The 230,686-nt window shown below is 51.3% G+C and carries 217 protein-coding genes and 5 pseudogenes (2 of these 222 cut by a window edge); 116 read left to right on the top strand and 106 right to left on the bottom strand.

Annotation, left to right across the window (positions count from 1 at the left end; translation table 11 throughout):
- The 4 genes in view from OGY10_RS23805 to OGY10_RS12115 are tightly spaced (at most 10 nt apart) and all read left to right on the top strand, a layout consistent with a single transcriptional unit that may run on beyond the window.
- A protein-coding gene (locus OGY10_RS23805; protein ID WP_100272441.1) for an ABC transporter substrate-binding protein crosses the window boundary here: on the top strand, positions 1-772 show its 3' portion. The gene continues 161 nt to the left of window position 1, outside the view; only the last 772 of its 933 coding nucleotides appear in the window; the start codon falls outside the window, past its left edge; the stop codon is at positions 770-772.
- A gap of 10 nt (positions 773-782) precedes the next feature.
- Complete coding sequence (locus OGY10_RS12125; protein WP_003833076.1) at positions 783-1,292, top strand: GNAT family N-acetyltransferase; 510 nt, start codon at positions 783-785, stop codon at positions 1,290-1,292.
- 9 nt (positions 1,293-1,301) lie between these two features.
- Positions 1,302-2,228: an amino acid ABC transporter permease gene (locus OGY10_RS12120; RefSeq protein ID WP_008784820.1), complete on the top strand. Its 927-nt coding sequence runs from the start codon at positions 1,302-1,304 to the stop codon at positions 2,226-2,228.
- The gene (locus tag OGY10_RS12115; protein WP_008784819.1) at positions 2,212-2,985 is read left to right on the top strand and encodes an amino acid ABC transporter ATP-binding protein; all 774 of its coding nucleotides are present in this window, start codon (positions 2,212-2,214) and stop codon (positions 2,983-2,985) included. Before OGY10_RS12120 ends, OGY10_RS12115 begins: the two co-directional genes overlap by 17 nt.
- Before the next feature lie 35 nt (positions 2,986-3,020).
- Here OGY10_RS12115 and OGY10_RS12110 read toward each other — a convergent pair whose 3' ends face one another.
- Together OGY10_RS12110 and OGY10_RS12105 are read right to left on the bottom strand one after the other, a co-directional pair.
- Positions 3,021-4,010: a zinc-dependent alcohol dehydrogenase family protein gene (locus tag OGY10_RS12110; protein ID WP_267439401.1), complete on the bottom strand. Its 990-nt coding sequence runs from the start codon at positions 4,008-4,010 to the stop codon at positions 3,021-3,023.
- An 89-nt stretch (positions 4,011-4,099) separates the two neighbouring features.
- Positions 4,100-5,029: a LysR family transcriptional regulator gene (locus OGY10_RS12105; RefSeq protein ID WP_020996394.1), complete on the bottom strand. Its 930-nt coding sequence runs from the start codon at positions 5,027-5,029 to the stop codon at positions 4,100-4,102.
- 112 nt (positions 5,030-5,141) lie between these two features.
- Between OGY10_RS12105 and OGY10_RS12100 the strand changes: the two genes are divergently transcribed.
- The gene (locus tag OGY10_RS12100; RefSeq protein WP_286576795.1) at positions 5,142-5,759 is read left to right on the top strand and encodes a glutathione S-transferase family protein; all 618 of its coding nucleotides are present in this window, start codon (positions 5,142-5,144) and stop codon (positions 5,757-5,759) included.
- A 69-nt stretch (positions 5,760-5,828) separates the two neighbouring features.
- Here the strand turns inward: OGY10_RS12100 and OGY10_RS12095 are convergent, their stop codons facing one another.
- Both OGY10_RS12095 and OGY10_RS12090 read right to left on the bottom strand, forming a co-directional pair.
- Complete coding sequence (locus tag OGY10_RS12095; RefSeq protein ID WP_218659242.1) at positions 5,829-7,139, bottom strand: MFS transporter; 1,311 nt, start codon at positions 7,137-7,139, stop codon at positions 5,829-5,831.
- A gap of 74 nt (positions 7,140-7,213) precedes the next feature.
- Positions 7,214-8,410 (bottom strand): L-talarate/galactarate dehydratase, encoded by a 1,197-nt coding sequence (locus OGY10_RS12090; protein ID WP_032943493.1) that lies wholly within the window; start codon positions 8,408-8,410, stop codon positions 7,214-7,216.
- A gap of 319 nt (positions 8,411-8,729) precedes the next feature.
- On the opposite strand from OGY10_RS12090, the gene OGY10_RS12085 reads away from it, so the two are divergent.
- Positions 8,730-9,734, top strand: a complete 1,005-nt coding sequence (locus OGY10_RS12085) for a LacI family DNA-binding transcriptional regulator (protein ID WP_234102874.1) — start codon at positions 8,730-8,732, stop codon at positions 9,732-9,734.
- A 34-nt stretch (positions 9,735-9,768) separates the two neighbouring features.
- Positions 9,769-9,996 carry a tautomerase PptA gene (pptA, locus tag OGY10_RS12080; RefSeq protein WP_032943490.1) on the top strand — a complete coding sequence of 76 codons (228 nt, stop codon included), beginning with the start codon at positions 9,769-9,771 and terminating at the stop codon, positions 9,994-9,996.
- Between the two features lie 37 nt (positions 9,997-10,033).
- Here pptA and OGY10_RS12075 read toward each other — a convergent pair whose 3' ends face one another.
- The gene (locus OGY10_RS12075) at positions 10,034-12,010 is read right to left on the bottom strand and encodes an alkyl/aryl-sulfatase (RefSeq protein ID WP_286576793.1); all 1,977 of its coding nucleotides are present in this window, start codon (positions 12,008-12,010) and stop codon (positions 10,034-10,036) included.
- Between the two features lie 213 nt (positions 12,011-12,223).
- Positions 12,224-12,796, bottom strand: a complete 573-nt coding sequence (locus OGY10_RS12070; protein ID WP_048214173.1) for a flavin reductase family protein — start codon at positions 12,794-12,796, stop codon at positions 12,224-12,226.
- A gap of 157 nt (positions 12,797-12,953) precedes the next feature.
- On the opposite strand from OGY10_RS12070, the gene nhoA reads away from it, so the two are divergent.
- The gene (gene nhoA / locus OGY10_RS12065; RefSeq protein WP_048235350.1) at positions 12,954-13,799 is read left to right on the top strand and encodes an N-hydroxyarylamine O-acetyltransferase; all 846 of its coding nucleotides are present in this window, start codon (positions 12,954-12,956) and stop codon (positions 13,797-13,799) included.
- A gap of 58 nt (positions 13,800-13,857) precedes the next feature.
- Here the strand turns inward: nhoA and OGY10_RS12060 are convergent, their stop codons facing one another.
- The 7 genes from OGY10_RS12060 to OGY10_RS12030 form a co-directional block, all read right to left on the bottom strand.
- Positions 13,858-14,751, bottom strand: coding sequence for a PhzF family isomerase (locus OGY10_RS12060; protein ID WP_137377935.1), 894 nt, complete (start codon positions 14,749-14,751; stop codon positions 13,858-13,860).
- A 99-nt stretch (positions 14,752-14,850) separates the two neighbouring features.
- Entirely contained in the window at positions 14,851-15,531 is a 681-nt protein-coding gene (gene narI / locus OGY10_RS12055; RefSeq protein ID WP_003833047.1) for a respiratory nitrate reductase subunit gamma, read from the bottom strand.
- Positions 15,528-16,223 carry a nitrate reductase molybdenum cofactor assembly chaperone gene (narW, locus tag OGY10_RS12050; protein ID WP_286576792.1) on the bottom strand — a complete coding sequence of 232 codons (696 nt, stop codon included), beginning with the start codon at positions 16,221-16,223 and terminating at the stop codon, positions 15,528-15,530. The genes narI and narW overlap by 4 nt, the downstream gene beginning before the upstream one ends.
- Positions 16,223-17,767: a nitrate reductase subunit beta gene (gene narH / locus OGY10_RS12045; protein ID WP_008784807.1), complete on the bottom strand. Its 1,545-nt coding sequence runs from the start codon at positions 17,765-17,767 to the stop codon at positions 16,223-16,225. The genes narW and narH overlap by 1 nt, the downstream gene beginning before the upstream one ends.
- Positions 17,764-21,504 (bottom strand): nitrate reductase subunit alpha, encoded by a 3,741-nt coding sequence (locus OGY10_RS12040; protein WP_267445626.1) that lies wholly within the window; start codon positions 21,502-21,504, stop codon positions 17,764-17,766. The genes narH and OGY10_RS12040 overlap by 4 nt, the downstream gene beginning before the upstream one ends.
- Before the next feature lie 96 nt (positions 21,505-21,600).
- Positions 21,601-22,986, bottom strand: a complete 1,386-nt coding sequence (locus tag OGY10_RS12035) for a NarK family nitrate/nitrite MFS transporter (RefSeq protein WP_008784805.1) — start codon at positions 22,984-22,986, stop codon at positions 21,601-21,603.
- A gap of 212 nt (positions 22,987-23,198) precedes the next feature.
- Positions 23,199-23,777 carry a TetR family transcriptional regulator gene (locus tag OGY10_RS12030; RefSeq protein WP_057068227.1) on the bottom strand — a complete coding sequence of 193 codons (579 nt, stop codon included), beginning with the start codon at positions 23,775-23,777 and terminating at the stop codon, positions 23,199-23,201.
- A gap of 117 nt (positions 23,778-23,894) precedes the next feature.
- Here OGY10_RS12030 and OGY10_RS12025 point away from each other — a divergent pair, with 117 nt between their 5' ends.
- Positions 23,895-25,379 carry an MFS transporter gene (locus OGY10_RS12025; RefSeq protein WP_057068229.1) on the top strand — a complete coding sequence of 495 codons (1,485 nt, stop codon included), beginning with the start codon at positions 23,895-23,897 and terminating at the stop codon, positions 25,377-25,379.
- A 3-nt stretch (positions 25,380-25,382) separates the two neighbouring features.
- Here the strand turns inward: OGY10_RS12025 and OGY10_RS12020 are convergent, their stop codons facing one another.
- The 3 genes from OGY10_RS12020 to yddG all read right to left on the bottom strand — a co-directional run bounded on the left by OGY10_RS12020 (position 25,383) and on the right by yddG (position 28,337).
- The gene (locus OGY10_RS12020; protein WP_003833032.1) at positions 25,383-25,823 is read right to left on the bottom strand and encodes a GFA family protein; all 441 of its coding nucleotides are present in this window, start codon (positions 25,821-25,823) and stop codon (positions 25,383-25,385) included.
- Between the two features lie 83 nt (positions 25,824-25,906).
- The gene (gene ompD / locus OGY10_RS12015; protein WP_057068231.1) at positions 25,907-26,995 is read right to left on the bottom strand and encodes a porin OmpD; all 1,089 of its coding nucleotides are present in this window, start codon (positions 26,993-26,995) and stop codon (positions 25,907-25,909) included.
- Positions 26,996-27,455: 460 nt separating this feature from the next.
- The gene (gene yddG, locus OGY10_RS12010) at positions 27,456-28,337 is read right to left on the bottom strand and encodes an aromatic amino acid efflux DMT transporter YddG (RefSeq protein ID WP_057069223.1); all 882 of its coding nucleotides are present in this window, start codon (positions 28,335-28,337) and stop codon (positions 27,456-27,458) included.
- A 288-nt stretch (positions 28,338-28,625) separates the two neighbouring features.
- On the opposite strand from yddG, the gene fdnG reads away from it, so the two are divergent.
- From fdnG to OGY10_RS11990, 4 genes and pseudogenes are all read left to right on the top strand, one after another.
- Entirely contained in the window at positions 28,626-31,673 is a 3,048-nt protein-coding gene (gene fdnG / locus OGY10_RS12005) for a formate dehydrogenase-N subunit alpha (protein WP_286576789.1), read from the top strand.
- Between the two features lie 13 nt (positions 31,674-31,686).
- Positions 31,687-32,571, top strand: a complete 885-nt coding sequence (fdnH, locus tag OGY10_RS12000) for a formate dehydrogenase N subunit beta (protein ID WP_003833024.1) — start codon at positions 31,687-31,689, stop codon at positions 32,569-32,571.
- Complete coding sequence (gene fdnI, locus OGY10_RS11995) at positions 32,564-33,220, top strand: formate dehydrogenase-N subunit gamma (RefSeq protein WP_003020054.1); 657 nt, start codon at positions 32,564-32,566, stop codon at positions 33,218-33,220. Before fdnH ends, fdnI begins: the two co-directional genes overlap by 8 nt.
- Positions 33,221-33,349: 129 nt before the next feature.
- A pseudogene (locus OGY10_RS11990) lies at positions 33,350-33,950 on the top strand (inorganic diphosphatase); the annotation flags it as partial.
- Between the two features lie 41 nt (positions 33,951-33,991).
- Here OGY10_RS11990 and OGY10_RS11985 read toward each other — a convergent pair.
- The 5 genes from OGY10_RS11985 to sra all read right to left on the bottom strand — a co-directional run bounded on the left by OGY10_RS11985 (position 33,992) and on the right by sra (position 38,817).
- Entirely contained in the window at positions 33,992-34,276 is a 285-nt protein-coding gene (locus OGY10_RS11985; RefSeq protein ID WP_003833018.1) for a HigA family addiction module antitoxin, read from the bottom strand.
- The gene (locus OGY10_RS11980) at positions 34,276-34,554 is read right to left on the bottom strand and encodes a type II toxin-antitoxin system RelE/ParE family toxin (protein ID WP_060683726.1); all 279 of its coding nucleotides are present in this window, start codon (positions 34,552-34,554) and stop codon (positions 34,276-34,278) included. The genes OGY10_RS11985 and OGY10_RS11980 overlap by 1 nt, the downstream gene beginning before the upstream one ends.
- Positions 34,555-34,774: 220 nt before the next feature.
- Positions 34,775-36,490: an ABC-F family ATP-binding cassette domain-containing protein gene (locus tag OGY10_RS11975; protein ID WP_060682195.1), complete on the bottom strand. Its 1,716-nt coding sequence runs from the start codon at positions 36,488-36,490 to the stop codon at positions 34,775-34,777.
- A 309-nt stretch (positions 36,491-36,799) separates the two neighbouring features.
- Positions 36,800-38,497, bottom strand: coding sequence for a malate dehydrogenase (gene maeA / locus OGY10_RS11970; protein ID WP_003833011.1), 1,698 nt, complete (start codon positions 38,495-38,497; stop codon positions 36,800-36,802).
- A gap of 179 nt (positions 38,498-38,676) precedes the next feature.
- On the bottom strand, positions 38,677-38,817 hold the full coding sequence (gene sra, locus OGY10_RS11965) for a stationary-phase-induced ribosome-associated protein (RefSeq protein WP_003833009.1): 141 nt from the start codon (positions 38,815-38,817) through the stop codon (positions 38,677-38,679).
- A 227-nt stretch (positions 38,818-39,044) separates the two neighbouring features.
- On the opposite strand from sra, the gene OGY10_RS11960 reads away from it, so the two are divergent.
- Positions 39,045-39,476, top strand: a complete 432-nt coding sequence (locus tag OGY10_RS11960) for an OsmC family protein (protein ID WP_286576788.1) — start codon at positions 39,045-39,047, stop codon at positions 39,474-39,476.
- An 84-nt stretch (positions 39,477-39,560) separates the two neighbouring features.
- Here OGY10_RS11960 and OGY10_RS11955 read toward each other — a convergent pair whose 3' ends face one another.
- From OGY10_RS11955 to OGY10_RS11930, 6 genes are read right to left on the bottom strand one after another with little or no spacing between them, the layout of a single operon-like run.
- Positions 39,561-40,331, bottom strand: a complete 771-nt coding sequence (locus tag OGY10_RS11955) for a 3-hydroxybutyrate dehydrogenase (RefSeq protein WP_204191679.1) — start codon at positions 40,329-40,331, stop codon at positions 39,561-39,563.
- An 11-nt stretch (positions 40,332-40,342) separates the two neighbouring features.
- Positions 40,343-41,737, bottom strand: coding sequence for a GntP family permease (locus OGY10_RS11950; protein WP_216350547.1), 1,395 nt, complete (start codon positions 41,735-41,737; stop codon positions 40,343-40,345).
- Positions 41,738-41,774: 37 nt separating this feature from the next.
- A complete protein-coding gene (locus tag OGY10_RS11945; protein ID WP_286576786.1) occupies positions 41,775-42,698 on the bottom strand; it encodes a 3-hydroxyacyl-CoA dehydrogenase family protein in 924 nt (307 codons plus the stop codon).
- Positions 42,688-43,893: an acetyl-CoA C-acetyltransferase gene (locus tag OGY10_RS11940; RefSeq protein ID WP_286576785.1), complete on the bottom strand. Its 1,206-nt coding sequence runs from the start codon at positions 43,891-43,893 to the stop codon at positions 42,688-42,690. Before OGY10_RS11940 ends, OGY10_RS11945 begins: the two co-directional genes overlap by 11 nt.
- A 10-nt stretch (positions 43,894-43,903) precedes the next feature.
- Complete coding sequence (locus tag OGY10_RS11935) at positions 43,904-44,560, bottom strand: CoA transferase subunit B (RefSeq protein WP_286576784.1); 657 nt, start codon at positions 44,558-44,560, stop codon at positions 43,904-43,906.
- A gap of 2 nt (positions 44,561-44,562) precedes the next feature.
- Positions 44,563-45,270, bottom strand: coding sequence for a CoA transferase subunit A (locus OGY10_RS11930; RefSeq protein ID WP_003020020.1), 708 nt, complete (start codon positions 45,268-45,270; stop codon positions 44,563-44,565).
- Positions 45,271-45,412: 142 nt separating this feature from the next.
- On the opposite strand from OGY10_RS11930, the gene OGY10_RS11925 reads away from it, so the two are divergent.
- Positions 45,413-46,303: a LysR family transcriptional regulator gene (locus tag OGY10_RS11925; RefSeq protein ID WP_003020016.1), complete on the top strand. Its 891-nt coding sequence runs from the start codon at positions 45,413-45,415 to the stop codon at positions 46,301-46,303.
- 19 nt (positions 46,304-46,322) lie between these two features.
- Here the strand turns inward: OGY10_RS11925 and OGY10_RS11920 are convergent, their stop codons facing one another.
- The 7 genes from OGY10_RS11920 to OGY10_RS11890 are packed head-to-tail and all read right to left on the bottom strand — an operon-like array spanning position 46,323 to position 53,240.
- A complete protein-coding gene (locus OGY10_RS11920) occupies positions 46,323-47,258 on the bottom strand; it encodes an ABC transporter ATP-binding protein (RefSeq protein WP_032943466.1) in 936 nt (311 codons plus the stop codon).
- Positions 47,251-48,237, bottom strand: coding sequence for an ABC transporter ATP-binding protein (locus OGY10_RS11915; RefSeq protein ID WP_286576783.1), 987 nt, complete (start codon positions 48,235-48,237; stop codon positions 47,251-47,253). The genes OGY10_RS11920 and OGY10_RS11915 overlap by 8 nt, the downstream gene beginning before the upstream one ends.
- A complete protein-coding gene (gene ddpC, locus OGY10_RS11910; RefSeq protein ID WP_003832993.1) occupies positions 48,234-49,130 on the bottom strand; it encodes a D,D-dipeptide ABC transporter permease in 897 nt (298 codons plus the stop codon). The genes OGY10_RS11915 and ddpC overlap by 4 nt, the downstream gene beginning before the upstream one ends.
- Positions 49,127-50,149, bottom strand: coding sequence for an ABC transporter permease (locus OGY10_RS11905; RefSeq protein WP_008784784.1), 1,023 nt, complete (start codon positions 50,147-50,149; stop codon positions 49,127-49,129). The genes ddpC and OGY10_RS11905 overlap by 4 nt, the downstream gene beginning before the upstream one ends.
- Positions 50,150-50,193: 44 nt before the next feature.
- Positions 50,194-51,756 carry an ABC transporter substrate-binding protein gene (locus OGY10_RS11900; protein WP_003832992.1) on the bottom strand — a complete coding sequence of 521 codons (1,563 nt, stop codon included), beginning with the start codon at positions 51,754-51,756 and terminating at the stop codon, positions 50,194-50,196.
- A gap of 15 nt (positions 51,757-51,771) precedes the next feature.
- Positions 51,772-52,359, bottom strand: a complete 588-nt coding sequence (gene ddpX, locus OGY10_RS11895; protein ID WP_003832991.1) for a D-alanyl-D-alanine dipeptidase — start codon at positions 52,357-52,359, stop codon at positions 51,772-51,774.
- A 14-nt stretch (positions 52,360-52,373) separates the two neighbouring features.
- Entirely contained in the window at positions 52,374-53,240 is an 867-nt protein-coding gene (locus OGY10_RS11890) for a MurR/RpiR family transcriptional regulator (RefSeq protein WP_003832990.1), read from the bottom strand.
- Between the two features lie 401 nt (positions 53,241-53,641).
- On the opposite strand from OGY10_RS11890, the gene hdeB reads away from it, so the two are divergent.
- The 5 genes from hdeB to OGY10_RS11865 all read left to right on the top strand — a co-directional run bounded on the left by hdeB (position 53,642) and on the right by OGY10_RS11865 (position 58,401).
- On the top strand, positions 53,642-53,971 hold the full coding sequence (hdeB, locus tag OGY10_RS11885; protein WP_003019999.1) for an acid-activated periplasmic chaperone HdeB: 330 nt from the start codon (positions 53,642-53,644) through the stop codon (positions 53,969-53,971).
- 155 nt (positions 53,972-54,126) lie between these two features.
- Positions 54,127-56,073, top strand: coding sequence for a methyl-accepting chemotaxis protein (locus OGY10_RS11880; RefSeq protein WP_008784782.1), 1,947 nt, complete (start codon positions 54,127-54,129; stop codon positions 56,071-56,073).
- A gap of 176 nt (positions 56,074-56,249) precedes the next feature.
- Positions 56,250-56,564: a helix-turn-helix domain-containing protein gene (locus OGY10_RS11875; RefSeq protein ID WP_195994653.1), complete on the top strand. Its 315-nt coding sequence runs from the start codon at positions 56,250-56,252 to the stop codon at positions 56,562-56,564.
- Positions 56,557-57,828 carry a type II toxin-antitoxin system HipA family toxin gene (locus OGY10_RS11870; RefSeq protein ID WP_267440101.1) on the top strand — a complete coding sequence of 424 codons (1,272 nt, stop codon included), beginning with the start codon at positions 56,557-56,559 and terminating at the stop codon, positions 57,826-57,828. The genes OGY10_RS11875 and OGY10_RS11870 overlap by 8 nt, the downstream gene beginning before the upstream one ends.
- Before the next feature lie 54 nt (positions 57,829-57,882).
- On the top strand, positions 57,883-58,401 hold the full coding sequence (locus OGY10_RS11865; protein ID WP_286576780.1) for a hypothetical protein: 519 nt from the start codon (positions 57,883-57,885) through the stop codon (positions 58,399-58,401).
- Here OGY10_RS11865 and OGY10_RS11860 read toward each other — a convergent pair.
- The 5 genes and pseudogenes from OGY10_RS11860 to OGY10_RS11835 form a co-directional block, all read right to left on the bottom strand.
- On the bottom strand, positions 58,398-59,765 hold the full coding sequence (locus tag OGY10_RS11860) for a glycoside hydrolase family 10-like protein (RefSeq protein WP_048235369.1): 1,368 nt from the start codon (positions 59,763-59,765) through the stop codon (positions 58,398-58,400). The genes OGY10_RS11865 and OGY10_RS11860 overlap by 4 nt on opposite strands.
- A gap of 12 nt (positions 59,766-59,777) precedes the next feature.
- Positions 59,778-60,065, bottom strand: a complete 288-nt coding sequence (locus OGY10_RS11855; RefSeq protein ID WP_048235370.1) for a VF530 family protein — start codon at positions 60,063-60,065, stop codon at positions 59,778-59,780.
- A 134-nt stretch (positions 60,066-60,199) separates the two neighbouring features.
- A complete protein-coding gene (locus tag OGY10_RS11850; RefSeq protein WP_286576779.1) occupies positions 60,200-61,528 on the bottom strand; it encodes an HlyD family type I secretion periplasmic adaptor subunit in 1,329 nt (442 codons plus the stop codon).
- Positions 61,528-63,267 (bottom strand): type I secretion system permease/ATPase, encoded by a 1,740-nt coding sequence (locus tag OGY10_RS11845; protein ID WP_128611581.1) that lies wholly within the window; start codon positions 63,265-63,267, stop codon positions 61,528-61,530. The genes OGY10_RS11850 and OGY10_RS11845 overlap by 1 nt, the downstream gene beginning before the upstream one ends.
- 10 nt (positions 63,268-63,277) lie before the next feature.
- Positions 63,278-68,610: pseudogene (locus OGY10_RS11835) on the bottom strand (peroxidase family protein).
- Between the two features lie 632 nt (positions 68,611-69,242).
- Here OGY10_RS11835 and OGY10_RS11830 point away from each other — a divergent pair.
- Both OGY10_RS11830 and OGY10_RS11825 read left to right on the top strand, forming a co-directional pair.
- Positions 69,243-70,430 (top strand): OmpP1/FadL family transporter, encoded by a 1,188-nt coding sequence (locus tag OGY10_RS11830; protein WP_048235374.1) that lies wholly within the window; start codon positions 69,243-69,245, stop codon positions 70,428-70,430.
- Positions 70,431-70,667: 237 nt separating this feature from the next.
- A complete protein-coding gene (locus OGY10_RS11825) occupies positions 70,668-71,297 on the top strand; it encodes a winged helix-turn-helix transcriptional regulator (protein ID WP_003832974.1) in 630 nt (209 codons plus the stop codon).
- 116 nt (positions 71,298-71,413) lie between these two features.
- Here the strand turns inward: OGY10_RS11825 and OGY10_RS11820 are convergent, their stop codons facing one another.
- Positions 71,414-71,800 (bottom strand): KPN_03583 family lipoprotein, encoded by a 387-nt coding sequence (locus tag OGY10_RS11820; RefSeq protein ID WP_286576774.1) that lies wholly within the window; start codon positions 71,798-71,800, stop codon positions 71,414-71,416.
- A gap of 254 nt (positions 71,801-72,054) precedes the next feature.
- On the opposite strand from OGY10_RS11820, the gene OGY10_RS11815 reads away from it, so the two are divergent.
- Both OGY10_RS11815 and OGY10_RS11810 read left to right on the top strand, forming a co-directional pair.
- Entirely contained in the window at positions 72,055-74,037 is a 1,983-nt protein-coding gene (locus OGY10_RS11815; protein ID WP_286576772.1) for an alkyl/aryl-sulfatase, read from the top strand.
- 59 nt (positions 74,038-74,096) lie between these two features.
- Positions 74,097-74,417: pseudogene (locus tag OGY10_RS11810) on the top strand (GNAT family N-acetyltransferase); the annotation flags it as partial.
- A 297-nt stretch (positions 74,418-74,714) separates the two neighbouring features.
- Here OGY10_RS11810 and OGY10_RS11805 read toward each other — a convergent pair.
- From OGY10_RS11805 to OGY10_RS11780, 6 genes are all read right to left on the bottom strand, one after another.
- Entirely contained in the window at positions 74,715-75,902 is a 1,188-nt protein-coding gene (locus OGY10_RS11805) for an OmpP1/FadL family transporter (RefSeq protein ID WP_079934034.1), read from the bottom strand.
- Between the two features lie 92 nt (positions 75,903-75,994).
- Positions 75,995-77,110: a DUF4056 domain-containing protein gene (locus OGY10_RS11800; protein WP_079934033.1), complete on the bottom strand. Its 1,116-nt coding sequence runs from the start codon at positions 77,108-77,110 to the stop codon at positions 75,995-75,997.
- On the bottom strand, positions 77,111-78,223 hold the full coding sequence (locus OGY10_RS11795; protein ID WP_240500723.1) for a BamA/TamA family outer membrane protein: 1,113 nt from the start codon (positions 78,221-78,223) through the stop codon (positions 77,111-77,113).
- Positions 78,224-78,240: 17 nt separating this feature from the next.
- Entirely contained in the window at positions 78,241-79,179 is a 939-nt protein-coding gene (locus OGY10_RS11790) for a hypothetical protein (RefSeq protein ID WP_008784763.1), read from the bottom strand.
- Positions 79,180-79,207: 28 nt separating this feature from the next.
- On the bottom strand, positions 79,208-80,323 hold the full coding sequence (locus OGY10_RS11785) for a BamA/TamA family outer membrane protein (protein WP_071446452.1): 1,116 nt from the start codon (positions 80,321-80,323) through the stop codon (positions 79,208-79,210).
- Positions 80,323-81,936, bottom strand: coding sequence for a mechanosensitive ion channel family protein (locus tag OGY10_RS11780; protein ID WP_079934032.1), 1,614 nt, complete (start codon positions 81,934-81,936; stop codon positions 80,323-80,325). Before OGY10_RS11780 ends, OGY10_RS11785 begins: the two co-directional genes overlap by 1 nt.
- Before the next feature lie 626 nt (positions 81,937-82,562).
- On the opposite strand from OGY10_RS11780, the gene OGY10_RS11775 reads away from it, so the two are divergent.
- From OGY10_RS11775 to OGY10_RS11725, 11 genes are all read left to right on the top strand, one after another.
- Entirely contained in the window at positions 82,563-84,155 is a 1,593-nt protein-coding gene (locus tag OGY10_RS11775; RefSeq protein ID WP_079934031.1) for an arylsulfatase, read from the top strand.
- Positions 84,156-84,236: 81 nt separating this feature from the next.
- On the top strand, positions 84,237-85,532 hold the full coding sequence (locus OGY10_RS11770; RefSeq protein ID WP_079934030.1) for an anaerobic sulfatase maturase: 1,296 nt from the start codon (positions 84,237-84,239) through the stop codon (positions 85,530-85,532).
- On the top strand, positions 85,529-86,533 hold the full coding sequence (locus OGY10_RS11765) for an AAA family ATPase (protein WP_079934029.1): 1,005 nt from the start codon (positions 85,529-85,531) through the stop codon (positions 86,531-86,533). Before OGY10_RS11770 ends, OGY10_RS11765 begins: the two co-directional genes overlap by 4 nt.
- Positions 86,533-87,438: a DUF58 domain-containing protein gene (locus OGY10_RS11760; RefSeq protein ID WP_079934028.1), complete on the top strand. Its 906-nt coding sequence runs from the start codon at positions 86,533-86,535 to the stop codon at positions 87,436-87,438. The genes OGY10_RS11765 and OGY10_RS11760 overlap by 1 nt, the downstream gene beginning before the upstream one ends.
- Positions 87,439-87,879: a DUF4381 domain-containing protein gene (locus tag OGY10_RS11755; protein ID WP_079934027.1), complete on the top strand. Its 441-nt coding sequence runs from the start codon at positions 87,439-87,441 to the stop codon at positions 87,877-87,879.
- Positions 87,872-88,849, top strand: a complete 978-nt coding sequence (locus tag OGY10_RS11750) for a VWA domain-containing protein (RefSeq protein WP_079934026.1) — start codon at positions 87,872-87,874, stop codon at positions 88,847-88,849. The genes OGY10_RS11755 and OGY10_RS11750 overlap by 8 nt, the downstream gene beginning before the upstream one ends.
- Entirely contained in the window at positions 88,846-90,360 is a 1,515-nt protein-coding gene (locus tag OGY10_RS11745) for a vWA domain-containing protein (RefSeq protein WP_286576771.1), read from the top strand. The genes OGY10_RS11750 and OGY10_RS11745 overlap by 4 nt, the downstream gene beginning before the upstream one ends.
- Positions 90,357-91,370, top strand: a complete 1,014-nt coding sequence (locus OGY10_RS11740) for a BatD family protein (RefSeq protein WP_079934024.1) — start codon at positions 90,357-90,359, stop codon at positions 91,368-91,370. The genes OGY10_RS11745 and OGY10_RS11740 overlap by 4 nt, the downstream gene beginning before the upstream one ends.
- A complete protein-coding gene (locus OGY10_RS11735) occupies positions 91,367-92,368 on the top strand; it encodes an HAD family hydrolase (RefSeq protein WP_079934023.1) in 1,002 nt (333 codons plus the stop codon). Before OGY10_RS11740 ends, OGY10_RS11735 begins: the two co-directional genes overlap by 4 nt.
- 23 nt (positions 92,369-92,391) lie before the next feature.
- Positions 92,392-92,769, top strand: a complete 378-nt coding sequence (locus tag OGY10_RS11730) for a hypothetical protein (protein WP_048235393.1) — start codon at positions 92,392-92,394, stop codon at positions 92,767-92,769.
- Between the two features lie 52 nt (positions 92,770-92,821).
- A complete protein-coding gene (locus tag OGY10_RS11725; protein WP_079934022.1) occupies positions 92,822-93,658 on the top strand; it encodes a DMT family transporter in 837 nt (278 codons plus the stop codon).
- Between the two features lie 9 nt (positions 93,659-93,667).
- On the opposite strand, the gene OGY10_RS11720 is transcribed toward OGY10_RS11725, so the two are convergent.
- A complete protein-coding gene (locus OGY10_RS11720; RefSeq protein WP_079934021.1) occupies positions 93,668-94,189 on the bottom strand; it encodes a GNAT family N-acetyltransferase in 522 nt (173 codons plus the stop codon).
- A 110-nt stretch (positions 94,190-94,299) separates the two neighbouring features.
- Between OGY10_RS11720 and tam the strand changes: the two genes are divergently transcribed.
- A complete protein-coding gene (gene tam, locus OGY10_RS11715) occupies positions 94,300-95,058 on the top strand; it encodes a trans-aconitate 2-methyltransferase (RefSeq protein ID WP_057067518.1) in 759 nt (252 codons plus the stop codon).
- Between the two features lie 131 nt (positions 95,059-95,189).
- Positions 95,190-95,567 carry a GFA family protein gene (locus tag OGY10_RS11710; protein WP_003832953.1) on the top strand — a complete coding sequence of 126 codons (378 nt, stop codon included), beginning with the start codon at positions 95,190-95,192 and terminating at the stop codon, positions 95,565-95,567.
- Here OGY10_RS11710 and OGY10_RS11705 read toward each other — a convergent pair.
- From OGY10_RS11705 to sad, 7 genes are all read right to left on the bottom strand, one after another.
- The gene (locus tag OGY10_RS11705; protein WP_048235395.1) at positions 95,564-96,478 is read right to left on the bottom strand and encodes a bestrophin family protein; all 915 of its coding nucleotides are present in this window, start codon (positions 96,476-96,478) and stop codon (positions 95,564-95,566) included. The genes OGY10_RS11710 and OGY10_RS11705 overlap by 4 nt on opposite strands.
- Positions 96,479-96,693: 215 nt before the next feature.
- Positions 96,694-98,145 (bottom strand): tagaturonate reductase, encoded by a 1,452-nt coding sequence (locus OGY10_RS11700; RefSeq protein ID WP_008784755.1) that lies wholly within the window; start codon positions 98,143-98,145, stop codon positions 96,694-96,696.
- Positions 98,146-98,251: 106 nt separating this feature from the next.
- Entirely contained in the window at positions 98,252-98,779 is a 528-nt protein-coding gene (locus OGY10_RS11695) for a GNAT family N-acetyltransferase (RefSeq protein ID WP_079934019.1), read from the bottom strand.
- A gap of 80 nt (positions 98,780-98,859) precedes the next feature.
- A complete protein-coding gene (locus tag OGY10_RS11690; RefSeq protein WP_008784753.1) occupies positions 98,860-99,219 on the bottom strand; it encodes a DUF4186 domain-containing protein in 360 nt (119 codons plus the stop codon).
- Positions 99,219-100,145 carry a glutaminase B gene (glsB, locus tag OGY10_RS11685; protein WP_003832944.1) on the bottom strand — a complete coding sequence of 309 codons (927 nt, stop codon included), beginning with the start codon at positions 100,143-100,145 and terminating at the stop codon, positions 99,219-99,221. The genes OGY10_RS11690 and glsB overlap by 1 nt, the downstream gene beginning before the upstream one ends.
- A gap of 62 nt (positions 100,146-100,207) precedes the next feature.
- Positions 100,208-101,785, bottom strand: a complete 1,578-nt coding sequence (locus OGY10_RS11680) for a methyl-accepting chemotaxis protein (protein WP_008784752.1) — start codon at positions 101,783-101,785, stop codon at positions 100,208-100,210.
- 103 nt (positions 101,786-101,888) lie between these two features.
- Positions 101,889-103,277 carry a succinate-semialdehyde dehydrogenase gene (sad, locus tag OGY10_RS11675; protein WP_286576765.1) on the bottom strand — a complete coding sequence of 463 codons (1,389 nt, stop codon included), beginning with the start codon at positions 103,275-103,277 and terminating at the stop codon, positions 101,889-101,891.
- Positions 103,278-103,379: 102 nt separating this feature from the next.
- On the opposite strand from sad, the gene ptrR reads away from it, so the two are divergent.
- Both ptrR and OGY10_RS11665 read left to right on the top strand, forming a co-directional pair.
- On the top strand, positions 103,380-104,255 hold the full coding sequence (ptrR, locus tag OGY10_RS11670; RefSeq protein WP_048214206.1) for a putrescine utilization regulator PtrR: 876 nt from the start codon (positions 103,380-103,382) through the stop codon (positions 104,253-104,255).
- Between the two features lie 222 nt (positions 104,256-104,477).
- Positions 104,478-105,674 carry a sugar transporter gene (locus tag OGY10_RS11665; RefSeq protein WP_032943422.1) on the top strand — a complete coding sequence of 399 codons (1,197 nt, stop codon included), beginning with the start codon at positions 104,478-104,480 and terminating at the stop codon, positions 105,672-105,674.
- Between the two features lie 43 nt (positions 105,675-105,717).
- Here the strand turns inward: OGY10_RS11665 and OGY10_RS11660 are convergent, their stop codons facing one another.
- A complete protein-coding gene (locus tag OGY10_RS11660) occupies positions 105,718-106,383 on the bottom strand; it encodes a MarC family NAAT transporter (RefSeq protein ID WP_003832936.1) in 666 nt (221 codons plus the stop codon).
- Positions 106,384-106,640: 257 nt separating this feature from the next.
- On the opposite strand from OGY10_RS11660, the gene marR reads away from it, so the two are divergent.
- From marR to marB, 3 genes are read left to right on the top strand one after another with little or no spacing between them, the layout of a single operon-like run.
- Complete coding sequence (marR, locus tag OGY10_RS11655; protein ID WP_003832935.1) at positions 106,641-107,075, top strand: multiple antibiotic resistance transcriptional regulator MarR; 435 nt, start codon at positions 106,641-106,643, stop codon at positions 107,073-107,075.
- Between the two features lie 18 nt (positions 107,076-107,093).
- A complete protein-coding gene (gene marA / locus OGY10_RS11650) occupies positions 107,094-107,477 on the top strand; it encodes an MDR efflux pump AcrAB transcriptional activator MarA (RefSeq protein WP_003032424.1) in 384 nt (127 codons plus the stop codon).
- 30 nt (positions 107,478-107,507) lie between these two features.
- Positions 107,508-107,726 (top strand): multiple antibiotic resistance protein MarB, encoded by a 219-nt coding sequence (gene marB / locus OGY10_RS11645; protein WP_008784747.1) that lies wholly within the window; start codon positions 107,508-107,510, stop codon positions 107,724-107,726.
- Positions 107,727-107,756: 30 nt separating this feature from the next.
- Here the strand turns inward: marB and eamA are convergent, their stop codons facing one another.
- Positions 107,757-108,656, bottom strand: a complete 900-nt coding sequence (gene eamA / locus OGY10_RS11640; protein WP_191226016.1) for an O-acetylserine/cysteine exporter — start codon at positions 108,654-108,656, stop codon at positions 107,757-107,759.
- Positions 108,657-108,854: 198 nt separating this feature from the next.
- Between eamA and ydeE the strand changes: the two genes are divergently transcribed.
- A complete protein-coding gene (gene ydeE, locus OGY10_RS11635) occupies positions 108,855-110,042 on the top strand; it encodes an efflux MFS transporter YdeE (RefSeq protein ID WP_060682224.1) in 1,188 nt (395 codons plus the stop codon).
- 40 nt (positions 110,043-110,082) lie between these two features.
- On the opposite strand, the gene urtE is transcribed toward ydeE, so the two are convergent.
- Genes urtE through urtA form a run of 5 tightly spaced genes read right to left on the bottom strand, consistent with a single transcriptional unit; the run spans position 110,083 to position 115,550 of the window.
- Positions 110,083-110,781: an urea ABC transporter ATP-binding subunit UrtE gene (urtE, locus tag OGY10_RS11630; protein WP_048214207.1), complete on the bottom strand. Its 699-nt coding sequence runs from the start codon at positions 110,779-110,781 to the stop codon at positions 110,083-110,085.
- Positions 110,782-110,790: 9 nt separating this feature from the next.
- Complete coding sequence (gene urtD / locus OGY10_RS11625) at positions 110,791-111,588, bottom strand: urea ABC transporter ATP-binding protein UrtD (protein ID WP_048235402.1); 798 nt, start codon at positions 111,586-111,588, stop codon at positions 110,791-110,793.
- Positions 111,588-112,661, bottom strand: coding sequence for an urea ABC transporter permease subunit UrtC (gene urtC / locus OGY10_RS11620; RefSeq protein WP_191226017.1), 1,074 nt, complete (start codon positions 112,659-112,661; stop codon positions 111,588-111,590). The genes urtD and urtC overlap by 1 nt, the downstream gene beginning before the upstream one ends.
- The gene (gene urtB / locus OGY10_RS11615) at positions 112,661-114,235 is read right to left on the bottom strand and encodes an urea ABC transporter permease subunit UrtB (protein ID WP_071692395.1); all 1,575 of its coding nucleotides are present in this window, start codon (positions 114,233-114,235) and stop codon (positions 112,661-112,663) included. The genes urtC and urtB overlap by 1 nt, the downstream gene beginning before the upstream one ends.
- Before the next feature lie 43 nt (positions 114,236-114,278).
- Positions 114,279-115,550, bottom strand: coding sequence for an urea ABC transporter substrate-binding protein (gene urtA, locus OGY10_RS11610; protein WP_003832925.1), 1,272 nt, complete (start codon positions 115,548-115,550; stop codon positions 114,279-114,281).
- Positions 115,551-116,036: 486 nt separating this feature from the next.
- Here urtA and mgtS point away from each other — a divergent pair, with 486 nt between their 5' ends.
- Positions 116,037-116,132: a protein MgtS gene (mgtS, locus tag OGY10_RS11605; RefSeq protein ID WP_003032406.1), complete on the top strand. Its 96-nt coding sequence runs from the start codon at positions 116,037-116,039 to the stop codon at positions 116,130-116,132.
- A gap of 284 nt (positions 116,133-116,416) precedes the next feature.
- Here mgtS and OGY10_RS11600 read toward each other — a convergent pair whose 3' ends face one another.
- The 3 genes from OGY10_RS11600 to dcp form a co-directional block, all read right to left on the bottom strand.
- Positions 116,417-117,343: a diguanylate cyclase gene (locus OGY10_RS11600; RefSeq protein WP_008784739.1), complete on the bottom strand. Its 927-nt coding sequence runs from the start codon at positions 117,341-117,343 to the stop codon at positions 116,417-116,419.
- A gap of 155 nt (positions 117,344-117,498) precedes the next feature.
- Positions 117,499-117,759: a hypothetical protein gene (locus OGY10_RS11595; RefSeq protein WP_020996405.1), complete on the bottom strand. Its 261-nt coding sequence runs from the start codon at positions 117,757-117,759 to the stop codon at positions 117,499-117,501.
- 218 nt (positions 117,760-117,977) lie between these two features.
- Positions 117,978-120,023 (bottom strand): peptidyl-dipeptidase Dcp, encoded by a 2,046-nt coding sequence (gene dcp / locus OGY10_RS11590; RefSeq protein WP_079934012.1) that lies wholly within the window; start codon positions 120,021-120,023, stop codon positions 117,978-117,980.
- Positions 120,024-120,160: 137 nt separating this feature from the next.
- Between dcp and ydfG the strand changes: the two genes are divergently transcribed.
- The 3 genes from ydfG to ydfZ all read left to right on the top strand — a co-directional run bounded on the left by ydfG (position 120,161) and on the right by ydfZ (position 122,075).
- Entirely contained in the window at positions 120,161-120,907 is a 747-nt protein-coding gene (gene ydfG, locus OGY10_RS11585; RefSeq protein WP_020996406.1) for a bifunctional NADP-dependent 3-hydroxy acid dehydrogenase/3-hydroxypropionate dehydrogenase YdfG, read from the top strand.
- Between the two features lie 86 nt (positions 120,908-120,993).
- Positions 120,994-121,680: a GntR family transcriptional regulator gene (locus tag OGY10_RS11580; protein WP_003032396.1), complete on the top strand. Its 687-nt coding sequence runs from the start codon at positions 120,994-120,996 to the stop codon at positions 121,678-121,680.
- Between the two features lie 191 nt (positions 121,681-121,871).
- A complete protein-coding gene (gene ydfZ / locus OGY10_RS11575; protein ID WP_003032393.1) occupies positions 121,872-122,075 on the top strand; it encodes a putative selenium delivery protein YdfZ in 204 nt (67 codons plus the stop codon).
- Positions 122,076-122,149: 74 nt separating this feature from the next.
- Here ydfZ and OGY10_RS11570 read toward each other — a convergent pair whose 3' ends face one another.
- The 4 genes from OGY10_RS11570 to OGY10_RS11555 all read right to left on the bottom strand — a co-directional run bounded on the left by OGY10_RS11570 (position 122,150) and on the right by OGY10_RS11555 (position 126,821).
- Positions 122,150-123,616 carry a mannitol dehydrogenase family protein gene (locus OGY10_RS11570; protein WP_008784735.1) on the bottom strand — a complete coding sequence of 489 codons (1,467 nt, stop codon included), beginning with the start codon at positions 123,614-123,616 and terminating at the stop codon, positions 122,150-122,152.
- A 161-nt stretch (positions 123,617-123,777) separates the two neighbouring features.
- A complete protein-coding gene (locus OGY10_RS11565) occupies positions 123,778-125,112 on the bottom strand; it encodes an MFS transporter (protein ID WP_286576764.1) in 1,335 nt (444 codons plus the stop codon).
- A gap of 60 nt (positions 125,113-125,172) precedes the next feature.
- Positions 125,173-126,387: a starvation-sensing protein RspA gene (rspA, locus tag OGY10_RS11560; RefSeq protein WP_003832907.1), complete on the bottom strand. Its 1,215-nt coding sequence runs from the start codon at positions 126,385-126,387 to the stop codon at positions 125,173-125,175.
- Between the two features lie 107 nt (positions 126,388-126,494).
- Positions 126,495-126,821 carry a YnfA family protein gene (locus OGY10_RS11555; protein ID WP_008784733.1) on the bottom strand — a complete coding sequence of 109 codons (327 nt, stop codon included), beginning with the start codon at positions 126,819-126,821 and terminating at the stop codon, positions 126,495-126,497.
- A gap of 153 nt (positions 126,822-126,974) precedes the next feature.
- On the opposite strand from OGY10_RS11555, the gene OGY10_RS11550 reads away from it, so the two are divergent.
- Complete coding sequence (locus OGY10_RS11550; RefSeq protein ID WP_008784732.1) at positions 126,975-127,316, top strand: DUF1283 family protein; 342 nt, start codon at positions 126,975-126,977, stop codon at positions 127,314-127,316.
- A 35-nt stretch (positions 127,317-127,351) separates the two neighbouring features.
- A complete protein-coding gene (speG, locus tag OGY10_RS11545; RefSeq protein ID WP_008784731.1) occupies positions 127,352-127,912 on the top strand; it encodes a spermidine N1-acetyltransferase in 561 nt (186 codons plus the stop codon).
- Between the two features lie 6 nt (positions 127,913-127,918).
- On the opposite strand, the gene OGY10_RS11540 is transcribed toward speG, so the two are convergent.
- On the bottom strand, positions 127,919-128,629 hold the full coding sequence (locus OGY10_RS11540; RefSeq protein ID WP_080685929.1) for a YnfC family lipoprotein: 711 nt from the start codon (positions 128,627-128,629) through the stop codon (positions 127,919-127,921).
- A 102-nt stretch (positions 128,630-128,731) separates the two neighbouring features.
- Between OGY10_RS11540 and OGY10_RS11535 the strand changes: the two genes are divergently transcribed.
- The 6 genes from OGY10_RS11535 (at position 128,732) to clcB (ending at position 135,177) form a co-directional block, all read left to right on the top strand.
- Positions 128,732-129,040 carry a DUF1161 domain-containing protein gene (locus tag OGY10_RS11535; protein WP_008784729.1) on the top strand — a complete coding sequence of 103 codons (309 nt, stop codon included), beginning with the start codon at positions 128,732-128,734 and terminating at the stop codon, positions 129,038-129,040.
- Positions 129,041-129,188: 148 nt separating this feature from the next.
- Positions 129,189-131,627, top strand: a complete 2,439-nt coding sequence (gene ynfE / locus OGY10_RS11530; protein WP_286576762.1) for a selenate/tellurate reductase subunit YnfE — start codon at positions 129,189-129,191, stop codon at positions 131,625-131,627.
- Between the two features lie 10 nt (positions 131,628-131,637).
- Positions 131,638-132,255 (top strand): dimethylsulfoxide reductase iron-sulfur subunit DmsB, encoded by a 618-nt coding sequence (dmsB, locus tag OGY10_RS11525; RefSeq protein WP_008784727.1) that lies wholly within the window; start codon positions 131,638-131,640, stop codon positions 132,253-132,255.
- Position 132,256: 1 nt separating this feature from the next.
- Positions 132,257-133,111 carry a dimethyl sulfoxide reductase anchor subunit family protein gene (locus OGY10_RS11520; RefSeq protein ID WP_008784726.1) on the top strand — a complete coding sequence of 285 codons (855 nt, stop codon included), beginning with the start codon at positions 132,257-132,259 and terminating at the stop codon, positions 133,109-133,111.
- 42 nt (positions 133,112-133,153) lie between these two features.
- Positions 133,154-133,768 (top strand): Tat proofreading chaperone DmsD, encoded by a 615-nt coding sequence (gene dmsD, locus OGY10_RS11515; protein ID WP_008784725.1) that lies wholly within the window; start codon positions 133,154-133,156, stop codon positions 133,766-133,768.
- A 119-nt stretch (positions 133,769-133,887) separates the two neighbouring features.
- On the top strand, positions 133,888-135,177 hold the full coding sequence (gene clcB, locus OGY10_RS11510; protein ID WP_048216317.1) for a voltage-gated ClC-type chloride channel ClcB: 1,290 nt from the start codon (positions 133,888-133,890) through the stop codon (positions 135,175-135,177).
- Here the strand turns inward: clcB and bioD are convergent.
- From bioD to ynfL, 3 genes are all read right to left on the bottom strand, one after another.
- Entirely contained in the window at positions 135,133-135,828 is a 696-nt protein-coding gene (gene bioD, locus OGY10_RS11505; RefSeq protein ID WP_020996409.1) for a dethiobiotin synthase, read from the bottom strand. The two genes, clcB and bioD, sit on opposite strands and share 45 nt — an antisense overlap.
- 125 nt (positions 135,829-135,953) lie before the next feature.
- On the bottom strand, positions 135,954-137,174 hold the full coding sequence (gene mlc, locus OGY10_RS11500; RefSeq protein WP_003832888.1) for a sugar metabolism global transcriptional regulator Mlc: 1,221 nt from the start codon (positions 137,172-137,174) through the stop codon (positions 135,954-135,956).
- Between the two features lie 118 nt (positions 137,175-137,292).
- A complete protein-coding gene (gene ynfL / locus OGY10_RS11495) occupies positions 137,293-138,201 on the bottom strand; it encodes a multidrug efflux transcriptional activator YnfL/SxtR(Kp) (RefSeq protein WP_003836337.1) in 909 nt (302 codons plus the stop codon).
- 107 nt (positions 138,202-138,308) lie between these two features.
- On the opposite strand from ynfL, the gene ynfM reads away from it, so the two are divergent.
- A complete protein-coding gene (ynfM, locus tag OGY10_RS11490; RefSeq protein ID WP_191226019.1) occupies positions 138,309-139,562 on the top strand; it encodes a multidrug efflux MFS transporter YnfM/SxtP(Kp) in 1,254 nt (417 codons plus the stop codon).
- A 33-nt stretch (positions 139,563-139,595) separates the two neighbouring features.
- Here the strand turns inward: ynfM and OGY10_RS11485 are convergent, their stop codons facing one another.
- The 3 genes from OGY10_RS11485 to OGY10_RS11475 all read right to left on the bottom strand — a co-directional run bounded on the left by OGY10_RS11485 (position 139,596) and on the right by OGY10_RS11475 (position 142,635).
- Positions 139,596-140,282, bottom strand: coding sequence for a CPBP family intramembrane glutamic endopeptidase (locus OGY10_RS11485; protein WP_008784721.1), 687 nt, complete (start codon positions 140,280-140,282; stop codon positions 139,596-139,598).
- Positions 140,283-140,425: 143 nt separating this feature from the next.
- The gene (locus tag OGY10_RS11480; protein WP_191226020.1) at positions 140,426-141,916 is read right to left on the bottom strand and encodes a sensor histidine kinase; all 1,491 of its coding nucleotides are present in this window, start codon (positions 141,914-141,916) and stop codon (positions 140,426-140,428) included.
- The gene (locus tag OGY10_RS11475) at positions 141,913-142,635 is read right to left on the bottom strand and encodes a winged helix-turn-helix domain-containing protein (RefSeq protein ID WP_191227211.1); all 723 of its coding nucleotides are present in this window, start codon (positions 142,633-142,635) and stop codon (positions 141,913-141,915) included. The genes OGY10_RS11480 and OGY10_RS11475 overlap by 4 nt, the downstream gene beginning before the upstream one ends.
- Before the next feature lie 188 nt (positions 142,636-142,823).
- Here OGY10_RS11475 and msrP point away from each other — a divergent pair, with 188 nt between their 5' ends.
- The 6 genes from msrP (at position 142,824) to OGY10_RS11450 (ending at position 147,615) form a co-directional block, all read left to right on the top strand.
- Positions 142,824-143,828, top strand: coding sequence for a protein-methionine-sulfoxide reductase catalytic subunit MsrP (msrP, locus tag OGY10_RS11470; protein WP_103285173.1), 1,005 nt, complete (start codon positions 142,824-142,826; stop codon positions 143,826-143,828).
- Positions 143,829-144,455, top strand: a complete 627-nt coding sequence (msrQ, locus tag OGY10_RS11465) for a protein-methionine-sulfoxide reductase heme-binding subunit MsrQ (protein ID WP_008784717.1) — start codon at positions 143,829-143,831, stop codon at positions 144,453-144,455.
- A 47-nt stretch (positions 144,456-144,502) separates the two neighbouring features.
- Complete coding sequence (locus OGY10_RS11460; protein ID WP_286576759.1) at positions 144,503-145,990, top strand: carboxypeptidase M32; 1,488 nt, start codon at positions 144,503-144,505, stop codon at positions 145,988-145,990.
- 137 nt (positions 145,991-146,127) lie between these two features.
- The gene (gene asr, locus OGY10_RS11455; protein ID WP_048214236.1) at positions 146,128-146,523 is read left to right on the top strand and encodes an acid resistance repetitive basic protein Asr; all 396 of its coding nucleotides are present in this window, start codon (positions 146,128-146,130) and stop codon (positions 146,521-146,523) included.
- Between the two features lie 86 nt (positions 146,524-146,609).
- Complete coding sequence (gene ydgU / locus OGY10_RS23800) at positions 146,610-146,693, top strand: small membrane protein YdgU (RefSeq protein ID WP_049259791.1); 84 nt, start codon at positions 146,610-146,612, stop codon at positions 146,691-146,693.
- 100 nt (positions 146,694-146,793) lie between these two features.
- Positions 146,794-147,615, top strand: coding sequence for a trypsin-like serine peptidase (locus OGY10_RS11450; protein WP_191226048.1), 822 nt, complete (start codon positions 146,794-146,796; stop codon positions 147,613-147,615).
- Positions 147,616-147,649: 34 nt separating this feature from the next.
- Here the strand turns inward: OGY10_RS11450 and mdtI are convergent, their stop codons facing one another.
- The 3 genes from mdtI to OGY10_RS23795 form a co-directional block, all read right to left on the bottom strand.
- A complete protein-coding gene (gene mdtI, locus OGY10_RS11445; RefSeq protein ID WP_008784713.1) occupies positions 147,650-147,979 on the bottom strand; it encodes a multidrug/spermidine efflux SMR transporter subunit MdtI in 330 nt (109 codons plus the stop codon).
- A complete protein-coding gene (mdtJ, locus tag OGY10_RS11440; protein ID WP_162623449.1) occupies positions 147,966-148,331 on the bottom strand; it encodes a multidrug/spermidine efflux SMR transporter subunit MdtJ in 366 nt (121 codons plus the stop codon). Before mdtJ ends, mdtI begins: the two co-directional genes overlap by 14 nt.
- Before the next feature lie 107 nt (positions 148,332-148,438).
- On the bottom strand, positions 148,439-148,609 hold the full coding sequence (locus tag OGY10_RS23795) for a protein YdgV (protein WP_087050578.1): 171 nt from the start codon (positions 148,607-148,609) through the stop codon (positions 148,439-148,441).
- 138 nt (positions 148,610-148,747) lie between these two features.
- Between OGY10_RS23795 and OGY10_RS11435 the strand changes: the two genes are divergently transcribed.
- Positions 148,748-149,782 carry an AI-2E family transporter gene (locus OGY10_RS11435; RefSeq protein ID WP_003832866.1) on the top strand — a complete coding sequence of 345 codons (1,035 nt, stop codon included), beginning with the start codon at positions 148,748-148,750 and terminating at the stop codon, positions 149,780-149,782.
- 31 nt (positions 149,783-149,813) lie between these two features.
- Here OGY10_RS11435 and OGY10_RS11430 read toward each other — a convergent pair whose 3' ends face one another.
- Positions 149,814-151,010: a multidrug effflux MFS transporter gene (locus OGY10_RS11430; RefSeq protein ID WP_186413418.1), complete on the bottom strand. Its 1,197-nt coding sequence runs from the start codon at positions 151,008-151,010 to the stop codon at positions 149,814-149,816.
- A gap of 262 nt (positions 151,011-151,272) precedes the next feature.
- On the opposite strand from OGY10_RS11430, the gene OGY10_RS11425 reads away from it, so the two are divergent.
- Positions 151,273-152,124 (top strand): aldo/keto reductase, encoded by an 852-nt coding sequence (locus OGY10_RS11425; RefSeq protein WP_057068941.1) that lies wholly within the window; start codon positions 151,273-151,275, stop codon positions 152,122-152,124.
- A 41-nt stretch (positions 152,125-152,165) separates the two neighbouring features.
- Here the strand turns inward: OGY10_RS11425 and pntB are convergent, their stop codons facing one another.
- Together pntB and pntA are read right to left on the bottom strand one after the other, a co-directional pair.
- Positions 152,166-153,554 carry a Re/Si-specific NAD(P)(+) transhydrogenase subunit beta gene (gene pntB, locus OGY10_RS11420; protein ID WP_003832859.1) on the bottom strand — a complete coding sequence of 463 codons (1,389 nt, stop codon included), beginning with the start codon at positions 153,552-153,554 and terminating at the stop codon, positions 152,166-152,168.
- Between the two features lie 10 nt (positions 153,555-153,564).
- Complete coding sequence (gene pntA, locus OGY10_RS11415; protein ID WP_020996412.1) at positions 153,565-155,094, bottom strand: Re/Si-specific NAD(P)(+) transhydrogenase subunit alpha; 1,530 nt, start codon at positions 155,092-155,094, stop codon at positions 153,565-153,567.
- Between the two features lie 525 nt (positions 155,095-155,619).
- Between pntA and ydgH the strand changes: the two genes are divergently transcribed.
- From ydgH to folM, 3 genes are all read left to right on the top strand, one after another.
- Entirely contained in the window at positions 155,620-156,564 is a 945-nt protein-coding gene (gene ydgH / locus OGY10_RS11410; protein ID WP_003832856.1) for a DUF1471 family protein YdgH, read from the top strand.
- A gap of 245 nt (positions 156,565-156,809) precedes the next feature.
- Positions 156,810-158,192, top strand: a complete 1,383-nt coding sequence (locus OGY10_RS11405) for an amino acid permease (protein ID WP_032943370.1) — start codon at positions 156,810-156,812, stop codon at positions 158,190-158,192.
- Positions 158,193-158,228: 36 nt separating this feature from the next.
- Positions 158,229-158,951 carry a dihydromonapterin reductase gene (gene folM / locus OGY10_RS11400; RefSeq protein ID WP_100272502.1) on the top strand — a complete coding sequence of 241 codons (723 nt, stop codon included), beginning with the start codon at positions 158,229-158,231 and terminating at the stop codon, positions 158,949-158,951.
- Here folM and OGY10_RS11395 read toward each other — a convergent pair.
- Positions 158,948-159,283: a GlpM family protein gene (locus OGY10_RS11395; RefSeq protein WP_008784705.1), complete on the bottom strand. Its 336-nt coding sequence runs from the start codon at positions 159,281-159,283 to the stop codon at positions 158,948-158,950. The genes folM and OGY10_RS11395 overlap by 4 nt on opposite strands.
- A 117-nt stretch (positions 159,284-159,400) precedes the next feature.
- Here OGY10_RS11395 and rstA point away from each other — a divergent pair, with 117 nt between their 5' ends.
- A complete protein-coding gene (rstA, locus tag OGY10_RS11390) occupies positions 159,401-160,144 on the top strand; it encodes a two-component system response regulator RstA (RefSeq protein ID WP_191226050.1) in 744 nt (247 codons plus the stop codon).
- Between the two features lie 66 nt (positions 160,145-160,210).
- Here the strand turns inward: rstA and OGY10_RS11385 are convergent, their stop codons facing one another.
- Together OGY10_RS11385 and OGY10_RS11380 are read right to left on the bottom strand one after the other, a co-directional pair.
- Entirely contained in the window at positions 160,211-161,239 is a 1,029-nt protein-coding gene (locus tag OGY10_RS11385; RefSeq protein ID WP_191226051.1) for a HoxN/HupN/NixA family nickel/cobalt transporter, read from the bottom strand.
- Positions 161,240-161,359: 120 nt separating this feature from the next.
- Complete coding sequence (locus tag OGY10_RS11380) at positions 161,360-162,202, bottom strand: aminoglycoside phosphotransferase family protein (RefSeq protein ID WP_125363470.1); 843 nt, start codon at positions 162,200-162,202, stop codon at positions 161,360-161,362.
- A 189-nt stretch (positions 162,203-162,391) separates the two neighbouring features.
- Here OGY10_RS11380 and OGY10_RS11375 point away from each other — a divergent pair, with 189 nt between their 5' ends.
- On the top strand, positions 162,392-163,183 hold the full coding sequence (locus OGY10_RS11375; protein WP_032943363.1) for an MBL fold metallo-hydrolase: 792 nt from the start codon (positions 162,392-162,394) through the stop codon (positions 163,181-163,183).
- 26 nt (positions 163,184-163,209) lie between these two features.
- On the opposite strand, the gene OGY10_RS11370 is transcribed toward OGY10_RS11375, so the two are convergent.
- The gene (locus OGY10_RS11370) at positions 163,210-163,554 is read right to left on the bottom strand and encodes a DUF1294 domain-containing protein (protein WP_032944411.1); all 345 of its coding nucleotides are present in this window, start codon (positions 163,552-163,554) and stop codon (positions 163,210-163,212) included.
- Between the two features lie 234 nt (positions 163,555-163,788).
- Here OGY10_RS11370 and OGY10_RS23720 point away from each other — a divergent pair, with 234 nt between their 5' ends.
- The 3 genes from OGY10_RS23720 (at position 163,789) to tus (ending at position 166,842) form a co-directional block, all read left to right on the top strand.
- The gene (locus OGY10_RS23720) at positions 163,789-164,307 is read left to right on the top strand and encodes a hypothetical protein (RefSeq protein ID WP_032943361.1); all 519 of its coding nucleotides are present in this window, start codon (positions 163,789-163,791) and stop codon (positions 164,305-164,307) included.
- Between the two features lie 230 nt (positions 164,308-164,537).
- Positions 164,538-165,839 (top strand): two-component system sensor histidine kinase RstB, encoded by a 1,302-nt coding sequence (rstB, locus tag OGY10_RS11360; protein WP_008784698.1) that lies wholly within the window; start codon positions 164,538-164,540, stop codon positions 165,837-165,839.
- 73 nt (positions 165,840-165,912) lie between these two features.
- Complete coding sequence (gene tus / locus OGY10_RS11355; protein ID WP_048235429.1) at positions 165,913-166,842, top strand: DNA replication terminus site-binding protein; 930 nt, start codon at positions 165,913-165,915, stop codon at positions 166,840-166,842.
- Here the strand turns inward: tus and fumC are convergent.
- Both fumC and fumB read right to left on the bottom strand, forming a co-directional pair.
- A complete protein-coding gene (gene fumC / locus OGY10_RS11350) occupies positions 166,839-168,242 on the bottom strand; it encodes a class II fumarate hydratase (RefSeq protein WP_003028966.1) in 1,404 nt (467 codons plus the stop codon). The two genes, tus and fumC, sit on opposite strands and share 4 nt — an antisense overlap.
- A 141-nt stretch (positions 168,243-168,383) precedes the next feature.
- Positions 168,384-170,030: a class I fumarate hydratase gene (gene fumB, locus OGY10_RS11345; RefSeq protein WP_003832822.1), complete on the bottom strand. Its 1,647-nt coding sequence runs from the start codon at positions 170,028-170,030 to the stop codon at positions 168,384-168,386.
- A 262-nt stretch (positions 170,031-170,292) separates the two neighbouring features.
- Here fumB and manA point away from each other — a divergent pair, with 262 nt between their 5' ends.
- Both manA and OGY10_RS11335 read left to right on the top strand, forming a co-directional pair.
- A complete protein-coding gene (manA, locus tag OGY10_RS11340; protein ID WP_191226053.1) occupies positions 170,293-171,468 on the top strand; it encodes a mannose-6-phosphate isomerase in 1,176 nt (391 codons plus the stop codon).
- Between the two features lie 106 nt (positions 171,469-171,574).
- Complete coding sequence (locus OGY10_RS11335; protein ID WP_137377875.1) at positions 171,575-173,083, top strand: YdgA family protein; 1,509 nt, start codon at positions 171,575-171,577, stop codon at positions 173,081-173,083.
- A 47-nt stretch (positions 173,084-173,130) separates the two neighbouring features.
- Here the strand turns inward: OGY10_RS11335 and OGY10_RS11330 are convergent, their stop codons facing one another.
- Positions 173,131-174,159, bottom strand: coding sequence for a Mal regulon transcriptional regulator MalI (locus OGY10_RS11330; protein WP_125363523.1), 1,029 nt, complete (start codon positions 174,157-174,159; stop codon positions 173,131-173,133).
- 169 nt (positions 174,160-174,328) lie between these two features.
- On the opposite strand from OGY10_RS11330, the gene malX reads away from it, so the two are divergent.
- The 3 genes from malX to OGY10_RS11315 all read left to right on the top strand — a co-directional run bounded on the left by malX (position 174,329) and on the right by OGY10_RS11315 (position 178,651).
- The gene (gene malX / locus OGY10_RS11325) at positions 174,329-175,921 is read left to right on the top strand and encodes a maltose/glucose-specific PTS transporter subunit IIBC (protein WP_286576757.1); all 1,593 of its coding nucleotides are present in this window, start codon (positions 174,329-174,331) and stop codon (positions 175,919-175,921) included.
- A 10-nt stretch (positions 175,922-175,931) separates the two neighbouring features.
- Positions 175,932-177,104 (top strand): MalY/PatB family protein, encoded by a 1,173-nt coding sequence (locus OGY10_RS11320; RefSeq protein ID WP_191226054.1) that lies wholly within the window; start codon positions 175,932-175,934, stop codon positions 177,102-177,104.
- Between the two features lie 197 nt (positions 177,105-177,301).
- On the top strand, positions 177,302-178,651 hold the full coding sequence (locus OGY10_RS11315; protein ID WP_071446494.1) for a sensor domain-containing diguanylate cyclase: 1,350 nt from the start codon (positions 177,302-177,304) through the stop codon (positions 178,649-178,651).
- A 44-nt stretch (positions 178,652-178,695) separates the two neighbouring features.
- Here OGY10_RS11315 and OGY10_RS11310 read toward each other — a convergent pair whose 3' ends face one another.
- Entirely contained in the window at positions 178,696-179,112 is a 417-nt protein-coding gene (locus tag OGY10_RS11310; RefSeq protein WP_249418626.1) for a DNA breaking-rejoining protein, read from the bottom strand.
- A gap of 442 nt (positions 179,113-179,554) precedes the next feature.
- Here OGY10_RS11310 and add point away from each other — a divergent pair, with 442 nt between their 5' ends.
- A complete protein-coding gene (gene add, locus OGY10_RS11305) occupies positions 179,555-180,556 on the top strand; it encodes an adenosine deaminase (RefSeq protein WP_003029130.1) in 1,002 nt (333 codons plus the stop codon).
- Positions 180,557-180,660: 104 nt separating this feature from the next.
- On the opposite strand, the gene OGY10_RS11300 is transcribed toward add, so the two are convergent.
- Positions 180,661-181,701, bottom strand: a complete 1,041-nt coding sequence (locus tag OGY10_RS11300; RefSeq protein ID WP_071446495.1) for an oxidoreductase — start codon at positions 181,699-181,701, stop codon at positions 180,661-180,663.
- Positions 181,702-181,942: 241 nt separating this feature from the next.
- On the opposite strand from OGY10_RS11300, the gene blr reads away from it, so the two are divergent.
- From blr to gstA, 12 genes are all read left to right on the top strand, one after another.
- A complete protein-coding gene (gene blr / locus OGY10_RS11295) occupies positions 181,943-182,068 on the top strand; it encodes a division septum protein Blr (RefSeq protein WP_003029134.1) in 126 nt (41 codons plus the stop codon).
- A 291-nt stretch (positions 182,069-182,359) separates the two neighbouring features.
- Positions 182,360-182,575 (top strand): transcription modulator YdgT, encoded by a 216-nt coding sequence (gene ydgT / locus OGY10_RS11290; protein ID WP_008784684.1) that lies wholly within the window; start codon positions 182,360-182,362, stop codon positions 182,573-182,575.
- A 91-nt stretch (positions 182,576-182,666) separates the two neighbouring features.
- Positions 182,667-183,107 carry a DUF2569 domain-containing protein gene (locus OGY10_RS11285; protein WP_020996422.1) on the top strand — a complete coding sequence of 147 codons (441 nt, stop codon included), beginning with the start codon at positions 182,667-182,669 and terminating at the stop codon, positions 183,105-183,107.
- Positions 183,108-183,182: 75 nt separating this feature from the next.
- Complete coding sequence (gene rsxA, locus OGY10_RS11280; RefSeq protein WP_003029144.1) at positions 183,183-183,764, top strand: electron transport complex subunit RsxA; 582 nt, start codon at positions 183,183-183,185, stop codon at positions 183,762-183,764.
- Positions 183,764-184,342, top strand: coding sequence for an electron transport complex subunit RsxB (rsxB, locus tag OGY10_RS11275; RefSeq protein ID WP_032943340.1), 579 nt, complete (start codon positions 183,764-183,766; stop codon positions 184,340-184,342). Before rsxA ends, rsxB begins: the two co-directional genes overlap by 1 nt.
- Complete coding sequence (rsxC, locus tag OGY10_RS11270) at positions 184,335-186,452, top strand: electron transport complex subunit RsxC (protein WP_174770301.1); 2,118 nt, start codon at positions 184,335-184,337, stop codon at positions 186,450-186,452. The genes rsxB and rsxC overlap by 8 nt, the downstream gene beginning before the upstream one ends.
- Entirely contained in the window at positions 186,453-187,505 is a 1,053-nt protein-coding gene (gene rsxD / locus OGY10_RS11265; RefSeq protein ID WP_008784680.1) for an electron transport complex subunit RsxD, read from the top strand.
- A 9-nt stretch (positions 187,506-187,514) separates the two neighbouring features.
- Entirely contained in the window at positions 187,515-188,135 is a 621-nt protein-coding gene (gene rsxG, locus OGY10_RS11260; RefSeq protein ID WP_032943336.1) for an electron transport complex subunit RsxG, read from the top strand.
- A gap of 2 nt (positions 188,136-188,137) precedes the next feature.
- Positions 188,138-188,830 carry an electron transport complex subunit E gene (locus OGY10_RS11255; protein WP_008784678.1) on the top strand — a complete coding sequence of 231 codons (693 nt, stop codon included), beginning with the start codon at positions 188,138-188,140 and terminating at the stop codon, positions 188,828-188,830.
- The gene (gene nth / locus OGY10_RS11250) at positions 188,830-189,465 is read left to right on the top strand and encodes an endonuclease III (RefSeq protein WP_003029161.1); all 636 of its coding nucleotides are present in this window, start codon (positions 188,830-188,832) and stop codon (positions 189,463-189,465) included. Before OGY10_RS11255 ends, nth begins: the two co-directional genes overlap by 1 nt.
- Positions 189,466-190,078: 613 nt before the next feature.
- A complete protein-coding gene (gene dtpA, locus OGY10_RS11245) occupies positions 190,079-191,584 on the top strand; it encodes a dipeptide/tripeptide permease DtpA (RefSeq protein WP_020996425.1) in 1,506 nt (501 codons plus the stop codon).
- A gap of 104 nt (positions 191,585-191,688) precedes the next feature.
- The gene (gene gstA / locus OGY10_RS11240) at positions 191,689-192,294 is read left to right on the top strand and encodes a glutathione transferase GstA (RefSeq protein ID WP_003832787.1); all 606 of its coding nucleotides are present in this window, start codon (positions 191,689-191,691) and stop codon (positions 192,292-192,294) included.
- Between the two features lie 83 nt (positions 192,295-192,377).
- Here gstA and pdxY read toward each other — a convergent pair whose 3' ends face one another.
- The 5 genes from pdxY to anmK form a co-directional block, all read right to left on the bottom strand.
- A complete protein-coding gene (pdxY, locus tag OGY10_RS11235) occupies positions 192,378-193,238 on the bottom strand; it encodes a pyridoxal kinase PdxY (protein ID WP_008784675.1) in 861 nt (286 codons plus the stop codon).
- 64 nt (positions 193,239-193,302) lie between these two features.
- Positions 193,303-194,577, bottom strand: a complete 1,275-nt coding sequence (gene tyrS, locus OGY10_RS11230; RefSeq protein ID WP_020996426.1) for a tyrosine--tRNA ligase — start codon at positions 194,575-194,577, stop codon at positions 193,303-193,305.
- Between the two features lie 126 nt (positions 194,578-194,703).
- Positions 194,704-195,360: a pyridoxamine 5'-phosphate oxidase gene (gene pdxH, locus OGY10_RS11225; RefSeq protein ID WP_003029169.1), complete on the bottom strand. Its 657-nt coding sequence runs from the start codon at positions 195,358-195,360 to the stop codon at positions 194,704-194,706.
- 59 nt (positions 195,361-195,419) lie between these two features.
- The gene (gene mliC, locus OGY10_RS11220) at positions 195,420-195,749 is read right to left on the bottom strand and encodes a C-type lysozyme inhibitor (RefSeq protein ID WP_122984223.1); all 330 of its coding nucleotides are present in this window, start codon (positions 195,747-195,749) and stop codon (positions 195,420-195,422) included.
- Between the two features lie 87 nt (positions 195,750-195,836).
- Positions 195,837-196,958: an anhydro-N-acetylmuramic acid kinase gene (gene anmK / locus OGY10_RS11215; protein ID WP_008784673.1), complete on the bottom strand. Its 1,122-nt coding sequence runs from the start codon at positions 196,956-196,958 to the stop codon at positions 195,837-195,839.
- Between the two features lie 274 nt (positions 196,959-197,232).
- Between anmK and slyB the strand changes: the two genes are divergently transcribed.
- On the top strand, positions 197,233-197,700 hold the full coding sequence (gene slyB / locus OGY10_RS11210) for an outer membrane lipoprotein SlyB (protein ID WP_003029175.1): 468 nt from the start codon (positions 197,233-197,235) through the stop codon (positions 197,698-197,700).
- 46 nt (positions 197,701-197,746) lie between these two features.
- Here slyB and slyA read toward each other — a convergent pair whose 3' ends face one another.
- Positions 197,747-198,187 carry a transcriptional regulator SlyA gene (gene slyA / locus OGY10_RS11205; protein ID WP_008784672.1) on the bottom strand — a complete coding sequence of 147 codons (441 nt, stop codon included), beginning with the start codon at positions 198,185-198,187 and terminating at the stop codon, positions 197,747-197,749.
- Positions 198,188-198,379: 192 nt separating this feature from the next.
- Between slyA and OGY10_RS11200 the strand changes: the two genes are divergently transcribed.
- The 3 genes and pseudogenes from OGY10_RS11200 (at position 198,380) to OGY10_RS11190 (ending at position 201,519) form a co-directional block, all read left to right on the top strand.
- Positions 198,380-198,616, top strand: coding sequence for a DUF1656 domain-containing protein (locus tag OGY10_RS11200; RefSeq protein WP_003029180.1), 237 nt, complete (start codon positions 198,380-198,382; stop codon positions 198,614-198,616).
- Between the two features lie 2 nt (positions 198,617-198,618).
- Positions 198,619-199,482, top strand: coding sequence for an efflux RND transporter periplasmic adaptor subunit (locus OGY10_RS11195; protein WP_204191734.1), 864 nt, complete (start codon positions 198,619-198,621; stop codon positions 199,480-199,482).
- Positions 199,479-201,519 (top strand): annotated as a pseudogene (locus OGY10_RS11190) (FUSC family protein). Before OGY10_RS11195 ends, OGY10_RS11190 begins: the two are co-directional and overlap by 4 nt.
- Here the strand turns inward: OGY10_RS11190 and sodC are convergent.
- From sodC to OGY10_RS11175, 3 genes are all read right to left on the bottom strand, one after another.
- A complete protein-coding gene (gene sodC, locus OGY10_RS11185; protein WP_191226057.1) occupies positions 201,495-202,019 on the bottom strand; it encodes a superoxide dismutase [Cu-Zn] SodC in 525 nt (174 codons plus the stop codon). The pseudogene OGY10_RS11190 and the gene sodC overlap by 25 nt on opposite strands.
- Positions 202,020-202,100: 81 nt before the next feature.
- Positions 202,101-202,997: an aldo/keto reductase gene (locus tag OGY10_RS11180; protein WP_286576755.1), complete on the bottom strand. Its 897-nt coding sequence runs from the start codon at positions 202,995-202,997 to the stop codon at positions 202,101-202,103.
- A gap of 49 nt (positions 202,998-203,046) precedes the next feature.
- Positions 203,047-203,286: a DUF1289 domain-containing protein gene (locus OGY10_RS11175; protein ID WP_003832768.1), complete on the bottom strand. Its 240-nt coding sequence runs from the start codon at positions 203,284-203,286 to the stop codon at positions 203,047-203,049.
- 101 nt (positions 203,287-203,387) lie between these two features.
- Between OGY10_RS11175 and OGY10_RS11170 the strand changes: the two genes are divergently transcribed.
- The 4 genes from OGY10_RS11170 (at position 203,388) to rnt (ending at position 206,387) form a co-directional block, all read left to right on the top strand.
- On the top strand, positions 203,388-203,987 hold the full coding sequence (locus OGY10_RS11170; protein WP_003832766.1) for a TetR/AcrR family transcriptional regulator: 600 nt from the start codon (positions 203,388-203,390) through the stop codon (positions 203,985-203,987).
- 54 nt (positions 203,988-204,041) lie between these two features.
- Complete coding sequence (locus OGY10_RS11165; RefSeq protein ID WP_032943320.1) at positions 204,042-205,139, top strand: alkene reductase; 1,098 nt, start codon at positions 204,042-204,044, stop codon at positions 205,137-205,139.
- A gap of 97 nt (positions 205,140-205,236) precedes the next feature.
- Positions 205,237-205,644 carry a lactoylglutathione lyase gene (gene gloA / locus OGY10_RS11160; RefSeq protein ID WP_003832762.1) on the top strand — a complete coding sequence of 136 codons (408 nt, stop codon included), beginning with the start codon at positions 205,237-205,239 and terminating at the stop codon, positions 205,642-205,644.
- Positions 205,645-205,739: 95 nt separating this feature from the next.
- On the top strand, positions 205,740-206,387 hold the full coding sequence (gene rnt, locus OGY10_RS11155) for a ribonuclease T (RefSeq protein WP_003029200.1): 648 nt from the start codon (positions 205,740-205,742) through the stop codon (positions 206,385-206,387).
- A gap of 53 nt (positions 206,388-206,440) precedes the next feature.
- Here rnt and grxD read toward each other — a convergent pair whose 3' ends face one another.
- Positions 206,441-206,788 carry a monothiol glutaredoxin 4 gene (gene grxD / locus OGY10_RS11150; RefSeq protein ID WP_003832760.1) on the bottom strand — a complete coding sequence of 116 codons (348 nt, stop codon included), beginning with the start codon at positions 206,786-206,788 and terminating at the stop codon, positions 206,441-206,443.
- A 334-nt stretch (positions 206,789-207,122) separates the two neighbouring features.
- On the opposite strand from grxD, the gene OGY10_RS11145 reads away from it, so the two are divergent.
- Together OGY10_RS11145 and sodB are read left to right on the top strand one after the other, a co-directional pair.
- Entirely contained in the window at positions 207,123-207,953 is an 831-nt protein-coding gene (locus OGY10_RS11145; RefSeq protein WP_008784666.1) for a C40 family peptidase, read from the top strand.
- A 127-nt stretch (positions 207,954-208,080) separates the two neighbouring features.
- Complete coding sequence (gene sodB / locus OGY10_RS11140; protein WP_003029205.1) at positions 208,081-208,662, top strand: superoxide dismutase [Fe]; 582 nt, start codon at positions 208,081-208,083, stop codon at positions 208,660-208,662.
- A 39-nt stretch (positions 208,663-208,701) separates the two neighbouring features.
- Here the strand turns inward: sodB and OGY10_RS11135 are convergent, their stop codons facing one another.
- On the bottom strand, positions 208,702-209,871 hold the full coding sequence (locus OGY10_RS11135) for an MFS transporter (RefSeq protein ID WP_008784665.1): 1,170 nt from the start codon (positions 209,869-209,871) through the stop codon (positions 208,702-208,704).
- Positions 209,872-210,047: 176 nt separating this feature from the next.
- Positions 210,048-210,137, bottom strand: a complete 90-nt coding sequence (cydH, locus tag OGY10_RS11130) for a cytochrome bd-I accessory subunit CydH (RefSeq protein WP_003029209.1) — start codon at positions 210,135-210,137, stop codon at positions 210,048-210,050.
- Positions 210,138-210,434: 297 nt separating this feature from the next.
- Between cydH and purR the strand changes: the two genes are divergently transcribed.
- On the top strand, positions 210,435-211,460 hold the full coding sequence (purR, locus tag OGY10_RS11125) for an HTH-type transcriptional repressor PurR (protein ID WP_003832757.1): 1,026 nt from the start codon (positions 210,435-210,437) through the stop codon (positions 211,458-211,460).
- Here purR and punR read toward each other — a convergent pair.
- Complete coding sequence (punR, locus tag OGY10_RS11120) at positions 211,457-212,389, bottom strand: DNA-binding transcriptional activator PunR (RefSeq protein ID WP_003029215.1); 933 nt, start codon at positions 212,387-212,389, stop codon at positions 211,457-211,459. The two genes, purR and punR, sit on opposite strands and share 4 nt — an antisense overlap.
- 112 nt (positions 212,390-212,501) lie before the next feature.
- On the opposite strand from punR, the gene punC reads away from it, so the two are divergent.
- Positions 212,502-213,707, top strand: a complete 1,206-nt coding sequence (gene punC, locus OGY10_RS11115) for a purine nucleoside transporter PunC (protein WP_032943314.1) — start codon at positions 212,502-212,504, stop codon at positions 213,705-213,707.
- Between the two features lie 290 nt (positions 213,708-213,997).
- Positions 213,998-215,146, top strand: a complete 1,149-nt coding sequence (cfa, locus tag OGY10_RS11110; protein WP_286576754.1) for a cyclopropane fatty acyl phospholipid synthase — start codon at positions 213,998-214,000, stop codon at positions 215,144-215,146.
- 41 nt (positions 215,147-215,187) lie between these two features.
- Here the strand turns inward: cfa and OGY10_RS11105 are convergent, their stop codons facing one another.
- On the bottom strand, positions 215,188-215,835 hold the full coding sequence (locus OGY10_RS11105) for a riboflavin synthase subunit alpha (protein ID WP_191226059.1): 648 nt from the start codon (positions 215,833-215,835) through the stop codon (positions 215,188-215,190).
- A 217-nt stretch (positions 215,836-216,052) separates the two neighbouring features.
- Between OGY10_RS11105 and mdtK the strand changes: the two genes are divergently transcribed.
- On the top strand, positions 216,053-217,426 hold the full coding sequence (mdtK, locus tag OGY10_RS11100; RefSeq protein ID WP_008784661.1) for a multidrug efflux MATE transporter MdtK: 1,374 nt from the start codon (positions 216,053-216,055) through the stop codon (positions 217,424-217,426).
- A gap of 37 nt (positions 217,427-217,463) precedes the next feature.
- Here mdtK and OGY10_RS11095 read toward each other — a convergent pair whose 3' ends face one another.
- Positions 217,464-218,162, bottom strand: a complete 699-nt coding sequence (locus tag OGY10_RS11095; RefSeq protein ID WP_057067234.1) for an RluA family pseudouridine synthase — start codon at positions 218,160-218,162, stop codon at positions 217,464-217,466.
- 129 nt (positions 218,163-218,291) lie between these two features.
- Between OGY10_RS11095 and OGY10_RS11090 the strand changes: the two genes are divergently transcribed.
- From OGY10_RS11090 to OGY10_RS11060, 7 genes are all read left to right on the top strand, one after another.
- Positions 218,292-219,083, top strand: coding sequence for a PhzF family phenazine biosynthesis protein (locus tag OGY10_RS11090; protein ID WP_191226060.1), 792 nt, complete (start codon positions 218,292-218,294; stop codon positions 219,081-219,083).
- Between the two features lie 36 nt (positions 219,084-219,119).
- Positions 219,120-219,428, top strand: a complete 309-nt coding sequence (locus tag OGY10_RS11085; RefSeq protein ID WP_057067232.1) for a monooxygenase — start codon at positions 219,120-219,122, stop codon at positions 219,426-219,428.
- A 247-nt stretch (positions 219,429-219,675) separates the two neighbouring features.
- Positions 219,676-220,071: a RidA family protein gene (locus OGY10_RS11080; RefSeq protein ID WP_191226061.1), complete on the top strand. Its 396-nt coding sequence runs from the start codon at positions 219,676-219,678 to the stop codon at positions 220,069-220,071.
- A 27-nt stretch (positions 220,072-220,098) separates the two neighbouring features.
- Entirely contained in the window at positions 220,099-221,067 is a 969-nt protein-coding gene (locus OGY10_RS11075) for a threo-3-hydroxy-L-aspartate ammonia-lyase (RefSeq protein ID WP_191214725.1), read from the top strand.
- A gap of 115 nt (positions 221,068-221,182) precedes the next feature.
- Positions 221,183-221,824: a helix-turn-helix transcriptional regulator gene (locus OGY10_RS11070; RefSeq protein WP_286576749.1), complete on the top strand. Its 642-nt coding sequence runs from the start codon at positions 221,183-221,185 to the stop codon at positions 221,822-221,824.
- Between the two features lie 411 nt (positions 221,825-222,235).
- Positions 222,236-222,730 carry a putative pterin-binding protein gene (locus tag OGY10_RS11065; protein WP_003832739.1) on the top strand — a complete coding sequence of 165 codons (495 nt, stop codon included), beginning with the start codon at positions 222,236-222,238 and terminating at the stop codon, positions 222,728-222,730.
- A 17-nt stretch (positions 222,731-222,747) separates the two neighbouring features.
- Entirely contained in the window at positions 222,748-224,676 is a 1,929-nt protein-coding gene (locus OGY10_RS11060; protein ID WP_128611929.1) for a putative bifunctional diguanylate cyclase/phosphodiesterase, read from the top strand.
- Between the two features lie 12 nt (positions 224,677-224,688).
- Here the strand turns inward: OGY10_RS11060 and OGY10_RS11055 are convergent, their stop codons facing one another.
- Positions 224,689-225,648 carry a YbgA family protein gene (locus OGY10_RS11055; RefSeq protein WP_191226063.1) on the bottom strand — a complete coding sequence of 320 codons (960 nt, stop codon included), beginning with the start codon at positions 225,646-225,648 and terminating at the stop codon, positions 224,689-224,691.
- A gap of 322 nt (positions 225,649-225,970) precedes the next feature.
- Here OGY10_RS11055 and OGY10_RS11050 point away from each other — a divergent pair, with 322 nt between their 5' ends.
- The 5 genes and pseudogenes from OGY10_RS11050 to trpS form a co-directional block, all read left to right on the top strand.
- Positions 225,971-226,336, top strand: coding sequence for a VOC family protein (locus OGY10_RS11050; RefSeq protein ID WP_103285139.1), 366 nt, complete (start codon positions 225,971-225,973; stop codon positions 226,334-226,336).
- A gap of 299 nt (positions 226,337-226,635) precedes the next feature.
- Positions 226,636-227,745, top strand: a complete 1,110-nt coding sequence (locus OGY10_RS11045; protein WP_003832733.1) for an AI-2E family transporter — start codon at positions 226,636-226,638, stop codon at positions 227,743-227,745.
- A gap of 191 nt (positions 227,746-227,936) precedes the next feature.
- Positions 227,937-228,614, top strand: a pseudogene (locus OGY10_RS23790) (HAMP domain-containing protein); the annotation flags it as partial.
- Positions 228,594-229,649 (top strand): sensor domain-containing diguanylate cyclase, encoded by a 1,056-nt coding sequence (locus OGY10_RS23785; RefSeq protein ID WP_410733841.1) that lies wholly within the window; start codon positions 228,594-228,596, stop codon positions 229,647-229,649. The pseudogene OGY10_RS23790 and the gene OGY10_RS23785, both read left to right, overlap by 21 nt.
- Positions 229,650-229,864: 215 nt before the next feature.
- Positions 229,865-230,686, top strand: the 5' portion of a protein-coding gene (gene trpS, locus OGY10_RS11035; protein ID WP_191226065.1) for a tryptophan--tRNA ligase. 183 nt of this gene lie beyond the right edge of the window; only the first 822 of its 1,005 coding nucleotides appear in the window; the start codon lies at positions 229,865-229,867; its stop codon lies beyond the right edge, outside the window.

The raw sequence follows: 230,686 nt of genomic DNA, 5'->3' as shown, positions 1-230,686 counted from the left end.
CCTGCACCTGGCCGTACCGGGCAAATTCACCGTGGCGATTGCCGGGCTCAGCCAGCCACCGCTGACCGTTTTTGCCGATGACAATAAGACGTTGATCGGCAGCGAGGCGGACATCGCGCGTCTGGTGGCTGACAGTCTGGGACTGGAACTTAACGTTGTACCTACGTCATGGGAAGACTGGCCGCTGGGTGTCACTTCCGGCAAATACGATGCCGCGATCAGCAATATTACCGTCACCAAAGCACGCAAAGAAAAATTCGATTTCGCGACGTATCGGAAGGACTCTCTTGGCTTTTATGTCAAAACCGGTAGCAAGCTGAAGAAAATCGAGCAGGCGGAAGATATCGCAGGACTACGCATTATCGTCGGTTCGGGGACAAACCAGGAAGCCATTCTGTTGGCCTGGAACGATGAGAACGTGAAGAAAGGGTTACAGCCGTTTACGCCGGTGTATACCAAAGATGATGCCGCGCAAACCCTGGCCCTACAGTCGGGCCGCGCTGATGCCTACTTCGGTCCTAATGTAATCGGCGCGTGGAAAGCTGCACTCAACGGTAAAACGCAATTAGTGGGTAGCGTTGATGGCGGTTGGCCAAATGCGGCACATATCGCTGTGACGCTGAAAAAAGACAGCGGTCTGGTTCTGCCGGTACAAACCGCCCTCAACGGCGTGATTGGCAACGGCGACTATGACAAGGTGCTGAATCGCTGGGGAGAAGGGGTGGAACGCATTCCACAATCTGAAATCAACCCGGCCGGTTTAGGCGACTAAGGAGGTCATCGTGAGCGATCAATTTCGCGTGCTCTCACCGGAAGCCAGCGAGCTGCAGCCCATTTTGAACGGTCTGTTCGGTGAATATGCCGCCCGCTATGGCGATTACTTTTCTCGCGACGCTGAAGTGGAACTGACCGAATGGTATCTGGCGCCGCAGGGACTTTTTGTGGTACTGGAGCGCCGCGGCGAAATTATCGCCACCGGGGCTTACAAACCTTACGACAAGGACACCGCCGAGATTAAGCGTATCTGGACAAAAAGCAGCCTGCGTCAGCAGGGGCTGGCGGCGCGGGTGGTGCAGGAACTGGAACGTAGAGCGCTGCTCGCAGGCTACAGCCGGATTTATCTGACCACGGGATTTCGCCAGCCGGAGGCCGTCAGACTTTATTTAAGCCAGGGCTACGATCCGCAATTTGATACGACGCGCGATCCCGAAGAGTACAGCCTGCCGCCGTTTGATGGACGACTGCGCTTTACCAAACTGCTGACTATTGCCGGTCAGGCCAGAATCGCCTGAGGAGAGAAAATGAAAACGACAGATAGCATTAGAGTCGTACCGGCACGTTATCCCATGCGTACCGTAGGCGCGGTCATTGCCTTATTTGCCCTTGCGGTAATTCTCCAGTCCGTGGCGTTTAATCCGCGCTGGGAATGGAGCGTGTTTGCCCGCTGGTTCTTTGATCCGGTTATCTTGTCCGGCCTCGGGCAAACGCTGTTACTGACGCTGATCGGGACGCTGTTGAGTATTGTCATCGGCGGTCTGCTGGCGTTGGCGCGGCTTTCATCTTCCTGGCTGTTGAACGGTCTGGCATGGGGGTACATCTGGCTGTTTCGTTCGTTACCGCTGATTGTGGTGCTGATCGTTTTGTACAACTTCTCCTATCTGTACGACACGTTGACGATTGGTATTCCGTTCACTCCCATTCAGTGGGGAAGTTTTGAGACCATCAATGTACTCGGTCAGTTTTCCACTGCGGTGGTTGGCCTGACGCTGGTGCAAAGCGCCTATACCGCTGAAATTATTCGGGGTGGATTTTTAGGGGTCGATCACGGTCAGTACGAGGCAGCGGCAGCACTGGGCTTACCAGCAGGGCGACGTACGCTGCGGATTATTCTACCGCAGGCGCTGCGCACCATTTTGCCTGCTGGATTCAATGAAATCATCAGCCTGGCGAAAGGGACGGCGATGGTATATGTGCTGGCAATGCCGGAGCTGTTCTACACCATCCAGATGATATATAACCGCACGCAGGAAGTGATCCCGCTGCTGATGGTGGGTGCGGTATGGTATCTGGTGATCACCAGCGTCCTGTCGTTAATTCAGCACCTGGTTGAACGTGCGTTGGCACGCAGCGAACGACGTTCAGCGATCAACACAGCCCGGGTGAGTCGTGCAGAAAAACGCAGTCGTCAACGTCCACAGCAGGAGGCCGTCCATGTCCCGCTCGCCTGAAGGCCATATTTCTATTACCGGCGTTAGCAAATACTTTGGTCGCCACAAAGCGCTGGATAATGTGTCGCTGGAGATCCCTCCCGGTACGGTAACGGTTATTCTTGGCCCGTCCGGTTCTGGGAAATCCACACTCTTGCGGACCATCAACCATCTGGAACGCGTCGATGAGGGGTTTATTCAAATCGATGGCGATTACATTGGCTATCGTCGGCAGGGAGATAAGCTATATGAGCTGAAAGAGGCGGAAATTTTGCGCCAGCGTGTTAACGTCGGCTATGTGTTCCAAAACTTTAATCTGTTCCCGCACTTAACGGTTCTGGAGAATCTGATTGAAGCGCCCATTGCGCACGGACTGGCAACGCGTAAAACCGCCACCGAGCGGGCATTAACTCTGCTTGATGCGGTAGGGTTACGGAATAAAGCCGATGCCTGGTCGCGTCACTTATCCGGAGGTCAGCAGCAGCGTATCGCTATTGCCCGTGCGCTGGCGTTAAATCCGCGCGTCATGCTGTTTGATGAGCCTACATCTGCACTGGATCCTGAACTGGTCGGTGAAGTACTGGATGTCATTAAAGCGCTGGCGAAGTCGGGAACCACGCTGGTTGTGGTAACACATGAGATTGGCTTCGCCCGGGAAGTGGCGGATCAGGTGGTGTTTATGGTCGATGGCAAAATCATCGAGCAGGGCAGCAGCGAGCAGGTGCTGAATCATCCACGCCACACGCGCACTCAGCAGTTTTTGTCGAAAGTGCTTTGAGACACATTGCGGCACAAGGCTGTGCCGCACAGAGGTTACAGAGTGACGACGATTTTGCCTACCTGGCCGTTGGCTTCCATGTATTGATGTGCTTCGACGATATCATCAAAGGCAAAGGTTTTATCAATCAGCGGTTTGAGCTGGCCAGACTGCAATCCTTCAAAGATAAACCGTTTCGCCCGCGCAAGTTTTTCTGCGTCCGTGGTGATTTCGAAAATTTCATAGCCGCGGAAGGTCAGATGGCGACCGAGTATCTCAATGACCGGGATAGAAAGGTCACGTGAATCAAGCGAACCATACTGGAAAAAGAGCCCACCGGCTGGCATCACTTGGGCAATTCTTGCCACCGCTGGGCCACCGACCGGATCGAACACCACGCGGGTTCCTTTACCCTCAGTAATCCGCTGAATCTCGGCCACCAGATCCTGCTCCTGGCTTGCAATAACCTCTGCCGCGCCCAGTTGCAGCAGCTGATCACGTTTCTCACTGGTCCGTGTCATCGCAATCGGTTTTGCTCCCCGCATGTTAGCAATCTGAATTGCCGCCAGTCCGACGCTGCTGGAAGCAGCATTGATCAGCACGTTATCACCGGGCTTAATATCCGCATATTCAACCAGCGCACCGAAAGCGGTCACATACATCATCCAGCTGGCAGCAGCCTCGGTAAAGCTCAGGTTTTGTGGATGCTTTACGACCGCGTGAGCGGGGGCATTAACGACTTCACCATACATTCCATATTGATGAAAGCTGAATGCCGGGATGACGCTAACGTAATCGCCAGGTGCAAACTCACGTACGTTGTCTCCCACTGATTCAATGACTCCGGCAGCTTCATAACCCAGTCGCGCCGGGAAATTAGGTTGGTAAATATACTGTCCGGTGCGGTACATAACTTCCGCACGGTTGATACCAATAGCCCGCACGCGGATCTGAACCTCATTTGCATCAGGCGCGCGAACCTGCATCTCCTGAATCTTCAGGACTTCAGCGCCACCAATTTGATTAAAAACTACAACCTTAGACATAGCAGACCTCAGTAAATTGTTCTGTATTGGGTCTGCACAATTTAACGACTCAGATGAGAGTGAAAAACCGTTGTTGCGGAACTTCACTATTACTTATTTTGTAATAATCCCTGAAGCCGCGGTTTTTGTTGACTAAAAAGTTCGCATAACCAGTCAATGAATACCCGAACCCGAGGGGCGAGATGACGTCTGTCCGGGTAAAGCACCGAAACTGGTTTTGATTCTCCGGTATAATCGGCCAGCACCTCAACAAGCTGGCCTGACTGAAGATAGGGCGCAAGGACAGCATGAACGCCACGTATAATGCCGAGTCCAGATAAGCAGCCGGTCAACAGAATATCGGAGTTATCAACGCTTATCCGCCCTGCGGGGGTGAACGATTCGGTTTTACCTCTATTGACGAAGGTCCATTCCAGCGCTTCGCGATGACGCTCGCTAAAAAAGTTAAGCGCCTGGTGTCGGGATAAATCCTCTGGTACCTGCGGCACCCCCTGTTTTTGCAGATAATCCGGTGAAGCACAGGTCACCATTTTGACCTCACCAAGCCGCCTGGAGATCAAGGTCGAATCTTGTAGCTCGCCAATACGGATCATGCAGTCGATGCCTTCGGCAAGCATATCGATTCTACGGTCGGTGGAGGTGAGTACCATCTCGATGTCAGGATATCGCGACTGGAAATCTTTCAGCGCAGGAACTAACACGGAGTGCGCCAGCGACAGAGGTGCATTAACCCTGAGTTTTCCGCGCGGCGGGCGGGCAGGTGAAAAAGAAGCCATGATGTCATCAACGTCACTGAGCAGGATTTTTGTGCGTTGGTAAAAGGCATCACCTTCTTCTGTCAGACTCACTTTACGAGTCGTGCGGTTAAGCAACTTTGCCCCCAGATCGTCTTCAAGATGTTGGATAGCTTTGGTGACCGCAGGGCGGTGCAGGTGTAACACATCTGCGGCTCTGGCAAATCCACCTTGCTCAACAACCTGTACAAAAATGTTCATGTATTCAAACATACTGGAACGCATTGCTTATTCTCTCCCGGTATTCGACCATTGTTATTATGAAAGTAATAATCATGTCTGCATAGGTTGCCGAATGCTGCTCTACACTTAGGGTTTTAACGTTGGGGGTTGCAGCATGATTAAGGTCTATGGGGTACCGGGCTGGGGATCGGCCATCAGTGAAGTGATGTTCACCCTGGCGGAGATCCCTTACAGCTTTATTGATGTGGACGGTTTTGACAGCGATGGTCCTTCGCGGGAGTTGCTTAAAACAATGAATCCACTATGCCAGGTGCCCACGCTGGTACTGGAAAATGGCAGCGTGTTGACGGAAACGGCGGCGATCGCGCTGATGATCCTCGATCGTCGCCCCGAACTTTCACCACCCGTTGGACACGCCGAACGCCAGCAGTTTCAGCGTCTGCTGATATGGTTGGTGGCAAATGTCTATCCCACGTTTACCTATGCCGATTATCCTGACCGATGGGTACCGGACGCCCCGGCGCAGTTGAAAAAGAACTGCATTGAGTACCGTAAATCCCTCTATATGTGGCTGAACAACCAGCTAAGCGCCGAGCCGTACGCATTTGGGGATCAGCTAACACTGCTGGACATTTACATTGCCGTTATGCGCACCTGGGGACCAGGGCATGACTGGTTTCAGGACAACACGCCGAATATTAGCGCCATCGCCGATGCGGTTTGTCAGCATCCGAGGCTGCGTACCGTACTGAAAAGCAATAAGATTATTTGAGTAAAAAACGCTGTTCCGCAGGAGTGCAAATCCCGGAACAGCGGGCGAACTATCGCCATAAGTTTTAAATTACGCGACAGAAGGGGTCAGCGTAATACGATCCAATGGACCCACGATAAACAGATAAGAAATCAGACCAATCAGCCCCATCGAACCGACGTACAGAATGGCGTAATCAAAAGACTGGGTATTCGCCAGAATGATGCCGATCACCAGTGGCGTGATGATACTGGCCATATTGCCGCACATATTGAAAACGCCACCTGCAATACCGAGCACTTCTTTTGGCGAGGTATCGCTAAGTACGCACCATCCCAGATTGCCAAAACCTTTGGCGAAAAACGCCAGACTCATCGCCGTGATCACCACAAATTCTGACGAGGTGTAGTTGGCGATAACGATGACGCAGGAAAGCAGCATTCCGCAGATAACCGGCAGCTTACGGGCAATCGTCAGGCTGTAGCCGCGCTTTAAAAGCCAGTCGGAGAAAACACCGCCTAATAATCCACCGATAAAACCGGCAATGGCAGGGATACTGGCGACAAACCCCACTTTGAGGATCGACATGCCTTTCGCCTGATACAGATAAGTAGGGAACCAGGTCAGGAAGAACCAGGTAATGGATGTCACGCAGAACTGTCCGATATATACGCCAATCATCATGCGGTTGACGCAGACGCTTTTAATTTGCGCAAAGGTAATCTTCTGTGGTTCTTTTTTATTACCCAGCGACGGTTCACCACCGCCTTCCCGAATATAGTCAATTTCCTGCTGGTTCACCTTTGGATGATGCATAGGGTCTCTTACTTTGACCAACCAGAAGATGCCAAGAATAACGCCTATTGCCCCAATGTAATAAAACACAAAGTGCCAACTGAGATTATGCAAAATAATCGTCATTAGCGGCGTAATAATCCCTAACGAGATATATTGCGCGGCCTGATAGACAGAGGTAACAAAGCCCCGTTCGTTATTAGGAAACCACTGCACGCTTAATCGGCTGTTGGCCGGAAAGGCCGGAGCTTCAATCGCACCCATCAGTAATCGTAAGATAATCAATACGACAAGCGGGCTGGCGTACAGATAAATGGTGCCCTGAAACATAGTGACCAGCGACCAGCCAATCAGTGCGCAGCCGTATACCAGACGCGAGCCATAGCGATCCAGCAGCCAGCCGCCGGGGAGTTGCATAATGACATAAGAAATACCGAAGGCAGAAAAGGCCAGCCCCATTGCTTCAGGATCAAAACCTAATTCTTTGCTCATAATCGGCGCCACGACGGATAACGTCGCGCGATCAGCGTAATTAAATACGGTCGCAAGAAACAGAAATATCAGAATGCCGTAACGCACTTTTGTACGCTTTATTATTGTGTTCATCACCCACTCCTTTCATAAGGTTGAGAGCGTTTTTGTAGGGGAGGATGGCGGGTATTGCTTACCCGCCAAATTAATTAAGGACGTTTGCCAAACTCGCAGGTTAATTGCGTCCAGCGGCGCGCCTGCTCGCTGATGCTGAAGCCCAGACCGTGACGATCGGAAACCCACATCCGGCCATCGCGCAGCTCAAGTTGTTCGTTAAATAACGGGTTCAGCCATTCAAAATGCTCCAGCCATGGCTCAAGCGGATAAGCGGCGGACAGATGCAGGTGAACTTCCATAGCGAAGTGTGGAGCCAACTTGCGACCATGTTTAGCCGCCAGGTCCATAATTTTCAGGAACGGTGAAATCCCTCCCACACGCGGTGCATCGGGCTGCACAAAATCGCTGGCATTGCCGAGGATCAGCTGTTCATGCTCGCGGAAGCTGGTCAGCATTTCACCGGTGGCAATCGGGGTATCAAGCGCGGCGGCCAGTTGGGCGTGGCCCTCAACATCGTAGGCGTCCAGCGGCTCTTCAATCCAGATTAGATTAAACTGCTCCATTTTACGTCCCATACGGATGGCGGTTTCCCGATCCCACTGCTGATTGGCATCGACCATTAGCGGGAAGTCATCCCCCAGCGCTTCACGCACCGCGGTTAAGCGGCGAATATCCTCGGCGCAGTTTGGCTGACCAACCTTGAGTTTGATACCACCAATGCCGTTTTCACGGGAAATAACCACGTTTTTTAGCACCTGATCCAGCGGCGTATGCAGGAATCCGCCGGAGGTGTTGTAGCACTGCACGGAGTCCCGATGCGCGCCAAGCAGTTTTGCCAGCGGCAATCCTGCACGCTTGGCTTTCATATCCCATAATGCGATATCGATAGGGGAGATGGCTTGTACCGCCATGCCGCTGCGCCCCACGGAAGCGCCAGCCCACAGCAGCTTGGTGTAGATCTTGTCAATATCGTTTGGATCTTCGCCTAACAGGTTATCGGCAATTTCTTTGGCATGCGCATAGATTCCCTGGCCGCCAGCCCGCTTGGAGTAACTAAATCCCACGCCTTCAAACCCGTCGCGGCTGCGGATCTCGGCGATGATTATGGCGACTTCAGTTAGCGGTTTCTGGCGACCGGTGAGCACTTTGGCATCGCTCACGGGTGTTGCCAGAGGAAGGAAAGCCAGAGACAGTTTTACCCATTCAATACGGTCACCGGTTTCTGCTGCGGTTTTAGCGTTAGCCGATTTGGCATAGGTCACGGCATCGGAATTGGCACTTAAAGACATATTGTTCTCTCCTGGTGATAACAAATGATTGCGCTATCATTTTTAATGTTAGCGCAATCACTGTGCCAGCGAATTGACTGCGATTTGAACAATTGCTCACAAATTCAGAGAGATAAGGGTGGTAAATTATAAACGACGTCACATTCCAGTACTTTATGGAGAAATGCACAAATCATTGTGATTGCGCTATCATTTTGAGTGGCGATAATTAACTAAGCTGCTGTTTTCCCTGCGTTATCACTGAGCAACGCTGGCAATAGCCAAAATCATGATGAATAATGCCAGGATAAATCAGCGATTTTTGACAAGGGCATCGACAGTGAAAAATCCCAAACCACCGCGCGCTCCCACGCTGGAAGATGTTGCCCGTACCGCGGGATTGTCACCCATGACGGTGAGCAGGGCGTTGAATACCCCGCAGCTGGTGCGCCCGAAAACGGTTGAAAAAGTGATGCAGGCGGTGCGCGCCACCGGCTATATTCCCAACGCACTGGCTGGGGGACTGGCGTCGCGTCGCAGCAAGCTTATCGCCGTGGTTATTCCGCAAATTAACAACAATATGTTTGTCGATACCATCCAGTCATTAAGTGATGAACTGGCAGAACGCGGATACCACATTTTGCTTTGCGTGTCGGGTTATACACCGCAAACTGAGGCAGAGCTGGTGGCGACGCTGCTTTCTCGTCGCCCGGATGGTGTAGTACTCACCGGTATTCATCATACCGCTGAGCTGAAAAAAGTGATTCTTAATGCGGCCATCCCGGTCGTGGAAATCTGGGATTTAACCCCAACACCCATCGATATGCTGGTCGGTTTTTCGCATGAAAAGGTCGGGCAAGCGGTGGCAGACTATCTGCTGAATAAAGGCTATCGACGTCCGGGGTTGTTATGGACTGCCGATCGCCGGGCGGGACAGCGTAAACAAGGACTGTGCGATGCGCTGAGACGTCATGGTGTTGCGGCTGACGCACAGGTGGATGTTCCGCTTCCGGCCTCTCTGGCATTGGGACGCTCTGGATTAACGCAGCTATTGGCGGATCGCGAGTTTGATGTCATTGTCTGTAGCTCTGATACGCTAGCCCAGGGGGCGATCATGGAAGCCGAAAGCCGTGGTCTACGCGTGCCGCAGGAGTTAGCGATTATCGGTTTTGGCGATCTCGATTTTGCCGCCAGTAACCGACCTGCGATCACCACCGTCAGCGTCGACCGACGGGCCATTGGACAACGTGCCGCTTCACTGCTTGCCGATCGTATCGAACAAATTCCGCGTGAAGACGATATTATTGATGTCGGTTTTCATCTGGTTGAACGAGAGTCCGCATAAGTTACCTGCAACCCAAAACAATAAGGAATCTGCTATGCCGCACGTTGATATTAAATGTTTTCCTCGCTCTCTTACCGACGAACAGAAAACCGCCCTGGCGGCGGATATTACCGAGGTTATTATTCGTCATTTGCAAAGCAAAGACAGTTCAGTCAGCGTGGCGCTCAATGAAGTTGAGCCAGAGGCGTGGCAGGCCGTGTGGGATAAGGAAATTGTGCCGCAGATGGCGAGATTAATTAAAAAACCTGGCTACAGTATGTAAGAAAAAACGGGCGGATTTCCGCCCGTTATCGTTGTGCTTATGGCGTAACGATGTTGAACCAGAATTCGAATTTATCCATATAGCCGAGCATGGCATCAAGCTTGGCGCCGTCACCGGTTATCTTCACGTCACCGCTGTCTTGTGCTTGTTTCAGCGTCACTTCCTTGAGGATGATTTTGTTCAGCGTATCGCGATTAAGCGTGATCGTAGCATCGGCATCTTTCGCTTCGGCATTGGCGGTATGGTTCAGGACGCCATTCTCCAGCTCAAGCTTATATTTACCGCCATCACTGCCAAGATCGATGTTAAACACCGACTTCGCATCACCCGCTTTTTGTCCGTTAATATGCACTGCCAGATAATCGAAGAACATTTCCGGCGTCATAGCACGAACGGTATCCGGGCTGGCGGTATTCGGGGTTGGGCCTTTGACCACGCCGTTACGCAGCTCTTGCGCGCCGGTCAGGTAGAAGTTACGCCACGGGCCGGATTCAGCCTGATAACCCAGTTGCTCAAGCGCATCTGCTTCCAGATTACGTGCGGCCTGGTTATTTGGATCGGCAAACACGACTTTGCTTACCACCTGTGCCACCCAGCGGTAGTTGCCCTGGTCATAGTCGGCTTTTGCTTTCTGCAAAATGTCGTCCGCACCACCCATGTAGTCGACAAATTTCTTCGCAGACTCTTCCGGCGGCAGCTCATCCAGCGTTGCCGGGTTGCCGTCAAACCAGCCGAGATAGAGCACATAGGTCGCTTTTACGTCATGGCTCACGGAGCCATAGTAACCGCGGTTAGCCCAGGTATGTGCCAGTGAGTCCGGCAGCTTAAAGTTGGCAGCGATTTCATCGCGGGTCAGACCTTCGTTAGCCATGCGTAGCGTCTGGTCGTTGATGTAACGATACAGATCGCGCTGACTTTTCAGCAGGCTGACCACCTTGTCATTACCCCAGGTTGGCCAGTGGTGCTGCGCCATCAGCACTTCGGCTTTATCACCCCAGCGCACAATCGCTTCGTTGATGTATTTGGACCACGGCAGCGGCTCACGAATTTTGGCTCCGCGCAGGGAGTAGGTGTTGTGCAGGGTGTGGGTAACATCTTCTGCGGATTCAATCAGTTTCTTCTCTTCGATGTACCACAGCATTTCCGACGGTGCTTCGGAACCCGGGGCCAGCATGAAGTCATAGGTCAGGCCATCGATGACCTCTTTTTGTCCATCTTTCTCAATGATATTTGTTGGCGCAATCAGGGTAACGGTTCCCGCGGAGGTCGTGGTTCCCAGTCCCGCGCCGACCTGGCCTTTGGCATCAGGTTTGAGTAGGTTGCCGTACATGTAGCTCGCGCGGCGGCTCATGACGTTACCGGCCATGATATTCTCAGCGACCGCGGCTTCCATAAAGCCGGCTGGCGCATAAACTTTCACTTTGCCCGCTTTAACGTCGGCTTCATCGACAACGCCGCGTACGCCGCCGTAATGGTCAACGTGGCTGTGGGTATAAATCACTGCAACAACCGGTTTTTGACCGCGGTTTTTAAAGTAAAGATCCATTCCGACTTTGGCCGTTTCTGCCGAGACCAGCGGGTCAACAACGGTGATGCCTTCTTTACCTTCAATAATGGTCATGTTTGACAGATCGAGGTTACGAATCTGGTAAACGCCATCCGTTACTTCAAACAGCCCGCTGATGTTGATCAACTGAGATTGACGCCACAGGCTCGGGTTAACCGTATCCGGGGCTTTATCGCCTTCTTTGATGAACGCGTACTGCTGCGGATTCCAGATAACATTTCCCTGCTCGCCCTTGATCACGTCCTGCGGGAGTGGGGCGATAAAGCCTTTGTGGGCGTCGGTAAAGTCGGTGTTATCGGAGAAGGGCAGTTGATTGTAAAGCGCGTTGTTGGCTTGTTGCGTGGCGGCTGTAGCGTCTTTGGGGGCTTCAGCGGCCATAAGGGGAACAGAAAACGATGTGAGTAACCCAGCAAGTATAAAACTTTGTGCGATTCTATTAAGTTGCATCGTAAAACCTCTCTGACACTTCAAAAGTACAGTTGGGGATGCTGCTTTGACGGATAGCGTTTTGATTAGGTATTTGAGTTAGTGCAAGATTAACTATAATTCACATGAATGATTAGGCAAGGAAGGCAGAGTAATTTATCTAACTGGTTTTCCAGAAGTTTTAAGAAAAAAGTTGCGGATGACAGAGCAGAGCCGCCATCCGTTAGCATACTATCATTCACCAGCAGTAATAATTTTCCCGCTGGAGACAAATGTTCCGGCTCCAAGGTGATGCAGAGTATTGAGCTTGCCATCATCAAACTGCCAGCGTCCTTCCACGAAGGCTCGCTCATCAGCGGCAGCGGAGACCACTTCCCCAAACAGAGTGTCATATTTTTCCTGTGCCGCCGTGGCTGGCAACAGGCGACACTCCATCCAGGCCAGACATTTCGCTTCTATCAGCGGTAAACCTAGCACGGGTCCTTGCACCACGGGAATGCCGTAACAGTTGAATTTATCTTCCACGCGACCGGAAACGCTGCCTACGGCCCAGGTCCAGTTGACGGCGGCGATACCCGGAATAACGATGCCGAATTTACCGCTACGTTCAATGAGATCCCGCGACCAGGCGGTCTTATCAACAACAATTGCTACCCGCGGCGGCTCGAATTCAACGGGCATTGACCATGCCGCAGCCATCACATTTCGCCGCTCGGTATGCTCATCCCGGCTGGTTATCAATATCGTTGGGCCATGATTGAGTAGCCGGCTGGCATGTTTTAATTCGATCGGACGAAAATGGCTCATGGATGCTCCTTGGCTGAGAGATAACACACCACAATAAACATAGATATTAACGGTATTAGCGATTTTGTCGCCTCACAGGAATTAACAACGCACAAAATCGACAGCGTAAAACGAAAAATACGTTATAAGTACTGCATTAATCGAACAGGAACTCCGTATGACGCCTTTTTTAACCGCTTATTTTGCCCGTATTGGCTGGTCAGGTTCGGCCAACGTCAACCTTGAAACCTTGCAAGCGCTACATCTACTGCACAACAGCGCAATTCCCTTTGAAAACCTGGATGTATTACTGCCAAGAGAGATGCAGCTTGACGATTTGTCGCTGGAAGAGAAGCTGGTAACGGCGCGTCGTGGCGGTTATTGCTTTGAACAGAATGGCGTGTTTGAACGCGCGCTACGCGAAATCGGTTTTAACGTACGTAGCCTTCTCGGTCGCGTGGTACTGGCAAATCCGTCAAGCCTGCCGCCGCGCACGCATCGTCTGTTGCTGGTTGAATTGCAGGGAGAGCAGTGGATCGCCGACGTTGGTTTCGGCGGACAAACGCTGACGGCGCCGATTCGTCTGCAGGCTAACACTGAGCAGAAGACGCCACACGGCGAATATCGGCTGATTCAGGAAGGTGAAGATTGGATCCTCCAGTTCCGTCATCACGAACACTGGCAGTCAATGTATCGTTTCGATCTGGTCGTGCAGCATCAGAGCGATTATCTGATGGGCAACTTCTGGTCCGCACACTGGCCGCAATCACATTTTCGCCATCATCTGCTGATGTGCCGTCATCTGCCCGACGGCGGGAAATTAACGTTAACCAATTTTCACTTTACCCATTATCAGGATGGACATGCGGTAGAGCAGATTAATTTGCCTGATGTCGCCAGTTTGTATGCGTTGTTGCAAGAACGATTTGGACTGGGTGTGGATGACGTGAAGCATGGGTTTACCGAAGATGAGCTGGCGACGGTCATGGCGGCGTTTGATACGCATCCGGAGGCGGGGAAATAGGGGCATCGGAAGTCATGCCGGATACGGCGTCATCGCCTTATCCGGCCTTCGGGAACAATTAAAAATCTATCGCCCATTCTGCGTGAAACAGGATCACCGCCGAACCGGTAATGGTGACTTTTTCCGGCTGGTTTTCACGGATAGTCACCGTCACATCAACAATCCCGTCGCGCCCGAGCGCACGGCCCTGATGCCCCTGAACACGTAACGTTTTCCCATCATGCGCCATCAGCCCATGGTGGACCAGCCACGCGCCCATTGGACCGTTGGCATTGCCGGTAACCGGGTCTTCCACAATACCAATAGCAGGTGAAAACATGCGGCCATCAGTGGCGTTTTCGCCCTCGCGGATTTGAAAAGGGAAAAAGCCGTTACAGCCAATTTGCTGGCTGATGGCGGTCAAAGCCGGTAAATCAGGGGAAAGGGCGTCAAGGTCCACCTCGGGTTTCAGTGGAATCATCACTTTCGAATGTCCGGTCGTGGCAACCTGAATGGGTAAGCCTGCCAGCATATCGTCTTCGCTCAGGTGCAGCGCATCGAGAATCGCAGTACGAACAGCGCCCTCCAGCGGAGGTTCAAAACCCGGTTCACCTTGCTCAAGGCTAATGCGATAGTCGTTCCCGGTAGCGTCAATATCCACCCGATGACGTCCGGCCAGCGAGGTTTGCCAGACCGTGCAGTTGCCCAGACCCAGCACCTTAGCCCGCACATAATGCGCGGCGACGGTAGCATGCCCACAGATAGGAACTTCGACCGTCGGGGTGAAATAGCGGATGCGAACATCGCTGTCGTCACTGGTCAGCAGAAATGCGGTTTCTGAATGACGCAGCTCGCGAGCGATGAGCTGCATCTGCGCGTCACTCAGTCCATCAGCATGTAAAACCACACCTGCTGAGTTGCCGCGAAAAGGGACCGAGGTAAAGGCATCGACGTGGTAAACCTGTGGTTTCATTAGTGTTCTCCCTGAAATGGAGAAGCATCATAACGTACAAAAAGCGGGATAGCGATGCAGGCCCGGTAAGCGCAAGCGCTACCGGGCATCAGAGTTCAATTATCGGCGGGAACGCACTATCTGATAGCGGCGAGTGAAGTACTCAAACGGCGCACTCCATACGTGGACCAGACGGGTGAACGGGAATAGCAGGAAGATAGTCATCCCCAGAACCAGGTGCACACGGAAAATCAACGCCACACCATCCAGATGTGCAGATGCGCCGCCCTGGAAAGTCACCACTGACTGCGCCCAACCAACCAGTTTCAGCATTTCACTGCCGTCAGGATGCTGTGCGGAGAACGGGATGGTGGTTAAGCCGAGGATACACTGAATCAGCAGAACGCAAAGGATCAGAATATCAGCGGTGGAAGACGTTGCACGAATGCGCGGGTTGGTCAGACGCCGCACCAGCAAACCTGCGCCACCAACCAGCGTCAGTACGCCACAAAGCCCACCGGCAATCATCGCCATCTGTTGTTTCACCGCAATCGGCAGGAACCAGGCATACATCCAGTGCGGCGTTAGCATGCCGAACAGGTGACCGAAAAAGATCCCCAGAATGCCGATGTGGAACAGGTTTGACCACAGCACCATGCCGCGTTTGTCCAGCATCTGGCTGGAAGAGGCGCGCCAGGTGTATTGCCCGTAGTCATAGCGTAGCCAACTGCCGAGGATAAACACCGTACCGCACAGGTACGGGTAGATATCGTAAAAAAAGACGTTCAGGTACTGTATCATTTCGGGCCTCCCGCGCTGACGTCGACATACTGCGGCGCCACGTCCTGGCTAAAGCGTCGTTGATAGTTTTGTAACGGTGAACTGTCGCAGGCGGTGGCGTTATCCTCGATAAACTTCACCTGTTCCTCTTCCCACACCGCATCCAGCGCCTGACGAGTATCATCGCGGGTTTCAGCACCAACCTGCTTAGTGACACTGTCACTTGAAAGAGGGCTTCCGGCAAGCAGCAGCAGGGCGTCAAACAGTTGATACCACGGCGTATCGCGCCGTTTTAAGCGCCCGCCCAACAGAGCCAGAATCGGTGCAACGTTCTGCAGTCCTTCTTTGGCCTGGCCCTCCGGCAACACGCTCAAATACTCCAGATACAACGGCAGGTGATCCGGTAGTTCGCGGCAGTCGAGCTGTAGCCCGACCTTTTCATACTGCGCCAGCAGATCAACCATCGCCTGACCCCGGTCACGGGACTCGGCGTGCACGTGCTCAAACAACAGCAGAGAGGTGGCCCGGCCCCGGTCAAAGATTTCGCACCATTCCGCTTGTTTATCCAGCAGTGGCGCATTGAGCAATCCCTGGCTAAATTCGGTAAGCATGGGGGCATCGCTGGCCACAAGCGCCAGCGCGTCGTCTTTATACTCCCACAGCAGCTCGTCGGGATATTCCATCAGCAGGCCGATAACCTTCAGGATTTGCATTATTCACCCTCCGCTTTATCGCGCACTTCGGTGATGTCGATGGCATCAATACGGCTACTGTTAAACAGGTTGAATTTGGTATCTGAGCCATGGCAGCCGTCACCGAAAGTAAATCCGCAGCCGTTTTTCTCCGGGAAGGCATCGCGCGCCATTTCACGGTGGCTGGTCGGGATCACAAAGCGGTCCTCATAGTTGGCGATGGCCAGATAGCGATACATCTCTTCAACCTGCTCAACGGTCAAACCCACTTCCTCAATCGCGCGGGTGTCCGTCACGCCTTCCACTGTCTGCGCACGCATATAGTGGCGCATGGCCATCATACGTTTCAGCGCGCGCAGCACCGGACCGGTATCACCCGCACTGAGCATGTTGGCGAGGTACTGAACCGGAATTCGCAGCGACTCAACCGCCGGCAAAATGTTGCCATTGTGCGGCAGTCCGCCCGCATCGGCGACCGACTGAATCGGTGACAATGGTGGTACATACCAGACCATCGGCAGGGTGCGATATTCCGGGTGCAGCGGCAGCGCCAGCTTCCAGTCCATCGCCATTTTGTAGACTGGCGAACGTTGGGCCGCTTCGATGACGTTGTGTGGAATACCTTGTTTTAACGCCTCTTCAATGACCGCCGGATCGTGCGGATTGAGGAATACATCGCACTGACGCTCATAGAGATCGGTCTCATGCTCGGTGCTGGCCGCTTCTTCGATGCGGTCGGCGTCGTACAGCAATACGCCGAGATAACGGATACGTCCAACGCAGGTTTCCGAACATACCGTCGGCTGGCCGGACTCAATACGTGGGTAGCAGAAAATGCACTTCTCTGACTTACCGCTCTTCCAGTTAAAGTAGATTTTTTTGTACGGACAGCCGCTGATGCACAAGCGCCAGCCGCGACATTTGTCCTGGTCGATCAGCACAATGCCGTCTTCTTCACGCTTATAGATGGCACCGCTCGGGCAGGTGGCGACACAGCTTGGGTTCAGGCAGTGTTCACAAAGTCGCGGCAAATACATCATGAAAGTGTTTTCGAACTGACCGTACATCTCCTTCTGCATTTTCTCAAAGTTACGGTCACGGGCGCGTTTTGAGAATTCACCGCCGAGCAGTTCTTCCCAGTTGGGGCCCCAGATAATCTTGTCCATCCGTTTGCCGTCAATCAACGAACGTGGACGCGCAGTGGGCTGGTTTTTGCTTTCCGGTGCGCTATGCAGATGCTGATAATCGTAGGTAAACGGCTCATAGTAATCATCGATTTGCGGGATCACCGGGTTGGCGAAAATTTTGGTGATCACGCCCATCTTACCGCCCAGACGCGGTCTTATCTTGCCGTTAACATCGCGAACCCAGCCGCCTTGCCACTCTTCCTGATCTTCCCAGTTTTTTGGATAGCCAATCCCCGGTTTAGTCTCGACGTTGTTAAACCACGCATATTCCATCCCTTCACGCCCGGTCCAGACGTTTTTACAGGTGACGGAGCAGGTGTGGCAGCCGATGCACTTATCCAGATTAAGAACCATGCCTACCTGTGAGCGTATTTTCATTTTTTCGCCTCCTGTACCTGATCGCGACCTTCATCATCCAGCCAGTTAATATTTTTCATTTTTCTAATCATGATGAACTCATCGCGGTTAGAGCCGACCGTACCGTAATAGTTGAAGCTGTATGCCAGCTGCGCATAGCCACCTATCATGTGCGTGGGTTTCGGGCAGACGCGGGTCACCGAGTTATGGATCCCGCCGCGCATCCCGGTCACTTCTGAGCCAGGGATATTCATGATTCGCTCCTGAGCGTGATACATCATGGTCATTCCCGGTGGCACGCGTTGACTCACCACTGCACGCGCGGTGAGCGCACCGTTGGCGTTGAAGGCTTCAATCCAGTCGTTATCCTCAATGCCCAGCTCTTTGGCATCGGTCTCGCTGATCCAGACAATAGGTCCGCCGCGCGACAGCGTCAGCATCAGCAGGTTTTCGCTATAGGTGGAGTGGATCCCCCATTTCTGGTGCGGCGTCAGGAAGTTGAGCGCTTTTTCCGGGAAGCCGTTAGGCGGAACCTCGCGCATTTCACTGACGCTGCGGGTATCGATAGGTGGACGATACGCCACCAGACTTTCACCGAACGCTCGCATCCACGCGTGATCCTGATACAGCTGCTGGCGACCGGACAGAGTACGCCATGGGATCAGCTCGTGGACGTTGGTATAGCCTGCGTTATAGGAAACATGTTCACTTTCCAACCCGGACCAGGTGGGGCTGGAGATGATTTTGCGCGGCTGCGCCTGGATATCGCGAAAACGGATCTTTTCGTCTTCTTTGTTCAACGCCAGGTGCGTATGGTCGCGTCCGGTCATCGCCCCCAGCGCTTCCCAGGCTTTCACCGCCACCTGACCGTTTGTTTCCGGTGCCAGGGCGAGGATCACCTCAGAGGCATCCAGCGCGGTGTCAATCAGCGGGCGTCCTTTTGCCGGGCCTTCGCGCTTGGTGTAGTTCAGCTTGCCGAGGAAATCGACTTCCGCCTGGGTATTCCACGCAATGCCTTTCCCGCCGTTACCGAGTTTGTCCATGAGCGGGCCAAGTGAAGTAAAGCGTTCGTAGGTGGCGGGGTAGTCACGCTCCACAACGGCGATATTCGGTGCCGTTTTGCCCGGGAGGAGATCGCATTCGCCTTTGCGCCAGTCCTGAATGTCAAACGGCTGCGCCAGCTCTGCCGGAGAGTCGTGTTGCAGCGGTTGCAATACCACATCCGTTTCTTGTCCAAGGTGTCCGACGCAAACCTCAGAAAATACTTTGGCGATGCCTTTATAAATTTCCCAGTCGCTCTTCGATTCCCATGCCGGGTCGACCGCCGCAGACAACGGGTGAATAAACGGATGCATATCCGAGGTATTCATATCGTCTTTTTCATACCAGGTAGCGGTTGGCAGTACGATATCGGAGAACAAACAGGTACTGGACATTCGGAAATCGAGCGTGACCAGCAGATCGAGCTTGCCCTCTATCGCCGCCGACTGCCATTCAACCTCTTCAGGTTTAATACCCTCGCTTGAACCGAGCGCTTCCCCCTGGATCCCGCTTTCGGTACCCAGCAAATATTTGAGCATGTATTCATGCCCTTTACCGGAGGAGCCGAGCAGGTTAGAGCGCCAGACGAAGAGGTTGCGCGGATGGTTTTTGCCGTTATCTGGCTGTTCGCAGGCAAAACGAATATCACCTGACTTCAGCGCCTGTGCGGTGTATTGCGCAGGAGATAGCCCTGCTTGTTCGGCTTTTGCTTTAACAGTCAAAGGGTTGAGGTTAAGCTGCGGCGCAGACGGCAGCCAGCCCATCCTTTCAGCCCGCACGTTAAAGTCAATCAAATGTCCGCTAAACTTCGACGCATCGGCCAGTGGAGAGAGGAGTTCCTGCGCGGTAAGTTTTTCATAACGCCACTGGCTGGAATGGTTGTAGAAAAACGAAGTGCTGTTCATCTGACGCGGTGGTCGGTTCCAGTCCAGCGCAAAGGCCAGCGGCAACCAACCGGTTTGCGGACGCAGTTTCTCCTGACCCACATAGTGCGCCCAGCCGCCGCCGCTCTGTCCCACGCAGCCACAGAACACCAGGATGTTAATCATGCCCCGGTAGTTCATATCCATGTGATACCAGTGGTTCACGCCAGCCCCGAGAATGATCATCGAACGGCCATGCGTTTTGTGCGCCGTATCGGCAAACTCACGGGCGATTTGTTCGATATGACGGCGTGGCACGCCGGTAATTTGCTCGCCCCAGGCCGGGGTGTAGGCTTTCACTTCGCTGTAATCTTGTGCGCTATGAACGTCATCCAGACCACGATCGAGGCCATAATTCGCCAGCACCAGATCATAAACGCTCACTACCGGACAGTTGCTGCCATCGGCGAGGGTGAGACGTTTTACCGGAAGTTGCCGTACCAGCACCGGTTCTTGTTTTACACTGCGAAAATGAGGGTTTTCATTGCCGCCAAAGTAGGGGAATGCCACGCCGGTCACTTCATCATGTTGACCCAGCAACGAGAGGGAAAGTTCTGTTTCTGCCCCAGCGGCCAACGACTCGAGGTTCCATTTGCCTGTTTCACCCCAGCGAAAGCCGATGGAGCCGTTCGGCACGACCAGCTCACCTTCACTGTTAAAGGCCACGGTTTTCCACTCTGGATTGTTGCTTTCGCCGAGACCATCGACAAGGTCTGAAGCACGCATCATGCGTCCAGGCACGTAGCTGCCATCTTCGCGGGCATCCAGTAAAACCAGCATCGGCATGTCGGTATAGCGACGACAGTAATTGAGGAAATAATCGCTGGGATTGTCGAGGTGGAACTCTTTCAGGATGACGTGGCCCATCGCCATTGCCAGCGCGCTGTCTGTCCCTTGTTTGGGTGCCAGCCACTGATCGCACAGTTTAGCGACTTCCGAGTAATCCGGCGTAATGGCAATCGTCTTGGTGCCTTTGTAGCGTACTTCTGTGAAAAAGTGCGCATCCGGTGTACGGGTCTGCGGCACGTTAGAGCCCCAGGCGATGATATAGCTGGAGTTATACCAGTCGGCGGATTCAGGAACGTCGGTCTGCTCGCCCCAGGTCATCGGTGACGCGGGCGGTAAGTCGCAGTACCAGTCATAGAAACTCAGACAGGTTCCGCCGATTAGCGAGAGATAGCGTGTGCCGGCGGCATAGGAAACCATCGACATCGCCGGGATCGGGGAGAAGCCGACCACGCGATCCGGGCCGTAGGTTTTCACCGTCCAGACGTTGGCGGCAGCAATCAGCTGATTAAGCTCTTTCCAGTTCGAACGGATAAATCCACCGCGCCCGCGTACCTGCTTGTAGCTCTGGCATTTTTGCGGGTCGTTCATAATGGATTCCCAGGCCAGCACCGGATCGGGCTGGCGGGAGAGGGCGTCGCGCCACAATTCGATTAAGCGTTTACGCACCAGCGGATATTTCAGGCGGTTAGCGCTATAGAGATACCACGAGTAGCTGGCGCCGCGTGGACAGCCACGGGGCTCATGATTTGGCAGGTCAGGACGAGTACGCGGGTAGTCGGTTTGCTGCGTTTCCCAGGTCACAAGCCCGTTTTTAACGTAGATCTTCCAGCTGCATGAGCCGGTACAGTTAACGCCGTGGGTAGAACGCACAATTTTGTCGAACTGCCAGCGCTGACGATAGCTGTCTTCCCAGTCCCGGTTGGTGTGCATCACTTGCCCGTGCCCCTCGGCAAACGTATCGCCCTTTTGTTTAAAGTAGCGAAAGCGGTCTAACAGTTTACTCATGACATAACTCCTGCTTCGATAATATTGCCGACGGTGAATCGAACTCCAGGCCTGATCCGACCTACCTAAATGTCCGATCCTGCGGTATCCATTTTGTTATTTTTTTTGTGATTTACGGCCATAGACCAACCAGGTCACCAGCACGCAGACGATGTAAAACACGAGGAATATTTTCATGGCACCCACCGGAGAGCCGGTCAACGCCAGCGATGAGCCAAACGCTTTAGGAATGAAGAAGCCCCCCACTGCGCCAATAGCGGAAATAAATCCCAGGGCGGCTGCGGTATCGGTTACCGCTTCCCGCTGAGCCTGTTCTTCGGTACCACCATGCAGCTTCACCCGATAAATTGTGATTTTGCGAAAGATCACCGCAATCATCTGGAAGGTTGAACCGCTGCCCAGACCCGCGGTCAGGAACAAGCCCATAAACACCAGGTAAAACGCGATAAAGCTACCTTCGCCCGAGCCGGGCAAAGTGAGAAACAGCAGGGCGCTGAACAGTGCCATAAAGATGAAGTTAATTAGGGTGACACGCACACCACCAAACTTGTCAGAGATAACACCACCCGCCGATCGTGCAAGCGCGCCGATGAAGGGGCCGAAGAACGCCAGTTGCAGGATATTCACATCGGGGAACTGGGTTTTCGCCAGCATGGCAAAGCCTGCCGAAAAACCGATAAATGAACCGAAGGTGGCGAGATACAGCAGACTTAATAACCACAGATGAAAACGCTTGAGTACCGGTAACTGGGAGGCAATTGAGGCCTTCGAGCTGGCAATGTCGTTCATTCCCATGCCCGCTGCCACGGTGGCTATCAGCAGTAACGGCACCCATATCCATGCTGCATTGGCCAGCGACAATAACGAGCCGTCAGCTTGCGGTACGCCCTGTACGCCCAAAAAGGTAAATATGGGCAGAAAGATCACCAGTGGCGCGATCAACTGCATCACGCTGACGCCGAGGTTGCCGAGACCACCGTTAACGCCTAATGCGCTACCTTGCTTCGCTTTGGGGAAGAAAAAGCTGATATTGCCCATGCTGGAGGCAAAGTTAGCGCCAGCAAAACCACACATCAGCGCAATGATTATAAATACTCCAAACGGAGTAGCGGTATTTTGCACGGCAAATCCGAGCCAGACGCAGGGAATAACCAGAATAATCGTGCTAAAAATGGTCCAGCGACGACCACCAAATATAGGTACCATAAAGGAGTAGGGTACGCGTAATATTGCACCAGAAAGAGATGGCAATGCCGTTAATAAAAACAGTTGGTCGGTGGTGAAATTAAAACCAATTTTATTCAGATTGACGGCTACGGCACTGAACAGCATCCAAACGCAAAACGCAAGAAGCAGGCAACTCACTGATATCCAGAGGTTTCTGCGCGCAATGTGCTTGCCTTTATTTTCCCAAAAGCCGGGGTTCTCTGGTTTCCAGTCAGTTAAAAGATAACGATTATTTTTCTCATTTGATGATGACATATTATTCTCCATGCACATGCCGTTCATGAAAAAGAAATAAACGCATGCAGCGCCGCGCGGCTTCTTTTTAGAAACTATTGAAAAGTTTTAGGAATATTGACTGAAAGAATAGATAAAAAAGCGCAATAACGCGGCGTGATGGGAGAATTACACGTTGCTTAAGTGTTACTAATTGTAAACATAAAAGATGTATTGTTAATCCATCTATTACATCAAATAAATAACTCCTGCGTTATCATACGATCAAGATGACGATCGAATGCAGGATCGGCCATTTCCTCAATACCTAATATGTACATACCATCCAGGCCGCAGACTAATGCGATTAAGCGCCATGCGACGTCGGCGGCATCAGGCGCGGATGAGAACTCACCGGCTTTCTGTCCTTGTGTAATGATGTTGGCGGTTTCTTCGTGCCACATTCGCATGGTCAACAGGTAGGCGCTTTTAATTTCCGGATCTTTACCCGCAACAACCTGTGCTTCACGCCATAGCTTAATATAGGGTTCCAGACCACCATCTTCACTGCCTAGCATCGCATGCAGTCGCTCACGGAAACTGGCGTCTTCGCTGACCAGTTCGGCATCAAGTAGGGTGCGGATAAGGCGCACAAATGCCTGGGATTTGAGCTCGCCGGCAGAGGCGAAATGGTGATGTACCTGGCCCGTCGCGACGTGAGCTTCTGCAGCAATGCGTCGAACCGTCATGGCGGAAAATCCTTCTTCAAGTGCGACACGCATTGCTGCTTGCAGAATCACTTCCCGACGTTCATCCCGATTTAGATAGCTCATCATTCCTCCTGTACCCGTATAGATCGCAGTCTAACAAAAAGTTGGACATATGTTCAATTTTCCGTAGGATCGCTAAAGCTGGACGTGTGTCCAGTTTTGGTTTCGTTAGGGAGTTTTATGTTTCGTCAGTGGTTAACGTTAGTCATTATTGTGCTGGTCTACATCCCTGTTGCGATTGATGCAACGGTGCTGCACGTTGCCGCGCCCACGCTGAGTATGACGCTGGGTGCCAGTGGTAACGAGCTGCTGTGGATCATTGATATTTATTCCCTGGTAATGGCCGGAATGGTATTGCCAATGGGTGCGCTGGGGGATCGCATCGGCTTTAAACGTCTGCTGCTGTTAGGCGGTGGATTATTTGGTCTCGCATCGCTGGCGGCCGCTTTTGCTCATAGCGCAAGCTGGCTGATTGCCACCCGGGCGGTATTGGCGATTGGCGCGGCGATGATTGTTCCGGCAACGCTGGCGGGTATTCGCGCCACGTTCTCTGAGCAACGGCATCGAAATATGGCGCTCGGCGTCTGGGCGGCGGTCGGTTCCGGCGGTGCGGCGTTTGGCCCACTGGTTGGCGGGATGCTGCTGGAGCACTTCTACTGGGGGTCCGTATTCTTAATTAATGTGCCGATTGTCCTGGTGGTAATGGCTTTAACCGCACGCTTAGTGCCGCGCCAGGCCGGACGTCGCGATCAATCGTTAAATTTTGGTCATGCGATAATGCTGATTGTTGCCATTCTGCTGTTGGTTTACAGCGCTAAAACTGCGCTGAAAGGGCATACGGCGACCGTTGCCATCGCCCTGACGCTGTTAACCGGCGCTTTACTGTTGTGGCAGTTTGTCCGTATCCAGCTTGCGGCAGCTCGCCCGATGATTGATATGCGTCTGTTCACGCATCGCATTATCTTGAGCGGTGTAGTGATGGCGATGACCGCGATGATAACGCTGGTGGGTTTTGAGTTGCTGATGGCTCAGGAACTACAGTTTGTTCACGGTTTAACACCATATCAGGCTGGATTGTTCATGCTGCCTGTGATGCTGGCAAGTGGTTTCAGCGGACCGATCGCCGGTATGTTGGTTTCACGCCTGGGATTACGTTGTGTGGCAACGGCGGGCATGGCGCTGAGCGCCGTCAGTTTTTACGGCCTGGCGATGACGGATTTCAGTAGCCAACAGATACAAGCCTGGATTTTGATGGCTTTGCTCGGCTTCAGCGCCGCCAGTGCGCTCCTGGCTTCAACGGCGGCTATCATGGCAGCAGCGCCGGCGGAAAAAGCCGCGGCCGCTGGCGCCATCGAGACAATGGCTTATGAACTGGGGGCAGGACTTGGGATCGCTATCTTTGGCTTACTGCTGAGCCGTAGCTTTTCTGCATCGATTCTGCCGCCAGCCGGACTTAATCCGCAGGAAGTAGAACGAGCCACATCGTCAATGGGGGAGGCGGTACAACTGGCGCACTCGCTCCCGTCGTCACTGAGTGAGGCATTGCTGACGGCTGCCAGAGAAGCGTTCACCTGGTCACATAGCGTGGCCTTAAGCAGCGCCGGCAGCATGCTTATCATATTAGCGATAGGAATGTGGTTCAGTCTGGCAAAGGTACAACGTTAATAACTAGTGAGCTAAATGACAGGGGTAATCCATCTCTTCGACTTCTTTCCCACTCAGTCGAGCGTATTGCCCCGTCAGTCTCCAGAACGCAGGTTGCGTTTCCGTATAGATCTCTGCCGCTAATATCAGGCGGCGGCGATCTACCTCATTAAGTTCCAGAAGTGTCCATGGAATAAAGTAGCGATCGCTGTCCGTCAACGTAAACCACAGTGGGCATCCGCAGCCGGAACAGAAGAACCGTTCACCACGATTTGAAGAAGGAAAGTGCGAAGGTTCTGCCGATTCTGGCGACATCAGCGGGTGAGCGCTGGCTTCCAGATACATGGCGATGCCGCCTGACCATTTCTGACACAGCGTACAGTGGCAGGCATAGACATCCAGCATTTCGACGTCAACGGTAAAATGACTCTGTCCGCAAAGACAACGACCAGTGAATGTCTGCACGGCATACTCCTTATGACCGAGTCTACATTAAGAGAAAAAGCCAGCCCTTGGAGGACTGGCTTTGTATTCAGACTACAACAAAATTAGAACTGGTAGTTCAGACCAACAGCCACGATGTTGTCAGTGCTGATGTTCGCGCCAGCTTTGCTAGTGAATTCATTGTCATCCAGCAGGTTGATTTTGTAATCAACGAAGGTAGACATGTTTTTGTTGAAGTAGTAAGTAGCACCCAGGTCTACGTATTCAACCAGATCCTGGTCGCCGTAACCGTTGATGTCTTTACCTTTGGATTTCAGGTAAGCGATGGACGGACGCAGACCGAAGTCGAACTGATACTGAGCAACAGCTTCAAAGTTCTGAGTTTTGTTAGCGATGTTATTAGCATCACCAAACACGGTCATGTTGCGGGTTTCGGAGTAAGTGGTCGCCAGGTAGATGTTGTTCGCATCATATTTCAGACCAGCAGCCCATACTTCAGCGTTTTTACCGCGAGCGTTCAGATCACCTACACGGTTTACCTGAGAATCAGTACGGTCAGATTTCGCATAGGTAGCACCTACGCCAAAGCCTTCGTATTCATAAGTGGTAGACAGACCGAAGCCGTCACCATTAGCTTCATTTGGCTTACGGCTGTCTTCGTTTTTGCCCTGGTACTGAGCAGCAAAGTTCAGACCTTCAACCAGACCGAAGAAGTCGGTGTTACGGTAGGTTGCAACGCCAGTAGTACGGCCAGTCATGAATACGTCAGTCTGGGTCCAGGTATCGCCACCGAATTCTGGCAGAACGTCGGTCCAAGCGCCGATGTCGTATGCTACGCCGTAGTTACGACCGTAGTCGAAAGAACCGTATTCAGCGAATTTCAGACCAGCGAATGCCAGACGAGTTTTATCTTTGTCGGAACCACCGGTGGATTCAGTACGGTTACCTTTGAATTCATATTCCCACTGACCGAAACCAACCAGTTGGTCATTGATCTGAGTTTCGCCTTTGAAGCCCAGACGCGCGTAGGTTTTGTCGCCATCGCTGCCGTTGTCGTCAGAGAAGTAATGCTGAGCGTGAACTTTACCGTAGATATCCAGTTTGTTTGCGTCTTTGTTATATACCTCAGCTGCGTTTACCGCACCTGCCGCCAACAGGCTAGTCACTGCCACTGCAACTAATTTAAGTTTCATTCTAAATAATCCTTATAATTTTTTCTTGGTGTGTTTCCTAAACCATTGCTAAACGAAGGGGTTCGTCAATGGCAAACTATTTTTAAATGACGCAGTGGTATAAGTTCAATAATAAGTTTCATAATATTGCGAAATATTTGAATTTGTGTGATCCAGATCTACATAATATAGCTGATTGTATTAATCTTTATATGTGACAAATCTGAATGGGTATATTTACGTAGGGGACTATTGTGCCGTCTATGGTTTAAATGGCGTTAGTCACGCAGGTATAATATATACATACTGAGGAATATAGATAAGCATGCAATATTTTCGGGAGTTAATTAATTACCAATTACTTAACATTAAATTAAACAAAAATAAACATAAGCCACAAGTGGAATGAACATTTATTATTCATTAATTTGATTACAGTGTAGCCGGGTTTTAGATTTGCGCGATAAAACCCGGATTTTTTTCAGGCGCGGCGTGTTGCCAACCAGCAAAGTAGCGAACCCGCACAAACCATCAATGCACCCTGCCAGAAAGATAGCGACAACGGGGCGCTGAGTAACACAGCAGCCAGAGCGGAGGATAGCACTGGGGTAAAATAGGAACCTACGGCCATGATGGTCACGTTGCCATGCAAAATGCCAATATTCCACGCCGCATAGGCAAATCCTAACGTTAATGCCGCCGAGAACATTTTAATACTCACCGAAGTGCTGAAAATCATTTCTGGTTGCGGAGTCATAAAATAGTAAACCCACAAACTTGCAGCCGTTAGTAAAACGAATACGGTAATACCGTTAAAGCCTTTTGCGTATTTATTGGTCACCGTGCAATACGTTGCCCAGATAAATGCGCCAAGAAAGGCGAGGAAATAGCTCAGCGGGCTGCTGGCAACGTTGTTTATAATTTCACCAGGATTAAGGCCATTTTCGCCACCCAATACCCAACAAACCCCGGTCAGTGCGATAATTAATCCAGGGATCACCAGCCAGGTTGTTTTTTGACCATTAAATAAAATAGCAAACAATATCGTCAGACTCGGCCAGAGATAATTGACCATACCGACTTCAATAGCCTGGTGACGAGTAGCCGCATAACCGAGAGCCAGCGCTAAACATATTTCATAGGTAACAAAAAGCACGCTACCCGCGATTAAATAACGCACAGGAATTTTTCTGATATTCGGAAAGCCAACGGTAAAAATCAGCAACAGGCCACTTAACGAAAAAATCATTGCTGCGCCACCTGCAGGACCCAGTCCTTCACTTACCCCACGCATTAGCCCGACCATCGTGCTCCAGAGCACGATGGCAATGAGCCCAATTAACGTCGCTTTATGTTTTGTCATTCTGATTGTCTGTCCATAGTGCTGGTAAAAATTTAAGCTGAAATTTATAGCACTTTTACACCGTAGCGCGCTAACTAATTACCTTTTATCTACCCCCTTATAGGTACAAAGGTTAAACAAAGTGCACTATTTAGTAGCGGAACCGTTTCGTTATTGATTTGACGCAAAAAAAATATGGATATAGCTGATAGTTTCGTCGCGAAGTTGTACATGTCATCTTTCAATTATGCCGCGCTGGCGCGATTTGAGAGATGTCCTGTACGAATCCCTGCAAAAAAGAGGAAAGCAATGGACGTCAGCCGCAGACAATTTTTTAAAATCTGCGCGGGCGGTATGGCGGGAACAACAGTAGCTGCTCTGGGTTTTGCACCCAAAATGGCACTGGCTCAGGCGCGAAACTATAAGCTTTTACGCGCCAAAGAGATCCGAAACACCTGCACATACTGTTCCGTAGGTTGCGGGCTATTAATGTATAGCCTGGGAGATGGAGCAAAAAACGCCAAAGAGTCGATTTACCATATTGAAGGGGATCCGGATCATCCGGTGAGCCGTGGGGCATTATGTCCTAAGGGCGCAGGATTACTGGATTACGTGCACAGTGAAAACCGTCTGCGTTACCCGGAATACCGTGCACCAGGTTCCGACAAATGGCAGCGTATCAGCTGGGATGAAGCATTCACCCGTATCGCGAAGCTGATGAAAACTGACCGTGACGCCAACTTTATTGAGAAGAATGAGCAGGGCGTAACGGTAAACCGCTGGCTTTCAACCGGGATGCTGTGTGCATCTGCGGCAAGTAATGAAACCGGCATGCTGACGCAAAAATTTGTGCGCTCACTCGGCATGCTGGCAGTAGACAACCAGGCGCGCGTCTGACACGGACCAACGGTAGCAAGTCTTGCTCCAACATTTGGTCGCGGTGCGATGACCAACCACTGGGTTGATATTAAAAACGCTAACGTCGTGATGGTGATGGGCGGTAACGCCGCTGAAGCACATCCGGTGGGATTCCGCTGGGCGATGGAAGCTAAAAACAACAATGATGCCACGCTGATTGTTGTTGACCCTCGTTTTACACGTACAGCTTCGGTGGCGGATATCTATGCGCCAATTCGTTCCGGCACGGACATTACGTTCCTGTCCGGCGTCTTGCTGTACCTGATTGAAAACAACAAAATTAACGCTGAATACGTTAAGCATTACACCAACGCCAGCCTGCTGGTGCGGGATGACTATGCTTTTGAAGACGGTCTGTTCAGCGGGTATGACGCGAAAAAACGCCAATACGATAAATCGTCCTGGAACTACCAGTTCGATGAAAACGGCTACGCGAAACGCGATGAAACGTTAAGCCATCCTCGCTGTGTCTGGAACCTGCTAAAACAGCACGTTTCCCGCTACACGCCGGATGTGGTGGAAAACATTTGTGGTACGCCGAAAGAAGACTTCCTGAAAGTCTGCGAAGTGCTGGCTTCCACCAGTGCAGCCGATCGCACCACCACGTTCCTGTACGCGCTGGGTTGGACTCAGCATACCGTCGGGGCACAGAACATCCGCACCATGGCGATGATCCAGTTGCTGCTCGGCAACATGGGGATGGCAGGTGGCGGTGTCAACGCCTTGCGCGGCCACTCCAACATTCAAGGGTTAACCGACTTAGGTCTGCTCTCTACCAGCCTGCCGGGCTACCTGACGCTGCCGTCAGAGAAACAGACAGACCTGCAAACCTATCTGGCCGCAAACACGCCAAAAGCGACATTGGCCGATCAGGTTAACTACTGGGGCAACTATCCGAAGTTCTTCGTCAGCCTGATGAAATCTTTCTACGGCAATGCAGCGCAGAAAGAAAATGACTGGGGCTTTGAGTGGCTGCCGAAGTGGGATCAGTCCTACGACGTCATTAAATACTTCAACATGATGGATAGCGGGAAAGTCACCGGCTACATCTGTCAGGGCTTTAACCCTGTTGCGTCCTTCCCGGACAAAAACAAAGTGGTGCAGAGCCTCAGCAAACTGAAGTATCTGGTGGTTATCGATCCGTTGGTGACCGAAACCTCAACGTTCTGGCAGAACCACGGTGAATCAAACGACGTTGATCCGGCGTCGATTCAGACCGAAGTCTTCCGTTTGCCTTCTACCTGCTTTGCAGAAGAAGACGGTTCCATCGCCAACTCCGGCCGCTGGCTGCAGTGGCACTGGAAAGGTCAGGATGCCCCTGGCGAAGCCCGCAACGACGGAGAAATCCTGGCCGGTATTTACCACCGTCTGCGCGACATGTATCGCACTGAAGGCGGTAAAGCTGTAGAACCCGTTCTGAAAATGAGCTGGAACTATAAGCAGCCGGACGAACCGCACTCCGAAGAAGTGGCGAAAGAGAACAACGGCTATGCGCTGGAAGATCTCTATGATGCCAACGGCGTGCTGGTTGCGAAGAAAGGTCAGTTGCTCAACAGCTTTGCGCTGCTGCGCGATGATGGTTCTACGTCATCATCCTGCTGGATTTATACCGGTAGCTGGACCGAGCAGGGCAACCAGATGGCCAATCGCGATAACGCCGACCCGTCAGGTCTCGGGAATACGCTGGGCTGGGCCTGGGCATGGCCGCTGAACCGTCGCGTGCTGTATAACCGCGCTTCGGCGGATCCGCAGGGTAAACCGTGGGATCCAAAACGCATGCTTATCCAGTGGAACGGTACGAAGTGGACGGGGAACGATATCCCGGACTTCAATACCGCGGCACCGGGCAGTGGCACCAATCCGTTTATCATGCAACCGGAAGGGCTGGGGCGTCTGTTTGCTATCGATAAGATGGCGGAAGGTCCGTTCCCGGAACACTACGAGCCGATGGAAACGCCGCTGGGCACTAACCCGCTGCACCCGAATGTGATCTCCAACCCGGCAGCGCGTCTGTACGAAGCGGATAAACTCCGTATGGGCACGAAACAGGACTTCCCGTACGTCGGGACGACCTATCGTCTGACCGAACATTTCCATACCTGGACCAAGCACGCATTGTTGAATGCGATTGCCCAGCCGGAGCAGTTTGTGGAAATCAGCGAAACGCTGGCGGCAGCGCAGGGGATCAACAACGGCGATCACGTGAAAGTCAGCAGCAAACGTGGATTTATTCGCGCAGTTGCCGTGGTCACTCGTCGTCTGCGTACCCTGAACGTCAACGGTCAGCAGGTAGAAACGGTTGGGATCCCAATCCACTGGGGCTTTGAAGGAGTCGCGCGTAAAGGCTTTATCGCCAACACCCTGACGCCGAATGTCGGTGATGCAAACTCGCAAACGCCGGAATACAAAGCGTTTTTAGTTAACATCGAGAAGGCGTAAGGGAGGCGAACATATGTCTATGGAAACGCAGGACATCATCAAACGGTCCGCAACAAACTCCATCACGCCGCCGCCTCAGGCCCGTGATTACAAAGCAGAAGTCGCGAAGCTGATCGACGTTTCCACCTGCATAGGCTGTAAGGCCTGTCAGGTGGCATGCTCAGAGTGGAACGATATCCGCGATGAAGTTGGCCACTGCGTCGGGGTTTATGACAACCCCGCCGATCTCAGCGCCAAGTCCTGGACGGTGATGCGATTTACCGAAACCGAACAGAACGGCAAGCTGGAGTGGTTGATTCGTAAAGACGGCTGTATGCACTGTGAAGATCCGGGCTGCCTGAAGGCGTGCCCGTCTGCCGGGGCCATCATCCAGTACGCCAACGGGATTGTCGATTTCCAGTCAGAGCACTGCATTGGCTGCGGCTACTGTATTGCCGGGTGTCCATTTAATATTCCGCGCCTCAATAAAGAGGATAACCGGGTGTATAAATGTACGCTGTGTGTGGACCGCGTCAGCGTCGGGCAGGAACCTGCCTGCGTGAAAACGTGTCCGACCGGGGCAATACATTTCGGCACCAAGCAGGAAATGCTGGAAATGGGCGAACAGCGTGTGGCAAAACTGAAAGCTCGCGGTTTTGAACATGCCGGTCTCTACAACCCGGAAGGTGTGGGCGGCACGCACGTCATGTACGTTCTGCATCATGCCAACCAGCCTGAACTGTATCACGGTCTGCCAAAAGACCCGCAGATAGATACCTCTATCAATCTGTGGAAAGGGGCGCTGAAGCCGCTGGCCGCTGCCGGATTTATCGCCACCTTCGCCGGACTGATTTACCACTACATTGGTATTGGTCCGAATAAGGAAGTGGACGACGACGAGGAGGATCATCATGAGTAAGTCGAAAATGATTGTGCGCACGAAGTTTATCGACCGCGCCTGTCACTGGACGGTGGTGATCTGCTTCTTCCTGGTAGCGCTGTCGGGGATTTCATTTTTCTTCCCGACTCTGCAATGGCTGACGCAAACCTTCGGTACGCCGCAGATGGGACGCATTTTACACCCGTTCTTCGGCATACTGATCTTCGTGGCGCTGATGTTCATGTTTGTACGCTTTGTGCACCACAACATCCCGGATAAGAAAGATATTCCGTGGCTGAAAAACATTGTGGAAGTACTGAAAGGCAATGAACACAAAGTGGCGGATGTGGGCAAATACAACGCCGGGCAGAAAATGATGTTCTGGTCGATTATGAGCATGATTTTCGTGCTGCTGATTACCGGTATCATTATCTGGCGTCCGTACTTTGCGCAGTTCTTCCCGATGCAGGTCGTGCGCTATAGCCTGCTGATCCATGCGGCTGCGGGGATTATCCTGATGCACGCCATCCTCATCCATATGTATATGGCATTCTGGGTGAAAGGATCGATTAAAGGCATGGTTGAAGGGAAAGTGAGCCGTCGCTGGGCGAAGAAACATCACCCACGTTGGTATCGCGAAGTTGAAAGACAAGAAGCGAAAAAAGAGAGCGAGGAGGGGGTTAACTAATCCCTGATGTTCCCTCTACGCAATGGCGCTACATCGGTAGCGCCATTTTTTTGCCAAAAAAACGTCATGTTTCTGTCATCTGCTGAACGTAAGGTGTTGTCTTTCCGATAATAGAAGAGTTAAAAGACAATGCATCTGGTGAAAAAATTACTCGCAGTCAGCGTGTTTCTTTGTGCTTCAGCTCAGGCGCAAAACATCCTCGAATTTCCTCAGCCGGAGAACAACCCGGAAGAGTTTTATGCCGTAACCGAAATTCCGGCAGGTGGAATGATTAAATATGAAACCGACGCCAAAACCGGTTTTATCGTTGCCGATCGCTTCCAGTCAATGCCGGTTGCCTATCCCGCCAACTACGGTTCACTCACCCAGTCTTTAGCCGGTGACGGTGACCCGCTGGACGTCATTTTTTATACCCGTGCGCCGCTTGCTCCGGGAACGTTGATTAAGCTGCGCGCTATTGGCGTCCTGAAGATGATCGACGGCGGTGAAAAGGACGACAAAATTGTCGCCGTTCCGGCCAGTAAAATTGACCCCACTTATGACGACATCAAAGAGTTGAGCGATCTGCCCAAGATTGAAGTTCAACGTCTGGAATCTTTCTTCCGCGTGTACAAAGATCTGCCGGAAGGGCGCAAGAAGGTCGAATTAAACGGTTTCAATGACGCCGCTACGGCAAAGCAAGAGATCAAACAGGCCTGGGATGCCTGGAAAGAGAGAAAACCGCAGCAATAAATGGTATGCCGGATGACAAAAGTATATCCGGCATTTATATCACTGTACCGCCAGCTTACGCAGACGTGAAATATCCACGCTTTTTTGGGCCTCTGCCAGACTCCAGGTATTTTGCAGGTTTAACCACATTTCGGGTGAACTGCCAATCACTACGGAGAGTTTAATCGCCATCTCAGGCGTCAGAGCCGCTTTCCCGGTTAATAGTCGACTTGCCGTTGACGGTGCAATCTCCATAGCTCTGGCAAACTCGCGCAGGCTGACATTGAGTTCTTCCAGCGCTTCCTGAATGATATCCCCAGGACGGGGATGATTTGCCATCTTCATCAATGATAGTCCTCGTAATCCAGTATGTACGCGTCGCCATTGACGAATTCAAACGTAATACGCCAGTTACCTGAAACAGAAATTGCCCATATGCCGTCGCGTTCACCCACCAGAGGATGTAGCTTATAACCGGGCATATTGATATCTGTAACCTTGCTTGCCGCATCAATAACGGCAAGTCTGTGTCGTAATCGTCGGACATGTTTCGCAATAACGCCTGATGTTCGTCCATGAAGAAACAAATCGCGCAATCCCTTGTGCCTGAAGTTCATGATCATCCGTATCATCCTTGTTCCTTCAAGAGGAACACTACCATCAATGTTCCGTTAAACGCAACACCAAGATTGCGATATTTAAAATTGTGCGGCGAATGTGCAAAAAGAAAAAGGGAGAAGGGGAATAACTGGAAAGCGTCACGCAAGAATTGCCGGATGCCTGGCCTACACGCGCATTTTGCTGATGTAGGCCGGATAAGCTTGCGCCATCCGGCAATAAAGATTACTCCAGTTGTGCGTTCAGACGTTCAATCTCTTTACGCCATTGCGCCTGTAACAACGGTTTTTGATGTTTCGGCTTGCGGGCGAGATCGTCGGCCAGACGCTGCTCAAGATCGAGAAGTTGTTCCAGCAATCTATCGCTGTCACCGCTTATTTCAGTTTTCGCTTCAGCCACCGTTTTGGGAACGGTTATCTCCGCGGACGTTTCCCGAATACGCGCATTGACCGCATCCAGATCGTGCCATTCACTGAGTTCGCCATTGTCGATTAACCAGAACCGGTTGCAGCTTTGGCTGATAAGCTGCCGGTCGTGACTGACCAGCAACACGCCGCCGTTATAGCTTTGTAGCGTTTCTGCCAGCGCCTCTTTGCCTTCCATATCCAGATGGTTGGTCGGTTCATCGAGCATCAGCAGACTGTAGCGCGCAAGCGTCAACCCAACAAACAGTAACCGGGAGCGCTCACCGCCGCTTAACGTGCTGACTCGCTGCGCATGGCGAACCCACGGAAATCCCGCGCTAATCAACGCCATCTTGCGAATCTCTGGCTGCGGGGCAAACGCTTCCAGCGCGTCAAACAATGAATCGTTATCGGCAAGCTGATGCAGCGTCTGGTCGTAATAACCCAGGGTAACGCGCGGGTGTAACACCAGTGAAGGTGATGCCAGCTGTGACTGAAACTGTTGCCAGATAAGCCTTAACAGCGATGATTTCCCGCAACCGTTACGCCCGACAATCGCCACGCGATCGCCGCTTTTTAACCGGATACCGGCAATGGAAAACAGTGTATCTGCACCGGGAGCAGGGGCTACAGACAGATTGGTCATCTCCAGCAAACGATCTGCACGCAGGGCATCACCCTGCAATGTTAGTGTCCACTGACTTCCTGACGTTACTTCTGTTTGCACCTCTTTCAGGCGCTGTACCTGTTTTTCCATCTGCTTTGCCTTGCGGGAGAGATCTTCGTTGTCGTAGACCCGCCCCCAGGTTGCCAGCCGTTTGGCGCTGGCAGTCACCCGGTCTATCTCTTTTTGCTCAGCCTTGTGGCGCAGAGCATCGCTGACATCTCTTTCTGCCAGAGCCTGACGCGCCGCGCTACAGGGTAGATCAAACGCATGGAGAGTGCGATCGCGCAAGATCCAGGTTCCATGAGTCACCGCGTCCAGCAGTTGCGGGTCGTGGGAGACCACCACAAAACTGCCAGACCAGTTCTGTAAGAACTGCTCAAGCCACAGTAATGTAGGCAAATCCAGGTGGTTACCCGGTTCATCCAGCAGCAGCAAGTCAGGATTACGCATCAGTGCCCGCGCTAATAGCAAGCGCGTGTGCTGGCCACCGCTCAATGTTTGCGCAGTCAGAGATAAATTCTCTGGTGTAAAACCCATTTCGGCAAGCAGTGCTTCAACCCGCCACTGCTGAGCTGCGCGTTCATGCTCGGGAAGTTGAGCGAGAACGGCTTCCTGCAGCGTAAGCGGCAGTATATCGTCAGGTAGATGTTGTTCTACACGCGCGAGATGGCAGTGATTCGCCTGCGCGATTGCCCCACTGGTGGGCGAGATCGTGCCATCGAGCAGTTTTAACAGTGTGCTTTTACCGCAGCCGTTGTAACCGATAAGCCCGATGCGGTCGCCTTTTTTCAGGGTAAAGGAAAGATCGTCGAATAGCGTGCCGAATGCCGTATCAACGTGTAAGGATTGTGCGGTTAGTAATGTGCTCATTGTTGCTTACTCAAGAGTTACAGGCGTGAAAACGCCTCGTCAAACATCGCTGACGATAACCCGGTAAGCCCGAGAGAAGGGGATTTAGAAGTTAGCTTCGCTCAAGCAGAAGTTATCGCAGCACGATACCGATAACGCTTGAGCACTGGCGATCGCCAAAAGCATGTGAAACGATAAAACGTTCACAGTACAGCATAAGTATCCTCCTTTTGTTTTTCAGAATGTTAATCGGTGGTGAAAGTGTAATCGTAAGTTACGCAAAAGCGCAAGTGTTGAACGCCCGGCAGCAGTGTGCCGCCGGGCAAACCGTCAAATAGAGGTACGACGGTAGTCGCGATATTCTGCCTGCCAGAAATTATCGTCAATAGCCTGTTGCAGCGCTTCGGCGGAGGTTTTCACTGCCACACCTTGCTGCTGAGCCATTTTACCGACGGCAAAGGCAATGGCGCGAGAAACGGTCTGAATATCTTTCAGTTCCGGTAGCACCAGACCTTCACCGTTGAGCACCAGCGGTGAATACTGCGCCAGCGTTTCACTCGCCGACATCAGCATTTCATCAGTGATGCGCGATGCGCCAGACGCAATCACACCCAGGCCGATACCCGGGAAGATATAGGCGTTGTTACACTGGGCGATTGGGTAAATTTTATCTTTCCACAGTACCGGTGCGAATGGACTACCGGTCGCAACCAGCGCGTTACCTTCGGTCCAGGCGATAATATCCTGTGGTGTAGCTTCAACACGGGAAGTGGGGTTAGACAACGGCATGACGATCGGACGCGGACAATGCTTGTGCATTTCGCGGATGATCTCTTCGGTAAACAGGCCGGTTTGTCCGGAAACGCCGATCAGGATATCCGGCTTAACGTTGCGGACCACATCGAGCAACGACAGCACATCTTCTTGGGTATCCCAATGCTGGAGATTTTCGCGTTTTTGCACCAGTTTGGTCTGGAAGGAGAGCAGGTTCGGCATTTTGTCTGTTAACAGGCCGAAGCGGTCGACCATGAATACGCGTTGACGCGCCGCTTCTTCGCTTAAACCTTCACGCTGGATCTGCGCAATGATCTGCTCGGCGATCCCGCAACCGGCGGAACCTGCGCCGAGGAAGACGATGTTCTGTTCGCTCAACTGGCTACCGGCCGCGCGGCTAGCCGCAATCAGCGTACCGACAGTAACCGCCGCGGTGCCCTGAATATCGTCGTTAAACGAGCAAATTTCATCACGATAACGGGTCAGCAGTGGCATAGCGTTTTTCTGGGCGAAATCTTCAAACTGCAACAGCACGTCCGGCCAGCGATGCTTCACGGCCTGGATGAATTCATCAACGAATTCGTAGTATTCATCATCAGTGATACGCGGATTGCGCCAGCCCATATACAGCGGATCGTTCAGCAGTTGCTGATTGTTGGTCCCCACGTCCAGTACCACCGGAAGAGTATAGGCCGGGCTAATTCCGCCACATGCGGTATACAGCGACAGTTTACCGATTGGAATACCCATCCCGCCGATCCCCTGATCGCCAAGACCTAAAATACGTTCGCCATCGGTGACAACGATGACCTTGATATTGTGGTTAGGGACGTTTTGCAGGATATCGTCCATATTGTGGCGGTTCTGATAAGAGATAAACACGCCGCGTGCGCGACGATAAATCTCAGAGAAACGCTCACAGGCCGCGCCGACCGTTGGGGTATAGATAACTGGCATCATCTCATCCAGGTGATTATGCACCAGTCGGTAAAACAGGGTTTCGTTGGTGTCCTGGATGTTGCGCAGGTAAATATGTTTGTCGATTTCGGTTTTGAATCCCTGATATTGGATCCAGGCGCGTTCAGCCTGTTCCTCAATCGTCTCGACCACTTCCGGCAGTAACCCCAGCAGGTTGAAGTTACGGCGTTCTTCCACACTGAAGGCGCTCCCTTTATTCAGTAAAGGGAATTCCAGCAGTACCGGGCCAGCGTAGGGGATGTAAAGGGAACGCAATTTTTTGGTTTCGTTTTCCATGTCACTCACTCTTTTTTGAATAACCGTCCCTGGCGCTCTTTATGATCGTATGTAGCCTGTCCGCCAGGGAAACGGGCGAAGTATAAAGCATTGTGAATGGGTTAAGGGGTTTTATAAGCAAAAACACCACTGCGGTTGCAATGGTGTTTATCTCGTTACTCAGTCAGACGTGCGAAAGGCTACTTGCCGTCAGTGCGGCGCTTTCTTCCAGTAGGATTATTGACCACGTTGGTTTTGTCACCTTCGGTCACGATTTTACGTTGATTTGAGATTTTGTGGTCCAGTCCGAGAATATGACGGGCCTGACGGTTCGATTTCATTCTAACTCCTTAATCCTGTTACTGGTTTCAAGGGCGAGCCCGTATGAGAACGGACGAAATACAACCTGATCTAAAGCCGATGTTCAACATAACGGCTTTCTGGATGGTCGGTCATTTTATCTGAAAGGTCAATGCTTAAGCGGCAAATGAGAACTATCCCGTATGTAACATGCTTTTTCTCAGCCGTCCTATACTAGTAACTCCGACGACAATACAGGAGAGCGGTAATGACTATCCATAAGAAAGGTCAGGCACACTGGGAAGGCGACATTAAGCGCGGCAAAGGCACTGTGTCGACCGAAAGTGGCGTGTTGAATCAGCAACCGTATGGGTTTAATACACGATTTGAAGGTGTGAAAGGCACCAATCCTGAAGAGTTGATTGGCGCGGCCCATGCAGCCTGCTTCTCGATGGCACTTTCGCTGATGCTGGGCGAAGCAGGGTTTACACCAGATGCCATTGATACCACTGCCGATGTTTCTCTGGATAAAGTAGATGCCGGGTTTGCGATAACTAAAGTCGCGTTGCATAGCCAGGTGAGCGTGTCGGGTATAGACGCCGCCACGTTTGACGGCATCATCCAGAAAGCAAAAGCCGGATGCCCGGTATCGCAGGTACTGAACGCGGATATTACGCTGGAATATCAGCTGAAGTCTTAATCATGGCGCGCCGGATGCGACTGCGTCTTATCCGGCCTACGACTGTGCCGGATGTAAGTCAGTCTTATCCGGCACCTGATGATGTTATTGCGCTACCCAACCGCCATCCATATTCCACGCCACGCCGCGCACCTGCGCCGCACCGTCTGAACACAGAAATAGTGCCAGCTCACCTAACTGTTCCGGCGTGACGAATTCGCGCGACGGCTGCTTTTCCGCCAGCAGGGCGTCACGCGCAGCCTCAGGCTCTGCGCCTTCGGCAATACGCTTATCGATCTGCTGCTGGACCAACGGTGTGAGCACCCAACCGGGACACAGCGCATTGCAGGTGACACCCGTCTGCGCGGTTTCCAGTGCGATGGTCTTGGTGAATCCCACCACGCCGTGCTTCGCCGCTACGTAGGCAGATTTCTCTTTTGAAGCCACCAGGCCGTGAACAGAAGCGATATTAATGATGCGCCCCCAGTTTCGCGCGCGCATACCAGGAAGCGCCAGACGCGTGGTGTGAAAAACGGAAGAGAGATTAATAGCGATAATCGCGTTCCATTTATCAACCGGGAAGGTTTCCACCGGGGATACATGCTGGATCCCCGCATTGTTGACCAGAATATCAACACCGCCGAATTCGCTCTCGGCATAGCGCATCATGTCGACAATTTGCGCTTCATCGCTCAGATCCGCGCCATGATAGCCTGGTGTTTTGCCATATTGGGCAACAGCATCTTTGGCGGCATCCACATCACCAAACCCGTTGAGGATCAGGGTGGCGCCCGCTTGCGCCAGCACCTGTGCGATACCTAATCCGATACCGCTGGTCGAGCCGGTAACCAGGGCGGTTTTTCCCGTTAAGTTCATGATGATTCTCCTTAAACAATTCCGGTGGTGTAGAAGACGCCGATGACAAACAGTACGGCCAGACTTTTAATGACGGTAATAGCAAAAATTCCGCCATACGCCTGACGGTGGCTGAGACCGGTGATAGCTAATAAGGTAATGACTGCGCCGTTATGCGGCAGGGTGTCCATACCGCCGCTGGCCATAGACGCCACGCGGTGAAAGACTTCAAGTGGGATATTGGCAGCGTGAGCGGCCGCGATAAAGGTGTCAGACATGGCGGCAAGGGCAATACTCATCCCGCCAGACGCCGAACCGGTGATCCCGGCGAGCGTAGTGATACTGATAGCTTCATTGAGCAGCGGGTCAGGAATAGCCGCCAGTGCTTTTGACAGTACAAGGAAACCTGGCAGGGCGGCGATCACTGCGCCAAAACCGTACTCTGACGCGGTGTTCATCGCCGCGAGGATCGCGCCGCCAACCGCCGTTCTGCTGCCTTCCGCCAGGCGACCTTTAATGTTGCGATAGCCGAAGAGCACCACCAGCAGGATCCCAGAAATCAGCGCCGCTTCCACTGCCCAGATAGCAGTGATTTTACCGACTTCGGTGGTAATCGGTTTGGCGAGACCTGGAAGCTCCAGTTGATGCGTGGCGCCATACCATTGCGGGATCCAGCGGGTAAACAGCAGGTTAAATACCCCAACCAGGATCAGCGGAGAGATCGCGATGATCGGGTTCGGCAGATTAATGTTATCCGGAGTTTCCGGCTCGTTTAACAGTTCAGTGCCATAACCCTCATTCTTAGCCTGTGCTTTACGACGCTGACGTTCGAGATAAACCAGACCAACAATGATGATAAATACGGATCCTATCAAACCCAGCCACGGTGCGGCCCAGGCGTTGGTACCGAAGAAGCTGGTCGGAATAATGTTCTGGATTTGCGGCGTACCTGGCAGGGCATCCATGGTGAAGGAGAAGGCACCCAGCGCAACGGTTGCCGGGATCAGGCGTTTAGGAATATTGCTCTGACGGAACAGTTCAGCCGCGAACGGATACACCGCAAAGGCCACCACAAACAGCGATACGCCGCCGTAGGTCAACAGCGCACATACCAGCACAATAACCGGAATGGCATGGCGACGGCCGAGAATGTTGATAGCGGCGGCAACAATGGAACGTGAAAACCCAGATAACTCGATTAACTTGCCAAACACTGCCCCCAGCAAGAACACCGGGAAGTAAAGCTTCACAAAACCGACCATTTTTTCCATAAACAGGCCGGTGAAAGCAGGGCCGACGGCGCTGGGTTCAGTGAGTAATACAGCACCTAATGCCGCGATGGGGGCAAACAGGATAACGCTGTATCCGCGATAGGCTGCCAGCATCAGCAGGCCCAGCGCTGCCAGGGCGATTAATACACTCATCATGACTCCTTATTATTATATTGGGGTACAGAAAGAGACGTTATGGCTTCAGGGCAAATCGCAGCTGATGCTCCCTGCGTTGCTGGATGTATTCCTTGCGCGAATCATCCCAGTGATAAAAACCCTGACCACTGCGCACACCGGTATTACCGTTGGCAACCTTGTCAGCGACCAGCGACATCATGTCGCTGCCGGTTGCCAGTTCCGGAAGCAGATGCCGACAAATGTCCTGCACCGTAGAAAGTCCGGTCATATCAGCAGCCTCCAGCGGACCGACCATTGCATAGCGACGTCCGAGCGAGGCGCGCATCACCTGATCAACCACTTCTGCGCTGGCGATGCCGCTTTTAACGATATGTAGCGCTTCACGCAGCAGGGCAAACTGCAGTCGATTGCCAACAAACCCTGGTGCTGCGCGGTCGAGCACCACCGCCTCAAGTTGCATCGCGATCAGTTGTTGTTGCAATTCATGGAGATACTCCGGCTTCGTTGCGGTGCCAGGTACAATTTCGACCAGCGGAATAAAATGTGGCGGGTGCCAGAAATGGGCGATCAGCAACCGTTCAGGATGGGCGAGTTTTTCTGCCAGCGCATCCGGCGGCAGGCCGCTGGTATTACTGGCAATAACGGCCTCCGGCGCGATCAGCTCTTCCAGTTGCGCATACAGTGCGTGTTTGAGTTCGAGCCGCTCCGGGATCGCTTCAATCAGTAACCGGCATGCGGCAATATCCTGTAGTGAGGTTGTGCCGTGCAGGCGAGCCACGACCGACGTTTTTTCACCAATTGCAAATTGATCGGTGACAATCAGCTCATCCAGAATACCGCCGGCTACGGCGCTTATTTCTGCAATTCGGCTGCTATCGGTATCGTATAACCAGACATCGTAACCAAAACGGGCGAAGTGGGTAGCAATGCCGACACCCATTAACCCCGCGCCCAGAACGCAGATAAGCTTACTTTGCATGAGCTCCCCCCTGCGGACGTTCTACCGCCAGCGCCACCCCCTGACCACCACCTACGCACAGCGTGGCCAATCCTTTGGCTGCGTTGCTACGCGCCATTTCATGCAGCAGCGTTACCAGAATTCGGCAACCTGATGCGCCAATCGGGTGCCCCAGCGCAATCGCACCGCCGTTCACGTTTACCCGGTTGCTGTCCCAGTTCAGGGATTCGCCAACCGCCAGCGCTTGCGCAGCAAAGGCTTCGTTGGCTTCGATAAGATCCACGTCATTTAGCGTCCAGCCAGCACGCTTCAGGCACTGGAGTGACGCTTCTACCGGCCCAATGCCCATAATGGCGGGATCGACGCCAGAAACCGCGTAGCCCGCCACCCGGGCAAGCACTGGCAGATTGAGTTCCGCCGCTTTGGCGGCGCTCATCAACATCACCGCGGCGGCACCATCATTGATGGATGATGCATTTCCGGCGGTCACCGTGCCGTTACCCGGACGAAACGCCGGTTTAAGTTGCGCCAGCTTGTCGGCCTGAGTATCCGGGCGAGGTTGTTCGTCACGGTCCACCACACGTGGCGGCTTTTTGCCCTGTGGGACGCTGACCGGCGTGATTTCCGCGTTAAAACGACCCGCTTCAATGGCGGCGGCAGCTTTTTGCTGGGAGTGCAGGGCAAAAGCGTCCTGCTGCTCACGACTGATTACGAACTTATCCGCCAGATTTTCGGCAGTAATACCCATGTGATAGTCGTTGAACGCATCCCACAGGCCGTCATGCACCACGCTGTCTTTCATACTGGCATGACCCAACCGCAGACCGGCCCGCGCGCCGTCGAGATAATAGGGCGCATTGCTCATGCTCTCCTGGCCCCCGGCAATCACGATTTGCGCATCGCCACAGCGAATCGCCTGTACCGCCTGATGCACCGCCTTCAGACCCGAACCACACACCAAGTTGATGGTTAACGCGGGCGTGGTGACCGGCAGTCCTGCCCGTAACGCCGTTTGTCTGGCCGGATTCTGACCGCAGCCCGCAGTCAGAACCTGACCTAAAATCACCTCATCAATTTGCTCAGGCGCCACAGCCGTTTTTTCCAGCAGCGAACGGATCACCACTGAACCAAGCTCAACCGCGGAAAGTGGTGCCAGCGCGCCATGAAAACTGCCAATCGGGGTGCGCGTCGCCGCGACAATGACAACATCCTGCATGGTCAGCTCCTCAGCTAAAGTGCATTTCGGGGACAGTTTCGGGAACGATCAGCTTGCCGGCGGTTCTGGCGACAATCTCATCCACGCTAATGCCCGGTGCGCGTTCACGCAGAATGAACGCACCGTCGGCAATTTCCAGCAGAGCCAGGTCGGTAAGCACACGTTTGATGCAGGCCACGCCGGTCAGCGGCAGGGTGCAGGCGGGAAGCAGTTTGGACTCACCGCTTTTGGAAGCATGGGTCATTATCACAATGATATTGTCGGCTCCGGCAACCAGATCCATCGCGCCGCCCATGCCTTTCACCATTTTTCCGGGGATCATCCATGAGGCGATATTGCCGTTAACATCGACTTCAAACGCACCGAGCACCGTCAGATCAACGTGGCCGCCGCGGATCATGGCGAAGGATTGCGCCGAGTCGAAAATCGCCGCGCCTTTGCGCGCCGTCACTGTCTGTTTCCCGGCGTTGATCATGTCGGCATCAATTTCGTCTTCTGTGGGAAACGGCCCCATACCCAGCAAACCGTTTTCTGATTGCAGCATCACGTCCATGCCGTCAGGGATGTAATTTGCCACCAGCGTGGGAATGCCGATTCCAAGGTTGACGTAATATCCGTCTCGCAGCTCGCGGGCGACTCGCATCGCCATTTGCTCACGCGTTAACATGGTCAGGCTCCTTTCTGGCGCAGGGTGCGTTGTTCAATACGTTTTTCAAACTGCCCCTGAATAATGCGGTTAACGAAAATTCCGGGAGTGTGAATCGCAGCAGGGTCCAGTTCTCCAGGAGGGACAATTTCTTCGACTTCCACGACGGTAATGCGCCCGGCGGCGGCCATCAGCGGATTAAAATTCTGTGCGGTGTGGCGATAGATGACGTTGCCGTACCAGTCGGCTTTCCAGCCTTTAACCAACGCAAAATCACCGGTTATCGCCTGCTCAAGGATGTAAGGGCGTCCGGCAAACTCGCGAACCTCTTTCCCTTCCGCCACGGGGGTTCCATATCCGGTCGCGGTAAAAAATGCCGGGATCCCCGCGCCGCCCGCGCGCAACTGCTCTGCCAGCGTACCCTGTGGCGTCAGGATGGCTTCCAGTTCGCCGCTAAGCACCTGTTTCTCAAACAGGGCGTTTTCCCCCACATAGGACGCGACCACTTTGCGCACCTGACGCGTTTCCAGCAGCACGCCAAGGCCAAAGCCATCCACGCCACAGTTGTTTGATACAACGGTAAGTCCCTGAACCTCCCGACGGCGTACTTCGGTAATCAGGTTTTCAGGGATCCCACATAGACCAAAACCACCTGCCAGCAGCGTCATGTTGTCGGTCAGTCCTTCCAGCGCCTCTTGATAAGTGGCAACACGTTTATCCAGTCCAGCCATACACTTGCCTCCCCAGTTGTCCTTGCCGACATCATTGGGGGTGAAAAATGATTTGTTAATTTTAAATTTGTGACTCACTCATTGGGTTTTTTTATCAATTTAATGTTAATTAAAGGTATTCAACAAGTTAAAGGAATGCGAAATGGGAATGAGCATCAAACAGTTACGCGCATTTTTAGCGGTAGCTCACACTCTGAATTTTGCTCATGCCAGCGAAAGACTGAATATGTCGCAACCCGCGTTAAGCCTGGCGATTAAAGGACTGGAAGATTCGCTGGGCGGGGCGTTACTGTTAAGAACGACCCGCAAAGTGACCCTGACGCAGGAGGGAGAAACGCTGCTGAATATGGGGCGACAGCTGCTGGCGGACTGGGAGAATACGGAAGAAGCCATGCGCCAGCGCTTTACGCTGCAGCGCGGTAAAATATCGATCGCCGCCATGCCCTCATTTGCCGCTAACGTCCTGCCATCGGTACTGAAAACATTTCGTGATTCTTATTCCGGTATCAACGTAACGGTTCACGATGTAATTAATGAACACGTGATTGAAATGGTCAGTGAAGGGCGGGTCGAGATGGGCATAGCCTTCGAGCCGGACTATTCGGGACATCTGCATTTCACGCCGCTCGGCGTGGATCGTTTTATCGCGATTGTGCCGCCAACCTGTCGGCTGGCAGACAGGGATCGTATTGCGTGGCGCGAACTGCTGACGCTGGATTTTATCACCCTGCAACGCCCTTCCGCCGTGCGGCTGATGCTGGAAGAACAACTGGTGCAAAGCGGACATACGCTGGAAGTAGCGCTGGAGAGCCATCAGCTGGTAACCGTTGGCCGTCTGGTGGCTAACGGTCTGGGCGGTAGCGCCGTACCTGCACTATGCCGCACGCAAATGACAGAGTTAGGCGCAACCTGTATCGATCTGGATACGCCGGTGATCCAGCGTCGGATCGGGGTTTTGCGTTCGGCGCATCATAAATTATCTACCGCTTCCGAGGTGCTGGTGGATTCACTGAAAAAGGCGTATCGCACCTGACTTTTCTCAACGGCTCAGGTCATGTAACCGCCCGCCAGCAGCGAACGTCACATCCGGTATCACTCTTCAGCAATGCCTGTTTCTTCTCACAACCGTGGGTTGCCAATGGACATCTGTCACGGAAAAAGCAGCCCTGGGGCAACGTTCGGTTTCCCGGTAGCTCGGTTTTACGTAACACCAAATCTTCCGCCAGCGGTGCGCCCGTTTTAGGTACCGAGTCCAGTAATAATCGTGTGTACGGATGGGCGGGATGAGTGAGAACCTGTTGGGCATCGCCCAGCTCAACAATTTGCCCGAGGTACATCACCGCCACACGGTCGCTCATATGGCGGACCACCGACACGTTATGCGATATCAATACGTAGGTCAGGTTTCTGCGCGCCTGTAGTGACACCAGAAGGTTGAGAATCTGCGCCTGCACGGAGATATCCAGCGCTGAAGTGGGCTCATCGAGGACGATAACATCCGGCTCTGACGATAGCGCCCGGGCAATAGCAATACGTTGGCGCTGTCCACCGGAAAACGCGTGCGGCAAGCGGTCGAGATATTCAGGACGAATCCCCACCTGTCGTGCCAAATCCTCGGCAAGCATGCGTCGTTCACGCTCCGGGCTCCGTTTTTGGATCCACACCGGTTCGGTAATTATCCGCCACACCGGTAAGCGCGGATCCAGTGATGAAAGCGGGTCCTGAAAGACCATTTGCATACCGTTATGCTGCTTATCACCACGGCGAGAATAGCTTCCCTGACTGGGTTTCAACATGCCCATCAACAGTTGCGCCAGCGTACTTTTTCCACAGCCGGATTCGCCAACAATCCCCAGCGTTTCACCCTGGCGAATCTGTAAATCCAGACCGTTGAGCGCATGCACCCGTTCCGTAACCTTGCCAAGCCAGTTTTTACGCGCAGGAAAGTTGACATGAACATCCTGCAGCGCCAGTAAAAAATCAGACATGTGTTGTCTCCAGTTGCGGATACCAGCAGGCAGATTGTTGATCTGCACCTCCCTGACTACTTAACACCGGCGTTTCTTCACAACGAGGACCAGCTGCAAAGCAGCGCTCGCGAAACGCGCATCCGGCAGATAAGCAGGTTAGGTTCGGCACGGTGCCGGGAATGGCGGGCAGCAATGCGCGCGGTTCGCCGTGTTCCGGCGCACATTTCAGCAAGCCGATGGAATAGGGGTGCGTCGGGCGTTGAATAACGGTTTGCGTCGGGCCACTCTCAATCACGCTCCCGGCATACATGACGTACAACCGGTCGCATAACTGTGAAACCACCGCCATATCATGGCTGATAAATAACACGGCTGTTCCACTGGCGCGCGCTTTTAACTTCAGCAAACGCAGCACCTGCAGTTGCACCGTGACGTCCAGAGCAGTGGTCGGTTCATCGGCAATGATAAGCTCCGGCTCGCACGAAAAGGCCAGCGCAATCATCACGCGTTGGCGCATACCGCCGGAAAGCTCAAACGGAAATCGTTTCATGACCTCCGGCGCGTCCGGGATTTGCATCTCTTCGAGTAGAGCGACGGCTTTCTGGCGGGCATCCGTGCGGCTTAACGCCTGATGATGGCGGATCACCTCCACCATTTGCTGGCCGATACGGCGGGTCGGATTCAGTGCCGTCATGGGCTCCTGAAAGATCATCGCGACGCGTGCGCCGCGCCATTGGCGCATTTGTTTCTCACTGGCGTTGAGCACATCTTCACCCAGCAGCGAAACGCGTCCCTGGTGAATACGATAGCTTCCCTCCGGTAGCAGACGCATGGTGAGCATGGCGGTCACGGACTTACCGGAACCGGATTCACCCACCACACCAACGATTTCTCCGCGGTTGATGTGCAGTGATACATGGTTCAGCGCATGCACGTCAGCTTTATAGCCGGGGAAACTCAGATGCAAATCTTCGATTTCCAGTACGGGTTGTGTCATGACTGTTTTCCTCCGGCTTTCGGATCCAGCAGATCGCGAATACCATCGCCAAAGAGATTAAAGCCCACGGCGGTAATCAGAATGGCGGCGCCGGGAAAAGCACAATACCACCACTGATCAAGCACGTAATTGCGGCCAATTGCGACCATCGCCCCCCATTCAGCGCTGGGCTGCTGGGCGCCCAGACCGATAAACCCGAGCGTGGCGGCCATCAGGATCGCGCTGCCGATATCCAGTGATGCCTGCACAATGAGCGGCGGCAGAGAATTGCGTAAAATGTGCCAGCTAATCAGATGCCAGCGTGAAGCGCCGTAGGTCCGGGCAGCCTGTACATAAGTAAACTGGCGTACCACTAACGTCTGACCGCGGGCGAGGCGTACATAGAAAGGGATACGGACGATTGCAATCGCCAGCATGGCGTTAAACAGGCTGGGGCCCAGCGCGGCGGCCAACGCCATCGTCAGCACCAGCGAAGGAATGGACAGCATAATGTCCATCATCCGCATAATTATCGCGTCGGCACGCCCACCCATGACACCCGACAAGCAACCCAGCAGTGAGCCCAATCCCCCGGCGATGCCCACTACCACCAGACCCGCAACGACAGATTGCTGACTTCCTACCAGAACGCGGCTGAACAGATCGCGACCGACTTCATCGGTTCCAAACCAGTGAGCGGCTGACGGGGGCAGCAGGCGCGCACTCAAATTGATGGCATTCGGATCGTGGGGTGTTATCCACGGCGACAGCACCATCAGCAGCAGTATCAATACGATGATGACCCCGCCAACCAGAGTCAGCGGGCTACTTTTCATCATCCAGAACAGTTTGGCCCAGTCCGTGCGGCGGCGTGCAGTCTGAGGGGCGGTCGGTGTTTCTTGTGTGAGCATCATTCAGCACCTCCACGTCCAATTCGAGGGTCTACCCACAGATAGAGTAAATCCACCACCAGGTTGACCAGCACATAGGCGAACGAGACCACCACCGCAAATCCCATTACCGCCGGGAAGTCGAGAGCCTGAATTGAGGTCACCACCCAGGCGCCCATGCCAGGCCAGGCAAAGACCGTTTCGGTCAATACCGCACCGTAGAGCAGATCGCCCAGCGCCAGGCCGAGGACGGTGATTGATGGGATAAGAGCGTTAGGCAATGCATAGCACAGCACGATGTACCAGCCCGGGAGCCCGCTGGCGCGGGCGGTACGTATGTAATCTTCACTCAGTTGCTCCAGCATAGCGGAACGAATCTGACGGGCAACGATCCCAAGATGTACAAAAGCCAATGTCAGCGATGGCAAAATCAGGTGCTGAAGCGCATTGAAAAAGACTTCGCCGTTGCCTTCCAGCAGTGCATCAATCAGGTAGAAACCGGTAACGTGAGCAGGTGGATCCAGCCAGTCGTCTAAACGCCCACCGCCGGGTAAAATTTGCAGATGACCGTAAAACAGCACGATAACCCCCAGCCCCAGCCAGAATGCAGGCGTGGAGATACCGGTAATTGCCATTAGCCGAACAAGGTGATCAAGCCAGCGGTTACGCCAGACCGCAGACAAAATACCCAGCGGGATACCTATCACCAGCGCCAGCAACAAAGAGCAGAAAGCCAATTCAAGGGTCGCGGGGAAGAAAATGCGCAGCTCATCCAGTACCGGACGCCCGGTGCGAATGGATATGCCTAAATCGCCGTGAAAAATATCGCTGACATAGCGAAAAAACTGGACATACAGCGGTTGATTCAGCCCCAACTGTTGGCGAATATTTTCGACAATTTCATCACTGGCGCGATCGCCCGCCAGCAGCCGCGCGGGGTCGCCAGGTATCAGGTGTGAAATAATAAAGGTGATTACGCAAACACCGATAACCACCAGAATAAGTCCCCAGCATCGCTGGCGTAAAATACTCCAGAACGTCATTAGCTTCCCCTTGCGGAGCCAGAGCGGCTCCGCATAAACGTGGCTTATTTACTCATGGTGGAGATATTGAAGACCTGTTCCAGCATGGGGTTGAATACAAATCCTTTGACGTCTTTATTCATCGCCAGCTGATAGTTTTTCTGGAATAAATAGACGTAGGCCGCTTCATCAATCACGATGGTTTGCGCCTGCTGGTAGTCATTGGTTCTGGCCACCTGATCGGTCGTGGCCAGCGCGCTGCGCAGCAGTTTATCGACCTCACCGTTTTCATAGAACGAACGGTTACCCGGCAAGCCTTTCTTATCTGACTCAAACCAGTAGTTCATAAACATGTACGGGTCGGCAAAATCCGGACTCCAGTTGCCAATGGCAATGTCGTAATCGCCTTTGCCCACGCGGTCGCGCATGGTGGCGTTTGCCAGTTTTTCCAGTTTCACCTTAATGCCCAGTTTGCCAAGGCTTGCCTGGGTGGCGAGCGCGATAGGTTCCCAGTTAGGGTCATTATCGGAGTACAGGAAGCTCAGGCTTTCAGGTTTGGTGGCAACTTTGTCCCACGCTGCTTTGGCTTTGGCTTCATCAAAGCTGTACTGCATGGCCTTGTCGTCAAAACCCCACATGCCTTCAGGGATCGGGCCACGCATTTGCTTTCCGTTGCCGCTCAGGATCCCGTTGACCATGCCTTTATAATCGGTGGCCCACGAGATGGCGCGGCGTAAATCCACCTGATTGAGCGGGGCCTTACTGTTGTTGAGATACAGATAGGTCACGCGCAATGAGGGATAATCCGCCACGTTCACTTTGCCTTCCTGTTTTAAAGCGGCAAGCTGGTCAACAGGAAGCGCATCGGCAATGTCGATATCACCACGTGACAGTTGCAGGCGACGAGAGGCGCTTTCACCAATGATTTTGACTGAGACACGCTTAAATGTCGGTTTCGCCCCGGCATAATGCGGGTTCGGCACCAGTACCAGTTGTTGTCCCTTTTGCCAGCTCTTCAGCATAAAGGGACCAGAGCCTGCCGTGTTCTGCGCGAGGAATCCGCGGGCATCGTCTGCGGCATGCTCTTTTAAGATGGCCGGGTTAATGATTGAGGCACCGTCATTTGCCAGCGTATACAGAAACGGGGCAAACGGCTGGCTGAGGGTAAATTTCACCGTGTTGTTATCAATGACGTCGACCTTCAGATCTTTTGGGAAAGCTTCCGCAGGTCCCTGACCAATTTTGAGCAAACGTTCAAAGGATTGCTTTACCGCATCTGCCGTTACCGGCGTTCCGTCGGCGAATTTGGCATCGTTTTTCAGGGTAAACGTCCACTCTTTCTGATCGTCAGAGGCTTTCCAGCCGCTGGCTAAATCACCTTCAACTTCCGTGGAGCCTTTACCTCCGTCGGTTTTGTATTGAACCAACCGCTGGTAGGAAGGATAGGTGACTGTCCAGTCATTGTTATCGATGGTCACGGCGGGGTCGAGCGTCTGCGGATCGGCGGCTTTACCAATCACCAACATATCTTTGGGAACGGCAGCCTGTGCGGCGGGCAGGGCAAATGCTAACGCAACGGCTATCAGAGCGGGGCGGAAAAACGCGTTTAACGCAGGTGTAGTCTTCATAACCAGGCTCCAGAATTAAAGGGGATGTTGTGTTGTTATAGGCGTGACAGTGTAACAATCTATTTGATCGTCAAGCAGCGGATAGCGAGCGGCATCAGGTAATTCAAAATGCCACCATTCACTGTTAATACCGACAAAACCACCGCCAAACATAATGGCATTGAGCAGCAGGCGGTTACGCTGCGCTGCCGGAGGTACAGACGGGTGCCAGGCATGGGAACGGTCATGCATTTCATCAAAACCGGCCCCCATATCAAGGAGATGGCCGCGATCGTCCATCAACGTAACGTCAATGGCCGTTCCGCGACTGTGATTGGAACCAATTGCGACATCAACAACATACTGCGGGTCGGGACAGGCATTCCACAGTATCGCCTGCGCCTGCTGGGGGCGATACGCGTCGTACACCACAAGCTGCAGGCCGGCCAGTTGCGCAATGCTGATGCTTTTAGCCAGCGCGGTTACCGCCTCAGTGTGCAACAGACAACGCGCTTCCCGGTAGATAGGTGCGCCGGTAATGTTGTCGGCAGTAGCGTATTTAAGATCGATATGCAGCGACGGAAATATCACCGACAGATCGACCAGTTCTGGGAGTTCTGACATAGCACGTTTCCTGTTTATTGTTCGAATTGACCAAATTGTTGTTGTAACTGGCGATTGGTTTGCAGGCGTCCTGCGAGGGCGTCACCCAGTTGCGCCACCACCGCAGAAAGTAATAAGTTGAACAGACAGCTCACCGGTGCCAGTGAGTCCCAGAAATGCCCGGTGTCAGTTTTTACCTGAAGTAAATCAATGGAATAATCCCTGGCCCATGGGCACCACACATCGGTAATGAGCGCCAGCGGAATACAGCGCTCTGTGGCGACACGGCAATATTGTCGCGAAATAGCGGAGTAGGCGCGCATATCGGTAATAACCACGTAAGGCTGGCTGAATCCCGAGTTCAGCGACTCAACCCAACTGCCGGACAGGCCTTCGGAGTAGCTGACTTTAGGTCGCAGGTATTCCAGGTGACTAAAAAAGGCGTTGGCGATCCCGCGGGTGGACTGGATCCCGAGGATGTATACGGCTTCCGCATGCGCCAGCTGCTGTGCAATGCGTTGAAACGTCTCACCCTGGGCAAGTTGATAGACGTGGGTAATGGCGTCGATCTCCAGTAACAGCGACTGCTGTGCCCGATCCGGCAGGCTTTGTTGCTGGTGCCAGGAATCCAGTCGTTCATTCATTCCCCAGGGCTGATACGGAACAACGGGCAGTTCACGCAGACTGGCTTTTGCATCCTCCAGGTTACGAAAACCCAGTTTACGCAGATAACGTCCGACGGTAATGCCGCTGGTTCCGGTTGCTTTGGCGATGCCATCTGCGGTTTCAAATGGGATCTGCACAGCATGGGCTAACAGCCACCCGGCCACGCGCTTTTCGCTGGGCGTCAGCTGGCTAAAGGTTTGCTCTATGCGGGTAAATAACTCTGGTTTGGCTGTCATTACCTTCTCGCTGTTAGTTGCCTGTCAGATACTGTATTTCTGTTAGCGAATTAACAATGCAGGACGCGTGCCATGTGCGTAACAGCGGCACGCCGGCTGTTTTTGTTAAAAACCAACCGATATTCATTAACCAATGATCAACATTTGTGCAGCGTAGTTCAGTTTTGGTGCAACGGCAGAGGAAGAGGGGTATGAATCTGCTGATTTCGTCGGAACGATCACATTGTGGGCAACATTTATCCCTCAGACATAAGAATCAGTAATGGGAAATATAAATTTCAGCCATATCAATAACAGCAATCTTTATTCTTATGATGGTAGGGGTATTATTTTTCGCGAGCTACATTAACGGTGTTAAGCGCAAGTGTAGATATTATTTATATTATAAATGGAGTACTACAATGAATAAATTCTCCCTTTCTACAGCAGGTATTCTGGTCGCAGCGCTGTTAACCAGTGTCAGCGTCAATGCAGCAACAGATAACGCTAAAACTGAAGTGACTCCAAAAGGCATGAACTGCCAGGAGTTTATTGATTTGAACCCACAAACTATGGCTCCGGTGGCCTTCTGGGTGCTCAATGAAGACGAAGACTTCAAAGGTGGTGACTACGTCGACTATAACGAAACCGTTACGACTGCAGTTCCTCTGACCGTTGAACTTTGTAAGAAACATCCGCAGAGTGAATTAAGTAAAATAAAAGACGAAATCAAAAAAGAATTATCTAAATAAGATTAAACCGTTATTAAAACCCAGCCAAAGTGCTGGGTTTTGTTATTTGTGACGCTGTCACTAATTTGTTTTGTGATACTTAAGAAAACTTTATAAAGATATAAACGCCTGTGCCGATACTGGATAAAAGTTAGCCTTTTGCAGAAGGAGTTTGTATGGCCTGGTATCCTACTCGTATTTCAACGCGTTTAACCATCGGCGGCATTCTGCTGCTTGCAGTAACGACCCTTGTTATCGTGGTGATTATGCTCTGGCGCGGTCAGCCGCGCGTCGTTGAAATCAACACCGCTCTGATCGAAGAAACAGGGCAAGGTTTAACCCGTCAGTTGAGTACCGTATTGTCCCGAATTGAAGGTGAGACCGTCAGCCTGTCGCGACTGGCTGAAGTGTTGCCTAACGATGAATCTCTGTACCAAAGCGTTGTTCCGCATCTTATTGGTGAAGGTAAAGACTCGATTATTACCGGCGGCGGCATCTGGCCAGAACCAGACGCCTTCACCGCAGGTGTGGAGAAAAGAAGCTTTTTCTGGGCGCGTAATGCTGAAGGAAAGCTGGTGTATTCCAATGATTATAACGTCGAAGGATCAAGTGGATACCACAATGAAAGCTGGTATCAACTGGCCAAAGGCCATTCACAAAACAGCTGTTTATGGTCTGACGTTTACCAGGATGCCAGTTCAGGCGTCAACATGGTGACATGCAGCGTGCCTTATCAACAGGCGGGCAAGTTTGCCGGTGTCGCTACCACTGATATCCGTCTGGATAACGTCGCCACTTTCATGCAGCAGCAGGGAAACAGCACCGGTGGTTACGCATTTGTGGTAGACAAGCAGGGACAAATTCTCTATTTCCCGCAGGCCGACCTGGCAAAATATAAAACCATTAACGATTTGGCGCAAAGCGCGCAGTGGCTTATCCCGGTGCAAAACGGTCTGAAATCTTTGCGCCCGACAGATGGGGTGAAGACTATCACGCTGGCAAACGACAACGTCCTGAATACCGCGTCACAGGTAATGCTGTTCCCGATGCCAGATACCGGCTGGGTCGTAGGACTTGCAACCCCGGAATCTCGTATTGTCGGTCTTGCCAAAGTGATGATGCAGGACGTTCTGGAAGTATTGATCCCTATCATGACGCTGTTGCTGGTGGGATCATGGCTGGTGGTTCGTCGACTAATTTCACGTCTCGATGATACTCGTCAGGCACTTGATGACATCGCGCAGGGAGAAGGCGATCTTACCCGTCGTCTGGATGTTCGTGGCAAAGACGAGATTTCGGCTATCGCCGAGGCGTTTAACCTGTTCGTCGATAAAATCTCGGCCATCCTGATCACCGTCAGAAGCAGTAGCACAGTGGTAGCGAATAACGCCGTTAGCCTGGCTGACAGTAATATGGAGCTTTCATCTCGCGTAACGCAGCAGGCCGCTGCGCTGGAAGAGAGTTCGGCGGCTATGGAGCAGTTAAATGCGACCGTTCATCAAAACGCCAGTAATACACAACTGGCGGATGAGCTATCCGATAGCACCGCGCAAACGGCCAACCGCTGCGGCGATGTGATGCAGGGCGTGATCTCAACAATGGATAACGTCAGCGCCTCATCCGGCAGAATGGTGGAAATTGTCGCGGTCATCGACAGCATTGCGTTCCAGACCAATATTCTCGCCCTGAATGCCGCGGTTGAAGCAGCCAGAGCGGGCGATGCTGGCAGAGGGTTTGCCGTCGTGGCCTCCGAAGTGCGCACGCTGGCTCAGCGCAGTGCCACCGCCGCCCAGGAAATTAAAACGTTGATTGATGAATCCGTTTCTCATGTTGGTAGCGGAAGTCAGCAAATTCACAATGCCGGTGAGCGTCTGGGAGAACTGGTCAACAATGTGCGTCAGGTGCGCCAGTTGATGGGGGAAATACGCGTTGCGGGTGAAGAACAACGTAAGGGCGTTTCCGAAGTTACGCTGGCCGTTACCGAAATGGACAGCACCGTTCAGCAAAACGCCTCATTAATTGATGATGCCGCAGCACGGACGCAGGCGCTGAAAGAGGAGGCGGAACAACTGGCATTGCTGGTCTCATCCTTCAGATTACCTGAGCCTGGCGTTGCCGGATAACCACACCATATCCGGGTACAGACAATGTGCCCGGATAACTCCAGTATAATCTCCCTTAAGCAAGATTTTCCGGTTTAACTCCCTTTTATTGTGTCTTATAAGATTTTGAATCATTCCCAACTTAACTCTATAATATTGGGTGTAAAGTCGTTTTTATCCCAATAAGAGCCAATATTATGGATTTAACGCTAAATACTGCAGCTGATATCGTCAAACTGCTTTGCGACAGATTACGTAAAGAACGACTCGCGCAGCAAATGACGCAAGCTGATGTTGCCGCGCGTTCAGGTGTCGGTGTGAATACCGTTTCAAATCTGGAAACCGGTAAGAATGTAGGATTTGAGAATCTGGTCAAAGTCGCGATGGTGTTAGGCTATGGCGATGCGCTGGAGGGGTTATTCAAACCCAGGATTGATAGTCTCGATGATATTTTGCGTTACGAAAAGAGCGCAACGCGCCAGCGGATAAAAAGGAAAAATTCTGATGCCTGAGCAAGTTGATGTCTTCTATGAAGGCTGGGGTGAGAAATGGCTGTGGGGCAAACTGGTGTCTTCCACAGCCCTGACCGGACGTCCGTTGATCGCCTTTGAATACAGTGAAGAGGCCTTACGTAAGGGGCTGGAACTGTCCCGACTGATGTTACCGCTGAACGGTCCCCGTTTACGCAGGGATTTCCCGGCTCATCAGCTGGGATTACCTGGGCCAGTCTATGATTCGCTACCTGACGGCTGGGGTATGCTGTTGATGGACCGACTATTTAAACGCCGCGGGCTCAACGCAGCACGCATTGGTCCATTGGAGCGCTTAACCTGGGTCGGCAACAACGCGATGGGCGCCATGACATTCCAGCCCGTTCAGTCAGATGCCGAGACGCTGTCAAAAGAGGATGTTCCTCTCGCACAACTGGCCGCTGAGGTTCAGGAAGTCCTGAGCGGCGAAGGCGGGGAATTCTTGCAAAAACTACTCCAGATGGGCGGTTCGCCACAGGGAGCAAGGCCTAAGGCGTTACTTTATCGTGACACTGTCACGTCTAAATTCACCACGGCGCCGCTACCCGGGAGCGAAAGCTGGCTGATAAAATTTCCCGCCAGGCATGAGCATGCTGAGGTATGTGCCATCGAAGCGGTTTATGCTGAATGCTTGCGCCAATGTGGGATCACCACGCCCGATACTGCGTATTTCAATCTGCCCGGCGGACAGGCGGCATTTGCCACTCGCCGTTTCGACCGTGACCAGTCGATACGTATTCCTATGCAGAGCCTGGCGGCACTTACCGGGGCAAATTACCAGATACCCGGCGCTTTAGACTACCGGGATTTTCTGCGCGCCACGCAGATTTGTACCAATGATGTCAGAGAAAAGGCAAAAGCGTTCGAACGCGTGGTTTTCAACGTGGCATTTAACAACCGCGACGATCATCCGAAGAATTTTGCCTATTTAATGTCAGCTGATGGAGACTGGACTCTGGCTCCGGCTTACGATGTCACCTGGTGCGAAGGGCCTGGCGGGTATCACCAAATGGACGTGCAGGGAGAGGCGCTGGATATCGAAAGAAAGCACCTTCAGTCGCTTGGCGTTCAGGAAGCTGAGTTATCTGCTGACCATGTGAACGGCATAATCGAAAAAGTCTGTCACTTTGCCACGGCATTGAGCGCTATCGCCAGGGACAAATACCCCGATCAGATAACGCAATCCACGCTGAAGACGATTCAGAAACAAATTGATGATAATGTCCGTCGGTTAATGTCCCGGTAACGCAGATACAGCCGCTACACTTAGCGAAGAATTAAATCTGAGCGGGGCAATGTTATGGCTGAATTTGTCTTGGGTATGCTGGAACACACGCCAGTTTGGGTGTATCTGCTGTTTGCCTTTCTACTTTACAGAGGGATTAAAGCCAGAACACCCGCCACCGTCACGCTGGAAAAGCTGGCGCTGATCCCGGCTATTTTTCTGTTCTGGGATATCTACGATTTAATAACTTATCGAGACCCGACCCTCATTACCTATATCCAGTGGACGATAGGTATTATCAGCGGCGCGATAATTGGCTACATATTAATTAACCCAGACCGTTTGAGCCGCAGTAGCGCACCGCGGAGTATTCATCGTCAGGCAGATTATTCCGCATTGCCATTTATGCTGCTGGCATTTGGCGTTAAGTACGTTCTTGGCGTACTTAACGCCACTGCTCCCGACGTTTTACGTCAACCCGCAATGAGCGCTCTGGCTATCATTACAGGCGGCATGTTCGCCGGCGTTTTTGTGGGGAAATTTACCCGCTACGTGAGCGTCTGGCTCAGACTTCCCACTCAGGACAACTATTAACGTCCCCAACGATTACGAATATAGGTCACGGCTTCCTGCGTTTGCGGTTGATTAAGATAATCTTCGCGAAACAGGATCGTGCCGTTGATGTACGGTTCGGATTCGTTTAAATCGAGCTGCTTTTTCAGTTCCGGCACACCGCCTTTTACCGTCCAGTCTGGCTCTTTTCTCGATGGTTCACCAACTTTATACAGCGCTACACCAATGTAGAGGCGGGTGTTGGTTGATTTCACGACATCTGCCCACCATTTTGCCAGTACATCGTAACGCGCTGCGTCGCGGGCAAAAGGCCAGTAGAGTTGCGGTGCAATGTAATCCAGCAAACCTAGTTGCACCCAACGGCGGGTGTCTGCATACGACTCATCATACGCTGCCGCGCCGCGCGTGTCGGAGCCCGCTGGATCGTGCGAACGGTTGCGCCACACGCCCGCAGGACTGACGCCGAATTCAACCTCAGGCTTGAGTTTCTTGATGGTCCGCGAAACCTGGGCAATCAGCCGTTGCGTGTTATCGCGACGCCAGTCAGCCTTGGAGGCGAATCCCTGGCCGTATCTTCTGAAGGTCTGGCTGTCGTTGAGCGCAGAGCCGGGAGATTCGGTATAGAAGTAATCATCAAACTGCACGCCGTCAACCGGGTAATTCTCAACCACTTCCGCCACGATGCTGGTGATCCAGTCGCGCACGTCGGGAATACCGGGGTCTAACACAAAACGCTCGCCCGCAGTGCGGATCCAGTCCCGATGCAGGACGTATACGCTGGACGGTGTCTGTGACAGCGTGCTGTTTAACTCAGTGACCGTCGAAGGTTTGGTGTTTACGGACACGCGGTAGGGGTTAAGCCAGGCATGAACTTTCATTCCGCGTTTATGCGCTTCATCGAGCATAAACTGCAGCGGATCGTAACCCGGATCCTGGCCAATCGTACCGGTCAGGGTATCTGACCACGGTAGGATCTTTGACTTCCACAATGCGGTCCCATCGGGCTTAACCTGGAAAAAAACGGTGTTAATACCAAGCCGTTTCAGGTTGTCCAGCTTATCCGTCAGCGCTTTTTGCTGCAGGCTGATGCGTACGGCAGGCGAACTGATGTTCACGGATGAGATAGGCGGCCAGTCAAGACGAGAAACCGTGGCCAGCCAGATCCCGCGCACTGGCTCCTTGCTCTGCTGTGGTTTGCTCACCGGAGGTAGCGGAGTGGTTTTGGGGCCGGGCGGTTGTGAAGAACAGCTGCCAAGTAACAACATACTGCCCACAAGTACAGCAAACCATTTCATGTTGGTCAGCGGTAGTCTGGCACGAGAACGGGCGAGAATATTCGCCAGTTTTTTCTGATAATTTCCTGAAAAGAAACCGGATGCTGCCATCTGATTTTGCTCTTATTTCTTTTTATTGCGGCTGTTAGCCCAGGGATCGAAGGCCGGTTCGGGGGTGTTGTTTGAGGCCAGGTCATGCAGCGAATCAAGGTACAGCGCTTCAACTTCTGCCCGCGCCCACGGCGTACGGCGCAGAAACTTCAGACTGGATTTAACGCTCGGTTCATTTTTAAAGCAGTTGATATTAATGTGTTGCGCCAGTTCAGCCCAACCATAACGTTCAACCAGGGCATTGACCTGCATTTCAAGCGTTACGCCATGTAAAGGGTCTTTAGAAATATGAGCATTCATATGAAGTCCAGTTCAGTGGTTCCAGATTTTGTCAGTAGTGTGACGGAAAGAAGGTTACAAGAAAGCAAAGCTGCCAGCAACGGCAGAAAGCGGTATGGCGCGACAAGCCGTACGCCATACCGGCAATGGATGGCTCAATACTCTTTAAAAGCCAGTTCCAGACGGGCAATCAACGGTTTAAACAGGTAACTCATCAGGGTTCGTTCACCGGTCTTGATCGTCACGCTGGCAGGCATTCCCGCTTTAATTTTGTAATCGCCCAGCAAACGCGCGCCCTCTGCTGAAACCTGTACTTCCGCAAGGTAGTAAGGCTGCTGAGTGGTTTCATCAATTAAGCGGTCCGCCGAGATAGTCAGAACCCGGGCCGGAACCGACGGCAACAGGGCATGGTTAAGGGCAGGGAAAAGCACATCAACGGTTAAGCCGGGGACCAGTTTATCAATGGCATGCACGGGTATTTTGGCATCAATTTGCATGGGTTGTCCGGCGGCGACAATATCCATAAGATGTTCGCCGGGTTGAATGACGCCGCCCACGGTACTGACTTTAACATCCAGCACGATACCGTTAATCGGTGAGCGGATCTCGGTGTTATCCAGCTCGTGACGGGTGGACACCAGTTCATCCTCCAGCATTGCCACTTCTTTTTGGTTTTCCGTCAGTTCAGACTCAACTTCACGTAAATATTGATGACGCACCTGGTAGGCTTTAATTTTTAATTCGTTTTGCTGCGATTTCAGTTTGGCAATATTAAGAATATCTTCTGAAACGCTGCCAGATATTTCAGCCGCTTCGCGCTCCAGCACCAGTAATTGCGCTTTGGGGTAATAGTTCTTTTCGCTCAGCGCGCGAATAGCCCCCAACTCCCGGTTAATCAGGGAAAACTGGTGGTCGCGATAGCCTTTTATTTTATTGAGATTATCCGTTTGCCCAACCAGACCATCGAGCGTCTCCTCAATCATCGACAGTTCGTCCTGAATCGTTTTGCGACGCGTATCGAAAAGCTTGGCCTGCAGATTTCTGACTTCTGTCAGCCGTTTATTGCCAGAAAATTGCTGCGTCAGCGTCGTATTAAAGACGATCGCATCCAGACCATCGCGTTCTGCCAACAGGCGATCTTCGATACTTTTTGCAGAAATATACTGGGCATTTAACGCGCTGAAACGCATTTCAAGCTGCATTTTATCCAACCGGACGAGAACCTGATTTTTCTTCACGAAGTCGCCTTCTTTGATAAAGATATCCGTTACCCGACCGCCGCTCAGATGCTGAATGGTTTTGCGGTTACTCGATACGGTTACCGTACCATCAGCGACCACGCCCGCATCTAATGGAGCTTGCACTGCCCAGAATATAAAACTACCGACACCAAGCACAATGACGATCACGCCCCGGATAATCGGCGACCAGATATTGGTATCTACGCCAGCAGATGCCGTGTTGTGGGGATTCTTTTTCATCATCAGGCCTCACGTTGCTGTTCAGTCGTGGATGGAGAAGGCGTAGCCACCGGTTTCAGTACGTTGGCCTGACGCAAATGAGCAAAAACCTGATCGCGGGTACCAAACTCCTGTATGGCGCCATCGTTAAGCAGCAAAACCTTATTGACCACGCCGAGCAGCGTCGGGCGGTGTGAGATAATGACGGTAGTTTGTCCCTGTGTACGCAGGGTATTGATGGCTTTAACGAGTGCAAATTCGCCCGCGTCGTCAAGATTAGCATTCGGTTCATCAAGCACGATGAACGCAGGATTGTTATACACGGCGCGTGCCAGTCCGATGCGCTGCCGCTGCCCGCCGGAGAGCTGGTATCCACCTGCGCCCAACAGCGTGTCATAACCTTGTGGCAAGCGCAGGATCATCTCATGAACGCCTGCCAGTAATGCGGCGGCGACGATAAGCTCACTGTCATTCTGCGCGAAGCGGGCAATGTTTTGCGCGATGGTACCGTCAAACAGTTCCACATCCTGCGGCAGATAGCCAATAGACGGGCCCAGCAGCGCTTTATCCCACTGACAAATATCTGCGCCGTCTAATCTGACTTTCCCTGATATCGGTTTCCAGACGCCAACCAGAACCTTTGCCAGCGAGGTTTTCCCTGAGGCTGAGGGGCCGATAATCCCCAGAACTTCACCTTGCTCCAGCTGGAATGAGATATTACGCAGTAGCGGGGAAGGCTGGCCGGGGGCCGCGGCGAAGACGCTTTCGACGCTGATGTTGCCGTTCGGACGCGGCAGGGTCAGTACCTCTTTCGGTGCCGGATACTCCTTCAGCAAGGTTGAGAGCTGATGCCACGCGCTACGAAACTGCACGAACTGCTTCCAGCTGCCAATAACTTGTTCTACCGGGTTGAGGACGCGGCCAAGAATGATCGAGGCGGCGATCATCAAGCCCGGAGTAATATGGCCTCCGATCACCAGTAAAGCCCCGGCACCCAGCGCAATAGATTGCAGCAACACCCGCACAAAGCGGCTGAGGCTGCTTAACCCGGCCGTTTTGTCGGCAATCTGCGTTTGTAGCGCCAGCACTTTGTTATGTTGCTCCTGCCAGTTGGACTTCAGGGTCGAGAGCATACCCATCGCCTCAATGGCATCGGCGTTTTGCAGCTGTTTATTCAGTTTGCTGGCATTGTTAATGGTTAAGGCGTGCGCTTGCTGAATCGGGCGTTTGGTAGAGATTTCGGATACCAGCGTCAGAATGAATAATAACGTTATTCCGCCGAGAGAAAGGTATCCCAGCAGGGGATGGACCAAAAAGGCGATGAACAGATATATCGGCGTCCAGGGAATATCCAGTAAGGCGAACAGACTATTCCCGGAAAGAAACTGACGAACCTGATCCAGTTCGGCTAAAGATTGCGCCGGGTTGTTATCGCCGGTAACCATCTTTCTTTTAAAGGCTGCGTTAAAGACCAACTGGCTTAGCTTTATATCAAGCCGGTTGCCAAGTCTGACCATAACCTGCGCGCGGGCAGATTCAATCATGGCAATAACGATGTACAAGCCGACAATTAATAAGGTCAACATTAACAGCGTGGTGGTATTTTTACTGACCAGCACACGGTCGTAAACCTGTAGCATATAAATTGCCGGCGCCAGCATAAGCATATTAATCACACAACTAAAAAACAACAGCATCAGAAAAGTGGGCTTCGTTCCCTTTAATGCATCATTCAGTTCTGTTGGCGTATGCTGGCGCGACATAGTCTTCTCCTTATACGATCAATGAACTATTGCCGTTGTTACTGGCAAGGGTAGTGGGCATTTCCAGATAAAAGTCACCAATATTCACGGTGGTCGAATTGACGCCCACCAATGTGATGGTATCTGTACCGATAGTCACAATGGTGTTGCCATTGTTTCCGGTGATAGACACGCTGCTGGCAAAATTACCCGCGTTGATACCTAACAAGACGAGATCAAGGAAGTCCTGCCCGCCGTTGGGGTTACTGTCAAAACCGGTAATTCGGTCCTGCCCAAAGTTGGCGCCAAAGGCGAAGATATCGCTCCCGGCACCACCGTCCAGAATGTCGTTACCTTCCTGACCATTAAGAATATCGTCCCCGCTACCGCCGGAAAGGGTATCCGCGCCGCACCGCCAATCATGACGTCGTTACCAACTCCGCCTTGCAGGTTATCAGCGCCATCTCCGCCATCGAGGAAGTCATTCCCGATACCACCAAACAACTGGTCGTTACCGCCCATGCCGAACAGATAGTCGTTACCGGTCCCTCCCGTAATGGTGTTCGCAATGGCATTACCGGTACCGATAAAACTACCGCTGCCGGTAAATACCAGCTCTTCCACGTTATCGGTGAGGTCGTAGCTGCTGAGGTTGGTTCGGACAACGTCCGTGCCACCATTCACACCTTCAATAACTACATCACCGAAATCATCAACGATGTAGGTATCATCGCCCGTGCCGCCGGTCATACTGTCGGCACCAAGCCCGCCATCAAGCGTGTCATTACCGGCATCACCTTGCAGAATATCTTGCCCCGCCTGACCAGAGAGGTTGTCGTTTCCCGCACCGCCAATGAGCAGATCGTCACCTGCACCGCCGAGTAAGGTGTCATTACCGCCTTCACCGCGTAGGATATCGCTCCAGGCAGTACCGACGAGGGTGTTAGCCCCGTTGGTACCCACAATCAGATCGCCCACGGGCTGGGTGGTGGTCGACGTCAGGACAACAGGGGGGTTGCCTTCATCGTCGACGACGGTAACGACCACTTGCAACGTTCTGCCGACCATAGCCTGACCCGGCGTATAGGTGGCGGAAGTCGCACCGTTAATGTTGACGAATCCGGTTGGCGAACTCATTCTCCATTGATAAGTGAAATTACCGCCGCTCAGACCATCGGCGTCAGCAATGCCTGAAACCACCGCGGTCAGCGTCAGGCTTTCAGTTGGGGTGAGGTCGTTAATTACCGGCACACCGGTCGTGGCCTGATTTCGCGGTAGGATCGCCTGAGTTTGTGCCGACACCAGGGTTTCAGCATCACCCATGCGGTCGTTAAAACTGGCTACCACACGCAGCGGTGCGCCCTGAATAGCGCCCGGCACTCTGAACTCAACGCCGGTTGCCTGATCTCGCCATTGGCCGTTGACGAATGCCTGCCAGGTCATGGTAATGGCCACATCCGCCGCCAGGCCGTTACCATCCAGCAAGTTCGCCGCGTTGACGCGCAGCAGGTCGCCCACCGAAGGGTTAGGATTGCTGATGGTAAGATCGCCCGTCGCTTGCTGCGCCGTCACCCACAGCTGCTTCCCATCGCCAAACTCCAGTTTTTCGATGTTCAACAGACGATCGATGCCATCATTCAGGTTCAGCGCGGCATCCGGCGTGGCGTGATCGACGCGCAGGCTACCGTCTGCCATACGGGTAAAGACATAGTTGCTGCTGACATCACGGTACACCGCGACGTCAGTTTCCGTGCCGTTACCTTCATGCAGGATTTCTCGCACAATCGACAGCTGATTCGGTTTCAGCGTGCCGGCCAGCATGTACGATTTCAGTTCAGCCATACCTTCGGCGCTGGTGAGTCCTGCCATACCCGTAACGGCAATACGCACGTTGAGCCATGCATCACCATCAATGATATCGTTACCGGCTTTACCCATAATGCGGTCGCTACCGCCACCGCCGAGTAAAATATCGCTACCATCATCAGGATTCAGGAGCACCGCGTCCGGATTTGTAGAACGCTCTACGCCGAGAATAGCCTGTAAACCGGTGATCCGATCCGCACCTTCCTGGGTCAGGTTGTTAGAGAGGGGAACGCCCTGAACAGGCGCAGTACCTATCGGCTGTTCTGTCCCGGTCAGGATATCGTCGTATTTCCAGCCCGACAGCCCTTCAACAAGATCAAAACGGTCGCGTAGAATAAACTCCTGCTGGTTGACGAAAATAGGGATCCCAAGGTCAGAGTTAGCGCCATTTGGGTCGCCTTTATGGATAGCCCAGTCGAAACCGGCCATGCCATTATTGCGCTGGATCCCCGCGCCCTGAACCATGATGTCGTCACCGGCTTCGCCATCGTAGTCGGTGTCGTTACCCTGACCGTTAAGAACATCGTGACCGATAATGGTACTGTTGAAGAACAACTCAGAGTTGTCACCCGCCAGCGTGTCAAACCCGTCGCCACCTTCCAGCCAGTCATCGCCTTCGTTGCCCATCAGGAAATCACCACCCGAGCCGCCAAGCGCAAAGTCGTTATCCTGACCCGAGAAGACCTCCTGTGCATCTTCGCCGACCACCACGAAGTCGCTACCGCTGCCACCAAAGACCAGATCGTTTCCGTTACCGGAGAAGATAACGTCATGTCCGGCATCACCGTGCAGGAAGTCCGCATCACCTACAGGAGTACCGGTATCGGTAATAATGTCATCACCGTCACCACCATGGACCACGTCTGCTTCGTCGCCGCCGTCCAGTCGGTCATCTCCGCCATCACCCCACAGACTGTCGATCCCTTTACCGCCGATTAACGTATCATTGCCTGCCGTCCCTCCAAGCACCACATGCCCATCGCCGGTATATTTCAGATACCCGCCATCGGCAAAACTATCGCCGTCAACATCCGCACCTGGGTCACGACGCACCAACAACGGCGAGAGCAGATCCTTCAGTGGATTTCCCCATTTCGGGTCGATTTCCGTTTGCAGCACGCGGTTCACTTCAAAAATATGGTCCGGTGTCTGGAACAGATTTGCGGGCAGGTGGGAGGATCCCTCATCGCCAAGATCGCTGTTACGCATTACCAGCGCGGAAAACGAGTTGGCCTCCAGTTCATTGAGTAAGTTCAGCCCCTGAACGCGGCTCAGATAGTAGAAACGATCGCCGTCCTGAAGCATTTCCATTTGTGTTTCAAAGACGAAGTTGAAGGTTGAGCCGAGCATGCCGCCAAATTCATTTTTACGCTCTGCCAGCCCGCCAATCCAGAAATCGACCATATTCAGGCCGGTCTCTTTGGTTGCCCACGCTCCGGTACTGTTAAAGAAATCCATCGCATCCGCAGGCGGGGCATTGTTAGCATCACCAAACAACAGGAAGTTTACCGCTGCACGCTTACCTTCAAGGCTGGTGGCATTGAGGATCAGCTCATGCTGACCATAGGCGGCCATAAAGTTAATGATTGAAGCGGGATTTTTCAGGTAGGTAGTGAAGTCAGCCCAACTGGTATAAGGCTTCAGTTGACTATCACCGCTTAATGCAAAAAACTGCTCGCGGGCCTGGTTCAGCGTCGGCATTGCGGTGTCACGGCCACGGGCTATATTAAGCGCGCCTAAATCGAGGGGCAGGCCGATGAGATTATTACGCAGAGCATCGGTAATAAATTCATCAATTTCGTTACCCACCTGACGCGTCATACCACGCACAATTGCGCCAATAGCCTGATCGTCCGTGACGGTGGCCCCGTTGATTTGATTAAATGCTACCGGATTCAGGAATGCTGAAATCAGGTCAATATCGCCGCTTTGCATATCAATGTCGGTGCGCGCCACGGTTTCTGTCAGCATTGAATGCCCGAAACGGTAAACCACATGCGCAAACTCGGCAAAGATCATCGGGTTTATATCCGCCGTGTTGGAGAAAACAAACGGATCGACGGCGGGTTGTACGGTACGGGCAAACTCCTCGAATACGAGGTGCTGATATTGCATTTCCGTGGAGAAACGACCTGCCTGGAATAGGTACTCACCGTTCCATACCAGCGTACTGGTATCGGCAGGTAATTCCGTGATTTGATGATTGGGCATCAACCACTGATTAATGAGGTCGATATCACCGGTTTCCAGCAGTGTTGTTTTATATTGCTCAACCAGACGGTTATGCTCGCTGTGAAAAACGGCGTGCACCGCGGTTAAACCTATATTTTCGTTCCCACGCCCGTCACCGGTAATAAAGTGACGATCGAGCAGTTCGTTATCATAGGTTCCTGCCGGTTGCGCTCCTTCGCCCCCAATCGCAGTGTCATCATCTGCCAGCAGACCCGCTTTTGGCGCGGCAGTATGCGCAATATCATCAAGAAACGCATGTCCGGTGCGGAATGTTCCCTCAGGCAACAGACCGCCGTTGGCTTCAACCAGTCCCCCGGTGGTAACAATCTGTACCTTTCCATTTTCACTTAAAATCAAATTACCATAGCGATCCGTAGCCAGCAGGGGAACATTAAACACATCCTGATCGGTGAGTTTAATGCCAAGCAGAGTTTCAGCCTGGTTTTTAACGTCGGCCCAGGTCGCCAGTCCACCGTTCGCACCGCCTAATAAATTCCCGGTAGGCTCAGGTTTCCCATCAATAATGACGTATTCGCGGATGAAAATCTGATGTGAAGGATGGGAGGTGTAGGTTTGGTTTTGGTCGATGAAGGGGGTAGTCAGGTTTACTGTCTCTCGGTTTTCATCCACCGTTGCCCGGGTTAATAGCATAAAGTTTGTCGACGACCCTTCAACATATAAAGGGTCATCCGGCTGTAGCGGAATGAAAACGATACCGTTGCCTCCTTTGGGAATCAAATCCAGACCGTGGTCAAAAAACTGGCCAAAGAAGGTCATCCAACCGTTAAAAGCAGGGGAGAGACCGATATCGGGAGACTGGTTAGGAATGGATAACGTTTCTCCGTCTCCTGTAATAGTCCCCCCGCCGGGAGCATCTTTTAATGCGTTAAATACCTCCAGTGCGGCTGGGTTAGATGCCGTTTGATCGGAAATTAAGTTACTAATAATACGTGGGTCGGCATCAATAACGGTGCCACCAATTTGGATATAACTGGTCATTTGGTCCGCATCTTGCCAGTTTAACGCGGTTAATCTCGGCATTGTCTGGTCGGCAGAGCCATATAACTCCTGACCCGGTAGAAGATTATTCCATGAACCATCTACCGTGCGAAGTCCATAAGGTAATAGCGGGCTGGAAACTAATTCTCTAAGCAATTCAGCATTAACGCTACCATCTGGGTTAGTTGCCGCTTCGGATATTTTGATCTGCTTAAGAATAAAAGCAAGATCGTGCAGGGTGACAGTAAAGTCATATTGTGAGGCCATAAGTCATTACCCCTATCTTTACCTGTATTAGCTATCATCACTCTTTTCTTCCGCTTACAAAAAATGACAGAAGAATGAGTCGTATCAGATACCTGATTGTTATTACATGATTAAAAGTCCATATTTTAAAAATGATGTATCCATGACCAGATTAGCGTTATTCTCCTGAAGATTAGTTAGCACAATAAGATATTCACCTCACTTATATATTAGGTTTCAGAGGTTAATAATCATCGTGTCCCATTGAAATCAAAGACATATTTGAGACACGAAGTTTTGAGAAGACAAGGTCTCCTCAAGGCTGTAAAGGTTTTACTTTTTAAAACGCATATTACAGTTATGTGATGATCATAACTATGGTTTTTCCGTTGGCGACTTCACTCATACTTTTTTATGAAAAGATTAAATTTTCATTTCTTTACATTAGAATTTATGTCAAATCACTTATTAAGAAGAGTTCTCATTAAGTCGACTTTTAAGATGTCATTGTGTTGAATTATAAAATTTAATATTGGATGAAATTTAACACGACATCATTCCTGATGCCTGATTATGCTATTAGCATAAATCAATACCGTGTGATAGCTGACCCTACGTTTAGTAAAGAACGCCCCCTCCAAACAGGTAATATAATGAAAAAAAATATAATTTTTCTCTCCGGGATGATCTTTTCGTCGGTCGGTCACGCCAGTGCGCTCTATTTCTATGAAATCGGAACGGAGGATACCGCACTGGCTGGTGCAGGGCAGGCCGCTCGTGCTCAGGATGCCTCTACGCTGTTAACGAACCCTGCGGGGATGACTCGTTTACCTGACCATATGGTCACCGGAGGATTACAGGCGATGGGCGGAGATATTCCCTATACGCTGAATAATACGACAGATGGCAGACAAAGCCCCGGTAATGTAATGACGCTTTTCCCCAATGCCAGCATGTTTTATACGCAACGGCTGAGTGATACCGTTTCTGCCGGTTTGGGTTTGTACGGCAACTATGGGTTAGGTATCGACTTCGGCAACTGGGCAGGGGATCGGTTAATTAAACAAAGTACCATGGTTGCGATGACGCTGAGTCCCGCTGTTGCATGGAAACTAAGTGATAAGGTGTCGGTTGGCGCAGCTGCAGGGCTAAACTATGGTTTTCTGTCGCTAAGCAGAGATGTCGATGGCCACGATGAGAAACAAAGCGATCATGACTGGGCGATGAATTACCACCTTGGGTTATTAATGGACTTAACTGACAATACACGGGCGGGTGTAACCTGGACCAGCAAGACCGATTATCATTTCAATATTGACGGGACAGCGCGTTTTCCCAATATACCTAATATTGGATATGATCTGCCGATCTCCACACAAGTCCGTGCTCCGCAGCAGGTGATGCTTAGTCTGGTTCACGATATCAACAGGCAGTGGTCAGTAATGGGCGATCTAGGCTGGCAGGACTGGAGCCAGTTTGGCAGCCCGCAGATTACAATGAATGGTCAGCAAAGCGATCGTGATAATCGTCTGAAAGATACATGGCATACAGCGCTGGGCGTGCAATATCATCCCGATGAGCAGTGGCGCATTAATGCCGGTATTGCATATGACAGTTCACCCTACAAATCGCAAAGTGATGTAGCGCTTTCGATGCCAACCGGCGATGAATGGCGACTTGCCACCGGTGCACAGTACCAGATTACGCCAGCCAGCAATATTGGCGTTGCCGTTGAGTATTTGCACATGCAGTCGTCCAACGTCAAATCTGATATCTTTGCAGGCCAGTATAAGAACCCGTGGTTATGGTTTGCCAGTGTCAACTACAGCTATCAATTCTAGCGCCGTTATTCCCGATTAAATATCTCACGCATTGTTAATAGTCACCATAGCGGATTATCTATCCGACAGTGTCAGGTAACCGTCTGCTGGTGGTCTTATCACACACGCTCGTTTAAATAAAAATAAATTTGTACTTTTATTATTGAGCAATTTATGGTTTTAATATGAATCTGTACTACCTTCATGGAATATAGGTAAAAGCATATTGTTTTCAATCTAAATAATACAGGTTTGATTATGCAAATTTCACCTCCGGTACGCCCAGAACAAAGCATACAACGTTTAATGCAAGCACTTGAACCGATTGCAGAAAAGATGAAGGTTGTGCCGCGGCGGCGTATTATGTGGAAATACAAGAATAAGCCGCAACTCTACCTTTTTTTGCAGGGGGAGCTGTCCATTTTACGCTCTTCTGATGGTCTGTTAATCGTGACCGTCTATGAACCCCATCTGTTCGGTATTGCCGAAATGATCCAACCGGTACACGGCCATTTATTGCGCGCTGAAGCTGAGTCAACCTTATTACGCGTCGATGCCGATAAAGCACGAGAACTCTTTCATCAACAAGGCTTGTGGGAAGATGCGGCGGCAGTGCTTTCATATCATACGGGCTATCTCTTTTATCGTGATGATTTAGTCGTACAGCAGCGTACTTATTCAGTGATACGTAACCACCTCGAAGAGATGATTTTGTTGCCGGAAGAGACGCGCACGCGAGTCTCTATTTTGGATTATATTCAGGATCGGACCCACTTATCGCGCAGCAGTGTTTTAAATGTTGTATCTGCGTTAAAAAAAGGAGGGTATATTGATTTTGAACGCGGAGGGTATCTTACTTCCATCAATAAATTGCCTGAGCGATTTTAAATAAACCCACAAACAAGTTACAAATCGATTATCTAACTTTAATATTCTATTGTAGTGGCATGCTATATATCAATCGTAAAAAATCCTCCTCATCATTCTCTGAGGAGGATTTCTTGTTATTCAATAAGAGAGTTCACGGACTGATTAATGCTTAACAGTCCTGTTTGATTATGCCCCTTATAATAAAAATTGTTCATTTGCTGCATTTGTTCGAGCTTGGTTAAAGAAGCATAAATCTGGTATGCCTGGCTATGAACGTCAAACATCTCTCTTGGCTTAACCTCATGAAGATATTCATTTTTTAACGAAATCACGATGTTTTCAATTTGCTGTTTATTATCCTGATATAAGGACAGGGATGCCGAGTCACTACTAGGTTTTGACTCGGGTTGTGCCTGAACAACAGGGATCACCATTTTATTGATCTTAACAACTTTCTCTGGGGGAGAAGTATTACAGCCAGAAAGTATCCCAGTGATGAGAAGTAGATAGAGAGTGCGCATATATAGTGTTCTAAAGACAATGGATACCAGCCATTATCTTTTTATACAGTCAGGTGTCTACAGCTATTTTGTTTAAATAAAAACAAAAGGAAATTTAAAAATAAATGTCATTGTATTACATTGTTTCATAAGACCATGTTAGCCTACGAGCATTAGATCATAGAAACCTGATAAATACAGTATTAAGGAAGCTTCTCAACAATCAGAGCAGCAGGGTTTCTTTCTTCTTGATAATATATTATTAGCGAGGATTTATGAAACTTAATAAACTAGTAAGTTATCTGACTTTAGCTGGCGTGTGTTCAACATCATTAATATCACTACCTGTATTGGCACAGGAAGGGGCAAAAGATGCGACTGCTCAGACCAAAAGTGCGAATGACGTCTTATATGGTCAATTGCCATTCACTGATAAAACCGATTTTATGAACGCTCATAAAGGTTTTATTGCTCCGCTTCCCAGTGAATTGATTAAAGGGAAGCAGGGAAATGTTGTCTGGGACCCTCAGCAATATGCCTTTATCAAAGAGGGCGAAAAAGCCCCCGACACGGTTAATCCAAGCCTGTGGCGTCAGTCGCAGTTGATCAATATTGGCGGCTTGTTCCAGGTCACCGATGGCGTGTATCAAATCCGTAATCTTGATCTCTCGAATATGACAATTATGGAAGGGAAAGAGGGTATTACGGTCATTGATCCGTTGGTATCGGCAGAAACCGCGAAAGTGGGAATGGACCTTTATTATAAGAATCGCGGTAAAAGACCCGTTGTTGCCGTCATTTATACACACAGCCATGTTGATCACTACGGTGGCGTCCGCGGCGTGATTGATGAAGCGGATGTGAAATCCGGTAAAGTGAAGGTATATGCACCGGCTGGTTTTATGAAGGAAGCTGTATCTGAAAATATTATGGCAGGTAACGCCATGAGTCGCCGAGCCAGTTACATGTATGGCAATCTGTTGAAGCCGGATGCAAAAGGTCAGGTCGGTGCGGGTCTGGGGACGACAACCTCCGCCGGTACGGTGACGCTGATTGAACCCACTAACTATATTACCCACACCGGGCAGAAAGAAGTTATCGACGGTCTAACCTATGACTTCATGATGGCGCCGGGATCGGAAGCACCTTCTGAAATGCTGTGGTATGTAGAAGAGAAAGGAATGATCGAAGCTGCAGAGGATGTCACCCATACGCTGCATAACACTTATTCATTACGTGGCGCGAAGATCCGCGATCCGCTGGCATGGTCAAAATATATCAATGACGTTATTGGCCGCTGGGGTGGAAAGGCAAACATTATTATTGCTCAGCATCACTGGCCGACCTGGGGTAATGAAAATGTGGTGAAGTTAATGAAAAGTCAGCGTGATATGTACCGTTACATCAACGATCAGACGCTGCGCATGGCTAACCAGGGGCTGACCCGTGACGAAATCGCTGCTAACTTCAAACTGCCGTCTGGTCTGGAAAAATCATGGGCCAGCCGTGGATACTATGGTTCTGTCAGCCATGATGTGAAAGCAACGTATGTCTTTTACCTCGGCTGGTTCAACGGTAATCCGGCAACACTGAATGAATTACCGCCCGTTGATGCCGCGAAGAAATATGTCGATTATATGGGCGGCGCTGATGCAATCATGCAAAAAGCGAAAACGGATTACGCCCAGGGCAATTACCGTTGGGTGGCGCAAGTCACTAACAATATCGTTTTTGCTGATCCGAGCAATAAAGAAGCCCGTAATCTGGAAGCCGATGCCCTTGAACAAATGGGTTACCAGGCTGAGTCCGGTCCATGGCGTAATTTTTATCTGACGGGTGCACAAGAATTACGCAACGGTGTGGTAAAAGGTGCGACGCCAAATACCGCCAGCCCGGATACCGTTAAAGCCATGTCACCTGAGATGTTCTTTGATTATCTCGCGGTACATATTAACGGAGAAAAAGCGGCAAATGCGCAGGCAGTCTTCAACGTCGATTTAGGTGCTGACGGCGGTAAATACAAACTGGAACTGGAAAACGGTGTTCTTAACCATAGCGCTGATGCACAGGCCAGCAAAGCTGATGCCTCCATTACGCTTAACCGTGCAACGTTGAACAAAATTATTCTCAAGGAAGAATCGCTGAAACAGGCAGAAGAGAAGGGTGATGTACAAATTTACGGCAATCATGCCAAGCTTGATGAGTTCCTCGGGTATTTAGATAGCTTTGATTTCTGGTTTAACATGGTAACTCCTTAACTGTAGAGACAAACCATGCCATAACCCGCCAGCACTGGCGGGTTTTTTATTGTTGCTTAAAAGTCGCTGGTTTTTATTCACTGGCCACTGGTAGCGTCAACCACACAGAAGCAACAGGCAATCTTCGGCGTAACATGCCAGATCCAATCCCCGTAATTATCCTTGCCAAATTGGCCGTAGATCTTTCTGTTCGTGGAAAAGGGTTAGGGGCCGATCTGCTTCACGATGCGGTACTGCGGTGTTACAAAGTGGCAGAAAATATTGGCGTGCGTGCCGTTATGGTGCATGCGCTCACAGACGAAGCTAAACGTTTTTATCTTCACCACGGATTCAAAGCATCTCAACTGCAGGAACGAACTCTGTTTCTCAGGCTTTCATGATTGTAATGAGCAGAGGAGGTCAATGGCCAAACGTGGGCCACATGGGGACTTAACTGAGTACGTATCAATTTGCATTTAACATAATATACATTATGCGCACTAACGTAGATAAAGGCTGAATCTGATGTTTTATGGTCATCCTTGTGCTGCTCAATAATGACGCCTCAAAACCCTTTCAAGCGCAGTTGCCTCAACAGCGCTAACAGTTCTGGATGATGGCTCTCGACTACAGCTGGTTATGCAAATAGCTGTTTTATGTCTTCTACAATTCCACCGCGACTCTCACTTCACTGAACATTAGAACTGATAACTGTAGTTCACACTGGCAAACCACAGATACGGATTATCGTAACTCCCCTGATAAATTGATGGTGACTGTACGTGGGACGACTGCATATGCAGATACGACACGGCAGCACCGATATTGCTTTGTGGTGTAATTTGATATTGCGCTCCGGTAGCAAATCGCCATTCATCACCGGTCGGCAACGTCAGCGCCACATCGCTTTGCGAATTATAGACCGTACTATCAAAAGCTACGCCCGCATTCAAACGCCATTGTTCCGTAGGTCGAAATTGCACACCTAAAGCCGTATGCCACGAATCCTTAAGACGACTGGACTTATCAACTTCTTGCCCGACCACCGTTATTTGCGGCGCGCCGAACTGACTCCAGTCCTGCCAGCCAAGATCGCCCATCACTGACCACTGTTTATTAATGTCATGAACCAGACTTAACATAATCTGCTGTGGAGCACGTACCTGCGCAGAAATAGGCAAATCGTATTCCACGTTCGGTAAGTTCGGGAAACGCGCTTTGCCGTCAATATCAAAATCGTACTCAGTTTTGCTGGTCCAGGAGATACCGGCCCGGGTTTGATCGGTCAGTTCCATTAATAATCCCAGACGATAGCTCATCGCCCAGTCATGATCCTTTTCTTTTTCATCGTTGCCATCAACATTTCGAGTGAGTGACAGAAAACCGTAATTGACGTTAACAGAGCCCCCAACGGAAACCCTGTCACTAAGCTTATAAGCCAGCGATGGACTGAGCGTCATCGCAACCATGGTGCTTTTCTTAATCAGCCGGTCGCCGGACCAATTGCCAAAATCGATCCCCAGACCGTAATTCCCGTATAGCCCAATACCAGCATAAAGATCGTCATTCACCTTCTGGGCATAGAATGCGCTGGCATTTGGAAAGAAGCGCATGATGTCACCGGGGCTTTTACGCCCCGTCTCGTCTTCAAGGGTGTAGGACACATCACCATCCATTGCCTGTAATCCACCGGTGAACATATGATCCGGAAGTCGCGTCATTCCTGCGGGGTTAGTCACGATGGTGGAGGCATCCTGCGCACGTGCTGCCTGCCCCGCCCCTGCCAAAGCCGTATCTTCGGTGCCTATTTCATAAAAATAGAGTGCGCTAGCTTGTGCTAACGGCGAGCAAAAAAGACTAAGATAAATCAAGGTCAATTTTTTCATAGGCCACCTGCAGAATTTCTTCATTATTGAAGTAGTTAGCGTCTGTAAAAGCGTAGCTCGCAGCATTTAAATTGTCAGGCAAAAGCACCGGATTAAAAGCGCGACTTGTGCATACGTTCGAGCTGGATTTTGTCTGCTTCACTCGCTGTGTCAGCCAGGGACTGAAAACTATCTGGTGCGTAATAAGTTTTCGGTCGCGGAAGCGATTGCATGGAAGTGCCCGGGTAAATTTGTAACTCGCCCAGGCGCGCAAGCCGATATCCTTCGATCACGGCGGGAAAAGTCAGTTGCAGTGGCGTGGCGTTCTCGTACGAAACTGGGGTTGGTAACCGGTTATGCTCAAGATTATAGTTACGCTTTAACACCAGAAATTTATCTGGAACCCTACGTTTACTGTTCCACCAGTCACCGTCCAATTCGCGAAACTTACGCTCAGTTTCAGTCCGGGTTGCGACGCCAAGTTGCAGTAAAACCCGCTGCAGTTCGCGATCCACCGCCGCGTTGTAGGCCGCAATGGATTCCACCCTGCCCTGTAAAATCACGTTGATGGCGATACGAGCACCCAGTAGATTTGAATAGAGATCTTCCGGGGAAAATGCAGAAATCTGCTCAGAAAAACCGGGAACAGACTCGAATCCATACCACTGTGCAATTTCGTGCCATTGAGCCAGTTCAAAGGCCAGATTCCCCGCCAACCAGGCGGCCAATGTGTAACGCTGCGCCATTGCTGCAGGAGGTGTGAAACCGTGTAGCTGTATCCGTCTGACGCCCAATTCTTCGCTGTAAAAAAAACGCCACTGTTGACCAAGTTTTGGATAAATACGAGAAAAGAGGTAAAAGGTGTTATCCGCCGTATCGCGAACGTGCGCTATGTCGATAAAACCCCCACGGTGGGTATAAAGCAGTCCGTTTTTTTCCTCACTCAGTCCAACGATATTTTTCACGGCCCCCAACGCACTATCGTTATAGTGATGACGCCCCAGTGAATCTAACGTTAATACATTGCCAATCTGGTAGACAGGGATCGGCACACCTATCGCCCTGACATGAAGATCATAGCCAAACGCGCAGCATGGGCGTAGTGACTCCGGCGGTGCTAAATGGCCGACAACGGGATATGCCTTATGCGCTTGTTTAAGAGTGAGGCCAGGAACTTCCGCGCAGGCAAATCCGGCTACCAGCAGTAAAAACAGAAATCCTTTAGCCATTCAGAATGCCTCCGCAATTTGAAAATAGAATCCTGCACTCTCTCTCCCAAAACCTAAATCCAGGCGGATATTCATGGCGGGCTTCACTTCAAAGCGATAACCGACACCCGCATTAGGTAAGATCGGATGATGTCCCATATCGTCAATGTTTCTGCCTAAAGCTCCTGCGCCCAACCACAACACGTAACCATGTCGCCAGTTGAGTTTTTTTCGATATTCCACCTGCCCACTTACCACATCCTTATCCCGATAACGCCCCTGGTAATACCCCCGCAGACGGCGGTCGTCTCCGGCCATTGATAAACGATCCCACGGCACGTCTCCACGAGTGAAACGTCCCCATAAATCGAACGCCAGCACAGTCCTGTCATCAAGTAAAAGGTAACGATCGTACTGAATCTGTGCTGCCGTAAAATGAGTATCTGAACCAAAAGACGGATCAAACCAGGTGTACTCCAGCTTAAAATAGTGTCCATGCTGTGGCCGCGTGACAACGTCACGCGTGTCGTAACTCAGACTTACACTGGGTCCAGACGATAACGGCGATGTCTGCGCATTATTTAGGCTGAACACGTCCCCCTGATGCGGATCGTCAACGTCCGCCTGCATAGAAGAAAAATCCCAACCCGCGCCGAGATAAACGCGTTCAGCGATTTCTCGCATCAATACAGGATGCAAACTCACGGAGTTGTTGGTGTAATCCTGTTCATTACCCTGGGCTGCGTCGTAGCCAATGCCCCAAAAACCCGTTGGCACTTTGTTCACTGAGCCGTCCACAAACAATCGCCAACGGTCGTCGGTAAAAAAGGTATAACTGCTGATCCCCATTCCCAACGCCCCGCTGGCACTGACATAACCCGTCAAGGAAACAGAAGAGTTCTGAGTTGTTTTATCTGCCGCATCCACCCGGTAGATCCCCGCCACCGCCATGCCAAGACCCAGCTTCAGCTCTGGAGTGTAAAATGGCCCCGGCAACACGCTCCAGTTCACCCCTTTTGCCGGATCGTACTGGTTATCCGCACCCAGCTTCCCGAGGAAAGCGTCAATTGAGGGTTGATCCAATGTTAACGCCTCCGCAGACCAGGTCGTCAGAGCCAATAGCGATGTCAACATGACGCGATAACCGTTCATCAGAAGCGATATTCACCGGCAATAAAGAAGCTATTGCGTTCGTTAAATCCAAACTCCGTCAGGACGTTAAATTGTGGTGTCATTTCAAACTGAGTCCCCAGCAGCATGTTCCACGGAGAGGTCAGATTCTGTTTAACATCAAATCGCCCGTTGCCATCCTGGTTTACGGCCTGGATCAGTGGCTGAAGCTCAGCGGGCATATGCAGATCGGAGAGGCTACCCCTGAACTCCTGCTGCACGTTCTGGTACATACTCCCCACCCAGACGCTCAGATGCGATTCGCCCACCGGCCCCTGAAATTTAAAGCGATACCCAACACGGGGAGACACGGTAAGGGCTGAAATTTTGCCATCCAGAATGTCAAAATCAGTACGGGTATAGTTGGTATCCACCAGGGCAAACCAGTTTTCGTATCCTCCTGCCAAAGTAATACCGGTTCCCCATGTTGTGCCTTTAAAATCGAGAACAAAATCAATATCCTGTAGCTCACCGCTCTGATAAAGCTGATGCACAGATGATGCGATAATGCGGTCAACACCGGTGTAGCGCGAAGGGTCTGCATCTACTGAAACATTCGAGACCGACGATCCGCGTGTGTGCCCTACCAGCCCGTAAATGTTCAAAAACGGGAAGACCCACATGTCCAGACGTAGGTTTTCAGTTTTGCTCTGTTCACGCGTATGGCCGGCATCAATATTGAACATATCGACAGGAATCGGGTGATTGCCAAGCGCCAGTCCGGAAAAACTGATGCTATCGACATCAATATTTTGCCGCATGTTCATATAGCTCAGGTTGATGCCAAACGGTAGCGGAATGGCATATCCCCGCGCCCTGGCCTCCTCGCCCCAAATCGGAAACGTGCTGGCATCAGTTTCAGCTGCGCTGGCCACGCCGGAAACCCACAGCAACGGAACAACCGCGTGGAACCATTTCATTATTTGTCCTCATTCATTCCGCTCATCCCTACAGGCCAGAGCCAACATTAAAATAAACTGCTTGTTCGTTATCGCTAAAAGCGACATCTACACCGGTACGCAGTCCGTATTCGCGCGCAATCAAATATCGAATACCGCTGCCCCAGGCCACTTCTGCGCTACGGTAAAGCTCTGATGTACTGTCTGCCGCACTTCCAGCACCGACAAAACCCAAAACAATCCAACGCGACGACATTTGCCAGGCTAACTGCGTCTGAACGGTACTCACGTCATCCCCCTGGTAGCGATAGCGAGAGATACCACGAAGTTCGATATAAGGGCGCGCCATTGGTGGCAGATGTTTATCCTGCTGCGACAGGGTTTGATAGTCCCCTGCAAGAGAAAGCGTCCAGTCGGCGTTCAGTGGCAGGAAAAACTTGCCTTCGAGCGTCAGCAGGTCGTAGCGATAGTCGCCCCCAAGATAGTGACCGTAGAATTGATACTCGCCGCTAAGAGAAAGCCCGCGTCCGGGCCAAAAGAAGTTATCAGTTGTGTCGTATTCCGCTACCAGCCCCAATGCAGAGGTGATGCTGCTTTCACCCAATAGCTGCCGCCATACCTGGTTGACGAGCGGATTATTGCGGGCGGAGATATCCATCTTTGCCCAGAACTGTGATGCTCCCAGAAAAACGGGAGAATCCCCTGCGCGAAAGAGAAGTTTTTGCATACCGCCATAACCGCGAGTTTCGGTTTCCACGGCCCGGTTATTGCCAAAGCCCAATACGTCACCGGAATATATATCCAGATTGACATCGGCATAGCCTCCTGCAACCAGATAGCGAATGTGGTCATCCTGCCAGGTGTGGCGATGCCCCCCTCCTACAAACCAGGTACCGTTTTGCGTTCCGCCACCGCCAAACGCGCTCATGGCCGGGGGAATAAACTGCCCATCAACCTGTCGTCCCTTGCCATGCAGAAACAGACCGAACAGGCCGCCGCCATAACCAACGGCCGGTTCGGTAATAACCAGCGGAATAGGTAGAAAACCGTACGGGTTTTCTTGTAAATAACGGCTCATGTCCACCATGCCGTCTTCAGGATCAATAAGCCCTGTCGCCATAGCGCGCCAGCACAGCAGAGGAATTAGCAGAAAAAGCCAACGCATTATTTCCCGCCTTCTGGCGGTGTTGCGGGTGCGGTATACCAATTCTCTTTGGCCACCATCACGCTGTTTTCTGGCTGTAGCACAAAATTCGGAGACATAATCTGCACGTTAAATTCGTTGAAGACGTCCTGAATATTGCTATGCAGTTCATTACGGGCATCTGCCAGAGATACATCCGGCAGCAGGCGCACCTGCAATTCATAGGAAATATACCAGTCCATCAGACTCAGCTGACGCACCAACGGCGGCTGTGAAAGATCGATTCCTTTGGCCCGCTTGGCTGCCAACTCCAGCATTGCGTGGACCTGGCGCCAGGGCGTGTCGTAGCCAATGGTAACGCCGACCGTCAGGTTGACGCCGCCGTTGGTGCTTTGCGCGCTAAGGTTAGTAATTTTTCCACTAACCACTACCGCATTTGGCACTGTGACCACGTAATTTTCACGAGTAATAATTTTGGTCGCGAGCATACCAATTTCGCTTACCAACCCCTCGTTGTCCGCTACCCGAATCATGTCGCCTTTGCGCAGCGCGCGCGAATAGATCAAAACCAGTCCGCTCATTGCGTGGTTCATCACCCCGGCCGACCCCAGCGTGAGCATCAGGCCAAAGAAAACGCTGATACCTTTAAACGCCAGTGAATTGGCACCGGGCAAAAAGGGATAGGCTGCAGATAGCGCAAAGAGCCACACCACCACAGAGATCAACTTCCGGGTTGCGCCCACGGTTTCAGGGTGAATTCCAGGCAACTGCAAACGCCCTGCCTCCACCTGGTTGAGAACCACCTTAAGCAGCTTCAGTATGAACGCAGTGATGAGAAAAATGATCAGGACGATCATCAAGCCAGGTAACGCTGAGACAATCGACAATGCAATATCACGCACTACGCGTACAGACCAGTAACCAAGGGACTCTCCCCAGACGCGCGTCCAGGGAAACAGGCTAAAGACCCAACTCAGCCAAACGTAAAGTGCAACGATACCCAGCAGGATCATCAACAGTGCGTACAGGCGTGTCTCGATAGCGCCGATAAAACGCCGCCAACTCTGGGGGATCCAGCTTTTGTTCTCAAAAATGCGACGACGATAAACGCGTCTGACCCAACGCCAGGAACGGTATGCACCGAACCAAAACAGCACCAGTCCCACCAGACCAGCCACCGTTTTCACCGCCGACAGCGCCAGCCAGCCGCTGTTATACTGATCGCTCAATGCAGACCGCTGCGCCTCCATGCGTGCCAGTACGCGCTGAGCCGCCTGGTCGAGCGTAAGATCGTCTCCTTCGTCGAGATCGCCTTGTGTCAGCAACATCACCGGTTTACCGTTCATCACGATAAGCCTTCCCGGCTGGTTATAACGCGTGACCGACACAACCTGTAGCGGTTCGCGAACATCGGCTTCAGTGAAATTTCGTAGCGTATTGCGGATGCGCAGCACCCGTTCTTCTGGCGTGGTAAGGCCGAATTTCGCCTGGAGCATGACAATCGGTTGATGAAAAATATAAACCGTTCGCGCGCGTTCCTTTTCGGTGGGCTCCTGACGAGGTTCCGCCGCATATGTGTTAACAACCAAAGAGGAAAGAAAGCACATTAAAAAAGCGATCACAATCCTGTTCATATTCGCCACCGAAAACACGAGAATTATCGTTATTATTCAAAAAGCCAACGCAAATTTGATTGCTTTTTTTAGCATAGACCAGCCTTTCACTTACGCAATGTTAGTGATAAAGAGATCTTCATTTCATGTGAAAGATGATATTGCTTTTCAAAGGTTCTTTTCCTCATCACTAAATATAAGCGTTCGATTATCCCCTCTGATAAAAAGGTAAATAACGTTTCCCTACGGGGTCAGTCAGCGTATCCATTCGTAAAGAAATAGCTCCTCTTTGACCTGAATAGAGCATTTGGCAGCTATGTATCCGCGTGGTTTGCATCGCGCCCTGGTGCATGAAATTAACTGTCAGTATGTGTTGCATCGATTCAGCATTATGTTGAAATCCAATAATCATAACTTCTTCCATAATTTATTATTAAATAACTTCCAGATGGAATAACCCCTCCGCCTTAATTAAGCTGCATTAAATTAATCACGATGCGAAAGATATGCCCTGCATTATTCATATTTTTGCAGGAATTCTCGAATAGTTATCTTGTGAAAGTAATTAACCTCCATTAGAAAAAATTTGGAGGATTTTTTTCGTGTCTATACTCAAAAGGCTTTCCTAATGAACGGAGTTCCCCACCATGCATAAAAGTGTCCCTTTTAGAAGGACGATGATTGCCAGTGTGCTAACGTTAGCAGCTGGCGCTGTGTCCACTGTTCATGCTGCACCGGCGACATCTACCGCACCGGAAAATGCGCCAAAGCAAGACTCATCTAAACCAAATATTGTCGTTATATTTGGCGATGACATCGGCTACTGGAACCTGAGTACCTACAATCAGGGCACCATGGGATATAAAACCCCAAATATCGACAGCATCGCTGCCGAAGGTGCCAAGTTCACCTCCTACTACGCTGAGCAAAGCTCGACCGCTGGCCGTTCTTCATTCATTACCGGACAAATGCCGTTCCGTACCGGGATGAGTAAGGTGGGGATGCCGGGTGCGCCGCAGGGTCTGCAAAAAGAAGATCCGACCATTGCGAACATCCTGAAGCAACTGGGCTACGCTACTGGCCAGTTTGGTAAAAACCACCTCGGTGATCGCGATGAATTCCTGCCAACCGCGCACGGATTCGATGAGTTCATGGGTAACCTTTACCACCTGAACGCCGAAGAAGAACCGGAGAACCCGGACTACCCGAAAGATCCGGCCTTCCGCAAAGAGTTTGGCCCACGTGGCGTCATTAAGAGCACCGCCGATGGCAAGATTGAAGATACCGGTCCGCTTACCGTCCAGCGTATGAAAACCGTGGACGAAGAAACGCTCGCGGCCAACAACGACTTCATGGAACGTCAGGTTAAAGCCGGTAAGCCATTCTTCACCTGGTTCAATACCACCCGTATGCATAACAAAACGCACCTGAAAGACGGGAGCATTGGTGCTACGGGCCTTGGAACCTACGCCGACGGCATGGTGGAACATGACAAGATGATTGGTGAAGTGCTGCAGAAGATTAAAGATCTCGGCATCGAAGACAATACGATCCTCGTCTATACCACCGATAACGGCCCGATGACAGCAACCTGGCCGGATGCAGGCGAAACGCCTTTCCGCGGCGAGAAGAACACCGGTTGGGAAGGTGGTTTCCGCGTACCTGCGATGATTCGTTGGCCGGGCCACGTTAAGCCAGGCACCATCGTTGACGGCATTTTCGGCAGTAACGACTGGTTCCCTACCCTGGTTGCGGCTGCGGGCGATCCGAACATTAAAAACGAGCTGTTAAAAGGCTACAAAACGCCGTCCATTACCTACAAGGTGCACCTGGATGGCTACAACCAGCTCGACTACCTCCAGGGCAAGGGCCCGAATCAACGTAAAGAGTTCTTCTACTGGAGCGATGACGGCGATCTGCTGGCTATGCGCTACGAGCGTTGGAAAGTTCACTTTATGATTCAGGAGCATACCGGTCTTGATCTGTGGAAATACCCATTCACCAAGTTGCGTACGCCACTGATCTTTGACCTTGAAGTCGATCCGCTGGAGAAAGGCAGCGACGGTATGGGCTACAACTCCTGGTTCTACGACCGTCTGTTCCTGATGGGCGGCGCGCAGAAATACGCGAAAGAGATGCTGGAAACCTTCAAAGAGTTCCCACCGCGTCAGAAACCGGGTTCGTTCACCATTTCCGACGCTTCGGCAATGCTGGAACAAGGCTCTAATATCAATAAATAACCTAAGCCTCCGGGCAGGCTGTTCAGACAGCCTGCCCGTTTTTTGAAGAGTAGTGACGTTTTCTTGTTAGGGGTCTGCTATATGAAGTACAGCACCACACTACCGGTTAAAGCGCTTCCGTCGGCGGAAAAATATGACGGCAAAGGGCCAGAATACAAGCGCCGCTTTCATGTGATGGCCAAGCCCACCGGCTCGACCTGTAACCTTGACTGTTCCTACTGTTTTTACCTGCACAAAGAAGAGCTGCTGCATCAGGACAGACATACTGGCATGAGCGATGAAGTGCTAGAGAATTTCATTCGTCAATACATTGATGGCCAGGACGGCGACCAGGTGGTCTTTTCCTGGCAAGGTGGCGAACCCACATTGATGGGGCTGGAATTCTTCCAGAAAGTAGTCAAATTTCAGAAGCAGTACCAGAAGCCCGGCCAGCGCGTCGAGAACGATTTACAAACTAATGGCGTGTTGTTGAACGACAAATGGGCTGAATTTCTTAAAGAACATCAATTTCTGGTGGGGCTATCCATTGATGGCCCACGAGAACTGCATGACCGCTATCGCGTTACCCGTAGCGGCAAACCGACATTCGACAAAGTGATGGCGGGCGTTGAGGCCCTCAAGCGTCACGGCGTCCCATTTAACGCCCTGGTCACGGTAAACCGCACCAATGCCCGCTTTCCGTTGGAAGTATACCGCTTCGTCACCCGTGAACTGGGCGCAACCTACGTACAGTTTAACCCGTGCGTCGAACCGGTCGATTTCAAGCAAACCGCACCACAGTTCTGGCAGGACGAAAGCATCCCGCTGACCGGTAGCCGCCGCGCGCGCCCTGGCGATCTCGATTCGATCGTCACCGACTGGTCAGTTGACCCGGAGGACTGGGGCACATTTCTGATCGCCGTGTTTGAAGAGTGGGTTAATAACGATCTGGGCCGCGTACAGGTCAATCTGTTCGAAACGGCGGTCGCGCAGACGATGGGAATGCCTGCTCAAATCTGTACCCATTCAGAGTTCTGCGGTAAAGGGCTGGCGATCGAGAAAAACGGCGATATTTTTTCCTGCGATCACTACGTCTATCCCGAGTACCAGATCGGCAATATTGAACATGCCCAGCTTTCACACCTGGCTTTTTCCGAACGGCAAAAAGCCTTCGGCATGGGCAAACGCGACACGCTACCCAACTACTGCAAAACCTGCCCTTATCTGAAGCTGTGCTGGGGCGAATGCCCGAAAAACCGCATTGTCCGCACACCGGACGGCGAGCTGGGGTTGAACTACCTTTGCCCGGGCATTAAAGCCTTTTTTAACTATGCCGAGCCGATTCTGGTGGGCATCACAACCTTACTTAAACGTGATTTTGCAGGGCTACGCCGATGATAAATCGAGAAAAATTATTACAGCTTGAACAACGCATGAACGAGCAGGTTCTCGGTCAGGAAGAGCTGGTGCGCATGCTGATCATCGCCCTGCTTTGTGATGGACACGTTCTGCTGGAAGGCCTACCGGGTCTGGCGAAAACTCGCGCTGTGCGTGAGCTTGCGCGCCACGTTGAGGGGGATTACCGCCGTATTCAGTTCACGCCGGACCTTCTGCCTTCAGACATCACCGGCAGCGAAATCTATCAGCAAAACGCTTCCCGCGAAGAGGATCAGTTCCGCTTCCGCCCTGGCCCGGTGTTCGGCAATATCATTCTCGCCGATGAAATTAACCGCGCCTCGGCGCGCGTGCAGTCCGCTCTGCTGGAAGCCATGGAAGAACGTCACGTAACGGTGGCGGGCAACAGTTGGCCTCTGCCCGGTGTTTTTATGGTCCTTGCCACGCAAAACCCGGTGGATCAGGAAGGAACCTGGCCGCTGCCGGAAGCCCAACTGGACCGTTTTTTGATGAAGGTGCTGGTGCATTACCCGTCTAAAGAAAACGAACAGAAAGTGATGCAACTGGTGCGGAGAGAACAGCAGCAAAAGTACCAACAATTGACGAACGTCACACCGGCCGCACCTGAACAACCCGATGCGCTGATGCTTAGCCAACAAGAAATTGCCGAATGTTGGCAGGCTATTTCCGCCGTTCATGTTTCCTCTACTGTCGAAAACTATATCGTCAATCTGGTGGACTTAAGCCGCCATCCGCAGTCGGTGAGCGATACGCTGGCCGGGTACCTGACCTTTGGCATTAGTCCCCGCGGCACTCTGGCGCTGGAGCGCTGCGGTCGCGCGCAGGCCTGGCTGGAAGGTCGGGATGCGGTGCTGCCAGAAGACATTAAAAAGATAGCCCCGGCCGTGTTGCGCCACCGCCTGATGCTCAGCTACCAGGCCAGCGCCGACAACTGCACGCCGGATGATGCCGTACGGATGCTCCTTGATGCCGTGGTAGCGTGATGAACAGTGCCGTTCGCGTTGACCGCGATACGCTGCTGAAGCTCGCTGGCGATGCGCGAGCCATTGCCAATCCGCCAGGGCAGATCCCACCAGGCGCACTTGGCGGAGAGCGCACATCACGACAGCAAGGTCGCGGGCTGAACTTTGACAGCCTACGTCGCTATCAGCCCGGCGACGACGTCCGGCTGATTGACTGGCAGGCCACCGCGCGCATGCGTACGCCGTGGATTCGCCTGTATAACGAAGAGAAAGAACGTCCCGTGTTCTTGTTGGTCGACCAGCGGCGGGATATGTTTTTTTCGACGCGCGTGCAGACAAAATCCGTCGCTGCGGCTAAAACCGCCGGGCTGCTGGCCTGGCGCAGCTGGCATGACGGCGATCGTTTAGGCGGTATCGTCTTTGGTGACCAGGACTTTTCCCTGCGCAAATGCCGTGCGCCAAACGCTTCACTCCCTGCATTTCTCGACGATTTAGTGCAGTACAACCACGCCGTGGCGGACAACTATCCGCATGAAGCCCCCCATCCGCTCACGCTGGCAGCCATCCTGCGCCACAGCCTGCCGTTGATTCCAAACGGCTGCTGGGTCGCGTTAATCAGCGACTTTCACGATATGGATAGTGAATGCGATGCACTGCTGGCGGCCCTGCGCCGTCGGGGAGAAGTGAGCGCGTTCGTGATGCTCGACGACCTGCATTTGCGCCTGCCTGCTCACGGGCGGCTGGCGGCCCGTTATGAAGGGCAAGAGGCGGCATTTTCACTCTCGCCTACACTACAGGACGGCATCAAACAGAGTATTACAGCGCGGCTTTCGGCGCAGGCGTCGCGCCTCACGCGGCTTGGCGTCCAGGTGAAGCAGATTGTTGTCGCCGGGGATCTGCTCAGACAGCTACAAAAAGGGGTTTAGATGCTGGAGAAAGGATTTACGGTACCCGAACTGGCGGAACCGGTTCTCCCCGATTCACCGTCATGGTTTCCCCTGCCGCCGGGATGGTTCGCTCTGGGCGGCGTCGTGCTTCTCGTGATACTGGTTTTTCTCATCTTTCGCGTCGCCAGATGGCGCCGCAATCTGTGGCGTCGTCAGGCCCTGACTGCCCTCACTCAACCGCAAACGGTGGACAGCTGGCTGCTGCTGATGAAACGTATTTTGCTGGTGCATCAGCCGCGTGAACAGGTTAGCGGTGCGCTGGACCCTGCCCAATGGCTCCCGTCCGTCCCACTGGATAATGCGCTGCGCCAACGTCTTTGCGAACGATACTGTCAACCAGACAACCAGTTGAGTGATGCCGATACCGCGCGGCTGCGTGTGCAGCTTCGCACCTGGCTTGAAGGACTACCCCATGTCTGAATACTTCTCACGCCTGGCGTTCGCCTGGCCATGGGCCTGGCTGCTACTTATCCTACCGTTGGTAGGCCACTTTGTGATGGCCAAAGAGCGCTCACTTAAAGAGTATGTTCGGGTCCCTTTTTTGCCCGGGCTGATCAATGAACTCCAGCTCAATAGCCAGCCTGCCCACAGCAGAAAGTTATCGACCGGGCTGTTCTGGCTGGTCTGGGCGCTGCTGGTCTGCGCGCTTGCCCGCCCGGAATTGCTGACTCCGCCACAACATATTGAAAAACCAATGCGCAACATCATGCTGATTCTGGACGTTTCTGGATCAATGGAAAAAAACGATGTTGCGGGGGGCATTACCCGGCTACAGGCGGTGCAGGAATCGGTTAAAAAATTCGTGGCCGCCCGCAAATCAGATCGTATCGGTCTGGTGATCTTTGCTAACAGCGCCTGGCCATTTGCGCCCGTCAGTGAGGATAAACAGGCGCTGGAAACCCGTATCAATCAGCTTGCGCCAGGCATGGCGGGGCAACAGACGGCGATTGGCGACGCGTTGGGCGTGACGGTGAAACTGTTAGATTCCAGCGGTGATAATGAAGCCAGCAAATTGGCCATTCTTCTGACCGACGGTAACGACACAGCTTCGCAGTTGACACCTCGCCTTGCCGCACAGCTGGCGGCCAGCCATCACGTACAGGTCCACACCATCGCTTTTGGCGACGTCAACAGCAGCGGCGATGACAAGGTGGATTTAGGTCTTTTGCAGGATATCGCCCATACCACCGGCGGGCGCGCATGGACGGCGCAGAACAGCGGTGCGTCGCTGGATGCGGTCTGGCAAGAAATTGACGCCATCACGCCGGTGCAGGTGAAGAGTATTGGCTGGTCATGGCGAATACCGTTGTTTGCCTGGCCTCTCGCTGCCGCACTGGTTTTATTGCTGGCTTTTAATATTTATCGCGCGCTCAGGGAGAGAATGGCATGAGTGATTTTCACTTTTTATACCCCTGGCGTTTGCTGCTGTTGATTCCTGCCATCGCGCTGTGGTGGTTACCCTCTGCCGGGCGTAGCGCCTGGTCACGCATTATGGATAAGTCGCTGGCAAACGCGCTGATCGTCGGGCGACAACGTAAACTTAGTCGGGCGCTGCCGTGGCTGGTGATGCTTGGTGTTATCGCGCTCGCAGGCCCAAGCTGGCAGCGTCAGCTTCCTGCCGCCCTGACGCCAGAAAGCAACGTGATGGTGATTTTGCAGCAGGATACCGCGATGCTTGCCAGCGACCTGCCTCCCAGCAGACATCAGCGGATGCAGACCAAAATTATTTCGCTGATGGAACGCATGCCGGGAACACGCTTTGGCCTGGTGGTCTATAACGCCGGGGCCTGGCTTACCACTCCACTTACCGTCGATACGGCCTTTTACTCGCTGTTCCTGCATGCGCAAACGCCTGCACTATTACCGTCTGGCGAAGGTTCTGGATTACAACATGCGGTCTCGCTGGCAATGCGTAATATGCCCGCCGCGCCGCGCAGCATTATCCTGGTGGCCGATACCTTAAGCGCAGAAGACGCCAGATGGCTTGGCGAACAAAAGACGCCGCTACAAATCTGGGTGCCCGGAACCGCGCAAGGGGGCGCGCTGCCCGAGAAATATGCCGCCAGTGGTACGGATACACGGTTGAACGTTTCGCGCTTCGAGCAGGTGCGCGACGACGGAATTCCGGTCACGCTGGTGACCGCCGATGATGACGACCTGCCCGTGGTACAGAGCCACATCCAGCAAAGCGTCACCGCGCAAAACAATGCCCGCAGCGATTTACACTGGCGGAACGATGGCTGGATGCTAACGCTCCCAATACTTGCCCTGCTGTTAATCTGGCGACGCCAGCTCTTTTGCTGGGTGTTGGTCGCGCCGCTGCTGCTCTGGCAGCCTTCCGGCCACGCCGCCTGGCTGGATGCCTGGATAAGCCCCGATGTGCAGGGGCAGCGTGCGTTCTCCAAAGGGGATTACGCCCGCGCGGCCCAGCATTTTAACGATCCACTCCGGCAAGGTATCGCATGGTATCGGGCGGGAAATTATCCCGCCGCTACCGCCGCGTTCCGACAGGCGGAACAAACCCCGGAAGCACTGCTCTGGACAGGCAATAGCTACGCCCAGCAAAAGCAGTGGCAACAGGCGTTGAACAGCTACGATCGGGCGTTAAGCCTGCGCCCGGACTGGAAGCTGGCGCAGGGTAACCGCGCAAAAATCGCCGCAATCATTATGCAACTGCGACAAAAGGAGCGCGAAAATAAATCGGCTCAGGGAGAAGAAGAAGATTATAAACCCGATGAAATTAAGCACGACCTGAAGCCCCACCAGGGGGCAGAACAAAAGGATATTCAGCCCATTGCCGGAGGGAATCCACAGGTGAATCAGTGGTATGAAAATCTGGCGGTTTCACCTTCTGGGCTGTTAGAAAGCCTCTACCGAACCCAGCCAGGAGAAGACCAATGAAGCTTATCTGGTTATTACTGCTGGCGGTACTTCCCTGCCAGGCGGCAATGACGGTCTCCCGCGAATTGATCGCCCCAGAACACGTTGTCCCTGGCCAGCCGGTGCGGGTAGCGGTAACGTTCTGGACAGATTCCTGGTTTAACCCGCCGCCGCAGTGGCCCGATTTCCCAGTAGAAAATGGCGATATTCTAACCAGCACGTCACCGAATCAATTGCTGACCCGTCACGATGGCGGTACAAGCTGGAGCGGCGTGCGCATGGAACGCCAAATCACTGCATGGGATCAGGGTAAGCTGGATTTACCGGCTTTCGAAATGACATTAACCGCATCCGGGCAAGCACCCGTTACGGTCAAACTGCCTGCACTGGAAACGGCGGTTAGCTGGCCGACAGGTGTCCAACAACCGGACCGTTTTCTGCCCGCTTCCAGCTTTTCGCTCAGCCAGAAGGTCAATATTTACCGCAGTGGTGAAGATAAAACGCTGCGCGCCGGTGACGTAATCGAACGCGTCGTCACAGCCAATGCTACCGATGTGATGCCCGCTCAGATCCCACAGCTGCTGTATGCTATAAACGGCACGCACACCCAACGATTGACACCAGAAAACCGTATGCTGACGTCGGGGCGCGGTGACATTACAGGCGCTGAACGCGTGGAAACACTCCGCTATTTACTGGTTGATGCAGGAGAAATCACACTACCGCCGATTAAATTACGTTGGTGGGATACAACCCATCAGCAATGGCAAATCGCTGAACTGCCCGGCAGTAAATATACCGTTGCCGCTTCACGCACCGCTGGGGCAGAATCTGTGTTAAAAGGCAGCCGCGACACCTTCACATGGTCGACCGTGCTGCTGCTGACGGGCAGCCTCGCTTTACTCGTTCTTATGTTTATTTTCCGCCGCACATTGCTGCGTAGCGCGCGTTATTTATCTCACCGCTGGTGCCGATTCTGGCAGCCGATTTCGTTACCGGGACAAACCCCAGATAACAGGAACTCACAATGAAGCATACGTTAATTACACTGGCTTTATGCGGCCTTTGCAGCACCGCCGCGGCTGAGCCCCTCTCCGCATGGAATGACACGGCAGCCAAACACGCTATTGAAGAATGGGTACAAAATGCCACCAACCCCGATCGTCCAACGTTTATTCCCACTGATAAACGCTACGTCGTATTTGATAATGACGGCACACTGTGGCCGGAAGCGCCGATGACGTTTCAGATCCAGTTCGCGCTGGACGAGATTAAACGTCTTGCCCCAGAAAATCCCAATTGGTCGAACGATCCGCTGGTGCAGGCCGTATTGAAAGACGACCTCAAAAGCGTCGTCGGTTCAGGAGAAAAAGGGCTTATGCACCTGCTATCGCTCACGCACAGTGGCATGACAACGGAGGACTTTACTCAGCGCGTTACCAACTGGGTTTCAACGCATAAAGACCCACGTTTTGGCTGCCAGTATGACCAGATGGGATATCAACCTATGCGTCAGTTGCTGGATTATCTACGAGAGAATGGCTTTAAAACCTGGATTGTTTCCGGCGGCGGGATAGATTTCATGCGCGTGCTCTCGCAAAAAATGTATGGTATTCCGCCAGAACAGGTGATCGGATCGTTCGCGCTCGGCGAATTCGCGTTATCCGGAGATGGGACAACAATCACCAAGACGATGTCGGGAGCCTTCAATGATGACGCGGCGAACAAGCCCGTGGCGATCCACCTGTTTATGGGGCAGCGCCCCGTGGGCGCATTTGGCAATAGCGATGGCGATCTCGCCATGCTGCAGTACACGGCCGCCAATCCGGACGCGAAAACCTTCGGACTGCTGGTCCATCATACCGATGCCGCACGTGAATACGCCTATGATAGTCACCCCCCCGCAAGCGGAAAACTTGTTGATGGATTAACGCAGGCGAAATCGCATGGCTGGACCGTGGTTGATATGAAACAGGACTGGAAGACCGTATTTGACCCGGCGCAGTGCGTCGTGAAATCATCACCATAACGATCAGTTTAAGGCATCAGTCCATGTTCCTAAAAGACGATAACATCTTCTTACGTATCATATTATTACTACTTTCTACCTCTACGCTGTCGAGCTGCACATTAACCCGTGTTTCCGACAGCACACATGCCAAAGAGGTCGATGAGCTGAATGTTATTGGTCTGAGCCTGGAGGGAGCAAGGCAAAGAGCAACTGAAAAAGGTTTTGTGTGCAGCGAATACGGAAACGTGAACACGGTTGTAACCGAACAGGGTGAGCATCGATGGCTACAAACTGAATGCAGCAAGAAAAGTGCAGAGCTGTTCTGCCCGCAAATGCGTTTTGTCGTTCTTAATGTCGATCCCAACACGAATAGAGTCGTTGATGTTGGCAATTATGTTAATCAACACACCTGTTTTTAAAGACAACACCTGCATCTTGTGCTAATTATCGTATCGACTAAAGGACGTTATCTTGCTCATCAGAATCATCATCGCAATGGTCGCATTTGCCGGCAACTCCGTACTTTGCCGACTCGCGTTGAAGGGGATGCATGCTGATGCTATTTCATTCAGCAGCCTCCGGTTGATAAGTGGCGCAATTGCCCTTTTTTTATTTATTGCGATAACATCTGACAGCAGAAAATTTGAGTTCAAGTGGTTAAATGCCCTGCTCCTTTGCATCTATGTTTTTTCATTCTCCATTGCCTATGTTTCTCTCAGCACCGGCGCTGGTGCCCTGCTGCTCTTTGGTACCGTTCAGCTCGTCATGACAGTATGGGGGATAGCTCAGGGAGAAAAGCTCGTAATTTTAAAAATAACAGGAATACTCGGAGCATTGGCTGGAATAGCCATATTGCTGCTTCCTGGTGCAGAACGCCCTTCCTTGTATGCTGCAATAATGATGGTTATTGCTGGGTTAGCCTGGGCGTTCTACAGTATCACAGGGAAAAAAATCACGGATGCTGCTGCTTCTACCGGGGGGAATTTCATCCTGTCAATCCCGGTCGCATTGATTATTCCTCTGTTCTTCCATTCTCATCTTCATATCGATATATATGGATTAGTTCTGGGCGTGCTTTCTGGTGCAATTACATCGGGAGGTGCATATCTGCTGTGGTATTCATTGCTCCCCTTACTCAGGTCCACAACGGCCAGTACTATTCAACTCAGCGTACCTTGTCTGGCCACTCTCGGTGGGATCATATTTTTGGGCGAAACGCTCACCGTCAGAATCCTTCTCGCAAGCGTCATTATTTTGGCTGGAATTGGCTTAGTTATTTTCTCTGATATGAGAAAAGGAGCAAAATAGACTGATTAATTATCGGCAAAGACGATACAGAACATGTTGTGCCAATCGATGATCTGGCGGCAACGCGGGATGCGTAAACTCTTCTGTTTTATTCATACCAAGTCGTATCATCAGATTCTCTGACGGTTTATTCAGCACAGAAGTAAATGAAACGACTTCATTTAGCGCCAGTACGTCAAAAGCAAATGCAAGACTCGCTTGCGCGGCTTCTAACGCCAGACCCTGGTGCCAGTATGCTTTAGCAAGGCGCCAGCCAATTTCGGTACAGGGTGAAAAATGAAATTTATCAGGTTGTGGATGCAACCCCACACAGCCCACAAACTGGTGTGTTTCTTTTAGCTCTACGGCCCAAAATCCCCAGCCGCGTTCTGCAATACCTTCACTAAATCTATCGGCCAGGTTATCGCTTTCAGCTTTCTGTAGCGGCGCGGGGAAATAACGCATCACGTCAGAATCGGCATTGAGTACAGAAAAAGGGGCTCGGTCTTTAGCCTCCCACTGTCGTAATATCAACCTTGATGTTTCCAGCATATTCCTGCCCTTATCATTCATTTTCATATAATCTTCTAAAATAAGTGGCTCATCGGCAAGGTCTTATACCGTCCTTTTCCGACTTTTCCTCTCATACTGGAGATTTATACATGGCCGACTGGAACCCTTCGCTTTATCTGCAATATGCAACTGAACGTTCAAGACCCGCAGCAGAATTACTCAGCCGTGTGGCGTTAGAAAATGTCCGCTCAGTTGTTGATCTTGGTTGTGGTCCGGGAAACAGTACGGCATTGCTGCATCAGCGCTGGCCCACGGCAAAGACAACAGGTGTCGATTCTTCACCTGCTATGTTGAATGAAGCGCGCAACGCATTACCTGACTGCCATTTTATCGAAGCGGATATTAGCCAGTTTAAGCCCGAGCATCCCGTGGATCTGCTTTATGCAAATGCGTCGTTACAGTGGGTGCCCGATCACTATGAATTATTCCCACATTTGGTCTCACAACTGAGTCACAACGGCGTTCTGGCCGTGCAAATGCCGGATAACTGGCTGGAGCCCACGCATGTACTGATGCGCGAAGTGGCTTATGAACAAGATTACCCCGACCGAGGGCGTGCTCCGCTTCCTGGCGTTCACGCCTACTATGATATTTTGACCGAAGCGGGTTGTGATGTGGATATCTGGCGTACAACGTATTATCACATTATGGATTCGCATCAGGCGATTATCGACTGGGTAAGCTCAACGGGACTACGCCCCTGGTTGCAGGATTTGAGCGAAAGCGAGCAGCGTCATTACCTGGCTCGCTACCATGAACTGCTTCAGGATCAATATCCGTTGCAGGAAAACGGCAATATTTTGCTGGCATTTCCGCGGTTGTTTATTGTTGCCAGACGCAATAGTTAAGCGTTTATCATCAGACAGATCACAGGACAGGGCTACCGAGTATGCGCGCCCTCGCCTTTTTATCATAAGGATCTAGTGGCTATGTCAGGCATCTGCTAGTGTCTTGCCACATGTTTCTGACGGGGGTTGTTATGTCTAAAGTCTACATTGGTGGGTGTCTGTGTGGCTCGATCCGCTTCACTGCCAGCAGTCCTAATAATTCCCATACCTGCTCATGCGATATATGCCGGAAACATACGGGGGCCCCGACTGTCGTCTGGATTGAGTTTGATGCAGAAAATGTAGAATGGACGGGAAAAGCCGGAAAACCAACAACCTGGCGCTCATCTGAAACCACCAGTCGGGCTTTTTGCCCTCAGTGCGGTAGTTCCGTGGGCGCCATCGATGACGCTCCGGTCATTGCGCTTTTAGCCGGCGCTTTTGACGATCCTAATGATGAAGATCTGGCGCCGGAGTTTCATTCGTTTTCTGATATGCGGCCAGCATGGTGGGAAACAGAACGAAACTAAGTTAGTTGGTAATGTTTATCCGGCATATGTTTTGCTGGCACATTAGTTTCATCGTTCATTTGCAGTAAATCGATTTCGATTGCATTGCAAATCGCATCCAGCGGCAGATCATTGTTCTCAGTACCAAACGGATCTTCAAGCTCTTCCGCAAGCGCATCGAGCGAGATAAAAGTATAGGAAATAAGCACTGAAATAAACGGCGTCATGTAGTGAAGATCCACCACCAACGCGAATGGCAGCATGATACAAAACAGATAAACAGTGCGATGAAGGATCAAAGTATAAGCAAACGGAACTGGTGTATTCGCGATTCGCTCACAACCTGCCAGTACTGCCGACATATCATTTAATCTGTTGTTTAAACTATGAAATAATATATCGGACAGCTGTCCATCACGTCTGCGTATGGCCAACCACTCCCCCATCAGCAACAAAATGCGGTTTGCTGGCGATTGTGCGGCAAATACCGTCTGCAGATCTTTCTCGCTGAGATATTTCGCCAACGGCTCTGCCTGTGGGTTTCGACGTAATGTCATGCGTAAACAGTGGGCAAATGCGATTTGCAGACGAACAAACTGCCCCAGTTCAGCGTCATCCGGTAAGGTGGTTTTCACCTCGCGAAGTAGCGATCGGGAAGCAATCATCAACTGTCCCCACAGGTGTCTGGCTTCGACATAACGTGAATAGCAGGCGTTATTGCGAAAACCTAAAAAGATAGCAATCGCCACGCCCAGAATACTGAACGGTGCCAGGGTAAATTTAATACCCAACATCGTATACCAGGGCAACATGATGATAACGGCGATGGAGAGCAGGAAGTTCAGCAGCAACCGTGAGAATATTTTAGATAATACTGAACCATGCCAGACGAATATCAGGCGCAGCCAGTGTTGTTGGGGACGAACGATCATGGTTATCTTCGGGAAAATGTGAAATCCGTCACATTAGACGCGATAGCGATCAATGTTGCAAGTTAATCGCAACATTAACCCAACAACTTTTGCCCTGCTTAAAATGAAGCCGCACCTAAGTCACAGACCGGGTTTATGATATAAACCACACAGTATGTTGTAACTAATGTATATCCAGAAAAAACCCGGCCTGAGCCGGGTTGTCGGTAGTCGTCTTAGCAAAGTGGCTTAACGGCTTCACGCATACCTTTTGCCAGAATGGTATCCAGATCGGCAGAGACCTGTTCCACCAGTCCAGAAACCTGCGTCAGATCTTGTTCCCAGTGTTCTTTGACACCCAGTACAGATTTGACCAACGCTTCGGTACTTATCTGGCGATCGCGATGCTGGGACCACAGCTGTTGAAAACGTTCTATCCAGTGCGCATCATCCTGAACCGGATAAGACTCACCGTTGCGCTCTCCACGATAAAAAGCAATTAACGCGGCAAGCGCAAACGTCAAACGCGCCGGCAGCTTACCGCTGGCCTGTTGCCCTGCCAGCAGTTGCGGCAATATACGGGTGCGGAATTTGGTCATGCCATTCAGGGCAATCGACAGCAGCTGATGTTTTATATACGGGTTGCAGAATCGACCGGTTACCGCGCTGGCGAAAGAAGCTAACTCATCACGTGGCAAATCCAGTACCGGAATGATCTCTTCATAGATCGCTTTCTCCACGAAAGCACAAATCTCAGCGTCATTCATCGCCTCACCCACGGTGTCCAACCCTGCCTGCCAGGCAACAGGGACCAGCGCGGTGTGAGCACCGTTGAGAATCGCCACTTTGCGCTCTTTGTACGGTTTGATGTCATCCACGATCAGGACATTCAGCGGATACTTATCCAGACGTAGTTCTGCGGCTAATGACTTCGGCCCCTGAATGACAAACAGATAGAAATGTTCTGCGGTATCGAGGAAAGCATCATGATAGCCCAGTTCAGCTTCGAGCTTAGCTACCTCATCACGCGGATAGCCGGTAACAATACGGTCCACCAGCGTGGAGCAAAATGCATTGGCCTGATCCAGCCACTGAATAAACGCTTCCGGCAGCGCCCATTCCTGAGCGTAGCGCAGAACCAGTTCACGCAGCGCATCACCGTTATAATCAATCAGTTCGCAAGGGATGATAATCCAGCCTTTATCCAATGCGCCGTTAAAATAGCTGAAGCGTTCGAACAGCAGACGCGTCAGTTTAGCCGGATAACTAACCGCTGGCGCGTCGTCAAACTTATCGCCCGCGTGGTAACTGATACCTGCTTCCGTGGTGTTAGAGAACACAAAACGCATATCAGGATTATGCGCCAGCTTCAGGAACTCATCGTATTCGCTATAGACGCTGATTTCACGGTTAACTGAACGAATTAGACGGGCATCACTGACGGCCTCGCCCTTCTCATTCAAACCACGAATGATAGTGGTATAGAGGCCATCCTGCGTACTCAGCGATGGCGGGAAGGAACTTTCGATAGGACGAACAATGACCACACCAGCGTTCAGATCGGTATGCTCGTTCAGCAGATCTACCTGCCAGTCTACAAAGGCGCGCAGGAAGTTTCCTTCACCAAACTGAATAATGCGTTCAGGATACTGAGCACCGGGGAAATCGCGACGATTTAGTGTTTGCACAATGGGTTCCCTTTATGATTAGTCATACAACCTGATTGAATTGGTCCAATAGGTTAGCAAACTTTAATACATTGAAACCCTGTTTTGATCAATCCCCGGCGACAAATTAGAGCGTTTTATAGAAAAGTGTGGTTCCGGTCAGCATCCCATCGGGCATTTGGGCATAGTCAGGTATCACCCCTACCTTTTTCCACCCACAATTGTGGTAGAACAACTCCGCACCACTGCCCGTCGCCGTATCAAGCACCAGCAGCGTTTTACCTTGTTGACGCGCGCAACTTTCCAGTTCGTTCATCAATTCACGGGCCAGGCCACCGCGTCGCGCTGAGGGGTGAACCAGCAGTTTGGCGACATCAGCACGATGAGGTTGATTTTCGGGTTGATCGATAATGAGTTGGACGGTACCGACAAGCACCCCCTGCGCATTCTGCATACCAAGAACGATCCGTTCTCCGCGAGAAACACTTTGCGCGACCTTCATCCAGAAAGGCTCTGATTTTTCGCGATTAAAGGGCAGCATAAAACTGATGGAGGCGCCGTCATTGACGCACTGTTCAAGAACATCGCTGAGCTCGTCGATTCTCGACAGAATCTGTGCCGCGCTCAGCACAAAGCAGGGTTTGCCGGAAGCCATGGTTTCTCCTTAGATTGACCCCTTCATACTGCTTTTAACAATTACACAACTCAAGGGGGCATATCATAGGATAATGTTATCTATGGCTTGTTCATTTGGAGCACTAACCAGTGGTAAATAACCGTGACAACGTAACGTTGCTGTTCATCGTTTAGCGCTACACCCTGAGGTATATCATGCCATTTCGCCAGACACCCTCGACAGCACGTCGCCGTAGCATGTTGAGCAATAAATACCGGGTGACCACGCATAGGAGTCTGTTTTCCATCATTGGCGGGAAACGCAGGTGCCAGTCGTTTAGCTATAAAATCCGCAGCATGTTGTTCGATAACTGGCGCCCCTTTATCCAGACAATACTGCCTTTCTTTCTGACCAAGACGAAACCGCGAGCGAAACGTTGATTTCGCCAGCCGGGCAAAAAGAGGATCGAGCGTTTTCATCAGTAAACCGAGCGCCCCAGCTGTTGTGTTAATTGCTCCAGCACGGCGATACCGGCCAGTGAGTTTCCCGCCGGATCCAGTTCCGGACTCCAGACAGCAATCGCCATCTCGTGTGGCACGATCGCCACGATGCCGCCACCCACACCTGATTTCGCCGGAAGCCCGACCCGCCAGGCAAATTCCCCTGCGTTCTGATACATGCCGCTGGTCGCCATCAGCGCATTGATCTGCCGGGCCTGCATCGGTGTGACCACAGGCTCAGCAAGATGAAATGCATGCCCTTGATTTGCCAAAAAGACAAAAGTCCGCGCCAGTTCCACACAGCTCATTTTCAGCGCGCAGTAGTGAAAATAGTTCTGCAAAACGGTGGGCACGTCATGGTGAAAATTGCCGAAGGATTTCATCAGCCAGGCAATAGCGGCGTTACGCGCCGAGTGCTCAAACTCCGATCGCGCGACCGTCGCATCATAGGCGATATCCGAAACGCCGCTTAATGCCCGCACCACTTCCAGCATCCGTTGACGCGGAGCGCTTAGACGCCCTTGCAGCATATCGCAAACCACCAGCGCCCCGGCATTAATAAAGGGATTGCGAGGGATACCCTGCTCCATTTCCAACTGCACCAGGGAGTTAAAAGGATGACCGGAAGGATCTTTGCCGACGCGCTGCCAGATCTCCTCTTCCTGATAGTGACGCATCGCCACGACCAGACTGAGCACCTTTGAAATCGACTGTATAGAAAAACGTTCTTGCGCATCTCCCGCCTGATAGTGCTGTCCATCAACGGTACAGATAGCAATACCCAGTTTTGAACCGTCGACGGAGGCTAATGCCGGAATGTAATCAGCGACTTTACCCTGACCAATCAGCGGACGAACCTGCTGCACAATGGTCTCTAAAATTGAATTGTCCATGGCCCTGGCCACAACATGCTCCTTGCTCGCAGGTATGAAAGGCCTGCGAGTATAACAGAGCTGAATACGCAGCGTCAGGCCGGAAGGCGGAATCTGGCCACGGCCTGCATAAGCTGGTTAGATTCATGGTGAAGCTGTAAGGAAGAATCAGATGCAGCATTCACCAGATCACTGGTTTGTCGGGCTTCGCCGTTCAGGACATGGAGCTGACGGGTTAACTGGTGAATACTGTTCCCCTGATTTAACGTTGCAGTCGAAATGTCGTTCAGTAACGCGCCGAGGTTTTCCACCAGTGCGATAACCTGCTGCAAATTCTTATCCAGTCCGTTAACCGCGTGAAAGCCCTCTTCAATGCCCTGTAACGAGTGTTTAATCAGTGTCTGAATGTTTTGCGTAGACTGACCGCTTTTCCGCGCCAGCAGCCCAACTTCTTTCGCAACCACGGCAAACCCGCGCCCTTGCTCCCCGGCATGTGCTGCCTCGATTGCGGCGTTGAGAGCCAGGATATTTGTCTGAAATGCAATGTTGTCGATAAGCGTTGTAATCCCTCGCATTTCAGACGAGCGAGTCACAATCGCCTGCATTGACGCATTTACCGTCGCCATCATTCGGTCTCCACCTGCCGCAATATCACGCGCCTGCACTGCGCGTTGATTCGCCAGTTCAGCAAAGCCACTGTTATCCTCAACATGCGTTTCCAGAACCGAAATATGCGATGTCACAGTGCTCAACTCTTCACTTTGTTTTGCCGACTGCTGGTATAGTTGTTTATTGTTCTGCGCAAGTTCGTTGATATTTCCTACCATTGCGGTGGTGGCATCATTCACCTGCCGCACCAGCGCGCAGAGCCCCTGCTGCATTGCAGCAATACGCGAACTTAATTGCGTCACTTCCCGATTAAACTGACTCACCTGCGGGGCTGGCCGAGAAAGATCACCCGCCGCTAAAATATCGATATGATCGATCAGCCGTCGCAGCGGCATAATCACCCAACGGAACATACTACGCCAGACCAGAAAGGCGATAACCACCAGCACCAGAGGAATAAACAAAAATAGATTCTGTAAACGCTCAAGACTGGTCAACAGCTGCTGACGCCCAGCTTCCGCATGTCGCCCACTGTCCTGCTGAAAGCGCGCGTAATTACCGTTAAAGTCTGTCTGAAAGGCCTGCACGGGTACGGCAAAAAACGCATCAATGGAACCTGACTGCATCAGCCCATCCGCCTGCTCCTGAATACCGCTATAAAAACGCTGATAGCTCTCAGTTAGATCCGGATCCGACTGCGGCTTCATATCCCGCCAGGCATCCCATGCACTTTTTGACTGCGCCAGCGCCCGATACGCCTCTTCCATTAACGGACGCCAACTCCCGTCCGAACCGGTGGCGGCATCCTGCATAAAATAAATTCCCGCACGGTTAAGTAAATCGCTGGCAGATAATAACGCCACCCGCGCTTCATCGACCTTTGCCTGCTGCAAAAGCGCGAGTTGATTACGCCCTTCATTATGCTGTGCGTCGCTGACTGAGGCCGAGAGCATCAAGGAGGACACGACCTGCAAAACAGAGAACAGCGCAATAATGCAAAAAATGCCGGTTAACAGACCGAACTGACGGGGTATTAGACGATGGAAAATTTGCGTTATGTTCATATTACTCTTCTGTATCAAAGCGTTAGCTGCGAGTGTACGGAGAGTAAATGACAGAAAAATTGCAGAAATAAGACAGGTGCCCCCAGCGGAGGCACCCACACCATCAAAGGCGGTTTTTCCAGACGGTCTGCACGTTACAAAACTCATGCAGGCCAAAGTGAGAAAGTTCGCGGCCAAAGCCACTTTTCTTCACACCACCAAACGCAACGCGAGCATCGCTGGCGCTGTAACCATTGATAAATACGCCACCACACTCCAGGCGTGACGCCATCTTCTGCGCCAGCGCTTCATCTGCAGTAAACACCGTGGCGGATAAGCCGAAATCACTGTCATTCGCCAGCGCTAAGGCATGTTCAGCATTCTTCGCCACGGTAATTGCCGCAACCGGACCAAACAGCTCCTGGCGGAACGCCGTCATCTCTGGAGTGACATCGCCCAGTACCGTCACGGCATAGTAATTGCCCTGACCCGCAATTTTATCCCCGCCGAGAAGTAACCGTGCCCCTTCGGAAAGGGTGGCTTCTACCTGCTGGTGCAGCTCATCACGCAGATCAAATCGCGCCATCGGCCCCAGATCGTTTTCTTCGTTCAGCGGATCACCCATTTTGAGCTCGCTCGCAGCGGCCACAAAGCGTGAAGTAAATTCTGCCGCAATCCCTTCTTCGATAATAAAGCGCTTGGCTGCCGCACAAACCTGCCCGGTGTTCTGATAACGCCCAGCGACCGCTGCCTTAACGGCCAGATCGAGGTCAGCATCATTGAGGACAATAAACGGATCGGAGCCGCCCAGTTCAAGCACACATTTTTTCAGCGCGGCACCCGCCTGGGCGCCAATCGCCGCACCGGCACGTACACTGCCTGTCACCGTTACCGCCGTAATACGCGGGTCATTGATCATCTGACTGACCCCGGCGTTATCGGCATTCACCCAACCGTAAACCCCCGCAGGTACACCCGCATCAGCGAAAACCTGCGCAATAATTGCAGCACAGCCGGTTACGTTAGGCGCATGCTTTAACAGGTAACCATTTCCGGCCAACAGAATCGGGACGGCACCTCGCATTACCTGCCAGAGCGGGAAGTTCCACGGCATGATCGCCAGAATGGTTCCTACCGGACGATATTCAATCACCGCCTGATTATTCTCCACCAGCGTAGGTTCCGGATTGAGCATCGCCGGTCCATGCTCGGCGTACCAGTCACACAATGCAGCTGACTTGGCGACTTCAGCACGCGCCTGCTTAATGGGTTTACCCATTTCACGTGAGATACACCGCGCCATCTCTTCCGCACGATGGCGCAGAGCTTGCCCGATCTGGCGCAGCGTTTGCGCACGGTGCTCAACGGAAGTATGTTTCCATTCGCTATAGCCATTCGCGGCAAGGTTCAGCGCATGATCAATCTCTTCCGCGCTGGCCCACGGCATCGCCGTCAGCCTTTCACCGCTGGCAGGGTCAATGGAAATCGCATGTGTTGCTGCTGTGATAGTCATAAGTGCCTCTTTTTATCGCAGGGTATGGTTATATCATGAGCATATTTACTCTTTCTGAAAAATGAATAATATTAACCATACCATTCACGAATAGAGAAGATTATGGATCTGACGCAGCTGGAAATGTTCAATGCCGTCGCGGAGACTGGCAGTATTACACAGGCCGCCGCGAAAGTGCATCGCGTGCCATCCAATCTCACCACCCGTATACGTCAGCTTGAAGCCGACCTGGGCGTTGATCTGTTTATTCGTGAAAACCAGCGCCTGCGGCTTTCCCCATCCGGGCACAACTTTTTGCGCTACAGCCAGCGGATCCTGGCACTGGTTGAGGAAGCCAGGATGGTCGTCGCCGGGGATGAGCCACAAGGACTCTTCTCTCTCGGCTCGCTTGAAAGTACAGCAGCAGTACGCATCCCCGCCACGCTGGCTGAATATAACCAGCGTTACCCCAAAATTCAGTTCGCGCTGGCGACAGGTCCTTCAGGCACAATGCTGGACGGCGTACTCGACGGTACATTGAACGCGGCCTTTGTCGATGGCCCGATTACCCATCCGGGACTTGAAGGAATGCCGGTCTACCGTGAAGAGATGATGATCGTGACGCCGCACGGCCATCCCCCCATTCAGCGGGCCAGCGACGTCAACGGTTGCAGTATTTACGCCTTTCGCGCCAACTGTTCCTATCGCCGCCATTTTGAAAGCTGGTTTCATGCCGATCGCGCCATGCCCGGCACCATTCATGAAATGGAGTCATATCATGGCATGCTGGCCTGCGTCATTGCCGGCGCGGGTATCGCACTAATCCCGCGATCGATGCTGGAGAGTATGCCAGGGCATCATCAGGTCAACGCCTGGCCGCTAAGCGAGAACTGGCGCTGGCTGAATACATGGCTGGTCTGGCGCAGAGGTGCAATGACACGTCAGCTGGAAGCGTTTATTGAGGTGTTGAACCCTCAGTTATCACAGAGCCCGGAGTAACTGGCAATCCTCAAAGAACATGAATACCTGTAAATCCGGGTGAAGTCATACGCCCGGAATTTCATTATTATTGAAATACTTAAAAATCCGAGGAATGTTCGGCAGCACATTGTGGCGCCCTGCCAATGAAATGAGATCCATATCACAAAATGATTGTATTTTCGCCAGCAAACGTTTTAAGATCGTGGCCTTACCTTTTCGCAGCTAATCCTCTTATTTGATATGACAACAGACACTGTTTCCCGCAAGGTCGCGTGGCTACGGGTAGTTACGCTTGCCATTGCCGGTTTTATTTTCAATACCACCGAGTTTGTCCCTGTCGGCTTGCTGTCCGACATCGCACAAAGCTTCAATATGCAGACCGCTCAGGTCGGGATCATGCTGACGATCTACGCCTGGGTTGTCGCCCTGATGTCGCTCCCTTTTATGTTACTTACCAGTCAGGTGGAGCGCCGAAAACTGCTGATCTGTCTGTTTGTTGTGTTTATCGCCAGCCATGTGCTCTCTTTCCTGGCATGGAATTTTACCGTGCTGGTAATTAGCCGTATTGGTATTGCTTTTGCGCACGCTATTTTCTGGTCGATTACCGCATCGCTGGCGATCCGCCTGGCCCCTGCCGGTAAACGTGCACAGGCTCTCAGCCTGATTGCCACTGGCACCGCACTGGCGATGGTGTTGGGGCTGCCAATCGGGCGTATCGTCGGTCAGTATTTTGGCTGGCGCACGACCTTCTTCGCCATCGGTATGGGGGCGTTAGTTACCTTGCTTTGCCTGATAAAGCTCCTGCCCAAACTACCCAGTGAGCACTCCGGCTCTTTAAAAAGCCTGCCGGTGTTATTCCATCGTCCGGCATTGATGAGTCTGTATCTACTGACGGTGATTGTGGTCACCGCACATTACACGGCCTACAGCTATATCGAGCCGTTTGTGCAGACCGTCGCGGGTCTGAGCGCAAACTTTGCTACCGTGCTGTTGCTGGTTCTGGGTGGCGCGGGAATTGTCGGTAGCGTCATTTTCGGTAAGCTGGGGAATCTGCATGCGTCAGTGCTGATTAGCAGTGCCATTGCCCTGTTGACGGTATGTTTGGTGCTGTTACTTCCCGCTGCTGACAGCGAAATGCACCTTGCTGTCCTGAGTATTTTCTGGGGCGTCGCCATCATGCTGATAGGTCTGGGAATGCAGGTGAAAGTGCTGGCGCTTGCTCCGGATGCGACTGACGTCGCAATGGCACTATTCTCAGGTATCTTTAATATCGGTATTGGCGCTGGTGCGCTGGTAGGCAATCAGGTGAGTTTACACTGGTCGATGTCTACAATTGGTTACGTCGGCGCAGTGCCTGCCGTTGCCGCGTTGATATGGTCGGTGATTATCTTTCGTAAATGGCCGGTATCGTTGGAAGAACAGCCTCAGCATTCGTGAAAAATGTGCCCGGTAGACATTAACGATTACCGGGCACAGCGTTCTAAGCGTAGGTTTTAATAATTTCCAGCACGCCGTTAATAATAAACTGCACGCCCATACACACCAGTAAGAAGCCCATCAAACGAGAAATCGCTTCGATACCACCTTTGCCGACGAGGCGCATGATCCCCCCGGAACTGCGCAAACAGCCCCACAGGATAATCCCAACAACCGCAAAAATAATCGGCGGTGCAACCATGATCACCCAGTCCGGAAATTCGGAACCATGACGCACGGTTGACGCGGAACTGATGATCATCGCAATCGTCCCCGGACCGGCAGTGCTTGGCATAGCCAGCGGTACAAAGGCGATATTGGCAGTCGGCTCGTCTTCCAGCTCTTCTGACTTGCTTCTCGCTTCCGGAGAATCATGCGCCTTCTGCTGCGGAAACAGCATCCGGAAGCCGATAAACGCAACGATTAACCCACCCGCAATACGTAGTCCGGGAATCGAAATCCCGAAGGTATTCATCACAAGTTGCCCGGCATAGTACGCCACCATCATGATGGCAAACACGTAAACGGACGCCATGAGTGACTGACGGTTACGCTCTGCGCTGTTCATATTGCCGGCAAGGCCAAGGAACAACGCTACGGTGGTTAACGGGTTTGCCAACGGTAACAGGACTACCAGCCCAAGTCCTATCGCTTTAAACAAGTCCATCATAATGTCATCTTTCCTGTGCGTTAATCGTCAACGGCAAGTATACGGTGAAATCCGCGAGATAAGCCATTTTCGCGATGTAAGGATTCATTTTTCATCCACGCGTATAAACCATAATTATCAGATCGTTAAAATTACACCCATTGGGCGTTGAGTCTGATGATTTAACAAAACGTGGCATTTGCTGACTCATTCATTTGACTTATATTTGCCTAAGCAATAATATCAGCCGTGACTAATTACTTGCCAGGGCAACCATTGTGAAAAACACCAGTGATCTGTTTAACGAAATCATCCCACTGGGTCGTTTGATCTATATGGTTAATCAGAAAAAAGATCGTTTGCTAAACGACTATCTGTCACCGCTGGATATCACGGCATCGCAGTTCAAGGTGCTCTGCTCCATCCGTTGCGCGGTGTGCATCACCCCTGTCGAATTGAAAAAAGTGCTGTCTGTCGACCTTGGCGCCCTGACGCGAATGCTGGACAGACTGGCCTGTAAAGGCTGGATCGAAAGGCTTCCGAATCCACATGACAAGCGTGGCGTGCTGGTGAAACTCACTGAGCATGGCGCAGCAATTTGCGAGCAGTGTCATCAATTAGTAGGGCAAGACCTGCACCAGGAACTAACAAAAAACTTAACGGCGGATGAAGTAGCCACACTTGAGCACTTGCTTAAGAGAATCCTGCCGTAAACAGAAAGAGGTATGACGATGTCCAGACGCAATACTGACACAATCACTATTCATAGCATTTTGGACTGGATCGAAAATAACCTTGAATCGCCGCTCTCGCTGGAAAAAGTGTCAGAGCGTTCAGGTTACTCCAAATGGCACCTGCAACGGATGTTTAAAAAAGAAACCGGTCATTCACTGGGTCAATACATTCGCAGCCGTAAAATGACTGAAATAGCGCAAAAATTAAAAGAGAGTAACGAGCCCATTCTTTATCTGGCAGAGCGTTACGGTTTTGAGTCTCAGCAGACGCTGACCCGGACATTCAAAAACTATTTTGATGTTCCGCCGCATAAGTACCGTATGACGAATATGCACGGCGAATCACGCTATTTGCTTCCACTCAATCAATGTAATTGCTAATCGCCAGTTAACGACGTAACCGAGGAAATCATGAAACTTCTGTCTTATGCAATGCTGGCCCTGATGTTTGTTATTTCGGGCCAGAGCATGGCGGAACAGACCGCGCAACCTGCCACCCAGAACAGTCGCGACGCGATGATTATGCCCCCTGCGCACGATCAGTCCCCGTTCGATTTTAATCATATGGGTGCAGGCAGCGACAAGTCCGACGAATTAGGTGTGCCTTATTACAATATGCGCAACCTGTAATTATATTGCCCCGCCACTGCGGGGCTTTTTTTAGCCCCTCACCGACGCAACCTTACTCAACCGAAAGCCAAACACATTGATATACAACCCTGCCATGATCAGTAGCGCACCGAGCAGTTGCAATCCGGTCAGCGTTTCATCCAGCAGCACGACCGCACTCGCCAGTCCAACGACCGGCACCAGCAGCGACAACGGCGCGACACGCCAGGTTTCATAGCGTCCGAGTAACGAACCCCAGATACCGTAACCCACAATGGTCGCCACAAACGCCAGATAAACCAGTGAAAGAATAGTGGTCATATCTATCTCCACCAGACTGTGGGTCATTTGCGTTGGACCATCCAGAAGCCATGATGCCAGGAAGAACGGAACAATGGGAATTAACGCGCTCCATACCACCAACGACATAACGGCCGGACGCGATGTATGCTGCATGATTTTTTTGTTAAAGATATTGCCGCAGGCCCAGCTTAGCGCCGCCGCCAGCGTCAGCATAAAACCGAGCATGCCAACATGCTGACCATTCAGACTGGCCTCAATCAGTACCAGCACGCCAAATACCGCCAGCGCAATCCCAACCAATTGTTTACCCTGCAGACGCTCACCGAAAGCAAATGCGCCCAGAACAATGGTAAAAAACGCCTGAGCCTGCAATACCAGAGAAGCTAACCCTGCAGGCATGCCGAATTTGATAGCGCTAAAGAGAAATGCGAACTGCCCAAAACTGATGGTCAGGCCATAGCCGAGCAATAACGAAAGTGGGATTTTCGGCCTGGCAACAAAGAGTATTGCCGGAAACGCCACCAGTAAAAAACGCAATCCCGCCAACATTAGCGGTGGCATATTGTGCAGACCCACTTTAATAACGACAAAGTTCAGTCCCCAAACCACGACAACCAGTAACGCTAACAACCCGTCTTTACGCGACATACCACCGCCCCTGCAAATATTAAATTTTTGTAAACAAGTTAAAGTAACGGAAATCGTTGTGCCGTAACAGATCATTATTTCAGGTAGGCCACGCAAGGCATTTTCGGACAACTTATTGAGTGTACATCACAGTTTTGACATGCTATTTGTTTCTTATATCTAAAAAAAACATAACAACATGCATTGTCGGGCAGGCAAATGAATATCTCCTTGAGAAGGTCCACTCTCGCGTTACTCGCGTCATCTTTGTTATTAACAATTGGCCGTGGCGCCACTCTGCCATTTATGACGATTTACCTCAGTCGGCAGTATCATCTGAGCGTTGACCTGATCGGCTATGCGATGACGGTCGCGCTGACCATTGGCGTGGTGTTCAGCCTTGGCTTTGGTATTCTGGCCGACAAGTTCGATAAAAAACGCTATATGCTGCTGGCAATTTGTGGCTTTGCTTCTGGCTTTATTGCAATCCCGCTGGTGCATAACGTGGCGGTAGTGGTTTTACTCTTTGCCCTGATCAACTGTGCCTACTCCGTCTTCGCCACGGTGCTGAAGGCCTGGTTTGCCGATAATCTGTCTGCCACCAACAAGACTAAAATTTTCTCGCTTAACTATACCGTGCTGAATATTGGCTGGACCGTTGGTCCACCGCTGGGCACTCTACTGGTGATGCAAAGCATTAACCTGCCATTCTGGCTGGCTGCCGCCTGTTCAGCATTGCCACTGGTGTTTATCCAGACCTGGGTAAAACGTTCGACAGCACCATCAGAAGGTTTAAACGCCGCGGTGTGGTCCCCTTCGGTACTCCTGCGCGACCGGGCATTATTTTGGTTTACGTTATCGGCCTTTCTGGCATCGTTTGTTGGCGGTGCTTTTGCGTCCTGTATTTCGCAATACGTTATGGTGGTAGCGGATGGCGATTTTGCCGAGAAAGTGGTAGCAGTCGTCCTGCCCGTTAACGCCGCCATCGTAGTATCACTGCAATACGCACTTGGTCGCAGGCTCACCGCCACGAATATCCGCCCGTTGATGACAGTGGGTACAGTCTTCTTTGTCGTTGGCCTGGTCGGTTTCGCTTTCTCCGGCAACAGTCTGTTGTTATGGGGAATTTCTGCTGCGTTTTTCACTATCGGCGAAGTCATTTACGCGCCGGGTGAATACATGCTTATCGACAACATCGCGCCAGCAGGCATGAAAGCCAGCTATTTTTCCGCCCAGTCGTTGGGCTGGCTTGGCGCAGCGGTTAACCCATTAGTCAGCGGCGTCATTTTAACCACATTGCCGCCATGGTCGCTGTTTGTCGCGCTGATAGTGGCGATCGTTCTTGCCTGGGCGCTCATGATAAAAGGCATGCGCGCCAAGCCCTGGGGGCAGACGGTGGTCTGCTGATGAGTATAGCGACAGAGCCGAAGCCGCTCTGTCGCATACCTCAGATTGCAACCAGTCCCCGAACGCCCTCGGCCTCCATATTTTTACCATCGCCGCTTTGAATAATGCTGCCCCGCGACATGAGCAGGTATTTGTCGGCCAGCTGCTGCGCAAAATCGTAGAATTGCTCCACCAGCAATATAGCCATATCCCCCCGGTGCGCCAGTTGAGAAATCACCTGACCAATCTCTTTAATCACCGACGGCTGGATCCCTTCCGTTGGCTCATCAAGAATCAACAACTGTGGGCGACTTGCCAGCGCTCGTCCAATGGCCAGTTGCTGCTGTTGCCCGCCGGACAAATCTCCGCCACGCCGATGCTTCATCTCCTGTAAAACTGGAAAGAGCGCGTAAATATCATCAGGCACATGTCGGGCCTCCGGTGCTGAAAAACGGGAAAGACCGAGCAGCAGATTCTCTTCGACCGTCAAACGCGGAAAAATATCACGCCCCTGTGGGACATACGCCACACCGGCTCTGACCCGCTGGTGTGGCTTCCAGTGAGTGACATTTTTATCCTGCCAGAGTACGCTTCCGCTACGGGCCGGAATAAGCCCCATCAGACACTTTAGTAGTGTTGTTTTCCCCACGCCGTTACGCCCCAGCAAGCATGTCACCTCACCGATACGCGCTTCAAAGCTCACCCCGCGCAGAATATGGCTGCCACCATAATATTGATTCAGTTCTTTCACCTGCAGCATGTAAACTCCTTAACGCCCGAGATAGACTTCAATAACCTGCTCGTTGGCCTGCACATCGCGAAGACTCCCCTGAGCGAGGACACGTCCCTGATGTAATACTGTGACGCGATCGGCAATGGTTTCGACAAATCCCATATCGTGCTCAACAACCATCAGAGAGTGCTTACCGGCAAGCTGGCGAAACAGCTCCGCCGTGTATTCCGTTTCCGCATCCGTCATCCCCGCCGCGGGCTCATCCAGTAGCAGTAAATGCGGCTCCTGTACCAGCAGCATGCCAATTTCGAGAAACTGTTTTTGCCCATGCGAAAGCAGACCGGCGCGGCGGGCCCGCTCATTACCCAGCCGCAACAGCGCCAGTACTTCATCAATACGATCCCGTTGTTCGCCTGAGAGTCGTGCCCGTAGTGACCCCCAGACAGATTTATCATTTTTCAGCGCCAGCTCCAGGTTCTCTTCCACCGTTAATGCTTCAAATACCGTGGGCTTTTGAAATTTCCGTCCAATCCCCTGACGCGCGATGGCAATGGGATCGAGCGTTGTTAAATCGGTCGACTGATCGTATATCGCACGACCACTTTGCGGTCTGGTTTTACCGGTTATGACATCCATTAACGTCGTCTTCCCGGCGCCGTTAGGGCCAATAATACAGCGCAGCTCCCCGACGCCAATATTGAGCGAGAGATCCGTTAACGCCTGGAATCCGTCGAAATTAACGTTAATTTTTTCCAGTTGGAGTACCGGGTCCGTTTGTTCGCGAAACCGATCGCCAGGCATCTGGCGAGTAAAAAGTCCTTCATCCGGCTGCATTATTTGTCTCCTTTGCGAAACAGGCCAATCACACCACGGGGTAAAAAAAGCGTAACGCCAATAAAGATCAGGCCAAGAAACAACTGCCAGTATTCCGGCATAATGACGGTAAACAGGCTTTTAGCACCGTTCACCAGTACAGCGCCAAATACCGGGCCGATCAGGGTTCCACGTCCGCCGAGAGCAACCCAAATCGCCGCTTCAATCGAGTTGGTCGGCGATATTTCGCTGGGGTTGATAATCCCTACCTGCGGGACATAAAGCGCCCCGGCCAGGCCGCACAGTACAGCGGAAAGCGTCCACACCAGTAACTTGAAACCTTTCGGATCGTAACCACAGAACATCAAACGGTTCTCGGCATCGCGCACGGCGGTCAGAATACGACCAAACTTACTGCGGGCCAGCGCAAGTCCCAGCCATATTGCCAGCACCAGTAGCATAACCGTAGCCAGAAACAGCGCGATCCTGGTGGACGTTGCGGTCACCGGAAACCCCAGAATGGTGGTAAAACCGGTAAAACCGTTATTTCCACCAAAGCCGGTTTCATTGCGGAAAAACAGCAGCATTCCGGCGAAAGTCAGGGCCTGGGTCATGATGGAGAAATAGACACCTTTGATTTTTGAACGGAAGGCAAACCAACCAAATACCAGCGCCAGCAGGCCCGGCACCAGAACAACCAGCAGCATCGCCCAGAGAAAATGTTGCGTCCCCCACCAAAACCAGGGCAGCTCGCTCCACGACAGGAACGACATAAAGGCCGGTAATCCTTCGCCGGAAGCCTGGCGCATCAGGTACATTCCCATCGCATAGCCCCCCAGCGCGAAGAAAATACCGTGTCCCAGCGAGAGCATTCCGGCATAACCCCACACCAGATCCAGCGCAACGGCCACAATGGCATAGCAGAGAATTTTCCCGGCCAGCGTCAACGTCCACACCGATATGGCCAGCGGATGCTCCGCAGGTAACAGCGCAAGAAACGGCAGAATAATCAACGCCAGCAGTAAGCCCAGACCCAGCACGCGTGTTGTACGCGGCGCTTTACGCGCCAGCGTTATTGTCATTGGCATCGTCATCAGTCAATAACCCTCCCTTTCAGCGCGAACAGTCCCTGAGGTCGTTTCTGAATAAACAGAATGATCAACACCAGGATCATGATTTTGCCGAGAACCGCTCCCACCTGAGGCTCCAGAATTTTATTGAAGATCCCCAGCCCAAATGCCGCAGCCACGCTCCCGGCAAGCTGTCCAACGCCGCCCAGTACCACCACCAAAAACGAATCGATAATGTAGCTTTGCCCCAGCTCCGGTCCTACGTTACCTAGTTGCGAGAGCGCCACACCTCCCAGTCCGGCAATTCCTGAACCAAGGCCAAAGGCCAGCATATCGACTCGTCCCGTGGGTACGCCGCAGCAGGCCGCCATATTGCGATTTTGCGTCACGGCACGCACGCGCAGCCCGAGGCGCGTTTTATTCAACAGCAGCCAGGTGAAGAACAGCACCAGCATGGCAAAGCCAAGCACCACTATTCGGTTCCACGGCAATATCAGATTGGCATAAACCTGAATGCCGCCGGAAAGCCATGCCGGATTGGCGACTTCCAGGTTTTGCGCGCCAAAAGTCATACGCACCAACTGGATGAGCATCAGGCTGATACCCCAGGTCGCCAGTAGCGTTTCAAGCGGACGGCCATATAAATGGCGTATCACCCCACGCTCGAGCAGCATTCCTACTGCCGCAGTCAGCAAAAAGGCGACCGGAAGTGCAATAACCGGATACCAGGCTAACCCGTGCGGGAAAAACTGCCCCATCAGCTGTTGCACCATCCAGGTACAGTACGCCCCGAGCATCAACATCTCGCCATGCGCCATATTGATGACGCCGAGTAATCCATAGGTTATCGCCAGACCCAATGCCGCAAGCAGCAAAATAGAACCCAGTGACAGTCCCATGAAAGCTTGCCCTAGAAGATCCCCAACCTTCATGCGATGCGAGATGGAATTCAGACTTTCATCAGCGGCAGCACGCACTCGGGCATCGGGTTCATGTTCAGCCCGGGTGAATGGCTGCAGGCGCGCCTGAGTTTCAGGATCATTTGACGCCCCTAATAGTTCGATTGCCTGAAGCCTGACCTCCGGCGAGGTGCTGCTCAGTTGCAGATTTGCCAGTGCAATAGCGAGTGCGGATTTCACATCACCATCTGACTCCTGAGCCAGTCGTTGCTGTAAAAACGGCAGCATGCCCGGCTGCGCCTCACGCTGTAATGTACGAGCTGCCTTTACCCTTACCGTGACACTGTCACTTAAGAGCTGATGGACAGCCAACGCTCCGGCTACCAGATTACGCAGGCGGTTAGTCAGGCGAATTTTTTTTAGCTCGCCGTTTGGGGCTGTCGCTGTTCCTAACGGCTGTACGTGCGAGCCGTTCATGATAAAGGCATTTTTCGTGTTATCGGTCAGCAGGTTCTCATCTCGCAGCGCGCTGAGCAGCGGGATGCGCTGAACGTCAGGATTCACCGCCCATTGTTCAAGCAAGGCGGCCTGCTGAGCACGGTTGGCGGCGGTAAAGGTATCAGCATCTGCGGCCTGGGCTATCCACGGCAAAAACCACATCAGCAACAACACACCACGAATAAAGCGCATAGCTTTCATGAGCGTTCTCCAAAGCATTACCCTCCCGCAGGAGGGCGTTAGATCAGTTGCTGGCGGTTTTCACAGGCTGTTCAGATTTTTTATCATTACCGGCGATGTACGGACTCCACGGCTGGGCGCGGACCGGCTCATCGGTTTGCCACACCACGTTAAACTGGCCGTTGCCTTCAATCTCGCCAATCATGACGGGTTTATGCAGGTGATGGTTGGTCGCATCCATGGTCAGGGTAAAACCTGATGGCGCAGCGAAGGATTGCCCCGCCATAGCTGCACGAACTTTATCCACATCGGTAGTTCCGGCTTTTTCTACCGCCTGCGCCCACATATGCAGGCCAACATATGTGGCTTCCATTGGGTCGTTCGTCACCACCGAATCAGCATTCGGTAATTTGTGCGCTTTGGCATACGCCCGGTAATCAGCGACAAACTTTTTGTTGGCCGCATTATCGACGGACTCAAAGTAGTTCCAGGCGGCAAGGTTGCCCACCAGCGGTTTGGTATCAATACCGCGTAGCTCCTCCTCACCCACGGAAAAAGCCACCACCGGCACATCGGTGGCTTTCAGCCCCTGATTCGCTAACTCTTTATAGAACGGTACGTTAGAATCCCCATTGATGGTTGATACCACCGCCGTTTTTCCCCCTGCGGCGAATTTTTTAATGCTGGCGACAATGGTCTGGTAATCGCTGTGTCCGAATGGGGTGTACACCTCTTCGATGTCTTTATCGGCGACCCCTTTTGAGTGCAAAAAGGCGCGTAAAATTTTGTTGGTCGTGCGCGGATAAACATAATCTGTGCCCAGCAGGAAGAAGCGTTTCGCGCTACCGCCGTCCTCACTCATCAGATACTCAACCGCAGGGATCGCCTGCTGATTGGGGGCTGCGCCAGTATAGAAGACGTTAGGCGACATCTCCTCACCTTCATATTGCACCGGGTAAAACAGCAGACCGTTCAACTCTTCAAATACCGGTAGAACCGATTTACGCGAAACCGATGTCCAGCAGCCGAAAACTGCCGCCACCTTGTCCTGACTCAGCAGTTGTCTTGCTTTTTCAGCAAATAACGGCCAGTTCGAGGCCGGGTCAACCACCACCGGTTCCAGCTTTTTACCCAACACACCGCCCTGAGCATTTATTTCATCGATGGTCATCAACGCCACATCTTTTAGCGGCGTTTCGGATATGGCCATCGTGCCGGATAACGAATGCATGATGCCAACTTTAATGGTGTCGGCTGCCTGAACGCTAAAACTCACGCCCATTGCGACAACAGAGGCAGAAAGTGCAAAAGCTTTTAAAAATGTACGACGCTGCATAGTTTCACTCCTGAAATTAGACTTGCTGAAAGCTCCGGTGCAGCCGGGCAGACAAAACGGTGCAAATTAAGGGTGTTCAGAAGTGATAAGGCAAAAACGATGCCAGATATTAAAACCTCATATAAAATCAATAAATTAGCATCTCACGCACATAAATCAGTATTACATTTTCCCGCCAAAAGGATTAATCAAACGAAAAATTGAACCACCATGAGACAACTCTGCATTATTAACGTGCAACAACCTGTATCCGCAGCACACCGTCATAACAGCGTCTCAGGGTTTAAAAACAGGGTTATTTGTGCGCAGATAAATGTGTCTCGTCACTATTATTTATTTTATTCGACGTGATCATGTCAAAAATTTACTTTTCAGTCGAAATAATCACACAGTTCAGCCTTTGTTTAAGATTGAATAGCTACTATAGTCATAAGCGAGGTGAACTTAAGGTAAGAGAGGAAACTCACAGATAAAGGAGCATTTACTATGCTGGGTAATATGAATATTTTTATGGCTGTTCTGGGAATTATTTTATTTTCCGGTTTCCTGGCCGCGTATTTTAGCCACAGATGGGATGATTGATGAACGGAGATAGTCCTGCACCGACCCGGCCCCTTGTAGCGTAACTGCACAAGGGGCCATTTTTTTACCTGAATCGCACTCGCTGTGCCTTTTTCCTGATTTACAGATAAAAAAAACCGCCGGATAAACCAGCGGTAAATGCTTGCATGGATAGATTTGTGTTTTGCTTTTATACGCTATCTGGCAATTCCCTGCGAAGATAACGGATAGTCAGCTAACCTATCATCGACAACCCCAATGAAAGTTAAACGAAACGCAACTACCTCAAAGCGTTTTTCGAAAACTCACGCACTGAGGGGATACGAGGTTCCGTCATTGGTGTCCACCAACGCAATTTGCTCATTTTCATCCATAAACATGCAGCGATTCCTGCCGGTCTGTTTCCCCTGATACATCGCCCTGTCGGCCCGACCAAGCGCGGTATCCAGCGTTTCACCCTGTTGAACCCGGGTTATGCCTGCCGTCACCGTGATACCGATCTCTCCCTCAGCGTAGGGAATTTTTTTCTGACCAATCAGACGACAAAGTCGCAAACCCGCCTGGCATGCCTGCTCGTCTGTTTTTGTTCTGATGATGATAATGAACTCTTCTCCACCGTAGCGGTACGCCGCCTCATCATATCGCGTCCATGACAATAAATTTGATGCCAGAGCCCGCAATACCACGTCACCAACCAAATGGCCGTAGGTATCGTTAACGTATTTAAAACGATCGATATCTAACAACAATATATAAAGATTAAGCGGTTCGGCATCGAGCAACTGCCGATCAAAAGACTCATCAAGCATTCTTCTGCCAGGTAAACCTGTTAATGCGTCGATATTACTGCGGATACTCAATAAATATATTTTGTAGTCCATTACAGATGAGGTAAATGCCAGCAGCGCATCCTGGAAGCTGTCGAAATGCCATGAATGGCTACGATTCTCCACGATAGCCATTAGCAATTTCTTGCCTGATAAATGCATCTTTTCGTGGGTGGCGCTTATCTTGCTTACGTAACTACAATCATCCTCATTGTACCGTGATTGATTATTAAGCCACTGTCCAAATCGACAAGCAAAATGCGAGTTTTCACCCATAATATCTGGCTGCGTAACATCTGAAGACACCACGCAGCGGAACATGGTCACTAACCATTTGTAGTGGGCATCAATGGACTTGTTCAACTCAATCAAAATTGCATCTATTTCCTTCGTATTTCTCATCATCACGTTCTCCCTCCCTGTTCGAGCGTTTCTGATGGAATTATCTTAACGATAAAAAAGAAAATTTATGTAAATTTTTTAATAGTAATTAATAAATCATAATTAACAGGATATTACGCTATACCATCTGTTGTGGCATAGCGTTGTCACTAAAGTGGTCAAACCAATAACGGTTCATTCAGCATTTCATTAAGCCCAATCACCTCTAATTGATCGGATGTGTATGTTTTGTCGCCTCTGGCATATTGATACGCAGAACCATGGGAAAACCCGGATTCACGCGCTTCTTTATACCGTGCGATGATTTCAGCATTTGAGCGTGAAACATGTGGCGTAAACGGAGTGACGCTGGATTGTACAATTGTACTATCTGCACATCCGGACATAACAAGCACAGCTATTAGAACCCCTATTTTCATTAACAATTACCTGAGAAACCTGCCCGTACATGAACGCTAATCTTATCAAACATCCAAAGGCATCATCATTATTAAACTAGCATTCCTGAATATATTTCATCATCATTTGTTGATAACCATTATTGTCAACTTTCATATAAAACCCTAAAAATTGCCATCTTTAAAAATAATAAAAAACCGGGCATCACGCCCGGCTCAATATTCTGGCTAATAATCTCTTAGACGCTCAAACCACGATGTTCCAGCATTGGCTCCATTTTTGGATCTCGCCCGCTCCATTGGCGATAAAGTTCAGTTAAATCAGTACCGTTACCGCGGGACAAAATCGCTTCACGGAACTTTTGCCCGTTTTCACGAGTTAATCCGCCCTGCTCTACAAACCACTGATAGCCGTCATCGGCCAGCATTTGCGTCCACAAATAGGCGTAATAACCTGCGGCATAACCGCCGCCGAAGATATGGGCAAAATAGCTGCTGCGATAACGAGGCGGCACAGCCTTGAGATCCAAACCTTCAGCCGCCAGCGCCTGCTGTTCAAATTGTTCGACCGAAAGAGATAACGCGCTCTTTTCCAGACTGTGCCAACGCATATCCAACAATGCGGCACTGAGCAGTTCGGTCATGTCGTAACCTTTGTTAAACAGGCTGGCCCGCTGCATCTTATTCCGCAACGCCTGCGGCATTTGCTCCCCGGTATCAACATGACGAGCAAAACGAGCAAAGACCTGCGGATGACTCGCCCAGTGTTCGTTGATCTGCGAAGGAAACTCAACAAAATCACGCGGAGTGTTGGTCCCTGAAAGCGTGGCATAACGCTGAGTGGCGAACAGGCCGTGCAACGTGTGCCCAAACTCATGAAATAACGTAATAACATCATCCCACAATAACAATGCAGGCTGACCCTTTGCTGGTTTTTGATAATTACACACGTTGTAAATAACCGGCCGGGTTTCATTGAGTTGCGATTGCTCAACAAAATTGCCCATCCAGGCACCACCGCTTTTCGATTCCCGGGCAAAGAAATCGCCGTAAAATAACGCCAGCCCTACGCCATCGTGATCGAATATTTCCCATACCCTAACATCCGGGTGATAAACAGGAATGTCGAACCGTTCTATAAATTTTATGCCAAAGAGTTGATTAGCTGTCCAGAAAACGCCCTCGTTCAGCACCGTATCAAGGGCAAAGTAAGGTTTGAACTGCGCCTCATCAAGTGCATATTTCTCACGACGAACCTGCTCGGCATAAAATGCCCAGTCCCAGGCCTCGACGTTAAATTTCCCCTGTTCGTGATTGATAACATTCTGGATTTCGGCCTGTTCATCCAATGCCCTGGCTCGCGCAGCGGGAACAATCGCCCGCATGAAATTGAGTGCAGCTTCCGGTGTTTTTGCCATCTGATCGGCAATTTTCCAGGCGGCGTAATTGGCAAAACCGAGTAGTTTCGCCTGCTGCATCCGGATCTCGACCAGTCGCTGAATAATCGCCCGAGTATCGTTAGCGTCATTGTTTTCTGCTCTCGTCCATGCGCGGTTGAACAGATTCTCACGGGTCTGGCGATCGCGTAACGCCGCAAGCGCCGGTTGCTGAGTCGTGTTCAATAGCGGGATAACCCAACGCGCTTCAAGCCCTTTCTCCTTTGCAGCTTCGGCGGCAACAGCAATTTCCTCTGCGCTGAGTCCGTCCAGGTAACGTGCATCATCCACCACCAGAGCACCGGACTTGTTCGCCGCCAGCAGACGTTGATTAAACTGGCTGGTCAACGTGGCGGACTCTGTATTGAGCGCTTTAAGGTTCGCTTTATCGACCTCATTTAAACGCGCGCCGGCTAATACAAAACGCTGGTGGATGACCTCCAGCAAGCGTAATGATTCGCTATCCAACCCCAGCGAACCTCGCCGTTGCCAGACCGCTTCAACGCGCGAAAAAAGCGCGCCATTGAGATAAATATCATTGGCAAGGTTCGCCAGTTCTGCGGAAAATTCTTCGTCAAGGCGCTGTAGTTCATCGTTGGTGTGCGCCGCCGTCATCGCGAAGAAAACGCTGGTTACGCGTGTCAGCAAAGCGCCGCTTTGTTCAAGCGCCAGCAACGTATTGGCAAAATCAGGGGCCTGCGGGTTTTGCACAATCGCCTCGATCTCTGCACGTTTTTGCCGCACGCCTTCATCGAACGCTGGGCGATAGTGCTGCACCTCTATCTGATCAAACTGCGGTGCCTGGTACGGCAACGTGCTGTGACGTAAAAAAGGATTCGTTAACGACATCTTTCACTCCTGAAAACGATTTGTTTACCAGAGTAGACTTCCCAGGAATCAACCGCAATCGCGTTACGCAGGAATAGCTCTGAACGGAAATGACGTGCTATGGTAGTACGACATAAAAAGCGTTGAGGAACAGTGAGATGATCGTTTTAGTAACCGGAGCAACCGCAGGTTTTGGTGAGTGCATTACGCGTCGTTTTATTGAGAATGGGCATAAAGTTATTGCCACCGGACGCCGCCAGGAGCGCCTGCAGGAACTGAAAGAGGAATTGGGTGACCGCCTCTATACCGCGCAACTGGACGTACGTAATCGTGCATCGATTGAAGAGATGATGGACGCCCTTCCTGCTGAATGGCGCAATATTGATGTTCTGGTCAACAACGCGGGTCTGGCGCTGGGCCTTGAGCCTGCTCACAAGGCCAGCATTGAAGACTGGGAGAATATGATCGACACCAACAACAAGGGGCTGGTTTATATGACCCGTGCCGTTCTGCCTGGCATGGTTGAACGCAACCGCGGTCATATTATCAATATCGGTTCTACCGCGGGCAGTTGGCCATACGCTGGCGGTAACGTCTACGGTGCGACCAAAGCGTTTGTTCGCCAGTTTAGCCTGAATTTACGTACTGATTTACACGGCACTGCAATTCGCGTTACCGACATCGAACCGGGTCTGGTTGGCGGTACGGAGTTCTCTAATGTCCGTTTTAAAGGTGATGACGCCAAAGCTGAAAAAGCCTACGAAAATACCACGGCGCTGACTCCGCAAGATGTTACAGAAGCGGTATGGTGGGTGGCTTCTTTACCGGCTCATGTCAATATCAACACCCTTGAAATGATGCCTGTCACACAGTCTTTTGCCGGGCTGAGTATCCACCGGAGCTAATTTCTCTGCCCGGCCTTGTGCCGGGTATAGATAGCCTGAAAGAAGTGATAAAATATCCGGGTTAACTCTCTAAAAAGTAAGAATGAATGACCGTAGAAACGCAGCTCAACCCTACACAGCCAGTAAATCAACAGATTTACCGTATTCTTCGCCGTGATATCGTGCATTGTCTGATTGCACCCGGTACACCGCTGTCGGAGAAAGAGGTTTCTGTACGCTTTAATGTGTCACGCCAGCCGGTACGAGAAGCATTCATCAAACTGGCCGAGAACGGTCTGATTCAGATCCGCCCGCAGCGTGGCAGCTACGTGAATAAAATTTCGCTGTCGCAGGTGCAAAACGGCTGTTTTGTTCGCCAGGCAATTGAATGTGCCGTGGTACGCCGCGCCGCATCACTGATCAACGATCAACAGTGCTATCAGCTTGAACAGAATTTGCATCAGCAGCGCATCGCAATTGACCGAAAACAGATTAATGATTTCTTCCAGCTTGATGATGAGTTTCATCAGAAACTGGCTTTAATCGCCGAGTGCCAACTCGCCTGGGATACCGTTGAGAATATAAAGGCTACAATTGACCGCGTTCGTTATATGAGCCTGGATCATATTTCCCCGCCTGAGATGCTGCTACGCCAGCATCACGATATCTTTGCCGCCCTTGAGAAGCATGATGGCGATGCGGTCGAGCGCGCAATGATGCTCCATCTTCAGGAAATTGGTGAGTCCGTTCAGCTTATTCGCCAGGAAAATAGCGACTGGTTCAGCGAAGATTAATACTACGCTCACCTCACTCCGGGGTGAGTTTCTCCTGCGTTTTCCCAGCGCCCGCATAACTGCATAAAAAAAGCTGTGATTTTGATCGAAAACAAAAAAAATCATTAATGAGAAGCGTATTTATATTGCGCCCGTTACGTGGGACTAAAAGCCCACGGGCTTTGACGGTAAGTTGGAAAGGAGAAAACACCATGAAAACATACGATCGTAACCGTAACGCAATCACCACTGGCAGCCGCGTCATGATCAGCGACACCGGACTCACAGGCCGCATTACAGCAATAGATACTGATGGCCTGACCGCTGAGCAGATTCGCCGCGGGAAAACAGTGGAAATCGAAGGATGTGAAGGCAAATACGCCCCCCTCGAGCTGATTCGTTTAGGCATGAACTAATTGGTGTGAATGCCAGAAAACACAGCGCCATCTGGCCGTTGCAAGCCAGATGGCGACATAAAGCATAATCTTCGTTACTTCAGTTTTGCTGCATACTTCGCAACCGTCGCCTTCGCCCCTTCAGCCAGTAAAGTAAGATACGCTTGTGTGACCTGACGGTTGAACAGTTCAACCTGTGGCAGTTCACGGCCAAAAATAGCATCGATTGCCAGCAGCGCCTGAACGCGCTCTTCGCCTTCGTTGCTGCTACGCACCGCATTCTGGATCACCGGCAACAGTGGATCGCTAATTTCAATCGCCTGGCCCTGTTCATCCACACCACCGACGTAACGCATCCAACCAGCGACACCCAGTGCCAGCAGCGCAAAGTCACTACCGTGCACAATGTGCCAACGAATGGAATCAAGCATACGCTGCGGCAGTTTTTGGCTACCGTCCATGGCGATCTGCCAGGTACGATGACGCAGCGCCGGATTGCTGTAGCGTTCAATTAACAGATCGGCGTAGCGCTGTAGGTCAACACCTTTTACTTTCAGCGTAGGTGCTTGTTCCTGCAACATCAGCGCACGTGCAGCAAGACGATAGTTTTCATCGCCCATGCAATCGTTAATATGTTGATATCCCGCCAGATACCCAAGATACGCAAGGAAAGAGTGGCTGCCGTTGAGCATACGCAGTTTCATCTCTTCAAACGGAATGACATCAGCTACCAGTTCCGCCCCGGCCTTTTCCCATTCAGGACGGCCGGCAACAAAGTTATCTTCAATTACCCACTGGCGGAACGGTTCGCATGCCACGCCTGCCGGGTCGCGTACACCGGTGATATGTTCAATTTTGTCCAGCGTCTCCTGCGTAACCGCCGGGACAATGCGGTCAACCATTGTTGATGGGAATGTCACATGTTGTTCGATCCACGCGGCCAGTTCCATATCTACCGCTCGGGCATATGCAATGACAACATTGCGCATCACATGACCGTTTTCTGGCATGTTATCGCAGGACATCACGGTAAAGGCGGCTAAACCCGCGGTTTTGCGACGTGCCAGGGCTTCAACCACCACGCCCGGCGCAGTTTTAGGCTGTTTGGGGTTTTGCAGATCGGCGGCAATCATCGGGTTGTCTAACATCAGTTGGCCGGTCGCCGGAGAATGGCAGTATCCTTTCTCGGTGATGGTCAGGGAAACGATCGCGACCTGCGGTTCACACATCGCTGCCAGTACGCTTTCCAGACCATCAACCTGCGCATGCAATGCATTTTTCACCACGCCCACGACTCTCGCAGTCCAGGCATCAGCAGACATCTCTGCAACGGTATACAGATTATCTTGCTGTTTCAGATCGAAAATCTGCTGCTCGCCGCCAATCAGGTTCACCTCGTAGTAGCCCCAGTCACTGCCGTGATCGGCGGCCAGAATGTCAGCGTAAACACCCTGATGTGCGCGATGAAACGCGCCAAACCCCAGATGAACAATACGCGGAACCAGTTTTGTACGATCGTAGTCAGGAAGTGCAGCCTTTGCCGCTAAGAGCTTGTTTTGCATGGTATGGCCTACTTATAAATGAAATCAGGACTGTTCCAGAGTAACGCCTGTATGGTTGTATGTTTTGATTTGCATTAAGCTTTTTATGATTGGTATGACATCATTTGTTGAGTTATATACCAAAGTCAGTGAATTTGGCGGCATACTGCCGCCAAAGGATATTAATGTTTCTGCCACTGCTGGTATTCACGCTTAAGTCTTTGCGGAGCGGTTTCCGGCATCATCAACAAACCAATAATTGAGATAACTCCAAGTACAATCACATAGGTTGCAAGTCCATAGTAATGTCCACCTGTTACTTGCAGAATTTTTACTGCTACCAGTCCAAGAATGCCACTGCCTATTAGCAACCCCAGTTGCCAAATTAAAGCTATTCCGCTACAGCGAATATGAGTTGGGAAAAGCTCCGGAAAATAAGAAGCCTGAGGTGCATAACACATACTATGCCCAACACTCAGTACCAGGATCATTACTATTTGTGTAAGCCAAAAACTATCCTGATTAATCGCAAGAAAGAAAGGAATAATCATAACGACCTGCAGCAGCGCACCGATAATATAGACTGGTTTACGTCCAATTTTATCGCATAGCGACCCCATCAACGGTATTGCAATTATTTCTATTATGACCGCAACGATCATTGTCTCCATCAAAATATTAGCATCAAGATTGTTTGCCTTTCCGTAAGCCAAAACAATCACTGTGAACATTGCAAATGTGCAAGCTTCAATCAGTTTCGCGCAGACCCCCTTGGCAACAATGCCAGGAAAATCGCGGATAACTTCAACTAATGGACGTGATTCTTCTGCTTTTGTCTCCCTAATCTGAGCAAAGACAGGTGATTCATCAATTTTTAAGCGGATAAACAGTCCAACAATAACCAGCAACAGACTCAACAGAAACGGTATACGCCACCCGTAATCCATCATTGCCTCTGGAGAAAGTGTGGCATTTAACAGCGCAAAGAGCGCTAACGGCAGGAGGAAACCAACCGGCGCACCGATTTGAACCCAACTGGAAAAAAATCCACGATGTTTGGGTTCAGAATATTCAGCCGTCATCAGTACTGCACCAGCTTGCTCACCTCCAACGCCAAATCCCTGTAATACACGAATAAAAATAAGTAAAGCTGGAGCCCAGACACCTATTTTCTCATATGTAGGTAATAACCCTATACAGAACGTCCCCAAACCAACAATTAATATAGTAATAACCAGTGCTTTTTTACGCCCAACCTTATCGCCAATATGCCCAAAGACGATTCCTCCTAATGGTCTTGCAAGGAAACCAACAGCATAGGTTGCAAAAGCAGCGAGAGTACTTATTAACGGATCGTCACTCGGGAAAAATAGATGACCAAAAAAGAGTACAGCTGCAGTCCCGTATGCAAAAAAATCATAATACTCAGCAGCAGTACCAATTGCGGATGCTGAAGCCACTCGACGAATAATAGGCTTATTATCTACGTTATTTTTAATATCGACTGAACTAACCATAAGTTTAACCTTCTGTAGGGTATTGGGTTAATCAACATCTTTCGTACGTAAAATTTATATTTACCAGTTCCACAGCGTGCCATCTTCCAGGCGAGCAACGGGCAGATATGCAGGGTCATACGGATATTTCGCCGCCAGTTTTTCGTCAAACTCGATCCCAAGACCAGGTTTGTCTCCCGGGTGCATATAGCCGTTATCAAAGGTCCAGTTATGTGGGAACACCTCCAGCATCTGCTCGGAATAGCCCATATATTCCTGTACGCCGAAGTTCGGCACCCACAGATCAAAATGCAGCGCGGCGGCCATGCACACAGGCGACAGATCGGAAGGTCCATGTGAACCGGTACGAACCTGATACAGCGACGCGAAATCAGCAATCCGGCGCATACCGGTGATACCACCCGCATGGGTGATGGTGGTGCGGATATAGTCGATCAGTTGTTCTTCAATAAGCTGTTTACAGTCCCAGATGCTGTTGAACACTTCCCCTACCGCAATCGGCGTGACCGTATGCTGGCGGATCAGGCGGAAGCACTCCTGGTTTTCAGCTGGCGTTGGGTCTTCCATCCAGAACAAACGGTACTGTTCAATGCTTTTGCCAAAACGGGCCGCTTCAATTGGCGTCAGACGGTGGTGCATATCGTGTAAAAGGTGTTCGTTGAAACCAAACTTGTCACGCACGGCAGCAAACAATTTTGGTGTGAAATCCAGGTATTTCTCCGTTGACCACAACTGCTCTTCCGGCCATTGCCCTTTGGTGGCGGGTTCGTAGGCCAGTCCTTTGCCCTTAGACATACCGTAAGTGGTTTTCATACCCGGCACGCCGCACTGCACGCGAATGGCTTTAAAGCCCATTTCTTTATGACGCGCATAATCTTCGAGTACATCATCAACGGTATGGCCTGTGGTGTGGCAGTAGACCATAACCCCTTCACGAGACGCACCGCCGAGCAACTGGTACAACGGCATATTCGCCGCTTTCGCTTTGATATCCCAGAGAGCCATATCCACCGCAGAAATCGCCGACATGGTGACCGGACCACGACGCCAGTACGCACCTTTGTAGAAAAACTGCCAGATGTCCTCAATACGATGCGCATCGCGACCAATAAGCTGCGGACACACGTGATCTTTCAGATACGACGCCACAGACAACTCGCGTCCATTTAACGTGGCATCTCCCAGCCCGGTGATCCCATCTTCTGTCGTAATTTTCAACGTTACAAAATTACGCCCAGGACAGGTGACAAACACTTCAGCCCCAACAATCTTCATTTCTTATTCCCTACATCTGTTCTTGTGATGCAGGAAATTTACTCAACTGAGCTACTACCATACAAGTATAAAGATCAAAAAAACGCTGTTTGATCACAAAAAAGGCGCTATGCGCGCCCCCATCCAGCCACAATGATCAGCATGCCGCACAACGCCACCAGCGCGCCAGACCAGTCATATAAACTGAGTTTTACACCATCGACAATACGTAGCCATAGCAGCGCGGTCACCACGTAAACACCGCCATAGGCTGCGTATACACGCCCGCTGGCTGCCGGATGCAGTGTCAGCAACCAGACGAATAAAGCCAGTGACACCCCGGCGGGTATCAGCAACCAGGCTGTAGCTCCTCGCTTAAGCCAAAGCCAGGGTAAAAAGCAGCCAATGATTTCGCATAACGCGGTGATGAAAAAAAGAAATGTGGTCTTAAGCATTGATGTTATTCAGTTACCTTCGGTTTAACCATGATACGACAGAATCTCGTTAGCGTATCCATATCCACCGGGTGGGTATGCCCGCAAACTGGAATAGTGTAGAATTTAACCCTGTTTTATCGTTTTTACCCTTTCCCATAAAAGGAATTCACCATGAAAATTACACTGACCAAACGCCTGTGCCTGACGGCTATGCTGACGCTGGCTGCGGCTGTGTACACCTCTTCCGCATTTGCTGAAACCAGTAAACTGGTCATTGAATCCGGAGACAGTGCGCAAAGTCGTCAACAAGCCGCAATGGAAAAGGAACAATGGAACGATACGCGTCAGCTTCGCCAGAAAGTCAATAAACGTGCAGAGAAAGAGTGGGACAAAGCCGATACGGCCTTTGATAGCCGTGATAAGTGCGAGCAAAGCGCTAATATTAATGCGTACTGGGAACCTAACACCCTGCGCTGCCTCGACCGCCGAACTGGCCGCTCCGTTGCCCCATAATCATTGTACTTTGAAGGATATTGAAAGGATACGATATGACTAGCGCCCTCAGTGTTAAGTTGCGCCCGCTGGAGCGTGAAGATTTACGATTCGTCCATCAGCTTGATAATAATGCCAGCGTAATGCGCTACTGGTTCGAAGAGCCTTACGAAGCGTTTGTTGAGCTGTCAGACCTGTATGACAAACACATCCACGACCAAAGCGAACGCCGCTTCGTGGTGGAGTGCGACGGTGAAAAAGCCGGGCTGGTGGAATTGGTTGAAATTAACCATGTACACCGCCGGGCCGAGTTCCAGATTATTATTTCGCCGGAATATCAGGGGAAGGGTCTGGCCTCACGGGCAGCAAAGCTGGCAATGGACTATGGCTTTACCGTGCTCAACCTCTATAAGCTGTATCTGATCGTCGATAAAGAGAACGAAAAGGCTATCCACATTTACCGTAAACTCGGTTTTATGGTCGAAGGCGAGCTGATCCATGAGTTCTTTATCAACGGCCAATACCGCAACACGATTCGTATGTGTATCTTCCAGCAGCAGTATCTGGCAGAGCACAAAACGGCAGGCCCTAATCTGCTGCCGCCTACCGCTCAGTAAACACGACTAGTAGTAGTCGATCGTGTTTTCAATCGAGTAATGATGTTCAACTGCCGGCTTCACGCTCTCATCAACGATAACAAGCTGGCAGTTGACCGGATTTGCGTATTCATCGTATTTGCACGTTTGTTTGACATTGCCTAACGGATGATTGTTGAGCATACTCACCGCGGTGTAATCTAACTTCTTCAATGGATCAACCGACGGTTTAGCATCAACCTGCAAAGTGCTGTCCTTGCTGACGGTTGTTTTGCCCAGCGGGTAGCCTTCGGCATCATATCGATACTGCACCTTCATCTCTTTCCCCGTGGCGGAAACGACAAAACCGTTATCGTCGGTATCCCACACCACACCTGCAGCAGGCAGTTCCGCCAGTTGGCATTTGCCCTGTAAACGGATCCGTTTTTCCAGCGTTTCGGCATCCCGATAGTAGTTAGCATCCAGGACCAGCGCCATACCGGTATTGTTTTCGATATCGTGCAGTTCAAGTGTATCGAAACACCCTTCCTGTGACAGGGTACCAGCAACGCGCTTGGTGACCTCACCTTTGTCGTTGAGCAGCGTCTGACTGAAATCTTTCACCGGCCCGCGCAGCGGATCGAAATCAAACTCATTGGAAAAACTGGCCATTTCCGGCGTAAAGGAAACCAGCCCTTTGGCGTTATCACACCCAACCAGCACGACACACAGGAAACCTAACAGGGTCTGTTTCTTCACATTTTTCACCGGGATAAGAAGATAATTCTCAATCATATTAGCAAATACAGTTATTTACACCAGAAATGCTAATCTTAGTCTATGTCGATCATAAAGGAGCTGATGATGAAATACGTAACAGGAATTGCCGCGATCTTACTGGCAGTTGCATCCCCACAGGTTCTGGCCGCACCTGCGTCATGTGAACGCGTGAAAAGCGATATCGAGCAGCGCATCATCAACAATGGCGTCGCAGAGTCCAGCTTTACGCTGAATATTGTCCCCAACGATCAGGCCGATCAACCTGATTCGCTGGTGGTAGGACATTGTGCAAACGATACGCACAAAATTCTCTACACCCGGACTAACAGTGGAAACGCCCCTGCCAACAGCTCGCCTGCACAGGACGGGCACGTCGCCGAACCGCAATAAATCATACCCTCCGTACGCGGAGGGTTACTCCAGTTTGATATGCATTAAGATGCCATACTCATAAATGGGTAAACTCACTCTATTATTAGCATGCTATTAATTTCGCTATAGAGATTAATATATAGCGATAACTATAATGGAGTGAGTTATGTCTGATACTGAGCAATATGGAGGCATTAGCCGCAGGATGTTAGTGAAATCCTCGGCTATAGGTTCGTTGGCGCTTGCCGCTGGCGGGTTATCGTTACCTTTTGGGATGCGCACCGCAGATGCTGCGGTACAACAGGCGATACAACCGGCTGAAGAGAAAGTGGTTTGGGGCGCTTGTTCCGTGAACTGCGGCAGTCGTTGTGCCCTGCAACTCCACGTCAAAGATGACGAGGTCGTATGGGTGGAGTCTGATACGACCGGAGACGATATTTATGGTCAGCACCAGGTGCGTGCCTGTTTACGTGGACGCTCAATCCGTCGACGGATCAATCATCCGGATCGCCTCAATTATCCTATGAAGCGCGTGGGCAAACGCGGTGAGGGTAAATTCGAACGCATAACCTGGCAGGAAGCGCTGGATACCATCAGCACCAGTTTAAAAAATACCGTACAGAAATACGGTAATGAGGCCGTGTATATCAACTACACCTCTGGCATTGTCGGCGGCAATATTACTCGCTCCTCCCCTTATGCCTCGCTGGTCGCTCGATTGATGAACTGCTATGGCGGATTCCTGAGCCATTACGGCACATACAGTACCGCACAAATCGCGGCGGCAATGCCTTACACCTACGGCTCAAATGACGGCAACAGTACCTCCGACATTGAAAACACGAAGCTGGTGGTGATGTTCGGCAATAACCCTGCCGAAACGCGCATGAGCGGCGGTGGCATAACATACTTCCTTGAGCAGGCCCGGGAGCGTTCTAACGCCCGCATGATCGTCATCGACCCGCGTTATACCGATACCGCTGCGGGTCGTGAAGATGAGTGGATCCCTATCCGTCCGGGAACCGATGCCGCACTGGTGGCGGGAATCGCCTGGGTCCTGATTAACGAAGATCTCGTCGACCAGGCATTCCTTGACACATATTGCGTCGGTTATGACGAGAAAACCCTACCCGCTGACGCCCCCGCTAACGGACATTACAAGGCCTATATACTTGGCAATGGCGATGACGGTGTCGCTAAAACGCCCCAATGGGCCTCGCATGTCACAGGGATCCCGGCCGAGCGCATCATTAAACTGGCACGGGAAATCGGTAGTACAAAACCGGCGTATATTTGTCAGGGTTGGGGTCCACAACGTCAGGCTAACGGCGAACTGACTTCGCGCGCGATCGCAATGCTGCCAATCCTGACCGGCAACGTTGGCATCAACGGCGGCAATAGCGGTGCACGAGAATCAACCTACACCATCACGATTGAACGCATGCCGCTGCCGGATAATCCCATCAAAACCCAAATATCCTGCTTTAGCTGGACCGACGCCATCGCCCGGGGTCCGGAAATGACCGCAACCCGCGATGGCGTGCGCGGGAAAGATAAGCTCGATGTACCGATTAAGTTTATCTGGAACTACGCGGGCAACACCATTACTAATCAGCACTCAGATATCAATAAAACGCATGAGATCCTTCAGGATGATACGAAATGCGAAATGATAGTGGTCATCGAAAATTTCATGACATCTTCGGCGAAATACGCCGATATCCTGCTGCCGGACCTAATGACCGTCGAACAGGAAGACATCATTCCTAACGACTATGCGGGCAACATGGGATACCTCATTTTTATTCAACCCGCGACGTCACCGAAGTTCGAGCGCAAACCGATCTACTGGATAATGAGCGAAGTCGCCAAACGCCTTGGCAATGATATCTATCAACGGTTTACGGAAGGCCGTACTCAGGAACAATGGCTCCAGTATCTGTATGCAAAAATGCTGGCCAAGGACCCCGCGCTCCCTTCTTATGACGAGCTGAAAAAAATGGGGATCTATAAACGCAAAGATCCTAACGGGCATTTTGTCGCTTATAAAAAATTCCGCGACGATCCGCAGGCCAATCCGCTCAAAACACCGTCTGGAAAGATTGAAATTTACTCCAGCCGGCTGGCGAAAATTGCCAACACATGGGAGTTGCAGAAGGATGAAGTAATTAGCCCACTTCCCGTCTACGCCTCCACGTTTGAAGGGTGGGACGATCCCAAACGCAGCGCATTTCCGCTGCAGTTGTTTGGCTTCCATTACAAATCCCGTACGCACTCCAGCTACGGCAATATCGATGTTCTGCAGGCGTCCTGTCGTCAGGAAGTGTGGATCAATCCCGTCGATGCCCAAAAACGTGGTATTGCAAATGGCGATATGGTGCGGGTCTTTAACGACCGCGGGGAAGTACGTATTCCGGCCAAAGTGACGCCACGGATCCTGCCTAGCGTCAGCGCAATGGGCCAGGGTGCATGGCACGATGCGGATATGGCCGGCGACAAAATTGACCATGGCGCCTGCGTCAATACGCTGACAACACAGCGCCCTTCACCGCTGGCAAAAGGCAACCCACAGCACACTAATCTGGTCGAGATCGAGAAGGTTTAAGGACTAACCCATGACAACTCAGTATGGATTTTTTATTGATTCCAGTCGTTGCACCGGGTGCAAAACCTGCGAGCTGGCCTGCAAAGACTACAAAGACCTCACCCCTGACGTCAGTTTCCGGCGGATTTACGAATACGCAGGTGGTGACTGGCAGGAAGACAACGGCGTCTGGCACCAGAACGTTTTTGCCTACTATCTTTCAATCTCCTGTAACCACTGCGAGGATCCGGCCTGCACCAAGGTTTGTCCAAGTGGTGCGATGCATAAGCGTGAGGATGGTTTTGTGGTGGTCGATGAAGACGTGTGCATTGGCTGTCGCTATTGTCATATGGCCTGCCCGTACGGTGCGCCACAGTACAATGCTGCAAAAGGACATATGACCAAGTGTGATGGCTGCCATGATCGTGTTGCAGACGGCAAAAAGCCCATCTGCGTCGAGTCCTGTCCGCTGCGTGCGCTGGATTTTGGCCCCATCGACGAACTGCGCAAAAAACATGGTGAACTGGCTGCCGTCGCCCCGCTGCCGGGTGCGCACTTCACCAAACCAAATATTGTGATCAAACCAAACGCCAATTGCCGCCCGACCGGGGATACCACGGGTTTTCTGGCTAATCCAAAGGAGGTGTAAAATGGGAAATGGATGGCATGAATGGCCGCTGGTACTGTTTACGGTGCTGGGCCAGTGCGTAGCCGGGGCGCTGATCGTCAGTGGTTACGGCTGGCTGACCGCTAAAGACGAGCTGGTAAAACAACGTATCCTTCGCAGTATGTTTTTTCTCTGGCTGGTAATGGGCATCGCCTTTCTCGCCTCGATCATGCATTTAGGTTCGCCGCTGCGCGCGTTTAACTCGCTGAACAGAATTGGCGCATCGGCGCTAAGTAACGAAATCGCCAGCGGTTCGCTGTTTTTCGCCGTCGGTGGCCTGTGGTGGCTGGTGGCGTTTCTCGGTAAAATGCCCGCAGCGTTAGGTAAAATCTGGATGCTGTTGAGCATGTTGCTGGGCCTGGTATTTGTCTTTGCGATGACCAACGTCTACCAGATAGACACCGTCCCAACCTGGTATAACGGTTATACTACACTGGCGTTTTTCATGACGATGCTGCTCAGTGGACCGCTATTTGCCGCTCTGCTGCTGCGTGCTGCAGGTGTTTCTTTTAACACCGCCAGATTCGCCGGTATCAGCGTATTGGCTCTGCTGGTTACGGTGGCCGTTATTGTGCTGCAGGGACTGTCACTCGGCGAGATCCACAGTTCGGTACAATCCGCCAGCGCACTGGTTCCCGACTACGGCAGTTTACAGGTCTGGCGAGTCCTGCTGCTGGCCGCGGGTCTGGGTTGCTGGATATGTCCGTTGATCCGTCGCAAAGGACCGTCAGTTGGCGGGTTGGCGCTCGGGTTAATTCTGGTGCTTGTCGGTGAAATCATTGGCCGCGGTTTGTTTTACGGTTTACATATGACAGTCGGAATGGCTGTCGCAGGTTAACTTTCGGGTGCGGGGCAACCCGCACTGTTCAGGATTGTTTGCATGACCCATTTTTCACAACGTGACAACTTTTCTACCGCAGCGCGCGTGCTTGGCGCGCTGTTTTACTATGCCCCAGACAGTGCGGAAGCTTCGGCATTGGTCAGTGCGTTAAGAACCGATGGCTGGCAGGCGCAGTGGCCGCTTGAAAAGACAACGCTTTCGCCGTTAGTCGCTCAGTTTCAGGCTGAGGCCGATGAGTCTCTCCCGCAGGCCTGGCAACGTCTGTTTGTTGGCCCCTATGCGCTCCCTTCTCCGCCATGGGGATCCGTCTGGCTGGATCGTGAAAACGTGTTGTTTGGCGACTCCACGCTGGCATTACGCCAGTGGATGCGGGACAACGGCATCCAGTTTGCCATGCAGCAAAATGAGCCAGAAGATCACTTTGGTTCGCTGCTGTTGCTGACGGCCTGGCTTGCCGAGAACGAACGCCACACCGAGTGCGAGCAACTGCTGGCCTGGCATCTGTTCCCATGGTCATCACGCTTTCTTAATGTGTTTATCGAAAAAGCCGATCACCCGTTCTACCAGGCGCTTGGTGAGCTGGCGCGCCTGACGCTGGCACAGTGGCAATCACAGTTACTGATCCCGGTAGCCGATAAGCCTTTGTTCCGTTAATTTCGTCACAGGCAGGAATTGTCCTGCCTGTGGTGCATCCTGTTGCGCACGCTGAGCTTTTGCTTCTGTTGCCTAATAGCCGCAAAATAGAGCGTCTGAATTTTCCAGTCTGGCCACTCATGCATCATTTACATGCTTACCCTGACCTGCGTGCCATGTTCCGCCGCCTGCTGATCGCCGCGTTGATTGGCGTCCTTGCTGCGCTGGCCGTCGCAGGATTTCGTCATGCCATGCTGCTTCTCGAATGGTTGTTTCTGAGCAACAACACGGGAAGTCTGGTCAACGCAGCGACAAACCTTTCGCCCTTAAGGCGTATGCTGACACCTGCACTCGGCGGTCTGGCGGCTGGATTACTACTGTGGGGCTGGCAAAAATTTAACCGTTTACGTCCGCAGGCTCCCACTGATTATATGGAAGCCCTGCAAACCGACGGACAATTTGACGTCAGTGCAAGCCTGGTGAAATCGCTGGCATCGTTACTGGTCGTTGCCAGCGGGAGCGCCATCGGACGTGAAGGTGCCATGATTTTACTGGCGGCCCTGGCAGCCTCCTGCTTTGCTCAACGCTTTACCCCGCGTACAGAATGGAAGTTATGGATTGCCTGCGGCGCCGCTGCAGGTATGGCTGGAGCCTATCATGCCCCGCTGGCGGGCAGTTTATTTATTGCCGAAGTATTGTTTGGCACACTGATCCTCGCCTCACTGGGGCCGGTAGTGGTGTCCGCCGTAGTCGCATTACTCACCACCAATCTGCTTAGCGGCAGCAATGCGCTGCTGTATACCGTGCACCTGTCGCGGGAATTACATGCTCTGGAATACGTTATGATTGTCAGCACCGGTCTGGCTGCTGGCATCTGCGGACCGCTCTTCATGTGGTTGATGACCGCCAGCCATAATGTATTTTTGCGCTTAAAACTCTCGCCACCGTGGCAACTGGCGCTTGGCGGGTTGATCGTTGGCCTGCTTTCATTGCTCACGCCTACGGTCTGGGGTAATGGCTACAGCGTGGTGCAGTCATATTTACTTTCACCACCGCTGCTGGCCGTGGTTGGCGGGATTTTTATCTGCAAATTACTGGCGGTGCTTGCCAGCAGTGGATCCGGTGCTCCGGGTGGCGTGTTTACGCCAACGCTGTTTGTCGGCTTGTCGGTGGGCATGTTGCTGGGTCAGGTATGGGGATTATGGCTTCCGGGCTCGGATGAAATTGCCATTTTGCTGGGATTAACGGGGATGGCCACGCTGCTGGCGGCTACCACGCATGCACCAATAATGTCGACGTTGATGGTTTGTGAAATGACCGGGGAGTATCGCCTGCTCCCCGGATTACTGATCGCCTGTGTCCTGGCGTCGGTACTGTCGCGTACGTTACGCCACGACTCTATCTACCGACAGCACGCTGCCGAGCATTGAAAGGCGGATGTACTGCGACAACTCACGCTGCTCTGCACGAGGCAGATAAGGCAGTTCACCGATCAGCGGTGCAGGTAATTTTTTACCCAGCACATCAATGATTTCCGCATAATGTGCCAGCCCCGGGTTAATGCGATTCGCAACCCAGCCAATCAGCGGCAGTCCGTCGCTGGCAATCGCCTGCGCGGTGAGGATCGCATGGTTAATACAGCCTTCCTGGATACCCACTACCATCAGCACCGGCAGTTGTTCCTGCACCACCCACTCCGATAACGGACGCAGATCGTTCATCAAGCTCCGCCAGCCTCCGGTGCCTTCCACGACGACGTGATCGACTTTTTCGCTAAGGCTTGCGAGACCGTTGGATAACAGGGTGTAATTGACCGGACCACTATGCGCCACGCTACTTTCATCTTCGCTCAACGCAATTGGGTTAATTGCCTCATAGGGCAGCTCGATAGATGACACACTTTGCAGCACCAGTGCATCTTTGTTGCGCAGACCTTCGGGCGTCTCTTTGCTGCCTTTGGCTACTGGTTTGTAACCTGCTACGCTTTTACCCCCTGACGCTAACGCTTGTAGTAATGCGCGGGAAACCACGGTCTTCCCAACAGAAGTGTCTGTACCTGTAATAAAGAAACGCTTCAGCATCACTAACTCCACCGTTATGCTTTGAAAATATAAGTCAGGAAAATAAAACAGTGGAGAAAGTCTAAGGTATGACGACCAGGATCAGCTTGAGATAGCGCAATTTTTCGTACAACAGTTAAAAAATGTTAACCCTGTAATAGACGAATCAACAAAGAACCGTTATACATCGCGTCCTTCACGAGCGCCGCCCCCGCCATCGTCCCCTGATTGGTAAACTGGGTACTTTCAACGACTATATGCTGACTGTAAGCCGGAAGCGCCTGCTGACGAATGCTGTCCGCAATGGTAGGGAACAAGATATCTGCCGCTTTACTGAGCGGAGAGCCAATCAATATCTTTTGCGGGTTGAACAAATTCACCATGATGGCAAGAATTCGACCGACGTGGGTCCCAACGCCGCTAATGATATCTTTCGCCAATAAATCACCCTGCATGGCCGCCAGACACAGCGCGTCTACCGTTAACGGTTGTCCATGTAGAGAAGAACTCATTGACTGCTTCAGGCGCACCTGCGCCAATTCGAGCACGCTGTCGACGCTGGCGATTGTTTCCAGACAACCATGGTTGCCGCAGTAGCAGCGTTTACCGTAGGGATCGACCTGCGTATGGCCAATCTCCACCAGGCTACTGCTGCCTGCATGCAGCAAATGGCCGTCAGTGATCACCCCTGCACCCACGTTATGATCGATCACCACCTGAATGACGTCGCGCGCACCGCGCGATGCGCCAAAAAGCGCCTCGGCCATCGTCCAGGCGCTGATATCGTGCTGAATATACACCGGCACGCCGGTATGGTTCTCAAGCGCTTCGCCCAACGGCATCTCTTTGACATCTTCGTAAAATGGCATGCGATGAACGATACCGTTTTCAGTATCGATAATACCGGGTAAGGTGATGGCGATGGAGGTTAAGCGCTCCAGCTTTTGCTGGTGGCGGATGAAAAACTGATCGACCTGGGTTATCACGCGATCCAGCAACGGTGTTTCGCTGACCAGCGCCATTTCAAGACAATCTTCAACCACCAGCTTGCTGCTCAGATCGCGTAGCGCCAGAAAAATCTCGCCACGACTGATACGAATGGATAAGTAGTGCCAGGCCTCCGTTTCGACAACCAGCCCAACGGCCGGACGTCCACGGCTACCCGCTTCCTTGATTTCCAGCTCTTGCACCAGATGCGCTTCGAGCATTTCGCGGACAATTTTGGTAATGCTGGCAGGCGCCAATTGTGCCAGGCGGGAGAGATCAATACGCGATACCGGACCCAGCTGATCAATCAGGCGATAAACCGCACCCGCATTGGTCTGCTTAATTTGATCGATATGCCCAGGCTGACTATCAGCAACCACCACTTACTCCCTTTATTTTCGCGCTCCGAAATAATCTGCGGGCTATGGTGAAGCACTTCAATGGCTTCCGTCAACTTTTTACTTAGCCTTGTGATTTACTGCACATTTTCACCCATTTTTAAACTAAATTAATCGCCTGAACGGCCGCCAGCAGCTGCTCGCGAAAGCGTTGCGCGGCGTGACTTTGCTCATGATGCTTTGGCCACACTAACCACATTTCCGAGACAGCATCTTCTTCCGCTATCGGGATCCAACACATTTCATACAGTTGCACCCGTTTAAAAGAAGCAGGAAGTATAGAAACCCCTAATCCTGCGGCCACCAGCCCAATGATAGTCATCGCCTCGCCAACCTCCTGCGCAATCGTCGGTTTCAGTCCATAGCGACGCATCAGGCCCAGAATATCGTCATACAACCCTGTCCCCACATGGGGGTCAAAAAAGACAAATGGCTCATTCGCCAGTTCGGCCAACGTGACCACGGGTTTTTGCGCCAACGGATGCGCACGTGGGATCATTGCCATCAGTGGTTCATGCAGAATGATTTCACGCTCCAGCGTTTCCGGAAGCTGCGTATTACGCAGAAGTCCCAAATCCAGCGTTCCTTCATTGAGCGGGGCAATTTGCTCACGCGTGTTCATTTCACGGGTTTGCATATGCACTGCCGGGTAGCTTTGGCGAAACAGCGATAACGTATCTGAAACCGCTTTGATAAACGGCGCGGACGACGTAAAGCCGATACGCAATTCCCCTGCTTCTCCCAGATGCAAACGCTCAGCCCTGGCGGCGGCTTCATTAACTAGCCCGAGGATCTGCCGACTGTCCGCCAGAAACTGCTTTCCGGCAGAGGTCAGCGCCACGCTACGGTTAGTTCGGGCAAGTAACCGGGCGCCAACCTGCTGTTCAAGGATCTGGATCTGCTGACTTAGCGGCGGTTGCGAAATGTTTAACCGCGCCGCCGCCCGACCAAAATGCAACTCTTCGGCAACGGCCACAAAGTAACGTAAATGACGCAGTTCGATATTCATATTTTTAAAATATTATTTGAGATTATTAATATATTAGACAGAATATTGTGATTTTCATACTCTTAAGGCTGGTCCTGTAGACGTAATTGAATGAGCAAGGATTTCAAGTGAGCCGTACAACAACTGTCGATACCGCGCCAACAAGCGATGTTGATGAACAGATAGTTACCCCGCCGGATGGATTTATCAAACGCGGAACATCCCCATTTATGCGCGTCACGCTGGCGCTGTTTTCCGCCGGACTGGCGACTTTTGCCCTCCTCTATTGCGTACAACCCATACTACCAGTGCTCTCGCACGAGTTTGGGGTCTCTCCCGCAAGCAGCAGTATCTCGCTTTCCATCTCGACGGCGATGCTGGCGATAGGGTTACTGTTTACCGGCCCACTTTCAGATGCTATTGGCCGCAAGCCGGTGATGGTTACCGCGCTGCTGCTCGCCTCTTGTTGTACGCTGCTTTCAACGATGATGACCAGCTGGCACGGTATTTTAATCATGCGTGCTCTGGTAGGACTTTCACTGAGCGGCGTCGCAGCGGTAGGGATGACCTATCTGAGTGAAGAAATTCATCCCAGTTTCGTCGCCTTCTCAATGGGCCTGTATATCAGCGGTAACTCAATTGGCGGAATGAGTGGTCGCTTGATCAGCGGCGTGTTTACCGACTTTTTTAACTGGCGTATCGCGCTGGCGGCGATCGGCTGTTTTGCCCTTGCCTCTGCGCTGATGTTCTGGAAAATCTTACCGGAATCCCGTCATTTCAGACCCACATCGCTGCGCCCGAAAACGTTGTTTATCAACTTCCGTTTGCACTGGCGCGACAAAGGTTTGCCGTTGCTGTTTGCGGAAGGTTTTTTGTTGATGGGGTCGTTTGTCACGCTGTTTAATTACATCGGCTACCGCCTGATGCTCTCCCCGTGGGAGCTCAGCCAGGCAGTTGTCGGTCTGTTATCTGTGGCGTATCTGACCGGGACATGGAGTTCGCCAAAGGCGGGTTCTATGACCATTCGTTATGGCCGTGGCCCGGTAATGCTCTTTTCAACAGGCGTGATGCTGGTTGGACTTTTAATGACCCTGTTCACATCGCTATGGCTGATCTTCGCCGGGATGCTACTCTTTTCAGCCGGGTTCTTTGCCGCGCACTCCGTAGCAAGCAGTTGGATTGGACCACGAGCAAAACGCGCTAAAGGCCAGGCTTCTTCCCTGTATCTGTTCAGCTATTATCTGGGATCCAGTATTGCCGGTACGCTGGGCGGTGTGTTCTGGCACAGCTATGGCTGGAACGGCGTGGGCGGATTTATCGCCCTGATGCTGGTGTTGGCGTTGCTGGTCGGTGCGCGTTTGCACCATCGTCTGCACGTATAATCCGCGATGCCCGGGTTCCGGGCATCACCTTCATCACCCTGGCTGTAACGTCTGAGCCGCCATCTGCAGAGCAACAACTGTCCCGTTCATCACTATATGCAGCAAAATTGGCATCAACAGACCGTTGCTTTTCAGTCTGGCCAGAATCAACACCTGCGACACAAGAAACAACATCAGCAACGTGCGTAGATCCACATACTGCGTATGCATGATGGCAAAAATGACCGATACCACCACTGACGACAGCCAGGTTTTATTATTGAACCAGTACTGGAACGCGTTGAATAAACAGCCTCTGAAAACAATTTCTTCATAAACTGGCGCGATAAATATCAGGGTCAACGTAGATAACCACAACGCATAACTACTTAAGGATATTTGGCTGGTCACCCACGCTTCAGTTTGTCTGAGACCCAAAATCAATGGCAGGATAAGCTGAATAAAAAGCAGCGCCGCAAACAAAATGGTAAACCACCTGGCGTTGAAAATGCCTTTGCCCAGCCCCTCTCTTTTTCTAAAGAAGAAATAATACAGCGGAACCAGCACAACAAATTCCAAAGCAAACAACAGCGGAAAAAGTAGCCCTTTGGCAAGCAGGTCCTGACTCGCGGGGAAAAACAACGGGGTAAACGTGAGGCCAAACATCAGTAAAAACATTGAAAAGCAGCCAGCAACTGCTTTAGTCCTGGCGATATACAGGTTGTCGGCATCCTGTGACATACGATCTCCTTGCGCTCATCGAAGATAAGTTGATGAATTACCTATGCATGATAAAAATTCTCATTATCACTGACAACCTACCAACTTTTACGCAATGCCCATGAGTACAATGCCAAAACCCTCTTTACTCCGGAACTTCACCGTCAACTACTCAGAGGAGAATCCGCCAACGGCAACGAGAAACGGAAGCAGGCCCCTGCCGTTGAGTTAACCAGATGTATATCTCCTCCATGCAGTTCGAGCATTCTACGCACGATCAGTAAGCCCAGGCCGCCGCGCTCGGCCCGCTGCTCACGGGGAATTAACGCGGTCGGGCGCTGAAACAATACTTCTCGCACAGCGTCTTCTACCCCTGGCCCACTGTCCTGCACTTCGGCGAATAAACGGTCTTCATCACGCCAGACTTTTAGCCGCACTTCGCCTCCGTCAGGCGTATGACGGATAGCGTTATCCAGCAAATTCGTCACGACTCTTTCTATCATCGATAAATCGGCATTCACCAGCGGTAACGGCCCCGTTACGTCAAGGTGCAACTGCAAATGACGCGTGGCAACAGGGAGATCAAATTTCTGTGCCACATCCTGGATCAATTCACCAATAGCAAAACGTTCACGCTGCGGTTTTATACCGCCATGCTCCAGCCTTGCCAGCTCAAACAGCTGTTGTGACAGATGGCGAACTTTATGCCCCTGGCGCAGCGCGATGCTAAGATAATGCCGGTTTTCCTCCGGCGTCATCGTATCGGCTTTCAGCGACAGCATTTCCAGATACCCCAACAGTGAAGTCAACGGCGTGCGTAAATCGTGCGAAATATTGGCAATAAACTCTCTGAGCTGACGATCGCTGTCTGCTAATAAATCCCACTGCTGGGCAATTTTCTGCGCTAACTCAATAAACGCATTGTTCAGCAGCGCTATTTCATTCTCCGGTACCGGTTCGGGATTTTTTTGTGCCAATTGTTTGATGACGGTAATGCTGTCCTTCTCCAGTTTTACCACCTGTCCGGTTAGCCTTTTTACTGGATTCGTCACCCATCGCCACACCAGAAAACCTGCAATTCCACCGGCGAATAAAACCAGTATTAACGTCCAGGCCACGGTATTCCAGAGCGTTTTTTGCCAGGCGGTATTCGCCAGCATATTCAGATCTTCGCCCTGCAGAATAATGTACAAATAGCCATGTAGCTCACCGTTATATAAAACTGGCGCGGCGCTGAATACCTTTTGCTGGCTGCTACGCGGATCGTTGCCATAGACGGGCAACGCATCTGAATTAAGGAAATCCTGTATCGGCTGTACGCTAATTTTCTGCCGCTGGATATGCCCCGGCGGTGCGGCATCAGCAAGTATTTCACCTGACGGTGAAATCAGATACAGCTCCACGCTGGGGTTGAGCGTCATCAGGTGATTAAACAATCCTTTTAAGGTCTGGCGATTAATCTGCCCGCTGGTATCAATAAGCGACTCACTTTTGACAATCTTGCTCGCCAGCTCCAGCGAGAGCCTTTGCACCATGGCGTCGCCATACTGTTTACTGCTGCGGATTTGGACAACACTGACGGTAACCGCGCAAATCAGCATAATGGCGGTAAAGACGAGGGTCAGACGCTGGCTCAGCGACAGGCGATAAATCATGGCTGATGCTCCGCGTTAACCGCAGCAAGCTTATAGCCTCGTCCCCAAACCGTGAGAATAATGTCCGGCTCGGCAGCATCCTTTTCGATTTTGGTCCGCAGGCGATTAATATGACTGTTCACCGTATGCTCATACCCTTCATGCTGGTAGCCCCACACCTGATCTAACAGCGCCTGACGCGAAAAGACCTCGCCTGGATGACGGGCGAAAAAATAGAGCAGATCGAATTCGCGCGGCGTTAAATCGAGGGATTTACCATGCAGCCGGACTTCCCGGGCTAATGGGTCAATCTCTACGCCATGAACGGTGATAATCCCCGCCTCCATACGTAGGTTCTGACTCATCGCTTCCTGACGACGAAACAATGCCTTTACCCGGGCCATCAACTCCAGCACCGAGAAAGGTTTGGCCAGATAATCATCGGCACCCATTTCCAGCCCCAATACACGGTGCGTTTCACTGGTGCGGGCGCTGATGATAATGACGGGCAAATAAAAACTCATTTGGCGAATGCGACGACAAATCTCCAGCCCGTCGACACCCGGCAGCATCAGATCGAGGATAACGGCATCCCAGACGTGTTTCTCCAGTTGTTCAAGCGCACGAGCTCCGTCTGCCTCATGAACAATCTCGTAACCCTCATCCTTCAGGCTAAGCTGCAAAAGTGAGGCAATATCGCTGTCATCTTCAACCAAAAATATCTTTTTCGCGCCTGCCATCAGTGTCATCCCCCTCTCGTCGTGCTGAAAGCTTACCTCAGGCAAGGGGCGGAAGTTATCACAAAATTTTTAACTTTTCGTGAGGATCCAGGGATACGCATGCGAGCAGTATGTCGTTATAGACACGTCAGACATCAACAGGGAAACGTCGCTTGTTTTCCTTAACATGAAAATAAGAAGGAAAAGTCATGCTAAAAAAACGTCCACTTCGGGAAGCAGATGTTACAGCCGAGTCAGTATTTTTTATGCAACGACGACAGATCCTCAAAGCACTTGGGATAGGTGCAGCTGCGGCCACGCTGTCCTCCCCTACACAGGCTAATTTGCTGGATTGGTTTAAAGGCAACGATCGTCCACCCGCACCCGCAGGCAAAGCGCTTGAGTTCACAAAGCCCGAACGCTGGCAAAACAGCCTGTCTCTGACGCCTGAAGACAAGGTGACGGGCTACAACAATTTCTACGAATTTGGTCTGGATAAAGCCGATCCTGCCGCCAATGCCGGTAGCCTGAAAACCGATCCCTGGACGTTAACCATCAGCGGTGAGGTCAACAAACCTTTAACCTTGGATCATAATGCGCTGACCACACGCTTTCCATTAGAAGAGCGTATTTATCGGATGCGTTGCGTTGAGGCCTGGTCAATGGTTGTGCCGTGGGTGGGTTTTCCGTTGCATAAATTACTGGCGCTGGTTGAGCCAACTAGTCACGCCAAATACGTCGCTTTTGAAACACGCTACGCCCCTGATGAAATGCCGGGCCAGAAAGACCGCTTTATTGGCGGTGGGTTGAAATATCCCTATGTCGAAGGTCTTCGTTTGGATGAGGCTATGCACCCGCTCACACTTCTCACCGTAGGCGTATATGGCAAAGCATTGCCGCCGCAAAACGGGGCGCCGATACGCCTGACCGTACCCTGGAAATACGGCTTCAAGGGCATTAAATCGATAGTCAGTATCAAGCTGACGCGTGAGCAGCCACCGACGACCTGGAATATGTCAGCACCGAATGAATACGGATTTTACGCCAACGTAAATCCGCAGGTGGATCACCCTCGCTGGTCCCAGGCTACTGAGCGTTTTATCGGTTCGGGTGGCATTCTCGATGTACAGCGACAGCCCACGTTACCTTTTAATGGTTATGCCGATGAGGTGGCATCGTTATATCAGGGCATGGATCTTCGGGAGTATTTTTAAGTGAGGTTGACTGCAAAACAGATAACCGGCCTGAAAGTGCTGCTGCATCTCGCCGGTTTTTTACCCCTGCTATGGCTCTTCTGGGCCGCGCAGCATGGCGGGTTGGGTGCCGACCCGGGAAAAGATATCCAGCACTTTACGGGCATTACCGCGCTGAAGTTTTTGCTGGCTACCCTGCTGGTATCGCCGCTTGCGCGCTATGCAAAGCAGCCTTTGTTGTTTCGTACCCGGCGGTTGTTAGGTTTATGGTGCTTTGCATGGGCCACACTGCATATAACCAGCTATGCTCTGCTGGAACTGGGTATACAAAACTTGGGATTGTTGGGTCGTGAACTGGTTTCACGCCCATGGCTAATGCTGGGTATGGCCGGTTGGATTATCTTATTCCTGTTGACGTTGACCTCGACACAAGCCGCTCAGCGTAAAATGGGCAAACGCTGGCAAACATTGCACAACTACGTCTACCTGGCCGCCATTTTGCTACCGCTGCATTATCTGTGGTCGGTAAAAGTGCTATCACCGCTCCCTATTATCTACGCCATCTGTTTTGTGGTTCTGCTGGCTTTTCGCTATAAAAAGCTGTTACGGAAAACCGGGTACAAAGGTGTGTTTATGAAAAGTGAGTGAATCACGGTAAACTTCTTAACCACACCTAAACAGAACGAGAACAAAAAATGAGTAACAATGATAATTACCATCAGCTCACCCGCACGTTCCAGCGGCTCTCTCGCTTCTCCCACCTCTCGGCAATCGCCAGTTGGGACATGTTTACCATGATGCCGCCAGGAGGCAGTAAAGCCCGAGGCGAAGCGCTGGCCGAGCTGAGCGTGCTTGAGCACCAACTGTTAACCGATCCGAAAGTGGCAATGTGGATCGCCGCAGCGCAACAGGAAGATCTCAACGATGTAGAACAGGCGAACCTGCGCGAAATGTCGCGATTGCATCACCAGGCATCCTTGTTGCCCGAATCGTTGGTAGAAGCAAAATCTCTTGCGGGAAGCCGCTGTGAGCATGCCTGGCGTAGCCAGCGACCAGCTAATGACTGGGAAGGATTTTCCGATAACCTGAAAGAAGTTGTGAAGTACAGCCGCGAAGAAGCCCGACTGCGCGCAGAAGCTAAAGGTTGTTCGCCGTATGACGCGCTACTGGACATCTTTGAACCAGGAATGACCAGCGCTCAGTTGGATGTCCTTTTCGCAGACGTTAAAAGCTGGCTGCCCGATCTGCTAAACAAGGTGGTGGCAAAGCAGTCTCAGCAGTCGCTCATCGCCCCGGTAGGTCCCTTCCCAACAGCTGTACAGCGAGAGCTGGGTCTTGAAACAATGGCACAGCTAGGTTTCGACTTTACCGCTGGTCGGCTGGATATCAGTGCACATCCTTTCTGTGGCGGCGTACCAGAAGATGTTCGCATTACCACCCGCTATGATGAAAACGAATTACTCAGCGCGCTGTTTGGCGTGATCCATGAAACCGGTCATGCGCGCTATGAGCAAAACCTGCCACGCAGCTGGTCTGGGCAACCTATTGCTCTGGCACGCTCAACCGCCATTCATGAGTCCCAGAGTCTGTTCTTTGAGATGCAACTGGGACGCAGTAAAGCCTTTCTGATGCGGTTGATTCCGGCTGTAACGCGCCACTTTGGCGATCAGGCAGCGTTTGAAGAAAGCAATTTCATCGCCTGGAACCAGCAGGTCAAACCCGGGTTTATCCGTGTTGATGCCGACGAGGTAAGCTATCCCGCTCACGTGATCCTGCGTTATGAAATCGAACGTGCGCTTATTAATGGCGATATTGAAGTGGATGATATCCCGGCATTGTGGAACGAGAAAATGCAGGCCTGGCTGGGGCTGTCAACGATCGGAAACTATCGTAACGGTTGTATGCAGGATATTCACTGGACTGACGGCGGCTTTGGCTACTTCCCTTCCTATACATTAGGCGCCATGTATGCAGCGCAGTTGTTCAGTGCCGCTAACCGCGCATTGCCTGATTTGAATCAGTCTATTGCCCAAGGTGAGTTCGGTGCTCTGTTTGAGTGGTTACGTCAGAACATCTGGCAGCATGGCAGCCGCTTTACTACTGAACAGCTTATTACCCAGGCGACCGGGGAGCCGCTCAGCAGCCGTTATTTCCGTTCTCATCTGGAATCCCGCTATTTGTAATCTCATACCGTGAGTCATTGTACATATCGTTACACGCCGAAACCAATGACTCACGGAAGCCCTGTGTTTACAGCGATATAGTTATTTCAACGGCCCCGCAGTGGGGTTGAATGAAAAACCAAATCGAGGGTATGAGAATGAAAAAAGTATTAGCTCTGGTTGTTGCCGCTGCTATGGGTCTGTCTTCTGCTGCGTTTGCTGCTGAGACAACTGCTACTACCGCTCCGACTGCTGCTGCAACCACCAAAGCAGCGCCGGCAAAAACCACGCATCATAAAAAACAGCACAAAGCAGCGCCGCAGAAAGCGCAGGCTGCCAAGAAACACGCTAAAAAATCCACCACTAAACCGGCTGTAGAACAAAAAGCGCCAGAGCAGAAAGCTCAGGCTGCTAAAAAACACACCAAAAAAGCAGCAACCAAGCCAGCAGCAGAACAAAAAGCACCAGAGCAGAAAGCCCAGGCCGCTAAAAAACACACCAAAAAAGCCGTAAAACACGACACCGCTAAACCAGCAGCTCAACCTGCAGCATAACGCATTTGTAGTTACTATGGCGTCCCCCACGCCATAGCATACGGCGCTAGATCGACCTGATGTAGCGCCGCCTTTCGGAGGGTAAAATGGTGTCACATTACCGCTTTGAGTTCATTCTTATTACTCTGATAATTTGCGCCCTCATTGCCATGCATTTTTATCTTTCCTGAGTGTAGTTATCTGATTTTACTCCCACTTTCTCGCCGTCCCGTCTATAGTATTAACTGAGGGTTTGCTGTTTATAATCATAATTCCCCACCAGAGTGTGATATGCATAAAACCATTGCTGTATTACTGGGCTCAATTTGTTTTTTTCCTGTTGTTGCGCATGCGGATCAGCCAGCAACGACCACCGCTGAAGCAGAAAACATAAAAACGCTGTTTTTTGGTCATGACGATCGCACGAAAGTAACGGACCCAACGCAATCACCGTGGGACGCTATCGGACAACTGGAAACCGCCAGTGGTAATCTGTGTACCGCCACGCTCATTTCACCGCATCTGGCCCTGACTGCCGGACACTGCTTGCTCGCTCCACCGAAAGGCAAACCGGATAAAGCCGTCGCGTTACGCTTTGTGTCGAAAAAGGGTGTCTGGCGCTATGAAATCCATGGAATCGAAGGACGGGTTGATCCCTCACTCGGTAAGCGTTTGAAAGCCGATGGCGATGGCTGGATTGTGCCGCCATCAGCAGCCCCGTGGGATTTTGGTCTGGTGGTGCTGCGTTACCCGCCTTCCGGAATCACGCCCCTACCATTATTTGAAGGTGATAAAGCGGCGTTAACCGCGGCGTTGAAAACCGCCGATCGCAAAGTCACACAGTCGGGCTATCCGGAAGATCATCTGGACGATTTGTACACCCATCAGGATTGCGTGGTGACCGGCTGGGCGCAGAATACCGTCTTGTCGCACCAGTGCGACACGCTCCCGGGCGACAGCGGTTCACCGTTGATGCTGAAGACAGATTCAAGCTGGCAGTTGATTGGCGTACAAAGCTCCGCTCCGGCGGCGAAAGATCGCTGGCGAGCCGATAATCGCGCCATATCCGTGACCGGTTTTCGCGATAAGCTGGAAGAGTTGGCGCAGGAGTAACATATGCTGCCCGCATTAACGGGCAGCACGGATATCAGGCAAGTTTAATCATCACCATTCCGGCCAGCAGCAGCGCCACGCCGATCCAGCCTTTATTATTCAGGCGCTGACCAAACAACACCCAACCAGCCGCTAACGTCGCGGCAATCCCAAACCCGCCCCACAAAGCGTAGGCAACAGAAAGGTCAATACCTTTTACCGCCTGCGACAGCGCGCTAAAGGCCGCTAACACGGCAGCCAGCGACAGCACGCCATAAACCTTGCGGCGAAATCCATCAGAAAATTTCAAAAAGACGTTAGCGACTATTTCCAGCACGATGGCCATGCCAAGCCAGGCACCATGAACCCACTCAAACTGCTGCATGGGTCACCTCTTTGCTCGTTTTGGCAGGTTTTCGAGTACCAGACTTGATCAGCACAATGCCTAATACCAGCGAGACCAGTCCAGCCACTTTCATCGTGGACAAGGTTTCGTCAAATAACAACACACTAAACAGCGTAATAAATAAAATACCGATACCTTCCCACAAGGCATAGGCCACACCAAGGGCAATTTTTTTAACAGCGAAACTAAGAAAAATATATGATAAGGCGATCATTACCAGCATTAAAATAAAGCCTGAATTACCATGGCCAACGCTTGCCCATTTCATTGACAGCGTACCAGTAATTTCAGCCGCGATGGCCAGACCTAATAATATCCAGTAAAACATGATGCTTCTCCTGCTTGAGAATATAGTCCTTTAGGCCTACTGCATGCAGTAAACCAAAAAATAAAATTAGTTAGCTCAGCGCACAGCGCCAGCTCAGGCAGAAGAAGGGACTAAAGCGCGTTGCGCCAGTGTTGCTCACCCGCAAGCAAGAAAGTAGAGGAGGTACGAAGAAGTGTAGGTAAACGCAAAAACATCCTGAACATATTGTCCATAATATTACAATTATCCGCAGTGTTGCTTCTCATCATCGCGGATGATAATTGTCCTCGGTAGTTAAACACAGATGATTTGTATCATAGCTTCAAGACGAACTCAAAGTCTTTTCACTTCTTTACCTGCCCCGTTTGATTTTTGTTATAACGGCTCGACGCAAATCACATTATTATGCAGATTCAAAAATGAAAAATGCGGGAATACACATGGCGAAACCGATCATCACGCTTAACGGTCTAAAAATAGTCATTATGCTGGGCATGCTGGTTATCATCCTGAGCGGTATTCGCTTTGCCGCAGATATCATCGTCCCCTTTATTCTGGCGTTATTTATAGCCGTTGTGCTCAATCCCGTGGTGCAGCGGATGGTCAAGCTTCGCATACCGCGCGTAATTGCGGTGTCATTGCTTATCGTTATTATTGTAATGTTAATGGTGCTGCTGTTGGCGTATTTAGGTACATCCTTAAATGAACTTGCGCGAACGCTACCGCAATATCGCTCTTCACTGGTTATCCCACTAAAAAATCTTGAACCATGGTTACAACGCGCAGGGATCGGCGTTTCCGTGGACGAGCTCGTCAAATATATCGATCCAAACGCGGCAATGACGCTGGTGACCAATTTACTGGCGCAGCTTTCAAATGCTATGTCATCGATATTTTTACTGCTACTGACGGTAGTTTTTATGCTGCTGGAAGTACCGCAACTGCCCAACAAACTCAAACAAATGATGAGTCGCCCCATTGAAGGTATGGCGGCGATTCAACGCGCCATCGACAGCGTCTCCCACTATCTGGTGCTTAAAACGGCAATCAGCATTGTGACCGGGTTGGTCGCCTGGGGCATGCTTGCTGCATTGGATGTGCGCTTTGCCTTTGTCTGGGGATTACTGGCCTTCGCCCTGAACTACATCCCTAATATCGGTTCTGTATTGGCGGCCATTCCCCCTATTGCTCAGGTGCTGGCATTCAGCGGTCTTTACGATGCGCTGGTGGTTCTGGCAGGCTATCTGGTCATCAACCTGGTATTCGGGAATATCCTCGAGCCGCGGATCATGGGCCGCGGGCTGGGGCTGTCCACGCTGGTAGTATTTCTGTCGTTAATCTTCTGGGGCTGGTTGCTCGGTCCCGTGGGGATGCTGCTTTCTGTGCCGCTGACCATCATCGTGAAAATCGCGCTTGAGCAAACCAACGGCGGTCAAAGTATTGCCGTACTACTTAGCGATCTGAACAAAGAATGAGTTTTCGCCCCGCCATTGCGGGGCATTTCCTTTATCGTTTCACGCGGAAAGCCAAAACGGCGCTTAACAGCGTAAATAGCGCTATTATCCACGCCATGGTCCAGGGCGTGCCATCACTGAAGGCGGCCAGCAGCAACGATGAGATAATACCGCTGCCATATTGCAACGCGCCAATCAGCGCCGAAGCTGAACCCGCAATGTTCGGTACCGCGTCCAACGCCGCGGCAGTCGACGTCGCGGCAATAATGCCATTCATCGAGAACAGCAGAAAAATGGAAACGATAATGGCAACAATTCCGCCTGACTCCAGCTTAACCATCAGTGCAAGCGCCACTGCGGCCAGCGCCGCCAGCATCGTCGCATATTTCAGCAGTTGTTCCAGAGCATGTCGTTGAACCAGACGACGGTTAACCACGCTCATCGCCATAACACCGATAATGTTTAGCGCAAACAACCAGCCGTAATGCTGTGGATCAACATGGTAATAGCTAATATAAACAAACGGTGACCCGGTAATAAACGCGTACGCACCGACGTAATAAAACGTCAGGCTCAGGGTATAGCGCATAAAACGCCCATTCGTTAACAACGAGCGGTAATTACGAAATGCGCCAGCCAAAGAGGCTTTCACTCGTTTATCTTCCGGCAATGTTTCGGGCAGCCAGTTTAGGGAGATAAACATCAGCGCACCAATCACCACCAGCAGCCAAAAAATTGAGTGCCAGGTGCTCAGGCGAATAATTTGCCCGCCAATCAACGGTCCGGCGATTGGCGCAATCGCCATAACCAACACCAGGGTCGAGAGCATTTGCGCCGCACGAGTACGTGCAAAGAGATCGCGGATCATCGCTCGCGCCAGCATAGGTCCGGTACAGGCTCCAAGCGCCTGAAATACCCGCCAGAAAACAATTTGCGTGATACTTGTAGACAGCGCACACCCTGCGGAACCAATGATAAATAGCACCATGCCGATAAACAGCGGCTTGCGCCGCCCCATATGATCGCTAATCGGCCCCCAAATCAACTGTGCGATAGTAAAACCAATTAAGAAACCAGTAATCGTCAGCTCAACATTGCCATGTAAATCCTCGGCCATCGTCGGCATTGCTGGAAGATAAATATCGGTAGAAAGCGATGTAAAGGCCATCAGGCCACTGAGGATCAGAATAAAAGTAAGACCGGTCTGGCTTGCGGTAGTTACCGGTGAGGCATGTTCACGTGTACGCATAGTGCCCTGTCATGTTCTAAAAAGTCAGGTCGCAGTATATAGACAACGTATTGCCGTGATTAGACGGTTAAAACCGCATGAGTTTATGAACTGAAATCATGAATGGTGAAATCATATACGTCATATTTTGTGACTGACTTCCAATAATTACCTTTCAGAAATGAATTCTACTCATAGGTCCATGCGAATTTCACAGACTAATCGTATCAACACAGATTTGCTAATCTGCAGCCAATGCAACGATGATGCTCAGGAGAACCCAATGAATACAACAGTTCTGAATAACGGTGTTGAGATGCCCCTGCTCGGATTTGGCGTTTATCAAATGACCGATGCCAGCGAATGTGAGCAAGCCGTACGGGATGCCATTGATACAGGATATCGCCTGATTGATACCGCTGCCTCCTACCAGAATGAAACTCAGGTCGGCAATGCACTTAAGCAAAGCGGAGTCCCCCGCGAGGCGCTTTTTATGACTACCAAACTGTGGTTACAGGATACCAACTATGCAGGCGCAAAGGCGCAATTCGCACGTTCTCTGCAACGGCTTCAACTGGATTATATTGACCTTTATTTGATTCATCAGCCCTATGGCGATGTGCACGGTGCCTGGCGCGCGATGGAAGAATTATATGAAGAAGGGAAAATCCGCGCGATTGGCGTGAGTAACTTTCATCCGGATCGTCTGGCGGATTTAATCGCTTTCAATCGCATTATTCCAGCCGTTAACCAGATTGAGGTGAATCCTTTTCATCAGCAACCGCATGCCGTAGCCTGGATGCAGAGCCGGAATATTCAACCACAAGCCTGGGCGCCGTTCGCTGAAGGACGCAATGACCTGTTTCAGAACCCGGTCTTATCGGCTATTGGTGAAAAATATGGCAAAAGCGTTGGTCAAGTCGTGCTGCGTTGGATTTATCAACGTGGGATAATTTCGCTGGCGAAAACCGTGCGCAAAACGCGGATGGCCGAGAATATTCAGGTGCTGGACTTTGCCCTAACGGCGGAAGAGATGACGCAAATTGCCGCGATGGACAGCGGAACCAGCGCGTTCTTCTCGCATCGCGATCCGGCTCGTGTGGAATGGATCACCCAACGTAAACTGGATGTTTAAAAAAACGGCCTCCGCAGAGGCCGTCTTACTTTTACTGGCAATTACAGCGCTTTCAGGATCGCATCCACGCTGGCTTTGGCATCGCCAAACAGCATATGGGTGTTATCTTTAAAGAACAGCGGGTTCTGCACACCTGCATAGCCGGTGTTCATTGAACGTTTGAACACAATTACGTTCTGTGCTTTCCACACTTCCAGCACCGGCATGCCGGCGATCGGGCTGCGCGGGTCATCCTGCGCCGCCGGGTTTACCGTGTCGTTGGCACCAATGACCAGCACGGTATCGGTATCGGCGAAATCATCGTTGATCTCATCCATTTCCAGCACGATGTCATAAGGTACTTTGGCTTCCGCCAGCAGCACGTTCATATGACCTGGCAAGCGCCCTGCTACCGGGTGAATACCAAAACGCACTTTGATGCCGCGCGCGCGAAGTTTCTCAGTAATTTCCGCGACCGGATACTGTGCCTGAGCCACTGCCATGCCGTAGCCCGGGGTGATGATCACGGAGTGCGAGTTCTTCAGCATTTCTGCTGTGTCTTCCGCAGTAATCTCACGATGTTCACCAACTTCTTCATCAGATCCGGTAGAAGAACCGTCAGAACCAAAGCCGCCCGCAATAACGCTGAAAAATGAACGGTTCATCGCCTTACACATAATGTAAGACAGGATTGCACCAGAAGAACCGACCAGCGCACCGGTAACGATCAGCAGATCGTTGCTCAGCATAAAGCCCGCCGCCGCCGCCGCCCATCCTGAATAGGAGTTAAGCATTGAAACAACAACCGGCATATCCGCACCGCCAATGGACGCCACCAGATGCCAGCCAAAAGCCAGTGCAATAATGGTCATCACCAGCAGCGCCAGAACCTGCAGGCCCACGCTTTCGGTACGAACAAACACCACCAGCAGCAGGAAAGAAACAACCAGCGCCGCCAGGTTCATTTTGTGACGATTCGGCAGCATCAGCGGTTTAGAGGAGATCTTGCCGCGCAGTTTGCCAAAGGCCACCACAGAACCGGTAAAGGTCACCGCACCGATGAAGATACCCAGGAACACTTCCGTCAGGTGAATGTTCACCAGAATCGGCTCCAGGCCCGTATCGTGATACAGGTAGCTGTTGAACCCCACCAGTACCGCAGCCAGACCGACGAAGCTGTGCAGAATCGCCACCAGCTCCGGCATCTCGGTCATTTCGACTTTCTTCGCCAGACGAATACCAATCGCGCCGCCGATGATCATCGCTACCAGGATCCACGCAACGTTGCCGGTATCCGGGCCAAAAATCGTAGCAATCAGCGCAATCGCCATCCCGGCGATGCCGTAGTTGTTACCCTGCTGAGAGGTTTCGTGTTTCGAAAGCCCCGCCAGACTAAAAATAAACAGGATCGCGGCAACAATGTATGCAGCTGTAACTAATCCTCCAGACATATGTTACCCCTTAGTTTTTCCGGAACATTTTCAGCATGCGCTGAGTCACGGTGAAGCCACCGAAAATATTAATGCTGGCAATAAGCACCGCGATAAAGCTCAGGAAACTCACCCAGCCACCCTGGCCAATTTGCAATAACGCCCCAACCACGATAATCCCCGAGATGGCGTTAGTCACAGACATCAGCGGAGTATGCAACGCATGTGACACATTCCAGACCACGTAGTAACCCACCACGCAGGAAAGCGCGAACACCGTAAAGTGACCAAGGAACTCTTTCGGCGCGACGTCGGCGAGCCAGCCAAACAAAATCACTACCAGCGCCATCAGCGCATATTTGCGCCACGGAGAGACAGGTTTTTTCTCTTCTTTCGGCGCAGGTGCGGCTTTTGGCGCTGCCTGCGGCTGAGCAGAAACCTGGATCGGTGGCGCAGGCCAGGTGATTTCACCATCACGAACCACCGTGACACCACGCACAACCACGTCGTCAAAATCGACAGTGATATTGCCGTCTTTCTCTTTACACAACAGTTTGAGCAGGTTGACGAGGTTCGTGCCGTACAGCTGGGAAGATTGCGTTGGCAAACGGCCAGGCAGATCGGTATAGCCGATAACCTTCACCCCGTTCTCGGTGGTGGTCACCTGATTAGGCACGGTATATTCGCAGTTACCGCCGTTTTGCGCGGCAAGATCGACAATTACGCTGCCCGCTTTCATCGAATCGACCATTTCACGGGTGATCAGTTTCGGGGCCGGTTTGCCCGGAATCAGCGCTGTGGTAACGATAATGTCGACGTCTTTCGCCTGCGCAGCGAAGAGTTCCATTTCAGCTTTGATGAACGCTTCGGACATCACTTTGGCATAGCCATCGCCGCTGCCCGCTTCTTCTTTAAAGTCCAGTTCAAGGAACTCTGCGCCCATACTCTGCACTTGTTCCTTCACTTCCGGACGGGTATCAAAAGCGCGCACGATAGCGCCCAGGCTGTTTGCCGCACCGATCGCCGCAAGACCTGCCACACCCGCACCAATCACCATGACCTTGGCAGGTGGAACCTTGCCTGCGGCGGTGATCTGGCCGGTGAAGAAGCGACCGAATTCATGTGCAGCTTCAACAATAGCGCGATACCCGGCGATGTTCGCCATCGAGCTTAAGGCATCCAGCGACTGCGCGCGCGAAATACGCGGCACGGAGTCCATCGCCATGACCGTCACGTTGCGCTCTGCAAGTTTTTGCAGCAGCTCAGGGTTTTGCGCGGGCCAAAGAAAACTCACCAGCGTCGTGCCCGGATTGAGTAACGGAATTTCCGCCTCCTCCGGCGCATTGACCTTCAGGATGATCTCTGACTGCCAGACTGCATTTCCATCAACAATTTCTGCGCCTGCTTGTACAAACGCCTTATCGTCAAAACTCGCCAGTTGACCTGCACCGCTTTCAACCGCGACGCTGAAACCCAGTTTAAGCAGCTGCTCAACCGTCTTCGGCGTGGCTGCAACGCGGGTTTCATTGGTTAACCGTTCTCTTGGTATGCCAATTCGCATAATGTTCCCTTCCATCTGTAATTATGATGATGGTTTATCAATGTTCGCACGAGGCATGCGCGCACTCTCGAAAGAGGTCAGTGTTACCTCAATAAAATAAAACAGTAACAAACTCTGTATAACCTACTGAAAATGACGCCTGTGATCTAGCGCCAAAAAACAGTATTTATTATGAAATTCGCGAAATAGAGATGAATCGAACCTCAGACAGATAAAATGCCCTAAAAATAGCCCGCAAAGGCTGATAATTCGCTCAAGCGAAGCGGCAAAACATGATTATCTACCTGCCAAAAACAATTAATTAACATTAAATTAACTTATGAAATTCAACTGCTTTATCAGTTTTGGTCACCAAACGCCGAAATTTTCGGCATATCACAAAATGTTATCGCTGTTGTTACCTAACGTGACACGATGAGTGAAAAATGACGCAGACACTGACACAATTTAAATGCAATAATCAGCGACGTTTCTAGTCAATAACAATACCAGTACCTGGTTTGCGCAAGGCGAAGGATTATTTTTATGAAGCTTAAGAACACTCTCCTGGCGTCCGCACTAATTTCTGCGACTGCTTTTTCTGTAAATGCAGCGACAGAATTGACGCCGGAGCAAGCGGCTGCCCTGAAACCCTATGACCGCATTGTGGTCACCGGTCGTTTTAATGCTATCGGTGATGCGGTTGCTGCCGTTTCGCGCCGTGCAGATAAAGACGGTGCAGCCTCCTTTTATGTTGTTGATACCTCAGATTTTGGCAGCGGCGGTAACTGGCGCGTTGTTGCCGACGTCTATAAAGCCGACGCTGAAAAAGCGGAAGCGTCAAAAAACCGTGTCATTAACGGTGTTATGGAATTGCCAAAAGATCAGGCCGTTCTGATAGAACCTTACGACACCGTTACAGTGCAAGGTTTCTACCGTAGCCAGCCTGAAGTAAACGATGCCATCACCAAAGCAGCGAAAGAGAAAGGTGCTTACTCCTTCTATATCGTGCGTCAGGTCGATGCTAACCAGGGCGGCAACCAGCGTATTACTGCATTCATCTATAAAGCTGATGCGAAAAAACGCATTGTACAAAGCCCTGATGCGATCCCAGCAGATTCAGATGCTGGTCGTGCCGCATTAGCAGCAGGTGGCGAAGCCGCGAAGAAAGTTGAGATCCCGGGCGTAGCAACTACCGCTTCTCCGAGTGCTGAAGTCGGCCGCTTCTTCGAAACGCAATCGACCAAAGGCGGACGTTACACTGTCACGCTACCGGATGGAACCAAAGTTGAAGAACTGAACAAAGCGACAGCCGCCATGATGGTACCGTTCGACAGCATCAAGTTCACGGGTAACTACGGCAACATGACGGAAGTCTCTTATCAGGTAGCAAAACGCGCAGCGAAGAAAGGCGCGAAGTACTATCACATTACCCGCCAGTGGTCAGAACGTGGTAACAACGTGACGATCAGCGCCGATCTGTATAAGTAATACCCAATGCCTTATCAGGTCTACAGTCCTTGTAGACCTGATAATTTCGCGCAGTTCTGTTTCCAGACAAAACAAAAACAGCAGTATTAAGACAACTTTTCACACTATTAGTCACAAATCTCTCTATCCCCATTGCATGCGTTCTCTTCTCTCCGTAAAATCCCGCGCCTTAGTGGCTTTCACCATTTTTATGCGGTTTGCCAAAATAATTATTCTCTCACTCTCGTTTTTGTAACTGGATACAAATGGAAAAGAAATTGGGTCTGAGCGCATTGACCGCGCTGGTTTTAAGCTCAATGCTCGGCGCTGGCGTTTTCAGCCTGCCACAAAATATGGCAGCAGTAGCCAGCCCGGCCGCATTATTGATTGGTTGGGCGATTACCGGTGCGGGTATTCTTTTGCTCGCCTTTGCCATGCTGATCCTGACGCGTATCCGTCCTGAACTGGACGGCGGTATCTTCACCTATGCACGTGAAGGTTTCGGCGAGTTGATTGGCTTCTGCTCTGCGTGGGGATACTGGCTGTGCGCTGTTATCGCTAACGTTTCGTATCTGGTCATCGTCTTCTCTGCGCTCAGTTTCTTTACCGACACACCGGAATTACGTCTGTTCGGCGACGGTAATACCTGGCAGTCGATTGCCGGCGCATCGGTACTGTTATGGATAGTCCATTTTCTGGTGTTGCGGGGAGTACAAACCGCGGCCAGCATTAACCTGGCCGCTACTCTGGCAAAACTATTGCCGCTAGGCCTCTTTATCGTGCTGGCATTCATGCTGTTTAAGCTCGACACCTTTACTCTCGATTTTACCGGCGTCGCGTTGGGCGTGCCTGTCTGGGAGCAGGTCAAAAACACCATGCTCATCACCCTGTGGGTTTTCATTGGTGTGGAAGGCGCGGTGGTGGTATCTGCCCGCGCCAGAAATAAACGCGATGTTGGTCGCGCCACGCTGTTAGCTGTACTCGCCGCACTGGGCGTTTACCTGTTAGTCACCCTGCTATCCCTCGGCGTTGTCGCGCGGCCAGAACTGGCAGAGATCCGCAATCCATCAATGGCCGGTCTGATGGTTAAAATGATGGGGCCATGGGGCGAAATTATTATTGCCGCGGGTCTGATTGTTTCCGTGTGTGGTGCCTATTTAAGCTGGACGATTATGGCGGCTGAAGTGCCGTTCCTCGCCTCCACGCACAAAGCGTTTCCGCGTATTTTTGCGCGACAGAATGCACAGGGTGCGCCATCGGCATCGCTGTGGCTAACCAACATCTGCGTACAAATCTGCCTTGTGCTAATCTGGCTCACAGGCTCCGACTACAATACGTTACTGACAATCGCCTCAGAGATGATTCTGGTGCCCTATTTGCTGGTCGGCGCATTTCTGTTAAAAATTGCCACCCGTCCGATTCATAAGGCTGTCGGTATCGGCGCGAGTATTTATGGCATATGGTTATTGTATGCGTCAGGTCCGATGCACCTACTGCTGTCTGTAGTGTTGTATGCGCCAGGGCTGTTGGTTTTCCTTTATGCCCGTAAAACGCACACGCATGAAAACGTATTAAAACGCCAGGAGATGGCGCTGATCGGCCTGTTGCTTGTTGCTGCTGTGCCGGCTACCTGGATGCTGATGGGATAACGTTATACCCATCGTTCGCGACATATGGAGATTACGATGGGTAAAAAAAACTCTTTGCCAATTCTTATCACCGGAGGTGGTCGTCGTATCGGCCTCGCCGTCGCATGGCACTTTCTGAACCAAAAACAGCCAGTTATCGTCAGCTACCGAACTCACTATCCTGCCATTGACGGCCTGCGAGAAGCGGGCGCGATTTGTATCCCGGCTGACTTTTCCACGGATGAAGGCGTACTGGCCTTTGCTGATGAGGTCAAAGCGCAGACGGATGGCTTGCGCGCCATTGTGCACAATGCCAGCGCCTGGGTCGCCGAAAAACCCGGCACACCGCTTAGCGAAGTACTTTCACGCATGATGCAGATCCACGTCAATACGCCCTACCTGCTCAACCACGCGCTGGAAGGATTGCTACGTGGTCATGGGCACGCAGCCAGCGACATCATCCATTTTACGGATTATGTTGTGGAGCGTGGAAGCGACAAGCACATTGCTTATGCTGCCAGCAAAGCGGCGCTGGATAATATGACCCGTTCGTTCGCGCGCAAACTGGCACCGGAAGTGAAAGTGAACGCGATTGCCCCCTCACTTATCCTGTTTAACGAGGGTGACGATGCAGAGTATCGCCAGCAGGCACTAAACAAATCACTGATGAAAACCGCGCCTGGTGAAAAAGAGGTCATTGATTTAATTGACTACCTACTAACCAGTTGTTTTGTCACCGGACGTAGTTTTGCCCTTGATGGCGGGCGTCATCTACGTTAGTGCAGTTTGATCCAACAAAAGATCAGTAACCACGCGCTCAGGCTCCAGCACACTACTGCACCGCCGAGCGCGATGGGTAAGCGCATAAACCCGGTGAAATACCACAGTGAAACAAGGTAGACAAAATAGGGAATAATCGACCACATACTGAATACAATGGTTGTACGTAACGCCTCGATCCCACGCTCACTGGCCACGATGTAGTGGGCAATCAACGCAAACGTCGGGAACAGTGGAATTAATCCAGCAATATAGTAATTCTTTGTTTTCGCCAGCAAACCAATCAACACCACCACCAGCGCACCGAGCGCCGCTTTTATAACGAGTCCCATCTCTCTGCCTTAACACATCAATAACATCAGCCTCTAGCATAACGGAAGCGTTCTTGTTTAGAAAAGATTAATGGAAGGAAAAACCGGGGCGGTGTATGTTGGCGTTTTATATTCAAAATGAATGATATGAACACCATCGTATTTGTTGAAGATGATCCCGAAGTTGGCTCACTGATTGCAGCCTATCTGGCCCGGCATGATATTGAGGTTATCCTTGAATCTCGTGGTGATTTGGCCGAGGAGAAAATCCTGCACGTTCAACCCGATCTGGTGTTATTAGATATCATGCTGCCGGGCAAAGACGGGATGACTATCTGCCGCGATTTACGCGGACGCTGGCAAGGCCCGATTGTTCTGCTCACCTCGCTGGACAGCGACATGAACCATATCCTGGCGCTGGAAATGGGTGCCTGTGACTACATCCTGAAAACAACGCCGCCAGCTGTGCTGCTGGCTCGCCTGCGCCTGCACCTGCGCCAGAATGAACACTCAGCACAGTCTAAAGGCATTCAGGCGGCAACCATCACACCGCACACAACGCTTCGTTTTGGCACACTCACTATCGATCCCACCAACCGCTCCGTGCTGCTCGGCGGCGAGCAAATCTCTCTTTCCACCGCTGATTTTGAATTACTGTGGGAGTTGGCAACCCATGCCGGGCAGATTATGGACCGTGATGCGTTGCTAAAAAACCTGCGCGGCGTAAGTTATGACGGCATGGATCGCAGCGTCGATGTCGCGATTTCCCGCTTACGCAAAAAACTGCTCGATAACGCGACTGAACCCTATCGAATCAAAACGGTACGCAACAAAGGTTATCTGTTCGCACCGCACGCCTGGGACGACGAGCCTCATAAGTAATCCAACCGGGCCGATCACTTTGATCGGCTCTCATAATTATCTGGCGTTACACTGTCACATTGATAGCTAACTAAACGTCAGTCCGTCGTATTTTTTCCAACGATAGTTTACGGCGGAGATAATCCAGCAGCCGATAAAGACGCCAATAATCGCAAAACCGACATTCCCCATATGGTCACTCAAATTGCTGACGGTATCCCACCCCCCCCCCTGAAGCGAAAACGCGTCAGAGAGAAGTCCCAGCGCCTCCAGCCCGCCAATAAATAGCGCAATAATCACGGAAGTCCCGGTAATGGTCATATTGTAATAGAGCTTACGTTGCGGCTTATTGAACGCCCATCCGTAGGCCTCAACCATCAGAATACTGTCGAGACAATCAATTAACGCCATACCGCAGGTAAACAGCGCCGGGAATACGAGAATTGACCAAACTGACATGCCGCTGGACGCGCTTGAAGCAGAAATTCCCAGCAAAGAAATTTCAGTGGCGGTATCAAAACCCAGACCAAACAGAAAGCCGACAAAATACATATGCCAGTCTTTACCTACCAGCCGAAACGCTGAGCGGAAAAGCCAGTTCAGAGGGCCTGAAACTGTAATGTCTTCCGTGGTGCCATCGTAAGTACCGGTGCGTTTAAGATGGCGGAATGCCTTCCAGACCTGGCAGAAAATAATGAGATTGATGGTAGCCAGAATCAGCAAAAATACGGCAGAGACCGTAGTTCCTATCAGACCACCGACATTCTGAAACCATGCCATATGTTGCTTAAACACGCTGGTAGTTAGCGCAATGCCAATGCTGGCCAGCACCACAATGGTAGAGTGTCCCAGAGAAAACCAGGCCCCCGTTGTCAGGGCACGTTTTTTCTGCTGCATGAGTTTACGCGTCGCGCTGTCTATCGCGGCGATATGATCGGCATCAACGGCATGGCGCAAACCATAGCACCACGCAATCAGACTCAGTGCCAATAAGGAAGTATTGTTGCTAAACGCGGTGAAAGCCCACAGCCACGCTACGATGTTTGCCCCGATGAGTAAGACCATCAACAAAAGAATATTCGGGCGTTTTTTTAATAATGAAAACAATGCGTTCATTGTTTCCGGCCTGTCAAATTTTCGCTCAACAACACACCACACCGCCGTTCATTGATTGATTAATACAACGTTTACCAGGCTAATGATAACTCTTAAGAATTACTAACCCAGTGTCGTAGATCAAAATTGATTACCACCTGAAGCAAGTTCTGTCATCGCTAGCTCCGCAATACGCAGAGGTACCGTTGCGCTGTCACCCTCTTGCAGAAACCAGACGGACGACAACCCACACCAGGCAACAATCCACATCAGTAAACGCTGCCGTTCAATTCTGGCGATTTCAGACACAATGTTGACTCGTTGCGTGAATCTTTCAGGCTCAATGGCGACAGGTCTGGTAGGTTCGGCAAGATCGGGGTTAGTAAAGATATTGGCGTAATCAAAGCCACGCTCGCCCACCAGCCCTTTGGGATCGATAGCCAGCCATCCTCTCGTTCCGAAATCAAGAATATTGCCGTGGTGTAGATCGCCATGTAATACGACTGCATCATGGGGTGAAGATAGCAGTAAGTTTGCCACCGCAGCACAACGCGTCAGGATACCGCCATGCTTTTTCGCGGCAGGAGCCAGATCGCGAAACCAATGGTGCAGAGGTGTTAACGCAGGCGTAGACGCATTTCGGGAGAGATGGAGTCTACTGGCAGCATGGCAAATAATGCGACAGGCCTGCGCATCGTTGCCAGTCCAGGACATGTCCGCTAAAGACCATGTCTCTGTCGCACGTTCCAGCAGAATCGCCCCTGCTGCATGAGCAAGTACTTTCGCTGCGCCATTTCCGTTCCACCAGACCATGAGTTCACAGCCGATCCGTTCACTGTCATCATCGGTGATCTTTAGTATGGCTTTCTGCCCGTCCTTGACCACCACCACAGGCAAAAGCTGCGATGTGTGCGTTTCAAACGGTTCACCATCTGGAGTGAGCCCCCAACGGTTGAGCCAGATGTTGAACAGACGATTTTCCAAACAATATCCTCATTTTTCTCTGGAAGATGGTAATCAAAAGGATCCGTGTCGGCATTATTCCTGTTTTCTTTTGGTTGAGCCACAACCCCCACTTCCATCATCACTGACTTATCGGGTAGAGCACTAACAGGCACATCCTTGTGTATCTGTGTGCCATGCTGACTGTGTTCGGTATATGAGGAGGACACGATGATCACGTTATGCAAAACCTGTGGAACATCCTATGAGGTAACTGGCGCCCATCCGGAACATTGCGATATCTGCCTGGATGAACGTCAATATGTCCCCACAAGCGGGCAGAAATGGATCGATTTTGACACCCTGTGTGCATCGCATACAAATAAGTGGAAGCAACACGACAGTACCCTCCTCAGCATCCGCACCGTTCCTGATTTTGCAATTGATCAGCGCGCGTTTCTTGTGCGTACCCCAGAAGGAAATATTCTGTGGGACTGCATTGCCACGCTCGACGATGCCACAAAAACGCTAATAACGTCCCTTGGCGGCCTTAAGGCTATCGCGATTTCGCATCCTCATTACTACACCACCATGCAGGACTGGGCTGCGGAATTTAACGCGCCGATTTACCTTCATGCCAGCGACAGAAGGTGGGTAATGCGTGACAGCCCGTGGATTAGATTCTGGGATGGCGACACCATTGAGTTAACCCGTGACGTCACGATGATACGTCTCGGCGGGCACTTTGCTGGCGGCTGCGTCCTGCACTGGGCGCGTGACGAAGGCGTGGTGCTTTCTGGCGACATCGTTCAAGTTACACCAGGTGCCCATGCAGTCTCATTTATGTGGAGCTACCCCAATATGCTACCGTTGCCAGCCGCCACCGTCAGCGACATCATCCAACGCCTGAGAACAGTGAAATTTAAGCAACTTTACGGCGCATTTGAAGGTAAAGATATTACGCAAAATGCCGATGAAATTGTGCGCCGTTCAGGTGAAAAATATATTTCCTGCCTCAAATAAACCGGCAGTTTATTCACCAACCATGCTCAGGAAGGTAAAAATGGATAGAACTTATAAATCACGCCCATCACAGAAACACTCACTATCACACTGATAATGAAGTAGGTTTTGAAAGGCTGCTTTTGTGTTTTATGGCGAAAGATTTGTTGACCCGCTATCGCGCCGCCCCACCCGCCCACAACGCCAAACACCAGCAATGTGGATTCCGGCACTCTGCGCCAGTCCTTGCGTGCCGCCATTTTGTCCACGCCGTATAACAGCAGCGTCAAAACGTTGGCGAGTAGAAACCATATAACAAGAGGATAAGCGGTGAAAATGCAGCCGACCGCTGCGAAAATGAGTAGCGAATAACAACAGCGATTGAGATTCATATTTTCAGTCACAGCACTTTTCAGGAAGTATCGGCACGCATTATACGCAAGGTCAGTCATCCCTGCCACGGGTGAGAATATCCCTTTTATTATTATGCCTATATGCCCAAAGATAGCGCAAATTCTCTGGTCTGCGGGGTACCTAACAATTCAAACAAGAGAGTCGTTTTCATTATTCAAAACAAATGATAATTTATTAAACCCAAATGGAGAAATTGTTCTGGAGTCACAAGGATGAGAAAATACTCATATCCATATTTGTTTTTTATTACCGTCTCATCTCTCGGCGCAATTTTTCTCTTTTACTGGTGGAAGGTAACGGTATACAGAGCGACATTTCTCTACCCGCTCACATCCAAATACCTCATGCTTATTTCTCTGGCAGTGTCATTGTTAATTACCTTATTTCTGGTAGGTAATGGGATAATGAAAAAAAGTCCCTTCCAAACCTATCTGAAATTATTTGGTGGCATCAGCATTGCCATGGTGCTGTTTTCAGTGATCATGGTTATGGCGATAACCTGGTTCATTCCGGGTGTCCCCTCGTCCTATACCGCCACATACGTCTATGCTACAGGAAGTTCTAAAAGTTGTTCGGGGGCTGATGTTGACGATCCGGATCTCGGGACTAACATCAGAATTTGCTATCCCGAAGGTAACTACGAATATAACAACACCATCTACGTTGAGAAACGAAGTAACCTTTTAGGTGCGGTCGTGACATACGCCAGAACAACCCCACCCCGATTTTGATTAACTTACAGCGTAGAAAGCAATGCGTGATCCAGCGAAAGGTCATTCCGCGCCCGTAGGAGCCATAAGAATGCAGAAAAGAGATATACAGTGTACTCTGCGTGGACAAGCACGCCGGATGGTGATCGGAGAACCTTTCTGAACCCACGCATCGGCGGATACCGCTGTGCCCACTTTTCCCCTGAGGGACACGTGCACTCGCTAACTTATTGAGCGTTCGGTGATTTTTTATGAAGAAACTGTTTGTACAGTTTTACCTCCTGCTGTTTGTCTGCTTTTTGGTGATGACCCTATTAGTCGGTCTGGTATACAAATTCACCGCAGAACGCGCAGGCAGACAGTCGCTCGACGATTTGATGAAAAGCTCGTTGTACCTGATGCGCAGTGAACTACGCGAAATCCCGCCACGCGACTGGGGTAAGACGCTGAAGGAGATGGATTTAAACCTCTCATTTGACCTGCGCGTTGAACCGCTGAATAAGTACACACTGGATGCCCCAACCATGCAGCGTTTGCGCGAAGGCGATATTGTGGCACTTGACGATCAATACACCTTCATTCAACGCATTCCTCGCAGCCATTATGTGCTGGCCGTCGGTCCGGTTCCCTACCTCTATTTTCTCCATCAAATGCGCTTGCTGGACATCGCGCTGATGGCGTTTATTGCTATCTCACTGGCCTTCCCGGTACTGATCTGGATGCGCCCGCACTGGCAGGAAATGCTCAGACTCGAATCCGCCGCACAACGTTTTGGTGAAGGACATCTGAGTGAACGCCTTCATTTTGACAGCGGTTCCAGCTTTGAGCGCCTGGGCGTAGCGTTTAACCAAATGGCCGACAATATCAATGCGCTGATCGCCAGTAAAAAACAGCTCATCGATGGTATTGCCCATGAGCTTCGTACCCCGTTGGTACGTTTACGTTACCGGCTGGAAATGAGTGATAACCTCACCGAGCAGGAATCTCAGGCGCTGAATCGTGATATCGGCCAACTGGAAGCGTTGATAGAAGAGTTACTGACCTACGCCCGCCTGGATCGCCCGCAAAATGAACTGAAACTCAGCGTACCGGACCTGCCTGCTTGGTTGACAACCCATCTGGAGGATGTGCAAAGCGTAAATCCTGACCGTGCGGTGCAATTACGTCATCTCGAAACTGGCGACTACGGCGCGTTGGATATGCGCCTGATGGAGCGGGTCCTGGATAATTTGCTGAATAATGCCCTGCGCTATTGCCAGTCAACGGTGCAAGCCAGTCTGCTGCTGAACGGCAATCAAGCCACGCTGGTAGTGGAAGACGACGGCCCCGGTATTGCACCAGACGCTCGCGAACAGGTTTTTGAACCGTTTGTACGCCTTGACCCCAGCCGTGATCGGGCGACCGGGGGTTGTGGGCTTGGGTTAGCCATCGTCCACTCAATAGCGTTGGCTATGGGAGGGACGGTCGTCTGTGATGAAAGTGAACTTGGCGGCGCCCGGTTTACTTTCCGTTGGCACGTCTGGCATAACATTCCTGAAATTTCGGCTGCCTGACCTATTCTGCTCGGTGGCCAGGCGGTGAATGTTGTGCTATAAAAAAGTATGTTGTAACTAAAACGGTAAATCTATGGCCCGTTACGATCTCGTTGACCGCCTGAACGGCACCTTTCGCCAGATGGAACAAGAACTGGCGCTTCTGAACGAAAACCTGTTGCAGCAGACGCTGCTGATTGCCCGCGTATTCTCGTTACCGGAAGTGGTCAAAGAGGCAGAGCATGCCCCTCTGCAGAGCATTGATGTTAAGCAGCATTTAGGCAAAGAGGCTGAAGCTCTGGCACTGCGCCATTACCGTCACCTGTTTATTCAGCAGCAGTCCGAAAACCGCAGCAGCAAAGCGGCCGTCCGCCTACCGGGTGTATTGTGCTACCAGGTTGATAATGCGGGGCAATGTGCTCTGGAAGAACAAATCCAGCGTATAAACCAGCTGAAAACCACCTTCGAGCGCATTGTTACAGTAGAGTCAGGGCTGGCGCCGGCAGCACGTTTCGAATGGGTGCATCGCCACCTGCCGGGGCTGATTACACTGAATGCCTATCGCACACTCACCGTTGTCAGAGATCCTGCCACCCTGCGATTCGGCTGGGCTAACAAGCACATTATTAAAAACCTGAAACGCGATGAAGTACTGCAGCAACTGGAAAAAAGCCTGACCTCACCGCGCAGCGTACATCCCTGGACACGTGAAGAATGGCAGGCGAAGCTTGAACGCGAATATCAGGATATCGCCGACTTACCGCAGCAGGCCCGCCTGAAAATTAAAAGGCCGGTAAAAGTGCAGCCTATTGCCCGCGTCTGGTACAAAGGAGAGCAAAAACAGGTGCAATATGCCTGCCCGACGCCACTGATTGCTTTGCTTAATAACGACAACGGTATGACCGTACCGGATATTGGCGAGTTACTGAATTACGATGCCGATAACGTTCAGCATCGCTTTAAACCTCAGGCGCAGCCGTTGAGATTGATTATTCCCCGGCTGCACCTGTACGTTGCGGATTAACTGCCTGGCCGCATGCTGCCAACCATCAGCTCCGGACGTACCCAGCTGTCGAACTCCGCTTCGGTTAGATATCCCAGAGCCAGAGCGGAGGCTTTTAGCGTCAGCCCTTCTTTATGCGCTTTTTTGGCAATTTCAGCCGCTTTATCGTAACCGATATGGGTGTTGAGCGCGGTCACCAGCATCAGCGACTCATTGAGCAGTTGATCTATTCGTTCACGGTTGGGCTCGATTCCCGTCGCGCAATGTTCATTGAAGCTTTCCATACCGTCCGCCAGCAGGCGTACCGACTGCAGGAAGTTGTGGATGACCATCGGTCGATAGACGTTGAGCTCAAAGTTACCTGACGCCCCGCCCATATTGATGGCGACATCGTTACCCATCACCTGGCAGCACAACATGGTCAGCGCTTCACACTGGGTAGGATTGACTTTACCCGGCATGATCGAGCTGCCCGGTTCGTTTTCCGGAATTGAAATTTCGCCAATACCACAGCGCGGGCCAGATGCCAGCCAGCGTACATCGTTGGCGATTTTCATCAGCGACGCTGCCAGCCCTTTTAGCGCTCCGTGGGCATGAACCAGGGCATCGCAGGTGGCCAGCGCTTCAAATTTATTCGGAGCGGTAACGAACGGCGCGCAGGTAATGACCCGCAGTTCGTCCGCGACCCGGCGGGCGTATTCGGGATGAGTGTTCAGTCCGGTACCTACCGCGGTTCCCCCCAACGCCAGTTCTGCCACATGCGGTAAACTGTTTTCAATGTGTCTGAGGTTATGTTCAAGCATTGCTACCCAGCCGGAAATCTCCTGGCCAAGCGTAAGTGGAGTTGCATCTTGCAGATGTGTACGACCAATTTTAACGATATCGGCGAAAGCGTGGGACTTATCACTGAGCGTTTTGGTCAACACATTTAATTGTGGGATCAAAGATTTACGCAGCGCCAGCAGTGCGGCAACGTGCATTGCGGTCGGGAAGACATCGTTCGAGCTTTGGCTTTTATTGACATCATCGTTGGGGTGTACTTTTCGCTCCATCCCCCGCACGCCGCCCAGCAATTCGCTGGCCCGGTTTGCCAGCACCTCGTTCATGTTCATATTGCTTTGCGTGCCTGAGCCGGTTTGCCAGATGGCCAGCGGAAACTCATCGCGGTGTTTATCTGCCAACACCTCATCTGCAGCCTGCATAATAGCCCTGGCTTTATCCTCCGCCAGCAGCCCCAGATCCTGGTTAACCTTTGCCGCGGCGCGTTTCGTCAGCGCCAGCGCATGGATCAGCGAGACCGGCATTTTCTCCGTAGAGATACGAAAATGCTCCAGCGAACGTTGGGTTTGCGCGCCCCAAAGCTTATCGGCAGGAACATCAATCGCCCCCATTGAATCATTCTCGCGGCGTACCGTTACCATTACCTGCTCCTTACATTAACAGTTGATTAGGTTATGTTTCGACATTGCCCATTTGCATTGGTCTTATGAGTATTAACGAGGATAAAGCTGTCGTTTGGTGGTTCGTGCGGTAAAAAAAACCGCCCCGAAGGGCGGCTGACGTTACTTAACGCAGCGTGCGCACTGCGACGTCTGAATTTGCTTGAAGAAATCGTTGCCTTTGTCATCTACCAGGATAAATGCCGGGAAATCTTCTACTTCAATTTTCCAGATGGCTTCCATCCCGAGTTCCGGGTATTCCACGCACTCCAGGCTCTTGATACTGCCCTGAGCCAGCACCGCGGCGGGGCCGCCAATACTGCCCAAATAGAAGCCGCCATGTTTATGGCAAGCATCGGTCACCTGCTGGCTGCGATTGCCTTTCGCCAGCATAATCATGCTCCCACCAGCGGCCTGAAGCTGGTCAACATACGAGTCCATACGTCCGGCAGTGGTTGGCCCCAGCGAACCAGAGGCATAGCCTTCCGGCGTTTTTGCCGGACCTGCGTAATAGATCGGGTGATCTTTAACATACTGCGGCAAACTTTCGCCGTTATCCAGACGTTCTTTCAGTTTCGCATGCGCAATATCACGGCCAACGATAATTGTACCGTTGAGCGACAGACGCGTGGAAACCGGATACTGGGAAAGCTGAGCCAGAATCTCTTTCATCGGACGATTGAGGTCAACGCGCACCGCTTCGCCCTCTCCCGCCTGGCGCAGCTCTTCCGGTATAAATTTGCCAGGATTATGTTCCAGTTTTTCGATCCAGATACCTTCACGGTTGATCTTGGCTTTGATATTTCGATCGGCTGAGCAAGAAACGCCCATTCCAACCGGACACGACGCGCCGTGACGCGGCAGGCGGATCACGCGGATATCATGCGCGAAGTACTTCCCGCCAAACTGCGCGCCAAGCCCCAAATTCTGCGCCTCAATCAGCAGCTCTTTTTCCAGCTCTACATCGCGGAATGCCTGACCATGTTCGTTACCTTCTGTCGGCAATTCGTCGTAGTATTTTGCAGAAGCCAGTTTGACCGTTTTCAGCGTGGCTTCTGCCGATGTTCCACCGATTACGAACGCGATGTGATACGGCGGACAGGCCGCAGTGCCCAACGTACGCATTTTCTCAACCAGGTAATTTTTTAATTTGCCCGGCGTTAACAGCGCTTTGGTTTCCTGGTACAGATAGGTTTTGTTCGCCGAACCACCACCTTTGGCAATACACAGGAATTTGTATTCATCTCCGTCGACGGTATACAAATCGATTTGTGCTGGCAGGTTGGTACCGGTGTTCACCTCTTTATACATATCCAGCGCTGCGTTTTGTGAATAGCGCAGGTTGTCTTCGATGTAGGTGTTATAGACGCCTCGCGCCAGCGCCTCCTCATCACCCCCACCGGTCCAGACACGCTGACCTTTTTTACCCACGATAATCGCAGTTCCGGTGTCCTGACAGGTCGGCAAAATGCCTTTTGCCGCGATGTCAGAGTTACGCAGGAATTGCAGGGCCACATATTTGTCGTTTTCGCTGGCCTCCGGGTCGCGCAGAATATCAGCTACCTGCTGTTGATGTGCGGGACGCAGCATAAACGACGCATCATGAAAGGCCTGACGAGCCAGCAGGGTTAAGGCTTGCGGTGCAACTTTAACAATCTCCTGCCCTTCAAATTCGGCAACAGAGACATAGTCGCTGGTCAGCAGATAGTATTCGGTATCATCCTTTTTGAGGGGGAAAGGATGCTGATAATGAAAGGGTTTGTTTGACATTGTGCTCTCACTTACTGCTCGGTCTGGTTATTCTCTGGGCAGATGTTCCATTGCCCTGCTTCCCTGCCGCAGATCCGGTTGTAGAAGGAAGAGCTTTCTGCAACCGGAATTACTCAGGGTATTAAAAGCGAGTCACCATATCCTACACATTTTTTTAACAAAAACTGAGACAAGTACGACTTTTTACATGTGCAGGTTACTTCCCTCAGGGTTTCTTGGTTTAATAGCCGTAGAAAATTCAACATTGAAACAGGGCTTGATAATGCAAAAACTCATCAACTCAGTGCAGAACTACGCCTGGGGAAGTAAAACGGCGTTAACGGAACTCTATGGCATTGCCAACCCCACTCAGCAACCGATGGCTGAGTTGTGGATGGGCGCGCATCCGAAAAGCAGTTCGCAGGTTCTGGGCGCTGACGGTCAGACGGTTGCTCTGCGCGACGTTATCGAGCACGATAAATCCGTACTGCTAGGCGATGCTGTTGCGCAACGTTTTGGTGAACTGCCCTTCCTGTTTAAAGTACTCTGCGCTGCTCAACCACTTTCGATTCAGGTTCATCCTAACAAGCACAATTCTGAAATTGGATTTGCCAAAGAAAACGCCGCGGGGATCCCGATGGATGCCGCCGAGCGCAACTACAAAGATCCTAACCACAAACCAGAACTGGTATTTGCTTTGACGCCTTTCCTGGCGATGAACGCATTCCGCGAGTTCTCTGACATTGTTGCATTGTTACAACCCGTTTCCGCCGCACATCCGGCTATTGCACATTTCCTGGAAGAGCCGAGTGCGGAACGTCTGAGCTATCTTTTCGCCAGCTTGCTGAATATGCAGGATGAGGAGAAATCCCATGCGTTGGCGATCCTGAAATCAGCGCTGAACAGCCAGCAGGGTGAACCCTGGCAAACCATCCGTCTGATCGCTGACGTCTACCCGAACGACAGTGGGCTCTTCTCCCCGCTGCTGCTCAATGTGGTGAAACTCAATCCAGGCGAGGCTATGTTCTTATTTGCCGAAACCCCGCACGCTTACCTGCAAGGTGTGGCGCTTGAGGTGATGGCTAACTCGGACAACGTGCTGCGTGCCGGACTGACGCCAAAATATATTGATATCCCGGAACTGGTCGCCAACGTGAAGTTTGTCGCCAAGCCAGCAAACCAGTTACTGACCACGCCGGTTGAATCTGATGGTGAACTGGACTTCCCAATCCCGGTTGATGATTTTGCGTTCTCCCTGCATGAGCTTACTACCAGTGGCGCAGATATCAGCCAGCAAAGTGCGGCCATTTTGTTCTGCATCGAGGGTGAAGCCGTGCTGAGCAAAGGCGAGCAACGTCTGGTTCTGCGACCGGGTGAATCGGCCTTTATTGGCGCGAATGAATCGCCGGTTAACATCAGTGGCGCAGGTCGTTTAGCCCGGGTTTATAACAAGCTATAGCAAGATACTGATATTTTTAACAACTCTTGCTAAGCTGTAGTGTGTTAAAGACATGTCACTCCTCCAGGCGTCTTCAAACGCCTGGTTTTATTTTATGGATATCGAAATGAAAAAATCGCTGGTAGCTGCGGGTGTGGTAGTTGCGCTGGGTATCGTCTGGACGGGCGGCGCCTGGTACACAGGTAAGAAACTTGAAACGCATCTCGCCGAGATGGTGACACAGGCAAACGATCAGTTAAAACGTTTCTCCCCTGAGGCGGGCATTGAACTGAGTTATCAAAACTACCAGCGCGGGGTGTTTAATAGCCAACTGCAATTGGTGGTGAAACCAATCGCCGGGCAGGCAGATTCCTGGCTAAAACCGGGGCAAAGTATCGTCCTGAATGAAACCGTCGATCACGGTCCATTCCCGCTAGCTCAGTTGAAATCACTGAATCTGGTCCCGGCTATGGCCTCCGTGAAAACGACTCTGGTCAATAACGACGTTACCAAACCGCTGTTTGATATTGCCAAAGGTGAGTCGCCATTTGTCATTAATTCCCGAATCGGCTACAGCGGCGATACCCGTTCCGATCTCTCCCTCAAACCACTGAACTATGAGAAAGGCGACGAAAAAGTAGCCTTCAGCGGCGGGGAATTCCAGTTTACAGCAGACAAAGAAGGTAACGCTGTCTCGCTGACAGGCAATGCGCAAAGCGGCGTGGTCAATGCGGTCAACGAGTATGACCAGAAAGTACAAATGACTTTCAATAACCTGAAAACTGAGGGTTCCAGCAGTATTGCCAGCTTTGGTGAGCGCATCGGCGACCAAAAATTGTCACTCGATAAACTGTCGATTTCCGTCGAAGGTAAAGAGTTGGCGGTACTGGAAGGCATGGGTATTGATGGCAAATCCGATCTGATCAACGAGGGTAAAACTGTCAACAGCCAGCTGGATTACACGCTGAACAGCCTGAAATTGCAGGGTCAGGATATGGGTAGCGGTAAACTGACGCTGAAAGTTGGCCAGATTGACGGTGAAGCATTACACCAGTTCAGTCAGCAGTATAGCGCCCAAACCAAGGCGCTGATGGCGCAGATTGATGTGGTACAAAATCCTGAGCTTTATCAGCAAAAAGTCACTGAAGCCTTCTTCAATGCGCTGCCGATTCTGATGAAAGGCGAGCCGGTTATCACCATTGCCCCGCTGAGCTGGAAAAATGCAAAAGGTGAAACTGCATTTAATCTGTCACTGCTGCTAAAAGATCCGACAGCAAATACTGAGGAACCACAAACGCTGGCTCAGGAAGTGGATCGTTCGGTCAAATCACTGGATGCTAAGCTGACGATTCCGGTTGATATGGCGACTGAGTTCATGACGCAGATTGCCAAAATTGAAGGCTATCAACAGGAACAAGCGGCCGATCTGGCGAAGCAACAGGTGAATGGCCTGGCGGCAATGGGTCAGATGTTCCGGATTACAACGATGCAGGACAACGTCATCGGCTCCAGCCTGCAATATGCAAACGGTCAGGTTACGTTAAACGGACAAAAAATGTCGCTGGATGAGTTTGTTGGTATGTTCGGTATGCCTTCTCTCGGCGAGCCGGATGTCCCGGCTATTCCGCAACAGTAAATACGCGTGACAACAGGCCCGATAACCGTGTGTTTATCGGGCCTTTTTTATTTTGCCACCACCAGACGGGCGGAAAGCGTTAAGTTACGCGAATGACCATCATCGTGCCCAATGCGCTGTAGCATGCGCTCAGCAAGGGTATATCCCATTTCACGCGCGGGCGTACAGGCCCAAATAATGGGGATATCGTCCAGTGCATTTTCCGCTACATCGGCAAATCCAGCTAACGATACCTGCTGTTCGAAGTAGCGATCTACGCCAATTTCACCACTCTGACGCCCTGCTCTCATCAGGCCAAACCAGGCGCCAACGGCTATGGTTTCGTTGTAGCACACCACTGCGCTGATCGTTGGGTTACGACGTAATAGCGCGGTCACCTCCTCTGCGGCCTGCTTTTGGCTGGATGAGCACTCCAGCACCCAGTCGCTATGAAACGGTAAACCATACTTTAGCAACGTCGTACAATAGCCGCCGACACGCTCTGCACGGGTCAATGAAGAACTCTGTCCCCCCAACCACGCGATGCGCTGATGTCCATGGCGTATCAGATGTTCAACCAGCAATTGCGCTGCCTGCATGTTGTCAGGCCTGACGGTGTCGACGTCATCCAGGTAGCTGGCCCGAGACGCAAACACTACCGGAATCCCCTTATCGGCGGCCAGTTGTTGTAGGTCGTCGCTACTGCCGGCAGCCCCGGCGATCACCACACCATCAACCCCTTGATTAAGCAGCATAGCGAAACGCTGCGCCAGCTGTTCGCCATCTCTGCCACCATGTAATAAAAAAACCATGCGCCCCTGCGCTTCTAATGCTTCCGTCAGCCCCGCTGTCAACTCGGCGTAAAACGGGGTGGAGAGGTCGCGCACGATCAAACCAATTACCCCGCTCTGCCCGCCACGCAGCGCTGATGCCTGGCGATTACGCACAAACCCCAGTTGCTCAATAGCGGCATTCACCCGTTCGCCGGTCGCGGATGAAATACGGCCTTTTCCACTGAGCACCAATGAGACGGTACTAACCGAAACGCCCGCGGCCAGCGCAACATCATGGATGGTTATTTTTTTGGCTATAGCCATAAAAACGGAAAACTCCCTGATAACGTGACGGATAAAACGTTTTATCAATCACATATATTTATACGCCCTATTATCGTTCGATAATGTGATTTATACCGCACTAAAATTAGGTAAAACGTTTTATCTTCTCGCCATCATTAGTCAGCTAGCTTTTACGAGGAGTCGTTTGATGACGACGAGAACCACACCAAAAATTACGTTATGGGAATTTTTCCAGCAGTTGGGCAAAACCTTTATGCTGCCCGTGGCTCTGCTCTCATTCTGCGGGATCATGTTAGGGATCGGCAGCTCGTTAAGTAGTCATGATGTCTTAACGCTGATTCCGGCATTGGGTAATCCGGTACTGCAGGCTATTTTTACCTGGATGAGCAAAGTAGGCTCATTTGCGTTTAGCTTCTTACCGGTGATGTTCTGTATTGCCATACCTCTCGGCCTGGCCCGCGAGAACAAAGGCGTAGCGGCATTTGCCGGTTTTGTTGGTTATGCGGTGATGAACCTTGCCGTCAACTTCTGGTTAACCGCGAAAGGTATCTTGCCTACCACGGATGCCACGATCCTGAAGGCTAACAACGTACAGAATATCCTGGGGATCCAGTCGATCGACACCGGGATCCTCGGCGCTGTTATTGCCGGGATCATCGTCTGGATGCTGCATGAACGTTTCCACAACATTCGCCTGCCGGATGCACTGGCCTTCTTCGGCGGTACCCGCTTTGTACCAATTATCTCTTCGGTGGTGATGGGACTGGTCGGCCTGGTCATTCCCCTGGTTTGGCCGGTTTTCGCCATGGGCATTAACGGGCTCGGCCACATCATCAACAGCGCGGGCGAATTTGGTCCAATGCTGTTTGGTACTGGTGAACGTCTACTGCTGCCGTTTGGTCTGCATCATATTCTGGTGGCGCTCATTCGCTTCACCGAAGCTGGCGGCACGCAGGAAGTCTGCGGTCACAGCGTGAGCGGCGCACTGACTATTTTCCAGGCTCAACTGAGCTGCCCAACGACACAAGGTTTCTCTGAAAGCGCAACCCGCTTCCTGTCGCAGGGTAAAATGCCGGCGTTCCTCGGTGGTTTGCCGGGGGCAGCGCTCGCTATGTACCACTGTGCTCGCCCTGAAAATCGTCATAAAATTAAAGGGCTGTTAATTTCTGGTCTCATTGCCTGCGTGATCGGCGGTACAACCGAACCACTCGAGTTCTTATTCCTGTTCGTTGCCCCTGTTTTGTATGTAATCCACGCCCTGCTGACCGGTCTTGGTTTCACCGTGATGGCGGTGTTAGGCGTCACCATCGGCAACACGGACGGTAACCTGATTGACTTTGTTGTATTCGGCATCCTGCACGGACTCTCTACCAAGTGGTATTTGGTCCCTGTCGTGGCTGCGATCTGGTTCGCGGTGTACTACGTGATCTTCCGTTTCGCCATCACACGCTTCAATCTGAAGACCCCGGGTCGGGACGTCGAAATTGCCAGCAATATCGATAAAGTCATGGCGGGAGCACCGGGTAAATCCGGTTACAACATCCCTGCCATTCTGGCGGCGCTGGGCGGTGCGGAAAACATTGTCAGCCTTGATAACTGCATTACCCGTCTGCGCTTGTCAGTAAAGGATATGTCGCTTGTGAACGTACAGGCACTGAAGGACAATCGCGCCATTGGCGTAGTGCAACTCAATCAGCATAATCTTCAGGTTGTTATTGGTCCGCAGGTCCAGTCAGTGAAAGATGAGATCGCAGTTCTGATGAACACCGTACAGGCTTAAGGACAATAATATGTTTGATTTTTCAAAGGTTGTGAACAGGCATGGTACCTGGTGTACTCAATGGGATTACGTTGCCGACCGTTTTGGTTCAGCCGACCTTCTGCCGTTCACCATCTCCGATATGGATTTTGCCACCGCCCCCTGCATTCTGGAGGCGCTGACTCAGCGCCTGTCACATGGCGTGTTGGGTTACAGTCGCTGGAAAAATGATGAATTTCTGGCGGCGATTAGCCACTGGTTTCTATCGCGTCATAATACCCAAATCAATCCTCAGTCGCTGGTTTATGGCCCCTCGGTCATCTATATGGTATCGGAGCTGATCCGCCAATGGTCTTCTGCGGGTGATGCGGTGGTTATTCATACGCCGGCTTACGACGCGTTTTACAAAGCGATTGAAGGTAATCAGCGTCAGGTATGCGCTGTCGGACTTGAAAAACGCGCTGACGGCTGGTTTTGCGACATGGTTGCACTAGAGAAAGCCCTGTCCCGGCCTGAAAGCAAAATTCTCCTGCTTTGCAGCCCGCACAACCCAACCGGTAAGGTGTGGACGCGCGATGAACTGGAAACCATGGCGGAGCTGTGTCAGCGCCACGGTGTAAAAGTCATTTCTGATGAGATCCATATGGATATGGTATGGGCAGACCAGCCGCACATCCCGTGGAGTAACGTCGCGCGCGACAGTTGGGCGCTGTTCACCTCCGGTTCAAAGAGCTTCAATATTCCGGCATTAACCGGGGCTTACGGGATTATTGAGGATGAGAAGAGTCGCAACGATTACCTCAGTGCGTTAAAGGGTCGGGATGGTCTTTCCTCACCTGCAGTGCTCGCGCTTAGCGCACATATCGCAGCCTACCAACAGGGCGCTAGCTGGCTTGATGCGCTGCGGGATTATCTTGCCAGTAACCTGCATTACATCGCGCACGAGCTGAATGACGCATTCCCCGAACTGAACTGGCAGGTTCCGCAATCCACCTATCTGGCATGGATTGACTTGCGTCCACTCAACCTTGATGACCACGCACTGCAGGAAGCACTCATCCATCAGCAGAAAGTCGCCATCATGCCCGGATACACATACGGAGAAGAAGGACGCGGTTTTGTGCGCCTCAATGCCGGATGTCCACGTTCCAAACTTGAAAAAGGCGTTAAGGGGTTGATTAACGCCATCCGCACAATACGTTAAATAGTCTTGCGCAATGAAGAACTCATTGCGCAACTCCTTATATAAAAAAACAAATCTGTTTTTTATCGTTTTTTTAATACCAATTCCTCCCTGACTTTTCCTGCCAGTCAAAATCAACAGCAATAAAAATCAAAAAGACAAAATACAAAGCTGAGAAGATAGCCGAAATATAGCGCTGTTTTATATACATAAAAATCATGAATACAACACAAATAAACATTCACAAAAAGAATTTAACTTTTTTTTTACTCCTGTCCCTAACGACATCCATTTTTCTTTGGTATATCCCTTTTAGTAATCAGCGTTATAGCCTCTCTTTTTACCCGGTTATTGCAACCTTTGCTGGTGTATTGCACATTCAGACGGGGTGCTTTATGACGATGAATTACATGAGTTATCGGCGCAAAAAATATCTTTTACCCCTGGCCTGCGCGTTTTATTTCTCGGGGGTTTTCTTATTTCTTGCGCTCTATATTTATTTTTATAAAAACGGCCTTCCTGGTGTCATCTACAATGACATTGCTGTTTTATACTTTATGAGGAACATGTTAATTACGGGGTTGTTTTTTGCAACATACTATTTATATACGTTTAAAAATAAAAAAGAAAAACATGGTAAAACAGTTATTTACGCCACTTATTTATGGTGCATGTTGCATCTGGTAATGGCTATCCTCTACTCCATCCGTATTACGCCAATATCGTTTCAGTTGGTTGACACAGAAACGTTTGAATGGCTTAGACCCTGGCGTGGTAGCTTTATTTATGTCCTCATTATCTTGTGGACCTGTATCGTTTTATTAGGGGCAAAATTAACCCGGCTAAAAACACAGTTTTGGGTAAGTATGTCACTGGTTGCCCTGAGCAATCTGTTAAGTGTCATCATTATGCTGAAGTACACGCATATAGACTCCGCTGGATGGTATCTCGCCAGAGGCCTGGAGTGCCTTAGCGCAATGGCCGTGATGATCGTGCTCATGTCTGATATTTTCAAGCGCTACAAAGCCTCACGTCAGGCCTATGAATTATCCTATGAAAATTCAGTCCGCGACCCGATGACCCGACTTTTCAACCGTGGCTATTTTTATAACGCACTCAGCAATGAGATAAAAATGACAGCGCCCCATAAACCCCTGAGCATTGTCTTTTGCGACATTGATTTCTTTAAGTCGGTCAATGACACCTGGGGACATTTGCAGGGTGACAGAGTGATAATCAAACTGTCAGAAATTATGCAGCGACTGAGTCGGCGTAACGACATCGTGGCACGCATTGGCGGAGAAGAGTTTGCTATTCTGCTACCTGAAACTAACGCAGATGCAGCATTTAACATCGCAGAGCGAATCAGAAAACACGTAGAACAACAAACTCAGGCCACGACTAAAGGTGATTTTCCACGCATCATCACCATCAGCCTGGGTATCGTAACCTCGGTTGATAACCGTTCAGCCCCCGAACAACTTGCTGATTGCGCAGACCGCGCCCTGTATATGGCAAAAAACCGAGGCCGTAATTGCGTTGTGGCCTATTCTGGCGAAGAAGTTTAATCGCAAAGGAAAAGATCACCACCAGGGCGATCTTTTCCTCATGATCAGTTGGTAATTTTCATGTGCAGCTGGAATGCGTTGGTTTTCCCCTCATCCTTCGCCGCGCCTTTTTGATATATTCTGATGGTATACTTACCGCTGGCAGGCAGCGTTTTTTTATAAGTGTCACCACTCATCATGCCATCAAAAATGAATTGTTCGCCCGGTGCAATAATACTCATGAAAGGATGAGGCCAGGCGCTTTTCAGAACTGCTTGCATGGTCTGCCCTTTTTTGGCGACAAACGTATAATCTTTTGTTTTATCACCCGTAATTGTCCCCTTGATATCTGCGCCACTGGTGCCTTTCTTAAACTGGATTACATGCGTTTCATCCGCTTTATACGCCGCATGCGCAGGCACAGTTGCCAGCAGCAAACTTCCACAGAACATTGTACTGATAATTAGCTTTACACTTTTCACTTTATTAATACCCTCAGTCGTTATTGTGTTTTTATAACATACCTCGCAGCACATTCATAAACTGGAAAGTGTCCATTTTTCGCTATTAGCAATGTTATTAAATAAATATCCGAATGAAATAACACTGACAGACAGTAATTAAATAAAAACGAGGTAAATAATCTTAAAATAAAATCATTTTATTACACACATGCTGCAGGAAATGCGTTATTGCTTACTTTACGCCCGTCTTACCACCGCAAGGCAAAAGCAACGTGATACGGTCTCAAGGATCAGGGAGTCGGAACACCACTCTGTTAGTACACTAACAGCATGGTCAACAATTTGGCGATGCTTGCTTCCCCATAACCCCGAACTCTGCACTGCTTTTTTTAAAGTTTTTAGAGGAACATTTTTCTGTTGTATAATGGCCTGCACTTTACCTAAATACACGAGTGCGACCATGATTGATACTTCCCTCCCCCTGACCGACGTCCATCGCCACCTTGATGGTAACATCCGTGCACAAACGATCCTGGATCTGGGCCGTCAGTTCAACTTAACGCTTCCGGCACAAACGTTGGAAACGCTGATCCCTCATGTGCAAGTCACATCAACTGAGCCAGATTTAGTGAGTTTTTTATCCAAGCTCGACTGGGGCGTGAAGGTACTGGCCTCGCTGGATGCGTGTCGTCGCGTGGCATTTGAAAATATTGAGGACGCAGCACGTAACGGCCTGCACTATGTTGAACTGCGTTTTTCCCCAGGCTACATGGCGATGGCGCATCAGCTCCCGGTTGCAGGTGTGGTTGAAGCCGTCATCGCAGGCGTACGCGAGGGCTGCAAGACCTTTGGCGTCGAAGCACGCTTAATTGGCATTATGAGCCGTACTTTTGGCGAAGCCGCCTGCTTGCAGGAACTGGATGCGCTGTTAGCCCACCGAGACCATATTACGGCGCTGGATTTGGCCGGTGACGAACTGGGGTTCCCGGGCAGCCTGTTCCTGTCTCACTTCAACCAGGCACGCGATGCCGGCTGGCATATCACCGTGCATGCGGGCGAAGCCGCGGGACCAGAAAGCATCTGGCAGGCCATTAAAGAGCTAGGCGCTGAGCGTATTGGTCACGGCGTTAAAGCCGTTGAAGATCGTGCGTTGATGGATTACCTCGCCGAGCACCGTATCGGCATCGAATCCTGCCTGACATCAAACATTCAGACCAGCACCGTTGCCTCACTAGCGAACCATCCGCTGAAAACGTTCCTTGAGCATGGCGTTATCGCCAGTTTGAATACGGACGACCCGGCTGTTCAGGGTGTGGATATTATTCACGAGTACACCATTGCCGCACCAGCTGCAGGCCTAACGCGCGAACAGATCCGTCAGGCGCAAATCAACGGTCTGGAAATGGCATTCCTGAGTAACGAGGAAAAACGAGCCTTGCGCGAGAAAGTCGCCGCAGCGTAACAGGTAAAGTGCCGGATGGCGCTAACGCTTATCCGGCCTACAATGAAAACCAACGTAGGCCGGATACGATGCCAGGAAGGTATCGCCTTGCACCATTTACCTAATCAGGCAAGGCACAGCGTCGAACGATGTTTCGCTGATTCTATACCCAGCTCAATCAGCTCCATAATTTGGATAGCCTGTCTCGCCGGTACCGGGTTTTCACCGTTGCCGTTTAGCGCATCCCGAATGCCAGCATAGTACGCCGGATAGTTGCCCGGTACGGTCAGCCAGGTTTCTTCAACCTGCTCTTCGCCTTCGACTCGCGTCAATACGCCATCGCGCATATCATAACCCCAGTCTTCCTGTGGAAGTCGCTCGCCATTTTTCAGGCGCTCTTCCTGCGGGTCAAGACCATACTTCACATAGCTGCCACGCGATCCATGCACAATATAACGGGCCGATTCTGCGGCAGCGAGCATGGTGCCATGCAGGATCACACGACGCTGCGGATACGTCAGGATGGCATGGAAGTAATCCGTCGCCTGCGCGCCCGGACGCAGCTGGGCCAGGTCTACCGTCAGGCTGACGGGCAAACCAAACAGATTAATCGCCTGATCCAAAAGATGCGGTGCTAAATCGTACCAGATACCGCTTCCCGGACCGCCCTGTTCACGCCAACGGTCACGAACCTGTGGGCGGAAACGATCGAAATGGGATTCGAAATACGCTACCTCACCTAAAACACCATCCGCCAGCAGAGCTTTCAGCGTCAGAAAATCACTGTCCCAGCGACGGTTATGGAACACAGACAACACACGCCCGAGGCTGCGCGCCAGCGCATCCAACTCACGCGCTTGTGACAGTGTCACGGTAAAGGGCTTATCAACAACCACATGTTTGCCCGCTTCCAACGCTGCTTTCGCTAACGGGAAGTGCGTGTCGTTTGGTGTGGGGATCACAATCAAGTCGATATTTGGATCGTTAAAAAGATGCTTAGGCTCAGCAACAACCGCCACCGTAGGCCAGTCTGCCTTCACTTTTGCTTCATCACTACTGGACACTGCAGCCAGTTCCAGACCCGGCGTGCCCACAATCAGTGGGGCATGGAAGGTTTTGCTGGCATAACCGTAGCCAATTAGCCCAACGCGGATGTTGTCACTCATGTTATTGCCTCTCAATTCAGGACTTACCTATTTCACACCATACCTTGCAACGTCTCAATAGTTTAATAACCTTTGCGCTACAAAGGTTGTTTTTTAACTTAAGTCAAACATATGCCACTTATGCTTAACTTGCAGCGAAAAAGAGGTAGAAAACGTTCCCAATCATCTTGCTGTATTAATGAGAGATTAGTAACATTTGCAGCCTGTGTTTATGGATAAATCAAAGCAAATGTCATCAGTAATGAATCGTCTTATTGAATTAACAGGTTGGATTGTTCTCGCCGTCTCCGTGATCCTGCTGGGTGTTGCCAATCATATTGACAATTACCAGCCACCAGAGCCCGTTGCGGCAGTGCAGAAGAAATAAGCATCCGCAGCCTTTTATTGCCCGGCAATTAACATTGGTAGTTGCAGGGTCTGCCGGCAAAAGATCGCTTTCTGTCAAAAAAAGCGAATTATGCCGCGTCCCGCTCCGCTGCATATTGCCAGCGATCGCTAAGCGCGTTACCCTTGCTCAAGACGCGCATAGCGCCTGATTTTTCACAGGTATGAACACTCTTCTTACATTTGCACGTAAATGCGCTTTGACCTGTGCTCGTTGTTTATTTTTATATTTTCTACTCCGTTGGTATTATTTTATTAATATGGATCTGCATTTATGACCGTTCAGGATTACTTATTAAAATTCCGCAAAATCAGTTCGCTCGAAAGTCTGGAAAAACTGTTCGACCATCTTAACTACACGCTCACCGATGATAACGACATTATCAATATGTACCGTGCCGCAGACCATCGCCGTGCGGAGCTTATCTCCGGAGGTCGTCTGTTTGATGTTGGTCAGGTACCTAAATCAGTCTGGCATTACGTGCAATAAAGAAGAAAGTAGCGCTCAACGTTAAAAGCTTTATAATAATTGCCCCAAAATGAATGGCATGATTGATTGCGCGCGTAAACCTGGAGAAGAGATGACTACGACACCGGCACAACGTATCGGAGGCTGGCTACTTGGGCCACTGGCCTGGCTGTTAGTCGCGTTGTTGAGCGCTTCGCTGGCGTTATTACTTTATGTCACTGCGCTGGCTACACCGCAAACCTTCAAAACGCTGGGTGAGCAAAGTACGGCAAATTTGCTGTTATGGGGCGTCTCCTTTATTACCGCGATCGCCATGTGGTATTACACACTGTGGCTGACGATTGCGTTTTTCAAACGCAGAGCCTGTGTACCTAAGCATTACATTCTGTGGCTGCTGATCTCCGTGTTGCTGGCGATTAAAGCGTTTGCGTTTTCACCCGTCCCAGACGCTTTTGCCGTGCGCCAACTGCTGTTCCCATTACTGGCTGCAGCACTGTTGGTGCCCTACTTCAAACGATCGCAGCGCGTTAAATCGACGTTTGTGAACCCGTAATAACCCTACAGTTAACCTGTTGTCGCCTGTTGAAGATTGTCAGATAATAGGCGGCTTTTTATTTCAGGCCGAAAAATGACTGATTACCTGCTGCTGTTTGTCGGAACTGTACTGGTCAATAACTTTGTACTGGTGAAGTTTCTGGGCCTTTGCCCGTTTATGGGCGTTTCCAAAAAACTGGAAACCGCAATGGGTATGGGCCTTGCCACGACGTTTGTCATGACACTGGCATCCATCTGCGCTTGGCTGATTGATACCTGGATCCTAATTCCGCTCAATCTCATCTATCTGCGCACGCTGGCTTTTATTCTGGTTATCGCCGTCGTCGTGCAGTTTACCGAAATGGTTGTGCGCAAAACCAGCCCTGCGCTGTACCGCCTGCTGGGGATCTTCCTACCGCTGATCACCACTAACTGCGCAGTGTTAGGTGTGGCGCTACTGAACATCAACCTCGGCCATAACTTTTTACAGTCGGCGCTATACGGTTTTTCCGCCGCCGTCGGCTTCTCGCTGGTGATGGTACTGTTCGCCGCGATCCGCGAACGCCTCGCCGTGGCGGACGTCCCAGCGCCGTTTCGCGGCAATGCGATTGCGCTGATTACCGCTGGTTTAATGTCATTGGCCTTTATGGGCTTTAGTGGTTTGGTGAAGTTGTAATGAATGCTATCTGGATTGCCGTTGCCGCAGTGAGTCTACTGGGTCTGGCGTTCGGCGCTATTTTGGGGTACGCCTCACGACGTTTTGCCGTTGAAGATGATCCGGTCGTGGAGAAAATTGATGAAATTCTCCCGCAAAGCCAGTGTGGCCAGTGCGGCTATCCGGGCTGTCATCCTTATGCTGAAGCGATCGGGTCTCAGGGTGAAAAAATTAACCGTTGCGCCCCCGGCGGCGAAGCGGTGATGTTAAAAATTGCCGCCCTACTGAATGTCGATCCGCAGCCTATTGATGGCGATGAACAAGACGTTACGCCGGTGCGAATGCTGGCGGTCATTGATGAAAATAACTGTATTGGGTGCACTAAGTGTATTCAGGCCTGCCCGGTCGATGCCATCGTGGGCGCGACCCGCGCCATGCACACGGTAATGAGCGATCTCTGCACCGGGTGCAACCTGTGCGTTGACCCGTGCCCGACGCAATGTATTGAATTACGCCCGGTAGCCGAGACACCCGATAGCTGGAAATGGGATTTAAACACCATCCCTGTGCGCATCATTCCCGTGGAACAACATGTTTAAGTTATTCTCTGCATTCAGAAAAAATAAAATCTGGGACTTTGATGGCGGCATTCATCCACCAGAAATGAAAACCCAATCAAACGGAACACCGTTGCGACAGGTTCCGCTGGCACCGCGTTTCGTTATTCCGCTGAAACAACATATTGGTGCGGAGGGTGAACTGTGCGTAAACGTGGGTGACACCGTGCTGCGTGGTCAGCCCTTAACCCGCGGACGTGGCAGAATGCTTCCAGTCCATGCGCCAACATCAGGCACCGTTGTTGCCATTGCCCCGCACTCCACCGCGCATCCTTCGGCACTGGCTGAGTTAAGCGTCATCATAGACGCCGATGGCGAAGATCGCTGGATTGAGCGAGACGGCTGGACCGATTATCGCTCCCACAGCCGGGAAGAGCTGATTGCGCGTATTCATCAGTACGGCGTCGCCGGGCTGGGTGGCGCAGGTTTTCCCACCGGCGTTAAACTGCAGGGCGGCGGAGATAAAATTGAAACGCTGATCATTAACGCCGCCGAATGCGAGCCGTACATTACGGCAGATGACCGCCTGATGCAGGACTGTGCCGCTCAGGTCGTCGAAGGTATCCGCATCCTCGCGCACATTCTTCAGCCACGCGAGATCCTCCTGGGTATCGAAGATAACAAACCGCAGGCAATATCTATGCTGCGCGCGGTGCTGGCTGATTCACACGACATTAGCCTACGCGTGATCCCCACCAAGTACCCGTCCGGCGGGGCCAAGCAGTTAACACAAATCCTGACCGGCAAGCAGGTTCCCCACGGCGGACGCTCCTCTGATATCGGCGTATTGATGCAAAACGTCGGAACCGCCTATGCAATTAAACGTGCAGTAATCGACGGAGAGCCGATCACCGAACGTGTCGTGACCCTAACCGGTGAAGCAGTCAGTCGTCCGGGCAACGTCTGGGCGCGTTTAGGTACGCCGGTTCGTCATCTGCTCAACGACGCGGGCTTCTGCCCTTCCGCCGACCAGATGGTGATTATGGGCGGGCCGCTGATGGGCTTTACGCTGCCGTGGCTGGATGTCCCAGTGGTGAAGATAACCAACTGTCTTCTGGCCCCCTCTGCCAGTGAAATGGGTGAAACGCCAGAAGAGAAAGGCTGCATTCGCTGTAGCGCATGCGCCGATGCCTGTCCGGCCGATCTCCTGCCACAACAGCTTTACTGGTTCAGTAAAGGGCAACAGCACGACAAAGCGACGGCCCACAATATCGCCGACTGTATTGAATGCGGTGCCTGCGCCTGGGTATGCCCAAGCAATATTCCACTGGTACAGTATTTCCGTCAGGAAAAAGCCGAGATTTACGCCATTAGTCAGGAAGAAAAGCGCGCCGCAGAAGCAAAAGCTCGGTTTGAAGCCCGACAGGCGCGCCTTGAACGTGAAAAAGCGGCACGTCTTGAACGCCATAAGAGCGCCGCTGCTCAGCCGGCGGCCAAAGATCATGATGCCATTGCCGCCGCGCTGGCTCGCGTAAAAGAAAAGCAGGCTCAGGCGCTGCAACCGGTGGTCATTCAGGCAGGTGAAAAACCTGACAATAGCGCCGTGATTGCCGCACGCGAGGCGCGTAAGGCGCAAGCTCGTGCTTCCCGTAAGGAAAATCCGCCGCAAAGTGAAGGCAGCAGCACGGGTACAGACCCGCGTAAAGCTGCCGTGGAAGCGGCAATTGCCCGCGCCAAAGCCCGCAAGCTTGAGCAAGAAACGGTAACAGAAACGGCCGAGCCGGTTGACCCGCGTAAAGCCGCCGTCGAAGCAGCAATCGCTCGCGCCAAGGCCCGCAAACTTGAGCAAGAAGCGGTAACGGAAACGGCCGAACCGGTTGATCCGCGTAAAGCTGCCGTGGAAGCGGCAATCGCCCGCGCCAAAGCTCGCAAGCTCGAGCAGCAGGCGGTAACAGAAACAACCGAACCGGTTGATCCGCGTAAAGCTGCCGTGGAAGCGGCAATCGCCCGCGCCAAAGCCCGCAAGCTTGAACAAGAAGCGGTAACAGAAACAGCCGAGCCGGTTGATCCACGTAAAGCCGCCGTCGCGGCTGCCATCGCACGCGCTCAGGCAAAGAAAGCCGCACAGCAGCAGGTTGTAAACGAGGAATAAATGGTATTCAGAATAGCAAGCTCCCCTTATACCCATAACCAGCGCCAGACATCGCGTATCATGATGCTGGTGTTACTTGCTGCATTGCCGGGGATCGCCGCTCAGCTGTGGTTCTTCGGCTGGGGCACGTTGTTCCAGATCGTTCTCGCTGCCATCAGCGCTATTGCTGCCGAAGCGGGTGTGCTTAAACTGCGTAAACAACCCATTGTGGCAATTTTAAAAGACAACTCGGCGTTACTTACCGGGTTGCTTTTGGCCGTCAGTATTCCGCCCCTCGCCCCCTGGTGGATGGTGGTATTAGGCACCGTATTTGCGGTTATCATTGCGAAACAGCTGTATGGCGGGCTCGGGCAGAACCCGTTTAACCCTGCCATGATTGGCTATGTCGTGCTGCTCATCTCATTTCCGGTACAGATGACCAGTTGGCTGCCGCCGCATGAAATTGCGGCCACGGTGCCTGGTTTCTTTGACGCCCTGAACGTTATCTTTAACGGGCATACCGCCAGCGGAGGGGATATGAATTCGCTGCGTATGGGTATCGATGGTATCAGTCAGGCAACACCTCTTGATACCTTTAAGACATCCTTGCATGCCGGACGTACCGTTGAGCAGGTGATGCAATACCCGATCTACAGCGGCATGCTGGCAGGCGCTGGCTGGCAGTGGGTGAACCTTGCGTGGCTTGTTGGTGGTATTGTGCTGTTATGGCAAAAAGCGATTCGCTGGCATATCCCGGTTAGCTTCCTGCTGTCGCTCGCTGTTTGCGCCACTTTAGGTTGGATTTTTTCGCCAGACTCACTGGCATCGCCTCAGTTGCACTTGCTTTCCGGCGCGACGATGTTAGGTGCGTTCTTTATTCTTACCGATCCCGTTACGGCATCAACAACCAACCGTGGTCGTCTTATTTTTGGCGCACTTGCGGGCCTGTTAGTGTGGTTGATACGTAGTTTTGGTGGTTATCCTGATGGCGTGGCTTTTGCCGTGTTGCTGGCAAATATCACGGTTCCCCTGATTGATTATTACACCCGCCCTCGCGTGTACGGACATCGCTAAGGACTAGATATGCTGAAAACGATTCGTAAACACGGTATTACACTGGCGCTGTTTGCTGCGGGCTCAACGGGGTTAACCGCAGCAATCAATCAATTAACCAAGTCAACCATTGATGAACAGGCCGCGATACAGCAAAAAACGCTGTTCGATCAGGTTCTGCCTGGCGATCGCTACAATAATAACTTGTCTGAAAGTTGTTATCTGGTCAATGCGCCAGCGTTAGGCAAAGGTACGCACCGTGTATATATTGCCCGCCAGGACGATCGTCCTGTTGCTGCGATTCTTGAAGCTACGGCGCCAGATGGTTATTCCGGGGCGATTCAACTGCTGGTGGGTGTCGATTTCACGGGTACCGTGTTGGGTACGCGGGTTACCGAACACCATGAAACACCTGGGCTGGGCGATAAAATCGAACTGCGACTGTCCGACTGGATCACCCATTTTAGCGGTAAAACAATTTCTGCGGATAACACCTCTCACTGGGCAGTGAAAAAAGATGGCGGCGACTTTGACCAGTTTACTGGCGCAACCATTACACCACGTGCGGTGGTTAACGCGGTTAAACGTGCCGGCCTGTATGCGCAGACGCTGCCTGCGCAACTCCCTCAACTTAGCGCCTGTGGAGAATAACCATGAGCGAAATTAAAGACGTGATTGTCCAGGGGTTATGGAAAAATAACTCCGCGCTTGTGCAACTACTCGGGATGTGTCCGCTGTTGGCCGTCACTTCTACCGCCACTAACGCGCTGGGTCTTGGACTTGCGACTACGCTCGTCCTGACGCTGACCAACCTGACGATTTCAGCCCTTCGCCGCTGGACACCGCCAGAAATTCGTATTCCGATTTATGTCATGATTATCGCCTCCGTGGTGAGTGCGGTACAGATGTTGATCAATGCCTACGCCTTCGGCCTGTATCAGTCTCTGGGCATCTTCATCCCGCTGATTGTAACCAACTGCATTGTTGTTGGTCGTGCAGAAGCCTTCGCCGCCAAAAAGGGCCCTGCGTTATCCGCACTTGATGGTTTCTCCATCGGCATGGGCGCAACAGGTGCCATGTTTGTTCTGGGCTCGCTGCGTGAAATAATTGGTAACGGTACACTGTTTGATGGTGCAGACGGTTTATTGGGTAGCTGGGCCAAAGTCTTGCGCGTTGAGATCTTCCATACTGATACGCCGTTTCTGCTGGCCATGCTGCCACCGGGCGCGTTTATTGGCCTGGGTCTGATGCTGGCAGTGAAGTATCTGATTGATGAGAAAATGAAGAAACGTCGTGCCGAGGCGGCTGTCGTGGACAGTCCCGCGGGTGAAACAGGGAATGCGTAATGAACAAAGCAAAACGTCTGGAAATACTGACGCGTCTGCGGGATAACAACCCGCATCCGACAACCGAGCTCAATTTTACATCGCCGTTTGAACTGTTGATTTCGGTCTTGCTCTCCGCACAAGCGACCGATGTCAGCGTCAATAAAGCGACAGCTAAGCTATACCCCGTCGCCAATACGCCGGCTGCGATGCTGGAGCTCGGTGTTGAAGGTGTTAAGTCCTACATCAAGACAATCGGTTTGTTTAACAGCAAAGCAGAAAACGTAATTAAAACCTGCCGCATTCTGCTGGAACAACATAATGGTGAAGTGCCAGAAGACCGTGCGGCGTTAGAAGCTCTACCCGGCGTTGGGCGAAAGACGGCTAATGTGGTGTTAAATACCGCCTTTGGCTGGCCCACTATCGCTGTAGATACCCACATTTTTCGCGTCTGTAATCGCACGCAATTCGCCCCGGGTAAAAACGTCGAGCAGGTTGAAGAGAAGCTGCTGAAAGTCGTACCCAGTGAATTTAAAGTCGATTGCCATCACTGGTTAATTCTTCATGGTCGCTACACCTGCATCGCCAGAAAGCCGCGCTGCGGTTCCTGTATTATTGAAGATCTCTGCGAATTCAAAGAGAAAGTCGATATCTAATGCTGCCGGGGCATCCTCCTAGCCCCTTACATACATAACGATTAGTTATGCACTCCCTAGCGTTTATTTTCCCGACAATGATGCCATTCAATTGCTCATATCTAATGCAATATTCTTGTTAATTAACACCTCAGCAGGTTAATCGTTTTTTTAGCAAAAGAAATTTCTATCTATACGTGATCCAGATCATCCAGCTAACACAATGTTAATAAATTTTTATTTTTTAGTTAAGGTGACAATTAGATGACCTAACTGCACAGTTTCTAAACAAAACATTACACTGCCTATTTTTCAGATAATGGCCTATATCACTGGATTCAACCTTAAATAGCAGAACATATCGCCACATTGCGGTTATGGCGGTGATTAAACAGTGTAAAAATCTGCCATTTTAGAAATGAAGAAATTTAACGCTAGATAACATTTCACAGCCCCGACGATTTCACCAGTCATGATATATGTAACAGATTATTACAAACCACTTGTCTGAATGGTCAAGATAGTGAACATTACTTGCCGTTTCCCCTCCCACTATAACAATCGGACGGATGAACTTGACTCATCACGTACCTGAACACCCCCGTTGATATGGGATGTAAAAAAAGAGGTAAAAGTGTCTACTGCAAACAATAAACCAACAGAAAGCGTAAGTTTAAACGCCTTCAAACAACCAAAAGCGTTCTATCTCATTTTCTCTATTGAGCTGTGGGAACGTTTTGGTTATTACGGCCTGCAAGGGATTATGGCCGTCTACCTGGTTAAACAGCTGGGTATGTCAGAAGCGGATTCCATCACCCTTTTCTCGTCCTTTAGCGCCCTGGTGTACGGTCTGGTTGCCATTGGCGGCTGGTTAGGTGATAAAGTTCTGGGAACAAAACGTGTCATTATGCTGGGCGCCGTTGTGCTGGCCATCGGTTATGCGTTGGTAGCATGGTCCGGTCACGATGCGGGTATCGTTTATATGGGCATGGCGGCCATCGCGGTCGGTAACGGCCTGTTTAAAGCAAACCCATCCTCCCTGCTCTCTACCTGCTATGCCAAAGATGACCCGCGTCTTGATGGTGCATTTACCATGTACTACATGTCCGTCAACATCGGTTCATTCTTCTCTATGCTGGCAACACCGTGGTTGGCTGCGCGCTACGGCTGGAGCACCGCGTTCGCTCTGAGCGTCGTGGGTATGCTGATTACCGTTGTTAACTTCGCATTCTGTCAGCGCTGGGTTAAACAGTACGGTTCTAAACCTGACTTTGAACCGATCAACTTCCGTAACCTGCTGCTGACCATTGCTGGCGTTGTGGTACTGATCGCGATTGCAACCTGGTTGCTGCACAACCAGCAGATCGCTCGTATGGTTCTGGGCGTCATTGCGCTGGGTATCGTGTTCATCTTCGGTAAAGAAGCCTTCACCATGCACGGTGCTGCGCGTCGCAAAATGATCGTCGCCTTCATCCTGATGCTGGAAGCGATTATATTCTTCGTGCTGTACAGCCAGATGCCGACCTCACTGAACTTCTTTGCGATTCGTAACGTTGAGCACTCTATTCTTGGCATTGCTTTCGAACCTGAACAGTACCAGGCACTGAACCCGTTCTGGATCATCATTGGTAGCCCAATCCTCGCCGCTATCTATAACAAAATGGGCGATACCCTGCCGATGCCGACCAAGTTTGCGATTGGTATGGTGCTGTGTTCCGGTGCATTCCTGATCCTGCCGCTGGGCGCGAAATTCGCTACCGATGCGGGCATCGTTTCCGTTAACTGGTTGATTATCTGCTACGGTCTGCAAAGTATCGGTGAGCTGATGATCTCCGGTCTGGGTCTGGCAATGGTGGCACAGTTGGTTCCGCAGCGCCTGATGGGCTTCATCATGGGTAGCTGGTTCCTGACCACTGCCGGTGCAAACATCATCGGTGGCTACGTCGCTAACATGATGGCTGTACCAGAGAACGTGACTGACCCGCTGATGTCCCTTGAAGTCTACGGTCGTGTGTTCCTGCAGATTGGTGTTGCGACGGCTGTTATCGCTGTTCTGATGCTGCTGACGGCTCCGAAACTGAACCGTATGACTCAGGACGATGACGTCAATGAGAAAGCCTCTAAGGCCGCGACAGCGTAATTCTCAGGGAAACTCATTTTCAGGCCGCTAACTGTTGTTAGCGGCTTTTTTTTTGCCTGAGGTAGCACTACCATACGATATACCTCAGCCAAAAGGAGTTACCGATGAAACTGTTCTACAAACCGGGCGCTTGTTCTCTCGCTTCCCACATCACACTTCGTGAGAGCGGTAAAGATTTCACGCTGGATGGTGTTGATCTGATGAAGAAACGTCTGGAAAATGGCGATGATTTTTTCGCGGTAAACCCAAAAGGGCAAGTTCCCGCACTGCTGCTGGATGACGGTACGCTACTTACCGAAGGTGTTGCCATCATGCAATACCTGGCGGACAGCGTGCCAGACCGCCAGCTCCTTGCCCCTACCAGCAGCCTCTCCCGTTACAAAACCATCGAATGGCTTAACTACATTGCGACTGAACTGCATAAAGGCTTTACGCCACTGTTCCGTCCCGATACGCCGGAAGACTTTAAGCCAACCGTTCGTGCGCTGCTGGAGAAAAAAATGCAGTATGTGAACGACTCGCTGAAAGATAACCAATGGATCTGCGGCCCGCGCTTCAGCATCGCCGATGCCTATCTGTTTACCGTACTGCGTTGGGCCTATGCGGTTAAGCTGAATATGGCAGGATTAAGTAATATTGACGCCTATATGGCGCGAATGGCTGAACGCCCGGCGGTTGCCGCTGCGCTGAAAGCAGAAGGCTTAAATTAATTGTTGTTGCCGGGTGGCACTTGCACATACCCGGCCTACAGCTAAAAATATGCCCGATAAGCGTGAGCGCCATCGGGCATCGATTACAGCTGCGTTGCGCTAAAGTAGTGTTCAGGCTTGGCGATACGGTCCTGCGCGGCCACGACCTGCAGCTCATACTCGTGCATCTCTTTGGTAGTGATCATCACTTCGTACACCGCCGCAGTCACATGCTCAAGCGCCTGTTGTAAAGATGCGCCCTGCAGCAGTTTCACCAGCAACAAGCCACTCGTCACATCACCCACACCAACCGGTTGACGTGCGCCAAAATCGACTAACGGACGACTGATATGCCACGCCTGTTCAGCGGTGACCAGCAGCATTTCGAAACGGTCGGTGCTGATACCTGCGCGTGCCAGATGCTTCACCAGTACAATTTCAGGTCCCTGAGCGATCAGTTCACGCGCTGCTGCAACGGCCTCGTCGACATTGTTCACCGCATGCTCGCACAGAATTTCGAGTTCAACCAGATTCGGGGCAATAATGTCACTAGCCGGGAGCGCATGGCGTACATGAAATTCCGCCACTCCGGGTGCGACAATACACCCCTTTTCAGGGTGTCCCATCACCGGATCGCAAAAGTATTTTGCCTGCGGGTTTGCCGCTTTTACCTTGCGAACAATACCCAGAATATGCTCGCCCTGTTCTGCTGAACCAAGATAGCCGCTCAGTACTGCGTCACAGGTCTGGAGTTTATCAATATCAGCAATGCCCTGAACAATTTCAGTCAGGTGGCTCGGCGGCATAACGCAACCGGTCCATTTGCCATACTGCGTGTGGTTTGAAAACTGAACGGTATTCAGCGGCCAGACATTTGCGCCAAGACGACGCATCGGAAATTCTGCTGCACTGTTGCCCGCATGACCAAAAACAACGTGGGACTGGATGGCGAGGATATTCTTCATTTTACTTACCACAACCCTGAAAAAATAAAGGGGCGTAGTTTCCCACGCCCCTGCTAACTCAATCTTACTTCCAGCAAATCAGACAATAGTTCTTCTTGCCACGACGCAGTAAGGTATAGCGCCCGAACAGGATATCACTATCCTGGAAGAAATATTCCGGATCGGACTGCTTCTCACCGTTGATGGTTACCGCGTTTGACGCAATAGTCTTACGTGCCTGACCGCGAGAAGGTTGCAGCTCGGAGTCCACCAGCGCCTGCATCAAATCGGCACCTTTGTCCATCTCGATCATCGGCACGCCATCCTGCGCCAGCTGTTCGAAATCTGCTTCACTCAAATCGCTGAGATTGCCGTTGAACAAGCTTTCGGTAATGCGTTTTGCCGCGACCAGACCTTCTTCACCGTGAACCAGACGCGTAACCTGTTCGGCCAGAACATACTGGGCACGCGGCGCTTTACCGCTGTTTTTATCTTCTTCTTCCAGCGCATTGATTTCTTCAATGTCCATGAAAGTGAAGAATTTCAGGAAGCGATAAACGTCCGCATCGGCGGTGTTGATCCAGAACTGGTAGAATTTGTACGGACTGGTTTTCTTCGGATCCAGCCACACTGCGCCGCCTTCCGTCTTACCGAATTTGGTGCCATCAGCTTTAGTGATCAGCGGAACGGTCAGACCAAACACCTGATTCTGGTGCAAACGACGGGTTAAATCGATACCCGAAGTAATGTTACCCCACTGGTCAGAACCACCAATCTGCAGTGCCACGCCGTGCAGTTTGTTCAGGCAGGCAAAGTCATAACCCTGCAGCAGGTTGTAAGAAAACTCGGTAAAGGAGATCCCCTGATCGTCACGGTTCAGACGCTGCTTAACCGCTTCTTTGTTGATCATCTGGTTAACGGAGAAGTGTTTGCCGATATCACGCAGGAAAGTCAGTACGTTCATACCGCCAAACCAGTCGTAGTTGTTCGCAGCAATCGCCGAGTTGTCGCCACAGTCGAAATCGAGGAACGGTGCAACCTGTTTGCGGATTTTATCCACCCACTCCTGCACAGTGTCTTCGGTATTCAGTTTACGCTCGGCGGCTTTAAAGCTCGGGTCACCAATCAGACCGGTTGCGCCACCTACCAGTGCAACAGGCTTATGGCCTGCCTGCTGGAAGCGTTTCAGGCATAACAATGGAACCAGATGCCCCAAATGCAAGCTGTCAGCGGTAGGATCGAAGCCGCAATAGAGCGCGATCGGGCCTTGCGCCAGTCGCTCTGCTAACGCTTCCTCGTCCGTCACCTGGGCCACCAGCCCCCGCTCTTGCAATTGTTTAATCAAGTTACTGCTTGCCATCAAAATCTCCATGTATAAAACGACTGCACCTTTGCCGGTACACGACTTTTCGCCTGATGCGAAAGAAACATAGAATAAAGCGCCGGATTGTTCAGCACCAGCGCTTAAAACAAGAAATTTGCATCTTTAGGGGGCCAGGCGATCAATTTTCCACGCGTTATCTTCGCGTTGGTATAAAAAACGATCGTGCAGACGGTTTTCACCGCCCTGCCAGAACTCCATTTGTTCAATACTCACGCGAAAGCCGCCCCAGAAACTGGGCAGAGGAACTTCCCCTTGCTGAAACTTCTGCTTCAGTTCGAGGAATTTGCTTTCGAGAATACCGCGCGCGGAGATTCGACTGGATTGTTTTGAGACCCAGGCGCCAATCTGACTGTCGCGCGGGCGACTGTGGAAGTATTTAACCACTTCGAGTGTGGAAAGACGCTCTGCCTTGCCGATCACCATCACCTGCCGTTCCAGCGTATGCCAGGGAAATAAAAGGCTGATGCGTGGATTTTTCTCGATCTGATGCGCCTTACGGCTACCAAGGTTGGTATAGAACACCAGCCCTTTGTCATCATAATGTTTGAGTAACACGATGCGCTGATACGGCTGGCCATTTTCATCAACAGTCGCAACGACCATTGCGGTGGGATCGGCCAGTTTGGCATCACAGGCTTGCCCCAGCCAGCGCTCAAACAGCGCAAGGGGTTCGGCGGGAAGATCGCGGCGGCGAAGACCGCCTTTCGTGTATTCACGGCGCAGATGCGCGATTTGCTGCAATTCGTCGTTATCAGACATGATGTTGGGCTACGGATTGTCAGTGGGTGACGCTATTGTGCGCCGCCCAGGTGAAAATCTCAACGCTTCGGGTTCTGTAACTGACAGTTATTTAGCACAATTCTGTCTCGTTTATAGACCGTTGCCTCTTCGCCTTTAGACCAAAATACGTAGATACCATCGGTATAACGAGCACCTGATGCCGACACGCCCTGTTTGAGGTTCAATAGCTGATTATCATAAACAAAGCTTGCCGTCTGGCGGGTATTGTTCAGCTTCACGGTCAGCGGTTTTTCGTCGCAGCGGTATTCAAGCGTATCCGTTTGCATACGCTCGACAAATTGGTTGTACACACTACAACCGCTAAGCAGTACGGGCAGACACACTAACAACAGTTTTTTCATAGCCATATCCTGAAGACTTTCCTGGTCCTGGAGGGTAATGGCACCCTCCCTAATATCCTTAGTTTACCGGCACACCGCGCTGAATAATTTCAGTTAACTCTGAGTTCGTGGATTGGCAGGATAAATTGCCCCTAAAACACTCGGCTCTGACGCCCCAGTCACAGACGGTAAATTTCCCGGTAATCCGGCCAGCGTTCGCCACGCCAGCCAGGCAAAGGCTAACGCTTCCATATCATCACCGCTGATCCCGGCTTCATCAGTAGAGGTAACCTCTGTACCCGGTAATAATGCCGCCAGACGCATCATCAGCAGTGGATTACGACTGCCACCACCACATACCATGAGTCGATCACAGCCGCCGCTTAACAAGACCTGCTCTGAAATGGTTACTGCCGTCAGTTCGGCAAGCGTCGCCTGCACATCTCGTGGGCTAATTCCCGGAAACTGCGCCAGATGACGCTCTATCCAGCCGTAATTAAAATACTCACGACCGGTGCTTTTCGGCGCAGGTGCGGAAAAATAAGGGTCGTTAAGCATATTCTGCAGCAACGGCAGGATCACCGTTCCTGAAATGGCCCACTGCGCATCTTTGTCGTAGGGCTGGCCACATTGCCGCCAGATCCATGCATCCATCAGCATATTGCCCGGCCCGGTGTCGTATCCGCGAACGGGTTGTTGCGGAATAAGCAGAGACAGATTGGCAATCCCGCCGATGTTTAACACCATTCGACGTTCCGTTGGATGTGCCAGCAGTGCCTGATGAAACGCGGGAACGAGCGGTGCACCCTGCCCGCCAAGGGCGATATCACGTCGACGAAAATCGCCGACTACGGTTATCCCGGTACGCGCGACAATCTGGTTGTTATCACCAATTTGCAGCGTGTGCGGCGCAGCACCGTTCGGTTCATGCCAAACGGTTTGCCCGTGGCAACCAATCGCAACGATATCCTGCGGTTTCAATTTTTCTTGCGCCAACAGCGCATTCACCGCCTCAGCAAATAGATAACCGAGCTGTGCATCTAACTGACCAAACTGAGAAAGTGTAAGCTGCTGCCCCTGGCAGATATCCAGAATAGCTTGTTTAACATGAATGGGGATGGGCCAGGTCAGACTCGCCTGCTGCGCAACCATCGTTTCATCTATTGTCGCCAGCACAACATCGACGCCATCAAGGCTGGTTCCAGACATTACACCGATAAAACGGCCCGATTTCATAGGTCATCCTTTTAAGCAAATTAGCCTTGACACTCAACCATAAAGTGTCGACTAATGCCATGCTTCCTTAATGATTTTTGGTGGCTAATCATTACAATGATCGTTTAATTACATCAATTACATGAATGATTCGTTTATACTCGGTTGATCCGATTTCGGTTAAGATTTTCATATTGTTCCAGTAGAACATGTGACCTTAGGCTCACAAATGCCATATAATTTAGCCATGAAGGGTGCTTTATTAGCGTTTCGTGGTGACAAAGGAGATTTGTAAATGATTAAACGTGTGCTGATTGTTTCATTAATGGGCGTATCTTTAGCGGGTTGCGTTAACAATGACAGCCTTTCAGGCGACGTATATACCGCATCCGAAGCGAAACAAGTTCAGAACGTTACCTACGGTACGATTGTTCATGTTCGTCCGGTGCAAATCCAGGGTGGCGATGACGCAAACGTGATTGGTGCTATTGGTGGTGCGGTACTCGGCGGGTTCCTTGGTAACACCGTCGGTGGCGGTACGGGTCGTTCATTAGCGACGGCTGCAGGTGCAGTTGCCGGTGGCGTAGCGGGTCAAGGCGTACAAGGTGCGATGAATAAAACCCAGGGTGTGGAACTGGAAATCCGTAAGGATGATGGTAATACCATCATGGTGGTTCAGAAACAGGGTGCGACCAAGTTTTCAGCCGGCCAGCGCGTTGTTATGGCTAACAACGGCAGCCAGGTTACCGTGTCTCCACGCTAATCGAATTCACGTGTGGTCAGGCTCTGGCCACACGTAACTTATCGTTTCAACCTTGTGACTGCAGTTCAATAATATTGTGTTCGAGTTTGGCAACCAGCTTAATCAGCAGATCAATTTCCTCAGCTGAAATCCCTTCCAGAATTTCTCCACGTGTTTTGTTGATCACCGCTTCCATATCAGCGATCAGCGGCTCAGCCTTCTCTGTCAGTTTAATTCTCTTAGCTCGACGATCGCTGGCGCAAGTCTGTCGTGAAATGAGTCCCTTTTCTTCCAACTGGTCAAGCGTACGTACCAGCGAAGGCTGCTCGATGCCAATCGCTTTAGCCAACTGAATCTGCGATTGATCCGGCGGCAACTGATGAATGTTGTGCAGCGTAACCCAATGCGTCTGCGTCAACTCCAGAGGTTTCAGGCGATGGTCAATCAGAGCACGCCAAATGCGCACCAACCGTGCCAGATCAGAACCTAATGGCGATTCCAATTTCATCTCCTTATAATTAGCTTGCTAAGTTATTGTGCTGATTTTAGAATAGTGTGCAGCATTTGTATTCCCAAAACAAATGTATTGCCAAATTTGCTTACCGGCTGACATTTTTTCAGACATTATGCGTTACGGAGACTCATTGTCTCTTTTTTGCTAAACCTATAGCAATGCTCTCTTCCGTCAAGGATTTTGCCCGTGAAGTTTATGTTTAATGCAACAGGATTGCCCCTACAAGATTTAATGATCGGCGCATCTGTCTACTTCCCTCCTGTTTTCAAGGCGATTGTAGCAGGATTTATTCTCTGGCTGGTTGTTCATCGCCTGCTGCGCGACTGGATTTACTCCGGCGAAATCTGGCATCCCCTGCTAATGGATCTGTCACTCTTTACGCTTTGCGTATGTCTGGCCTTTGTTATGCTGATAGCGTGGTGATTATGTCGCTTAAAACCATTAAATACTTCTCAACTATTATAGTCGCTGCAATCGCAGTTTTCGCCGGATGGTGGATGTGGAATTACTATATGCAATCGCCCTGGACACGTGATGGCAAAGTACGTGCTGAGCAGGTCAGCATCACGCCGCAGGTGTCAGGCAGCATTAGCGAACTCTATATAAAAGATAACCAGTTTGTGAATAAAGGCGATGTCCTTTTTATTATCGACAAGACGCCATTTCACATTGCTGAACTGAATGCGCAAGCGCAACTGGCAAAAGCGCAGTCTGACCTGGCGAAAGCCAATAACGAAGCCAACCGCCGCCGTCATTTATCGCAAAATTACATCTCAGCCGAGGATCTGGATACCGCAAATCTCAACGTGAAAGCCATGCAGGCAAGCGTTGAAGCGGCTGAGGCCAGTTTGCGCCAGGCCCAGTGGCAACTGACGCAAACGGTGGTCAAAGCCCCCGTGGCGGGTTGGGTCACAAACCTGTCTACCCGTACCGGTGATTACGCCTCAACCGGTAAGCCCCTGTTTGCCCTTGTCGACAGTCACTCTTTTTATGTGATGGGATATTTTGAAGAAACCAAATTGCGCCATATTCGAGAAGGCGCACCTGCGACGATTACACTCTACAGCGGCAATGTAAAGTTACAGGGTCACGTTTCCAGTATTGGCCGTGCCATCTACGATCAAAGTGTGGAAAGTGATTCCGGCCTGATTCCCGACATCAAACCCAACGTGCCGTGGGTACGTCTGGCGCAGCGTGTCCCGGTACGCATCGAATTCGACGCCCTGCCGCGGGAGGTCACGCTGGTGTCAGGTACAACCTGCAGCGTATCCATCGGCCAGCGTAAATGAAACTGCCCCGCCTGACACCAGGCAATTTGCCGTGGTTTAAAGCCACGGCGGCACAGTGGCGTTATGCGCTGCGTAACACCATTGCGATGTGCCTGGCGTTAACTTTTGCTTATTATCTGAATCTGGATGAGCCCTACTGGGCGATGACCTCTGCGGCGGTGGTTAGTTTTCCCACCGTTGGCGGGGTTATCAGCAAAAGTCTGGGTCGCGTGGCGGGTAGCCTACTGGGAGCCACCGCCGCATTGATTATTGCCGGTCATACTCTCAATGAGCCGTGGCTGTTTTTGCTGAGCATGTCAGTGTGGATCGGTTTTTGTACCTGGGCATGCGCGCACTTCACCAATAACGTTGCCTACGCCTTTCAACTGGCGGGTTATACGGCGGCGATCATTGCGTTTCCCATGGTCAATACCGTGGAAATTACGCAGTTATGGGATATCGCGCAGGCACGCGTGTGTGAAGTCATCGTCGGTATCCTGTGTGGTGGCGTGATGATGATGATCCTACCCAGCACCTCCGATGGCACCACGTTACTGACTGCATTGAAAAACATGCATTCACGTTTACTGGAACATGCCAGCCTACTCTGGCAACCAGAAACCACGGATGCCATTCGCACAGCCCATGAAGGTGTTATCGGGCAGATTCTGACCATGAACCTGCTGCGTATTCAGGCTTTCTGGAGTCATTACCGCTTTCGTCGCCAGAATGCTTTGCTCAATTCGCTGTTGCACCAGCAGTTACGGATGACCAGCGTGATTTCCAGTCTGCGCAGGATGCTGCTGAACTGGCCTAATCCCCCGTCCAACACCCGGGAAATCATCGAGCAGTTGCTCAGCGAACTAATAAAATCCAATGCGAATAGCTACACCGTCGCATGTATTATTGCCCCGCTGCGGCCCGTCGATGCCCGCGACTATCGACACGTCGCCTTCTGGCAACGACTGCGTTATTTTTGTCGGCTCTACCTGCGCAGCAGTCATTATCTGCATTTACTGGAAAATGGTGTTACCGCCGAGCGTATTAATATCGCCCGCACGCCGGGACTTGCCCGTCATACCGATAATGCGGAAGCTATCTGGAGCGGGTTGCGTACGTTCTGCACTTTGATGCTTATCGGCGCATGGAGCATTGGTGCACAATGGGAATCAGGCTCTGGCGCACTCACGCTCGCCGCGATCAGCAGTGTGCTGTATTCCGCCGTTGCCACACCGTTCAAGTCGCTTTCTTTGCTGATGCGTACGCTGGTTCTACTGTCGCTATTTAGCTTTGTGGTTAAGTTTGGCCTGATGGTGCAAATTTCCGACCTCTGGCAGTTTATTCTCTTTCTCTTCCCGCTACTCGCCACCATGCAACTGTTGAAGCTACAAATGCCTGCCCTGGCAGGTCTTTGGGGGCAGCTGATTGTATTTATGGGTTCGTTTATCGCGGTGACCAATCCGCCGGTTTATGATTTTGCTGATTTCCTGAATGACAATATGGCGAAAATCACCGGCGTGGCGCTGTCATGGCTGGCCTTCGCCATTCTGCGCCCCGGGTCGGATGCACGGAAAAGTCGCCGCCATATTCGCGCCCTGCGCCGGGATTTTGTCGATCAGCTCAGCCGACATCCATCACTCAGTGAAAACGAATTTGAATCGCTGACCTATCATCACGTCAGCCAGCTCAGCAACAGTCAGGATGCGCTGGCGCGACGCTGGTTATTACGTTGGGGGGGCGTTTTACTGAACTGCTCGCACGTGGTGTGGCAACTGCGCACCTGGGAGGCGCGTTCCGATCCGCTGGCTCGCGTCAGGGACGTGTGTATCTCGCTGCTGCGCGATGTAATGAGCGAACGTGGCGTCCAGCAACGACCACTGAATGCCACGCTGAATGAGCTACAGCGCATCTGCGATACGCTTGCCCACCATCATCAACCCGCTGCGCAGGAACTGTCGGCACTGGTCTGGCGGCTACACTGCTCGCTTTCACAACTCGAACAGGCGCCGCCGCCGGGTACTCTCAGTCGTTGATTATTTGATAACACCACAGGCGTAGCGCGCTCCGCCACCGCCAAGCGGTTTCGGTTGATCGGACATATTATCGCCGCCCACATGGATCATCAGCGCTTTACCTTTAACCTCATCGATCGTTTTCAGCCGCGGCGCAACGACCGGCGTTGTGGCGTTACCTTCGTTATTCACCACCAATAGCGGCAGGTCGCCCATATGACCTGCGCCTTCCGGGCCTTCATGTTTACCGGTTTGATGCGGATCGTAATGGCCACCAGCCGATTCTGCGGCTGAGGCTTTCCCTTCTTTAATCGCGGGTTGGCAACTGCCGTTCATATGCACATGGAAGCCATGTTCACCTGGCGGCAACGCTTTCAGATCGGGCGTAAACTTCAGCCCCTTTGCGGTTTCAGCAATAGTGACCGTACCAATCGCCTGGCCGACGCCTTGCGATGTGACCAGATTCATCGTCACTTTTTCTTCACTGGCAGCCTGCGCACCTGCACAGGCAAGTAGAGTGATGATGGCCAAACTCAAACGCTTCATAAGACCTCCGTCCAAAAGGTGTCTGATTGTTAAGTGTAAACCAGTGACACAAATTTGAACGGAGATGCGCCAAAAACGCGATTAGGGTACGTCGTAACCCAGCACCGCTTTACGAATGCGGAACCATTGCTGGCGAGACATGTTCAGCGACTCAGACTCAATGGCAGCACGTACACGCTCTATTTTTCCTGAGCCAATAATCGGCAGCGGCTGAGACGGCAGACGTAAAATCCAGGCGTATACCACCTGCTCAATAGATTGCGCATTCAACTCTTCAGCGATCACGGCAAGCTCATTACGTAAAGGCTGGAAAGCATCATCATTAAACAGGCGACCACCGCCGAGACAGGACCAGGCCATCGGGCGAATTCGCAGCTGTTGCAGTTGATCTAAAGTACCATCCAACAGGAGCGGCTGATGTACTGGTGAAATTTCTACCTGGTTGGTCGCCAGAGTAAACGGCAGACGCGATTGCAGCAATGAGAACTGTGCCGGGGTGAAGTTGGAGACGCCAAAGTGACGCACTTTGCCACTATGGTGCAATTTTTTAAAAGCGTCGGCGACATCGTCAGCATCCATAAGCGGATCGGGACGGTGGATCAGCAGCAGATCAATATGATCGGTCGCCAGCAGCTTCAGCGACTCTTCCGCACTGGCAATAATATGTGCACTGTCGGTGATGTAGTGGCCCAGCGCATTTTCCGCGCGCGCCGTCGTCGCGATCCCGCATTTGGTCACAATCTGCATTTTATCACGCAAATGCGGAGCCAGTTTCATTGCCTCACCAAACGCCGCTTCACACAGGTATCCACCGTAAATATCGGCGTGATCGACGGTGGTCACGCCAAGATCCAGATGCTCTTCAATAAAGCTGACTAGCTGGCGCGCGGACATATTCCAGTCCATCAGGCGCCAGTACCCCATCACAAAGCGAGAAAATTCCGGGCCTTGCGGCGCAATAGTAATACGCTGAACCATAGCAGCTTCCTTTTAAGTGAATGTGTCTCGAGTATACGCAATTACGCTTTTAAAAGAGTGAAGGTTGTTGCGGTTCTTCCGAAGGGTTGGCTTTGTTTGCGCGTAATTTACGCATCAGGCGCTGACGACAAAGCCGCAGCACTTCCTGCTTTTGGGTATCGCTCATCTTTTGCCAGTTAAAACGCTCATCCCGACTGCGAAAACAGCCACGGCAAAAGCCGCGTTCGTCAGACTGACATATTCCACGGCATGGGCTCTGGACGGGGAAAAACTCCAGCTGTTCGGCCACATCCCCTCCTTTAATAAGATTGATATACCTATTGAAGACGTTAACTGAATTTCTCGCAAGCGCTATTGCATTAGACCGACTGGTCTATTACACTCCTTCCCATGAACAAAATCACTGAACACGATACACGCGAACATCTGCTGGCGACTGGCGAACTGCTGTGTATGCAGCGCGGCTTCACCGGCATGGGGTTAAGCGAACTACTGAAAACCGCTGAAGTACCCAAAGGTTCGTTTTATCATTACTTTCGCTCTAAAGAAGCGTTCGGTGTCGCGATGCTGGAACGCCACTATGCGGCCTATCATCGGCGACTGGCTACGCACTTTGATACGGGAGCGGGAAACTACCGCGATCGCATTCTGGCCTACTATCAGGAAACCCTGAACCAGTTTAGCCAGCACGGCATTATTAGCGGCTGTTTAACTGTAAAACTGTCTGCCGAAGTGTGCGATCTGTCAGAAGATATGCGCACAGCGATGGATAAAGGCGCGCGGCACATTATTGTGCTGTTAGCGCAGGCGCTGGAGAAAGGTCAGGCCAGCCATTGTCTGTCTTTTGTTGGCGAGCCGTTACAGCAGGCGCAGGTACTGTATGCGCTGTGGCTTGGCGCCAACCTGCAGGCCAAGATTTCTCGTAGCGCCACTCCGCTGGAAAATGCGCTGGCGCACGTTAAAAACATCATCACAACGCCTGCCGTTTAACAGGCGTTTTTATTTCCTTCATTACTAGACGACCGGTCTATTCAGGAGTGCCACATGTCATCTGAAAAACTGTTTTCCCCACTGAAAGTGGGTGCTATTACGGCAGCAAACCGCGTATTTATGGCGCCACTGACGCGTCTGCGCAGTATTGAGCCTGGCGACATCCCTACTCCGCTGATGGCCGAGTATTACCGTCAACGCGCCAGCGCGGGGCTTATCATCAGCGAAGCGACGCAGATTTCCGCACAGGCGAAAGGCTATGCCGGAGCACCCGGCTTACATAGCGAAGCGCAAATTGCCGCATGGAAGAAAATCACTGCTGCCGTACACGCTGAGCAAGGTCATATTGCTGTCCAGTTGTGGCACACTGGACGCATCTCTCACGCCAGTCTGCAGCCAAACGGTCAAGCTCCAGTTGCACCTTCCGCGATTAGCGCTGGAACCCGCACCTCGCTGCGCGATGAAAACGGCCTGGCAACGCGTGCCGATACCTCAATGCCGCGTGCGCTGGAAACCGAAGAGATTCCGGGCATCGTTAATGACTTCCGTCAGGCGATAGCCAATGCGCGCGAAGCGGGTTTCGATATGGTTGAACTGCACTCTGCCCACGGCTACCTGCTGCACCAGTTCCTGTCGCCAACGTCTAACCAGCGTACTGATCAATACGGTGGCAGCGTCGAAAATCGTGCGCGTCTGGTACTGGAAGTGGTTGATGCCGGAATTAAAGAATGGGGTGCCGATCGCATTGGTATTCGCGTCTCCCCGATTGGCACTTTCCAGAACGTAGACAATGGCCCAAACGAAGAAGCCGATGCGCTGTATCTGATTGAACAATTGGGCAAGCGCGGAATCGCTTACCTGCACATGTCTGAGCCGGACTGGGCCGGTGGCGAGCCGTATTCCGATGCGTTCCGCGAAAAAGTTCGCGCGCGCTTCCACGGCCCTATCATTGGTGCTGGTGCTTACACCCCAGAAAAAGCAGAAGCGCTGATCGAGAAAGGTCTGATCGACGCCGTTGCTTTTGGTCGCGCCTATATTGCTAACCCGGATCTGGTGGCGCGTCTGCAACGCAAAGCAGAACTGAATCCGCAACGTGCCGAGAGTTTCTACGGCGGCGGCGCGGAAGGTTACACCGACTATCCTACCCTCTAACGTCACAATCTCCGTTCTGCCATTGATAGCGGCGTAACAACGCCGCTATACTAAAACAACATTTTGAATGTATTAGCCATTTTCGAAGGGGAAAAAGATGCGTTTACTCCATACCATGCTGCGCGTGGGTGACCTGCAGCGTTCCATCGAGTTTTATACCAACGTGCTGGGCATGAAGCTGCTGCGTACCAGCGAAAACCCTGAATACAAGTACTCTCTGGCTTTTGTCGGCTACGGTCCTGAAACCAGTGAAGCAGTAATCGAACTGACCTATAACTGGGGTGTCGACAAGTATGATCTGGGTACTGCCTATGGCCATATCGCCCTGAGCGTAGACAACGCGGCTGAAGCCTGTGAACGTATTCGCCAGAATGGCGGTAACGTAACGCGTGAAGCAGGTCCAGTAAAAGGCGGCACCACAGTGATTGCGTTCGTTGAAGATCCGGACGGCTACAAAATTGAGCTGATCGAAGAGAAAGACGCCGGGCGCGGCCTGGGCGATTAATCTCCCCCTCGGGCGCAGATCGTCTGTGCCCATAGTTTTATACTCATCATTTTGCCATAATACGCGCTGCAATTTTCCCGTATTAAGAGACCCAGATGTCCGATAACGCTCAACTTTCCGGTCTGTGTGACCGTTTTCGTGGTTTTTATCCTGTCGTCATTGATGTCGAAACCGCAGGGTTCAATGCCAAAACCGATGCGCTGCTTGAGATTGCCGCCATCACACTGAAAATGGATGAACAAGGCTGGCTGATGCCGGACACGACGTTACATTTCCACGTAGAGCCGTTTGAAGGTGCCAATTTGCAACCGGAAGCGCTCGCCTTTAACGGTATTGACCCTAACAATCCGCTACGCGGTGCGGTCAGCGAATATGATGCTCTGCATGCCATCTTCAAAATGGTGCGTAAAGGCATTAAAGACAGCGGCTGCAATCGGGCAATCATGGTGGCGCATAACGCTACGTTCGACCACAGTTTCATGATGGCTGCAGCAGAACGCGCCTCGCTCAAACGTAATCCGTTCCACCCATTTGTAACCTTTGATACGGCGGCATTAAGCGGTCTGTCTCTGGGGCAGACTGTATTGTCAAAAGCGTGCCTGGCGGCGGGAATGGAGTTTGACGGGAATCAGGCGCACTCGGCGTTGTATGACACCGAACGTACGGCCGTGCTGTTTTGCGAAATCGTTAACCGCTGGAAACGTCTCGGCGGTTGGCCTCTTCCCGTGCCTGAAGAAGCGTAACGGCGACATAAAAAAAGCGACCATTTCAGGTCGCTTTTTTACTTCTGCTGGTATTACTCAGCGTCCGGCTCTTCGGTTTTGTATTTCGCTGCTGTTTCTTTAATCAGCTGCTGCAACTCACCGCGCTGGTACATTTCGATCAGAATGTCACAACCGCCAACCAGCTCACCATCAACCCACAGCTGTGGGAAAGTTGGCCAGTTTGCGTATTTCGGCAGTTCGGCGCGAATATCCGGGTTCTGCAGAATATCAACATAAGCAAAGCGTTCACCACAGGCTGACAGCGCCTGCACAGCCTGTGCGGAGAAACCGCAGCTTGGCAGTTTAGGGGAACCTTTCATGTACAGGAGAATCGGGTTTTCAGCGATCTGGCGCTGGATTTTTTCGATAGTGGTGCTCATTATCTTGCTTCCTTAAACTTCTTTTACGGCAGTAGTCTGACATTGTAACGGGTCAGACAGGCAACGGAAAATAACATTTTCATTACGCGTTATTATTTTATCCCCTGACGCTAAAAGTTGCATTCACAATCTCACTTATCCCCTTCAAACATGTGGATTTGATTATCTGTTCACCAACTCAAACGTTAATTGCTGTTTTTTTTTGCGGTCGGTTACGAAACATAGTTTTAAACAAAAAAAGCTATTAACTTTCCCTCTTTCTATAGATTAGAATCATCAAGTTTTGAAAATCACACGCAGGCACGATAGACCTGCCTTACCAGAGGACTGCTCAGTGGCGCGGATAAACCGAATCTCGATCACGCTCTGTGCTTTGCTTTTTACTACACTGCCTTTTACGCCTATGGCTCATGCTTCCAAGCAGGCCAGGACGACACCTACCAGTACTCACCCACTCAAGACGGTAGATAAAAAGAAAAGCGCAACAACCAGCCAAAAAACAACAAAGACCAGCAAGAAAACGGCGACAAAGACCACCAGCAAAACCAGCACCAAAACCGCTTCCTCTTCCAAAAAACGCACTGCCACTCCGGCAAAGTCGACTAAAACTGCAAATCGCCGTGGTAAAACTGCCGCAGCACAAACCGCAGCCGTTACCTGGACTGAAAAATGCACACCGCGCAAAGGTCATAAACCACGCTGTGTGAAGGTGAAAACTACTGCACCGACTACTCTTGCTGACGCACATAAAGTGAAAGTGCAGAAAGCGACTAAAACCGCTATGTCCACCTTGATGAACCAAATCGGTAAACCTTATCGCTGGGGCGGCTCCTCGCCAAGAACCGGGTTTGACTGCAGCGGTCTGGTTTATTACGCCTATAAAGATCTGGTGAAGTTCCGCATTCCGCGTACCGCGAATGAAATGTACCATCTGCGTGATGCCGCACCAATTGAACGTGGCGAACTGAAAAATGGCGATCTGGTCTTCTTTCGTACCCAGGGTCGCGGAACAGCCGATCACGTCGGCGTTTACGTCGGCAACGGTAAGTTTATTCAGTCACCGCGCAGCGGGCAGGAAATTCAAATCACCTCTCTGAGCGAAGATTACTGGCAGCGCCACTATGTGGGCGCTCGTCGGGTAATGACGCCAAAAACAATTCGCTAAAAACTTACCCTACAGAACATGCTGTAGGGTAAGTTCTTCTTTTGCATAACCTTTCAATTTGTTACCCTATCCTTACTCACAATGAGGCTATTGTGTGTACTCAATATAAATAATAAGGAGAGAAGCAATGTCGTTTGAATTACCTGCATTACCGTATGCCAAAGATGCTCTGGCACCGCACATTTCTGCCGAAACGCTGGAATATCACTATGGCAAACACCATCAAACCTACGTGACCAATCTGAACAATCTGATTAAAGGCACGGCGTTTGAAGGCAAATCACTGGAAGAGATCGTTCGTAGCTCTGAAGGCGGTGTATTCAATAACGCAGCACAAGTATGGAACCACACGTTCTACTGGAACTGCCTGGCACCAAACGCAGGTGGTGAACCGACCGGTAAACTGGCTGATGCAATCGCCGCTTCCTTTGGCAGCTTTGCAGATTTCAAAGCGCAGTTCACCGATGCAGCTATCAAAAACTTCGGTTCTGGCTGGACCTGGCTGGTTAAAGGAACGGATGGCAAACTGGCTATCGTCTCCACCTCCAACGCAGGTACTCCGCTGACTACCGACGCGACGCCGCTGATGACCGTTGACGTATGGGAACACGCCTACTACATCGACTATCGCAATGCTCGTCCTGGCTACCTGGAACATTTCTGGGCGCTGGTGAACTGGGAATTTGTTGCGAAGAACTTCGCAGCATAAAAAAGATAACGCAGAAGGACTTCCTTCTGCGTTTTTGCATTAATTCGCGGTAGTGAAAGCCTCTTCAGGCTGTCTTCTTGCGGAAATGAACACCAGCAGCAGCGCAAGACCCGCCACAATCGCCCCCATTACCGGTACAAAACTGTAGCCCAGGCCGCCAGATATTACCGCCCCACCGGCCGCAGCCCCCAGAGCGTTCCCCAGATTAAACGCGCCAATATTGACTGACGATGATAATCCAGGTGCTTCGCTGGCAACGCGCATCACACGCATCTGCAACGGTGGAACGACCGCAAACGTCGCCGCGCCCCAGACCACCATACTGACCGCCGCTCCCAGCTCATTACGCGCAAGGAAAGGAATGGCCAGCATAATAACCATCAGCAGCAGCAAAAAGCCTTTCAGCGTACCGTTGACTGAACGGTCAGCCAGTTTGCCGCCAAAATAGTTACCGATCGAGAAGCCAACGCCTATCAACACCAGCATGCCGGTAACAAATGCCGGAGTAGCATGAGTGATAGTATGCAGAACCGGCGAGATGTAGGTATACAGCGTGAACATCGCCCCAGCACCCAGTACGGTAGTCAGTAACGCCGACAGCACCTGCGGGCGCATAAGTACCGCCAGTTCGCTACGGACATCCGGGCGCTCTCCTGCTCCACCCTTGGGTAATGAGAAGAACAGGCTGACCATCGCAATGACACCCAGCCCCGCAGTGGCCATAAACGACATGCGCCAGCCGATGGTTTCACCAAGCCAGGTCGCCGCCGGAACGCCGCCAATATTGGCGATGGTTAACCCCATAAACATCGTTGCCACAGCGCTGGCCTGCTTATGTTTGGGTACCACACTGGCTGCAACCACAGAACCGAGACCAAAAAAGGCTCCATGATTAAGACTGGTCAAAATACGCGATAGCATCAGCGTGGTGTAATCCGGCGAGATAGCCGAAAGCACATTACCCAGCGTGAAAATCGCCATCAGGAATATCAAAGCATTACGTCGCGCACGATGAGACAGCAGCAATGTCATCAGCGGTGCACCTACCATCACACCTACCGCATAAGCGCTGATCAGCATGCCAGCCGCCGGAATCGAGACGTCCACACCTTTAGCAATGACGGGCAATAACCCCATTGGCGAAAACTCGGTGGTGCCAATACCAAACGCCCCGATTGCCAGCGCCAGTAAAGGGTAATTGATTTTCATATTTCGACTCCGTATCGTCGAGCCGTGGCACGACATAAAATAAGAGTCAAAAGCATGACATTGATCGCAAAATTAATAAAGTTAACAAAACTGCAAAAGACTTTTGCTTATTCGCAAACAATAGAGGGGAAAAACGAGTCGAAGGGATGAGGGAGAGCTAACTCCCTCGGGGGGAATCAATGCAGCGCTGCGGTCAGACCACCCGCGACGATCAAACCCAGAACAATAATGGTAGTCACTAACGAAAATTTCAGATCGGTGCTCATCAAGTTTTCTCCTTTTTATTCCCACACAAAAAGTGATATTGCGCATTTTTACACACTTGAAAGCAAAAATCTCTCACGATTTATATTGATAACTGCTTTTAACTCTTCCCCTTTTCGTTAAGATCAGACAAAATTCCACGCTTACTTGATTAGCGTACCGGCCATTGACCCCTTCCTGACGTTCCGTGTCGTTTTCCCGGCGTGCCGCAACCCTTACGTTGCGATAAGGGTGTGTAAAGGCAAACGTTTACCTGGAGTATTCTCAGGAGCTTAGGATATGGTCTGGAGTGAGATGTAATGGCAACAATTAAAGATGTAGCGAAGCGAGCAAACGTTTCCACTACAACCGTATCACACGTAATTAACAAGACGCGCTTTGTCGCGGAAGAAACACGTAATGCTGTCTGGGCAGCAATCAAAGAACTGCACTATTCTCCGAGCGCAGTTGCCCGCAGCCTGAAGGTAAATCACACCAAGTCTATCGGCTTGCTGGCGACCAGCAGCGAAGCGGCCTATTTCGCCGAAATTATCGAAGCCGTTGAGAAAAACTGTTTCCAGAAAGGCTATACCCTGATCCTGGGTAACGCATGGAACAGTCTCGAAAAACAGCAGGCTTATCTGTCGATGATGGCGCAAAAGCGCGTTGATGGTCTGCTGGTGATGTGTTCTGAGTATCCGGAGTCGCTGCTTTCGATGCTCGAAGAGTATCGCCATATCCCGATGGTCGTCATGGACTGGGGCGAAGCAAAAGCCGACTTTACCGATACGGTCATTGATAACGCCTTCGAAGGCGGTTACATGGCGGGCCGGTATCTGGTAGAACGCGGTCATCGTGAGATTGGCGTGATCCCTGGCCCAATGGAACGTAACACCGGGGCCGGGCGTCTGGCTGGCTTTATGAAAGCGATGGAAGAAGCGCTGATTAAAGTGCCTGAAAACTGGATTGTTCAGGGCGATTTCGAGCCTGAATCCGGCTATCGCGCCATGCAGCAAATTCTGTCGCAGTCACATCGTCCGACCGCTGTCTTCTGCGGTGGCGATATTATGGCAATGGGTGCGCTGTGCGCCGCTGACGAAATGGGGCTGCGCGTACCGCAGGATGTCTCACTCATCGGCTACGACAACGTGCGCAACGCCCGCTTCTTCACGCCGGCCTTGACGACCATTCACCAGCCGAAGGATTCACTGGGTGAAACGGCCTTCAACATGCTGTTAGACCGTATCGTGAATAAACGTGAAGAGTCACAGTCTATCGAGGTGCATCCGCGCCTGGTTGAGCGTCGCTCCGTTGCCGACGGTCCGTTCCGCGATTACCGCCGTTAAGCCTGTTGTGCGGGAGTCTCATCTGGCTCCCGCAGCCATTCCTTGTTCAACGTTTCACTATCCCCTAAATAGTCCAGCAGCCAACTCAATGCCGGTGACGTATCGTTCTGCTGCCATGTCAGGCAGCATGCGGCATCAGGAAAAGGGTTCTCCAGTTGCAGCGCAACCCATTTACCGCTATCGATCCACGGCTTGGCAAAATGCGTCGGTACCATGCCCACGCACAATCCCGCGGACAAACAGGTCGCAGAGGATTCCCAGTCCGGCACGACGACGCGCTTTTGGTTGTCCAGCAGCCAGGTAATACGCTTCGGCAATGTTCGGGAGGTATCTTCGCGCACCAGTGACGGCCAGTTGCGCAACGTGTCATCACTTAACGGTCCGGGCATTGACGCCAGTGGGTGATGACTGGCTACCACGCAGCTCCAGCTCAGCATTCCCATATCGCGGAAGGTATAGCGCCCCCCGACCGGAATGGCCTGTGTGGCCCCGATGGCCAGCTCCACACGCCCATCAGACAGTGCGTCCCACACGCCGTTAAACACTTCCTGAAAAACTAACAACTCCACATCATCAAAGTGACGGTAGAAATCCACGATCATCTGTCGGGTACGATCCGGGCGGACAATGTTATCGACGGCGATCGCCAGCTGTCCGCGCCAGCCGTTGGCAATTTGCTGACATTGCTGGCGCGTGATCTGCATTTTTTTGATAACAGAGCGGCCTTCTTTTAAAAACCATGCCCCGGCAGGCGTTAATTCCACATCCCGATGGCGTCGCTCAAAAAGTGGCACCGCCAGCCACTCTTCCAGCTGGCGCACGGTGTAGCTTACCGCCGAAGGTACACGGTGCAGCTCCTGCGCGGCCGAACTAAAACTGCCGTTACGCGCAACCGCATCAACCACTTCAAGTGAATATTCCGACCACATATTCTGCCTGCAAAAAATTTGAAATCAGTAAGCAAATATTAGCGTTTCACAGCGAGAATTACACTCACTACACTCAGCGGCATTGTTCTACTGCTAAAAAAGAGAAATGATGATGCAACCTGGGAAAGGGTTTTTAGTCTGGCTGGCAGGTCTTAGCGTGCTCGGTTTTCTGGCAACGGATATGTATCTACCTGCCTTTGCTGCTATTCAGTCCGATCTGCAAACACCTGCATCTGCCGTCAGCGCCAGCCTGAGCTTGTTCTTAGCGGGGTTTGCCGTCGCGCAACTGCTGTGGGGGCCGCTTTCTGACCACTATGGTCGCAAGCCTATTTTGCTGCTGGGTTTATCTATCTTCGCACTGGGCAGTCTGGGCATGCTATGGGTTGAAAACGCCACTGGTCTGCTGGTACTGCGATTTGTTCAGGCCGTTGGCGTCTGTGCGGCATCGGTTATCTGGCAAGCGCTGGTTACCGATTATTATCCTTCACAAAAAGTAAACCGCATCTTTGCCACTATTATGCCGCTGGTCGGGTTATCTCCTGCACTCGCCCCGCTATTAGGTAGTTGGATCCTGGTACATTTTTCCTGGCAGGCCATTTTTGCCACTCTGTTTGCCATTACTCTGATTCTGATGCTTCCGGCTCTGCGTCTAAAGCCAACGGCTAAAGCGCGCGATGACAGCCAGGATAAACTGACTTTCGCCACCTTGCTGCGCTCGAAAACTTACCGTGGAAACGTGCTGATTTATGCCGCCTGTTCCGCGAGCTTTTTCGCATGGCTGACGGGTTCCCCGTTCATCCTCAGCGAAATGGGTTATAGCCCAGCGGTAATTGGTCTGAGCTATGTTCCGCAAACTATCGCCTTCTTAATTGGTGGTTACGGCTGTCGTGCAGCGCTGCAAAAATGGCAGGGTCGTCAGCTGCTGCCCTGGTTACTCATTCTGTATGCCTTCAGCGTTGTAGGCACCTGGGCGACCGGCTTTATTCATCATGTTGCATTGGCTGAAATCCTGATCCCATTCTGCGTTATGGCGATTGCGAACGGCGCAATCTACCCTATCGTTGTCGCGCAGGCATTACGCCCTTTCCCACAGGCCACGGGACGCGCAGCCGCATTGCAGAATACGCTGCAACTGGGTTTATGCTTCCTGGCAAGCCTTGTCGTTTCCTGGTTGATTGCCACCCCACTGCTCACCACCACCAGCGTTATGCTGACAACAGTATTGCTGGCTGCTGTGGGTTACAAAATGCAGTCGCAGAAAACTGACGCCCCGCAAACAGATGATCGTGCGCAAGTTGCCCACGGAGAGTCGCACTAATAATGGTTGCGGGCATTTAGTTAGCCCGCTAACAATTATTGGTTGAATCGTCAAAAATTCAGGCATATACTGATTTTCAGTTGTTAAAAAAACGATAATTTTAATGCGTTAACGGGGACAAGAACGTTCCCGTTTTACCACGGATGGCCTTTTCGGCAAGGGTTTCTCCCTTCCTCTGTTCTACGTCGGATTATAGATTCGCGGATTAATTCCGTGAGATTTCTCACAAAGCCCAAAAAAGCGTCTACGCTGTTTTAAGGTTCTGATCACCGACCAGTGATGGAGAAGCTATGAGTTCATCATGTATAGAAGACGTCAGCGTACCGGATGATGACTGGTACCGCATTACCAATGAATTATTGAGCCGTGCAGGCATTGCCATTAATGGCCCTGCACCGACTGATATTCGAGTAAAGAACCCCGATTTTTTCAAACGCGTATTGCAGGAAGGATCGTTAGGGTTGGGTGAAAGTTATATGGATGGCTGGTGGGAATGCGACCGGCTGGACATGTTTTTTAGTAAAGTCTTGCGCGCCGGTCTTGAAAACCAACTCCCCCGCCACTTTAAAGATACGCTACGTATCGCCACTGCTCGCCTGTTCAATTTACAGACCAAAAAACGTGCGTGGATGGTCGGCAAAGAACATTACGATTTGGGCAACGATCTCTTTACCCGCATGCTTGACCCCTATATGCAGTATTCCTGCGCCTACTGGAAAGATGCCAACACTCTGGAATCTGCCCAGCAGGCGAAGCTCAAAATGATTGCTGAAAAATTGCAACTGAAGCCAGGAATGCGGGTGCTTGATATTGGCTGTGGCTGGGGTGGTTTATCCCAGTTTATGGCATCGCAATATGGCGTGAGCGTGGTGGGTGTGACCATTTCAGCAGAACAGCAGAAAATGGCACAGGAACGTTGCGCTGGGCTGGATGTCACCATTTTGCTGCAGGATTATCGCGACCTGAACGACAAATTCGACCGCATTGTCTCCGTCGGCATGTTTGAACATGTTGGACCGAAGAACTACGCCACCTATTTTGAGGTGGTCGATCGTAATTTAAAACCGGATGGTCTCTTTTTACTGCATAGCATCGGCTCCAAAAAGACCGACAATAACGTTGATCCGTGGATCAATAAGTATATCTTCCCAAACGGGTGTTTGCCGTCAGTTCGCCAGATTGCCAACGCCAGCGAACCACATTTTGTGATGGAGGACTGGCATAATTTTGGCGCGGATTACGACACGACGCTGATGGCATGGCACGAGCGTTTCATGAGCTCCTGGCCTGAAATCGCCGATAACTACACCGAACGTTTCAAGCGGATGTTCAGCTATTATCTGAACGCCTGCGCTGGGGCGTTTCGTGCTCGAGATATTCAGCTATGGCAGGTGGTCTTTTCCCGCGGTGTTGAACACGGTCTGCGCGTTCCCCGCTAATCGTTTTCGCCCCCGTAGCAACGGGGGCTTTACTCTCAGGCTTAGGCTCCCGCTTCGCCCGTTATGTTGCTGATGACGCTTTCACGCGCCGCCAGGACACGCTCAACGGTATCAACCACCGCCTGCGTTTGGGGATCGATTTCGATATTAACCCGTGCGCCCAGCTTTTTCTTGCCAAGCGTCGTACGCTCCAGCGTTTCCGGGATCAAATGCACACAGAAACGTGTCGGCGTCACTTCACCGACCGTCAGACTGATACCGTCAATACCAATAAATCCTTTGTACAGGATATATTTCATCAGCGACGGATCCTGGACTTTAAACCACACCTGACGGTTATTCTCCGAGGTCAGAATTTTCGACACTTCGGCAGTGGTCATAATATGGCCCGACATTAAATGTCCGCCAATCTCATCACTGAATTTTGCCGCACGTTCAACGTTAACCAAATCTCCAACCTTCAGATCGCCCAGGTTGGTGATACGCAGCGTTTCTTTCATCAGGTCGAAGCTTATCTGGTTACCGTTAATTTCGGTGACCGTCAGGCAGCATCCATTGTGGGCAACCGATGCGCCGGTCTCCAGCGCATCCAGCATATATTCAGGCAACTCCACAACATGCGTACGAAAATTCGGTTTTTCATCAATGGACACCAATTTTGCGGTGCCCTGCACAATACCCGTAAACATACTTCCTACTCCTGAACTCAATTAAGACATCTCTGCACAGCACAATAGCAGGTGGAAATTCAGGTTGCCAGCAATGCGCCACCAGCGCCTGTTTTTTCACTGGAGAATTACGTATTCCTCGCTACAATAGACTGAAATTTCCCCTGCTTTTTCTCCTTGCTGCCATATAAGGCGGCTTTTTTAGTCTCTCAAATAACAACAATATAGTGGTGTACACGTGCAAAAGTATGTAAGTGAAGCGCGTCAGTTATTAGCTCTGGCAATTCCGGTGATTCTTGCGCAAATCGCTCAAACCGCAATGGGATTCGTTGATACCGTCATGGCGGGCGGATACAGCGCGACGGATATGGCGGCAGTCGCCATTGGTACGTCCATCTGGCTACCGGCCATTCTGTTTGGTCACGGACTACTGCTGGCGTTGACGCCGGTAATTGCGCAACTCAATGGTTCCGGACGCCGCGACCGTATCGCCCATCAAATACGTCAGGGATTCTGGCTGGCGGGCAGCGTCTCCGTGCTGATTATGGTTGTGCTATGGAATGCGGGGTACATTATTCGCTCCATGCATAACATCGACCCGGCACTGGCGGATAAAGCCGTTGGCTACCTGCGTGCCCTGCTGTGGGGCGCACCGGGTTATCTGTTCTTCCAGGTAGCCCGTAACCAGTGCGAAGGATTAGCCAAGACTAAACCGGCGATGGTGATGGGATTTCTCGGCCTGCTGGTGAACATTCCGGTTAACTATGTTTTCATCTATGGGCATTTAGGCATGCCGGAACTGGGTGGCGTGGGTTGTGGTGTGGCAACAGCAGCGGTTTACTGGGTGATGTTTATCGCCATGCTCTCTTACATCAAACGTGCGCGTTCAATGCGCGATATCCGTAATGAGCGTGGTTTCCAGAAACCTGACACCGCAGTAATGAAGCGTCTGGTACAGCTGGGTTTACCTATCGCGCTGGCGTTATTTTTCGAAGTGACGTTGTTTGCGGTGGTCGCGCTGCTGGTTTCTCCACTGGGGATTGTCGACGTAGCCGGACACCAAATCGCACTGAACTTCAGCTCGTTAATGTTCGTCCTGCCAATGTCTCTGGCTGCCGCCGTCACCATTCGTGTCGGTTATCGTCTGGGCCAGGGTTCCACGCTGGATGCGCAAACCGCAGCCAGAACGGGTCTGGGTGTTGGTGTGTGCATGGCGGTCGTAACGGCGATTTTCACCGTGACATTCCGCGAGCATATTGCCCTGCTCTATAACAATAACCCGGAAGTTGTCGCCCTGGCGGCTCAGCTCATGTTACTGGCCGCGGTGTATCAAATTTCGGACTCTATCCAGGTTATTGGCAGCGGGATCCTGCGTGGTTATAAAGATACGCGTTCCATTTTCTTTATTACCTTTACGGCATACTGGGTGCTGGGTCTGCCGAGCGGTTATATTCTGGCGCTTACCGATCTGGTAGTTGACCGGATGGGACCGGCGGGATTCTGGATGGGCTTTATTATCGGCCTGACCTCTGCGGCGATACTGATGATGCTGCGGATGCGGTTTCTACAACGCCAGCCGTCAGCGGTTATTTTACAACGCGCTGCGCGATAACCTCATAAAAGCCGCCACCAGGCGGCTTTTTTTCGCCTCAAAACGGGCTGGCGTTTTTGGCGTTCATCCACGCTTCACTAATGGGATGCCTGAAATGCAGTTCACTGGCATGCAGCATCAGCCGTGGCGTTTGTTCAGTCCCCGGCAGCAGACGTCCACCGTACAGATCGCACCCCAAAATAGGATGTCCCAACTGCTGACAATGGATCCGTAGTTGATGGGTGCGCCCGGTTTCAGGGGTCAGTTGTACCCGCGTCAAGGGGAGCAACGTCCCCTCTTCCTGACGATGATAAAAACGCTCGACAACCTGATAGCGCGAGCGCGCGGGTTTGCCGTTGAGAGCACAAATCGACATCAATGGAAACAGCGCCGGGTCTTTGGCAATTGCGGCGTCGATAACCCCTTCGTCGTTTTCCAGATGCCCGCATAACAGCGCACTGTACACCTTAGTGATCGTCCGCTGGCTGAACTGCTGGCAAAGCGCGGCGTTGATAGCCTTGTTACGAGCGACCACCATCAGCCCAGAGGTGCCGAAATCAAGCCGATGTACCAGCGTGCAGCCAGGGTAAATCTGTACCAGCCGGTGATGTACCGAATCGAGATTCTGCGGATTTTTGCCCGACAGGCTAAGCAACCCGCTGGGTTTATTGATGAGCACCAGATGCTCGTCCTGATAGAGGGTCTCTATCTCGTCATGGCAAGGCGGGGCAATAAAGGTATCGAAGATCGTAGACATCAGGCGGCCAGAATGAGGTGTGGGAACGGATGATAACGAATTTTCACCACAGTGGCGAATCTGAGCATTGACCCAATGGCTGGCATGGTAGAGTGTGATTTATCCTGAGTGCGATGAGAGGGTTACTCTGTGCAACAAATCGATTTTTACATGGTGGATGCCTTTACCACCACGACATTTGGCGGTAATGCCGCAGCAGTCTGTCCGCTCACGGACTGGTTGCCCGATGAAACATTATTAAAGATGGCGCAGCAGCATAACCAGTCAGAAACCGCTTTTTTTGTCGCCAATGAGAATGGCTTTGAGCTGCGTTGGTTTACCACTCAGGGTGAAATTAATCTGTGTGGGCATGCCACGCTTGCCGCCGCGCATGTCATCTTTGAACATCTGGATTACCCGGATACCAAAATCCAATTTGCTACCCGCTTTGTGGGACCGCTGACGGTCACGCGCTGCGGTGAATGGCTGACGCTTGATTTTCCAGCCTGGCAAAGCGAATCTGCCGTGCCGCCCGCTTTACTGCTGGAAACATTAGGCATCACCGAATACAAAGAGGTGCGTGTGGCACGCGATTACATGGTAGTGCTGGAAAATCAACAGCAGGTTGAGGCTGTTCGCCCCAACATCCACGCCATGATTCCGCTGGGGAAAATGGTATGCATCACCGCGCCGGGTGACGGGGAATACGATTTTGTCAGCCGTTTCTTCTGCCCGGGTGAAGCCGTCGCGGAAGACCCGGTCACAGGCTCGGCACATAGCATGCTGATCCCTTACTGGGCTGGAAAACTGAATAAAACACAGATGCTGGCACGCCAGGTCTCTGAACGCGGCGGGGATTTACGCTGTCAGTTAGCAGGAACGCGTGTTTATATCAGTGGGCATGCGATAACTTATCTGATCGGTAAAGTGCTGTTGCGCTAGCAACCTTACCCAAAATAACCAATCCATGGAGGATTTATGTCGAACAAACTCGTGCAGATACACTTTGATTTTCATGGTCCGTTTGGGGCTGAGATGTCGAATCAGCTCGTTGAACTGGCAGAATCAATCAACCAGGAGCCGGGGTTCATCTGGAAAATCTGGACCGAGAACGAAGCAAATCACGAAGCGGGAGGCATCTACCTGTTCCAGGACGAAGACACCGCTCAGGCCTATATCAAAAAGCATACCGCCCGCCTGAAGCACCTGGGTGTGGAGGAAGTAACGTTCAAAATCTTCGATATCAATGAACCGCTAAGTAAAATTAACCACGGTCATATCAGCTAAACTTTTGCCTTAGACGCCCCCTCCCGGGGCGTTTCTTCATTTCCCCCCGGCTTTCCCCCTTTCAACAGCAATATCCCCGTCACCACTCCAGGACAGTGATTTAGCCTGGGCCACGTTTGCAGTAGTTCACAAAATCAGCGTTAGCGAAAACTATCGCTGGCCGAACGCACTATGAAGGAGTATAAAATAATACAAACAGTATTATTTTATACAAAATGAATCACAAACTGCGACTGGAGATTCTCATATGACCGCGGACATTACACTGAACTCATCTGCTGGAAGCTTCCCGCCAGCAGGTCATTACTCGCACAGTACAACGGCTGGCGGATTCGTCTTCATTTCCGGGCAATTGCCGATCACTTTCGACGGTGAGAAAAAAGCGGATGCCTCTTTTGAAGATCAAACCCGGCTGGTACTCAAGAATATTGATGCTTGTCTGGCTGGTGCTGGGGCATCACGTCAGCATCTGGTGTCTGTTCGCGTCTATGTGACGGATATGAACCAGTGGCCGACGTTTAACAAAATCTATGGAGAGTGGATCGGTGATTTCCGTCCATCCCGTGCAGTAGCAGGTGTTGCGGAACTTCATTATGGTTTTGCGCTGGAAGTTGAAGCTATTGCGTTGGCCCCGCAAGCGTGACGTTTAACAACATACAGGTGAACAACAATGACTGAAATGACACTGCCTGATTATTACGATGTTGCCGCTGCGGCAGAGCGAATCGCAGATTATGCTAACAAAACGCCGGTGATGACCTCCCGAACGGTTAACGAAGAATTTGGCGCGGAAGTCTTCTTTAAGTGCGAAAACTTCCAGAGAATGGGCGCCTTCAAATTTCGCGGCGCTATGAATGCGCTACGCCAGTTCACGCCACAACAACGCGCTGCGGGCGTCGTGACGTTTTCTTCCGGCAACCATGCACAGGCCATTGCCCTGTCGGCAAAGTTGTTGGGTATTCCAGCAACAATTATCATGCCGCATGATGCCCCGGCGGCCAAAGTTGCGGCGACGAAAGGCTATGGCGGAAAAGTGGTAACTTACGATCGCTATACTGAAGATCGTGAAAAAATTGGTCGGGACCTGGCAGAGAAACAGGGGTTAACGCTAATCCCCCCTTACGACCATCCGCACGTGATAGCAGGCCAGGGCACCGCCACAAAAGAGCTAATTGAAGAAGTGGGTCAGTTAGACGCTCTTTTCGTGTGTCTGGGCGGTGGCGGCCTGCTCTCAGGATCCGCCCTGGCGGCCAGACATCTGTCTCCTGACTGCATCATCTATGGTGTCGAACCTGAGGCGGGTAACGATGGTCAACAGTCGTTCCGAAGTGGAAAAATAGTTCATATCGATACGCCCAAAACCATTGCTGACGGTGCTCAGACTCAACATCTCGGGAACTATACATTTCAGATTATCCAGCAAAACGTGAACGATATTCTGACTGTTTCAGACGCTGAGTTAGTTGCCTCAATGAAATTTATCGCTGAACGCATGAAAATCGTCGTAGAGCCGACCGGGTGTCTGGGTTTTGCTGCCGCCAGAGCGCGTAAAGCTGAGCTTCGCGGCAAGAAAATCGGCATTATCATCAGCGGCGGAAATGTGGATATCAGTCGCTACAGTGAATTTCTGGCCGGATGATAAACAGGGTATCTGCCATGCAGATACCCTACTTTTACTGTCTGTACACTCCCGTCTGGAAAAACGCTCCCAGGTCACTGTAAACTGGCAACAGACATCACCGCAGGAGACTGGCATGCCAAAAACCGACAATAACTCGCTTCTCAGCCAAATTGATACTATCGCCAGGGGATTGAGTGAGACCTTCTCTCCGTTTTGCGAAGTGGTGGTTCATGACCTCAAAAATCCAGAACATGCCATTTTGTCCATCCATAATAATCTTTCCGGACGTCAACCTGGCCAGCCAGCAACCGAGCTTGGCCTGACGAGAATCGCATCACCTGACTTTCCCAGCATCATTGCGAACTACAGTAATCAGTTTGCCGATGGCCGTCCGGTGAAAAGTACCTCCATTGGCATCAAGGACGAAGACGGCAAATACGTAGCGGCACTTTGCCTGAATGTCGATATGACGCTGTTCCGTGGTATGCAGAGTGCTCTTGCGCGTTTTACTGAAACTGAAAATTCCCCCATTAAGGAACATATCGATCCCGGCAGTAATGAAGTCATCCGCCAGCGTATTGATGACTTTGCCGCTAAACGCGCGACGACGGCCCGAGCCCTTAAACCTCAAGACCGTAAGCTGCTGATTCAACAATTACGCCAGGACGGTTTGCTGAACGTACGCAAATCTATGGATACGGTTGCACAGCATCTGGGTGTATCGAGGGCCACCGCCTATCTGTATGCCCGCCAGTCAGCTCAGGCGGGTGAATAAACGGGTTCAGATAGACCACACTTGCCACGTAGAGAATTTCTGTCCTTGATTACCGACACGAAGCGCTCCCGCTCCACTAAAGGCGGCTTCGTGCCCGATATAGTTACCCACCAGTAAACAACCAAATCCAGCTGCAGTGAAAAAAATTAACCTTTATTTTCGTGCGCATTTATTGGCACTGAGTAAATAGATGATTTATTTTTGTACATACATAGTGAAATTTAGCTTTACTCAAATAACACACTAGCATTTTTAATGCACCACAGCAGAACAGGTAACAACTAACTCACTGATTTAAAAGAGTTAAAAAACCATTGAAGTTATTACACCAATAATACCCATGCAATATATATAAATAGCGTGATATCTAAATTATAATTCTTTAACATCCGGCTGATTGGTGAGGTAAGAATGCGATTAATGGTCATGTTGGTAAGCTTTGTACTCTCCACCCAGCTATGGGCAGGTGAACTTTCCAGGCCCACCGGTAAAGTGCTTTTAACGCTGTCGGGTAATATTGAAAATACAAATGCAGACGGGAAAGCCGTTTTTGATACCGCCAGCCTTGAGAAGCTGGGCATGGTCAGTTTCCAGACCACCTCCCCTTGGTATAATGGACGCACTACCTTTACGGGTATTCCGCTACAAAAACTCATGGATTATGTCGGGGCGAACGGCTCTGTTGTTAAGGTCACTGCACTCAATGACTACACCACTGTTATCCCTCTTAGTGATTTCAAAAAATACAATGCTATCCTTGCGTTAAAAATCAACGGAAAATATATGCGCATCCGTGACAAAGGCCCGTTATTCATTGTGTACCCCTATGACAGCATGCCAGAATTGAATAATCAGATTTATTATTCAAGGTCTGCATGGCAGGTCAGTAGTATGGATATTGAGTAAGCGTTCAGAGGAACATCATGAACAGAATACTGGCTGGCATCATCTTTTTTCTTTTTATATCTACCGGGTATATCTCTTTCCTCGTGCATGAACGGCAACAAGAGTTACAGAAACTGACTCACTACACCGATTCCTGGTCTGCTGCTCAGCTGGTATCACAATATTACCGATTTGAATCGTTGCTTGGTCTTTACACTATCGATGATACGATGAATCTCGATGATGTACGCATGCGCCTCGACATTATGCTTAGCCAGAGTGATTTGATAAAAGAAGGTGACCTGGGGCGCTACATCGAAAGCAATATAGCCCACCGCGAGCTGGCGGTAAAACTTGAAAATACCCTTAGTTTTCTGGATGTTAATCTAGAAAAAATGAACCGTTCAGCACTCCAGGCTTATCTGAAAAAAATGCATACTCTGGATGCGCCACTGGGTCGTCTTTCATCTGGTGCGTTAAACAAAGATGTTAACTCGATCAATAACGCCAACCAAAAAATCCAGACGCTGTACTATATTTATTCTGCAACCTCTGTGCTGCTGATAATACTGAGTGCGATTCTGGGCGTGCTCATTTTCTATCAAAACAGAAATATTCTGCGGGCGCACCTGCAGGTCAAGAGTCTTGCCGAAGAACTGCAGAAATCTAAAGAAAAACTGCAAATTCAGAATGCTAAACTGGAATATGACGTCTACCATGACTCTCTTACCGAGATGAATAACCGTCAGCTATTCTGGAGCGATTTAAATAAAACAATTGAGAGAGCAGAAAAAAATCACGATTCTGTGACTGTGATGTTGTTTGATTTAGATCGATTCAAAGAAGTAAATGATACGTATGGTCATGATGCCGGTGATATGTTGCTACGCCAGATATCTGACCGACTGGTTTCGATGAGCCTTACTTCGGATACGCTGTATCGCCTGGGTGGAGATGAATTTGCATTTCTCTCAAGTGGCCTGACAGAAAGCCACGCTGTTTCGCGCGCCCAGAAAATATGTGAATTTATCAGCCAGCCCTACACTATTTATAACACGATTATCAACATAACCACCTGTGTTGGCATTGTTATCTCAGACACTGAACGTCGTTCCGACTATCTTTATAAATTTGCCGATCTGGCCCTTTATGAAGCCAAAGGTGAAGGCTCTGGTAAGATAAAAGTCTTCCGACAACGAATGTTAGAAAAGCTACAAGAAAGCAGAACGCTTGAGCATGATATGGCATTGGCAATAGTGAACAAAGAATTCGTGGTTTATTATCAGCCCATTGTTGACTCCTTCAGCCAGGAAATTTATAGCTATGAAGCCCTAATTCGTTGGCTCCATCCTCTAAAGGGCCTCCTGTCGCCGGATAACTTTATTCCTGTTGCTGAAAAAACCGGAATGATTAATGAGATGGGGAAAGCTGTGCTTGAAATTGCCTGCCGGGAAGCGGCTTGTTGGGCGGTTCCGGCTAAAATTTCAGTGAATGTCTCTCCTGTCCAGCTAAGCAGCAAAGCCTTTGTCGGTATCGTACTGTCTATTCTGAAAGAAACTGGACTCCCAGCCGATCGTCTTGAACTGGAAGTAACAGAATCCTCTCTCTTCATTGAGAGTACGACGCCGATGAACACACTTAACAAACTCAGAGCCATGGGTGTAAAAATCTCGATCGATGATTTTGGCACCGGATATTCTTCCCTTTCGCGCCTGAGCAGGCTTGCCTTCGATAAAATTAAAATAGACAAGTCGTTTGTCCATTCAATATCCACACAGGAAGATGCGCTTAATATCATCAAACTGATCACCGGCATGGCGAAATCCCTCAATATGAAGGCTGTTGCTGAAGGTGTTGAAACGCAGGAACAACTAAAAAGCCTTCAGGCGCTGGGCTGCGATTTCGCCCAAGGATATCTGTTTGGTAAACCTCAGCCTTGTATCGATGAGAAAATCAGAAACGGTTGAATCGCTCTCAGACTATTTGATCATCAACCGTAGCGCTAAATCATTCGGATAAGGATCAAAATAGTTCTGGGTAAGCAGATAGCTGTCTGGGTATTCAGCCAGATAGTGCTTGAGTAGCGTCAGAGGCGCCAATATTGGCAGCAGCCCACCGCTATAGTTGAGGATAACGTCACGTAACTCTCCGCGCTGGCGGGAGTTCAACCGTTCGCGGAAGTAGCCCTGGATATGCATCAGTACGTTGGTGTGATTTTTTCGTGAGGCGGGCTTTTTGAGGATCGTCATGAGCTTTTCACGATAGACAACGAAAAAAGCGTCCAAATCATCCCACTGGTGAAGTGAGGCAACGAATGGGCCGATTTCCCGGTAACCGGCCTGGTGATGAGCCAGAAGCTGTAGCTTATAGCGACTGTGAAAGTTGAGTAAGCCATGGCGAGTAAGACCATTGGCCCGCAGCCAATTAAGCTCATGCAATGCGAACACGCGTTCGACAAAGTTCTCCCTCAGCACTGGATCGTGCAAGCGGCCATCTTCTTCGACTGGCAACCACGGGTAGGTTTCCATTAACGCGCCAGTAAACAGACCAGTCCCTTCTTTTCGCCCACGATTTCCCTTCTCGTCATACAGCCTCACTCTTTCCATACCGCAACTCGGTGATTTAGCACAGACGATAAAACCCGAGAGGCCACCAAGTCCCTGAAGATATGAGTTGGTGAAATCGGACATTTTATCGGTTACATCCTCACCAGGCGCATGGCTAAAACAGATGCGGACATTCCCTTGGGCGGTTTGAACCAGACGCAACGCGGGACGTGGTACAGGCAAACCCATGGACATCTCTGGGCAGACAGGTTTGAAAGTCACCCACTGAGCCAGGTCGTCCATCACAAACCCCATCCGTTTATGCCCACCGTCGAATCGCACGGCTGAACCAGTTAAACATCCACTAATCCCGATGACAGGCTGAGTGTTCATAACAACCCCCTCGTTAATTGACGACCCTTTTCGGGAAAAAAATGACGGTTTCACTATTAAATCATAGCGTAAGTTATCTGCTGTGAGTTGAACTGATAGATGCAAGTGTAAGTATCCCCCCATAATCGTGCCATTCCTAATGAATATTTAGGCGGGATACAAACCAGGCAATCAAAGAATCCAATTAAAACAGCAAAGGCAGGTACTGTAGATATATAGATCTCTAAATTGATGTTCATCACATTGACAGGTTCTTACGTGAATGCGACTTCAATCTCTTTATATACTCTTTATTTGTTCATATCTTCATGAGGAATAAAGAATGTTCGATCATGTGAAAATCGGTGTAAGTGATTACGAAAAAAGTAAAATTTTCTTTCTCAACGCGCTTCAGCCGCTTGGCGTAGAACTCATCGATGAAGGCACACCAAGCTACGGTGTTGAAATGGGTTCCGATAATGTTTCACTTTGTCTGTTCCAGACGAATGACAAGCCGGCTCCTCTGCATCTGGCGTTTGTCGCAAAAACCCGGCAGCAAGTTGATGAATTTTACAATGCTGCTTTGCGCACGGGAGCCCAGGATAACGGAGCACCTGGCTTACGTTCCTATAGCGAAAACTACTATGCCGCATTTGTCATTGCACCTGATGGCCATAATATTGAGGCTGTCTGCCATGCGCCGGACTGATTAAGGTGCAGTTTGGATATCGAAAAATTATTCGATGTTGATTTTGAATCTGCCTGAAGAGCTGTAATAACGCTGCTTATTTGAACTCATAGCATAAGAGTATCGTTGAAAAGAAGGAATTCGTATATGTCTAAGATTAAGTTTGAACTGAGGCGAGGATAGCTCTCCCGCCAGTGAAGCAAGGACAATAAGAATGTAGCCTTAGTGCAACATCTTTATTCTAAATATCTGCAGCTAAAGTTGGTAAATCCCCTGAACGGTTCTATAGTCGGGACTGCTTCTCATTACAGGGTTCACTAATGCGATTTAACGGACTGACTAAAGGTTTCTTCATTTTCATACTTGCCCTCGTGACCTGGGCGTTCTTCGATGTATTGTCCCCCTACTTTTCCGCCATTTTGTGGGCCGCGATATTAACGACTATCTTTAACCCGGTAAAAAACAGACTTCGTAGCGCGCTTGGCGAACGCAACGGGCTGGCATCGTTAATTACCATCGTCATTATCTGTCTGATTGTCTTTATCCCGCTGATGGTAATCCTGTCATCGCTGGCCATTGAACTGAACGTGGTGTACACCAAACTGCAACAGAATGACACGCAGTTCCCGGAAGTCGTCACTTCTATTCTTTCGTACCTTCCTGATTGGGCCAGAGGATTTCTGGCAGAACACAATCTGGATGATGTCGCGCAGATCCAGAAAAAACTGTCCGATGTCGTGCTGCAAGGCGGGCAGTACCTTGCTGGCAGTGCATTTCTGATTGGGAAAGGGACATTCGGCTTTGCTATCAGTTTTGGCATCATGCTGTATCTGCTGTTCTTCTTACTGAAGGATGGACCGTATCTGGTGCGCCAGATTCTGGACTCATTACCCCTTTCTGATTTTGCCAAACAGCACCTGTTTGCCAAATTCGTCGGCGTGACGCGGGCAACCGTCAAGGGCACGGCGGTCGTCGCTTTGGTTCAGGGTATTCTTGGCGGCATCGCGTTTGCAATTGTGGATATCGACGGCAGCGTTCTGTGGGGGGCGTTGATGGCGTTTCTCTCGCTCGTGCCTGCCGTGGGCTCAGCGATCGTCTGGGTACCTGCAGCAATATTCCTGTTCGCCACCCACCAGCTATGGCAAGGGCTGTTTATCGTTGGCTTCTTCGTGATTATCGTTGGGCTGGTGGACAATATCCTGCGCCCGCTGCTGGTAGGTAAAGACACCAAAATGCCGGACTATCTGATTTTGATTACCACTCTCGGCGGCATGGAGATCTACGGCATTAACGGCTTTGTGATTGGCCCCCTGATTGCTGCACTATTCATAACCTGCTGGAACCTGTTTTCCGGGCGTGACCATGAAGGTAACGTGGAAGGAATCGACGAAGCCTTTATGGAAGAAGGAAAAAATCCTCCAGATTTATGATTGCAGGACGATAACAGAAGGCGGTTTCTGGACCGCCTTTTTTATTTTCACGCAAAATCATGCGTTTCCTATAATTGCAATCATGCGTATTCATTAATCGTCGCAGAAGGAACTAATCAGTGCGAATTGCCACAATCACCAACTGGGCCTATAGCGCGACGGTATGCCTGACCATCGCTTCAGGCGTTGTCATGCTGATGGCATCCAGCGCCGATAACACAGAACGCCAGGTGGTAGAACAGCGTTATCAGTTCGATCAACTTACCGAAGAAGTCGAACTCGATGCCTGGTCGCTGTCCGACCTGGCGCGCGACTATGTTATTGCAAAAGATCCTCAGGTGCTTGACGCCTACCGTCAGAAAGAAGCATCGCTAAAAGCGGTGGAACAGCGGTTGTCGAAGCTAAAAGACATCGGGGCAACGGATGAAGAGCTGGCGCTATTGCACGAAGGGCTACAGATTGTTGATGCCCTGCAGGACGAGCAAGCTGCGGCGCTTGCCAGCGTCGCGCGCGCAGAAGAGTCGCAGGCTATTGCCCTGCTCTATGGGAAAAGCTATGAACAGGAACTGGAACGCGCCCAGGACCGGATAGATCATTTCCGCCAACTGCTCGATAACCGCGTACGCAATACAATTGAATATGCAACCCAGTCATCCCGCATGCTGCGGACAGCCTCTGAAGTGATGGTCGGTCTGACAGCGCTGCTGTTTTTATTCGTTCTCGGTTTCATTTTAAAGCGTCGCGTCCTGCGTCCCGTCGTGCGTTTGAGCGATGTCGTAAACCGTCTCGCATCGCAGGATTATGCCGTTGAGACGCCCAGCTTTAACCAGATAGATGAAATAGGCGACATGGCACAGGCGATCCGGATATTTCGCGAGAACGGTCTGGCGCGTCAGAGACTGGAGAAAGAGCGAGATGCAGACTGGGCAATCCGCGATCTGCTGGCGCGCATGACGCAACGTCTGCAGGGTTGCGAGAGTTTTGCCGATGTCATCAATGTGGCAGAGCTGTTTGCACCGAATATTGCTCCAGGTATCGCCGGGCGGCTTTACATACTGGACCAGGAACCCTGGCAAATGCGCTGCGTTGCACAATGGCTTTCTCCGCAGGGTAAAGCGGATGCGTTCCACCCGGACGAATGCTGGGCTGTGCGCCGCGGCCAGAGTCATCCTCCGGTACAAGGTGAACCCGATATCGCCTGCTACCATCTGCCAGAGTCATGCCAGCACCACACCCTGTGTGTTCCGCTGATTGCCCAGGGCGAAGCCATCGGCCTGCTCTCATTCCAGAACCTTAGCGATGATTCCGCCCCCTCCCGTGCATACCTGGAGCTGATGGCAGAAGCACTCGGCCTCGCATTAGCCAACCAGCGTCTGCGTGACGCCCTGCTGGAGAAAGCGCTCTACGATCCGCTAACCGGACTGCGCAACCGTCATCATCTTGAAGATACACTGCGTACCCAGATGAACCAGGCAGTGCGTAACAAAGAACCAATCAGTTGCCTGATGATCGATATCGATCATTTTAAAAGTATTAATGACCGCTTTGGCCATGAGGCTGGCGATAGCGTGATTAAAAGTATCGCTGCGACTATTCAGCGCGTTGTCCACGACAGCGGCATGGCCTTCCGCTACGGCGGTGAAGAGTTTCTGGTTCTGCTGGCCAATACGGATGAACAGGCCGCTAACCGCTTTGCTACGGAAATCTACAACGGCGTACGCGAACTGTCGCTGCGCTTTGGCGTTTCCGATATTGGACACGTGGATGTCTCTATAGGCGTCGCCAGTTACCCGCAGCACGCCCAGAGCGACAACCTGTTACGCGCCGCAGATGTTGCACTGTACCGCGCGAAAGAGTTAGGTCGTTCGCGCATTGTGAGCTTTGGCATGCTGGAAGCGAGCTGATATGCGCCAGCACTTCGGGCATTGCTTTACCTCTACGCCAGGTGGTATGTTAATTGGATGAACACAAAACACGATATCAACGGTTTTAATCTCAACCTGTGGTGGCTGCCTTCTTAAAGGCGGTCAGAATGTGTTTTCCTCATTTTAAATAACCGCCGAAAGGCGGTTATTTGCATTTAGAGACCCCTTTCGGTTTTATGACTAAGGAGTCTGACATGAACAATAAAACTATCATCCTCACAGGCGATCGTCCCACCGGCCCGCTGCATCTTGGCCATTATGTGGGGTCATTGCGCCAGCGCGCCACGCTGCAACACGATTATCAGCAGTTTATATTGGTGGCTGACCTACAAGGGTTAACTGATAACGGCAGCACACCGCAAAAGATCCGCAACAATATTCCCGAAGTACTTGCCGACTATCTTGCCGCAGGAATAGACCCGTCACTTACTACCATCTGTCTGCAATCGGCACTGCCTGCTCTCGCAGAGTTAACCGCGCTTTATATGAACATCGTCACCGTGGCTCGCGTGGAGCGTAATCCTACGGTCAAAAACGAAATTGCGCAGAAAGGGTTCGCCCGTTCGTTACCGGTTGGTTTTCTGGTTTATCCCATCAGTCAGGCGGCAGATATTACGGCCTTCAAAGCCGGAGTCGTTCCCGTCGGCGACGATCAGTTGCCAATGATTGAACAGACTAATGAGATAGTGCATAAGATGAATAGCCTGTTACCGGCCCCCGTCCTATCGCACTGCAAAGCGCTGCTGAGTGAAACCAGCCGCCTTCCAGGGATCGACGGAAATGCCAAAATGTCAAAATCGCTTGGTAACACATTGCTCCTGTCAGCCAGCGAAGAAACCATTCACCGCGCGGTCAGCGCAATGTACACCGACCCTAATCATCTGAAAGTGTCCGACCCTGGGCAAATAGACGGCAATATGGTATTCACTTACCTCGATGCTTTTCATCCGGATAAAGCAAAAGTGGCGGAAATGAAAGCGCATTACCAACGGGGGGGACTGGGTGATCGGACATGC

It is taken from the genome of Citrobacter sp. Cpo148, assembly GCF_030332375.1.
In the GTDB taxonomy this organism is placed as follows: Bacteria; Pseudomonadota; Gammaproteobacteria; order Enterobacterales; family Enterobacteriaceae; genus Citrobacter; species Citrobacter portucalensis.
This window is presented reverse-complemented; position numbering and strand designations above follow the sequence as displayed.

What these genes read in the sequence shown, in the direction of transcription:
- gstA (WP_003832787.1), top strand. Translation starts at nt 191,689, where the DNA reads ATGAAACTGTTCTACAAACCGGGCGCTTGTTCTCTCGCTTCCCACATC.
- OGY10_RS11480 (WP_191226020.1), bottom strand. Translation starts at nt 141,916, where the DNA reads ATGATTTATCGCCTGTCGCTGAGCCAGCGTCTGACCCTCGTCTTTACC.
- OGY10_RS12075 (WP_286576793.1), bottom strand. Translation starts at nt 12,010, where the DNA reads ATGCAACTTAATAGAATCGCACAAAGTTTTATACTTGCTGGGTTACTC.
- OGY10_RS11180 (WP_286576755.1), bottom strand. Translation starts at nt 202,997, where the DNA reads ATGGTTCAGCGTATTACTATTGCGCCGCAAGGCCCGGAATTTTCTCGC.
- pptA (WP_032943490.1), top strand. Translation starts at nt 9,769, where the DNA reads ATGCCGCACGTTGATATTAAATGTTTTCCTCGCTCTCTTACCGACGAA.
- ydfZ (WP_003032393.1), top strand. Translation starts at nt 121,872, where the DNA reads ATGAAAACATACGATCGTAACCGTAACGCAATCACCACTGGCAGCCGC.
- OGY10_RS11975 (WP_060682195.1), bottom strand. Translation starts at nt 36,490, where the DNA reads ATGAGCACATTACTAACCGCACAATCCTTACACGTTGATACGGCATTC.
- OGY10_RS11135 (WP_008784665.1), bottom strand. Translation starts at nt 209,871, where the DNA reads ATGAAAATCAATTACCCTTTACTGGCGCTGGCAATCGGGGCGTTTGGT.
- OGY10_RS11940 (WP_286576785.1), bottom strand. Translation starts at nt 43,893, where the DNA reads ATGCAGGATGTTGTCATTGTCGCGGCGACGCGCACCCCGATTGGCAGT.
- ydfG (WP_020996406.1), top strand. Translation starts at nt 120,161, where the DNA reads ATGATCGTTTTAGTAACCGGAGCAACCGCAGGTTTTGGTGAGTGCATT.
- OGY10_RS11255 (WP_008784678.1), top strand. Translation starts at nt 188,138, where the DNA reads ATGAGCGAAATTAAAGACGTGATTGTCCAGGGGTTATGGAAAAATAAC.
- OGY10_RS11320 (WP_191226054.1), top strand. Translation starts at nt 175,932, where the DNA reads ATGTTTGATTTTTCAAAGGTTGTGAACAGGCATGGTACCTGGTGTACT.
- dmsB (WP_008784727.1), top strand. Translation starts at nt 131,638, where the DNA reads ATGACAACTCAGTATGGATTTTTTATTGATTCCAGTCGTTGCACCGGG.
- OGY10_RS11485 (WP_008784721.1), bottom strand. Translation starts at nt 140,282, where the DNA reads ATGTCACAGGATGCCGACAACCTGTATATCGCCAGGACTAAAGCAGTT.
- OGY10_RS11435 (WP_003832866.1), top strand. Translation starts at nt 148,748, where the DNA reads ATGGCGAAACCGATCATCACGCTTAACGGTCTAAAAATAGTCATTATG.
- cydH (WP_003029209.1), bottom strand. Translation starts at nt 210,137, where the DNA reads ATGAGCACCGATCTGAAATTTTCGTTAGTGACTACCATTATTGTTCTG.
- urtB (WP_071692395.1), bottom strand. Translation starts at nt 114,235, where the DNA reads ATGAAAGCTATGCGCTTTATTCGTGGTGTGTTGTTGCTGATGTGGTTT.
- OGY10_RS11985 (WP_003833018.1), bottom strand. Translation starts at nt 34,276, where the DNA reads ATGAAGATGGCAAATCATCCCCGTCCTGGGGATATCATTCAGGAAGCG.
- OGY10_RS11710 (WP_003832953.1), top strand. Translation starts at nt 95,190, where the DNA reads ATGTCTAAAGTCTACATTGGTGGGTGTCTGTGTGGCTCGATCCGCTTC.
- fdnI (WP_003020054.1), top strand. Translation starts at nt 32,564, where the DNA reads ATGAGTAAGTCGAAAATGATTGTGCGCACGAAGTTTATCGACCGCGCC.
- sad (WP_286576765.1), bottom strand. Translation starts at nt 103,277, where the DNA reads ATGACTATCACAGCAGCAACACATGCGATTTCCATTGACCCTGCCAGC.
- tam (WP_057067518.1), top strand. Translation starts at nt 94,300, where the DNA reads ATGGCCGACTGGAACCCTTCGCTTTATCTGCAATATGCAACTGAACGT.
- ydgT (WP_008784684.1), top strand. Translation starts at nt 182,360, where the DNA reads ATGACCGTTCAGGATTACTTATTAAAATTCCGCAAAATCAGTTCGCTC.
- gloA (WP_003832762.1), top strand. Translation starts at nt 205,237, where the DNA reads ATGCGTTTACTCCATACCATGCTGCGCGTGGGTGACCTGCAGCGTTCC.
- pntA (WP_020996412.1), bottom strand. Translation starts at nt 155,094, where the DNA reads ATGCGAATTGGCATACCAAGAGAACGGTTAACCAATGAAACCCGCGTT.
- folM (WP_100272502.1), top strand. Translation starts at nt 158,229, where the DNA reads ATGGGTAAAAAAAACTCTTTGCCAATTCTTATCACCGGAGGTGGTCGT.
- fdnH (WP_003833024.1), top strand. Translation starts at nt 31,687, where the DNA reads ATGTCTATGGAAACGCAGGACATCATCAAACGGTCCGCAACAAACTCC.
- OGY10_RS11385 (WP_191226051.1), bottom strand. Translation starts at nt 161,239, where the DNA reads ATGAACGCATTGTTTTCATTATTAAAAAAACGCCCGAATATTCTTTTG.
- speG (WP_008784731.1), top strand. Translation starts at nt 127,352, where the DNA reads ATGACTAGCGCCCTCAGTGTTAAGTTGCGCCCGCTGGAGCGTGAAGAT.
- ynfL (WP_003836337.1), bottom strand. Translation starts at nt 138,201, where the DNA reads ATGAATATCGAACTGCGTCATTTACGTTACTTTGTGGCCGTTGCCGAA.
- OGY10_RS11335 (WP_137377875.1), top strand. Translation starts at nt 171,575, where the DNA reads ATGAAAAAATCGCTGGTAGCTGCGGGTGTGGTAGTTGCGCTGGGTATC.
- dcp (WP_079934012.1), bottom strand. Translation starts at nt 120,023, where the DNA reads ATGTCGTTAACGAATCCTTTTTTACGTCACAGCACGTTGCCGTACCAG.
- OGY10_RS11860 (WP_048235369.1), bottom strand. Translation starts at nt 59,765, where the DNA reads ATGGCAGCATCCGGTTTCTTTTCAGGAAATTATCAGAAAAAACTGGCG.
- OGY10_RS11875 (WP_195994653.1), top strand. Translation starts at nt 56,250, where the DNA reads ATGGATTTAACGCTAAATACTGCAGCTGATATCGTCAAACTGCTTTGC.
- OGY10_RS12110 (WP_267439401.1), bottom strand. Translation starts at nt 4,010, where the DNA reads ATGTCTAAGGTTGTAGTTTTTAATCAAATTGGTGGCGCTGAAGTCCTG.
- OGY10_RS11805 (WP_079934034.1), bottom strand. Translation starts at nt 75,902, where the DNA reads ATGAAAAAATTGACCTTGATTTATCTTAGTCTTTTTTGCTCGCCGTTA.
- rsxD (WP_008784680.1), top strand. Translation starts at nt 186,453, where the DNA reads ATGGTATTCAGAATAGCAAGCTCCCCTTATACCCATAACCAGCGCCAG.
- OGY10_RS11735 (WP_079934023.1), top strand. Translation starts at nt 91,367, where the DNA reads ATGAAGCATACGTTAATTACACTGGCTTTATGCGGCCTTTGCAGCACC.
- mgtS (WP_003032406.1), top strand. Translation starts at nt 116,037, where the DNA reads ATGCTGGGTAATATGAATATTTTTATGGCTGTTCTGGGAATTATTTTA.
- OGY10_RS11800 (WP_079934033.1), bottom strand. Translation starts at nt 77,110, where the DNA reads ATGGCTAAAGGATTTCTGTTTTTACTGCTGGTAGCCGGATTTGCCTGC.
- rsxG (WP_032943336.1), top strand. Translation starts at nt 187,515, where the DNA reads ATGCTGAAAACGATTCGTAAACACGGTATTACACTGGCGCTGTTTGCT.
- OGY10_RS11680 (WP_008784752.1), bottom strand. Translation starts at nt 101,785, where the DNA reads ATGAACATAACGCAAATTTTCCATCGTCTAATACCCCGTCAGTTCGGT.
- sodC (WP_191226057.1), bottom strand. Translation starts at nt 202,019, where the DNA reads ATGAAGCGTTTGAGTTTGGCCATCATCACTCTACTTGCCTGTGCAGGT.
- OGY10_RS11165 (WP_032943320.1), top strand. Translation starts at nt 204,042, where the DNA reads ATGTCATCTGAAAAACTGTTTTCCCCACTGAAAGTGGGTGCTATTACG.
- OGY10_RS11980 (WP_060683726.1), bottom strand. Translation starts at nt 34,554, where the DNA reads ATGATCATGAACTTCAGGCACAAGGGATTGCGCGATTTGTTTCTTCAT.
- OGY10_RS11580 (WP_003032396.1), top strand. Translation starts at nt 120,994, where the DNA reads ATGACCGTAGAAACGCAGCTCAACCCTACACAGCCAGTAAATCAACAG.
- OGY10_RS11105 (WP_191226059.1), bottom strand. Translation starts at nt 215,835, where the DNA reads ATGTTTACGGGTATTGTGCAGGGCACCGCAAAATTGGTGTCCATTGAT.
- OGY10_RS11395 (WP_008784705.1), bottom strand. Translation starts at nt 159,283, where the DNA reads ATGGGACTCGTTATAAAAGCGGCGCTCGGTGCGCTGGTGGTGGTGTTG.
- rspA (WP_003832907.1), bottom strand. Translation starts at nt 126,387, where the DNA reads ATGAAGATTGTTGGGGCTGAAGTGTTTGTCACCTGTCCTGGGCGTAAT.
- fumB (WP_003832822.1), bottom strand. Translation starts at nt 170,030, where the DNA reads ATGTCAAACAAACCCTTTCATTATCAGCATCCTTTCCCCCTCAAAAAG.
- narH (WP_008784807.1), bottom strand. Translation starts at nt 17,767, where the DNA reads ATGAAAATACGCTCACAGGTAGGCATGGTTCTTAATCTGGATAAGTGC.
- narW (WP_286576792.1), bottom strand. Translation starts at nt 16,223, where the DNA reads ATGCAAATCCTGAAGGTTATCGGCCTGCTGATGGAATATCCCGACGAG.
- urtD (WP_048235402.1), bottom strand. Translation starts at nt 111,588, where the DNA reads ATGCAGCCGGATGAAGGACTTTTTACTCGCCAGATGCCTGGCGATCGG.
- OGY10_RS12105 (WP_020996394.1), bottom strand. Translation starts at nt 5,029, where the DNA reads ATGCGTTCCAGTATGTTTGAATACATGAACATTTTTGTACAGGTTGTT.
- OGY10_RS11070 (WP_286576749.1), top strand. Translation starts at nt 221,183, where the DNA reads ATGCCAAAAACCGACAATAACTCGCTTCTCAGCCAAATTGATACTATC.
- blr (WP_003029134.1), top strand. Translation starts at nt 181,943, where the DNA reads ATGAATCGTCTTATTGAATTAACAGGTTGGATTGTTCTCGCCGTCTCC.
- OGY10_RS11850 (WP_286576779.1), bottom strand. Translation starts at nt 61,528, where the DNA reads ATGATGAAAAAGAATCCCCACAACACGGCATCTGCTGGCGTAGATACC.
- OGY10_RS11285 (WP_020996422.1), top strand. Translation starts at nt 182,667, where the DNA reads ATGACTACGACACCGGCACAACGTATCGGAGGCTGGCTACTTGGGCCA.
- OGY10_RS11955 (WP_204191679.1), bottom strand. Translation starts at nt 40,331, where the DNA reads ATGAACTTAACGGGAAAAACCGCCCTGGTTACCGGCTCGACCAGCGGT.
- mdtI (WP_008784713.1), bottom strand. Translation starts at nt 147,979, where the DNA reads ATGCAGCAGTTTGAGTGGGTTCATGGTGCCTGGCTTGGCATGGCCATC.
- OGY10_RS11830 (WP_048235374.1), top strand. Translation starts at nt 69,243, where the DNA reads ATGAAAAAAAATATAATTTTTCTCTCCGGGATGATCTTTTCGTCGGTC.
- cfa (WP_286576754.1), top strand. Translation starts at nt 213,998, where the DNA reads ATGAGTTCATCATGTATAGAAGACGTCAGCGTACCGGATGATGACTGG.
- OGY10_RS11705 (WP_048235395.1), bottom strand. Translation starts at nt 96,478, where the DNA reads ATGATCGTTCGTCCCCAACAACACTGGCTGCGCCTGATATTCGTCTGG.
- rsxC (WP_174770301.1), top strand. Translation starts at nt 184,335, where the DNA reads ATGTTTAAGTTATTCTCTGCATTCAGAAAAAATAAAATCTGGGACTTT.
- OGY10_RS11925 (WP_003020016.1), top strand. Translation starts at nt 45,413, where the DNA reads ATGGGAATGAGCATCAAACAGTTACGCGCATTTTTAGCGGTAGCTCAC.
- OGY10_RS11095 (WP_057067234.1), bottom strand. Translation starts at nt 218,162, where the DNA reads ATGTCTACGATCTTCGATACCTTTATTGCCCCGCCTTGCCATGACGAG.
- clcB (WP_048216317.1), top strand. Translation starts at nt 133,888, where the DNA reads ATGCATCATTTACATGCTTACCCTGACCTGCGTGCCATGTTCCGCCGC.
- OGY10_RS11300 (WP_071446495.1), bottom strand. Translation starts at nt 181,701, where the DNA reads ATGAGTGACAACATCCGCGTTGGGCTAATTGGCTACGGTTATGCCAGC.
- msrP (WP_103285173.1), top strand. Translation starts at nt 142,824, where the DNA reads ATGCTAAAAAAACGTCCACTTCGGGAAGCAGATGTTACAGCCGAGTCA.
- rsxA (WP_003029144.1), top strand. Translation starts at nt 183,183, where the DNA reads ATGACTGATTACCTGCTGCTGTTTGTCGGAACTGTACTGGTCAATAAC.
- malX (WP_286576757.1), top strand. Translation starts at nt 174,329, where the DNA reads ATGACGACGAGAACCACACCAAAAATTACGTTATGGGAATTTTTCCAG.
- OGY10_RS11085 (WP_057067232.1), top strand. Translation starts at nt 219,120, where the DNA reads ATGTCGAACAAACTCGTGCAGATACACTTTGATTTTCATGGTCCGTTT.
- OGY10_RS11770 (WP_079934030.1), top strand. Translation starts at nt 84,237, where the DNA reads ATGAAGTACAGCACCACACTACCGGTTAAAGCGCTTCCGTCGGCGGAA.
- OGY10_RS23785 (WP_410733841.1), top strand. Translation starts at nt 228,594, where the DNA reads ATGGCACAGGCGATCCGGATATTTCGCGAGAACGGTCTGGCGCGTCAG.
- OGY10_RS11315 (WP_071446494.1), top strand. Translation starts at nt 177,302, where the DNA reads ATGAATACAACACAAATAAACATTCACAAAAAGAATTTAACTTTTTTT.
- OGY10_RS11795 (WP_240500723.1), bottom strand. Translation starts at nt 78,223, where the DNA reads ATGTTGACATCGCTATTGGCTCTGACGACCTGGTCTGCGGAGGCGTTA.
- OGY10_RS11080 (WP_191226061.1), top strand. Translation starts at nt 219,676, where the DNA reads ATGACCGCGGACATTACACTGAACTCATCTGCTGGAAGCTTCCCGCCA.
- OGY10_RS12115 (WP_008784819.1), top strand. Translation starts at nt 2,212, where the DNA reads ATGTCCCGCTCGCCTGAAGGCCATATTTCTATTACCGGCGTTAGCAAA.
- OGY10_RS11405 (WP_032943370.1), top strand. Translation starts at nt 156,810, where the DNA reads ATGGAAAAGAAATTGGGTCTGAGCGCATTGACCGCGCTGGTTTTAAGC.
- urtE (WP_048214207.1), bottom strand. Translation starts at nt 110,781, where the DNA reads ATGCTGCAGGTGAAAGAACTGAATCAATATTATGGTGGCAGCCATATT.
- pdxY (WP_008784675.1), bottom strand. Translation starts at nt 193,238, where the DNA reads ATGAAGAATATCCTCGCCATCCAGTCCCACGTTGTTTTTGGTCATGCG.
- OGY10_RS11450 (WP_191226048.1), top strand. Translation starts at nt 146,794, where the DNA reads ATGCATAAAACCATTGCTGTATTACTGGGCTCAATTTGTTTTTTTCCT.
- OGY10_RS11775 (WP_079934031.1), top strand. Translation starts at nt 82,563, where the DNA reads ATGCATAAAAGTGTCCCTTTTAGAAGGACGATGATTGCCAGTGTGCTA.
- OGY10_RS12035 (WP_008784805.1), bottom strand. Translation starts at nt 22,986, where the DNA reads ATGTCATCATCAAATGAGAAAAATAATCGTTATCTTTTAACTGACTGG.
- OGY10_RS11375 (WP_032943363.1), top strand. Translation starts at nt 162,392, where the DNA reads ATGATCACGTTATGCAAAACCTGTGGAACATCCTATGAGGTAACTGGC.
- OGY10_RS23720 (WP_032943361.1), top strand. Translation starts at nt 163,789, where the DNA reads ATGAGAAAATACTCATATCCATATTTGTTTTTTATTACCGTCTCATCT.
- OGY10_RS11935 (WP_286576784.1), bottom strand. Translation starts at nt 44,560, where the DNA reads ATGTTAACGCGTGAGCAAATGGCGATGCGAGTCGCCCGCGAGCTGCGA.
- OGY10_RS11930 (WP_003020020.1), bottom strand. Translation starts at nt 45,270, where the DNA reads ATGGCTGGACTGGATAAACGTGTTGCCACTTATCAAGAGGCGCTGGAA.
- OGY10_RS11755 (WP_079934027.1), top strand. Translation starts at nt 87,439, where the DNA reads ATGCTGGAGAAAGGATTTACGGTACCCGAACTGGCGGAACCGGTTCTC.
- dmsD (WP_008784725.1), top strand. Translation starts at nt 133,154, where the DNA reads ATGACCCATTTTTCACAACGTGACAACTTTTCTACCGCAGCGCGCGTG.
- OGY10_RS12025 (WP_057068229.1), top strand. Translation starts at nt 23,895, where the DNA reads ATGTTTCGTCAGTGGTTAACGTTAGTCATTATTGTGCTGGTCTACATC.
- sra (WP_003833009.1), bottom strand. Translation starts at nt 38,817, where the DNA reads ATGAAATCGAACCGTCAGGCCCGTCATATTCTCGGACTGGACCACAAA.
- maeA (WP_003833011.1), bottom strand. Translation starts at nt 38,497, where the DNA reads ATGGAAAACGAAACCAAAAAATTGCGTTCCCTTTACATCCCCTACGCT.
- bioD (WP_020996409.1), bottom strand. Translation starts at nt 135,828, where the DNA reads ATGCTGAAGCGTTTCTTTATTACAGGTACAGACACTTCTGTTGGGAAG.
- nhoA (WP_048235350.1), top strand. Translation starts at nt 12,954, where the DNA reads ATGACGCCTTTTTTAACCGCTTATTTTGCCCGTATTGGCTGGTCAGGT.
- OGY10_RS11555 (WP_008784733.1), bottom strand. Translation starts at nt 126,821, where the DNA reads ATGCTTAAGACCACATTTCTTTTTTTCATCACCGCGTTATGCGAAATC.
- OGY10_RS11330 (WP_125363523.1), bottom strand. Translation starts at nt 174,159, where the DNA reads ATGGCTATAGCCAAAAAAATAACCATCCATGATGTTGCGCTGGCCGCG.
- ynfE (WP_286576762.1), top strand. Translation starts at nt 129,189, where the DNA reads ATGTCTGATACTGAGCAATATGGAGGCATTAGCCGCAGGATGTTAGTG.
- ompD (WP_057068231.1), bottom strand. Translation starts at nt 26,995, where the DNA reads ATGAAACTTAAATTAGTTGCAGTGGCAGTGACTAGCCTGTTGGCGGCA.
- purR (WP_003832757.1), top strand. Translation starts at nt 210,435, where the DNA reads ATGGCAACAATTAAAGATGTAGCGAAGCGAGCAAACGTTTCCACTACA.
- marA (WP_003032424.1), top strand. Translation starts at nt 107,094, where the DNA reads ATGTCCAGACGCAATACTGACACAATCACTATTCATAGCATTTTGGAC.
- tus (WP_048235429.1), top strand. Translation starts at nt 165,913, where the DNA reads ATGGCCCGTTACGATCTCGTTGACCGCCTGAACGGCACCTTTCGCCAG.
- punR (WP_003029215.1), bottom strand. Translation starts at nt 212,389, where the DNA reads ATGTGGTCGGAATATTCACTTGAAGTGGTTGATGCGGTTGCGCGTAAC.
- OGY10_RS12040 (WP_267445626.1), bottom strand. Translation starts at nt 21,504, where the DNA reads ATGAGTAAACTGTTAGACCGCTTTCGCTACTTTAAACAAAAGGGCGAT.
- OGY10_RS11820 (WP_286576774.1), bottom strand. Translation starts at nt 71,800, where the DNA reads ATGCGCACTCTCTATCTACTTCTCATCACTGGGATACTTTCTGGCTGT.
- yddG (WP_057069223.1), bottom strand. Translation starts at nt 28,337, where the DNA reads ATGACAAAACATAAAGCGACGTTAATTGGGCTCATTGCCATCGTGCTC.
- nth (WP_003029161.1), top strand. Translation starts at nt 188,830, where the DNA reads ATGAACAAAGCAAAACGTCTGGAAATACTGACGCGTCTGCGGGATAAC.
- OGY10_RS11535 (WP_008784729.1), top strand. Translation starts at nt 128,732, where the DNA reads ATGATGAAATACGTAACAGGAATTGCCGCGATCTTACTGGCAGTTGCA.
- OGY10_RS11870 (WP_267440101.1), top strand. Translation starts at nt 56,557, where the DNA reads ATGCCTGAGCAAGTTGATGTCTTCTATGAAGGCTGGGGTGAGAAATGG.
- pntB (WP_003832859.1), bottom strand. Translation starts at nt 153,554, where the DNA reads ATGTCTGGAGGATTAGTTACAGCTGCATACATTGTTGCCGCGATCCTG.
- grxD (WP_003832760.1), bottom strand. Translation starts at nt 206,788, where the DNA reads ATGAGCACCACTATCGAAAAAATCCAGCGCCAGATCGCTGAAAACCCG.
- OGY10_RS11430 (WP_186413418.1), bottom strand. Translation starts at nt 151,010, where the DNA reads ATGCGTACACGTGAACATGCCTCACCGGTAACTACCGCAAGCCAGACC.
- OGY10_RS11720 (WP_079934021.1), bottom strand. Translation starts at nt 94,189, where the DNA reads ATGCTGGAAACATCAAGGTTGATATTACGACAGTGGGAGGCTAAAGAC.
- OGY10_RS11890 (WP_003832990.1), bottom strand. Translation starts at nt 53,240, where the DNA reads ATGACAGCCAAACCAGAGTTATTTACCCGCATAGAGCAAACCTTTAGC.
- rsxB (WP_032943340.1), top strand. Translation starts at nt 183,764, where the DNA reads ATGAATGCTATCTGGATTGCCGTTGCCGCAGTGAGTCTACTGGGTCTG.
- asr (WP_048214236.1), top strand. Translation starts at nt 146,128, where the DNA reads ATGAAAAAAGTATTAGCTCTGGTTGTTGCCGCTGCTATGGGTCTGTCT.
- OGY10_RS11745 (WP_286576771.1), top strand. Translation starts at nt 88,846, where the DNA reads ATGAGTGATTTTCACTTTTTATACCCCTGGCGTTTGCTGCTGTTGATT.
- OGY10_RS11740 (WP_079934024.1), top strand. Translation starts at nt 90,357, where the DNA reads ATGAAGCTTATCTGGTTATTACTGCTGGCGGTACTTCCCTGCCAGGCG.
- OGY10_RS11790 (WP_008784763.1), bottom strand. Translation starts at nt 79,179, where the DNA reads ATGAAATGGTTCCACGCGGTTGTTCCGTTGCTGTGGGTTTCCGGCGTG.
- rstB (WP_008784698.1), top strand. Translation starts at nt 164,538, where the DNA reads ATGAAGAAACTGTTTGTACAGTTTTACCTCCTGCTGTTTGTCTGCTTT.
- OGY10_RS12030 (WP_057068227.1), bottom strand. Translation starts at nt 23,777, where the DNA reads ATGAGCTATCTAAATCGGGATGAACGTCGGGAAGTGATTCTGCAAGCA.
- OGY10_RS11760 (WP_079934028.1), top strand. Translation starts at nt 86,533, where the DNA reads ATGAACAGTGCCGTTCGCGTTGACCGCGATACGCTGCTGAAGCTCGCT.
- OGY10_RS11425 (WP_057068941.1), top strand. Translation starts at nt 151,273, where the DNA reads ATGAATACAACAGTTCTGAATAACGGTGTTGAGATGCCCCTGCTCGGA.
- punC (WP_032943314.1), top strand. Translation starts at nt 212,502, where the DNA reads ATGCAACCTGGGAAAGGGTTTTTAGTCTGGCTGGCAGGTCTTAGCGTG.
- OGY10_RS11050 (WP_103285139.1), top strand. Translation starts at nt 225,971, where the DNA reads ATGTTCGATCATGTGAAAATCGGTGTAAGTGATTACGAAAAAAGTAAA.
- OGY10_RS11780 (WP_079934032.1), bottom strand. Translation starts at nt 81,936, where the DNA reads ATGAACAGGATTGTGATCGCTTTTTTAATGTGCTTTCTTTCCTCTTTG.
- OGY10_RS11195 (WP_204191734.1), top strand. Translation starts at nt 198,619, where the DNA reads ATGTCGCTTAAAACCATTAAATACTTCTCAACTATTATAGTCGCTGCA.
- tyrS (WP_020996426.1), bottom strand. Translation starts at nt 194,577, where the DNA reads ATGGCAAGCAGTAACTTGATTAAACAATTGCAAGAGCGGGGGCTGGTG.
- sodB (WP_003029205.1), top strand. Translation starts at nt 208,081, where the DNA reads ATGTCGTTTGAATTACCTGCATTACCGTATGCCAAAGATGCTCTGGCA.
- rnt (WP_003029200.1), top strand. Translation starts at nt 205,740, where the DNA reads ATGTCCGATAACGCTCAACTTTCCGGTCTGTGTGACCGTTTTCGTGGT.
- narI (WP_003833047.1), bottom strand. Translation starts at nt 15,531, where the DNA reads ATGATACAGTACCTGAACGTCTTTTTTTACGATATCTACCCGTACCTG.
- OGY10_RS11750 (WP_079934026.1), top strand. Translation starts at nt 87,872, where the DNA reads ATGTCTGAATACTTCTCACGCCTGGCGTTCGCCTGGCCATGGGCCTGG.
- OGY10_RS11825 (WP_003832974.1), top strand. Translation starts at nt 70,668, where the DNA reads ATGCAAATTTCACCTCCGGTACGCCCAGAACAAAGCATACAACGTTTA.
- hdeB (WP_003019999.1), top strand. Translation starts at nt 53,642, where the DNA reads ATGAATAAATTCTCCCTTTCTACAGCAGGTATTCTGGTCGCAGCGCTG.
- OGY10_RS11460 (WP_286576759.1), top strand. Translation starts at nt 144,503, where the DNA reads ATGAGTAACAATGATAATTACCATCAGCTCACCCGCACGTTCCAGCGG.
- OGY10_RS11815 (WP_286576772.1), top strand. Translation starts at nt 72,055, where the DNA reads ATGAAACTTAATAAACTAGTAAGTTATCTGACTTTAGCTGGCGTGTGT.
- OGY10_RS11690 (WP_008784753.1), bottom strand. Translation starts at nt 99,219, where the DNA reads ATGAAAACGCTCGATCCTCTTTTTGCCCGGCTGGCGAAATCAACGTTT.
- OGY10_RS11170 (WP_003832766.1), top strand. Translation starts at nt 203,388, where the DNA reads ATGAACAAAATCACTGAACACGATACACGCGAACATCTGCTGGCGACT.
- OGY10_RS11915 (WP_286576783.1), bottom strand. Translation starts at nt 48,237, where the DNA reads ATGACACAACCCGTACTGGAAATCGAAGATTTGCATCTGAGTTTCCCC.
- OGY10_RS12120 (WP_008784820.1), top strand. Translation starts at nt 1,302, where the DNA reads ATGAAAACGACAGATAGCATTAGAGTCGTACCGGCACGTTATCCCATG.
- ydeE (WP_060682224.1), top strand. Translation starts at nt 108,855, where the DNA reads ATGAATATCTCCTTGAGAAGGTCCACTCTCGCGTTACTCGCGTCATCT.
- OGY10_RS11045 (WP_003832733.1), top strand. Translation starts at nt 226,636, where the DNA reads ATGCGATTTAACGGACTGACTAAAGGTTTCTTCATTTTCATACTTGCC.
- OGY10_RS11730 (WP_048235393.1), top strand. Translation starts at nt 92,392, where the DNA reads ATGTTCCTAAAAGACGATAACATCTTCTTACGTATCATATTATTACTA.
- OGY10_RS11855 (WP_048235370.1), bottom strand. Translation starts at nt 60,065, where the DNA reads ATGAATGCTCATATTTCTAAAGACCCTTTACATGGCGTAACGCTTGAA.
- pdxH (WP_003029169.1), bottom strand. Translation starts at nt 195,360, where the DNA reads ATGTCTGATAACGACGAATTGCAGCAAATCGCGCATCTGCGCCGTGAA.
- OGY10_RS11055 (WP_191226063.1), bottom strand. Translation starts at nt 225,648, where the DNA reads ATGAACACTCAGCCTGTCATCGGGATTAGTGGATGTTTAACTGGTTCA.
- OGY10_RS11960 (WP_286576788.1), top strand. Translation starts at nt 39,045, where the DNA reads ATGACTATCCATAAGAAAGGTCAGGCACACTGGGAAGGCGACATTAAG.
- OGY10_RS11920 (WP_032943466.1), bottom strand. Translation starts at nt 47,258, where the DNA reads ATGTCTGATTTTTTACTGGCGCTGCAGGATGTTCATGTCAACTTTCCT.
- ydgH (WP_003832856.1), top strand. Translation starts at nt 155,620, where the DNA reads ATGAAGCTTAAGAACACTCTCCTGGCGTCCGCACTAATTTCTGCGACT.
- OGY10_RS11695 (WP_079934019.1), bottom strand. Translation starts at nt 98,779, where the DNA reads ATGGCTTCCGGCAAACCCTGCTTTGTGCTGAGCGCGGCACAGATTCTG.
- OGY10_RS11845 (WP_128611581.1), bottom strand. Translation starts at nt 63,267, where the DNA reads ATGTCGCGCCAGCATACGCCAACAGAACTGAATGATGCATTAAAGGGA.
- eamA (WP_191226016.1), bottom strand. Translation starts at nt 108,656, where the DNA reads ATGTCGCGTAAAGACGGGTTGTTAGCGTTACTGGTTGTCGTGGTTTGG.
- OGY10_RS11945 (WP_286576786.1), bottom strand. Translation starts at nt 42,698, where the DNA reads ATGCAAAGTAAGCTTATCTGCGTTCTGGGCGCGGGGTTAATGGGTGTC.
- OGY10_RS11550 (WP_008784732.1), top strand. Translation starts at nt 126,975, where the DNA reads ATGAAAATTACACTGACCAAACGCCTGTGCCTGACGGCTATGCTGACG.
- OGY10_RS11880 (WP_008784782.1), top strand. Translation starts at nt 54,127, where the DNA reads ATGGCCTGGTATCCTACTCGTATTTCAACGCGTTTAACCATCGGCGGC.
- manA (WP_191226053.1), top strand. Translation starts at nt 170,293, where the DNA reads ATGCAAAAACTCATCAACTCAGTGCAGAACTACGCCTGGGGAAGTAAA.
- OGY10_RS11665 (WP_032943422.1), top strand. Translation starts at nt 104,478, where the DNA reads ATGACAACAGACACTGTTTCCCGCAAGGTCGCGTGGCTACGGGTAGTT.
- fumC (WP_003028966.1), bottom strand. Translation starts at nt 168,242, where the DNA reads ATGGTAACGGTACGCCGCGAGAATGATTCAATGGGGGCGATTGATGTT.
- slyB (WP_003029175.1), top strand. Translation starts at nt 197,233, where the DNA reads ATGATTAAACGTGTGCTGATTGTTTCATTAATGGGCGTATCTTTAGCG.
- OGY10_RS11865 (WP_286576780.1), top strand. Translation starts at nt 57,883, where the DNA reads ATGGCTGAATTTGTCTTGGGTATGCTGGAACACACGCCAGTTTGGGTG.
- mliC (WP_122984223.1), bottom strand. Translation starts at nt 195,749, where the DNA reads ATGGCTATGAAAAAACTGTTGTTAGTGTGTCTGCCCGTACTGCTTAGC.
- OGY10_RS12100 (WP_286576795.1), top strand. Translation starts at nt 5,142, where the DNA reads ATGATTAAGGTCTATGGGGTACCGGGCTGGGGATCGGCCATCAGTGAA.
- OGY10_RS11595 (WP_020996405.1), bottom strand. Translation starts at nt 117,759, where the DNA reads ATGAAAATAGGGGTTCTAATAGCTGTGCTTGTTATGTCCGGATGTGCA.
- OGY10_RS11565 (WP_286576764.1), bottom strand. Translation starts at nt 125,112, where the DNA reads ATGGTTAGTTCAGTCGATATTAAAAATAACGTAGATAATAAGCCTATT.
- OGY10_RS11600 (WP_008784739.1), bottom strand. Translation starts at nt 117,343, where the DNA reads ATGATGAGAAATACGAAGGAAATAGATGCAATTTTGATTGAGTTGAAC.
- OGY10_RS11785 (WP_071446452.1), bottom strand. Translation starts at nt 80,323, where the DNA reads ATGCGTTGGCTTTTTCTGCTAATTCCTCTGCTGTGCTGGCGCGCTATG.
- ptrR (WP_048214206.1), top strand. Translation starts at nt 103,380, where the DNA reads ATGGATCTGACGCAGCTGGAAATGTTCAATGCCGTCGCGGAGACTGGC.
- OGY10_RS11570 (WP_008784735.1), bottom strand. Translation starts at nt 123,616, where the DNA reads ATGCAAAACAAGCTCTTAGCGGCAAAGGCTGCACTTCCTGACTACGAT.
- ddpX (WP_003832991.1), bottom strand. Translation starts at nt 52,359, where the DNA reads ATGTCAGAACTCCCAGAACTGGTCGATCTGTCGGTGATATTTCCGTCG.
- add (WP_003029130.1), top strand. Translation starts at nt 179,555, where the DNA reads ATGATTGATACTTCCCTCCCCCTGACCGACGTCCATCGCCACCTTGAT.
- OGY10_RS11060 (WP_128611929.1), top strand. Translation starts at nt 222,748, where the DNA reads ATGAACAGAATACTGGCTGGCATCATCTTTTTTCTTTTTATATCTACC.
- OGY10_RS12095 (WP_218659242.1), bottom strand. Translation starts at nt 7,139, where the DNA reads ATGAACACAATAATAAAGCGTACAAAAGTGCGTTACGGCATTCTGATA.
- OGY10_RS11370 (WP_032944411.1), bottom strand. Translation starts at nt 163,554, where the DNA reads ATGAATCTCAATCGCTGTTGTTATTCGCTACTCATTTTCGCAGCGGTC.
- OGY10_RS11660 (WP_003832936.1), bottom strand. Translation starts at nt 106,383, where the DNA reads ATGATGGACTTGTTTAAAGCGATAGGACTTGGGCTGGTAGTCCTGTTA.
- ddpC (WP_003832993.1), bottom strand. Translation starts at nt 49,130, where the DNA reads ATGATGCTCACACAAGAAACACCGACCGCCCCTCAGACTGCACGCCGC.
- ydgU (WP_049259791.1), top strand. Translation starts at nt 146,610, where the DNA reads ATGGTGTCACATTACCGCTTTGAGTTCATTCTTATTACTCTGATAATT.
- OGY10_RS12070 (WP_048214173.1), bottom strand. Translation starts at nt 12,796, where the DNA reads ATGAGCCATTTTCGTCCGATCGAATTAAAACATGCCAGCCGGCTACTC.
- marB (WP_008784747.1), top strand. Translation starts at nt 107,508, where the DNA reads ATGAAACTTCTGTCTTATGCAATGCTGGCCCTGATGTTTGTTATTTCG.
- urtA (WP_003832925.1), bottom strand. Translation starts at nt 115,550, where the DNA reads ATGCAGCGTCGTACATTTTTAAAAGCTTTTGCACTTTCTGCCTCTGTT.
- OGY10_RS11520 (WP_008784726.1), top strand. Translation starts at nt 132,257, where the DNA reads ATGGGAAATGGATGGCATGAATGGCCGCTGGTACTGTTTACGGTGCTG.
- urtC (WP_191226017.1), bottom strand. Translation starts at nt 112,661, where the DNA reads ATGACGATGCCAATGACAATAACGCTGGCGCGTAAAGCGCCGCGTACA.
- rstA (WP_191226050.1), top strand. Translation starts at nt 159,401, where the DNA reads ATGAATGATATGAACACCATCGTATTTGTTGAAGATGATCCCGAAGTT.
- OGY10_RS11065 (WP_003832739.1), top strand. Translation starts at nt 222,236, where the DNA reads ATGCGATTAATGGTCATGTTGGTAAGCTTTGTACTCTCCACCCAGCTA.
- anmK (WP_008784673.1), bottom strand. Translation starts at nt 196,958, where the DNA reads ATGAAATCGGGCCGTTTTATCGGTGTAATGTCTGGAACCAGCCTTGAT.
- OGY10_RS11475 (WP_191227211.1), bottom strand. Translation starts at nt 142,635, where the DNA reads ATGGCAGGCGCGAAAAAGATATTTTTGGTTGAAGATGACAGCGATATT.
- OGY10_RS11075 (WP_191214725.1), top strand. Translation starts at nt 220,099, where the DNA reads ATGACTGAAATGACACTGCCTGATTATTACGATGTTGCCGCTGCGGCA.
- OGY10_RS12060 (WP_137377935.1), bottom strand. Translation starts at nt 14,751, where the DNA reads ATGAAACCACAGGTTTACCACGTCGATGCCTTTACCTCGGTCCCTTTT.
- OGY10_RS12090 (WP_032943493.1), bottom strand. Translation starts at nt 8,410, where the DNA reads ATGTCTTTAAGTGCCAATTCCGATGCCGTGACCTATGCCAAATCGGCT.
- OGY10_RS11900 (WP_003832992.1), bottom strand. Translation starts at nt 51,756, where the DNA reads ATGAAGACTACACCTGCGTTAAACGCGTTTTTCCGCCCCGCTCTGATA.
- OGY10_RS11765 (WP_079934029.1), top strand. Translation starts at nt 85,529, where the DNA reads ATGATAAATCGAGAAAAATTATTACAGCTTGAACAACGCATGAACGAG.
- OGY10_RS11950 (WP_216350547.1), bottom strand. Translation starts at nt 41,737, where the DNA reads ATGATGAGTGTATTAATCGCCCTGGCAGCGCTGGGCCTGCTGATGCTG.
- OGY10_RS11905 (WP_008784784.1), bottom strand. Translation starts at nt 50,149, where the DNA reads ATGACGTTCTGGAGTATTTTACGCCAGCGATGCTGGGGACTTATTCTG.
- slyA (WP_008784672.1), bottom strand. Translation starts at nt 198,187, where the DNA reads ATGAAATTGGAATCGCCATTAGGTTCTGATCTGGCACGGTTGGTGCGC.